The 223,035-nt window shown below is 67.0% G+C and carries 219 protein-coding genes, 1 tRNA gene, 1 other RNA gene and 1 pseudogene (2 of these 222 only partly in view); 140 read left to right on the top strand and 82 right to left on the bottom strand.

Annotated features, from left to right (window positions below; translation table 11 throughout):
- From AC3EF3_RS14870 to AC3EF3_RS14805, 14 genes are all read right to left on the bottom strand, one after another.
- On the bottom strand, positions 1–242 hold the beginning of the coding sequence (locus AC3EF3_RS14870) for a glycosyltransferase family 4 protein (protein WP_488532921.1). The gene continues 865 nt to the left of window position 1, outside the view; only the first 242 of its 1,107 coding nucleotides appear in the window; its start codon is at positions 240–242; its stop codon lies off the left edge, out of view.
- Complete coding sequence (locus AC3EF3_RS14865; RefSeq protein ID WP_488532920.1) at positions 239–1,621, bottom strand: dTMP kinase; 1,383 nt, start codon at positions 1,619–1,621, stop codon at positions 239–241. Before AC3EF3_RS14865 ends, AC3EF3_RS14870 begins: the two co-directional genes overlap by 4 nt.
- Positions 1,618–2,604, bottom strand: coding sequence for a glycosyltransferase family 2 protein (locus tag AC3EF3_RS14860; RefSeq protein ID WP_488532919.1), 987 nt, complete (start codon positions 2,602–2,604; stop codon positions 1,618–1,620). The genes AC3EF3_RS14865 and AC3EF3_RS14860 overlap by 4 nt, the downstream gene beginning before the upstream one ends.
- The gene (locus tag AC3EF3_RS14855) at positions 2,597–3,820 is read right to left on the bottom strand and encodes a glycosyltransferase family 4 protein (RefSeq protein ID WP_488532918.1); all 1,224 of its coding nucleotides are present in this window, start codon (positions 3,818–3,820) and stop codon (positions 2,597–2,599) included. Before AC3EF3_RS14855 ends, AC3EF3_RS14860 begins: the two co-directional genes overlap by 8 nt.
- Before the next feature lie 14 nt (positions 3,821–3,834).
- Positions 3,835–5,136 (bottom strand): hypothetical protein, encoded by a 1,302-nt coding sequence (locus tag AC3EF3_RS14850; RefSeq protein WP_488532917.1) that lies wholly within the window; start codon positions 5,134–5,136, stop codon positions 3,835–3,837.
- Positions 5,137–5,176: 40 nt separating this feature from the next.
- A complete protein-coding gene (locus tag AC3EF3_RS14845) occupies positions 5,177–6,103 on the bottom strand; it encodes a glycosyltransferase family 2 protein (protein WP_488532916.1) in 927 nt (308 codons plus the stop codon).
- An 89-nt stretch (positions 6,104–6,192) separates the two neighbouring features.
- Complete coding sequence (locus tag AC3EF3_RS14840) at positions 6,193–6,852, bottom strand: class I SAM-dependent methyltransferase (protein ID WP_488532915.1); 660 nt, start codon at positions 6,850–6,852, stop codon at positions 6,193–6,195.
- A gap of 31 nt (positions 6,853–6,883) precedes the next feature.
- Entirely contained in the window at positions 6,884–7,468 is a 585-nt protein-coding gene (locus tag AC3EF3_RS14835) for a CatB-related O-acetyltransferase (RefSeq protein ID WP_488532914.1), read from the bottom strand.
- Between the two features lie 20 nt (positions 7,469–7,488).
- The gene (locus AC3EF3_RS14830; protein ID WP_488532913.1) at positions 7,489–8,928 is read right to left on the bottom strand and encodes a flippase; all 1,440 of its coding nucleotides are present in this window, start codon (positions 8,926–8,928) and stop codon (positions 7,489–7,491) included.
- Positions 8,925–10,154: a phosphotransferase gene (locus AC3EF3_RS14825; protein WP_488532912.1), complete on the bottom strand. Its 1,230-nt coding sequence runs from the start codon at positions 10,152–10,154 to the stop codon at positions 8,925–8,927. The genes AC3EF3_RS14830 and AC3EF3_RS14825 overlap by 4 nt, the downstream gene beginning before the upstream one ends.
- Complete coding sequence (locus AC3EF3_RS14820; protein WP_488532911.1) at positions 10,144–12,399, bottom strand: polysaccharide biosynthesis tyrosine autokinase; 2,256 nt, start codon at positions 12,397–12,399, stop codon at positions 10,144–10,146. The genes AC3EF3_RS14825 and AC3EF3_RS14820 overlap by 11 nt, the downstream gene beginning before the upstream one ends.
- Positions 12,400–12,408: 9 nt before the next feature.
- A complete protein-coding gene (locus AC3EF3_RS14815) occupies positions 12,409–12,840 on the bottom strand; it encodes a low molecular weight protein-tyrosine-phosphatase (RefSeq protein ID WP_488532910.1) in 432 nt (143 codons plus the stop codon).
- The gene (locus tag AC3EF3_RS14810) at positions 12,837–14,003 is read right to left on the bottom strand and encodes a polysaccharide biosynthesis/export family protein (protein WP_488532909.1); all 1,167 of its coding nucleotides are present in this window, start codon (positions 14,001–14,003) and stop codon (positions 12,837–12,839) included. The genes AC3EF3_RS14815 and AC3EF3_RS14810 overlap by 4 nt, the downstream gene beginning before the upstream one ends.
- 142 nt (positions 14,004–14,145) lie before the next feature.
- Positions 14,146–14,742, bottom strand: a complete 597-nt coding sequence (locus tag AC3EF3_RS14805) for a hypothetical protein (RefSeq protein WP_488532908.1) — start codon at positions 14,740–14,742, stop codon at positions 14,146–14,148.
- A 41-nt stretch (positions 14,743–14,783) separates the two neighbouring features.
- Here AC3EF3_RS14805 and AC3EF3_RS14800 point away from each other — a divergent pair, with 41 nt between their 5' ends.
- Complete coding sequence (locus tag AC3EF3_RS14800) at positions 14,784–16,937, top strand: YjbH domain-containing protein (protein ID WP_488532907.1); 2,154 nt, start codon at positions 14,784–14,786, stop codon at positions 16,935–16,937.
- A gap of 18 nt (positions 16,938–16,955) precedes the next feature.
- Here the strand turns inward: AC3EF3_RS14800 and AC3EF3_RS14795 are convergent.
- Positions 16,956–17,042, bottom strand: a tRNA-Leu gene (locus AC3EF3_RS14795).
- 42 nt (positions 17,043–17,084) lie between these two features.
- Here AC3EF3_RS14795 and cysM point away from each other — a divergent pair.
- From cysM to AC3EF3_RS14780, 3 genes are read left to right on the top strand one after another with little or no spacing between them, the layout of a single operon-like run.
- Entirely contained in the window at positions 17,085–17,999 is a 915-nt protein-coding gene (cysM, locus tag AC3EF3_RS14790) for a cysteine synthase CysM (RefSeq protein WP_488532906.1), read from the top strand.
- A complete protein-coding gene (locus AC3EF3_RS14785) occupies positions 17,999–18,520 on the top strand; it encodes an NUDIX domain-containing protein (RefSeq protein ID WP_488532905.1) in 522 nt (173 codons plus the stop codon). The genes cysM and AC3EF3_RS14785 overlap by 1 nt, the downstream gene beginning before the upstream one ends.
- Positions 18,517–18,744, top strand: a complete 228-nt coding sequence (locus AC3EF3_RS14780; RefSeq protein ID WP_488532904.1) for a sulfurtransferase TusA family protein — start codon at positions 18,517–18,519, stop codon at positions 18,742–18,744. Before AC3EF3_RS14785 ends, AC3EF3_RS14780 begins: the two co-directional genes overlap by 4 nt.
- Positions 18,745–18,748: 4 nt before the next feature.
- Here the strand turns inward: AC3EF3_RS14780 and galU are convergent, their stop codons facing one another.
- Entirely contained in the window at positions 18,749–19,627 is an 879-nt protein-coding gene (galU, locus tag AC3EF3_RS14775; RefSeq protein WP_488532903.1) for a UTP--glucose-1-phosphate uridylyltransferase GalU, read from the bottom strand.
- Positions 19,628–19,732: 105 nt separating this feature from the next.
- Here galU and AC3EF3_RS14770 point away from each other — a divergent pair, with 105 nt between their 5' ends.
- Positions 19,733–20,725, top strand: a complete 993-nt coding sequence (locus AC3EF3_RS14770) for an NAD(P)-dependent oxidoreductase (RefSeq protein ID WP_488532902.1) — start codon at positions 19,733–19,735, stop codon at positions 20,723–20,725.
- Positions 20,726–20,728: 3 nt separating this feature from the next.
- Here the strand turns inward: AC3EF3_RS14770 and AC3EF3_RS14765 are convergent, their stop codons facing one another.
- Genes AC3EF3_RS14765 through AC3EF3_RS14750 form a run of 4 tightly spaced genes read right to left on the bottom strand, consistent with a single transcriptional unit; the run spans position 20,729 to position 26,140 of the window.
- On the bottom strand, positions 20,729–23,563 hold the full coding sequence (locus tag AC3EF3_RS14765; RefSeq protein WP_488532901.1) for a valine--tRNA ligase: 2,835 nt from the start codon (positions 23,561–23,563) through the stop codon (positions 20,729–20,731).
- 35 nt (positions 23,564–23,598) lie between these two features.
- Entirely contained in the window at positions 23,599–23,802 is a 204-nt protein-coding gene (locus tag AC3EF3_RS14760) for a DUF2783 domain-containing protein (protein ID WP_488532900.1), read from the bottom strand.
- A complete protein-coding gene (locus AC3EF3_RS14755; protein WP_488532899.1) occupies positions 23,799–25,520 on the bottom strand; it encodes an FAD-dependent monooxygenase in 1,722 nt (573 codons plus the stop codon). The genes AC3EF3_RS14760 and AC3EF3_RS14755 overlap by 4 nt, the downstream gene beginning before the upstream one ends.
- On the bottom strand, positions 25,517–26,140 hold the full coding sequence (locus tag AC3EF3_RS14750) for a VOC family protein (protein WP_488532898.1): 624 nt from the start codon (positions 26,138–26,140) through the stop codon (positions 25,517–25,519). Before AC3EF3_RS14750 ends, AC3EF3_RS14755 begins: the two co-directional genes overlap by 4 nt.
- A gap of 204 nt (positions 26,141–26,344) precedes the next feature.
- Between AC3EF3_RS14750 and AC3EF3_RS14745 the strand changes: the two genes are divergently transcribed.
- The 3 genes from AC3EF3_RS14745 to AC3EF3_RS14735 are packed head-to-tail and all read left to right on the top strand — an operon-like array spanning position 26,345 to position 28,726.
- Positions 26,345–26,767 (top strand): rubrerythrin family protein, encoded by a 423-nt coding sequence (locus AC3EF3_RS14745; protein WP_488532897.1) that lies wholly within the window; start codon positions 26,345–26,347, stop codon positions 26,765–26,767.
- A gap of 11 nt (positions 26,768–26,778) precedes the next feature.
- Positions 26,779–28,128, top strand: a complete 1,350-nt coding sequence (locus AC3EF3_RS14740; RefSeq protein ID WP_488532896.1) for a (Fe-S)-binding protein — start codon at positions 26,779–26,781, stop codon at positions 28,126–28,128.
- Positions 28,129–28,135: 7 nt separating this feature from the next.
- The gene (locus tag AC3EF3_RS14735) at positions 28,136–28,726 is read left to right on the top strand and encodes a DUF3501 family protein (protein WP_488532895.1); all 591 of its coding nucleotides are present in this window, start codon (positions 28,136–28,138) and stop codon (positions 28,724–28,726) included.
- On the opposite strand, the gene ugpQ is transcribed toward AC3EF3_RS14735, so the two are convergent.
- From ugpQ to ugpB, 5 genes are all read right to left on the bottom strand, one after another.
- Positions 28,727–29,485 (bottom strand): glycerophosphodiester phosphodiesterase, encoded by a 759-nt coding sequence (ugpQ, locus tag AC3EF3_RS14730; protein ID WP_488532894.1) that lies wholly within the window; start codon positions 29,483–29,485, stop codon positions 28,727–28,729. It lies immediately after the preceding gene.
- Positions 29,486–29,487: 2 nt separating this feature from the next.
- Positions 29,488–30,495, bottom strand: a complete 1,008-nt coding sequence (gene ugpC / locus AC3EF3_RS14725) for a sn-glycerol-3-phosphate ABC transporter ATP-binding protein UgpC (protein ID WP_488532893.1) — start codon at positions 30,493–30,495, stop codon at positions 29,488–29,490.
- Positions 30,496–31,347, bottom strand: coding sequence for a sn-glycerol-3-phosphate ABC transporter permease UgpE (ugpE, locus tag AC3EF3_RS14720; RefSeq protein WP_488532892.1), 852 nt, complete (start codon positions 31,345–31,347; stop codon positions 30,496–30,498).
- Positions 31,347–32,228, bottom strand: a complete 882-nt coding sequence (gene ugpA / locus AC3EF3_RS14715; protein WP_488532891.1) for a sn-glycerol-3-phosphate ABC transporter permease UgpA — start codon at positions 32,226–32,228, stop codon at positions 31,347–31,349. Before ugpA ends, ugpE begins: the two co-directional genes overlap by 1 nt.
- 115 nt (positions 32,229–32,343) lie before the next feature.
- On the bottom strand, positions 32,344–33,648 hold the full coding sequence (gene ugpB, locus AC3EF3_RS14710; RefSeq protein ID WP_488532890.1) for a sn-glycerol-3-phosphate ABC transporter substrate-binding protein UgpB: 1,305 nt from the start codon (positions 33,646–33,648) through the stop codon (positions 32,344–32,346).
- Between the two features lie 174 nt (positions 33,649–33,822).
- Here ugpB and AC3EF3_RS14705 point away from each other — a divergent pair, with 174 nt between their 5' ends.
- From AC3EF3_RS14705 to AC3EF3_RS14585, 25 genes are all read left to right on the top strand, one after another.
- Complete coding sequence (locus AC3EF3_RS14705; RefSeq protein ID WP_488532889.1) at positions 33,823–37,701, top strand: DUF3683 domain-containing protein; 3,879 nt, start codon at positions 33,823–33,825, stop codon at positions 37,699–37,701.
- On the top strand, positions 37,698–38,135 hold the full coding sequence (locus tag AC3EF3_RS14700; RefSeq protein WP_488532888.1) for an HIT family protein: 438 nt from the start codon (positions 37,698–37,700) through the stop codon (positions 38,133–38,135). Before AC3EF3_RS14705 ends, AC3EF3_RS14700 begins: the two co-directional genes overlap by 4 nt.
- Before the next feature lie 137 nt (positions 38,136–38,272).
- Positions 38,273–39,646 carry a FecR family protein gene (locus tag AC3EF3_RS14695; RefSeq protein ID WP_488532887.1) on the top strand — a complete coding sequence of 458 codons (1,374 nt, stop codon included), beginning with the start codon at positions 38,273–38,275 and terminating at the stop codon, positions 39,644–39,646.
- 76 nt (positions 39,647–39,722) lie between these two features.
- Positions 39,723–41,336 (top strand): ShlB/FhaC/HecB family hemolysin secretion/activation protein, encoded by a 1,614-nt coding sequence (locus AC3EF3_RS14690; RefSeq protein ID WP_488532886.1) that lies wholly within the window; start codon positions 39,723–39,725, stop codon positions 41,334–41,336.
- 37 nt (positions 41,337–41,373) lie between these two features.
- Positions 41,374–41,784, top strand: a complete 411-nt coding sequence (locus AC3EF3_RS14685) for a gamma-butyrobetaine hydroxylase family protein (protein ID WP_488532885.1) — start codon at positions 41,374–41,376, stop codon at positions 41,782–41,784.
- 7 nt (positions 41,785–41,791) lie between these two features.
- Positions 41,792–42,523: a bifunctional demethylmenaquinone methyltransferase/2-methoxy-6-polyprenyl-1,4-benzoquinol methylase UbiE gene (gene ubiE / locus AC3EF3_RS14680; RefSeq protein ID WP_488533804.1), complete on the top strand. Its 732-nt coding sequence runs from the start codon at positions 41,792–41,794 to the stop codon at positions 42,521–42,523.
- Entirely contained in the window at positions 42,520–43,416 is an 897-nt protein-coding gene (locus AC3EF3_RS14675; protein WP_488532884.1) for a Tim44 domain-containing protein, read from the top strand. Before ubiE ends, AC3EF3_RS14675 begins: the two co-directional genes overlap by 4 nt.
- A gap of 12 nt (positions 43,417–43,428) precedes the next feature.
- Positions 43,429–43,947 carry a hypothetical protein gene (locus tag AC3EF3_RS14670; protein ID WP_488532883.1) on the top strand — a complete coding sequence of 173 codons (519 nt, stop codon included), beginning with the start codon at positions 43,429–43,431 and terminating at the stop codon, positions 43,945–43,947.
- Positions 43,944–45,509 (top strand): ubiquinone biosynthesis regulatory protein kinase UbiB, encoded by a 1,566-nt coding sequence (gene ubiB / locus AC3EF3_RS14665; protein ID WP_488532882.1) that lies wholly within the window; start codon positions 43,944–43,946, stop codon positions 45,507–45,509. The genes AC3EF3_RS14670 and ubiB overlap by 4 nt, the downstream gene beginning before the upstream one ends.
- Before the next feature lie 48 nt (positions 45,510–45,557).
- Positions 45,558–47,030 (top strand): high affinity choline transporter 1, encoded by a 1,473-nt coding sequence (locus tag AC3EF3_RS14660; protein ID WP_488532881.1) that lies wholly within the window; start codon positions 45,558–45,560, stop codon positions 47,028–47,030.
- 74 nt (positions 47,031–47,104) lie between these two features.
- Positions 47,105–47,413, top strand: a complete 309-nt coding sequence (locus AC3EF3_RS14655) for an FmdB family zinc ribbon protein (protein ID WP_488532880.1) — start codon at positions 47,105–47,107, stop codon at positions 47,411–47,413.
- Positions 47,414–47,439: 26 nt separating this feature from the next.
- A complete protein-coding gene (locus AC3EF3_RS14650; protein WP_488532879.1) occupies positions 47,440–48,054 on the top strand; it encodes a DUF502 domain-containing protein in 615 nt (204 codons plus the stop codon).
- A gap of 46 nt (positions 48,055–48,100) precedes the next feature.
- Positions 48,101–49,894, top strand: a complete 1,794-nt coding sequence (gene aspS, locus AC3EF3_RS14645) for an aspartate--tRNA ligase (RefSeq protein WP_488532878.1) — start codon at positions 48,101–48,103, stop codon at positions 49,892–49,894.
- Between the two features lie 47 nt (positions 49,895–49,941).
- Positions 49,942–50,394, top strand: a complete 453-nt coding sequence (gene nudB / locus AC3EF3_RS14640) for a dihydroneopterin triphosphate diphosphatase (protein WP_488532877.1) — start codon at positions 49,942–49,944, stop codon at positions 50,392–50,394.
- A gap of 80 nt (positions 50,395–50,474) precedes the next feature.
- On the top strand, positions 50,475–51,206 hold the full coding sequence (locus AC3EF3_RS14635; protein ID WP_488532876.1) for an endonuclease/exonuclease/phosphatase family protein: 732 nt from the start codon (positions 50,475–50,477) through the stop codon (positions 51,204–51,206).
- Between the two features lie 2 nt (positions 51,207–51,208).
- Positions 51,209–52,429, top strand: coding sequence for a cardiolipin synthase ClsB (clsB, locus tag AC3EF3_RS14630; RefSeq protein WP_488532875.1), 1,221 nt, complete (start codon positions 51,209–51,211; stop codon positions 52,427–52,429).
- A 5-nt stretch (positions 52,430–52,434) separates the two neighbouring features.
- Positions 52,435–53,457 carry a ligase-associated DNA damage response exonuclease gene (locus AC3EF3_RS14625; RefSeq protein WP_488532874.1) on the top strand — a complete coding sequence of 341 codons (1,023 nt, stop codon included), beginning with the start codon at positions 52,435–52,437 and terminating at the stop codon, positions 53,455–53,457.
- Positions 53,454–54,533 (top strand): saccharopine dehydrogenase family protein, encoded by a 1,080-nt coding sequence (locus AC3EF3_RS14620; RefSeq protein ID WP_488532873.1) that lies wholly within the window; start codon positions 53,454–53,456, stop codon positions 54,531–54,533. Before AC3EF3_RS14625 ends, AC3EF3_RS14620 begins: the two co-directional genes overlap by 4 nt.
- Positions 54,523–55,017 (top strand): SRPBCC family protein, encoded by a 495-nt coding sequence (locus AC3EF3_RS14615; RefSeq protein ID WP_488532872.1) that lies wholly within the window; start codon positions 54,523–54,525, stop codon positions 55,015–55,017. Before AC3EF3_RS14620 ends, AC3EF3_RS14615 begins: the two co-directional genes overlap by 11 nt.
- Positions 55,014–56,714: an ATP-dependent DNA ligase gene (locus AC3EF3_RS14610; RefSeq protein WP_488532871.1), complete on the top strand. Its 1,701-nt coding sequence runs from the start codon at positions 55,014–55,016 to the stop codon at positions 56,712–56,714. The genes AC3EF3_RS14615 and AC3EF3_RS14610 overlap by 4 nt, the downstream gene beginning before the upstream one ends.
- 43 nt (positions 56,715–56,757) lie before the next feature.
- Positions 56,758–57,483, top strand: a complete 726-nt coding sequence (gene folE / locus AC3EF3_RS14605) for a GTP cyclohydrolase I (protein WP_488532870.1) — start codon at positions 56,758–56,760, stop codon at positions 57,481–57,483.
- A 2-nt stretch (positions 57,484–57,485) separates the two neighbouring features.
- Complete coding sequence (locus AC3EF3_RS14600; protein ID WP_488532869.1) at positions 57,486–57,908, top strand: BLUF domain-containing protein; 423 nt, start codon at positions 57,486–57,488, stop codon at positions 57,906–57,908.
- Positions 57,909–57,914: 6 nt separating this feature from the next.
- Positions 57,915–58,343: an acyl-CoA thioesterase gene (locus AC3EF3_RS14595; protein ID WP_488532868.1), complete on the top strand. Its 429-nt coding sequence runs from the start codon at positions 57,915–57,917 to the stop codon at positions 58,341–58,343.
- Positions 58,340–59,164 (top strand): DUF429 domain-containing protein, encoded by an 825-nt coding sequence (locus tag AC3EF3_RS14590; protein WP_488532867.1) that lies wholly within the window; start codon positions 58,340–58,342, stop codon positions 59,162–59,164. The genes AC3EF3_RS14595 and AC3EF3_RS14590 overlap by 4 nt, the downstream gene beginning before the upstream one ends.
- Positions 59,165–59,232: 68 nt before the next feature.
- Complete coding sequence (locus AC3EF3_RS14585; protein WP_488532866.1) at positions 59,233–59,439, top strand: DUF6494 family protein; 207 nt, start codon at positions 59,233–59,235, stop codon at positions 59,437–59,439.
- A gap of 3 nt (positions 59,440–59,442) precedes the next feature.
- On the opposite strand, the gene AC3EF3_RS14580 is transcribed toward AC3EF3_RS14585, so the two are convergent.
- Positions 59,443–60,117, bottom strand: a complete 675-nt coding sequence (locus tag AC3EF3_RS14580) for an anti-sigma factor family protein (RefSeq protein WP_488532865.1) — start codon at positions 60,115–60,117, stop codon at positions 59,443–59,445.
- Positions 60,114–60,635, bottom strand: coding sequence for a sigma-70 family RNA polymerase sigma factor (locus tag AC3EF3_RS14575; RefSeq protein WP_488532864.1), 522 nt, complete (start codon positions 60,633–60,635; stop codon positions 60,114–60,116). Before AC3EF3_RS14575 ends, AC3EF3_RS14580 begins: the two co-directional genes overlap by 4 nt.
- A gap of 108 nt (positions 60,636–60,743) precedes the next feature.
- On the opposite strand from AC3EF3_RS14575, the gene AC3EF3_RS14570 reads away from it, so the two are divergent.
- From AC3EF3_RS14570 to AC3EF3_RS14560, 3 genes are read left to right on the top strand one after another with little or no spacing between them, the layout of a single operon-like run.
- Positions 60,744–61,148, top strand: a complete 405-nt coding sequence (locus AC3EF3_RS14570) for a c-type cytochrome (RefSeq protein WP_488532863.1) — start codon at positions 60,744–60,746, stop codon at positions 61,146–61,148.
- 1 nt (position 61,149) lies between these two features.
- Positions 61,150–62,043 (top strand): metallophosphoesterase family protein, encoded by an 894-nt coding sequence (locus AC3EF3_RS14565; protein ID WP_488532862.1) that lies wholly within the window; start codon positions 61,150–61,152, stop codon positions 62,041–62,043.
- 1 nt (position 62,044) lies between these two features.
- A complete protein-coding gene (locus AC3EF3_RS14560; protein ID WP_488532861.1) occupies positions 62,045–62,425 on the top strand; it encodes a cupredoxin domain-containing protein in 381 nt (126 codons plus the stop codon).
- Between the two features lie 24 nt (positions 62,426–62,449).
- Here AC3EF3_RS14560 and AC3EF3_RS14555 read toward each other — a convergent pair whose 3' ends face one another.
- Together AC3EF3_RS14555 and AC3EF3_RS14550 are read right to left on the bottom strand one after the other, a co-directional pair.
- Positions 62,450–63,148, bottom strand: coding sequence for an NIPSNAP family protein (locus AC3EF3_RS14555; protein WP_488532860.1), 699 nt, complete (start codon positions 63,146–63,148; stop codon positions 62,450–62,452).
- A gap of 64 nt (positions 63,149–63,212) precedes the next feature.
- Positions 63,213–64,859 carry a SulP family inorganic anion transporter gene (locus AC3EF3_RS14550; protein ID WP_488532859.1) on the bottom strand — a complete coding sequence of 549 codons (1,647 nt, stop codon included), beginning with the start codon at positions 64,857–64,859 and terminating at the stop codon, positions 63,213–63,215.
- A 32-nt stretch (positions 64,860–64,891) separates the two neighbouring features.
- On the opposite strand from AC3EF3_RS14550, the gene AC3EF3_RS14545 reads away from it, so the two are divergent.
- On the top strand, positions 64,892–67,360 hold the full coding sequence (locus AC3EF3_RS14545; protein WP_488532858.1) for a ligase-associated DNA damage response DEXH box helicase: 2,469 nt from the start codon (positions 64,892–64,894) through the stop codon (positions 67,358–67,360).
- On the opposite strand, the gene AC3EF3_RS14540 is transcribed toward AC3EF3_RS14545, so the two are convergent.
- From AC3EF3_RS14540 to AC3EF3_RS14510, 7 genes are all read right to left on the bottom strand, one after another.
- Positions 67,296–68,420 carry a zinc-binding metallopeptidase family protein gene (locus tag AC3EF3_RS14540; protein ID WP_488532857.1) on the bottom strand — a complete coding sequence of 375 codons (1,125 nt, stop codon included), beginning with the start codon at positions 68,418–68,420 and terminating at the stop codon, positions 67,296–67,298. The genes AC3EF3_RS14545 and AC3EF3_RS14540 overlap by 65 nt on opposite strands.
- Before the next feature lie 28 nt (positions 68,421–68,448).
- Entirely contained in the window at positions 68,449–68,763 is a 315-nt protein-coding gene (locus tag AC3EF3_RS14535) for a BON domain-containing protein (RefSeq protein WP_488532856.1), read from the bottom strand.
- 87 nt (positions 68,764–68,850) lie between these two features.
- Positions 68,851–69,297: a hypothetical protein gene (locus tag AC3EF3_RS14530; protein WP_488532855.1), complete on the bottom strand. Its 447-nt coding sequence runs from the start codon at positions 69,295–69,297 to the stop codon at positions 68,851–68,853.
- Positions 69,294–69,671, bottom strand: a complete 378-nt coding sequence (locus tag AC3EF3_RS14525) for a hypothetical protein (protein WP_488532854.1) — start codon at positions 69,669–69,671, stop codon at positions 69,294–69,296. Before AC3EF3_RS14525 ends, AC3EF3_RS14530 begins: the two co-directional genes overlap by 4 nt.
- 25 nt (positions 69,672–69,696) lie before the next feature.
- Positions 69,697–70,017, bottom strand: a complete 321-nt coding sequence (locus tag AC3EF3_RS14520; RefSeq protein ID WP_488532853.1) for a hypothetical protein — start codon at positions 70,015–70,017, stop codon at positions 69,697–69,699.
- A 37-nt stretch (positions 70,018–70,054) separates the two neighbouring features.
- A complete protein-coding gene (locus tag AC3EF3_RS14515) occupies positions 70,055–70,219 on the bottom strand; it encodes a DUF1328 domain-containing protein (RefSeq protein ID WP_488532852.1) in 165 nt (54 codons plus the stop codon).
- A gap of 190 nt (positions 70,220–70,409) precedes the next feature.
- Positions 70,410–71,768 carry a CHASE3 domain-containing protein gene (locus tag AC3EF3_RS14510; protein ID WP_488532851.1) on the bottom strand — a complete coding sequence of 453 codons (1,359 nt, stop codon included), beginning with the start codon at positions 71,766–71,768 and terminating at the stop codon, positions 70,410–70,412.
- 99 nt (positions 71,769–71,867) lie between these two features.
- Between AC3EF3_RS14510 and AC3EF3_RS14505 the strand changes: the two genes are divergently transcribed.
- On the top strand, positions 71,868–72,500 hold the full coding sequence (locus tag AC3EF3_RS14505; RefSeq protein ID WP_488532850.1) for a response regulator: 633 nt from the start codon (positions 71,868–71,870) through the stop codon (positions 72,498–72,500).
- A 4-nt stretch (positions 72,501–72,504) separates the two neighbouring features.
- On the opposite strand, the gene AC3EF3_RS14500 is transcribed toward AC3EF3_RS14505, so the two are convergent.
- Positions 72,505–72,894: a response regulator gene (locus tag AC3EF3_RS14500; RefSeq protein ID WP_488532849.1), complete on the bottom strand. Its 390-nt coding sequence runs from the start codon at positions 72,892–72,894 to the stop codon at positions 72,505–72,507.
- Positions 72,895–73,086: 192 nt separating this feature from the next.
- Between AC3EF3_RS14500 and AC3EF3_RS14495 the strand changes: the two genes are divergently transcribed.
- Positions 73,087–75,246, top strand: a complete 2,160-nt coding sequence (locus tag AC3EF3_RS14495; RefSeq protein WP_488532848.1) for an AsmA family protein — start codon at positions 73,087–73,089, stop codon at positions 75,244–75,246.
- Between the two features lie 32 nt (positions 75,247–75,278).
- Complete coding sequence (locus AC3EF3_RS14490) at positions 75,279–76,250, top strand: Ldh family oxidoreductase (RefSeq protein ID WP_488532847.1); 972 nt, start codon at positions 75,279–75,281, stop codon at positions 76,248–76,250.
- Positions 76,251–76,254: 4 nt separating this feature from the next.
- On the opposite strand, the gene AC3EF3_RS14485 is transcribed toward AC3EF3_RS14490, so the two are convergent.
- The 3 genes from AC3EF3_RS14485 to gpmA all read right to left on the bottom strand — a co-directional run bounded on the left by AC3EF3_RS14485 (position 76,255) and on the right by gpmA (position 79,407).
- The gene (locus AC3EF3_RS14485; RefSeq protein ID WP_488532846.1) at positions 76,255–77,004 is read right to left on the bottom strand and encodes a HesA/MoeB/ThiF family protein; all 750 of its coding nucleotides are present in this window, start codon (positions 77,002–77,004) and stop codon (positions 76,255–76,257) included.
- Positions 77,005–77,068: 64 nt separating this feature from the next.
- Positions 77,069–78,508: a S41 family peptidase gene (locus AC3EF3_RS14480; RefSeq protein WP_488532845.1), complete on the bottom strand. Its 1,440-nt coding sequence runs from the start codon at positions 78,506–78,508 to the stop codon at positions 77,069–77,071.
- Positions 78,509–78,657: 149 nt separating this feature from the next.
- Positions 78,658–79,407, bottom strand: a complete 750-nt coding sequence (gene gpmA / locus AC3EF3_RS14475; protein WP_488533803.1) for a 2,3-diphosphoglycerate-dependent phosphoglycerate mutase — start codon at positions 79,405–79,407, stop codon at positions 78,658–78,660.
- 87 nt (positions 79,408–79,494) lie between these two features.
- On the opposite strand from gpmA, the gene AC3EF3_RS14470 reads away from it, so the two are divergent.
- The 5 genes from AC3EF3_RS14470 to AC3EF3_RS14450 all read left to right on the top strand — a co-directional run bounded on the left by AC3EF3_RS14470 (position 79,495) and on the right by AC3EF3_RS14450 (position 82,432).
- Positions 79,495–79,902, top strand: coding sequence for a rhodanese-like domain-containing protein (locus AC3EF3_RS14470; RefSeq protein WP_488532844.1), 408 nt, complete (start codon positions 79,495–79,497; stop codon positions 79,900–79,902).
- A 10-nt stretch (positions 79,903–79,912) separates the two neighbouring features.
- Entirely contained in the window at positions 79,913–80,170 is a 258-nt protein-coding gene (gene grxC, locus AC3EF3_RS14465; RefSeq protein ID WP_488532843.1) for a glutaredoxin 3, read from the top strand.
- 72 nt (positions 80,171–80,242) lie between these two features.
- Positions 80,243–80,722: a protein-export chaperone SecB gene (gene secB / locus AC3EF3_RS14460; protein ID WP_488532842.1), complete on the top strand. Its 480-nt coding sequence runs from the start codon at positions 80,243–80,245 to the stop codon at positions 80,720–80,722.
- A 7-nt stretch (positions 80,723–80,729) separates the two neighbouring features.
- Entirely contained in the window at positions 80,730–81,722 is a 993-nt protein-coding gene (locus AC3EF3_RS14455) for an NAD(P)H-dependent glycerol-3-phosphate dehydrogenase (RefSeq protein ID WP_488532841.1), read from the top strand.
- Between the two features lie 59 nt (positions 81,723–81,781).
- Entirely contained in the window at positions 81,782–82,432 is a 651-nt protein-coding gene (locus AC3EF3_RS14450; RefSeq protein ID WP_488532840.1) for a hypothetical protein, read from the top strand.
- Here AC3EF3_RS14450 and AC3EF3_RS14445 read toward each other — a convergent pair.
- Entirely contained in the window at positions 82,425–82,742 is a 318-nt protein-coding gene (locus AC3EF3_RS14445; RefSeq protein WP_488532839.1) for a thioredoxin family protein, read from the bottom strand. The two genes, AC3EF3_RS14450 and AC3EF3_RS14445, sit on opposite strands and share 8 nt — an antisense overlap.
- A 72-nt stretch (positions 82,743–82,814) precedes the next feature.
- Between AC3EF3_RS14445 and nadC the strand changes: the two genes are divergently transcribed.
- The 4 genes from nadC to AC3EF3_RS14425 all read left to right on the top strand — a co-directional run bounded on the left by nadC (position 82,815) and on the right by AC3EF3_RS14425 (position 86,474).
- Positions 82,815–83,672, top strand: a complete 858-nt coding sequence (gene nadC / locus AC3EF3_RS14440) for a carboxylating nicotinate-nucleotide diphosphorylase (RefSeq protein ID WP_488532838.1) — start codon at positions 82,815–82,817, stop codon at positions 83,670–83,672.
- A gap of 10 nt (positions 83,673–83,682) precedes the next feature.
- Positions 83,683–84,801, top strand: a complete 1,119-nt coding sequence (gene nadA / locus AC3EF3_RS14435; protein WP_488532837.1) for a quinolinate synthase NadA — start codon at positions 83,683–83,685, stop codon at positions 84,799–84,801.
- Between the two features lie 93 nt (positions 84,802–84,894).
- Positions 84,895–85,242, top strand: coding sequence for a YciI family protein (locus AC3EF3_RS14430; RefSeq protein WP_488532836.1), 348 nt, complete (start codon positions 84,895–84,897; stop codon positions 85,240–85,242).
- Positions 85,230–86,474 (top strand): RNA polymerase sigma factor, encoded by a 1,245-nt coding sequence (locus tag AC3EF3_RS14425; RefSeq protein ID WP_488532835.1) that lies wholly within the window; start codon positions 85,230–85,232, stop codon positions 86,472–86,474. The genes AC3EF3_RS14430 and AC3EF3_RS14425 overlap by 13 nt, the downstream gene beginning before the upstream one ends.
- Positions 86,475–86,493: 19 nt before the next feature.
- On the opposite strand, the gene AC3EF3_RS14420 is transcribed toward AC3EF3_RS14425, so the two are convergent.
- The 10 genes from AC3EF3_RS14420 to AC3EF3_RS14375 all read right to left on the bottom strand — a co-directional run bounded on the left by AC3EF3_RS14420 (position 86,494) and on the right by AC3EF3_RS14375 (position 95,393).
- Positions 86,494–87,009, bottom strand: a complete 516-nt coding sequence (locus AC3EF3_RS14420; RefSeq protein ID WP_488532834.1) for a DUF1269 domain-containing protein — start codon at positions 87,007–87,009, stop codon at positions 86,494–86,496.
- 24 nt (positions 87,010–87,033) lie between these two features.
- Positions 87,034–87,405, bottom strand: a complete 372-nt coding sequence (locus AC3EF3_RS14415) for a cytochrome C oxidase subunit IV family protein (protein WP_488532833.1) — start codon at positions 87,403–87,405, stop codon at positions 87,034–87,036.
- A gap of 14 nt (positions 87,406–87,419) precedes the next feature.
- The gene (locus AC3EF3_RS14410) at positions 87,420–88,142 is read right to left on the bottom strand and encodes a heme-copper oxidase subunit III family protein (protein ID WP_488533802.1); all 723 of its coding nucleotides are present in this window, start codon (positions 88,140–88,142) and stop codon (positions 87,420–87,422) included.
- A 49-nt stretch (positions 88,143–88,191) separates the two neighbouring features.
- Entirely contained in the window at positions 88,192–88,893 is a 702-nt protein-coding gene (locus tag AC3EF3_RS14405; RefSeq protein WP_488532832.1) for a cytochrome c oxidase subunit 3, read from the bottom strand.
- Entirely contained in the window at positions 88,890–90,671 is a 1,782-nt protein-coding gene (locus tag AC3EF3_RS14400; RefSeq protein WP_488532831.1) for a cbb3-type cytochrome c oxidase subunit I, read from the bottom strand. The genes AC3EF3_RS14405 and AC3EF3_RS14400 overlap by 4 nt, the downstream gene beginning before the upstream one ends.
- A gap of 9 nt (positions 90,672–90,680) precedes the next feature.
- The gene (locus AC3EF3_RS14395; protein WP_488532830.1) at positions 90,681–92,033 is read right to left on the bottom strand and encodes a c-type cytochrome; all 1,353 of its coding nucleotides are present in this window, start codon (positions 92,031–92,033) and stop codon (positions 90,681–90,683) included.
- A 3-nt stretch (positions 92,034–92,036) separates the two neighbouring features.
- Positions 92,037–92,549: a hypothetical protein gene (locus tag AC3EF3_RS14390; RefSeq protein ID WP_488532829.1), complete on the bottom strand. Its 513-nt coding sequence runs from the start codon at positions 92,547–92,549 to the stop codon at positions 92,037–92,039.
- Between the two features lie 184 nt (positions 92,550–92,733).
- Positions 92,734–94,308 (bottom strand): L-aspartate oxidase, encoded by a 1,575-nt coding sequence (nadB, locus tag AC3EF3_RS14385; protein ID WP_488533801.1) that lies wholly within the window; start codon positions 94,306–94,308, stop codon positions 92,734–92,736.
- A gap of 9 nt (positions 94,309–94,317) precedes the next feature.
- Positions 94,318–95,175 carry a segregation and condensation protein A gene (locus AC3EF3_RS14380; RefSeq protein ID WP_488532828.1) on the bottom strand — a complete coding sequence of 286 codons (858 nt, stop codon included), beginning with the start codon at positions 95,173–95,175 and terminating at the stop codon, positions 94,318–94,320.
- Complete coding sequence (locus tag AC3EF3_RS14375) at positions 95,172–95,393, bottom strand: DUF3460 family protein (protein WP_488532827.1); 222 nt, start codon at positions 95,391–95,393, stop codon at positions 95,172–95,174. The genes AC3EF3_RS14380 and AC3EF3_RS14375 overlap by 4 nt, the downstream gene beginning before the upstream one ends.
- Positions 95,394–95,457: 64 nt before the next feature.
- On the opposite strand from AC3EF3_RS14375, the gene AC3EF3_RS14370 reads away from it, so the two are divergent.
- A complete protein-coding gene (locus AC3EF3_RS14370; protein ID WP_488532826.1) occupies positions 95,458–95,943 on the top strand; it encodes an outer membrane protein assembly factor BamE in 486 nt (161 codons plus the stop codon).
- 6 nt (positions 95,944–95,949) lie between these two features.
- Here the strand turns inward: AC3EF3_RS14370 and AC3EF3_RS14365 are convergent, their stop codons facing one another.
- The 3 genes from AC3EF3_RS14365 to metG all read right to left on the bottom strand — a co-directional run bounded on the left by AC3EF3_RS14365 (position 95,950) and on the right by metG (position 100,019).
- Positions 95,950–97,602: a SulP family inorganic anion transporter gene (locus AC3EF3_RS14365; RefSeq protein ID WP_488532825.1), complete on the bottom strand. Its 1,653-nt coding sequence runs from the start codon at positions 97,600–97,602 to the stop codon at positions 95,950–95,952.
- 154 nt (positions 97,603–97,756) lie between these two features.
- Positions 97,757–97,960, bottom strand: a complete 204-nt coding sequence (locus AC3EF3_RS14360; RefSeq protein WP_488532824.1) for a hypothetical protein — start codon at positions 97,958–97,960, stop codon at positions 97,757–97,759.
- Between the two features lie 28 nt (positions 97,961–97,988).
- Complete coding sequence (gene metG / locus AC3EF3_RS14355) at positions 97,989–100,019, bottom strand: methionine--tRNA ligase (protein WP_488532823.1); 2,031 nt, start codon at positions 100,017–100,019, stop codon at positions 97,989–97,991.
- A gap of 276 nt (positions 100,020–100,295) precedes the next feature.
- Between metG and apbC the strand changes: the two genes are divergently transcribed.
- From apbC to AC3EF3_RS14265, 18 genes are all read left to right on the top strand, one after another.
- A complete protein-coding gene (gene apbC / locus AC3EF3_RS14350; RefSeq protein ID WP_488532822.1) occupies positions 100,296–101,384 on the top strand; it encodes an iron-sulfur cluster carrier protein ApbC in 1,089 nt (362 codons plus the stop codon).
- Between the two features lie 18 nt (positions 101,385–101,402).
- The gene (locus tag AC3EF3_RS14345) at positions 101,403–102,353 is read left to right on the top strand and encodes a LysR family transcriptional regulator (protein WP_488532821.1); all 951 of its coding nucleotides are present in this window, start codon (positions 101,403–101,405) and stop codon (positions 102,351–102,353) included.
- Between the two features lie 133 nt (positions 102,354–102,486).
- A complete protein-coding gene (locus AC3EF3_RS14340) occupies positions 102,487–104,208 on the top strand; it encodes an NADH-ubiquinone oxidoreductase-F iron-sulfur binding region domain-containing protein (RefSeq protein WP_488532820.1) in 1,722 nt (573 codons plus the stop codon).
- Entirely contained in the window at positions 104,195–107,038 is a 2,844-nt protein-coding gene (gene fdhF / locus AC3EF3_RS14335) for a formate dehydrogenase subunit alpha (RefSeq protein WP_488532819.1), read from the top strand. Before AC3EF3_RS14340 ends, fdhF begins: the two co-directional genes overlap by 14 nt.
- Before the next feature lie 14 nt (positions 107,039–107,052).
- A complete protein-coding gene (locus AC3EF3_RS14330) occupies positions 107,053–107,601 on the top strand; it encodes a DUF3305 domain-containing protein (RefSeq protein ID WP_488532818.1) in 549 nt (182 codons plus the stop codon).
- Positions 107,591–108,190 (top strand): DUF3306 domain-containing protein, encoded by a 600-nt coding sequence (locus AC3EF3_RS14325; RefSeq protein ID WP_488532817.1) that lies wholly within the window; start codon positions 107,591–107,593, stop codon positions 108,188–108,190. The genes AC3EF3_RS14330 and AC3EF3_RS14325 overlap by 11 nt, the downstream gene beginning before the upstream one ends.
- Positions 108,081–110,120 carry a 4Fe-4S binding protein gene (locus tag AC3EF3_RS14320; RefSeq protein WP_488533800.1) on the top strand — a complete coding sequence of 680 codons (2,040 nt, stop codon included), beginning with the start codon at positions 108,081–108,083 and terminating at the stop codon, positions 110,118–110,120. Before AC3EF3_RS14325 ends, AC3EF3_RS14320 begins: the two co-directional genes overlap by 110 nt.
- A complete protein-coding gene (locus AC3EF3_RS14315; protein ID WP_488532816.1) occupies positions 110,117–110,734 on the top strand; it encodes a TorD/DmsD family molecular chaperone in 618 nt (205 codons plus the stop codon). Before AC3EF3_RS14320 ends, AC3EF3_RS14315 begins: the two co-directional genes overlap by 4 nt.
- Positions 110,735–110,889: 155 nt before the next feature.
- Complete coding sequence (locus AC3EF3_RS14310) at positions 110,890–111,099, top strand: formate dehydrogenase (RefSeq protein WP_488532815.1); 210 nt, start codon at positions 110,890–110,892, stop codon at positions 111,097–111,099.
- 19 nt (positions 111,100–111,118) lie between these two features.
- The gene (locus AC3EF3_RS14305; protein ID WP_488532814.1) at positions 111,119–114,097 is read left to right on the top strand and encodes a formate dehydrogenase subunit alpha; all 2,979 of its coding nucleotides are present in this window, start codon (positions 111,119–111,121) and stop codon (positions 114,095–114,097) included.
- A 2-nt stretch (positions 114,098–114,099) separates the two neighbouring features.
- Positions 114,100–114,717, top strand: coding sequence for a formate dehydrogenase FDH3 subunit beta (fdh3B, locus tag AC3EF3_RS14300; protein ID WP_488532813.1), 618 nt, complete (start codon positions 114,100–114,102; stop codon positions 114,715–114,717).
- Positions 114,714–114,938 (top strand): hypothetical protein, encoded by a 225-nt coding sequence (locus AC3EF3_RS14295; RefSeq protein ID WP_488532812.1) that lies wholly within the window; start codon positions 114,714–114,716, stop codon positions 114,936–114,938. Before fdh3B ends, AC3EF3_RS14295 begins: the two co-directional genes overlap by 4 nt.
- Positions 114,938–116,128 carry a formate dehydrogenase subunit gamma gene (locus AC3EF3_RS14290; protein ID WP_488532811.1) on the top strand — a complete coding sequence of 397 codons (1,191 nt, stop codon included), beginning with the start codon at positions 114,938–114,940 and terminating at the stop codon, positions 116,126–116,128. The genes AC3EF3_RS14295 and AC3EF3_RS14290 overlap by 1 nt, the downstream gene beginning before the upstream one ends.
- Positions 116,125–116,586 (top strand): hypothetical protein, encoded by a 462-nt coding sequence (locus tag AC3EF3_RS14285; protein WP_488532810.1) that lies wholly within the window; start codon positions 116,125–116,127, stop codon positions 116,584–116,586. Before AC3EF3_RS14290 ends, AC3EF3_RS14285 begins: the two co-directional genes overlap by 4 nt.
- A 31-nt stretch (positions 116,587–116,617) precedes the next feature.
- Entirely contained in the window at positions 116,618–117,463 is an 846-nt protein-coding gene (locus AC3EF3_RS14280) for a formate dehydrogenase accessory sulfurtransferase FdhD (RefSeq protein ID WP_488532809.1), read from the top strand.
- An 8-nt stretch (positions 117,464–117,471) separates the two neighbouring features.
- Entirely contained in the window at positions 117,472–118,863 is a 1,392-nt protein-coding gene (locus AC3EF3_RS14275; RefSeq protein ID WP_488532808.1) for a C13 family peptidase, read from the top strand.
- Between the two features lie 46 nt (positions 118,864–118,909).
- Entirely contained in the window at positions 118,910–121,426 is a 2,517-nt protein-coding gene (locus tag AC3EF3_RS14270; RefSeq protein ID WP_488532807.1) for an ABC transporter permease, read from the top strand.
- 289 nt (positions 121,427–121,715) lie between these two features.
- On the top strand, positions 121,716–122,096 hold the full coding sequence (locus tag AC3EF3_RS14265) for a group II truncated hemoglobin (protein ID WP_488532806.1): 381 nt from the start codon (positions 121,716–121,718) through the stop codon (positions 122,094–122,096).
- Here AC3EF3_RS14265 and AC3EF3_RS14260 read toward each other — a convergent pair.
- Together AC3EF3_RS14260 and radC are read right to left on the bottom strand one after the other, a co-directional pair.
- Positions 122,093–122,752 (bottom strand): Smr/MutS family protein, encoded by a 660-nt coding sequence (locus tag AC3EF3_RS14260; protein WP_488532805.1) that lies wholly within the window; start codon positions 122,750–122,752, stop codon positions 122,093–122,095. The genes AC3EF3_RS14265 and AC3EF3_RS14260 overlap by 4 nt on opposite strands.
- Before the next feature lie 15 nt (positions 122,753–122,767).
- Positions 122,768–123,445, bottom strand: coding sequence for a RadC family protein (radC, locus tag AC3EF3_RS14255; protein ID WP_488533799.1), 678 nt, complete (start codon positions 123,443–123,445; stop codon positions 122,768–122,770).
- A 56-nt stretch (positions 123,446–123,501) separates the two neighbouring features.
- On the opposite strand from radC, the gene AC3EF3_RS14250 reads away from it, so the two are divergent.
- The 19 genes from AC3EF3_RS14250 to AC3EF3_RS14160 all read left to right on the top strand — a co-directional run bounded on the left by AC3EF3_RS14250 (position 123,502) and on the right by AC3EF3_RS14160 (position 139,742).
- A complete protein-coding gene (locus AC3EF3_RS14250) occupies positions 123,502–123,954 on the top strand; it encodes an FKBP-type peptidyl-prolyl cis-trans isomerase (RefSeq protein ID WP_488532804.1) in 453 nt (150 codons plus the stop codon).
- A complete protein-coding gene (gene ispH / locus AC3EF3_RS14245) occupies positions 123,951–124,886 on the top strand; it encodes a 4-hydroxy-3-methylbut-2-enyl diphosphate reductase (RefSeq protein ID WP_488532803.1) in 936 nt (311 codons plus the stop codon). The genes AC3EF3_RS14250 and ispH overlap by 4 nt, the downstream gene beginning before the upstream one ends.
- On the top strand, positions 124,883–125,818 hold the full coding sequence (locus AC3EF3_RS14240) for a threonine/serine dehydratase (protein ID WP_488532802.1): 936 nt from the start codon (positions 124,883–124,885) through the stop codon (positions 125,816–125,818). The genes ispH and AC3EF3_RS14240 overlap by 4 nt, the downstream gene beginning before the upstream one ends.
- 73 nt (positions 125,819–125,891) lie before the next feature.
- Positions 125,892–127,838, top strand: coding sequence for an ATP-dependent nuclease (locus AC3EF3_RS14235; protein WP_488532801.1), 1,947 nt, complete (start codon positions 125,892–125,894; stop codon positions 127,836–127,838).
- A gap of 56 nt (positions 127,839–127,894) precedes the next feature.
- Positions 127,895–128,461 (top strand): GNAT family N-acetyltransferase, encoded by a 567-nt coding sequence (locus tag AC3EF3_RS14230; RefSeq protein WP_488532800.1) that lies wholly within the window; start codon positions 127,895–127,897, stop codon positions 128,459–128,461.
- Positions 128,458–129,033, top strand: a complete 576-nt coding sequence (locus tag AC3EF3_RS14225) for a GNAT family N-acetyltransferase (protein WP_488532799.1) — start codon at positions 128,458–128,460, stop codon at positions 129,031–129,033. The genes AC3EF3_RS14230 and AC3EF3_RS14225 overlap by 4 nt, the downstream gene beginning before the upstream one ends.
- Positions 129,030–129,488, top strand: a complete 459-nt coding sequence (locus AC3EF3_RS14220) for a GNAT family N-acetyltransferase (RefSeq protein ID WP_488532798.1) — start codon at positions 129,030–129,032, stop codon at positions 129,486–129,488. Before AC3EF3_RS14225 ends, AC3EF3_RS14220 begins: the two co-directional genes overlap by 4 nt.
- A 24-nt stretch (positions 129,489–129,512) precedes the next feature.
- Positions 129,513–129,974, top strand: coding sequence for a YybH family protein (locus AC3EF3_RS14215; RefSeq protein WP_488532797.1), 462 nt, complete (start codon positions 129,513–129,515; stop codon positions 129,972–129,974).
- Between the two features lie 44 nt (positions 129,975–130,018).
- Positions 130,019–130,942, top strand: coding sequence for a LysR substrate-binding domain-containing protein (locus AC3EF3_RS14210; protein ID WP_488532796.1), 924 nt, complete (start codon positions 130,019–130,021; stop codon positions 130,940–130,942).
- 84 nt (positions 130,943–131,026) lie between these two features.
- Positions 131,027–132,466, top strand: coding sequence for an aspartate ammonia-lyase (gene aspA, locus AC3EF3_RS14205; RefSeq protein WP_488532795.1), 1,440 nt, complete (start codon positions 131,027–131,029; stop codon positions 132,464–132,466).
- An 87-nt stretch (positions 132,467–132,553) separates the two neighbouring features.
- A complete protein-coding gene (locus AC3EF3_RS14200) occupies positions 132,554–133,453 on the top strand; it encodes a transporter substrate-binding domain-containing protein (RefSeq protein ID WP_488532794.1) in 900 nt (299 codons plus the stop codon).
- A gap of 149 nt (positions 133,454–133,602) precedes the next feature.
- The gene (locus AC3EF3_RS14195; protein ID WP_488532793.1) at positions 133,603–134,361 is read left to right on the top strand and encodes an amino acid ABC transporter permease; all 759 of its coding nucleotides are present in this window, start codon (positions 133,603–133,605) and stop codon (positions 134,359–134,361) included.
- A 1-nt stretch (position 134,362) separates the two neighbouring features.
- A complete protein-coding gene (locus AC3EF3_RS14190; RefSeq protein WP_488532792.1) occupies positions 134,363–135,031 on the top strand; it encodes an amino acid ABC transporter permease in 669 nt (222 codons plus the stop codon).
- 26 nt (positions 135,032–135,057) lie between these two features.
- The gene (locus AC3EF3_RS14185) at positions 135,058–135,795 is read left to right on the top strand and encodes an amino acid ABC transporter ATP-binding protein (protein WP_488533798.1); all 738 of its coding nucleotides are present in this window, start codon (positions 135,058–135,060) and stop codon (positions 135,793–135,795) included.
- A 29-nt stretch (positions 135,796–135,824) separates the two neighbouring features.
- A complete protein-coding gene (gene pyrC / locus AC3EF3_RS14180; RefSeq protein ID WP_488532791.1) occupies positions 135,825–136,856 on the top strand; it encodes a dihydroorotase in 1,032 nt (343 codons plus the stop codon).
- Positions 136,841–137,614, top strand: coding sequence for an NYN domain-containing protein (locus AC3EF3_RS14175; RefSeq protein WP_488532790.1), 774 nt, complete (start codon positions 136,841–136,843; stop codon positions 137,612–137,614). Before pyrC ends, AC3EF3_RS14175 begins: the two co-directional genes overlap by 16 nt.
- Positions 137,615–137,623: 9 nt before the next feature.
- Complete coding sequence (locus AC3EF3_RS14170) at positions 137,624–138,349, top strand: DUF3025 domain-containing protein (protein ID WP_488532789.1); 726 nt, start codon at positions 137,624–137,626, stop codon at positions 138,347–138,349.
- A gap of 59 nt (positions 138,350–138,408) precedes the next feature.
- The gene (gene htpX / locus AC3EF3_RS14165) at positions 138,409–139,278 is read left to right on the top strand and encodes a protease HtpX (RefSeq protein ID WP_488532788.1); all 870 of its coding nucleotides are present in this window, start codon (positions 138,409–138,411) and stop codon (positions 139,276–139,278) included.
- Positions 139,279–139,376: 98 nt separating this feature from the next.
- Entirely contained in the window at positions 139,377–139,742 is a 366-nt protein-coding gene (locus AC3EF3_RS14160) for a hypothetical protein (protein WP_488532787.1), read from the top strand.
- Here the strand turns inward: AC3EF3_RS14160 and AC3EF3_RS14155 are convergent.
- Positions 139,739–141,391: an NAD(P)/FAD-dependent oxidoreductase gene (locus AC3EF3_RS14155; protein WP_488532786.1), complete on the bottom strand. Its 1,653-nt coding sequence runs from the start codon at positions 141,389–141,391 to the stop codon at positions 139,739–139,741. The genes AC3EF3_RS14160 and AC3EF3_RS14155 overlap by 4 nt on opposite strands.
- A 57-nt stretch (positions 141,392–141,448) precedes the next feature.
- Here AC3EF3_RS14155 and rnpB point away from each other — a divergent pair.
- The 3 genes from rnpB to AC3EF3_RS14140 all read left to right on the top strand — a co-directional run bounded on the left by rnpB (position 141,449) and on the right by AC3EF3_RS14140 (position 144,016).
- An RNA gene (gene rnpB, locus AC3EF3_RS14150) (RNase P RNA component class A) lies at positions 141,449–141,765 on the top strand.
- A gap of 47 nt (positions 141,766–141,812) precedes the next feature.
- Complete coding sequence (locus AC3EF3_RS14145; RefSeq protein WP_488533797.1) at positions 141,813–142,802, top strand: zinc-dependent alcohol dehydrogenase family protein; 990 nt, start codon at positions 141,813–141,815, stop codon at positions 142,800–142,802.
- A gap of 11 nt (positions 142,803–142,813) precedes the next feature.
- Positions 142,814–144,016 carry a M23 family metallopeptidase gene (locus AC3EF3_RS14140; RefSeq protein WP_488532785.1) on the top strand — a complete coding sequence of 401 codons (1,203 nt, stop codon included), beginning with the start codon at positions 142,814–142,816 and terminating at the stop codon, positions 144,014–144,016.
- A gap of 10 nt (positions 144,017–144,026) precedes the next feature.
- Here the strand turns inward: AC3EF3_RS14140 and AC3EF3_RS14135 are convergent, their stop codons facing one another.
- The 3 genes from AC3EF3_RS14135 to AC3EF3_RS14125 are packed head-to-tail and all read right to left on the bottom strand — an operon-like array spanning position 144,027 to position 147,862.
- Positions 144,027–145,115, bottom strand: a complete 1,089-nt coding sequence (locus tag AC3EF3_RS14135; protein ID WP_488532784.1) for a M48 family metallopeptidase — start codon at positions 145,113–145,115, stop codon at positions 144,027–144,029.
- Positions 145,116–145,122: 7 nt separating this feature from the next.
- Complete coding sequence (locus AC3EF3_RS14130; RefSeq protein ID WP_488532783.1) at positions 145,123–146,343, bottom strand: YjgN family protein; 1,221 nt, start codon at positions 146,341–146,343, stop codon at positions 145,123–145,125.
- Between the two features lie 40 nt (positions 146,344–146,383).
- Positions 146,384–147,862, bottom strand: coding sequence for an MBL fold metallo-hydrolase (locus AC3EF3_RS14125; protein WP_488532782.1), 1,479 nt, complete (start codon positions 147,860–147,862; stop codon positions 146,384–146,386).
- Between the two features lie 47 nt (positions 147,863–147,909).
- Here AC3EF3_RS14125 and dapF point away from each other — a divergent pair, with 47 nt between their 5' ends.
- Genes dapF through AC3EF3_RS14110 form a run of 3 tightly spaced genes read left to right on the top strand, consistent with a single transcriptional unit; the run spans position 147,910 to position 150,390 of the window.
- Positions 147,910–148,782, top strand: a complete 873-nt coding sequence (gene dapF, locus AC3EF3_RS14120; RefSeq protein WP_488532781.1) for a diaminopimelate epimerase — start codon at positions 147,910–147,912, stop codon at positions 148,780–148,782.
- Positions 148,779–149,471, top strand: a complete 693-nt coding sequence (locus tag AC3EF3_RS14115) for a DUF484 family protein (RefSeq protein WP_488532780.1) — start codon at positions 148,779–148,781, stop codon at positions 149,469–149,471. The genes dapF and AC3EF3_RS14115 overlap by 4 nt, the downstream gene beginning before the upstream one ends.
- A 4-nt stretch (positions 149,472–149,475) precedes the next feature.
- Entirely contained in the window at positions 149,476–150,390 is a 915-nt protein-coding gene (locus tag AC3EF3_RS14110; RefSeq protein ID WP_488532779.1) for a tyrosine recombinase XerC, read from the top strand.
- 2 nt (positions 150,391–150,392) lie between these two features.
- Here the strand turns inward: AC3EF3_RS14110 and AC3EF3_RS14105 are convergent, their stop codons facing one another.
- The gene (locus AC3EF3_RS14105) at positions 150,393–152,081 is read right to left on the bottom strand and encodes a sensor domain-containing diguanylate cyclase (RefSeq protein ID WP_488532778.1); all 1,689 of its coding nucleotides are present in this window, start codon (positions 152,079–152,081) and stop codon (positions 150,393–150,395) included.
- 33 nt (positions 152,082–152,114) lie between these two features.
- Here AC3EF3_RS14105 and AC3EF3_RS14100 point away from each other — a divergent pair, with 33 nt between their 5' ends.
- The 27 genes from AC3EF3_RS14100 (at position 152,115) to AC3EF3_RS13970 (ending at position 181,219) form a co-directional block, all read left to right on the top strand.
- A complete protein-coding gene (locus AC3EF3_RS14100; protein WP_488532777.1) occupies positions 152,115–153,299 on the top strand; it encodes a class I SAM-dependent rRNA methyltransferase in 1,185 nt (394 codons plus the stop codon).
- 11 nt (positions 153,300–153,310) lie between these two features.
- The gene (locus AC3EF3_RS14095) at positions 153,311–154,351 is read left to right on the top strand and encodes a CobW family GTP-binding protein (protein WP_488532776.1); all 1,041 of its coding nucleotides are present in this window, start codon (positions 153,311–153,313) and stop codon (positions 154,349–154,351) included.
- A 458-nt stretch (positions 154,352–154,809) separates the two neighbouring features.
- Entirely contained in the window at positions 154,810–155,649 is an 840-nt protein-coding gene (gene dksA / locus AC3EF3_RS14090; protein ID WP_488533796.1) for an RNA polymerase-binding protein DksA, read from the top strand.
- Positions 155,650–155,700: 51 nt separating this feature from the next.
- On the top strand, positions 155,701–157,608 hold the full coding sequence (locus tag AC3EF3_RS14085) for an STAS domain-containing protein (RefSeq protein ID WP_488532775.1): 1,908 nt from the start codon (positions 155,701–155,703) through the stop codon (positions 157,606–157,608).
- Between the two features lie 52 nt (positions 157,609–157,660).
- On the top strand, positions 157,661–158,218 hold the full coding sequence (gene hslV / locus AC3EF3_RS14080; RefSeq protein ID WP_488532774.1) for an ATP-dependent protease subunit HslV: 558 nt from the start codon (positions 157,661–157,663) through the stop codon (positions 158,216–158,218).
- Positions 158,215–159,531 carry an ATP-dependent protease ATPase subunit HslU gene (hslU, locus tag AC3EF3_RS14075; protein WP_488532773.1) on the top strand — a complete coding sequence of 439 codons (1,317 nt, stop codon included), beginning with the start codon at positions 158,215–158,217 and terminating at the stop codon, positions 159,529–159,531. Before hslV ends, hslU begins: the two co-directional genes overlap by 4 nt.
- A gap of 53 nt (positions 159,532–159,584) precedes the next feature.
- A complete protein-coding gene (locus tag AC3EF3_RS14070) occupies positions 159,585–159,998 on the top strand; it encodes an OsmC family protein (protein ID WP_488532772.1) in 414 nt (137 codons plus the stop codon).
- A gap of 18 nt (positions 159,999–160,016) precedes the next feature.
- The gene (locus AC3EF3_RS14065) at positions 160,017–160,718 is read left to right on the top strand and encodes a 3-oxoacid CoA-transferase subunit A (RefSeq protein ID WP_488532771.1); all 702 of its coding nucleotides are present in this window, start codon (positions 160,017–160,019) and stop codon (positions 160,716–160,718) included.
- Entirely contained in the window at positions 160,715–161,380 is a 666-nt protein-coding gene (locus AC3EF3_RS14060) for a 3-oxoacid CoA-transferase subunit B (protein WP_488532770.1), read from the top strand. The genes AC3EF3_RS14065 and AC3EF3_RS14060 overlap by 4 nt, the downstream gene beginning before the upstream one ends.
- Positions 161,381–161,631: 251 nt before the next feature.
- Positions 161,632–162,060: a division/cell wall cluster transcriptional repressor MraZ gene (gene mraZ / locus AC3EF3_RS14055; RefSeq protein ID WP_488532769.1), complete on the top strand. Its 429-nt coding sequence runs from the start codon at positions 161,632–161,634 to the stop codon at positions 162,058–162,060.
- 9 nt (positions 162,061–162,069) lie between these two features.
- Positions 162,070–162,990 (top strand): 16S rRNA (cytosine(1402)-N(4))-methyltransferase RsmH, encoded by a 921-nt coding sequence (gene rsmH, locus AC3EF3_RS14050; protein WP_488532768.1) that lies wholly within the window; start codon positions 162,070–162,072, stop codon positions 162,988–162,990.
- A gap of 55 nt (positions 162,991–163,045) precedes the next feature.
- The gene (gene ftsL / locus AC3EF3_RS14045) at positions 163,046–163,324 is read left to right on the top strand and encodes a cell division protein FtsL (RefSeq protein ID WP_488532767.1); all 279 of its coding nucleotides are present in this window, start codon (positions 163,046–163,048) and stop codon (positions 163,322–163,324) included.
- On the top strand, positions 163,321–165,054 hold the full coding sequence (locus tag AC3EF3_RS14040) for a peptidoglycan D,D-transpeptidase FtsI family protein (RefSeq protein ID WP_488532766.1): 1,734 nt from the start codon (positions 163,321–163,323) through the stop codon (positions 165,052–165,054). Before ftsL ends, AC3EF3_RS14040 begins: the two co-directional genes overlap by 4 nt.
- The gene (locus tag AC3EF3_RS14035; RefSeq protein ID WP_488532765.1) at positions 165,054–166,526 is read left to right on the top strand and encodes a UDP-N-acetylmuramoyl-L-alanyl-D-glutamate--2,6-diaminopimelate ligase; all 1,473 of its coding nucleotides are present in this window, start codon (positions 165,054–165,056) and stop codon (positions 166,524–166,526) included. The genes AC3EF3_RS14040 and AC3EF3_RS14035 overlap by 1 nt, the downstream gene beginning before the upstream one ends.
- 8 nt (positions 166,527–166,534) lie before the next feature.
- Positions 166,535–167,923, top strand: coding sequence for a UDP-N-acetylmuramoyl-tripeptide--D-alanyl-D-alanine ligase (locus AC3EF3_RS14030; RefSeq protein ID WP_488533795.1), 1,389 nt, complete (start codon positions 166,535–166,537; stop codon positions 167,921–167,923).
- Positions 167,913–169,091: a phospho-N-acetylmuramoyl-pentapeptide-transferase gene (gene mraY, locus AC3EF3_RS14025; protein WP_488532764.1), complete on the top strand. Its 1,179-nt coding sequence runs from the start codon at positions 167,913–167,915 to the stop codon at positions 169,089–169,091. The genes AC3EF3_RS14030 and mraY overlap by 11 nt, the downstream gene beginning before the upstream one ends.
- The gene (gene murD, locus AC3EF3_RS14020) at positions 169,004–170,590 is read left to right on the top strand and encodes a UDP-N-acetylmuramoyl-L-alanine--D-glutamate ligase (RefSeq protein WP_488532763.1); all 1,587 of its coding nucleotides are present in this window, start codon (positions 169,004–169,006) and stop codon (positions 170,588–170,590) included. The genes mraY and murD overlap by 88 nt, the downstream gene beginning before the upstream one ends.
- 26 nt (positions 170,591–170,616) lie before the next feature.
- Positions 170,617–171,804, top strand: coding sequence for a putative lipid II flippase FtsW (gene ftsW / locus AC3EF3_RS14015; RefSeq protein ID WP_488533794.1), 1,188 nt, complete (start codon positions 170,617–170,619; stop codon positions 171,802–171,804).
- Positions 171,801–172,868: an undecaprenyldiphospho-muramoylpentapeptide beta-N-acetylglucosaminyltransferase gene (murG, locus tag AC3EF3_RS14010; RefSeq protein ID WP_488532762.1), complete on the top strand. Its 1,068-nt coding sequence runs from the start codon at positions 171,801–171,803 to the stop codon at positions 172,866–172,868. Before ftsW ends, murG begins: the two co-directional genes overlap by 4 nt.
- Complete coding sequence (gene murC, locus AC3EF3_RS14005) at positions 172,865–174,271, top strand: UDP-N-acetylmuramate--L-alanine ligase (RefSeq protein WP_488532761.1); 1,407 nt, start codon at positions 172,865–172,867, stop codon at positions 174,269–174,271. The genes murG and murC overlap by 4 nt, the downstream gene beginning before the upstream one ends.
- Positions 174,268–175,260, top strand: a complete 993-nt coding sequence (locus AC3EF3_RS14000; protein ID WP_488532760.1) for a D-alanine--D-alanine ligase — start codon at positions 174,268–174,270, stop codon at positions 175,258–175,260. The genes murC and AC3EF3_RS14000 overlap by 4 nt, the downstream gene beginning before the upstream one ends.
- Positions 175,257–176,045 (top strand): cell division protein FtsQ/DivIB, encoded by a 789-nt coding sequence (locus tag AC3EF3_RS13995; RefSeq protein ID WP_488532759.1) that lies wholly within the window; start codon positions 175,257–175,259, stop codon positions 176,043–176,045. The genes AC3EF3_RS14000 and AC3EF3_RS13995 overlap by 4 nt, the downstream gene beginning before the upstream one ends.
- 24 nt (positions 176,046–176,069) lie before the next feature.
- On the top strand, positions 176,070–177,299 hold the full coding sequence (ftsA, locus tag AC3EF3_RS13990) for a cell division protein FtsA (RefSeq protein ID WP_488532758.1): 1,230 nt from the start codon (positions 176,070–176,072) through the stop codon (positions 177,297–177,299).
- A gap of 123 nt (positions 177,300–177,422) precedes the next feature.
- Complete coding sequence (gene ftsZ, locus AC3EF3_RS13985; RefSeq protein WP_488532757.1) at positions 177,423–178,661, top strand: cell division protein FtsZ; 1,239 nt, start codon at positions 177,423–177,425, stop codon at positions 178,659–178,661.
- A gap of 126 nt (positions 178,662–178,787) precedes the next feature.
- Positions 178,788–180,029 carry a hypothetical protein gene (locus AC3EF3_RS13980; protein WP_488532756.1) on the top strand — a complete coding sequence of 414 codons (1,242 nt, stop codon included), beginning with the start codon at positions 178,788–178,790 and terminating at the stop codon, positions 180,027–180,029.
- A gap of 85 nt (positions 180,030–180,114) precedes the next feature.
- Positions 180,115–181,038, top strand: a complete 924-nt coding sequence (gene lpxC, locus AC3EF3_RS13975) for a UDP-3-O-acyl-N-acetylglucosamine deacetylase (RefSeq protein WP_488532755.1) — start codon at positions 180,115–180,117, stop codon at positions 181,036–181,038.
- Between the two features lie 4 nt (positions 181,039–181,042).
- On the top strand, positions 181,043–181,219 hold the full coding sequence (locus AC3EF3_RS13970) for a hypothetical protein (protein WP_488532754.1): 177 nt from the start codon (positions 181,043–181,045) through the stop codon (positions 181,217–181,219).
- Positions 181,220–181,474: 255 nt separating this feature from the next.
- Here AC3EF3_RS13970 and ruvC read toward each other — a convergent pair whose 3' ends face one another.
- The gene (gene ruvC / locus AC3EF3_RS13965; RefSeq protein ID WP_488532753.1) at positions 181,475–182,023 is read right to left on the bottom strand and encodes a crossover junction endodeoxyribonuclease RuvC; all 549 of its coding nucleotides are present in this window, start codon (positions 182,021–182,023) and stop codon (positions 181,475–181,477) included.
- A gap of 24 nt (positions 182,024–182,047) precedes the next feature.
- Between ruvC and AC3EF3_RS13960 the strand changes: the two genes are divergently transcribed.
- The gene (locus AC3EF3_RS13960) at positions 182,048–184,660 is read left to right on the top strand and encodes a M1 family metallopeptidase (RefSeq protein WP_488532752.1); all 2,613 of its coding nucleotides are present in this window, start codon (positions 182,048–182,050) and stop codon (positions 184,658–184,660) included.
- Here AC3EF3_RS13960 and AC3EF3_RS13955 read toward each other — a convergent pair.
- From AC3EF3_RS13955 to AC3EF3_RS13925, 7 genes are all read right to left on the bottom strand, one after another.
- Complete coding sequence (locus tag AC3EF3_RS13955) at positions 184,657–185,643, bottom strand: phosphatidate cytidylyltransferase (protein ID WP_488532751.1); 987 nt, start codon at positions 185,641–185,643, stop codon at positions 184,657–184,659. The two genes, AC3EF3_RS13960 and AC3EF3_RS13955, sit on opposite strands and share 4 nt — an antisense overlap.
- Entirely contained in the window at positions 185,640–186,251 is a 612-nt protein-coding gene (locus AC3EF3_RS13950) for a lysophospholipid acyltransferase family protein (RefSeq protein ID WP_488532750.1), read from the bottom strand. The genes AC3EF3_RS13955 and AC3EF3_RS13950 overlap by 4 nt, the downstream gene beginning before the upstream one ends.
- Before the next feature lie 81 nt (positions 186,252–186,332).
- The gene (locus AC3EF3_RS13945; protein WP_488532749.1) at positions 186,333–187,079 is read right to left on the bottom strand and encodes a transglycosylase domain-containing protein; all 747 of its coding nucleotides are present in this window, start codon (positions 187,077–187,079) and stop codon (positions 186,333–186,335) included.
- Positions 187,076–187,900: a shikimate dehydrogenase gene (gene aroE, locus AC3EF3_RS13940; RefSeq protein ID WP_488532748.1), complete on the bottom strand. Its 825-nt coding sequence runs from the start codon at positions 187,898–187,900 to the stop codon at positions 187,076–187,078. The genes AC3EF3_RS13945 and aroE overlap by 4 nt, the downstream gene beginning before the upstream one ends.
- Before the next feature lie 7 nt (positions 187,901–187,907).
- A complete protein-coding gene (locus tag AC3EF3_RS13935) occupies positions 187,908–188,771 on the bottom strand; it encodes an energy transducer TonB (protein ID WP_488533793.1) in 864 nt (287 codons plus the stop codon).
- A 2-nt stretch (positions 188,772–188,773) separates the two neighbouring features.
- Complete coding sequence (locus AC3EF3_RS13930; protein WP_488532747.1) at positions 188,774–190,822, bottom strand: ribonuclease catalytic domain-containing protein; 2,049 nt, start codon at positions 190,820–190,822, stop codon at positions 188,774–188,776.
- A 26-nt stretch (positions 190,823–190,848) separates the two neighbouring features.
- The gene (locus tag AC3EF3_RS13925; protein ID WP_488532746.1) at positions 190,849–191,460 is read right to left on the bottom strand and encodes a YqiA/YcfP family alpha/beta fold hydrolase; all 612 of its coding nucleotides are present in this window, start codon (positions 191,458–191,460) and stop codon (positions 190,849–190,851) included.
- Positions 191,461–191,479: 19 nt separating this feature from the next.
- Here AC3EF3_RS13925 and rodA point away from each other — a divergent pair, with 19 nt between their 5' ends.
- The 6 genes from rodA (at position 191,480) to AC3EF3_RS13895 (ending at position 199,009) form a co-directional block, all read left to right on the top strand.
- Positions 191,480–192,634: a rod shape-determining protein RodA gene (gene rodA, locus AC3EF3_RS13920; protein ID WP_488532745.1), complete on the top strand. Its 1,155-nt coding sequence runs from the start codon at positions 191,480–191,482 to the stop codon at positions 192,632–192,634.
- An 8-nt stretch (positions 192,635–192,642) separates the two neighbouring features.
- Positions 192,643–193,512, top strand: a complete 870-nt coding sequence (locus AC3EF3_RS13915) for an NAD(P)-dependent oxidoreductase (RefSeq protein ID WP_488532744.1) — start codon at positions 192,643–192,645, stop codon at positions 193,510–193,512.
- Positions 193,513–193,524: 12 nt separating this feature from the next.
- The gene (locus AC3EF3_RS13910; RefSeq protein ID WP_488532743.1) at positions 193,525–195,624 is read left to right on the top strand and encodes a protein kinase domain-containing protein; all 2,100 of its coding nucleotides are present in this window, start codon (positions 193,525–193,527) and stop codon (positions 195,622–195,624) included.
- Positions 195,625–195,650: 26 nt separating this feature from the next.
- A complete protein-coding gene (gene tldD, locus AC3EF3_RS13905; RefSeq protein ID WP_488532742.1) occupies positions 195,651–197,111 on the top strand; it encodes a metalloprotease TldD in 1,461 nt (486 codons plus the stop codon).
- A 10-nt stretch (positions 197,112–197,121) separates the two neighbouring features.
- Positions 197,122–197,688 (top strand): hypothetical protein, encoded by a 567-nt coding sequence (locus AC3EF3_RS13900; protein WP_488532741.1) that lies wholly within the window; start codon positions 197,122–197,124, stop codon positions 197,686–197,688.
- Positions 197,689–197,890: 202 nt separating this feature from the next.
- Complete coding sequence (locus AC3EF3_RS13895) at positions 197,891–199,009, top strand: 3-deoxy-7-phosphoheptulonate synthase (RefSeq protein ID WP_488532740.1); 1,119 nt, start codon at positions 197,891–197,893, stop codon at positions 199,007–199,009.
- Here AC3EF3_RS13895 and mpl read toward each other — a convergent pair.
- Positions 199,006–200,379 (bottom strand): UDP-N-acetylmuramate:L-alanyl-gamma-D-glutamyl-meso-diaminopimelate ligase, encoded by a 1,374-nt coding sequence (gene mpl, locus AC3EF3_RS13890; protein ID WP_488532739.1) that lies wholly within the window; start codon positions 200,377–200,379, stop codon positions 199,006–199,008. The genes AC3EF3_RS13895 and mpl overlap by 4 nt on opposite strands.
- A 27-nt stretch (positions 200,380–200,406) precedes the next feature.
- Positions 200,407–202,035, bottom strand: a complete 1,629-nt coding sequence (locus tag AC3EF3_RS13885; RefSeq protein WP_488532738.1) for a long-chain fatty acid--CoA ligase — start codon at positions 202,033–202,035, stop codon at positions 200,407–200,409.
- Positions 202,036–202,107: 72 nt separating this feature from the next.
- Here AC3EF3_RS13885 and AC3EF3_RS13880 point away from each other — a divergent pair, with 72 nt between their 5' ends.
- From AC3EF3_RS13880 to AC3EF3_RS13850, 7 genes are all read left to right on the top strand, one after another.
- The gene (locus tag AC3EF3_RS13880; RefSeq protein WP_488532737.1) at positions 202,108–202,698 is read left to right on the top strand and encodes a hypothetical protein; all 591 of its coding nucleotides are present in this window, start codon (positions 202,108–202,110) and stop codon (positions 202,696–202,698) included.
- Positions 202,695–203,252, top strand: coding sequence for a TlpA disulfide reductase family protein (locus tag AC3EF3_RS13875; RefSeq protein ID WP_488532736.1), 558 nt, complete (start codon positions 202,695–202,697; stop codon positions 203,250–203,252). Before AC3EF3_RS13880 ends, AC3EF3_RS13875 begins: the two co-directional genes overlap by 4 nt.
- A gap of 122 nt (positions 203,253–203,374) precedes the next feature.
- Positions 203,375–203,830, top strand: coding sequence for an acetyl-CoA carboxylase biotin carboxyl carrier protein (gene accB, locus AC3EF3_RS13870; protein ID WP_488532735.1), 456 nt, complete (start codon positions 203,375–203,377; stop codon positions 203,828–203,830).
- A 9-nt stretch (positions 203,831–203,839) separates the two neighbouring features.
- Entirely contained in the window at positions 203,840–205,189 is a 1,350-nt protein-coding gene (accC, locus tag AC3EF3_RS13865; RefSeq protein ID WP_488532734.1) for an acetyl-CoA carboxylase biotin carboxylase subunit, read from the top strand.
- Positions 205,190–205,201: 12 nt separating this feature from the next.
- Positions 205,202–206,083 (top strand): 50S ribosomal protein L11 methyltransferase, encoded by an 882-nt coding sequence (gene prmA, locus AC3EF3_RS13860; RefSeq protein ID WP_488532733.1) that lies wholly within the window; start codon positions 205,202–205,204, stop codon positions 206,081–206,083.
- A 43-nt stretch (positions 206,084–206,126) separates the two neighbouring features.
- Complete coding sequence (locus tag AC3EF3_RS13855) at positions 206,127–207,086, top strand: DUF3426 domain-containing protein (RefSeq protein WP_488532732.1); 960 nt, start codon at positions 206,127–206,129, stop codon at positions 207,084–207,086.
- Between the two features lie 19 nt (positions 207,087–207,105).
- Positions 207,106–207,987, top strand: a complete 882-nt coding sequence (locus AC3EF3_RS13850) for a carbohydrate kinase family protein (RefSeq protein ID WP_488532731.1) — start codon at positions 207,106–207,108, stop codon at positions 207,985–207,987.
- A gap of 1 nt (position 207,988) precedes the next feature.
- Here AC3EF3_RS13850 and AC3EF3_RS13845 read toward each other — a convergent pair whose 3' ends face one another.
- From AC3EF3_RS13845 to icmF, 7 genes are all read right to left on the bottom strand, one after another.
- Complete coding sequence (locus AC3EF3_RS13845) at positions 207,989–208,756, bottom strand: SDR family oxidoreductase (RefSeq protein ID WP_488532730.1); 768 nt, start codon at positions 208,754–208,756, stop codon at positions 207,989–207,991.
- Positions 208,757–208,812: 56 nt separating this feature from the next.
- Entirely contained in the window at positions 208,813–209,799 is a 987-nt protein-coding gene (locus AC3EF3_RS13840; RefSeq protein ID WP_488532729.1) for a branched-chain amino acid ABC transporter permease, read from the bottom strand.
- A gap of 1 nt (position 209,800) precedes the next feature.
- Positions 209,801–210,685, bottom strand: coding sequence for a branched-chain amino acid ABC transporter permease (locus AC3EF3_RS13835; RefSeq protein WP_488532728.1), 885 nt, complete (start codon positions 210,683–210,685; stop codon positions 209,801–209,803).
- Positions 210,686–210,711: 26 nt separating this feature from the next.
- Positions 210,712–211,911 carry an ABC transporter substrate-binding protein gene (locus AC3EF3_RS13830; protein ID WP_488532727.1) on the bottom strand — a complete coding sequence of 400 codons (1,200 nt, stop codon included), beginning with the start codon at positions 211,909–211,911 and terminating at the stop codon, positions 210,712–210,714.
- A gap of 31 nt (positions 211,912–211,942) precedes the next feature.
- Positions 211,943–212,650, bottom strand: a complete 708-nt coding sequence (locus tag AC3EF3_RS13825) for an ABC transporter ATP-binding protein (RefSeq protein WP_488532726.1) — start codon at positions 212,648–212,650, stop codon at positions 211,943–211,945.
- Positions 212,650–213,423 (bottom strand): ABC transporter ATP-binding protein, encoded by a 774-nt coding sequence (locus AC3EF3_RS13820; RefSeq protein ID WP_488532725.1) that lies wholly within the window; start codon positions 213,421–213,423, stop codon positions 212,650–212,652. Before AC3EF3_RS13820 ends, AC3EF3_RS13825 begins: the two co-directional genes overlap by 1 nt.
- Positions 213,424–213,541: 118 nt before the next feature.
- The gene (icmF, locus tag AC3EF3_RS13815; protein WP_488532724.1) at positions 213,542–216,835 is read right to left on the bottom strand and encodes a fused isobutyryl-CoA mutase/GTPase IcmF; all 3,294 of its coding nucleotides are present in this window, start codon (positions 216,833–216,835) and stop codon (positions 213,542–213,544) included.
- Between the two features lie 123 nt (positions 216,836–216,958).
- Here icmF and AC3EF3_RS13810 point away from each other — a divergent pair, with 123 nt between their 5' ends.
- The 6 genes and pseudogenes from AC3EF3_RS13810 (at position 216,959) to AC3EF3_RS13785 (ending at position 221,443) form a co-directional block, all read left to right on the top strand.
- Positions 216,959–217,747 (top strand): fumarylacetoacetate hydrolase family protein, encoded by a 789-nt coding sequence (locus AC3EF3_RS13810; RefSeq protein WP_488532723.1) that lies wholly within the window; start codon positions 216,959–216,961, stop codon positions 217,745–217,747.
- A pseudogene (locus AC3EF3_RS13805) lies at positions 217,744–218,244 on the top strand (MBL fold metallo-hydrolase); the annotation flags it as partial. The gene AC3EF3_RS13810 and the pseudogene AC3EF3_RS13805, both read left to right, overlap by 4 nt.
- Before the next feature lie 138 nt (positions 218,245–218,382).
- Positions 218,383–218,856: a rhodanese-like domain-containing protein gene (locus AC3EF3_RS13800; RefSeq protein WP_488533792.1), complete on the top strand. Its 474-nt coding sequence runs from the start codon at positions 218,383–218,385 to the stop codon at positions 218,854–218,856.
- Positions 218,857–218,883: 27 nt separating this feature from the next.
- Complete coding sequence (argJ, locus tag AC3EF3_RS13795) at positions 218,884–220,107, top strand: bifunctional glutamate N-acetyltransferase/amino-acid acetyltransferase ArgJ (protein ID WP_488532722.1); 1,224 nt, start codon at positions 218,884–218,886, stop codon at positions 220,105–220,107.
- Between the two features lie 2 nt (positions 220,108–220,109).
- A complete protein-coding gene (locus AC3EF3_RS13790) occupies positions 220,110–220,982 on the top strand; it encodes an ATP-binding protein (protein ID WP_488532721.1) in 873 nt (290 codons plus the stop codon).
- Positions 220,979–221,443, top strand: a complete 465-nt coding sequence (locus AC3EF3_RS13785) for an NUDIX domain-containing protein (protein WP_488532720.1) — start codon at positions 220,979–220,981, stop codon at positions 221,441–221,443. Before AC3EF3_RS13790 ends, AC3EF3_RS13785 begins: the two co-directional genes overlap by 4 nt.
- Here AC3EF3_RS13785 and AC3EF3_RS13780 read toward each other — a convergent pair.
- The 4 genes in view from AC3EF3_RS13780 to AC3EF3_RS13765 are tightly spaced (at most 11 nt apart) and all read right to left on the bottom strand, a layout consistent with a single transcriptional unit that may run on beyond the window.
- A complete protein-coding gene (locus tag AC3EF3_RS13780; RefSeq protein ID WP_488532719.1) occupies positions 221,437–221,649 on the bottom strand; it encodes a DNA gyrase inhibitor YacG in 213 nt (70 codons plus the stop codon). The genes AC3EF3_RS13785 and AC3EF3_RS13780 overlap by 7 nt on opposite strands.
- A gap of 11 nt (positions 221,650–221,660) precedes the next feature.
- The gene (gene zapD, locus AC3EF3_RS13775) at positions 221,661–222,416 is read right to left on the bottom strand and encodes a cell division protein ZapD (protein ID WP_488532718.1); all 756 of its coding nucleotides are present in this window, start codon (positions 222,414–222,416) and stop codon (positions 221,661–221,663) included.
- Positions 222,413–223,030, bottom strand: coding sequence for a dephospho-CoA kinase (gene coaE, locus AC3EF3_RS13770; RefSeq protein WP_488532717.1), 618 nt, complete (start codon positions 223,028–223,030; stop codon positions 222,413–222,415). The genes zapD and coaE overlap by 4 nt, the downstream gene beginning before the upstream one ends.
- A gap of 2 nt (positions 223,031–223,032) precedes the next feature.
- Positions 223,033–223,035, bottom strand: partial view of a prepilin peptidase gene (locus AC3EF3_RS13765; RefSeq protein ID WP_488532716.1) — the end only. 840 nt of this gene lie beyond the right edge of the window; only the last 3 of its 843 coding nucleotides appear in the window; its start codon lies beyond the right edge, outside the window — the gene reads right to left on this strand; it ends in the stop codon at positions 223,033–223,035.

Genomic DNA, 223,035 nt, shown 5'->3' with positions numbered 1-223,035 from the left:
GCCAGAAATAGTGCAGCCTGGCTCAATAAATAGGTGAACAACGTTCCTACACGGTAGGGCGTGCGGCGATACCAGTAACGCGTCGTCAGTATCGCGCTCTTGTCCAGCCAGCCTGAACCGTCGGAACCGATGAAGAGCCTGTCAGTTTGATGCTCACATAACGCGGCTATGGCGGAAGCGAGGACTTTGGGGCTTCCGGATCGATCATTCAAGAGGTGAGCGAAGACGATGCCGCGCGTCATTTCCGATCCAGTCCAAGACGTGCGCGCCTGCGAGTGATGACCTGAGTTACTAACGCAGAAATGGCCGTCTCGGGCGGCCCGTCATTTTCGAGTACGACCATGTGACCTGATGTGGCGAGATCGCGGTATGCTGCGTTGATTTCTGCGATTCGTTCGAGAGAAAGCTCCTGCTTGCGTTCGCGCACGATCTGGGGCGACACTTCAACAAAAAAGGCCGTGTGCGGCATAGGAAGGATCCACAGACCGAGTTTCCTGATCCACCGTGGCAGCTCGACGCGCGAGCGGCCTTGATCGGCCACCATGTCGAAGAAGTACCTGTCATAGATGACGAGTTCGCGCCGGACCAACGCGGGCCGGATCTTCGTGAAGTAACCCCACACGTAGTCAAGCGAATAGTAGGAGAGCCTGAGCAAGGAGCCGGCGAAGCCAGAAGGCTTGCCTCTGTGCGGTTCCGCGTAGTTCTCGTCGACGACCTCGATGGCGCCGCTTCTTTTTAGGAGCGCTGCGATTCGCGGCAAAGCCGCGGGACGGAAATGTCCGGAGCCGGAGGCGCTATAAGGAAACAAGACGCGCAGTCTCTTGCCTGCGTGCTCCAATACAGTCGTCTTGCCGGAGCCATCCGGACCGCTCAACGACACGAATTCGCCTTTCGGTCGAAGCAAGTGACGGACGCGTGAATAGACGAAGTGCAACAAGTGACCAACATGGAAGAAGGGAGACCGCGCAGCTTGTTTGAGCAGGACCAAAAACAACTCGGGCCGGGAAATCCGCTCCATATCCGGCGCGAAGCCCGCATTGCAGATATGCGCCACTACGCGTTGCGCGCGAGCTGTCCCGAGTAGCGGCGCGAGAATCGCGCGCACCTTGTCTTGCTCCTCGATACAGGTCCGCCGGAATCCCTCGTGGTATCTCGCGGGTAGCTCGGCGTCAAGAAGGTAACCGAACAGCCATTTATCGAGGAACATGTACAGCGGCTCGGCCACGTAGAAATCACGATAGCGGCACCGGGTGGCCAGGATGTCTTTGCCAGCAAGGAGCCTGACTCCGTATAGTTCCGAGTCGAAAAAGCAATCGATCTTCAATTCCTGCACTTCACCTTCCGTGTCGTCTTGCAGCAGGATGTAGTACTGGTCGAAGCGTTCGTCGGAGAATTGGTGATAGAGCACTGCTGCTCCGTCTTGCACAAGCATGGCGATCGCCCTGCGGCTGGCATCTCGGTGCGACCGTTGCGCCAGGATGTCGATATCGCGTGTGTCCACTTGGTGCGGCAAGTTTTCGTAGTTGCGTAACAGGCAGTAGTTGACGCCAGCTTCCTCGTAACATGCAAATAGGCGCGACAGGAGCCGGGATTTGGCCGGCGCGGTAGACGATGCGTTCATATCTCGGGCGTGCTCCTTGTCTGCATTCGCAATTTTTGGCGCAGAAACTTGGGGCTGAGGAGCACAACAGCCACGCCGAGCAGAAGCATTCGCACGTACTGCCGCCGGAGATAGCAGAAGCCAACCTGCTTGTAGAGAAACGCTGCGACGTCTACGCGCAGGTTGTTCAATTTCCGAAATCGAGGAATTGACTGCAAGAATTCTTGATACGATCGCTCGGGGAGATTTCTCCGCCGGCGCAGCAAGCAATCCTTGATCCAGCGCATTTTGTCCTGCATCCGGAAAACGTTGGCCGTCGAAAGGGAGCCGACGGTCTTGCGATAGTGGAAGAGCGGTTCGGGGATGGTGACGAAGTACCTACCGTCGCGGCCGAAGTCGGCCATACGACACCACAGGTCAACGTCTTCGCTGAAATCCTGATAGCGCACTTTCCCTGGGGCAAAACCCTGCAATCGGTAGCCGCCAACGGCTAGCGCTGTCGACCGCAAAAAGAGTGTGGTCGGCAAAACGAACACCAGTTTGCCTTTCGCGAACACATGGAAGAACTGCTCGCGCGTGGTAATCCCTACTTTCTGGACGCCGATCGCGCGGCCTTCGGAATTGATAAAGGTCGAGTAGGTCGAAACACCGAGGATGTTCGGATCTGATATCGCGACTTCTACCTGACGTGCCACCAGGGTCGGGAGGGCTACGTCGTCCGCGTCGAGGAACAGTATCCATTCTGTGCGGGCCTCGAGCAGGCCGGTCTGGCGCGCGTGAGCGATGCCGCCATTTCGTGCCAGCTTAATCAGTCGAATGCGCGGATCCCCCGCCTGGATTTCAGCCACCACCGCTGCGGTGCGATCAGTCGAGGCATCGTCGATTACGAGAATTTCCAAGTTGCCGTATGTTTGCTCACACAGGCTCACCAGGGCAGCGCGAACGTAGGCTTCCGCGTTGTAAGCGCACACCACGGCCGTAACAGGCGGCGTGGGCCTATGCATGTGCAGCGGCAGCCGGTGCTGCGATATCGTAGATCCGCTCGTAGCCGTGGCCGAGAGCCTGGTAAGCGAATCTGGCGAGCGCAAGCTCCTGCGCTCGGGCCGCCAGGCGACTCCGCCAGCCCTCATCCTGGTGCAGCTGCCGTAGCGCGCCTGCAAGACCTTGAATGAAATGGCTCTTGCGCTCCAATGGAACCGTGACGCCGGCCTCAACACCGACCGTGCGCCCTATTGCGTCACCTTCCAGGCAAACGATAGGCAATCCCGTCAACATTGCCTGGAGAACCACAGTCGCCAATCCGTGGTGATAGCAGGGATAGAGGAAAACATCGGCTGAGCCCAAAGCCTGAACCAGGCCCGCCATTGAAAGCCGCCCACAAAACTGGACGCGATCTTGTAGGTCGTTCTTCCGGACCCGAGCTTCCAGTTCATCGCGCAGCGGTCCATCGCCGATCACCACCAACCGCGCGTCGCGGGTGCTGCAGGCAAACTCGCAGAACGCATCGACTGCATGACGGGCGCCCTTCCAGTGCACAAGCTCGCCTGCGTACATGATCGTGAATGATTCGCTGCGTCGGAAGTCAGTCTTCATGCGTGCAAAGCGGATATTCGGATGGATACCCGTTTGCACATAAGGATGAACCTTCTTTCGATAGCGAGCCGCTACGTGCTCCGGTGTGTGGGAAAGAATGACTGTTGCATTGCGTCCAGTGGCGCGCACCAACGGATCGAAGTGGCGGAAGCAGAAATGGATACCAGTGCGAAATGCCTCCTTGATCCGCACAACCGGAGGAAGCGTACGGCTAATGAGCGGGTGGATACGTTCGCTGCCTACGGGACCCCAGATGAACGGAAGACCGAGGAACGCGAGCCCGGAAGGCAGCCAGTCCATGCCGCCGGTGAGATGGTGCACCAGGTCCACGGGGTTGGACCGAACGAAGCGTCGAGCTTCGAAAAATGACCCGATCTGCCAGTGGTAGTAGTAAACGAGGAAGAGACGCTTGCCCTTCTTGTACCACCTGGTCCATCCGGGTAGGTCGTAGTAGATGAAGTGCAGTGAGGCAGGTCTGTCGCCCGAGACAAAGGCCGCATCGTGCGCGGCTTTGTTGTTCGCTCGCGTTAGGACCCAGACTTCATTGCTCTTTGCCAGCTCCAGGACGAGACTCCAGCCGATTTCGCCTTCACTGCCGCGGCCAGGTTCGCACGCATAGGCGGACACAAGTATCTTTCGCATCACACTCTCTGGAGCGCAGTTCGGGCTTGCGGCTCTTCGATCGCAAGGCCGCGTTCATGCGAGACTGCACCGCTCGTGTCAGTTCTCCGGAAGTGATGCCCGACGCGGATGAGCATTAGTCCATACCAGAAGAGCTGCACGTTCCACGCCGAAGTTGCAAAGAGCAGGAGCCAAAGGACGACGATCGGTAAGGTCGATCTGCTCACGAACCGAAATACGAAGGCAAAAAGAAAAAGCACCGTCCCCACTAAGCCAAAGGAAATGACGTAGCCGGGATAAAAGCCGGCCATAACTGCGTCGCCCGCGCCGATCAACTCCCCTTGTATGTAAGCTCTGATCCCATCGATCCCAGCACCAAACCAGAACGTAAGCTGTTCGGCCGAAAGCTTTTGGTGGTAAATGAGCAAGGGCAAGATACGAAGCGACGCGCTCTGATCGGCATCCGCGATCTTGTCGATGTCCAGACTCGGCAATGCGGCCAAAAAGGTTAGGGCGCGTTGCCCCGAGATCGAGTCGACGGAGCTGAATACCGGCCACAGCAACCAAAGCATGACCAATGCAGCGATGATCCACCGTCTCGATAGTGAGAGCACGATGGCAACCGGCGCAGCCAACATCGCGAAAGCACTTCCTGTGAGCCACACGCAAACAAGGCATGCAGTTAGCAACCGCTTGTGAGTGCGCAAGAGTTCTAACGGTCGGCCGCTTTTGCCATCCGTGCGAGCCAACATCAAGTACGCCAGTAGCGTAATCGACAGAAAGCGTCCGGCGTGCGAAGGCTCGACGGCGAGTGAGTTGTAGCTCCAGAGACCTTTCGAGAGAATTTCATTGGGCACCGGCAGGCCGGCTAGCGACGCGAACAGTTGCAGTAGGGCGACTGCGGTATACAAATAGATCAGTCTTCGCAGCGTGACCAGTACCAGCTCCCGGCTGATCCGCCCGGATCGAAGTGCTCCGGCCACAGCCAGATACGAGCAGGCAAAGAGGGTCGTGTATGCGACGGTAGTGAGGTTGCCCGTACCGCCGCGAAGCAGAGATACGCCGCAGCTGTATAGGATTGCCGTGGAGGCCCACATCACGTCTCGCAGCACTCGAAGACGAGAAATGAAGATAAGAGGCGGGGTCAGCATAGAAAGCGCGATGACCAGGAAGTTTCTCTGGTCGTCGCCAACCACCGGCGCGAGGGCTGTCGCATAGACGCACAGCGTCACCAGAAAAATCAACTGAGACTTTGTAAGACTGCTCATATTCGTAGCAGGCGGATCGAGGCATGCAAGCGTGCGCAATGCCTGCTGCGCCATCTGACCAGAACGCAGCAAACCGGTGGACGCGAGCGACGCTTCATCCGCGTTCCGAAAGAAAATACTTCACGCGAACCAGACCGAGCACGGCGCTCTGCGAAAGGCGAAGCAAAAAACGGCGAAGTGGATCATATCGGGCATAGCACTGGTGGTAGTGCCGACGGCTGCGCATCCATTCTTTTACCCGACGCGTCGGGTTTCCCTTGGCCGATGACATGTGCGCGTGCACTGCCCTAAGCTCTGGTGCATAGGCAATTTCCCGCGCGGCATTCCGGACTTGCGCGCCGAGAATCGCTTCTTCGCAATACAGAAAAACGCGCTCATCCAAATACCCGATCGATTCAAGGAAGGAGCTGCGTATAAGCAGGCATGAGCCGCTAACCTTCTCGATCCGGCGACCACGTTGTACGCGTTGCGACGGAGGTCGGTAGCCGAGGCGGGAAACAACCGTCCAGACCGGCCAGAACAATTCCTCGAGAAACCCAAGTTCGTACATCGGGTTTTCGTTAATCCCGGCCAAGTTGTACATCGCCGAAGCGGCAACCGCGTAGCGGTCATGGCTCATCAGCTTGGCTGCCAATTGGGCAACGTACTTTCGGTCTGTGATGCGGACATCCGGATTCACGATCAACACCGCCTGACAGCCAAGTCCGATTGCCAACCGTGCGCCGATATTGTTTCCTGCCGAATAACCGCCGTTCACTTCGTTCTGGACGAAAATCGCGCGCAAGGCGTGATCAACGACTGCCGGAACTGCATTTGAGCTGGTTAGGATGCTCGCGTCGCCCATCTTCTGACGCATACTGGACAGCATCGCCTCTCGACTTGACGCGAGCGAAGCGTTATCAACGACGATGGTCCGCAGGTCGACGTCCTCTTGCACGAGAAGACCGTCGAGACACTCGGGCAGATCCTCGTTGCTGTTGTAGGTCACGACGATAGCTGCGATGCGGGGTAGGTCGATCATGATCGAGCGCTTCTAACGGACAGCTCAATCGCCCGCGTCATTCGGCTGACCATCACGCAGGGGCTCTTTTGTACCGGTACCAGTCAGCATCAAGCTGCTCCTTTTGCGACGAAGACATACTGGATCGCAATTAGCTCGTCGAAAAGCCCACCGCTCAGGTGCGATAAGAGTCTCCATTTGCCGCCGATCTGGGGGGAGGCGGTTTCGATCCGAAGTCCCGCGCGCTCGATCAGTTCGAGCGCGGTCGAGTAAGTGAAAAAGCGCAGATGCGTGCGGTCCATGATTCCTGCATCGCGGTACTCCCATTTTCCGCGCAGCACCAGCGGCAGAAAAACACTCCAATGCCTCACATTGGGTAGCGATATCACTACCTTGCCACCGGGCCGCAACAGTGAGGTCAGTTCGCCGAGAGTGCGCCACGGATCCTTGACGTGCTCCAGCACGTCGGCGCAGACGATGAAATCAAATCCGTCGCTGCCCCAGCGAGGACGCAACGACGAAAGATCGAAAGAGTCTAAATCTGCGCAAACGACGCCGCTGAGGTGTTGTTCGGCCTCTGCCGCGGCTGCGCTGGAAAGTTCCAGGCCAAAGACCTGCTGCGCACGGCCGCTTTCCTTGAGATGCGCACCGAAGTGTCCAGCGCCGCATCCGACGTCCAAAATTCGATGTTGCCCCTGCGGAATCTTTGAGGAAAGCGCTTTCCGCTGGTTGCGATAGTACGAAAAATTCGCCATGGCTTCTTGATTCATTGCATCGCCAGTCAGTGACTCGCTGGGGCGATCAGTAAAAACTTCGCTCCGCTTTGCCAAGAAACGCCTCTATGTCGACGTTAAGCAGGTCCGGCATGGCCTTTTGTATCTTCGCATCGCTCCATAGCCACCACTGAATTTTTAGAAGTCTGCCAATCGTCTCTTCGGCAAAGCGATACCGGACGACACGGGCGGGATTGCCGGCCACAACCGCGTAGGCTGGAACATCTTTAGTCACGACGGCACCTGCACCGATGACGGCGCCGTCACCCACTTTGACTCCAGAGAAAATTGACGCATCAGTTCCTATCCATACGTCATTTCCGATGACAACATCGCCTTTGGTTTTGGGGTGTCCCTTGATACCCCGTGCGCTGTCCCAGAGGACGCTGAACGGGTAGGTCGTGACCCAGTCGGAGCGATGCTCTCCACCAAGAAAGATCTTCACCCCGGCGGCAATGGAGCAGAAAGCGCCGATTTCTAGTGTTGCTCCCTCGTGCCAAGTGCGAACGGTAAGGTCACCGTATGTTCCCCGGCCGATCTTGTATTGCGGAAATTTTTCCGCCAACCCACGCTCGCGCGCTGGTCGGATCGCGGCCAGGAGCTTGGCGGCCAAGGCTCTCAGCGTTCTTGCACTCATGATGCACGGGCCCGAACAGGCAGCAACTGCCGAAGAATCAACTTGTACAAGCTTGAATCCTTGTAAATCGCGAGTGACAGCAACAAGCCGGCAGCTCCCAATTTCACGGGAAGCGGCGCTTCGGTAAGACACACGCCTAAACTTGCGGAGACAAGGAAGAAGGGGAATGCCGACATAGCGACTGATTGAATGAAAACACCATTCAGACGCAGCAGAAGTGCCGTATCCAGTGCTACGCGAACAGTCCATGCCACGGCGGCGCCCACGACAGCCAAAGAATGAATGCCGTACCAAAGCAAGGCGAAATACACCGGAATTTCGAACAAAAAGATCAGAGTGACCTTTTTGGGACTCTCTGTCGCTAAAAATCGAGCGTGATGCGGAACGGCTAGCGAATTGATCCACACGCCTACCAATATCAGTTCACCCACGCCTCGGCTTTCCTGCGCCAGTTCCCGGCCGACCCATAGAACAAGGAAAGGGTGAAACGCGACTAGCCCGACAATCACAACGGGCGTCATTACAGCCAGCAGCATGGCCGCTGCGCGACTAGCCAGCGCTTTACCCTCTGCGCTGTCGAGAGAGGCCGCTTTGGGAAACAGTGCTGACGAGACACTTCCAGATATGACCAACCCTTTCGAAACCAGGTCATAAGGCACTGTGTAATGCGTGACCGCGCGGGCGCCGCTGACAGAAGCGATGATGAGCCGATCGATCGTCACCAGAAGCGGGGCCATGGCGTTCATCACGGAAATCCAGCCGCCATATCCTGCCATCTCCCGAAGATGAGGCCTGTGAATCGAAGGACCGCCGAATATAGGAACGTGCCGCCTGCACTGCGCGAACAGAATCAAGTTGGTAATCGCCCTCGAAAGGAGAATCGCCGGTACTAGGTACCAGAGTTCCACGTGGCCAGTCATGGCGAGAGCCAATGGAACGAGTTGCACCAGCAGGTTCCCGACCGTCTGGGTGAGATTCGCTTCGTAGAAGCGAAATCGCGCCTGAAGCGCCCCGAACAACACGCTGCCGGGAAGGACAAGCGGGAGCGCGAACGCTAGCCAGAGCACGGCCGTTTCCGCCTCTGCCCGCAACGCCGGAGACATTTTGAACTGCGAGGCAAGCAAATAGCGCGAGACGGCATACAGAGCGATGCTTCCCAGTGCCGCCAGTACAAAGGAGGCTACAAGCCCAGTCCATACCACTTGGCTCCGGTCGACGTCGGTGCCATGTGCGAGTCGCGCGACGCGCTGCGTCACGGCGCGACCAAAACCAAAATCCACAAAGGCGAAATACCCTAGTAATGACCAAATAACGGCTAACACCCCGAACCGCTCCACCCCGATATAGCGAAGGTAGGGCGGGACTGTGATCAACGCGATCACCAGCGGCACAACTGCACCCGCCAGATTGGTAAGTGTGTGCTTTCCAATGCTCATTGCGATGAGATGCGCTGTCGCGACAAGCCATAGTCCAACAGCACCGCGTGGTCTTCTTCGCGGTCCCAGCCTGCAATCGACTCGCCACCCGCGGGGGCTCGCTCGACGTAACGCAAGGACTGTGTGAGTAGATACGCGACGAGGCACACGTCGACCAGATCTGAGCGCAAGTCCTTGTGTGTGTCGACAACCTGCTGCCGCGCCTTCTCGTAGCGTCGCGCTGGTTTCTGCCCGAGTGAAGTTGTCGCGTTCAGGACGAAGTGAGCGATGTCATGACCCGGCAGTGAACCGTCCGATGCGTATTCCCAATCGAAGACGTACAGCCCGTGCTCGCAAGAAAATGTATTCCAGGGCGTGAAGTCGCCATGGCACATCGAGGTCACGACGATTTGATCGGGCTGCGATGAGAAAAAGTCCAGCGCGCGCAGCATGCGCTCTTGCCAAGCTGGGGGCAAGCGTTCAAGCACACGATCCACACGCTCGCGATATTCGGCCTCGACCATACGCAAGGCGCACACCGCGCCTTGCGTTGTTTGCGACAGGCTCCGCACGAAGCTCACATGCTCTGCAGTCAGTTCGGTTGCCGATCGGCTTGCCGGTGTCTTTAACGTGTCTGTCACCAAGATCGTGGCGTCCTGCACACGGCCCGCGTGGAGCACGCGCGGAACAGCGACTCCGCGTATCGAGGTGGATTCGAGCTTTCGCAGCACGGAAGCCTCGTGCATCAAAAGCATCCCAACATCCGGGTTACGCGAGATCTTGGCGAACGCGAGGATCCCGCCACTGTTATCCATGATCTGCACGGCGACCTTCCGGTGGGGGCTGTCGGTGCCTGTGAAGAAGGCGAATTTGACGGTATTGCTGCTGCCGATCAGCCGTGCCAACTCCTCACCCGCCGAGATGTAGACCTTGCGCCTCGCCCAGAGGTGCTGAAGATGCGCGCGACTCAGCCATGACGCGATCGCCTTGATGCAGCGCGCCGACTGCAGCACCGGTTGGAACAATGCCAGCCCGCTAGCCGCGAGCTGTCCTGTCTCCAGCGGGAGCAGCCACCAGCGCGCGTTCGAGCGCGCGCCGATCAATGCATAAGGTGCAGCGCCGCCCACCGGCGTGTTCGAAACTTCTATGCCTACAGCGGCGAGGTCCTGCAAGGCGGCCGTGAAGACCGGGTGGGCGAGCGGGGCGGGGAGGGTCGCATCCAGCGCGCCGGACGCGCTATTGCCCATAGCGGTAGTCGCGGTACTTGTATCCACCGTACTTGTAGCTGTAGCTGCCGTAGTGGCGGCGGCTCAGGTCGACGGCGTTGAAGAGAACGCCCGTCACGGACTGCCCGGCGTGCGCCAGTCGCTTGGCGCATTCGGTCAATTCGCCCAGCTGGCTCTGCTCGGCGCGCGCGACGAGCAGCAGCGTGCCGGCATGCGCCGCCACCGACAGCGTGTCGGCGGCCGCCAGCACCGGGGCGGTGTCGATGATCACCAGATCGTACGCGGCGCTCAGTTTGTTCAGCACGTTGGCGAAATGGCCGCTCATGAGCAATTCGGCCGGATTGGGCGGCAACGTGCCCGTGGTGATCACGTCCACATTCGGTACCAAGTTCTTCCGCAGGGCCGCCTCCGGCTCAATACTGCCCGCGATCAATTCGGACAGGCCGCCACCGCGCGAAACGCCGAAATAGAGATTGAGGTAACCCTTGCGGAGGTCCGCGTCGATCAGGAGCACGCGCTTGCCAGCGCTTGCCAACACCGCCGCGAAATTGACGGACACGAAGCTCTTTCCGACCCCGGGTGTCGCCCCGGTGATCAGGACGCGGTTGTTCCTGGCCTCCAGCATCGCGAACTGAAGCGCCGTGCGCAGGCTGCGCAAGCTCTCCACAGCGATGTCGTTCGGATCCGCCTGCGCGAGCACGTGCACGCCGGGCTGGCGTTCCGCGACTTGCCGCGCCATGGCCAGCTGCGGCGCGCTGAGCGGGATGCTGCTGTACACGTTCAGGCCGGTGTGCGCCTCGATCTCGTGCGAGCTGCGGATTCCGCGGAAGAACGCCGCCCGCGCGAGTGCCGCGACCACTCCCGCGACAAGGCCTGCGACCAGCGCGAGTGCGAGCGTCAGGGCACGCTTCGGCTTGATCGGGTTTTCCGGCATCGCCGCCGGATCGACCAGGCGCACGTTGCCCACCTTGCCCTCGCGGATCAATTCAAGCTGCAGGGCATTATTCTGAAGCTGCACGTACAGGTCGTTATTGACCTTGACGTCGCGTTCCAGTCGCAGCGCGTCCTGCTGGAGATTGGGCAGCGACTTGATGCGGGAGTTCAGCTTGGCGATCTCTCCCTGCCAGCCGGCGATTTGCTCGTCGAGGGTTTTGACGCTCGGATGATCCGGTGTGAAGCGCGCGATCAATTCACGCCGCTTCTGCTGCGCTTCCATCAGCTTGCCCTGCAGGTCCACGCTTTGGCCCAGGATCAACTTCGCCTCATCGTCCAGCGGCGCGACCGTGCCTTTTTCGTTGCGGTACTTGCTGAACGCGTCTTCGGATTGCTGCAGCTGCTTCTTGAATTCGGGCAGTTGCGCATTCAGGAACGTCAGCGTCTTCTGGGCCTCTGCGGCCTTGCGCTGGACGTTCTGCTGTACATACTGTTGGCCGATCTCGTTGAGGATGCGAACCAGCTTGCCGCGATCCACGTCCTGGAGTCGGGCGTCGATCACGCCCGACTGCTTGCCCTTTTCCTCCAGCTTGAGGTTTTGCTGCAGGGTCTCGATCATGTCCAGCCGCGACTGACGGACCAGCGAGAATTCCGCTCCGGGCTTGCCCTGCAGGCTCGTCACCAGGAGCTTGATCGGTCCCTCGGGCGTCTGTTCCACCAGCGGCATGCCAATCGTGCCCTCGAGCGGCTGCTTCAGATCGGGATGCATGAGCGTGTACTTGCCGGCGGCACGCGCCACGAGGACAAAGCGCGAATGCTCCATCGAAGCGGGGACATCGAACGCGCTGACCTTGAGGGACTCGCTGCCGCTGACCCACCCGCCGAACCCGAGCAAGCCGGGATTCGAAAGGTCCTTCGCACGCCGCGCAAGCCAGTCACCCACGATCGGGAGATAGTTGGGGCGAGCCTCGATGTACAGCAACGTGCTGTCGACGGCCTGGCCGATGATCATCCGCGAGCGGATGATTTCCATTTCCGCCGTCGCGGGTGTCTTCACGTCGAACAGGCTGGCCGTTTCGCCGAGGAAACCTTTGGCCGAGTTCGGGGAATCCTCGACCTGGATCAGCAAGTTGGATTCGTAGACGGGCTTGGCCAGGAAGGCATACGCACCGCCGATCGTGACCGCGACTGCGGCGATGGCCGCGATCATCCATCGACTGTCGACGATGATGTCCCAGTACTCGGAGAGGTTGATTTGATCGTCGTCGTTCGCGACAGCGGGAACTTGTTTGACCGCGAACTGGTTCTGGAGCAGATGGTGGGGGGCGTTCATGGCTCGTGGTCACATGCGTTGGATGCGATGCACCCAATCGTTGACGCCCCGGTCGATCAACGACAGGGCGCGGCGAAAGGCAGCTTCGGGTTGGCGGTACGGGTCCGGGATGTCTTGCTTGGCGAATTCGCCCAGCCTGAACACTCGGCCCTTCACTTGCGGGAACAGGCCTTCCAACTGGCGGCGCTGCCCCGCGTCCATGACGAAGATGATCTCCGACTCGAGGCACATCTGCCGGTTGATCTGGGTGCCGCGATGCCCGCTGATGTCGATTCCGCGTTCGTGCATCAGCCGCTGCGCCACGTCGTCTGCGGGCATGCCGATCAATGCTCCGAGCCCGGCGGAACGCACTGTTGCCTGAGGCAATGCGGTAGCAAGCAGGCCCTGCGCCATCGGGCTGCGGCAGATGTTGCCCTCGCACAGGACGAGAATTGCCATCATGGGTTCACGATCTGCCGCGTGGTGTTCAACACACTCGCCGAGGGCAGGATGAGGGAGATGACGCGGTTCCAGTTCACGAGCGGGACCGGATCGATGTACACCACGTCGCGCGCTTGCAGCGGGAAAGTTTCCGCAAGAGCCAACGCGCTCGGCGCACTCGCGTTCAAGTGAAAGATCGCTGGGGAACCGCCCTGAGACGTATTGCGGATCACGTAGATCTGGCCGGTATTGGCGGTGTTCAGGTTCGGCCCGCCCGCTTCGCCGAGTGCCTCGTTCAGCGTCAGGCGGCCGTTGCGCATCGGCAGCGCCGACGGCCGCTGGATTTCGCCCATGACGAACACCTTGCGCTCGTCCCGGCTGCGCACGGTCACGAGGTCGCCGCTTTCCAGCAGGATCTGGTTGGGATTCACACCCATGTCCTGCAGCTGCATCAGGTCGATGACGGTCGTCTGGTTGTTGCGCGTCAACGTGACGAAGGAGCGATCGCCCGTGGGTGTGATTCCGCCGGCGCGGTTGATGGCTTCCGGCAGAGTCATGGGTACGTCCGTGAAGATCTGCGTGCCGGGGGTGCGCACCTCGCCTTCGACGTAAGCGCGGCGGCTGCGGAAGGAAGTGATGCGCACCGTCACCTGCGGCTCCTTGATCACACGCCGGATCCGGCTCGCAATGAGATCGGCCGCTTCGCTTTCGCCCAGTCCGGCCAGCTTGACGCGGCCGGCATAGGGGTACGAGATGAAGCCCTGGCTGTCCACGATGAAGCCGGGTGCGCTGCTGATTCCGGTCGGGTCGGCTTGCTGGCTGATCACCGTGCCGGCCATCGGCAGCAGTTCAGGGTGGTCGTAGACCACCACGTTCACGATGTCGCTCGGCCCGATCGCATAGGGCTTGGGTTCGGCAAACAGCTTCGCGATATCGGCGGGCGCGGTGCGCGGACGGGACTGCTGTTGCGCCTGGACCAACGCGGGCGTGATCGGCGTGATCACCCCTTGCGGGGGATTGTTCGCATCGGTGGGCACGTATTCGCCCAGTGCGATGCTCGAGCGATCCTTGGGGGCTGCGTAGTCGAACCCAGGCGTGGTCACGACCGCGCAGCCGTGCAGGACCAGGACGCCGAGTGAAAGTGCAAACAGGCGGCACGCAGCCGCCGTCCTCTTCGAAACCATTGAATTACTGTCCCGTTTTGTAAATCTTTGTCAGCGAGACTGTACCGCGTAGCTCAACAAGGCCCACCCGGATGGATATGTAACAGCCGGGTTGCGGACCAATGTCACATGCCAGCCGACCTCGAGGTCGGCCGGCATCCCATCAAGCGCCAGTGATCGGCTTCAGAGTCACCGTACCGACAAGGCTGCCGTTGAGCGTCAGCTGACCGCCCGCGCTCACGCCGACGGTGACGCTCGAGTTCGCGGACGATGCGGCCCCCAGCACGAGCGCGACAGGCCGCGACGTCGCGGTGCCGTTGGCGACAGCACCTGCGGTGCCAACGTTCAGGTTGCAGGGGTTCACCGTAACCGTGCTTCCCACCTTCAGGGTACCCACCGTGCCGTTGATCGCCGTGACTGCGAAGTGGCAGGAACCGAAGGTCGTCGTGCCGGTAGCCGTGCCGGTACTCGTCGCGATCGAGAACGCGGGCGAAGCGCCCGTGCTCGTGAATTGCACCGTGGTCGCCGTGGAGGTGCCGAACTCCGTCACGCCGGACGGGAAGGGGAAAGCCGTGTTGGCGACCGCAGGCGCTGTCGTCGAATTTGTCGCAAGAGTGGTATCGCTGGCCGCAACCTCCGCGGGCTGGTCGCCGCCACCTCCGCCACATGCGGACAAAAGTGCCGCCGTCATCACGACCGCAACTGCATTCGCCAACCGATGCCCCATCTCTGTTTCTCCAAAAGTAACGATAAGAAGCATAATGTAACTGTCCTCGCATATGCGCGTAAAGCGATAAATCAGTGACGCTCCTCACGATAAAACGTGCCCAACTCGCGTTTTTGGCCTTCGCGGCATTGCCTGCGCACGCAGTCGACACGAACCTGGTCCCATCTGGTTACACCGGGCTGGGCATGACGCCGACGGCGCGGATTCTGGACTGGGGTCAGGCCGCCGCGAGTTATGAGCCGCAAGTGGCTGGATATCCAGCTCGCCTGGCGGGGCACGACATGGCCTTGGGATTCGGGCTGCTGCCCAACCTGGAAGTCGTCGGCCGGCTGGCCACCAGTTCCTTCCGTGAAAACTGCTTCACGACCGCCTGCGGTGTGCGGCACCTGGTCGCCTCGGCCAAGGTGGGCATCCCGCTCGACCGGAACAAGCAATGGTTCGTCGGCGCGGGGGCCGTCGACGTGGGAGGCGCGACCAACTTCTTTCGTTCCTACTATGGCGTCCTGACCTACGACAACGGACCGTTCCAGGCCAGTGCGGGCGCAGCACGCAGGTCGGGTACGGGAAACGCGGGCTCAAGGTCGCCCCTCGATGGCGCGTTCGGCTCGATGGCCTGGCAGCCCTTTCCGCTGATTCGCGGACAGGTCGAGATCAGCGGACGCAACGCGTGGGCAGGCGTGCGCGCCTTCGCGCCGGCGGCGTGGCTTCCCTCGGGGTGGAGCCTGTCGGCCGGTGCCAACGCGAGGCTGAATGACAACACGCTCACCAAACGCAGGTGGTGGGACGTTGCCCTGTCCGTGCCGCTGTACAGGACTCCGCAGATGCCGCGTTCACCGGAGGCCGCGCGTCCCTCGTCGGTCACAATGGCCGCGCCGACAGAGCAGCCGCGAGCTGAGCCCGCACGGGCTGAGCAGCCCCTGCCGGCGCGCGAACTGGTTGCGGAAGCCACGGAACCCACCGATGACCGATTGCGCGGGCTGGCCGCGGCGCTCGAAGCGCGGGGATTCGAAGACATCTCCGTCGGCCGCATGCCGGACCGGACGATCGCCGTGCGCGTGAACAACGGCAGCTTCAGGCGCAATACCGTCGATGGACTGGGCGCCGCCCTGGGTGTCGTTGCCCGCCAACTCTCGTCCCTAAAATCGGGCTATCGGCTGATCCTCACGCAGCGGCAGATCCCGTTCGTCGCGGTGACCGGGCAAGCCGACTGCCTGAAGCAATGGATCGATGGCCCGGCGAACACGTGCACGGCGGGTGAAGTGTCGACGCCGGCGTCGGCCAACGTCGACAGCTTGCATGACGGTGTGGCATGGGTGGTCACGGGACAGAAGCCGGCGTGGCAAACCGTGCGGGTGAAGGTCGGCCCCGTGCTGAGGACCAAGGTGGGCACGGAGGTGGGCGCCCTCGACGTGGACGTCGGCGCCAACATCGATGCCGAGCTTCCGCTATGGCGAGGCGCGAGCGTCGATTGGGGAGTCAACGCGCCGATCGCGCATTCGCGCAACTATGAACCCAATGCAGTCTTCGGCAGCCTGCGTATTCGGCCCGGCACCGAACGCCTTGCTTTCACGCAAACGCTGCCGCTTCGCTTCGTGGGGTCGATCGCGGGCCCGGTGCAGGTGCAACTGACGGCTGGGCGCATCGGCACGTACTACGACGGCGTGCTGGGCTCGGCGCGCTGGGAGCCCGGCGAGGGACGGCACCGGCTGTCGGCCACTGCAGGCGCATTCCGCAACAACCAGTACGAAGGCGGCTTGGGCCCGTTGGGCACATTGCGCCGGGCCTATCCGGCTTATGCGAGTTATCGCTACAGCGCCCTGTCCACCCGCACCGACCTCGAAGCCACTGCGGGTCAATTCATGAACAACGATCGCGGCGTGCAGCTCGGCATGCGCCAGTGGTTCAACGACGTATCCATCGGCTTCTACTACAAGAGGACGCGGGACAACGGCGGCAGTTCGGCGCACCAGTTCCTGGGGTTCGAAGTGTCGCTGCGACTCGGACCGCGCCAGGATTGGCGGCCCACGTCGCATGTGCAGGTGGGCGGCCCTGATCGCTTCGCGCACTCCGTCGAAACCGTCATCCGCGAGCGCACGAACGCACTGCGGCTGGGGCGCGGAATGCAAGCTCCCACGAGCGACCTGAATACCGTGAACAACCTGGACCGCTCGGGGCTCGCGTACTTCGAGGACAACCTCCCGCGCATTCGCGAGGCCGCGCGCTACTGATCACCCGCGTGCAGGGGCTGGTGCCGGAGGCCGGAATCGAACCGGCACGGGTTTTACCCCGGGGGATTTTGAGTCCCCTGCGTCTACCAATTTCACCACTCCGGCACAGTCTGAGGGGCAATCGAAAATTATGGCACAGTGACCCTCATGACTCCGTCCACTTCTTACCCGACGATCGAGGACGCGATCGGCAAAACCCCCCTTGTGGCCTTGCAACGCATCGGCGCCGCCGAAAATCGCGAGCGCGGCAACGTCATCCTCGGCAAGCTCGAAGGCAACAACCCCGCAGGTTCCGTGAAGGACCGGCCGGCCCTGTCGATGATCAAGCGCGCGGAAGAACGCGGCGAGATCAAGCCCGGCGACACGCTGATCGAAGCGACTTCCGGCAACACCGGCATCGCCCTGGCGATGGCGGCGGCGATTCGCGGCTACCGCATGCTGCTGATCATGCCGGAGGACCTGTCGGTCGAGCGCGCGCAGACCATGAAGGCGTTCGGTGCCGAGCTGATCCTCACGCCCAAGAGCGGCGGCATGGAATATGCGCGCGACCTGGCCGAGAACATGCAGCGCGAAGGCAAGGGCCGCGTGCTCGACCAGTTCGCCAATGCCGACAATCCGCGGATCCACTACGAGACCACGGGGCCCGAGCTGTGGGACCAGACGAAGGGGCGGATCACGCACTTCGTGAGCGCGATGGGGACGACGGGCACCATCACCGGCGTCTCGCGGTTCCTGAAAGAAAAGAACCCGGCGATCCGCATCATCGGCGCGCAGCCGAGCGAGGGCTCGCGCATCCCGGGCATTCGCAAGTGGCCACAGGAGTACTTGCCGAAGATCTACGATCCCGACACGGTCGACGAGCTGGTCTCGGTCTCGCAAAGCGACGCCGAGGAGATGTGCCGGCGCCTCGCGCGCGAGGAGGGCATCTTCGGCGGCATCTCCGCCGCCGGCGCATGCTGGGTCGCCCAGCAGATCGCGGCGCAGGTGCGCGATGCGACCATCGTGTTCGTGGTGTGCGACCGCGGCGACCGTTACCTCTCCACGGGCGTTTTCCCCGCGTGATGCAGCACGAGTGGCGTTACTGCCCGAACTGCGCGAATCCGCTGCAGGCCGTGGTGCAGCTGGAGGACGGCGGCGAGAAGTCGCGCCTGCGCTGCACGGCCTGCGCCTGGACGCACTGGAACAACCCGACGCCGGTGCTCGCCGCCGTGGTCGAGTATCAAGGGCATATCCTGCTCGCACGCAACGCGGCCTGGCAGGGTCGCCGCTTCGCGCTGATCACCGGTTTCATGGAGGCGGGCGAGACGCCGCAGCAAGGCATCGCGCGCGAGATCAAGGAGGAGACGAATCTGGATGCACGCGAGATTCATCTCATCGGCGTGTACGAGTTCTTCCGCATGAACCAGGTCATCATCGCGTACCACGCGGTCGCGGAAGGCGAGGTGCGCCTCTCGCCTGAGCTTGCGGAATACAAACTCTTCGCGTACGACGACGTGATGTGCTGGCCGGCGGGCACCGGCTACGCGCTCGCGGACTGGCTGCGTAGCCGCGGGCACGAACCGAAATTCATGGACATGCGATGAACATCGACAAGGAAATCGATACGAAGGGGCTCAACTGCCCGTTGCCGATCCTGAAGGCGAAGAAGGCGCTGGCCGATATGCAATCCGGCCAGCTGCTCAAGGTGGTGGCCACCGACGCGGGCTCGCTGCGCGACTTCCAGGCCTTCGCCAAGCAGACCGGCAATGAACTGGTGGAACAGCAGACGATCGGCAGCGAGTACGTGCACGTGCTGCGCCGCCGCTGACAAGTCAGCGGCTCTTCAGGAATTCCTGGAACCCGGGCCCGACCTCCGGATGCCGCAGCGCGAAGTCGACGGTCGCCTCCAGGAATCCCAGCTTGCTGCCGCAGTCGTAGCGCTTGCCTTGGTACTGGTAGGCGTGCACGCCCTCGGTATCGATCAGCTTGGCGATACCGTCCGTGAGCTGGATCTCGCCGCCTTGTCCACGCGGATTGTTGCGGATGTGTTCGAACACTGCGGGCGTGAGGATGTAGCGGCCCGACACGCCCATCCGTGAGGGCGCTTCCTTGGGGGAGGGCTTCTCCACCATCTTCTGCACGCGCATGAGCCGCTCGCCGGCGGGCTGGCCCGCCACGATGCCGTAGCGCTTGACGTGTTCGGCGGGGACTTCCTGCACGGCCAGCAAACTTGTCGCCTTTTCGCGGAAAACGTTGACCATTTGTGCCAGCACGCCGGGCCCGCCGTCCGGGCCGCACATCAGGTCGTCGGCCAGCAGCACGGCAAAAGGTTCGTCTCCGACCAGGGGCTGCGCGCAGAGAACGGCATGTCCCAGCCCCAGCGCCCGCGGCTGGCGCACGTAAGAGCAGTCCATGTCCTCGGGGACCGAGCGCACCAGCTGCAGCAGGTCGTGCTTGCCGTTGGCTTGCAGCTCGTTCTCGAGTTCGTAGGCCGTGTCGAAGTGGTCCTCGATGGCACGCTTGTTGCGGCCCGTGACGAAGATCATGTGGCGGATGCCGGCCGCGTAGGCCTCTTCGACGGCGTACTGGATGAGGGGCTTGTCAACGATGGGCAGCATCTCCTTGGGCTGCGCCTTGGTCGCGGGAAGGAAGCGGGTACCCAGGCCAGCTACGGGGAACACCGCCTTACGGATTTCTGTGAATTTATTCATGGACGACACAAATGTTTACAGCTAAAGTCTGCCGCACTTTCGGGGGAACGCCCCGAGTATCCGGCTGAAGTTCAGCGGGTACCTGTAAGACAAGGACGCAACCGGGTGGACATCCTGCTTCTCGAACAGCTGGTGCCTGAAGCGCTGGCGTGGCTCGAGGCCCGCCACTCCGTCGAGACGCGACCGGATCTCGCGCTTGATACTAGCGCCTTACGCAGGGCGGTCTACAACGCCCACGCAGTAGTTCTTCCGCGCAAAGTACAGGTCACGCGCGAATTCCTCGATTTCGCGCCCGTGCTCAAAGCGGTGGCGCGCATGCACGCCGGCACCGACAACACGGACCTGGAAGCTTGCCGGGATCGCCGGGTGCGTGTCATCCAGGCCACCACGGCCAACGTCCGCTCGAACGCGGAATATCTCCTCGCGTCCTTGCTGCTGCTGTTCAGGCGCGGGATCGGCTCGTCGCTGATCGGCGACCGGCATGCCAGCATCCGCATGGGGCGCGAGCTCAACGGCAGCATCATCGGCATCTTCGGCCTGGCGCCGACGGCACACACACTGGCGCTGATGCTGCATGCGCTGGGCGCCAAGCTCGTGGGTTACGACCCGGCCGTCCACCACACGGCGCCGATCTGGAGCCGCCTGAATATCCAGCCGCTCGCGCTGACGGACGTGCTGGCGCAAGCCGATGCGGTCTCGGTGCAGATGATGTACGCCTCGCGGTACCAGGGCTTCATCAACGACAAGGTGCTCGCGCACTGCAAGCCGGGCCAGGTGTGGGTGGGGACCAGCCGCTCGCAGTTGTTCGATGTCGATGCGCTCGCGAACGCGCTGACGGATGGCCGCATCGAGGCCTGCATGCTCGACGGCGCGGAGTCGGGCTTTGCTTCGCGGGGCACCCCGCTGCACGACTTGTCCAACCTGTTCCTCACGCCGCGCATCGGTTCGCACACGCGGGAGTCGCGCCTGCGCGCGAGCTGGTACGTGGCCCACCGTATCCACGAAACGCTCGCCGCTCCCCGCGTGAGCGCGCTCGACCAGCTCGGCAGCGGGCCGGCGGCGCTGGAGAACGGCACGCCGCAGTTCATCGTCCGCTGACGATCACCCCAGTCGCGCGAGCTGGTCCTGAACCTTGTCGAGTGTTGCCGTGAAGTCGGCGATGCGCTTGCGCTCCTGCTCGATCACCGCGGGCGGCGCCTTGGCCACGAATGCCTCGTTGGCCAGCTTGCCTGTCGCCTTCGCGAGTTCGCCACGCAGCCGATCGGCTTCCTTGGCCAGGCGCACCTTCTCGGCCGCGACGTCGATTTCCATGTAGAGGCACAGGCGCGTGGCACCGACCACTGCCACCGGCGCGGCTTTCGCGGCGGCGGCCCAGGAAGCCGCGTCGTCGAACAGCTTCACCTCGGACAGGCGGGACAGCGCCTGCAGCACTGGCGCGACCTCGCGGATGAAGGCGGCGTCTTCCGGCGATCCGGCGACCACGTAGGCGGGAAGCCGGGTCGAAGGCGAGACGTTCATCTCGCCCCGCAGGTTGCGGCAGGCGTCCACGATCGCCTTCAACCTGGCGGCATGGGTCTCGGCCTGCGGATCGATCGCGGCCGCATTGCTCTCCGGGTAGGGCGCGACGCTGATCGTTTCGCCTTCCTTGCCGGCCACGCGGGCCACCACTTGCCAGAGCTCCTCGGTGATGAACGGAATCACGGGGTGGGCCAGGCGCAGGATCGCCTCCAGCACCCGGATCAGCGTGCGGCGCGTGCCGCGCTGCTGCGCGGCATCGCCCACCTGAATCTGCACTTTGGCGATCTCCAGGTACCAGTCGCAGAACTCGTCCCAGACGAACTGGTAGATCGTGTTGGCGACGTTGTCGAGGCGATATTCGGCGAAGCCTTTGGCGACATCGGCTTCTGTGCGCTGCAGGAGCGAAATGATCCAGCGGTCGGCCGCCGTGCGCGTCGCGCCTTCTTCGGCGAGGTCCTGGCCCTCGCAGTTCATCAGCACGAAGCGCGACGCATTCCAGAGCTTGTTGCAGAAGTTGCGGTAGCCCTCGCAGCGCTTGGTGTCGAAATTGATGTTGCGCCCGAGGCTCGCGTAGCTGGCCATCGTGAAGCGCAGCGCGTCGGCGCCGTAGGCCGGCATGCCTTGCGGGTATTCCTTGCGAACGCGGGCGGCGACCTTGGGCGCGGTTTCCGGCTTGCGCAGGCCCACGGTCGACTTCTGCACCAGCGTCTCGAGGTCCGCGCCCTGGATCAGGTCCACCGGGTCGACGACGTTGCCCTCGGATTTCGACATCTTCTTGCCGTCGTGGTCGCGCACCATGCCGTGGATGTACACGTTGCGGAACGGCACGCGCCCGGTGAAGTGGGTCGTCATCATGATCATGCGCGCGACCCAGAAGAAGATGATCTCGTAGCCGGTCACGAGCACCGAGGAGGGCAGGTACAGGTCCATGTCCTCGGTCTGCTCCGGCCAGCCGAGCGTCGAGAAGGGCACGAGCGCCGAGGAGTACCAGGTGTCCAGCACGTCCTCGTCGCGGCGAAGCTTCTTGCCGGGCGCCTGCGCCTGCGCTTCGGCCTCGCTGCGCGCGACGTAGATGTTGCCCTGCTCGTCGTACCACGCGGGAATCTGATGGCCCCACCAGAGCTGGCGCGAGATGCACCAGTCCTGGATATTGTTCATCCACTGGTTGTAGGTGTTGACCCAGTTGTCCGGCACGAAACGCACGGCGCCGGACTGCACGGCATCGATCGCCTTCTGCGCGATCGACTTGCCCGCCGGGTCCTTGTCGCTCACCTTGCTCACGGCGACGAACCACTGGTCCGTGAGCATCGGCTCGACGACCTGGCTGGTGCGCGCGCAGCGCGGCACCATGAGTTTGTGCTTCTTCGTCTCGGCGAGCAGGCCCTGCGCCTCGAGGTCGGCCACCACGGCCTTGCGCGCGGCGAAGCGGTCCATGCCGCGGTACTTCACCGGCGCGTTCTCGTTGATCTTCGCGTCCAGCGTCAGCACGCCGATCATGGGCAGCTTGTGCCGCTGGCCGACGGCGTAGTCGTTGTAGTCGTGCGCGGGGGTGACCTTCACGACACCCGTGCCGAATTCGCGGTCCACGTAGTCGTCCGCGACGATCGGAATGTCGCGGTCACACAGCGGCAGCTTGACGGTCTTGCCGACCAGGTGCTGGTAGCGCTGGTCTTCCGGGTGGACCATCACCGCGACGTCACCGAGCATCGTTTCGGGACGCGTGGTTGCCACCGTGAGCGCACCCGAGCCGTCGCTGAGCGGATAGCGGATGTGCCAGAGGAAGCCATCTTCCTCCTCGCTCTCGACTTCGAGGTCGCTCACCGCGGACTTCAGTTCCGGGTCCCAGTTCACCAGGCGCTTGCCGCGGTAGATCAGGCCCTGCTCGTACAGCCGCACGAAGGTTTCGGTGACGATGGTCGAGAGGTTCTCGTCCATCGTGAAGTACTCGTGCGACCAGTCCACGCTGGCGCCCAGGCGGCGCATCTGCGAGGTGATGATGTTGCCGGACTTCTCCTTCCACTCCCACACCTTCGCGACGAAGTTCTTGCGCCCGAGGTCGTGGCGCGAGAGCTTCTGGTCCTGCAGCTGGCGCTCCACGACGATCTGCGTGGCGATGCCCGCGTGGTCGGTGCCCGGCACCCAGACCGTGTTGAAGCCCCGCATACGGTGGTAGCGCGTGAGGCTGTCCATGATCGTCTGGTTGAACGCGTGCCCCATGTGCAGCGTTCCCGTGACGTTGGGCGGCGGCAGCTGGATCGAGAAGGCCGGCTCGCCCGCGCGCGCTTCACCGGTGCCGCGCCAGCCCGCCTTGGCGAAGCCGCGCTGCTCCCACCACGGCCCCCAGCGCGCCTCGATGGCGGCGGGTTCGAAGGATTTGGAAAGCTGGCCGAGGCCCGGCTGGGCGGTTTGATCGTTCATGAGCCCCGTAATTTTATCGGGGCGGGGCTCTCCGCTCAGGCAGTGGGCCGGTCAGCCAGCATGTGGCGTGCGGCATTCACGCATTCGGCCAGCACACCGCTGTCACCCACCTGGTTGGCCAGCAGCAGGATCAGCCGGGCGTTGAGCAGCTGCGACTGCTCGGGCGTGAGGCCGGCATGGGCATCGAGCAGGCGCTCGTAGAAGCCGTCGGCGTCCTGCAGGTTCGACTCGGTCTTCACGCCTGCACCTCCGATGTCCCGAGGCAACGGCTCACGGCATCCACCAACGCTGCATCGACCGATTCGCCCGTGGCCGCCACATAGGCGTCGGGCCGCACGAGCGCCCACACGTGTCCGTACACGTGGCACGCGCCTTTCAGGTGTCCTTCGGCGTCGTGCACATGCTCGACCACTTGGGGGTGTTCGTTGCTGCCGAGCACCTGGATCGCCAGTACGGGCGCGAGGTCGGTCAGGGCCCGCACGCGCTCGAGCGATTCAGCCCCGATCTCGCCGAACAGCAGCAGCAACAGCCGACCTTCGGCCCAGCGCAGCAGCTCGCTCACTGTGCCGGCCGACCCGTCCGCCCAATGGAACTGGACGTTCTGCACCGGCAACCCCCCACCGTCGCAACAGGCGCGAGACTTCGTGTACGGGTTGGCAACGGCCATGCGGCCGGTGTTCACGAAATGGCGCGCGAACGGGTACTGGCGCGCCAGGCCCAGCGCCGCGTCCCGAAAGAGCTTTTCGACCGCGCTGGCGGGCCGCAGGAAACGCGCGGTGCGGTTCGTGACCAACACGTTCTGCCGTGCCGCCTCGTGGCGCTCGTCGTGGTAGGTGTCGAGCAGGGCGGGTGCCGCGCAGCCCTTGAGCACGGCGGCCAGCTTCCACGCCAGGTTCTCGGCATCCGCGATGCCGGTGTTGCCGCCGCGCGCGCCGAAGGGACTGACGACCTTGGCGGCGTCGCCCATGAAGAACACGCGGCCGTGTCGCATCCGGTCGATGCACTCGCTCTTGTACGCGTAGGGCCCGACCCAGACGATTTCGAGCTCGCAGTCGGCGCCGAAGTGGCGCGCGAGCCGCTCGCGCACCACGTCCTCGCGGCTGACTTCATCAGGGTCCGCGTCAGGCGCCATCTGGTAGTCGATGCGCCACACCTCGTCGCCCATGGGGTGCTGCCACACGGCGCGGTCTTCGTTGAACGGCGCTTCCACCCACGTGTGGCGCTCCGTCGCATGCGGCGCGTCCGCGCGGAACCGCACGTCGGCGATGCACCAGCGGTCATCGCCCTTCTTCGCCGTCACCGAGGCGCCGACCCATTTGCGGAAGGGCGTGTGCGAGCCGGTCGCGTCGATCACATGGTCGGCCTGCATGGTGTACTCGCCCTGCGGCGTGGAGACGCGCAAGGTGGCCCCATCGTTGTCCTGCTCGAACCCGACGACCCGGCTGCGCCAGCGCATGTCCACGTGCCCGAGCTCGCGGATGCGGTCGACCAGGAACGCCTCGACGTAGAACTGCTGGATGTTGATGAAGGGCGGCTGGCAGGACAGGTTGTAATTGCTCTGCTGGCGCAGGTCGAACGAATACACCTCGTCCTTGCCGGCAAACGTGCGGCCCACGCTCCAGCGGATGCCCTTGGCCGCGATGCGGTCGTAGATACCGAGCCGCTCGAAGATCTCGAGCGAGCGCTGCGTGTAGCAGATGCCGCGCGACGACGCGCCCTTCACGCCCACCGTGTTGTCTTCGTCGAGCAGCACGCAGTCGATGCCGTACGTCGCCAGGCTGCAGGCCATGGTCAGGCCCGTGAGCCCGCCGCCGCAGATCACGATGGGGTAGCGGCCCGGGGTGCCGGGAGCCAGTTCCGGTGGCGGCGTGAACTCGTACTCGGGCAGCACGTAGCCCGAGCCTTGCGCGAACTCGTAGCCGTTGGTGAACGCGGCCCGAGCGTAGACCGCACTCATTTCCGGACGAACTCGGGCCGGTCGTTGCGCTGCGGCTTCAGTGGCTCGGCCGCTTTGCCGGCGGCGCGTTCGCGGCGCCATTGCTCCTTGCGTGCCGTCCATTCCGCCAGGCGCGCGTGCGCCGTCTTGCTCTCCTGGAGCATCTGGAACTCGTCGGCGAGCTGGGCCGTGAGCTCCAGCCGCACGCCGTTCGGGTCGAAGAAATAGATGCTGTGGAAGATGTGGTGGTCGGTGATGCCCAGCACGTCGATCCCGTTGGCTTCCAGCCGTGCCTTCATGTCCTTCAGCGCCTGCACCGAGTCGACGCGGAAAGAAATGTGGTTCACCCACTTTGGCGTGTTGGGCGAGGGCTCGCACGCCTGGTCATCGCCCAGGTCGAAGAAGGCGATGAACGAGCCGTCCTGCAGGCGGAAGAAAAAGTGCGTGTAAGGACAGTACTCGCCCGTGCTCGGCACGTAATCGCTCTGGATGATGTGGTAGAGCGGCAGGCCGAGGATGTCTTCGTAGAAATGGCGAGTCTCTTCCGCATCCTTCGCGCGGTATGCGTAATGGTGGAGCTGGTGGATCGGCGGCGGGGGCGGCAGCGCGGCAGGGTTCGGGTCCTTCAGGACGGCGGCCATGGCATCTTCCTCAATTTACTATTGCGTAACGCGTTTACTATAGCGTAATCGCACTTGCCTCGCGCCCGGGAGCTGATCCATACTATCGCCAGCGATCAGCGATAGATAATTCCGATAGGGTGGATAGCGGGCCCCAATTGGACGCGCGCATCACCGCCGCGCTACCCTCGTCGCGCTTTCCCCATCAACCACCAGGAGATCACCATGGCAGCACTCAAAGGCTCCAGGACGGAAGAAAACCTGAAGGCCGCCTTCGCGGGCGAGTCGCAGGCCAACCGCCGCTACCTGTATTTCGCAAACAAGGCCGACGTCGAAGGGCAGAACGACGTGGCGGCGCTGTTCCGCTCCACGGCCGAAGGCGAGACGGGCCATGCGCACGGCCACCTCGAGTGGCTCGAGCAGGTCGGTGACCCTGCGACGGGCCTGCCCATCGGCTCGACGCGCGACAACCTGAAGGCCGCCGTCGCCGGCGAGACCCACGAGTACACCGACATGTACCCGGGCATGGCCAAGACGGCGCGCGACGAAGGCTTCGACGAGATCGCCGACTGGTTCGAGACGCTCGCCAAGGCCGAGCGTTCGCACGCGAACCGCTACACCAAGGCGCTGAACGAGCTGGCCGACTGAAAGCCCGGACGATGGCGCGTGAAGGCAACCTGGAGGCGCCCACGCGCCATCCCATCGACTGGAAGAGCGAGCAGTACTACGACGAGACCGCGACGCTCAAGGAACTCGAGCGCATCTTCGAGATTTGCCATGGCTGCCGCCGCTGCGTGAGCCTGTGCAATTCATTCCCCACGTTGTTCGACCTGGTCGACGAGGGCAAGACGGGCGAGGTGGACGGGGTCGCCAAGCAGGACTACTGGAAGGTGGTCGACCAGTGCTACCTCTGCGACCTGTGCTACATGACCAAGTGCCCCTACGTGCCGCCGCACGAATGGAACGTGGACTTTCCGCACACGATGCTGCGCGCCAAGGCGATCAAGTTCAAGAAGGGCGAGATCGACTTCGGGCCCAGGCTGCTGTCCTCCACCGACGTGCACGGGCAGCTCGCGGGCATTCCGGTGGTGACGCAAGTGGTCAACGCGGTCAACTCGACGAAGCCGGCGCGTGCGGTGATCGAAAAGACGCTCGAGGTCGACCGCCATGCGTGGCTGCCGGCGCTCGCGACGCGGCGATTCCGCAGCGCAGCGCCCAAATCCAAGGACGTGCCGGTCAAGGACGGCGAGCGCACGCCCGGCAAGGTCGCGATCTTCTCGACCTGCTACGTGAACTACAACGAGCCCGGCATCGGCCTGGACCTGATCAAGGTCCTCGAGCACAACGAGATCCCGTACGAGGTCGTGCACAAGGAGAAGTGCTGCAGCATGCCCAAGCTCGAACTCGGCGACCTGGATTCGGTCGACGAGAGCAAGCGCGCGAACATCCCGGTGCTGGCCCGGTACGCGCGCGAGGGGTGGGCCATCATCACGCCGGTGCCGAGCTGCACGCTGATGTTCAAGCAGGAAATCCCGCTGATGTATCCCGGCGATGCCGACGTGCAGGCGGTCAAGGAAGCGATGTGGGATCCCTTCGAGTACCTCACGTCGCGCCGCCGCGACGGCCTGCTCAAGACCGATTTCACCCGGCCGCTTGGCAAGGTGAGCTACCAGGTGCCGTGTCACCAGCGCGTGCAGAACATCGGCAGGAAGACCGAGGAGCTTCTCAAGATGATTCCCGGCACGCAGGTCCACACGAACGAACGATGCTCGGGGCATGCCGGCACCTATGGTGTGAAACTGGGCACGCACCAGGTTGCCATGAAGATCGGCAAGCCGCTGTTCAAGCGCATGGCCGATCACCCGGCGGGCGGCGAACCCGACTACATCAGCTCCGACTGCGCGCTGGCCGGCCACCACATCGGCCAGGGCTTCGCGGTGAACGGCCTGGGCGACCCGAAGCTGCAGCATCCGATTTCGCTCGTGCGCATGGCGTACGGCTTGAAGTGAGGCGGCGATGCAGTTGACCGGCAAGATCACGCCCGACAGCCTGATGACCCTCGAGGCCTACAGCAAGTGGCGAAAGTCGCACAAGGCCGAGGTGATCGCCCACCGCAAGTTGCGCAGCGTGCAGCTGGGCGACCATGTGACGGCGCAGTTCGAGAGCGAGCTGTCGATCCGCTACCAGATCCAGGAGATGCTGCGCATCGAGAAGATATTCGAAGAGGAAGGCATCGCCGACGAGATCGCCGCCTATGCGCCGCTCATGCCGGACGGCACGAACTGGAAGGCGACGATGATGATCGAGTACCCGGACGTGAACGAGCGCAAGCGCGAACTTGCCCGTCTGATCGGCATCGAGGACCGCATGTTCGTCGAAGTGGAAGGACACAGCCGCGTCTATGCGATCGCCGACGAGGACCTCGATCGCGAGAACGACGAGAAGACTTCCGCCGTGCACTTCCTGCGTTTTGAATTCACGCGGTCGATGATCGATGCGATCAAGGCCGGCGCGGGCGCGAAGCTCGGGTGCGACCACACGAACTACCCGGCGCACGTGCAGATCGCGCCGGAGACGCTGGCGTCGCTCGCCGGCGACCTGAGGTAATCAGGCCGGTGAGAAGAGGTCCACCCGGTCGGTGATGATCCCGTCGGTGCCCAGCGCGATCAGCCGCTGCGCCACCCAGTCGTCGTTCACCGTGTAGCTCAGACACTTCAGGCCCGCGCCTTGCACGCGAGCGACGGTCGACGGCTCCCACAACGCGTGGTTGCAGACGACGGCCACGCATTCCAGCGCCATCGCCCTTTCGAACCAGCCGGGCTGCAGGGTGTCCAGCAGCAGGCCGCGCGGCAGGTGCGCCGCCGTGGAAAGCGCACCTTCCAGGGCTTCCGGCTTGAACGACGTCAGCAGCGGCGGCACCGGCGCGTTGTTCCACAGGCGCGCTGCATGGCGTGCGATCACTTCGCCGGTCGCGCGCTCCGCGCCCGGGGTCGGCTTGATCTCGATGTTGAGCATGTAGCCGTTCGCGAGGCAGAAGCGCGAGACGTTCTCCAGCGTGGGGAGCGGCTCGCCCGCATACATGCGCGAATGCCAGCCGCCCGCATCGAGCTTCGCGAGCTCGCTCCAGGGGTGGTGGCCGCCGATGTTGCTCGGCGCCGGCCCGAAGATCTCCTTCGCGTTGGTCGTGCGGTCGAGCGTCGCGTCGTGCATCAGGAAGGGCACACCGTCGGCGGCGAGCTTCGCGTCGCACTCGAACATGCGCCAGCCGTACTGCGCGCCGAGGCGGAAAGCGGCGAGCGTGTTTTCCGGCGCCAGCCGGCCGGCGCCGCGGTGCGCGATCCAGCGGGGATAGGGCCAGGCGTCCATCGTCAGATTCGCTTGCCGGTGCCGGCGTCGAACCAGTGCACGCGCCCTTCGCGCGGGCGCACGTGGATGATTTCGTCGGCTCTCGGCGCCGCGAGGCCTTCCTCGGTGCGGACGATCACCGCTTCGTCGCCGATGCGGCCGTAGATCAATCGCTCCGCGCCCAGCAGTTCCACCGTGTCCACGCGCATTGCCCAGCCGTGGTCGCCGATATCCATGTGCTCGGGCCGAATGCCCAGGACCGCGCCGTCGCGCCGGCCCGTGGGCGCGTTCTTCAGCAGGTTCATCGGGGGCGAGCCGATGAAGCTCGCCACGAAAGTCGTCGCGGGCTCGTGGTAGACCTCCTCGGGCGTGCCGAACTGCTCCATCCGGCCGGCGTTCATGACGATCATCCGTTGCGCCAGTGTCATCGCCTCGACCTGGTCGTGCGTGACGAACAGCGAGGTGATGCCCAGTTCGCGGTGCAACTTCTGGATCTCGATGCGGGTCTGCGCGCGCAGCTTCGCGTCCAGGTTGGACAGCGGCTCGTCGAACAGGAACACCTGGGGCGCGCGCACGATCGCGCGGCCCATCGCGACGCGCTGGCGCTGGCCGCCCGAGAGCTGCCGCGGCTTGCGATCGAGCAGGTGCGACAGCTCCAGGATCTTGGCGGCTTCGTCCACGCGCTTCTTGATCTCGTCGGCCGGCATCTTGCGGATTTTCAGGCCGTACGCCATGTTCTCGTACACGCTCATGTGCGGATAGAGCGCGTAGTTCTGGAACACCATGGCGATGTCACGGTCCGCCGGCTCCACGTCGTTGACGACGCGCCCGCCGATATCGATCTGCCCGGCGGAAACCTCCTCAAGCCCCGCCACCATGCGCAGCAGCGTCGACTTGCCGCAGCCCGAGGGGCCGACGATGACGACGAACTCGCCGTCGGCGACCTCGGCGTTGACGCCGTGGATGACCTGCAACGCCTGCTTGCCCTTGCCGTAGCGCTTGATGACGTCCTTGAACTGGATGGCTGCCATTTACTTTTCCGTGTCCACGAGGCCCTTGACGAACCACTTCTGCATCAGCATGACGACCGCCGCGGGCGGCAGCATCGCGAGCACCGCCGTGGCCATCACCACGTTCCACTCGACCTGCGCGTCGCCGCCGGAGATCATCTGCTTGATGCCCATGACGACCGGGTACATGTGCTCCTCGGTCGTGACGAGCAGGGGCCAGAGGTACTGGTTCCAGCCGTAGATGAACTGGATGACGAACAGCGCCGCGGTGCTGGTGGCCGACAGCGGCAGCAGCACGTCGAAGAAAAAGCGCAGCGGTCCGGCGCCGTCCATGCGCGCGGCCTCGGCAAGTTCGTCGGGCACGGTGAGGAAGAACTGCCGGTACAGGAAGGTCGCCGTGGCGGAGGCGATCAAGGGGATCGTCAGCCCCGCATAGCTGTTCAGCATGCCCAGGTCCGACACGACCTTGTAGGTGGGCGCGATCCGCACCTCCACCGGCAGCATCAGCGTGATGAAGATCGCCCAGAAAAACAGCATCCGGAACGGGAAGCGGAAATAGACGATCGCGAACGCCGACAACAGCGAGATGGCGATCTTGCCGACGGCGATCGCGATCGCCATGACGAAGCTCACCGTCATCATGCGGCCGACGGGCGCGTGCGAGCCATTGCCGGTGCGCTCGCCCAGCAGCGCCGCCCGGTAGTTCTCGACCATGTTGTGGCCCGGTGCGAGGGACATGGGCACCTGCACCGCGTCCTGGGTCGTGTGCGTGGACGCGATCAGCGCGAGGAACAGCGGAAACGCGATGACCACGACGCCGAGGATCAGCACCGCGTGCGTGAGGAACGCGATGAAGCGGTTGCGCTCGACCATCAGTAATTCACCTTCTTTTCGACGAAGCGGAACTGGATGACGGTCAGGACGACCACGATCGTCATGAGCACGGCCGATTGCGCCGCCGAGCCGCCCAGGTCCATCGCCTTGAAGCCGTCGAAATACACCTTGTAGACAAGGATCGCCGTTTCCTTGCCGGGACCGCCGTGGGTCGCGGCGTCGATGATGCCGAACGTGTCGAAGAACGCGTACACGATGTTGATCACCAGCAGGAAGAACGTCGTGGGCGAAAGCAGCGGGAACTGGATCGTCCAGAAGCGCCGCCACGGCCCCGCGCCATCGATGGCGGCGGCTTCGATCAGCGAGCGCGGGATGCTTTGCAGGCCGGCGACGAAGAACAGGAAGTTGTAGGAAATCTGCTTCCACACCGCGGCCATGACCACCATCGCCATCGCGTGGTCGGACCGCAGCAGCGGGTCCCAGGCGATGCCGGCATTGCGCAGGTAGTAAGCGATGATGCCGATGCTGGGCGAGAACAGGAACAGCCAGAGCACGCCGGCCACGGCTGGTGCGACCGCGTACGGCCAGATCAGCAAGGTTCGGTACACCAGCGCGGCGCGCACGACCCGGTCGGCGAACACCGCGAGCAGCAGCGAGAGCGCGATGCCGAAGAACGCGACCAGGATCGAGAACTCCGCCGTCACGCGGAACGACTCGACGTAGGTCTCGTCGTTGAACAGGTTCCTGAAGTTCTCCAGGCCGATCCACTGCACCGAAGTGCCGAAGGCGTCCTGCTGCTGGAGCGCCTGCACCAGCGTCTGGCCCGCGGGCCAGAAAAAGAAGATCGCGATGATGACGACCTGCGGCGCCAGCAGCACCCAGGGCAGCCACGCCGACTTGAATGTGACCCTCTTCTCCATGCGCTCAATTATCGATTACAGAAATGCTTGCACCAAACGTACCTCTCCCCCGCTTGGCGGGGGAGAGGGCAGGGTGAGGGGGTGTCGTCAGTGCCGCCGCCGGCGAACAAAGGCTCTAGCCTTTGTTCGCCTTCTGGAAGCGCTCGAGCAGTTCGTTCCCGCGCTTGACGATCGAGTCCAGAGCTTCCTTGGCCGTCTTCTTGCCGGCCCAGACCTGTTCGAGTTCCTCGTCCTCGATGGCGCGGATCTGCACGTAATTGCCCAGGCGGATGCCGCGCGACTTGTCGGTGGTCTTGCGGATCATCTGGTTCACGGCGGTATCCGTGCCGGGGTTCTGCTTGTAGAAGCCGGATTCCTCGGTCAGCTTGAACGCGGCCATCGTGATCGGCAGGTAGCCCGTCTTCTTGTGGAAGTTCGACTGCACCTCAGGCTGCGACAGGTAGTTGAAGAACTCCGCAACGCCCTTGTACTCCTGGGGCTTCTTGCCGGACATGACCCACAGGCTGGCCCCACCGATGACGGTGTTCTGCGGCGCGCCGGGCACGTCGGGGTAGTAGGGCAGGGTGGACACCGCGTACTTGAATTTCGCGTTCTTCGATACGTTGCCGTAGAAGCCCGAGGACGTGGTGATCATCGCGCACTCACCCGAAATGAACGTGGCTTCCGGAATGTTGGCGCGCCCCTTGTAGATGAACAGGCCGGTCTTGGCCATGTTCGCCAGGTTCTCGATGTGGCGCACATGCAGCGGCGAGTTCGCCACCAGGCGGGCGTCGGGGCCGTCAAGGCCGTTGCGCTTGGTGGCCAGCAGCGTGTTGTGCCAGGTCGAGAAGCTCTCGAGCTGGGTCCAGCCCTGCCACGCGATGGTGAGCGGGCACTTGTGGCCGCTGGCCTTGAGCTTGGCGGCAGCGAGCGCCACCTCCGGCCAGGTCTTGGGCAGGTTGTTCGTGTCCAGTCCCGCCTTTTCGAAGGCGTCCTTGTTCACGTAGAACACGGTCGTGGAGCTGTTGAAGGGAAAGCTGAGCATCTGGCCGTTCGGCGCCGTGTAGTAGCTGGCCACCGCCGGGACATAGACGCCCGGGTCGAACTTCTTGCCCGCATCGGCCATGACCTTGTAGACGGGAACGATCGCGCCCTTGGAGGCCATCATCGTGGCCGTGCCCACCTCGAACACCTGCAGGATGTGCGGCGCATTGCCGGCGCGGAAAGCGGCGATCGCGGCCGTCATCGACTCGTCGTAGCCACCCTTGAACACCGGCACGACCTTGTAGTCCTTCTGCTTCGAATTGAAGTCGGCCGCCAGTGCGTTGACCGTTTCCTGGTTCACGGCGGTCATCGAATGCCACCACTGGATCTCGGTCTGGGCGTGCGCCGCGAAGGCCGCCGAAACCGCGAGGATGAACGCGGAAAGCTTGTATTTCATGTGAGGGAACTCCTGGGAATGTGCGCCTGAACGTTGTCGCGGCGCGGACTCTACCGTGCTTGTGTGACGGCGATTAGAGCGGCAGGCCACACCTGTGGGCAAGCGGGTTTCCCATGAGCGGCACAGGCGTTTGCTGCGCTGCGGTAACATCTTCGTTTAGCTGCGCCTCCGAGAATGAACGCCCCCACCACGCTCAACCAATTGATCGCAGCGGCCGAAGGCGACGCGCCGCGCCTGCGCGAGATCCCCTACAACTACACCTCGTTCTCGGACCGCGAGATCGTCATCCGGCTGCTCGGCTCGCGCGCGTGGGACGTGCTCAATCGCCTGCGCGAGGAACGGCGCACCGGGCGCTCGGCCCGCATGCTGTACGAGGTGATGGGCGACATCTGGGTGGTCCAGCGCAATCCCTACCTGCAGGACGACCTGCTGGACAACCCCGGGCGGCGCAAGCTCCTGGTCGATGCGCTGCACCACCGCCTGCACGAGATCGAGAAGCGCCGCTCACCCGACGCGGACCGCGAGCGCGATGCGCTCGTGGGCGAACTGCTCGAGAACGCGCGCCGCGCCGTGGGCGAATTCGACACGAGCTTCCGCGAGGTGGCCGACCTGCGCCGGCAGGCGACCAAGGCGCTGCGCCGCTACACGGCCAAGGACAACATCAAGTTCGACGGCCTCTCGCGCGTGTCGCACGTGACCGATGCCACCGACTGGCGTGTCGAGTACCCCTTCGTCGTGCTCACGCCCGATACCGAGGCGGAGATGGCGGGCCTGGTGAAGGGCTGCATCGAGCTGGGCCTGACGATCATCCCGCGCGGCGGCGGCACCGGCTACACCGGTGGCGCCGTGCCGCTGTCGTGGAAGAGCGCGGTGATCAACACCGAGAAGCTCGAGGCGATGACCGAAGTCGAAATGACTTCGGTTCCCGGCCACGCGCAACCCGTGCCGACGATCTGGACCGAAGCCGGCGTGGTGACGCAGCGAGTCGCCGATGCGGCCGAGCGTGCCGGCTTCGTCTTCGCGGTGGACCCGACCTCGGCCGAGGCGTCGTGCATCGGCGGCAACATCGCGATGAACGCGGGCGGCAAGAAAGCGGTGCTGTGGGGCACGGCGCTGGACAACCTCATGTCCTGGCGCATGGTGACGCCCGACGCGCAGTGGCTGGAAGTCGTGCGCATGGACCACAACCTCGGCAAGATCCACGATGCCGAGGTCGCGCGCTTCGAGCTGCGCTACTTCCAGGCCGACGGCAGGACGCCTGTGCGCACCGAAAAGCTCGAGATTCCCGGCCACACGTTCCGCAAGGAAGGCCTGGGCAAGGACGTCACGGACAAGTTCCTGTCGGGCCTGCCGGGCATCCAGAAGGAAGGCTGCGACGGCCTGATCACCTCGGCGCGCTGGGTGGTGCACCGCATGCCCGCGCACACGCGCACCGTGTGCCTCGAATTCTTCGGCAACGCCAAGGACGCGGTGCCCTCGATCGTCGAGATCAAGGACTTCATGTTCGCCGAGCAGAAGCGCAGCGGCGTGCTGCTCGCGGGCCTCGAGCACCTGGACGACCGCTACCTGCGCGCCGTCGGCTACTCGACCAAGTCGAAACGTGCCGTGCTGCCGAAGATGGTGCTGGTGGGCGACATCGTCGGCGACGACGCGGACGACGTGGCACGCGTCACGTCCGAAGTCGTACGCATCGCGAACTCGCGCAGCGGCGAAGGCTTCGTCGCCATCAGCCCCGAGGCGCGCAAGAAGTTCTGGCTGGACCGCAAGCGCACGGCGGCGATCAGCAAGCACACCAACGCGTTCAAGATCAACGAGGACGTGGTGATCCCGCTGCCCCGCATGGCGGAATACACGGACGGCATCGAGCGGATCAACATCGAGCTGTCGCTGGGCAACAAGATCCAGCTGGCCGATGAACTGGAAGCTTTCTTCACGCGCGGCAACCTGCCGCTCGGCAAGGGCGACGATGCCAGCGAGATCCCGTCGGCGGAACTGCTGGAAGACCGCGTACAGCAGGCGCTGGCCGTGATCCGCGAGGTGCGCGCGCAATGGCAGTTGTGGCTGGCCGACGTCGACAAGCTCTTTGCGCAGCTGCAGGACCACTCGCTGCGCGCGAGCTGGAAGACGCAGATCCGCGCGCCGCTGCAGCAGATCTTCGCGGGCAACGCGTTCATCCCGCTGCTGGCGGAAGTCAACGCGATCCACAAGCGCGTGCTCAAGGGCCGTGTGTGGGTGGCGCTGCACATGCACGCCGGCGACGGCAACGTGCACACCAACATCCCGGTCAACAGCGACGACTACCAGATGCTGCAGACCGCGCATGCGGCGGTGAAGCGCATCATGCTGCTGGCGCGCTCGCTCAATGGCGTGATCTCCGGCGAGCACGGCATCGGCATCACCAAGCTGGAGTTCCTGACCGACGACGAGCTCAAGCCCTTCGCGGACTACAAGCAGCAGGTCGACCCGGAAGGGCGCTTCAACAAGGGCAAGCTGTTGCGCCATTCGGTCGCCGACACCGACACCTCCGTGTACGCCGACCTGACCAACGCGTACACGCCGTCCTTCGGCCTGATGGGCCACGAGTCGCTCATCATGCAGCAGAGCGACATCGGCGCGATCAGCGATTCGATCAAGGACTGCCTGCGCTGCGGCAAGTGCAAGCCGGTTTGCGCGACGCACGTGCCGCGCTCGAACCTGCTGTACAGCCCGCGCAACAAGATCCTCGCGACTTCGCTGCTGGTCGAGGCGTTCCTGTACGAGGAGCAGACGCGCCGCGGCGTCTCCATCAAGCACTGGGAGGAGTTCGAGGACGTCTCGGACCATTGCACGGTCTGCCACAAGTGCGCCTCGCCGTGCCCGGTGAAGATCGACTTCGGCGACGTGTCGATGAACATGCGCAACCTGCTGCGCAAGATGGGCCAGAAGAGCTTCCGCCCGGCCAATGCCGCGGCCATGTTCATGCTCAACGCGACGAACCCGGACACGATCCGCCTCGTGCGCAGCGCCATGGTGGGCGTGGGCTTCAAGGCGCAGCGCTTCGCCAACGGCCTGCTGCGCGGCCTCGCCCGCAAGCAGGTCACGCGTCCGCCCGCCACCGACGGCGGCCCGCCGCCGGTCAAGGAGCAGGTGATCCACTTCGTCAACAAGAAGCTGCCCGGGGGGCTGCCGAAGAAGACGGCGCGGGCGCTGCTGGACATCGAGGACAAGGATTACGTCCCGATCATCCGCGACCCGAAGGCGACCACGCCGGAAACCGAAGCGGTCTTCTACTTCCCGGGCTGCGGCTCGGAACGCCTGTTCTCGCAGGTGGGCCTGGCGACGCAGGCGATGCTGTGGCACGCCGGCGTGCAGACCGTGCTGCCGCCCGGGTACCTGTGCTGCGGCTATCCGCAGCGCGGCTCGGGCCAGTTCGACAAGGCCGAGAAGATCATCACCGACAACCGGGTGCTGTTCCACCGGGTGGCGAACACGCTGAACTACCTGGACATCAAGACCGTGGTGGTGTCCTGCGGCACGTGCTACGACCAGCTCCAGGGCTACGAGTTCGAGAAGATCTTCCCCGGGTGCCGCATCATCGACATCCACGAGTACCTGCTGGAAAAGAAGATCACGCTTCCCGCGACGCAGGCTTACATGTTCCACGACCCCTGCCACTCGCCGATGAAGCTGCAGGACCCGATGAAGACGGTGAAGGCGCTGGTCGGCCCCGACGTGCGCAAGTCCGAGCGCTGCTGCGGCGAATCGGGCACCTTCGGCATCACGCGGCCCGACATCTCTACGCAGGTGCGCTTCCGCAAGGAAGAAGAGATCCGCAAGGACGAGGCGGCCCTGCGCGCGAGCGGCAAGGTCGGCGAGAAGGACAACATCAAGATCCTCACCAGCTGCCCCAGCTGCCTGCAGGGCCTGAGCCGTTACAGCCACGACCTGCAGAACGGCCTGCTGGAGGCCGACTACATCGTCGTCGAGATGGCCCGGCACATCCTGGGCGAAAACTGGATGCCCGATTACGTGCACGCCGCCAACGCGGGCGGCATCGAGCGGGTGCTGGTGTGAGCTTCGTCGCCGGCTGCCCGCTGTGCGATGCCGCCGGCGGCCACGTGGTGTTCCAGGGCGCCAGGTTCCGCCTGGTCCGCGCGGACGAAGAGGGCTTCCCCGCCTTCTATCGCGTGGTCTGGAATGACCATGTTGCGGAGTTCTCGGATCTCGCGGCAGCGGACCGCGCCCTGTGCATGGAGGCCGTGGCGCGGGTCGAGCGCGTGCTGCGCGAGCACCTGGCGCCCACCAAGATCAACCTCGCCGCGCTCGGGAACATGGTGCCGCACCTGCACTGGCACGTGATCGCGCGCTTCGACTGGGACAGCCGCTTTCCCGCGCCGGTCTGGGCGCCCGTGCAGCGCGCAGCCGACGTTGCGCGCATCGGTGCGGTCGAGGCCCTCCGTCCGGCACTCGAGAACGCGCTCACCCGAACACTGGCCTCCGCATCCTGACATCCTCCGGGCGTGCATCCGCACGGTGGACTGCCACTGCCTGCGGGGAAGCGCAGGGTAGTGAGCCGGGCCACAACCGTGTATAACCTCGCGGGAAGGGTATCCAGAGGAAACAAAAAGTGTGCGGAGGAAAGGCCATGGCCCCCCAGTACCGAAAACCGCCCGCAGGCTGCATCCTGCTGGGTGCCTGGCTGCTGGTGGCCACAACGACAGCGATGGCGCAAGCCGCCGGCGAGGTCGAGTTTTCACGGGGCGTCGGGTTCGCCCAGACTCCCGGGCAGACGCCGCGCACGCTCGGCCGCGGCCTGCAATTGAAGGAAGGTGACCGCCTCACGACGTCGGAAGGCGGCTCCGCGATCATCAAGTTGCAGGACGGCACGCGCATGACGGTGCGCCCGGGTTCCGAGCTGGTCCTCACCCAATACAAGTTCAAGGAGAACGCGCCCGACAACGGCATGCTCATGCAGCTGGTGCGCGGGGGCTTCCGCGCGGTGACGGGCCTGATCTCCAAGAGTTCGCCGAGCGCGGCGCGCGTGCAGACCAGCACCGCCACGATCGGCATCCGCGGCACCGACTTCGACGCGCGCCTGTGCGCGAAGGACTGCGGCCAGGAATCGCAGCAGATCAACGCGTCGGCCCGGCCCGCGGCGGTGCAGGCCAGCGCCAGGATCGTCACGCTGCGCGGCGAGGTGTATGCGACGGACACGCCCGGGCACCGCCGGCGCGTCGTCGAAGGTGGCGCCCTCTACCCCGGCGACCTGGTGGAGACCACGCCGGGCTCGCAGGCCGTGCTGGCCTTCCGCGACGACAGCCGGATGACGCTGGGTTCCGGGACGCGCTTTCGCATCGACAATTTCGTCTACGACGAGAGCAATGCTTCCGAGGGGCGCTTCCTCGTTTCGGTGCTGCGCGGCACGGTGCGCGCGCTCACGGGCCTGATCGCCAAGGCCAACAACCGCAACGTCGGCTTCACCACGGCCACGGCCACCATCGGCATCCGCGGCACGGGCCTGGACATCGGCTGCTTCGGCGCTTGCGCGAACGAGGCGGGCGCCAACGAAGCGGGGCTCACGCTCTACGCGTGGCTCGGCTCGATCGACGTCACGCCCCAAGGCACCACGGCGCTGCAGGTGCTGCAGGCCGGCCAGGGCCTGTTCATCTCGCCGCAAGGCATCCGGCCGGTTTCCGCCGAGCCGCCGATGGAGGGCCCGCGGCCCGATACCGTGGACGTGCCGCCGAAGCTGTTCGCCACCTCGCCGGTCTCCGACGACCAGGAGGGCTTGTTCGTGTTCGTGCGCGACGGCCACATCGAGGTGGCCACCGCCAGCGAGGTGCTGGAGCTGGGCAAGGGCGAGGTCGGTTTTGCGGGCGGCAACGGCAACACCGCGCGGCCGAGCCTGATCCCGAAGTTCATCGACTTCGACAGGCTGCCGATGCCCAACGTGAAGAACCCGCTTCTCGTGAGCGTCCTGGGCGAAGCAGGCATCAGGGGCGCGAGCCAGTGCAAGTGATTTACTGCCGGTGACAAGACGTAAGCCGGATGCCACAATCGCCCGCATCCAGCTGAACAACAAGAGGGGCGAATCGATGCTGAAAGGGTCTCGCGCGGGACTGTTCGCGCTGGCGGCGCTCGCGGCTGCGTGCGCGGCACTCGCCCAGTCCCCGCCGCCTGCCGCTCCCCAGGCGCCGATCGCGTCCGTGCCGCCGCCGGTCTTCCCGATCAAGGGCTTCAAGGTCACGGGTGACAACCCGCTGGGCGAGGCCGACACGCAGCGCGTGCTCACGCCTTACGTGCGCAACGATGCGAGCCTGGAAACGTTGCAGCAGGCGGCCGGCGCGCTCGAGAAGGAACTGCGCGAGAAAGGCTACGGCCTGCATCGCGTGGCACTGCCGCCGCAGGAGATCGGCAGTGCCGTGACGCTCGCCGTCGTGAAGTTCGCGATCGGCAAGGTCGGCATCGAGGGCCGCAGCATCTACGACGAGGCGAACGTGCGCCGCACGGTGCCCGAACTGCGGGAAAGCGGCACGCCCAACTTCAGCACGCTCGCGATCCAGACCGCGATCGCCAACGAGAACCCGAACAAGCAGGTCCAGGTCGCCCTGAAGGAATCGGAGGAGCCCGACCGGATCGACGCGACGATCAAGGTCGCCGAGCGCAAGCCCTGGGAGTTCGGCGTCGGCCTGTCCAATGCCGGAACGGCGAATTCGGGCCGCGACCGGTTCACGGTCTCGGGGTCGCACTCGAACGTCTGGAACCTCGACCACCAGTTCGTGGGCGCGTACACCACCTCGCTGCAGCGTCCCGGTGACGTCAAGCAGCTCGGCCTCACCTACCGGGTGCCGCTCTATGCCGCGGGTGGCGTGGCCGGTGCGACCTACACGCGCTCGGACGTGGTCGGCAACTTCGGCACATTCAGTTCCACCGGCGCGGGCCACACCTTCGGCCTGAACTACACGCAGTACCTCGCGCCGCAGGGCGGCCGCCGCAGCTATGTCACGCTCGGCATCGAGGACAAGCTGTTCAAGGCCACCGAGATCGACCGCCAGCCCGTCCCCGGCGCCGTCGACCGCCGCAGCGACCCGATGACGCTCGGCTATACGGCGCGCATGGAAGCCGATGCCTACGTGTACGGCTATGACGTGTCGCTTGCCGTGAACACCGGCCTGGGCGCGCACGACGACCTGGCGTCCTACCAGGCCGAGGGCCCGCGCATCACGACCGTGCACTGGAAGGCGCTGCGCGGCAACGTCAGCTACGTAGCGCCGTTCGCGCAGGGCTGGCTGCTCAGCGCGCGCGGCAGCTGGCAGGCCAGCCCCGACGTGCTGATCTCCGGCGAACAATTCGGCCTCGGCGGCCTGGGCAGCGTGCGCGGCACGGACATCGACCGCCCGATCACCGGCGACAGCGGCCTGGCCGCGACGGTGGAAGTGCAGACGCCGGAATTGGCACAAGGCTTGCGCCTGCTGGGCTTCGTCGATGCGGGCTGGCTGGCGAACCACAAGGCCAACTGCGCGAACCGGTTGTCGAGCGACCACCTGGCCAGTGCCGGTGTCGGCCTGCGTTACGCGCAAGGTCCTTTCGCGCTCTCGATGGACTATGGCCGCATCGTCCTGGGCAGCCGCGTCGGGCTCGCGTTCAACTCGGCGGCGCCCAAGCGGGGCGACGACCGCTTCTACGTCAGCGCGCAAGTGCGCTTCTGATCCGCGTGATGCGAGGGGCCCGGCCTAGAATCGAGCCATGGCCGGCCTTGCTTCCGATACCCCGACACCCCTTTCGATGACCTTGCACGGCCGCTCGCGCGTGCTCGAGATCGCGTTCTCCGACGGACGCGAATTCCGCATCCCGTTCGAGCTGATGCGCACCCACTCGCCGTCGGCGGAGGTCCAAGGCCACGGGCCGGGCCAGGAGGTGCTCCAGACGGGAAAGCGCGACGTGGACATCGTCGCGCTTGCGCCGGTGGGGAATTACGCGGTGCAACCGACGTTCTCCGACGGCCACGACAGCGGCATCTTTTCCTGGGACTACCTCTACTTCCTCGGCTCGAAGCAGGACGAACTGTGGGCCGACTACCAGCGGCGCCTCGCGGAAGCGGGCGTGGACCGCGATGCGCCCATGCTCGAGAAGCCCGGGCATGGCTGCGCGCACTGAGAAAGCCATGAGCGAAACGGACTTCGGTTTCCAGAAAGTCGACGAGCGCGAGAAGGCGCGACGGGTACGCGGCGTGTTCGACTCCGTCGCGCCCCGGTACGACGTGATGAACGACCTCATGTCGATGGGCCTGCATCGGGCGTGGAAGGCCTACACGGTGATGGTCGCGAACGTGCAGCCCGGCGCGCAGGTGCTCGACATCGCCGGCGGCACGGGCGATCTCGCGCTGGCGTTCGCGAAGAGGGCCGGCACGACCGGCCGGGTGGTCCACACCGACATCAACGAGGCGATGCTGCGCACCGGGCGCGACCGCCTGATCGATGCAGGCGTCGTGCTGCCGACCCTCGTGTGCGACGCCGAGAAGCTGCCGTTCGCCGACGCGTCGTTCGACGTGGTGAGCGTGGCTTTCGGCCTGCGCAACATGACGCACAAGGACATCGCGCTCGCCGAGATGAATCGCGTGCTCAAGCCGCGCGGCAAGCTCCTGGTGCTGGAGTTCTCGAAGGTGGCGCCGCCGCTCGCCAAGCCGTACGACTGGTACTCGTTCAAGGTGCTGCCGCTGCTGGGCCGATGGGTGGCCAAGGACGAAGCGAGCTACCGGTACCTCGCCGAGTCGATCCGCATGCACCCGGGCCAGGAGGAACTCAAGGCCATGATGCGCAAAGCCGGCTTCGGCCACGTGGATTACCACAACCTCACTGGCGGAGTGGTGGCGCTTCATGTTGGAATCAAGGTATGAAGTTCTGGATAGCGGTGGTCGCGATGCTCATGGCCCTGGTCTCGTTGCAGGCGGAGGCCGCGCGGCGTCTCGGCGGCGGCTCGTCCATCGGCAAGCAGTCGCCGAACGTCACGCAGCGCGAGGCGACGCGCACCGCTCCTGCACCCAACCAGGCCGCACCGGTCGCGCCCGCGCCGCAACGCTCCTGGAGCGGGATGCTCGGCGGGATCGCCGCGGGCCTCGGGCTGGCCTGGCTGGCGCACGCCATGGGCTTCGATGAGGCCTTCGGCCAGTTGCTCGTGGTCCTGCTGGCGGCGATGCTCGCGATGACGCTGATCGGCTGGTTCGCCCGTTCGCGCCGGAACTCGGGGAACGCCTATGCGTATGGCGGCCCCGCGCCCGCCGATTCGGCGCTTCCGCCGCGCCAGTACAGCCCCGACAAGGTCGGCAACGATGCGTCGGCCCGCCCGTGGGAGCGCGGTGGGCTGCAGATCGGCTCGGCCGTCGCCCCGCACTCGACCTGGGGCATCCCCGCCGGCTTCGATGCCGAGGGCTTCGTTGCCGCTGCCAAGCGCAACTTCATCACTTTGCAGGGCGCCTGGGATCGCGCAGACCTGGCCGTGCTCCGCTCGATGATGACCGACGAGATGCTCGGCGAAATCCGGTCGCAGCTCGCCGAACGCGAGCGCCAGCTGGCCGGCCAGTCGAACCACACCGACGTCGTGATGCTCGAGGCGCAGTTGCTCGGCATCGAGGACCTGGGCGCCGACTACATGGCGAGCGTGGAGTTCTCCGGGATGATCCGCGAGGACGCGTCGGCAGGCCCCAGCCCGTTCCGCGAGGTCTGGAACATGACCAAGCCGAAAGACGGCGCCAGCGGCTGGCTGGTCGCGGGCGTGCAAGCGCTCCAGTGATAATCCGGGGCCATGGCCGGCCCCTTTCCATTCCTGGATGAATTCTTCGACAACGCCGCGCGTGCGCTGCAGCCGCCCGCGTGGGCCGTCGAGGAGATGCAGCGCCGCCTCGTGCTGCTGGTCAACCATGTGCTGATGCAGGAGGCCGAGGCGCAGGCGCGGCTCGCGCGGCAGGCCGGCAAGGTGCTGCAGGCGCACTGGCGCGCGTTCTCGCTGCGCGTGGCGCCCACGCGGGCGGGCCTGCTCGAACTGGTGCCGCCCTCGGACGCGGCCGCCGACCTCACGCTTACCTTGACCGAGGAGTCGCCGCTGCAGCTCGCGCGCAGCGCGCTGGTCGGCGACAAGCCGCCGGTGCACATCGCGGGCGACGTGCAGTTCGCCGCCGAGATCAACTGGATGGTCGACAACGTGCGCTGGGACCTCGAGGAAGACCTCGCGCGCCTGGTCGGCGACGCGCCGGCGCACGCCATGGGCGACGCGGGCCGGCGGCTGGTGGCGGCGTTGCGCGAGTTCGTCGCTAAGGCTCGATGAGGCACTACTTCCGCGCCATCTTCATCCTCTGGGTCGTGCTGCGCTACGGCCTGGACGAGCTGGCGCTCACGAGTTTCCAGCGCCCGCTCCTGAGCCGGGTGGCGCGCGTGCTCGCCTTCGGGCGCGACCTGCGCGCGCCGCGGGGCCAGCGCCTGCGGCAGGCGCTGGAGCACCTCGGGCCGATCTTCGTGAAGTTCGGCCAGGTGCTGTCCACGCGGCGCGACCTGCTGCCGGCGGACATCGCCGACGAGCTCGCGCTGCTTCAGGACCGGGTGCCGCCGTTCCCGACCGAGGTCGCGATCGCGACGATCGAGCGTGCGTTCCGCCGGCCCGTCGATTCGGTCTTCACGAGCTTCGAGCGCGAGCCCGTCGCCAGCGCCTCGATCGCCCAGGTGCACTTCGCGACCATGCGCGACCGCCGCGGAAAATTGCAGGAAGTGGCGGTGAAGGTGCTGCGCCCGGGCATGCTGCCGGTGATCGAGAAGGACCTGAGCCTCATGCGCATGATGGCCGGCTGGATCGAGCACCTGTCCGAGGACGGCCGGCGCCTGAAGCCGCGCGAGGTGGTCGCCGAATTCGACCGCTACCTGCACGATGAGCTGGACCTGGTGCGCGAGGCGGCCAACGCCGCGCAACTGCGCCGGAACATGACGGGGCTGAACCTGGTGATGATCCCCGAGATGTACTGGGACCTGTGCCAGCCCGAGGTGATCGTGATGGAACGCATGCACGGCGTTCCGATCAGCCAGACCGAAAAGCTGGTTCAGGCCGGCGTGAACCTCAAGCAGCTGGCGCGCGACGGGGTGACGATCTTCTTCACCCAGGTGTTTCGCGACGGGTTCTTCCACGCCGACATGCACCCGGGCAACATCCAGATCAGCCTGGAGCCGGGCACCTTCGGCCGCTACATCTCGCTGGACTTCGGCATCATGGGCACGCTGACGGAGTTCGACAAGGAGTATCTGGCGCAGAACTTCACCGCGTTCTTCCGCCGCGACTACAAGCGGGTGGCTGAACTGCACATCGAGTCGGGCTGGGTGCCGCCCGGCACGCGGGTGGAGGAGCTCGAGGCCGCCGTGCGCACGGTCTGCGAGCCGTACTTCGACCGGCCGCTCAAGGAAATCTCGCTGGGCATGGTGCTGATGCGCCTGTTCCAGATGTCGCGGCGCTTCAACGTCGAGATCCAGCCGCAGCTGGTGCTGCTGCAGAAGACGCTGTTGAACATCGAAGGTCTGGGCCGCCAGCTCGACCCCGAGCTGGACCTGTGGGCGACCGCCAAGCCTTTCCTCGAGCGCTGGATGACCGAGCAGCTCGGCCCGCAGAAATTCATCGCCGAATTGCGCGACCAGGCGCCGCGCTACGCCAAGCTGCTGCCGGAGCTGCCGCACCTGCTGCACAAGTACCTGCGCGAACGCTCGTCGGAGGTCCGCCACGACTGGCGCGACATGCTCGACGAGCTCAAGCGGACGAACCGAATGCTGCAAACGCTGATCTATGGGGGTGTGGGCTTCGCCGTGGGGCTGATCGTGGTCCAGATCCTGCTTCACTGGCGCGGAATCTGAGAGGGGCTCGGGCATAATCCCGCGCCAACACATCCGGGGCCGGGGCCAATGAACTACACGCTCATCACCTTTGTCGTGCTGTACCTCGTGGGTACGCTGGCGATCGGGGTCTGGGCCGGCACGCGGATCAAGAACACCTCGGACTTCGCGATCGCGGGCCGCAGCCTGCCGCTGATCATGGTCGTCACCACGACCTTCGCCACCTGGTTCGGCGCCGAAACCGTGATGGGCATCCCGGCCAAATTCGTGCAGGGGGGCCTGAATTCCATCGTCGAGGACCCGTTCGGCGCGGGCACCTGCCTGGTCCTGGTCGGCCTGTTCTTCGCGGCCAAGCTGTACAAGCAGAACCTGCTCACGATCGGCGACTTCTACCGCAAGCGCTTCGGCCGCGGCGTGGAGGTGTTCTGCTCCGCGGCGATCATCCTGTCCTACCTCGGCTGGGTCGCCGCGCAGATCACCGCCCTGGGCCTGGTGTTCTCGGTGCTCACGAATGGTGCGATGTCCGAGACCATGGGCATGATCGTCGGCACGATGGCGGTGCTGGTCTACGTGGTGATCGGCGGTTTCCTGGCCGTCGCCTGGACCGACTTCATCCAGATGATCGTGCTGGTGATCGGCCTGTCGATCATCGCGCTGTTCTCGGCCAACCTCGCCGGCGGCGCCGACAAGGTCCTGACGATGGTGCAATCCAAGGACCTGTGGAACTTCCTGCCGCCGCCGTCCTTCAGCGACATCGCCTTCTTCATCGGCGCGGGCCTGACGATGATGCTCGGCTCGATCCCGCAGCAGGACGTCTTCCAGCGCGTGATGTCGGCCAGGAGCGCCAGCACGGCCCGCAACGGCGCCGTGATCGGCGGCGCGAGCTACATCCTGTTCGCCTTCGTGCCGATGTTCATCGTCGCCAGCGCCGTCGTCGTGATGGGCGACAGCGCGATGGAGATGGCCAAGAACGACTACCAGCGCGTGCTGCCCACCTTCGTGCTGACCAAGATGCCGCTGGTGATGCAGATCCTGTTCTTCGGCGCGCTGCTCTCGGCCATCAAGAGCACGTCGTCGGCGACGCTGCTGGCGCCTTCCACCAGCTTCGTCGAGAACATCCTCAAGAACCTGCGGCCCCACATGAGCGACCGCCAGCAGCTGCTCGCGATGCGGGTGACCATCGTGGTCTTCACCGGCACGGTGCTGGCCTATGCGGTGGCGATGAAGGGCACGCCGATCTACGACCTGGTCTCGGCCGCCTACCAGGTGACGCTGGTCGGCGCGTTCGTGCCGTTGGTGACCGGCCTGTACTGGAAGCGCGCGACGACGCAGGGCGCGATCGTCTCGCTGGCCGCGGGCATCGCGGTGTGGATCCTGTTCTTCCCGCAGGTCGGCGGCGAACAGCTCTCGAAGATGTTCCCGGGCCAGCTGGCGGGCCTGATCGCGGCTTTTGCCGGGATGATCCTCGGCTCGCTCGCGCCGCAGGTCCTGCGCAACCGGCACGAGCCGCGTGCGCCCGTCGCCAGCCTGCAGACCCATTGAAATCCGGGCGGTCCCCTATAATTTAGGGCTTTGCACCGCAGCAACAGCCCCTAAGCAACTCTTCGGACATCGCCATGCCGATCTACGCCTACAAGTGCGCGTCCTGTGGCTTTGCCAAGGACGTCCTGCAGAAAGTCTCCGACACGCCGCTTTCCACCTGCCCGGAATGCGGTGCGCAAGCGTTCAACAAGCAGATCACCGCCGCAGGCTTCCAGCTCAAGGGGTCCGGCTGGTATGCGACCGATTTCCGCGGCGGCTCCGGCAAGTCCGGCGACAAGGCGGCCGAGCCCGCCAAGACGGAATCCAAACCCGCCGACAGCGCCCCGAAGTCCGACACGCCCTCGGCAGCGGGCGGATGCGGCGCATCCTGCGCCTGCCACTGAGCGCGGGCTGACCCGGCACGACCCCCATGTCCGCCCTGCGCAAATGGTTCGTCGCCGGTTTGCTGGCCATCGTCCCGATCGCGGTGACGCTGGCCGTGCTGCGCTGGATCGTCGGCACGCTGGACAGCACGCTGCTGATCCTGCCCGCGGCCTGGCAGCCCGATCGGCTGATCGGCTATCACATCCCCGGCTTCGGCGTGCTGCTCACGCTGGCCATCCTGCTGGTCGTCGGCGCGATCGTCAGCAACTTCCTGGGCCGCAAGCTCGTGGAGATCGGCGACCGGCTGGTCACCCGCATCCCGGTCGTGCGTTCGATCTATTCGAGCGTCAAGCAGGTTTCCGACACGCTGTTCTCCCCCAGCGGCAATGCCTTTCGCACGGCGGTGCTGGTGCAATGGCCGCGGCCGGACGTCTGGACCATCGGCTTCGTCACGGGCGCACCGGGCGGTGATGTCGCCAATTACCTCGTGGGCGACTACGTGAGCGTCTACGTGCCCACCACGCCGAACCCCACCGGCGGGTATTTCGTGATGCTGCGCAAGAGCGACTGCATCGAGCTCAAGATGTCCGTGGACGAGGCGCTGAAGTACGTCATCTCGATGGGCGTCGTCGCGCCCGCCCTCCACAACGACAATCACTGACGCGCCGCCTCCACGGCAGCGTCTTTCCCCCAAGGAAGGTACCCCCATGCAACTTCGCACCACCTATTGCGGCCTTGTGACCGAAGCCCTCATGGGCCAGACCGTGACCCTGTGTGGCTGGGTCAATCGCCGTCGCGACCATGGCGGCGTGATCTTCGTCGACCTGCGCGACCGCGAAGGCTACGTGCAGGTCGTGTGCGACCCGGACCGGGCCGAGACCTTCAAGGTCGCCGAGGGCCTGCGCAACGAGTTCTGCGTGCAGGTCAAGGGCGTGGTGCGCGCACGGCCGGAAGGCACGGTGAACGAACACCTCAAGAGCGGCAGGATCGAAGTGCTGGCGCACGAACTCGTGGTGCTGAACCCGTCGGTCACGCCGCCGTTCCAGCTGGACGACGAGAACCTGTCCGAGACCACGCGCCTGACGCACCGCGTGCTGGACCTGCGCCGCCCGACGATGCAGCGCAACCTGATGCTGCGCTACAAGGTGACGATGGAGGTGCGCAAGTTCCTCGACGCCAACGGCTTCATCGACATCGAGACGCCGATGCTCACGAAGTCCACGCCCGAAGGCGCGCGCGACTACCTCGTGCCCTCGCGCGTGCACGACGGCATGTTCTTCGCGCTGCCGCAGTCGCCGCAGCTCTTCAAGCAGCTGCTGATGGTGGCCGGCTACGACCGCTACTACCAGATCACCAAGTGCTTCCGCGACGAGGACCTGCGCGCCGACCGCCAGCCCGAGTTCACGCAGATCGACGTCGAGACCTCCTTCATGCTCGAGGAGGAGATCCGCGAGATGTTCGAGGGCATGATCCGCAGCACCTTCCAGAACGTGCTGGGCATCGACATCGGCGCCTTCCCGGTGATGAAGCACGCCGACGCGATGCGCCTGTACGGATCGGACAAACCGGACCTGCGCGTGAAGCTCGAATTCACCGAGCTCACCGACGCGATGAAGGACGTCGAGTTCAAGGTGTTCTCCGGCCCCGCGAATTCGGCCGACGGCCGGGTGGCGGCGCTGCGGGTGCCGAAGGGCGGCGAGATGAGCCGTGGCGAGATCGACGGCTACACGGAGTTCGTGAAGATCTACGGCGCCAAGGGCCTCGCCTGGATCAAGGTCAACGAGGTGGCGAAGGGCCGTGACGGCCTGCAGTCGCCGATCGTGAAGAACCTGCACGACAAGGCCATCGCCGAGATCCTCTCGCGCACCGGCGCCCGGGACGGCGACCTGATCTTCTTCGGCGCGGACAAGGCGAAGGTGGTCAACGACGCGCTCGGCGCGCTGCGCGTCAAGGTGGGCCACAGCGAGTTCGGCAAGTCGCACGGCCTGATCGAAGGCGAATGGCGGCCGCTGTGGGTCATCGACTTCCCGATGTTCGAGTTCGACGACGAAGGCCAGCGCTGGGTGGCGGTGCACCACCCGTTCACCTCGCCGAAGGACGGCCACGAGGACTGGCTCGAAACCGATCCGGGGCGCTGCCTGGCGAAGGCCTACGATGCCGTGCTCAACGGCATCGAACTGGGCGGCGGCTCGGTGCGTATCCACCGCGAGGACGTGCAGAGCAAGGTGTTCCGCGCGCTGAAGATCAGCGCCGAGGAAGCCAAGCTCAAGTTCGGCTTCCTGCTGGACGCGCTGCAATACGGCGCGCCCCCGCACGGCGGCATCGCCATCGGCCTCGACCGCTTCGTGATGCTGATGTCCGGCGCCGAGAGCCTGCGCGACGTGATCGCCTTCCCGAAGACGCAGCGCGCGCAGGACCTGCTCACGCAGGCGCCGGGGCCGGTGGACGAGAAGCAGCTGCGCGAGCTGCACATCCGGCTGCGGAACGTTCAGGCGGCGTAACGCCAGTCGGGCAGAATGAAAGGGCGCTTCGGCGCCCTTGGTCATTCATGGAAACCCGGCCCTTCAAGATTCCCCAGTCCGTGCTGGTGGTCATCCACACGCCCTCGTTGCAGGTGCTGCTGATCAATCGCGCGGACATGCCCAACTATTGGCAGTCCGTCACTGGCGCGAAGGACTTCGAGCAGGAGTCCTTCACGGCGACGGCCGTGCGCGAGGTCTTCGAGGAGACGGGCATCCGCGCCGACCAGGGCCGGCTCACCGACTGGGGCCTGGAGAACGTCTACGACATCTACCCGCGCTGGCAGCATCGCTACGCGCCGGGCGTGATGCGCAACACCGAGCACGTCTTCGGCCTGTGTGTGCCGGAGGGCACGCCTGTCACGCTGAACCCGCGCGAGCACACGGCCTTCAAGTGGCTGCCGTGGCGGGAGGCGGCCGACGCCTGCTTTTCGCCGTCCAACGCCGAAGCGATCCTGATGCTGCCAGAATTTGCGGCATGAGCCCCCACGCTCTGCACTTCGTGTCGCCGCTGCCCCCCGAGGGGGCCTCAGCCTCCTTGAGGCGGCTCGGCGGAGGCTGAATGGCTGAGAGCTTCCGGGTCGCGACCTACAACATCCACAAGGGCGTGCAGGGCCTGGGGCTCGCGCGGCGGCTCGAGATCCACAACATCGGCCACGCGGTGGAGCAGCTCGATGCCGACCTCGTGTGCCTGCAGGAAGTGCGCAAGCTGCACCGGCGCGAGGAGCGCTATTTCACGCGCTGGCCCGAGCTGCCGCAGCACGAGTTCCTCGCGCCCGAGGGCTACGAAGCCGTGTACCAGACCAATGCCACCACGCGCCATGGCGAGCACGGCAACGCGCTGCTGTCGCGCTGGCCGGTGGTGGCGCTGTGCCACGAGGACATGTCGGACCACCGCTTCGAGCAGCGTGGGCTCCTGCATGTGCAGGTGCGCGTGCGCCGGCGCATCGTGCATGTGATCGTGGTGCACCTGGGCTTGATCGCCGGCAGCCGCGTCCGCCAGGTGGCGCAGCTGGCCCGGTACATCAAGCGCGAGATCCCGAAACGCGAGCCGGTCATCGTCGCCGGTGACTTCAACGATTGGGGCGGCAAGCTGCGCTCGGCCATGAACGACGCGGGCCTGCGCGACTTCGAGGGCGAGCGGCTGTGGACTTACCCATCGCGCTTGCCGCTCACGCAGCTCGATTACGTCTACGCCCGCGGCATGAAGCCGATCGCCGTGGAGATTCCCAAGGGCCGCATCTGGTGGCGCATGTCGGACCATTTGCCCCTCATCGCGGAGTTCAGGCTCTAGCCATGCCCGCGTCGCTGCCCCCGCTTCGCATCGGCCACGAGCTGCGTTTGCTGCAGGGCGCGACGGAATTCTTTCCGGCGCTGGTCGCGGCGATCGACGCGGCCCTGGCGGAGGTGCGTCTCGAAACCTACATCTTCGATTTCCAGGGCGGCGGCGTGGAGGTCGCGTACGCGCTGGAGCGCGCCGCGCGGCGGGGCGTCAGCGTGAAGGTGGTGGTCGACGGCTTCGGCACGCCACCGCTGCCGCCGGTCTGGGCGATGCGCTTCCTCGGCGCCGGCGTCGACTGGCGCGTGTACTCGCCGCTCGGGCGTTTCGGCGTACTCAATCTCGGCAGCTGGCGGCGGCTGCACCGCAAGCTGTGCCTGGTGGACGGGCGCATCGGGTTTTGCGGCGGCATCAACATCCTCGACGACCTTTACGACCAGGTCGGCCCGACGCAGCTCCCGCCACGCCTGGATTTTTCCGTGCAGGTGACGGGCCCGCTCGTCGAGCAGATCGAAGAGACCATGCAGCGCCTGTGGCTGCGCATGCAGGCGATGCGCGACATCCGCGACGTGCGCCTGACCGGCGCGCTGCAATCCTTGCGCGCTTCGGGCCGCGCGCCGGCGCCCCCACTGGAAATGCTGCCGACGCTCGACGGCCGTGGCGCGCGCGCCGCGCTCGTCCTGCGCGACAACCTGCGCAACCGCACGCGCATCGAGCGCGCGTACCGGCGTGCGATCGGCCACGCGCGCGAGGAGGTGGTCATCGCCAATGCGTATTTCGTGCCGGGCCGCAAGATGCGCGACGCGCTGGTGACGGCCGCGCGCCGGGGCGTGAAGGTGAAGCTGCTGCTGCAGGGCCGCTACGAATCGTTCATGCAGTTCTACGCGGCCCGATCGGTGTATGGCACGCTGCTGCGCGCGGGCGTGCAGATCCACGAATACTCGCCGAGCTTCCTGCACGCGAAGGTCGCGGTGATCGACGCCCGCTGGGCGACCGTGGGCTCGACCAACCTGGATCCCCTGAGCCTGCTGCTGGCACGCGAGGCCAATGTCGTCGTCGAGGACAGGGCGTTCGCGGGGGTCTTGCGCGAGAAGCTGATGAAGGCCATCGCGCAGGCCGGCCGGGTCGTCGATCCGCAGGCGTACATGCAGCGCCCGCTGACGCATCGCGCGCTCGAATGGGTCGCGCTGACCGCGACGCGGCTGGTGCTCTTCGTGCAGGGCAAGCGCTACCTCTAGCCGCCATGGACCTCGTCGTGCAAAGGCCCGAAGGCCTGTACTGCCCGCCCGGCGATTTCCACATCGACCCGTGGCGGCCGGTGGCGCGCGCCGTCATCACGCACGCGCATTCCGATCACGCGCGCTTCGGCAACGGGCACTACCTGGCTTCGGTGCAATCCGAAGGCGTGCTGCGCGCGCGGCTGGGCGACATCACCCTGCAGACGCTGGCGTACGGCGAGCGCATCGTGCACAACGGCGTCGCCTTGTCCCTGCATCCGGCCGGGCATGTGCTCGGCTCGGCGCAGGTGCGGCTCGAACACGAGGGGCAGGTGTGGGTCGCGAGCGGCGACTACAAGGTGGCGCCCGACCGAACGTGCGCGCCTTTCGAGCCGGTGCGCTGCGACGTCTTCATCACCGAATCGACCTTCGGCCTGCCGATCTACCGCTGGTGCGAGGACGACGAGATCTTCGGGACGATCAACGCCTGGTGGGCCCGCAACGTGGAGCACCAGCGCGCCAGCGTGCTCACCTGCTACAGCTTCGGCAAGGCGCAGCGCATCCTCTCGGGCGTCGACCCGTCGATCGGGCCGATCATCGTGCACGGCGCGGTGGACCCGCTCAACCGCGCCTACCGCGAGGCCGGCGTCGACCTGCCCGAGACGCACTCGGTCCTGCACGTCGCGCGGGGCGACATCAAGCGTTCGCTCGTCATCTGCCCGCCCAGCGCGGCCGCGAGTCCGTGGATGCGCCGCTTCGGCGCGGACGCGCAGCTCGCCTTCGCGAGCGGCTGGATGCAGGTGCGCGGCAACCGGCGGCGAGGTGGCTACGACCGCGGCTTCGTGTTGTCGGACCACGCCGACTGGCCGGGCCTGCTGCAGGCCATCACCGCGAGCGGTGCCCGGCGCGTGATCGTCACGCATGGCAGCTCCGGCGCCATGGTGCGTTACCTGGCGGAACAGGGGCTGCAGGCCGAGGCGTTCGACACCGAGTACGGCGACGACGTGATCGAGGCCGATGCGGCGGCGAGCGAGGAGAAACCGGCATGAGGGTGGTCGTGCTCGGCGGGTACGGGAACTTCGGCGCGCGCGTGTGCCGGGCGCTGAAGGCCGACAACGCCATCGATCTGGTCATCGCGGGCCGCGATCCCGCTCGCGCGGACGTGGTGCTCGATGTGCGCGCGGGCACGCTGGCCGGGGACTTGCGCAGGCTCGGCGCCGACCTCGTCGTCCACACGGCAGGCCCGTTCCAGGGACAGGACTACACCGTCGCGCGGGCCTGTGCGCAGGCGGGCGCGCACTACATCGACCTGGCGGACGGCCGGCGTTTCGTCTGCGACTTCGCGGGCACACTCGACCCCTTGTTTCGCGAGGCGGGCCGCACGGCGATCGCGGGCGCGAGCACGGTTCCCGCGCTGTCCAGCGCCGTCGTCGACGCCGCGCGACAGCGGGTCGATGCGATCGCCGCCATCGATGTGTGCATCGCGCCCGCGCAGCGCGCGCCCCGGGGCGTGGCGACGCTGGAAGGCGTCCTGAGCTATTGCGGCGCGCCGATCCAGGTCTGGCGTGAGGGACGCTGGCAAATGCTCGACGGCTGGGCCGACCCGCAGCGCGTGCGCTTCGCCCGCCTGAAGACCCGGCGAGGCGCGCTGTGCGACATTCCCGATCTCGAACTCTTCCCCGCCCGCTATCCGGGCGTGCAGGACGTGATGTTTCGCGCAGCGCTCGAAGTGGGCATGACGCAATCGGCATTCGCGTTCATCGCCCGCCTGCGGCAGCGTGGCTGGATCGCGCGGCCCCAGGCGCTCGCTGCCTGGCTGCACCGGGCCGGCCGACTGGTGGATTGGCTGGGCACAGCCGACGGAGGCATGGTCGTGCGCGTGCGCGATGGCGCCGCCTCGGGCGGGAAGACGTGGGCATGGCACATCACCGCGCCCCAGCATCACGGGCCCGAGATTCCGTGCATGGCCGCCATCCTGCTGGCGCGCAAGCTCGCGCGGGGCGATCGCCTTCCTGTGGGCGCCATGCCGTGCATGGGCCTGCTCACGCTGCAGGAGTTCGAGCCCGAGTTCGCGAAATGGGGCATGACCAGCGAATGGCAGCAGGAGCCGGCCGATGCCGCATGAACGGTTCGAGTTCCGCATGCCGGCTCCGGCCGAGGTCGTGTTCGACGCGTTCCACTATCACGTCTGGCGCGCGCGCTGGGATTCGCTCGTGGAGGCGACGCATGTGATCGGCGGTGCCGAGTGCCCGTACGTCGGCGCCGTGACCGAGAACGCGGGCGGCGGCATCCTGCGCGGCCTCGCCATGAAGACGCAGTTCATCTCGTTCGACCGGCCCCACGTTGCCGCGGCTTCGATGCGGGGCGAGTCCTTTCCGTTCCGCCGCTGGGCCGCATCCATGCGTCACAAGCCGCTGCCGGACGGGACGTCGATCATGACCTACACGTACTCGTTCGAGGTCCAGCCCGGTGTGCTGCGCTGGGTCGTCGAGCCGGTCACGAAGTGGATCTTCGATTGGCAGACGCGCAGGCGGTTCGCCCGCATGCGTGCCTTCCTCCAGGACCATGCGGCAGAAGTCGCGGATTGGCAGGGGGGACGCCGCCCATGAAGCGCTTCGCCCAGCTCTTCGCCGAACTCGACGAGACCACGTCGACCAATGCGAAGGTCGAGGCGCTCACACGTTATTTCGACGAGGCACCGGCCCCCGACGCGGCCTGGGCGGTGTACTTCCTCGCCGGCGGCAAGCCGCGCCAGGTAGTGCCGATGGGCACGCTGGGCGCGCTGGCGTGCGAGATGGCGGGCATTCCCGAATGGCTGTTCGGCGCGAGCTACGAACAGGTGGGCGATCTCGCGGAGACCATCGCGCTCGTGCTGCCGCAGGGCGGCGAGACGTCCGATGTCGGCCTCGCGGAATGGGTGGAGCAGCGGCTCCTGCCCTTGCGGGGCCAGCCCTTCGAGGAGATCGCGCCGCGCATCCGGGCGTACTGGCGCGAGCTCGACACACCGGGGCGCTTCCTGCTCACGAAGCTGATCGGCGGCGCGTTCCGTGTCGGCGTGAGCAAGCTGCTGGTGCAGCGCGCGCTGGCGCAGCATGGCGGCGTCGACGTGAAGCGCGTCGCGCAGCGCATGATGGGCTACACCGATGGCAAGATGGCGCCATCGCCGGAACGCTATCTCGCGCTGATCTCGCAATCCCAGGAAGCGGCCGGCGAATCGCGCGACATCGGGCAGCCGTACCCGTTCTTCCTGGCACACCAGCTCGATTTGCCGCCGGAGCTGTTCAAGTCCCGGCTCGGCGCCGTGGAGGACTGGATGGTCGAATGGAAGTACGACGGCATCCGCGGGCAGGTGATCAAGCGCGAAGGGCAGGTGTGGATCTGGACGCGCGGCGAGGAGCTGGCGACCGAACGCTTCCCGGAGATCGTCGCCGTCGCCCAGCGCCTGCCGAACGGCACGGTCATCGACGGCGAGATACTGGTGTGGAACGAAGCGGCCAACCGGCCGGCGCCGTTCTCCGTCCTGCAGCAGCGCATCGGCCGCAAGAACCTCACGAAGAAGATCCTCGAGGAGGCGCCGGTGAGCTTCATGGCCTACGACCTGATCGAGCACGAAGGCGAGGACATCCGGGCGCTGCCGCAGCGCGAGCGGCGGGCGCGGCTCGAGGCGTTGCTCGCGGGCCAAGCCATCCGCATCTCCCCGGTCGAGACGGCGCCTTCGTGGCTCGAGTTCGCCCGCATGCGGGAACGCTCGCGCGAGCTCGGCGTCGAGGGCTTCATGCTCAAGCGCCTCGATGCCGCGTACGGCACCGGCCGCACCAAGGCCGAAGGCCTGTGGTGGAAATGGAAGATCGAGCCGATGACCGCCGATTGTGTGCTGGTCTATGCGCAGCCGGGCTCCGGCCGCCGCTCCTCGGTGCACACCGACTACACCTTCGCCGTGTGGAATCGCGCGCCGGCGGGCAAGGCGGAAGCCGACGCGGTGGTGGATGCGATCGCCCGCAAGGAGGCGCCGAAAGAGGGCGACCTGCAGCTCGTGCCTTTCGCGAAGGCCTACTCCGGCCTCACCGACGAGGAGTTCCGGCAGGTCGACGCGCTGATCCGCAAGAACACCGTGGAAAAATTCGGGCCGGTGCGCAGCGTGAAGCCGATGCTGGTGTTCGAGCTGGGCTTCGAGGGGATCAATCGCAGCACGAGACACCGCAGCGGCATCGCGGTGCGCTTCCCGCGCATGCTGCGCATCCGTTTCGACAAGCCGCTGCACGAGGCCAACACGCTGGCCGACCTGGAAGCCCTGCTGGGCCTGTGACTGCTGGGGTTGATGGCCTTGGTGCTACCATAGACCGATCGCTATGAAGGCCGATCCTTCCGCCAACCTCACCACGCAAGCCGAAGACGCGGGCACGCCCGTGTCGGTGAAGATTCGCGAGCGCATCCTGGCCGCGCGCAAACGCTTCCATTCCAACGACAACATCGCCCAGTTCATCGAGCCGGGCGAGCTCGAGCAGCTGCTCGACGAGGTGGAAGGAAAGATGCAGTCCGTGCTGGACAGCATGGTCATCGACACGCAGAGCGATCACAACACCAACGACACCGCGCGCCGCATGGCGAAGATGTACCTCGGCGAGGTGTTCAAGGGCCGCTACGTGAAGTCGCCGGCCATCACCGAGTTTCCCAACGCCGAGCACCTGAACGAGCTGATGATCGTCGGCCCGATCACCGTGCGCAGCGCCTGCAGCCACCATTTCGTGCCGGTGATCGGCAAGCTGTGGATCGGCATCATGCCCAACGAGCACACCAACGTGATCGGCCTGTCGAAGTACGCGCGCCTCGCCGAGTGGGTGATGGGCCGCCCGCAGATCCAGGAAGAGGCGGTGGTCCAGCTGGCCGACCTGATCATGGAGAAGACCCAGCCGGACGGGCTCGCGGTCGTGATGGAGGCCAGCCACTACTGCATGGCGTGGCGCGGCGTGAAGGACCTCGACAGCAAGATGATCAACTCGGTCATGCGCGGCGTCTTCCTCAAGAACGCGGCGCTGCGCCGGGAATTCCTCTCGTTGATTCCGAACAAGGGCTGACCATGCTCGTTCGTCTTCTCTATTGCAGTCGTGCCGTGGACACGTCGCCGGACGCGATCGAAGCCATCCTCGCGCAGTCGCGCCAGCACAACCCGGTGAGCGGCATCACCGGCATCCTGTGCTACGGCGGCGACGTGTTCCTGCAGGCCATCGAAGGCGGGCGCATGCAGGTGAGCGAGCTGTTCGGCCACATCATGAAGGACCCGCGCCACAAGGACGTCGCGCTGCTGCACTACGAGGAAATCTCCGAGCGCCGCTTCGGCGGCTGGAGCATGGGCCAGGTGAACGTGTCCAAGGTCAATTACTCGATCCTGCTCAAGTACTCCGAGAAGCCCGAGCTCGACCCGTACTCGGTGTCCGGCCACGTCTCGCTCGCGCTGCTGGAGGACCTGATGGCCAGCGCGCAGATCTGCGGGCGCACCTAGCCGACCATGAGCACGGTGCGCGTGAGCCGGCGCACGCTCGCCTGGGGCGAATGCGACCCGGCCGGGATCATCTTCTACCCGAACTACTACCGCTGGATGGACGAAGCCACCTGGGCGATGTTCGCCGCCGTGGGGTTCGGTGCCGAGCGGATGCGCGCCGAGCATTTCTCGCTGCCCCTGGTCGATTCGCGCTGCGAGTTCCTGTCCTCGCCGTCGTTCGGGGACGAGGTCGAGATCCGTTCGCACATCTCGAAGTGGGGCCGCAGCTCCTTCAGCCTCGCCCATGAGTTCGTGAGCGCGAACGATGGCCGCACGCTGGCGCGCGGCAGCGAAGCGCGCGTGTGGTGCCGCTACGAGACCGGGCCGGGCAGCCCCCTCAGGAGCGTGCCCATCCCCGATGCTGTGCGCGCGGCCCTGGGAGCGCCTGACGCGTGAGCGACACGACGCCCACCCTCGTGGGCTGCGATTTCTCGAGCACCCCGACGCGTCGCAAGCCGATCGTCCTGGCGTTCGGCTCGTTCACCCGGAATGTCGTCGTTCTCCAGAAGCTGGACCGCCTCGAATCGCTGAAAGCCTTCGGTGAATGGGTGAAAGCGCCGGGCGAGTGGATCGCCGGCTTCGACTTTCCCTTCGGCCTGCCGCGCGAGCTGGTCGAACACCTGGGCTGGCCCGTGACCTGGCGCGAGTGCATCGCGCACTACGCCTCGCTCACGCGCGAGGACATCCGCAACACTTTCGCGGCGTTCTGCGACGCGCGGCCCGCAGGCGGCAAGTTCGCGCATCGCGCCTTCGACAAGCTCGCCGGCTCGAGCCCCTCGATGAAATGGGTCAACCCGCCGGTGGCCTACATGTTGCACGCCGCGCTGCCGCTGCTCGTCGAAGCCGGTGTGCACATGCCGGGCCTGCATGAGGGCGACCCGCGTCGCGTCGCCCTCGAGGCGTACCCCGGCCTGCTCGCGCGCGAGCTCATCGGCCGGCGCAGCTACAAGAGCGACGAGAAGGCCAAGCACACGGCCGAGCGGCTGATCGCCCGCAAGGACCTCGTCACCCGGCTGGAACACGGCGACACGCGCCTGGCCTTGCGCCTGAAACTCACGCATGCCCAGCGCGACGCGCTCGTGGAAGATGCCAGCGGCGACAGCCTGGACGCCGTGCTGTGCATGGTGCAAGCCGCGTGGTCGGCGCGCCAGGGCCCGCCGGGCTGGGGATTGCCGGCGGACCTCGACCCGCTGGAAGGCTGGATCGTCACCTGCTGAGCACGATCGGGCGCGCACGCGCATCGATTCGCGGCATCATGGCAGCTCGTGATCACCGGAGCCGAACCATGGACGAAGAAGAGTTGAACATCAGCATCCGCAAGTTCCTCAAGATGGTGGGCGTGAGCTCGCAGCGCGAGATCGAGCATGCGGTGTCGCGGGCGATGCAGGACCGCTCCATCGCGGGCACCGGGAACCTGCCGGCCACGATGACCCTGGACATCCCGGGCCTGAAGCTCAACGTGAAGTTCGACGGCGAAATCAGGCTGGACTGACCGTCACAACGCCGCCTTCATGGCCGCCGCGAACCGGGACATCTCGTCACGCGAGATGTCCGAGACGGCCCAGAAGCGCATGCCCGACTGTTCCCATTCGGCGAGCTGGTAGCCCTGGCGTGCGCCCGGGGACGCCGACGAGGCTGGGGCGCCGTCGCGCGCGGGCAGCACGAAGAGGTTGATCGTGTGCCCGCGGCGGCGATACACGAGGGCGGCCACGGGCCGATCCTGCAGGTAGTCCAGGCGCCCGCCCACGAGCGGGAAGCCCTGTTCCGCGAGGTCGACCACCGGAGGGGCGAAATCCAGCCTGCCGGTGAACCACGGCTTGACGGTGTGCTGGTCCGTCGAGGCGACGTCGGTCAGGTGACTGGCCATGAGCGAGCGCACGTGGCTGGCCACCACCTGCTGTTCGATCTCCTGGTCGCTGGTCGCGGCGCCGCGGTAGGTCATGACCGAGACGGCCAGCAGCGCGCCGCAGGCGAAGCTCGCGCCCACCGGCACCCACCGCGTCCACGACGCGCGCAGGCGTTCGATGAGCCCGGGCGTGGGGGAGGCCTGCGAAACCATGTGACGGATGCGGCGCTCCAGCCCCGGCGGTGCCTTGTAGCGCGTCATGTTCTGCCTGACCTCCACCGGCAGTTCGGCCATGGGCGGATCGCCCCTCTCTTCGGGCGTCATCGATGTTCTCCCAGGCAATGCTGCAGCTGCCGGCGCGCGCGCGACAGGCGGGACATCACCGTGCCCTTCGGGATGTCCAGGACGCGTGCGATGTCCTCGTAACTCAGCTCCTCCATTTCGCGCAGCACCAGCACCTCGCGAAACGCGATCGGCAGGCTGGCCAGCGCCGCCGTCACCTGGGCGCGTTCGACTTTCTGGATCAACAGCGTCTCCGGTGTCTGCGGCCGCTCGTGCTCGTCCAGCAGCGGGGCGTCCGCGTCGTGGACGCCCGATTCGAATTCATGCGCGCGCTTTTGCTGCGCGAACCACGAGTAGCAGCAGTTGCGCACGATGCCCAGCAGCCAGGGGCGCGGGTCGTCGCCGCGGAAGCTGCCGAAGTAGCGGAACGCACGCAGGTACGCGTCCTGCACCACGTCCTCGGCGACATGCTCGTCGCGCAACAGCCAGCGCGCGAGGCTGTACGCCGCATCCAGGCAGGGAAGTACCTCGGCTTCAAATCGGCGGTCGGAATCGTTCAAGTCGCGTCACCTGATATTCCCCTTACCTGGGGCGCCGCGCTTTTATTCCCGCGGCCGCCGTAATTTTTTCGCCGGGAATATCCGCCGCGTGCGGCAGGTATGGACGGCATGAAGATGCTCGCCACACGATACCTCACCGCGGCCGCCTTGGCCACGGCCGCCTGCCTGGCCCACGCGCAAGGCGATGCCGCCATCGGCAAGACGCTCTATGCCGCGCGCTGCGCGGCGTGCCACTCCCTCGACTACAACGCCGTCGGGCCGACGCACAAGAACCTGATCGGCCGGCGTGCCGGCACCGTCCCGGATTTCGCCTATTCCGCGGCGCTGAAGAACTCGTCGGTGGTGTGGGGCGAGGCGACGCTGGGCCGCTGGCTCGCCGACCCGGAGAAATTCATCCCCGGCCAGAAGATGTTCGTCTCCGTGCCCGACGAGCAGGAACGCGCGCACATCGTCGCCTACCTGCTGCAGGCCGGCAGCCCGCAACCATCGACCCCCCGCAAACCTGGAGAGTGAAGTGAAGGATCGACGCGAACTTCTGAAGCTGGTCGCTTTCGGCGGCGGCGCTGTTTACGTTTCGGGCCTCGCCGGATGCGCCGCGGCGCACGGTGCGGCCGCCCCGGACGATTTCTATTTCGTGCAGCTGTCGGACAGCCACTGGGGCTTTTCGGGGCCGCCCAACCCGGACGCGGCGAACACCTTGCGCAAGGCCGTGGCCAGCGTGAATTCGCTGAAGGAGCCGCCGGAGTTCGTGGTGTTCACGGGTGACCTCACCCACACGACCGACGATCCGCGCGAACGCCGGCGCCGCATGGCGCAGTTCAAGGAGATCGTCTCGGCCCTGCAAGTCAAGCGGGTGCACTTCATGCCCGGCGAGCACGACGCCTCGCTGGACCGCGGCGCCGCCTTCCGGGAATTCTTCGGCGAGACGCACTACTCCTTCGACCACAAGGGCGTGCACTTCGTCGCGATCGACAACGTGTCCGATCCCGGCGCACGCATCGGCGAGGAGCAGCTCGCCTGGCTGAAGTCGGATCTCGAAAAGCTGCCCGGCAGGGACACGCCCATCGTCGTGCTCACGCATCGGCCGCTGTTCGACCTGGTGCCCAAGTGGGATTGGGCCACGCGCGACGGCGCGCAGGCGATGGACATCCTCATGGCCTACCCGCGGGTCACCGTGTTCTACGGCCACATCCACCAGGAGCACCACCACATGACGGGGCACATCGCGCATCACTCGGCGAAGTCGCTGATCTTCCCTTTGCCCGCACCCGGCAGCCAGCCGGAGCGCACGCCGCTGCCATGGGATCCGTCGCAGCCGGATCGCGGCCTGGGCTTTCGCGAGATCGAGGCCGAGCCGAAGACGGCGAAGTACGAGATCCACGAGTTCGGTGTGACGAAGGTGGCCTGAGATGAAAGCGCTCACACGACGTGATTGGCTGGCACGCGCGCTAGGGCTGGCTGCGCTCCCGGCGGTAGCGGTCCTGGCGCGCACCGGCCATGCGCAATCGGCGGACTCCCAGGTGGTCAAGGTGGTGGCCGAGCGTTTCAAGTACACGCCGCGCGAGTTCCGCGTGAAGGCGGGGCAGCCCGTGGTGATCGAGTTCACCTCGCTCGATTTCGTGCACGGCTTCAGCATGCCCGACCTGAATGTGCGTGCCGACCTGCCGCCAGGCAGGGTGACGCGCGTGCGGCTCGCGCCCGCCAAGGCGGGCACCTACGATTTCCTGTGCGACAACTTCTGCGGCGACGGCCACGAGGAAATGCACGGCCGCATGATCGTGGAGGCCTGAGCGACCGCTGGTGCGGCGAGCAGGTCAGAGATGCCAGGCGGAGCGGTGCGTGGGGCGCAGGTGCAGGCGCTGCACCGGTCCTCGTGCCAGCGCAGGAACTGGCGGTACGGCTTCGGCCCATGAGCTCGTGGCTCGACGAGCGGTCGCTTCGTCGGGGAATGCCGCGAGCCAGACGAACGCGAACACATCTTCGCGCACGGGCAGGCGGGGAAATTCGTTCGGACCCGGATGCGTGACGAACACCCCGAAGGGGACGGCACCGGCTCGCGAGAAGAAGGCAGGAAGCGCCGCGCGCGCCGCCTCGGTCGCAACGGCAACATCGTCCGCCATCGGCAGGACCACCGCGGCAAACACGCCGGGCGCCGCGGGCGTTGCGCCCACCGGTGCTCGCGACGACGCACCCCGCATCGCATCCGGCGCGATCGGCTGCAGCAGCAGCACGTCGTCGCTGTCGATCATCGTCGCGTTCGCGGCGTCGCGATGGGCCGCCCACACCGGGCCGCCGTAGAAGACGGCGAGCGCCGGCGCGCGCATCGCCAGGTTCTCGAAACCGCGCCACCACACGAAGTGGTCAGGACGGTCCAGGTCGGTGAACGTGCCGAGGACCTGCAGGCCGGCCGCCTCCTGCGTCTCGACGAACTCGCGCTCGAACAGCGTGACGAGCCTGTCGCGCTGCCCGGGATGGAGGGTGTACTGCCGCAATTCGACGATAGCCGTGTTCATCTGCGCTCCTTGGGATCGCGCAGTGTCGACTCGCGGGCTGTCGCGGATTGGCAGGATGGTGGGCTCAGGCCCGCTGCAGCGCCTGCAGCGCATCCGCGTCCACCCGGTACATGCGCAGCAGCGGCGAGGGCTTCAGCGCGCCGGCGCGTTCGAGCACCCGCTCCACCGGCAGCTTGATCCCGCTGATGTGCAGGGCGATGCCGTGCTGTTCCAGCATCGCGCGCAGCTGCATGAAGACTTCCACCCCGGTCGCGTCGATCCGGTTGATCGGCTGCGCGAAGAGCACGACATGCTTCGTGTCGGGATGGGTGGCGATGTGGTCCACCAGCGTTTCCTCGAACGACGTGGCCGAGGCGAAATCCAGCTCGCCGTCCATGCGCATCGCGTACACGTGTTCGCCCAGCGGCTCCAGCTTCCACAGGTGCCGGTCGCGCAGGCTGCCGTCCGGGTGCAGGCCGACTTCGATGATGCGCGGGTGCAGCCGCAGGTACAGGAAGTGCGCCAGGCCCATCAGGACGCCCGTCAGCACGCCCCAGTAGATGCGCGGCGCGGCCAGCAGCGTCGCCGCGAAGGTGACGAACGAGATCACGGCTTCGATCCGGTCGATGCGCCACAGGCCCACGAACGTGCGCGGCTTCACGAGGCCGAGCACCGCCGCGACCACCACGGCGGCCAGCACGGCGCGCGGCACGTGGTGCAGCACCGGCGTGAAGAAGAGCAGCACGATCGCCACGAAGATCGTCGCGGCCACGGTCGCCCAGCCCGTCTTCGCGCCGGCGTAGAGCGTGATCGCCGAACGCGAGAACGAGGTGCTGGTCGGAAAGCTCGCGCACAGGGCCGAGGCGATCTTGCCCAGGCCCTGGCCTACCAGGTCCTGGCTGGCGTCCCAGCGCTTGCCGTCGCGCTGGCTTTCGATCTTGGCGCTGGCCGCCATCTCCAGCGAGCTCACGAGCGCGATCACCAGCGCGGGCATGAGGATCTCGCGCAAGGTGCCCCAGGCCGGCAGCCCGGGCCAGTACAGCGAGGGAAAGCCCGAGGGCAGCTCGCCGACGACCCGGCCGGGGGCCGAATAGCCACCCCACCTCGAAATCGCGGCCGCGGCAAGCAGCACCAGCAGCACCATCGGCACGCGTGGCATGAAGCGCTTGCCAAGAAGGAAAAGCGCCAGGCTCACCGCGCCGAAGGCCAGCGACTGCAGATCGAACTGCGGGTGATCGAGCAACGTGCGCACGCCGCCCTGGAGCCCGAGCAGCGCCGGCACCTGCGACAGGATGATCAGCAGCGCCGCGGCCTGGCTGAAGCCCGCGAGGATGGGCGAGCTCACGAGGTTCAGCACCCAGGCCGACTTGCTCGCGCCGAGCGCGAGCTGCACACCGCCCGAAAGCAGGGCCAGCCAGACGGCGAGGGCGATCCACTGCGGCGATTCGGGCACGGCCAGGCCGGCGAGCGACGCGCCGACCAGCACGCTCGACAAGGCCGAAGGGCCGACCGACAGGCGCGTGGACGCGCTGAACAGCACGGAGGCCAGCGCCGGCAGGAAGGACGCGTAGAGGCCCGCGATCAGCGGCATGCCCGCCAGCCCCGCATAGGCAACCGACTGCGGCACCATGACCAGCGCCACCGTGATCGCCGCGGCCGCCTCGTTGCGCGCGAGCGCGGGCGTGAGGCGAGGCCATTGGAGGAAGGGGAGCCAGCGGATGGCGCGGGTCATCTGCAGAGTATGTCATCCCCGACAATGGGCCCGTGATCGACGCACCGCCCGCGCAGCTCTCGCCCGCCGAGCAATGGCTCGCGCGGCGCGGCTGGGACCCGTTCCCGTTCCAGCGCGAGGTGTGGGAGGCGATCGGCGAAGGCCGCAGCGGCATGTTGCACGCCACGACCGGGTCGGGCAAGACCTATGCCGTGTGGCTCGGGATGCTCGACCAGATGCTCGCACGTTACGGGCATCAACGCGGCGCGCAACCCCTGCGGGCGATCTGGCTGACGCCGATGCGCGCGCTGGCGGCCGACACCACGCGCGCCATCTCCGAACCGCTGCGTGCGCTCGCGCCCGAATGGACCATCGGCCAGCGCACCGGCGACACGCCCAGCGCCGAGCGGGCGCGCCAGGACCGGCGATTTCCCACCGCGCTGGTGACCACGCCCGAGTCCTTGAGCCTGATGCTCACGCGCGAACATGCGCGCGCCGAACTGGAATCGGTCGACTACGTCATCGTCGACGAGTGGCATGAACTGGTGGGCAGCAAGCGCGGCGTGCAGGCGCAGCTCGCGCTCGCACGGCTGGCGCGCTTCAACCCGAAGCTGGTGGTCTGGGGCCTGTCGGCGACGCTGGGCAACCTGGGCGAAGCGATGGACGTGCTGGCCCGCCCCAGCGTCGCGGCGGGCGCGCCCGAGCCGCGCCTCGTGCGCGGGCGCATCGACAAGTCCCTCGTGATCGACACGCTGATCCCGCACGATCCCGGCAAGTATTCCTGGGCCGGGCACCTGGGTGCGCAGATGCAGCAACCGGTGGCCGAGGAGCTCGAGAAATCGTCGACCACGCTGGTCTTCACCAACGTGCGCTCGCAGGCGGAGATCTGGTACCAGCTGCTGCTGGAAGCCAGGCCCGAATGGGCCGGGCAGATCGCGCTGCACCACGGCTCCCTCGACAGAGCCACCCGCGAATGGGTGGAGCAGGGCTTGAAAGAGGGCTCCCTGCGCGCGGTGGTCGCGACCTCGTCGCTGGACCTCGGCGTGGACTTCCTGCCGGTCGAGCGCGTGCTGCAGATCGGCTCGGCCAAGGGCATCGCCCGGATGCTGCAGCGCGCCGGGCGCAGCGGGCACGCCCCGGGCCGCACCAGCCGCATCACGCTCGTGCCGACCAACACGCTGGAGATCATCGAAGGCGCGGCCGCTCGCGCGGCGGCGAAGGCGGGTCATGTCGAAGACCGCAGTGCGCCGAACAAGCCGCTCGACGTGCTCGTGCAGCACATCGTCACGGTCGCCTTGGGCGGCGGGTTCCGGGAGGACGCGCTGTTCGAGGAAGTGCGGGCCGCGTGGTCCTACCGCGAGCTCACGCGCGAGGAATTCGACTGGGCGCTGGCCTTCTGCGCGCGCGGCGGGACCAGCCTGACGGCCTATCCCGAATACCACCGCATCGCGCAGAACGAGGAGGGCGTGTGGCACGTGCCGGATCGCGGCATCGCGAAACGGCATCGCCTCTCCGTCGGCACCATCGTGAGCGACGCCGCGATGCAGGTGAAGTGGATGAGCGGCGGCAACATCGGCACGATCGAGGAAGGCTTCATCGCGCGGCTGCGGCCGGGCGACCACTTCTTCTTCGCGGGCAAGCTGCTCGAATTCGTGCGCGTGCGGGAGATGGCCGCGTACGTGAAGAAGGCCACGCGCAAGAAGGGAACCGTGCCCACCTGGCAGGGCAGCAAGATGGCGCTCTCGGCCGAACTGGGCGACGCGGTGCAGGAGATGATGCTGCGCGCCGCGCAAGGCGACTTCTCCGAGCCGGAATTGGTCGCGGCGCGGCCGATGCTCGAGACGCAAGCTCGCCTGTCGCACATCCCGACGCCGGGTACGGTGCTCGTGGAGACCTTCCGATCGCGCGAGGGCTGGCACCTGTACATCTACCCCTTTGCGGGACGGCACGTGCACCTGGGTCTGGCGAGCCTGCTCGCGTGGCGCCTGTCCCTGGACAAGCCCAACACCTTCAGCATCTCGGTCAACGACTACGGCTTCGAGCTCGTGAGCGCGGAGGAGTTCGACATCGCCCCTGTCACGGGCAAGGAGGTGTTCAGGACCGAGCACCTGCTGCACGATGTGCTCGCGTCGCTCAACTCCACCGAGCTCGCGCAGCGGCGCTTCCGCGAGATCGCGCGCGTGGCGGGCCTCGTGTTCACCGGCTATCCGGGACAGCCCAAGAGCACGAGGCAGCTGCAGGCCTCGAGCGGCCTGTTCTTCGAGGTGTTCCGCAAATACGATCCGGGCAACCTGCTGCTGACGCAGGCACAGCAGGAGGTGCTGGGGCAGGAGCTGGAGATCTCGCGCCTCACCGCCACGCTCGAGCGCATCAATGCCCGCCAGCTGGACGTGGTGCGCCTGCGGCACCCCAGTCCCATGAGCCTGCCGCTGATGGTCGAGCGCTTCCGCGAGCAGCTCACGACGGAGCAGCTGTCGACGCGCCTGGACCGGATCCTGCGGGAGATGGAGCGTGATTCCTGATCACGTCGTGCACGAAGCGCAGCTTGTTCATCGCCTCGGGTGACAACGCGAACGGGTAGGCGTCCTCGTGCCCGAGGCTGCGGTTGAGGCTGTTCAGCAGCAGCGTCAACGGCACCCATTTCTCGACCATCGCGTCGAACTCGCCCGGGCCGGTGTCGAACGGGTTGATCATCTCCTCGGCTTCGTCGTCGCCCGGCAGCGCGATCGCGGTGTTGTACGCCGCGGCGGTTTCGAGCAGGTCCACCATGTGCAGGTAGTGGGCCCAGGTCTCGGCCCAGTCCTCCCACGGATGCGAGGTCGCGTAGGCGCTGACGTATTTCGCTTCCCAGCCGCTGGCCGCACCGCCGCCCGCTGCGTAATAGCGTTGCAAGGCCTGCGCATAGTCCTGCGTCTCGTCGCCGAACACCGCGCGAAAGCGCCCGAGCCGCTCGGCGTCCCGGGCGACCAGGCGGTCCCAGTAGAAGTGGCCCGACTCGTGCCGCAGGTGCCCGAGCAGGGTGCGATACGGCTCGTGCATGGCCACGCGCCGGCGCACGCGCTCGGCATCGTCCGCCTCCGCGATGTTGAGCGTGATCACGCCGCTGGCGTGGCCCGTCATCACCGGACGGCCGGGCGTGTCGGCGAGGAACTCGAACACCGGCCCGTCCCGCTCGCCGTCGGGCGGAGCCACCGAGACGAGCCCGAGCTTGGCCAGCGTGTAGAACAGGCGCCGCTTGGCGACCTCGATCCGATACCAGCGCTGCACGTTGTCGGCGACCGACAGGTCCGGCAGCACGCGCGTCTGCCGGCACGACACGCACAGCGGGTTCGCGTCGCCGTCCCGCACGGCGAAGTTGCACGCCTGGTACTGCGTCTGGTTGTAGCAGTGGCGGTACAGCGGCGCATCGCTGCGCTTCGCGTGCGCACGCCGGCGCCACAGTCCGCCGCCCTGGGGCGCGGGCTCGATGGCGCACAGCGCCAGCCGGTCAGGCAGGAACGCGAGCGCGCTGCCGCATTGCAGGCACGTCACGTTCTCGAAGAAGACGGGGTGGCCGCAATGGTCGCAGTGGAAGGTCCGCATCGCGACCCCGCGGCCCCGTGGGCGACCGTTACGGACGCACGCTCAGGTTGTTCTCGACCCGGCGCACCCCCTTGGTGTTGCGGGCGATGTTCTCGGCCTGCTGCTTCTCGGCCGCGGACTTCGCGAAGCCCGACAGCTGCACGGTGCCGTTCAGCGTCTCGACCTTGATCGCGGCGGCGTCCACGGTCTTGTCTTCGACGAATTTCGCCTTCACGGCCGTGGTGATGGCGGTGTCGTCGACGTACGTGCCCGCGGTTTCCTGGCCGCGCATGACCGAGCAGCCCGTGCCGGCCAGGGTGGCACCGGCGAGGACCGCGATGGCGAGGGCTCTTGTGTAGTTCATGGTTTCTCCTTTGAGGTTGTTCGGTGCCCAGGCTCACAAGCTCGCCGGTCTGCGGCACCACGCCTACCGGCTCGCGTCTCCCATTCCTTACGCCTCCTCGTCCCAGTCGGTGCCGGACATCGCGGACATCACGACGCCGGCGAGCTGGGGCGATTTCGCGAGCGCGACCAGCACCCCGGTGACGGAGATCAGCCGCCACGGCCGCGCGACCATGAAGATCGCGCCGGCCGCCGCGGCGATCGAGAGGAACGCCGCCGGGTGCTGGCGCGCATAGCTCGCCAGCGCCGGCTTGGCCATCTGCACGCCCATGCGGGCGGGGTGATGGCGCCAGTAACTTTTCGCGGCGCGCTTCACGCGCCTGAACCAGCCGCCGCCGCCCGATGCCGCTGCGGCCTGGGCGGCTTCCCATTGCTCGCCGTCCGGCTGCACGTGCTGCGCGGCCCGCGCGGTGCGGTCCTTGCGGGCCTCCTTGCGATAGACGTGCTCGATGATCGCCAGGCGCGAGCGTGCGAGCCGGTCGCTCGCACCGCTCACGAAGCCGCTCCCATCGTGCGCAGCGCCTGCGCGTCGGCGTCGAGCTGCGCGCGCAGCTCGGTGAACGCCGTGGACGGCAGCGGCTTGCGCGCGACGAGGAAGGCTGCGATCGCGCCCACCAGCGGCACGGCCGGCACCACGACCAGTGCCCAGTGGTATTCGCCGGTCGCGCCGATCATGCAGGCGACGCCCGCCAGGATCAGGAAGATCAGCAGCCCGATGGCGGCCACGCCCCAGGCGACGGCACGCCGCGCGACCTGTACGCCCACGGTCGAAGCCTCTTCCTGCGCCAGCGCTGCGTAGCCCGCGACATGGTCCATGACCAGTTCCGGGCGGGTGATGAGCACGGAGAAAATCGGGTGGACCATGGGCATGGCGCGCTCCTTCAGTGCGGCCGGGTCAGTAGCGCGTGCGGCTGGAGCGGCGCATCGCGATGACGAGGCCGGCCACGGCGGCCCCGATGGCGGCGGCGATCAGCGCCGATTTCACGGGCTCCTCGGCGATGTAGCGGGTCGTGGCCTGTGCGTATTCGCCGACGCTGCTGGCGCCGCGGTTCGCGACGTCCTTCACGTTGTCGCGCAGGTCGCGCATGCGCGCGCTCGCCTTCTCGGCGGCCAGGCTCGCGTACTCGCGCGTGCTGTCCAGGGCCTGCGACGCGAGGCCGCGGGCCTCGTCGGCATAGCCGCCTACATCGGCGCGGACGGAACGGGTACTTGTCATGGTGGTGTCCTCTCGTTGTTGAAGAAATCCGGCCGGGCTAGGGCTTGCGGCCAAGGCTGATGACGAACGCGACCACGGCCATCACGATGAAGACGAAGAAGAGGATCTTCGCGATCTCGACAGCGCCGGCGGCAATGCCGCCGAAGCCGAACAGCGCGGCGATCAATGCGATCACGAGGAACACGATGGCGTAGTGAAGCATCTGGAACTCCTTCCTTCGGGCGCGCGGCCCGTCGCTCGAAGGCGAGCGCACTGCGCACCTTCGACCCACAGCGTATGTGCGCTACGGCCGTGCTGTGGGCCAGCCACAAGCGTGTGTATTTGTCGGCAGGCGCGAGCGCGTCCTGTAGGAACCGGCCGACGCCGCGATGGGCAAAATCGGAAGCAGTTTGTCAGGCCGCCTGCGCGGTGACCGTTGCAGGCAGCACGGCGGCGATGCGGGTGCCGCTGCCCACTGCAGACTTGATCGTCAGCCGCCCGCCGGACGCTTCGACGCGGTGGCGCATGCCCGCCAGGCCATGCGTGGAGGCCCTCGTGTGCGACGGGTCGAACCCCTTGCCGTCGTCGTGGATCTCGATTTCGACGTGGCCGCGGTAGTTGCGCAGGCTGATCTCCACGTGCGTGGCCTCCGCGTATTTGCCGACATTGGTGAGGGACTCCTGCACCAGCCGGTACACCGTGAGCTGCCGGCCCGGGTCGAGCTCCACGTGTTCGAGGTTCGTCGCGACCTCGATGCCGGAGCGCTCCGAGAACTCGCGCGCCAGGATCTCCAGCGAGGCGTTGAGGCCCAGGTTCGACAACGACGACGGCCGCAGGTCCTCGATGATGCGGCGCTTCAGCGCGATGCCGCTGTTCAGGGCCTCGGTCAGGTGCTGCAGGCGCTGCGTCACCTCGGGCGCGGCCTGCGGGCCCAGGCGGGACTTGAGACGTGCCACATCGAGCTTCGCCGCCGTGAGCAGCGCGCCGAGTTCGTCGTGCAGCTCCCGCGCGAGGTGGCCGCGCTCTTCTTCGCGCACGTTCTGCAGGTGCGTCGCGAGTTCGGCCAGCGATGCGGTGCGGTCACGCACCTGGCGCTCGAGCAGGTCGCGCTCGAGCTGCAGCGCGTCCTGCTGGCGCTCGCCCGCTTCCTTCAGCGCCGTGGTCCCCCGCAGGTACAGGTAGAACGCGAACAGCGCGGCCGCCGTCACCAGCGCGATGCCGACGCGCGAAAGCTGCAGCGCGCGGCGCACCTGCTCCTGGCTCGCCTCGACGCGGCTGCTCGCGAGCTCGATCAGTTTCGTGGCCTCGGCACGGATGGCATCCATGTGCTCCTTGCCCACATCGGTCATCAGCACGAACTTCCACGCGTCCTCGTTGCCCTGTTTGCGCATGCGCACGGAGAGGTCCATCTCGGCGAGCTTGCGCTGCACGTTCAACTGCAGGTTGTTGAGGATCTGCGCCTCGTCGCTGGCCTGCGGGTAGAAGGCGCGCAGGGTGTCGATCTGCCTGCCGATGTCGGCCACCGCCGCGTTGTAGGGCTCGAGGTAGCGCGCATCGCCCGTGAGCAGATAGCCGCGCGATCCGGTTTCGGCATCGAGAGTAAGCTGCAGGACGCGATTGAGCGTGCCGCGGATGCGCGAGGCGGCCGCGATGTCGTCCAGCGCCTTGTTCGACTGCAGGAAGCCGGTTTCGTTGATGCCCACCAGGAACAGCGCGGCCAGCAGCGCGAGCACCAGGTTGACCGAGGATCGGGAGATTGCGAACCTGCGCATGGCATTCACTCCTTGTTGCTCTTGTTGTGCATAAAATCAGCGCAGGCCTGAACGGCCCCTCCAGGGGTTGCGCCAATTGAACGGAAGGCAGGAACAGCCATGATCAGAGTCGGGATTGTCGATGACCATGCCATCGTGCGACAGGGCCTCAAGCAATTCTTTTCCGAGCAGGTGGACCTGCGCGTCGTGGGGGAAGCGGCCAGCGGGCGCGAGGCGATCGACCTCGTGCGCAACACCGAGATGGACGTGCTCGTGATGGACCTTTCCATGCCGGGACAAAGCGGCATCGATGCATTGGGGATGATCCGCGCCAAGGCGCCGGATGTCGGCATCCTCATCCTTTCCGGGTATCCCGAAGAACATTACGCGATGAACCTCATCCGGCAGGGCGCGAGCGGCTACCTCAACAAGGAATGCGAGCCGATGGAGATCGTCAACGCGATCCGCACCATCGCCCTCGGCCGCCGCTACATCTCGCCCGCCGTCGCGGAGCTGCTCGCGCAGCAGCTCAACCGCAAGGAGGGCGGCGCCCCCCACGAGCAGCTGTCGGAACGCGAGTTCCAGGTCTTCCTCAAGCTCGCCAAGGGCGAAACCGCCGGCGAAATCGCCAAGGCGCTGTCGCTGTCGGTGAAGACCGTGAGCACGTACCGCACGCGGCTCATGGAGAAAATGAATCTGGCCTCGAACAGCGACCTGACCTACTACGCGCTGAAGAACAAGCTGATCGATTGATGCCTCAAGCACGCGGCTGCGGGGCATCGTGCAGCGCGATGCAGTACTCGACGAGGGCGTCGATCTCATTGGATTTGTCGAACACGGCGTCGGCACCGAGCTGCTCGCAGCGCGTGCGCATGTCCGCGGTCGCGTAGTTGCTGAGGACGACCACATGGCGGCCGGGGTCGCGATCGCGGCAGGCTTCCAGTACGCCCAGGCCGCTGCCTTGCTTCAGGAACAGGTCCACGATGGCGAGGTCCCACCGGCCTTCATGCCGGGCGAGCCATTGCCTGGCATCGTTTTCCGTCTCGGCCCAGCCCAGCGACTCGATGGAGGCCAGCTCCTCGAGTGCGCCGATCAGGTTCTCGCGGATGGTGGCGTTGTCTTCGACGATGTAGGTTCGCAATTGCACGGGTGAACTGCAGCGACATGGGCTGCTGCTCGGATGTCGGTCAGTGTGTCCCTCCCACTGAGCCGATGATTGTGCCAGCCGCTCCACGCGGGCGCCGTAGGAAGTTTCCTACGCCGTAAGGCAGCGACTACAGGGTCTCCCAAGCGTCACTGACCGGCCTCGCTGCCCGACGCCGCGCAGACTGGCACGATCATGGACACCGCCGCGCATCATCCCCTGTTCCGCGGCCGCCCCCGGTGGGCGAAGGTGCTGGTCGTGCTGCTCGCCATCGTCGTGGCATTGGTGCTGCTGGTGGTGTTCTTTCCGTGGGACCAGCTGCGAGGTCCCGTCAATCGCTACGTCAGCGAACGCACCGGCCGCCACTTCGCAATCACGCGCCGGCTCGACGTCCAGCTGGGCCGCACGACGCGCATCCTGGCCGACGGCATCGAGTTCGCGAATCCGGACTGGGCGAAGGACCCGTACCTGGTGAGGGCCGAAAGCGGCGAGATCGACATCCGCCTGTGGCCGCTGATCGCGCATCGCCGGTTCGTGCTGCCGCGCATCGCGCTGCGCAAGCCCGAACTCGGCCTGCAGGTGGAGCCCGATGGGCGGCGCAGCTGGGCGCTCGGCAAGGACACCGGCAACAGGCGCAACGTGCCCGACATCGGCGCGCTGGAGGTTGATGAAGGCACCCTGCATTTCATCGCGCCGGCGCACGAGGCCGACATCCGCACCGATTTCGCGATCGACGCGACGCGCCGCGCCGGCGGCGATCCGCTGCCGCTGCAATTCAGCGCGAAGGGGACATGGCAGAAGGAGCCGTTCACGGCCAAGGGCCGCACGGGCAACATCCTGTACCTGAGTGCGCCCCTGCAGACCCCCTTCCCGATCGAGATCGATGCGAGCGCGGGCGCGACTCGCCTCGTGGCGCGCGGCAACATCGCCAGCCTCGCCACGATCGAAGGCGCCGATGCCGTGGTCGACCTGCAGGGCAGGAACCTCGCGGACCTGTACAAACTGCTCGGCGTCGTGTTGCCCGATACGCCGCACTACACGGTGCACGGCAAGGTGGCCAAGCAGGGCGAGGTCTGGCACGTGCAGGACATCCGCGGCAAGCTCGGGTCCAGCGACATCGCCGGCGAGCTGTCGTTCGACAAGGCGAAGCAGGTGCCGCACCTGGCGGGACAGCTGAAATCGCAGCTCCTCGATTTCAATGACCTCGCCCCGCTGGTGGGGCTCGAGGAAAGGCCGCGCGGGCCGAAGGTGGAGAAGGTCGCCGATGCGCAGGCGAAGGCTGAAACCGGCAACCCGCGCGCGAAGGCGAAGAAGCCGCCGCGCGACCCGGATCGCAAGGTGCTGCCGAACAAGCCGATCGACCTCGCGCGGCTCAAGGCGATGAACGCGGAAGTCAGTTATGCCGCGGCGAAGATCACGAACCTGCAGCACTTGCCGCTGGAACGCGGCAGCGTGCGCGTGCGGCTGGAAAACGGCGTGCTGAACCTCGAGCCCTTGGACCTCGGTTTTGCCGGCGGCTCGCTGCGCGGGCGCCTGCGCATCGACGGCCACGGCAATCCCGCCGTGGTGGAGACCAAGCTCGCGGCGCGCGGGCTCGACCTGCGAAAGCTGATTCGCGATGCGCAGGTGACGAAGAACAGCTTCGGCCGCATCTACGGCGACATCGACCTGAAAGGGCGCGGCAACAGCGCGGCGCAGATGCTGGGCGGCTCCAGCGGCAACGTGGCCCTCATCATGGGGCAGGGGCAGATCAGCAACCTGCTGCTGGAGCTGATGGGGCTGGACGGGCGCGAAATCCTGAAATTCCTCATGGGGGGCGACAAGGACGTGCGGGTGCGCTGCGGCGCCACGTCGTTCGACGTGAAGGACGGCCACATGACGACACGTGCCGTCGTGCTCGACACGACGGACACCGTGGTCTACGGCAAGGGCACGGCGAACTTCGCGAACGAACAACTGGACCTGTGGCTCTATCCCTACCCGAAGGACAAGAGCATCCTCAGCCTGCGCTCGCCGATCAACATCGGCGGCACCTTCGGCGCGCCGAAAATCTCGCCCGACAAGAAGGCCTTGATGGGGCGCGGCGCGGCCGCCCTCGCGCTCGGCGCCGTGAACCCGCTGCTGGCGCTGGCCGCGACGATCGAGACCGGCCCCGGGGAAGACGCGCCCTGCGGCGCGATCCTGCAGGAGGCGGCCAACCCGAAGAGCGACTTGCGCGGTACCACCGAGGCGATGGCCAAGCAGCAGGAGGAAACCCAGCGCATGGGCATCATGGGGCTGGGCGCGCCGAAGAAGAAGAACGAGCCGAACATCGAGAACCCGCTGCCCGCTCCCGCGCCCGCTCCCACGAAGTAGACTGGCTTCCTCATTCGAGTGTACGGGTCCGCATGAAGGTTCCTTTCGACGAGGCGGTGCGACGCGCGGCCGCGCAGCTGGAGGCCGCGGGTGCGAGCGAGGCGATGGCCGTGAGCACGGCGCTTGCGCTGGTGCGCGCCGAGGCGCAAGGCATCGCATCGCACGGGCTCGCACGTGTCGCGCAATACGCGATGCACCTGCGCCTGGGCCGCGTCAATGGCGAGGCCGAAGCGGCGATCGCGCGCGAGCACGGCGCGGCCCTGCTGGTCGATGCGAAAGAGGGCCTGGCGTTCCCCGCGTGCGAACTGGCGATCGCACGAGGCATCCAGGTCGCGAAGAAGTTCGGCGTGTGCTTTGCGGGTGTGACGAACAGTCATCACGCGGGTGTGCTCGTCGACCATTTGCGTCCGGCCGCGGCCGCTGGACTGGTCGGGCTCGGCTTCGCCAATTCGCCCGCCGCGATGCCCGCTGCGGGTGGCAAGCATGCGATCTTCGGTACCAACCCGCTCGCCGCGATCTTCCCGCGCAACGGTCGTGATCCGCTGATGATCGACCTGTCGCTGTCGGAAGTCGCGCGCGGCAGGATCGCCGTCGCGGCGAAGAAGGGCGAGCCGATCCCCGCGGGCTGGGGGCTCGACAAGGACGGACGGCCCACGACCGATGCGAAGGCGGCGCTCGAAGGCTCGATGCTGCCGGTCGGCGGCACGAAGGGTGCGATGCTCGCGCTCGTCGTCGAGATCCTCGTCACGGCGCTCACGGGCGCGCATCTCGGATTCGAGGCGACTTGTTTCTTCGTCGATGAAGGCAACCGTCCGCGCATCGGGCAGGCGTTCCTGCTGATCGACCCCGGCGCGCTCGCGGGCCGGGAGGTCTACGACGAACGCATCGAAACGCTGATCGGCGAGATGCTGGTGGATGAGGGCGTGCGGCTGGCAGGAGACAGAAGGCTCGCGCTGGAACGCAAGGCGCGCCAGGACGGCATCGAACTGCCCCCGGGCCTGTGACGACTCAGCGGCGCGAGCACACCTCGCACCGCATGTTCCGCGACACCCGCACCTCGCTCCACGCCATCGCGCGGCCGTCCAGCATCTGCAGGCGCCCCGCGAGCGATTCGCCGGTCTGCGCGAGCAGCTTGAGCGCCTCGGCGGCCTGCATGGCGCCGACGATGCCGACCAGGGGCGCGAACACGCCCATCGTCGCGCAGCGCGTCTCTTCGAAATCGGCGGACGGCGGAAAGACGCAGGCATAGCAGGGCGACTTCTCGTCGCGGACGTCGAAGACGGACAGCTGCCCGTCCATGCGGATCGCCGCGCCCGAGACGAGCGGCTTGCGGTGCGCGACGCACGCCGCATTGATCGCATGGCGCGTCGCGAAGTTGTCGCAGCAGTCGATGACCACATCGGCCTGCGGCACGAGCTCATCCAGCAGTTGCGCATCGGCGCGCGCCACCACGGGCTTGACCAGCACCTCGGGGTTGATGGCCGCGACGCCTTCCTGCGCCGAGAGGGCCTTGGGCTGGCCCACGCGCGCCATGTTGTGCGCGATCTGGCGCTGCAGGTTGGTGAGGTCCACGCTGTCGTGGTCGACCAGCGTGATGCGCCCGACGCCTGCCGTGCCCAGGTACAGCGCCACCGGCGAGCCCAGCCCCCCCGCGCCGATCACGAGCGCATGCGAGGCCATGATGCGCTCCTGGCCTTCCACGCCGATCTCCTCCAGCAGGATGTGGCGCGAATAGCGAAGGAGTTGCTCGTCGGTCATGCGCCGATTGTGGAGCAAACAAAAGAGCCGGCGGGCGCCGGCTCTTCCGTCGGGGGAAGGACGGTCAGTTGTCCTTCTTCTCCAGCTTGCTCTCGACCACCTGCGTCTTGCTCACGAGCACCGGTCGGCCCTTGAGCTGGTTGATCGCCTGCACGAGCTGGAAGTCCTTGTCGGTGCCGTACTCGGGGATCTTGCGATCGATCGGGCCCTTCTTGGCTTCCTCCTCGGCCTTCTTGCGCGCTTCCTCGCGCATCCTTTCGATCGCCGGGTCCTTCACTTCCGCGCCCTGGCCGCTCGAGAGGTGCTTCTCGAGGTCCGCCTCGCGGGTGCGCAGCAACGAGAAGACGTTGCCTTCCTGCGTCTCGTCGACCATCACGTCGGGCACGATGCCCTTGGCCTGGATCGAGCGGCCGCTCGGCGTGTAGTAGCGCGCCGTGGTGATCTTCAGGCCCGTGTCGGGGCCGAGCGGGCGCACGGTCTGCACCGAGCCCTTGCCGAAGGTCTGGCTGCCCAGGATTGTGGCGCGGTGGTGGTCCTGCAGGGCGCCGGCCACGATCTCGCTCGCCGAGGCGGAGCCTTCGTTGACCAGCACGACCAGCGGCACGGTCTTGAGCGCGGCGGGCAGGCGGCGCAGCGGGTCGGCCCCGGCGTGGCGCTGGTAGTACTCGGGCGCGGCCTTGTAGGTGAACTTGCTCTCGGCCAGCTGGCCGTTGGTGGACACCACCGTCACGTTCTCGGGCAGGAACGCCGAGGAGATCGCGACGGCCGCGTCGAGCAGGCCGCCCGGGTCGTTGCGCAGGTCGAGCACCATGCCCTTGATGTTCGGGTCCTGGCGGTACATCTCCTCGACCTTCTTGACGAAGTCGTCGACGGTGCGTTCCTGGAACTGCGACAGGCGGATCCAGCCGTAGCCGGGCTCGATCACCTTGGCCTTGACGGACTGCGTGCGGATTTCCTCGCGCGTGATCGTGACCGGGAAGCTGCGGTTCTCTTCCTTGCGGAAGATCGTGAGCATCACCTTCGTGCCCGGCTCGCCGCGCATCTTCTTCACGGCCTCGGACAGCGTCAGGCCCTTGACGGCGCTGTCGTCGATCTTGGTGATCAGGTCATTGGGCTTGAGGCCCGCGCGGAAGGCGGGCGAGCCCTCGATCGGCGAAACGACCTTCACCAGGCCGTCTTCCTGCGAGATCTCGATGCCGACGCCGACGAAGCGGCCCGACGTGCCTTCCTTGAATTCCTTGAAGGACTTCTTGTCGAAATACTGCGAGTGCGGATCCAGGCTGGCCACCATGCCGGCGATCGCGTCCTGGATGAGCTTGTGCTCGTCGACCGGCTCCACGTAGTCGGTCTTGATCATGCCGAAGACCGCGGCCATCTGCTGCAGCTCCTCGAGCGGCAGCGGCGTGAGCGACCCGCGAGCCACCGTCTGCAACGACACGGTCGTCAGCGCGCCGGCTACTGCGCCTACGGAAATCCAGCCGGCAATCTTCAATTTGTGGCTCATTGGGAAGGGTCCAGTCCTCTCGTCGTCGGGAAAATATACACCTGGGAAGACGATATGACGCAATCGTTACCCCGGGGTTCCCGGCATGTTCGCCAGAGTGCGTGCAAAAGTCCCGGGATTGGTTCCCGATCGGGCCCCGTCCCTTCGGACTAGGCCGCGGCTTTGCCCTGGTTCGCGACGGCCGCCGCGGCCTTCGCCACCGCCTCCTCGTCGCCCAGGTAGTAGTGGCGAATCGGCTTCAGGTCGCGATCCAGTTCGTACACCAGCGGGATGCCGTTGGGGATGTTCAGGCCGACGATGTCGCTGTCGGAAATGCCATCCAGGTATTTCACGAGGGCGCGCATCGAGTTGCCGTGGGCCGAGACCAGCACCCGCTTGCCGGCGCGGATGGCGGGGGCCATGGCCTCGTTCCAGAAGGGCAGCACGCGCGCTACAGTGTCCTTCAGGCACTCGGTCAAGGGAAACTGCGAATCGGGCAGGCTCGCGTAGCGGCGGTCCTTGCGCTCGCTGCGCGGGTCGTCCGCGTCCAGCGCCGGCGGTGGCGTGTCGTAGCTGCGGCGCCAGACCAGCACCTGCTCGTCACCGTACTTCCTGGCCGTCTCGGCCTTGTTCAGGCCTTGCAGCGCCCCGTAATGGCGCTCGTTCAGGCGCCACGAGTGCATCACCGGCAGCCACGTGCGGTCCAGTTCGTCCAGGCAGTGCCACAAGGTGTGCGTGGCGCGCTTGAGGACGCTCGTGTAGCACAGGTCGAAATCCCAGCCCTGCTCGCGCAGCAGCCGGCCGGCGGCCTTGGCCTGGTCGATGCCGGTCTTCGTGAGGGGGACGTCGGTCCAGCCGGTGAATCGGTTCTCGAGATTCCAGGTCGATTCGCCGTGGCGGATCAGCACGAGCTTGTACATGGTGGGGGACTTGGCCTTGGGAATGCCGGGCAAAACCATGCATTTTAGAATCCCGGGTTGCCCGCGGGAATTCGACAAGGAACCGAAGTGAAATTTGTGATCGACAACTGGATGCTCATCGCGGTCGCGCTCGTCGCCGGCGCCATGCTGCTGTGGCCCGTGATCCAGGGTGCCACGGCCAGGGGCGTGAGCACGAACGAAGCCGTGCAATTGATCAACCGCGAGCGGGCCGTGGTGGTCGACGTGTGCGAGCCCGAGGAGTTCGCGCAAGGGCACATCGGCGGGGCGCGCAACGTGCCCCTGGCGCAGCTGGCCGAGCGCCTGCCCCAGGTGGTCAAGAACAAATCGTTGCCGCTGATCCTGGTGTGCGGCACTGGCACACGCGCGCAAAAGGCGCTGGGCACCGCCAGGAAACTCGGTTACGAGCAGGCCCAAGCCCTGGCCGGCGGGCTGAAAGCGTGGAAAGACGCTAACCTTCCTGTCGAGAAGGCGTGAATTGGAGCCCATGCAGCCCGTCAAGATGTACACCACCGCGGTTTGCCCCTACTGCATCCGCGCCAAGCAGATCCTCAAGTCCAAGGGCGTTGACGCCATCGACGAGATCCGTGTCGACCTCAGCCCGCAGGAGCGCTCCAGGATGATGGAGATCACCGGCCGGCGCACCGTCCCGCAGATCTTCATCGGCGAAACCCATGTGGGCGGCTGCGACGACCTCGTCGCGCTCGACCAGCGCGGCGGGCTCGAGCCTTTGCTTCGGGGATAATCGGCGTCTACGCCGAAATCCGGCCCGCTTCCGGCCTTGCCGAGGCGGGCCTTTGTTCATCGAAAGAAAGCCATGGCTGAACAGCAACAAGACCCCGTCTTCCAGATCCAGCGCGTCTACCTGAAGGAAGCGTCCCTGGAACAGCCCAATTCGCCCGCGATCCTGCTCGAGCAGGAGCAGCCGGCCGTCGAAATCCAGCTTGGCGTCGAAGCCCAGCCGGCCGCCGACGGCGTGTGGGAAGTGTGCGTCACCGCCACCGTGACCACCAAGATCAAGGACAAGACGGTGTTCCTGGTCGAGGCCAAGCAGGCCGGCATCTTCGAGATCCGCAACCTGCCGCAGGACCAGATGGGCCCGATCCTGGGCATCGCCTGCCCGCAGATCGTGTACCCGTACCTGCGCGCCACCGTGGCCGACATCGTCACGCGCGCCGGCTTCCCGCCGGTGCACCTGGCCGAACTCAATTTCCAGTCGATGTACGAGCAGCAGCAACAGTCGCAGCTCGCGCAGCAGGAAGCGGCCCAGCCGTCGTCGATCATCACCACGGCCTGAGGCCGCGATGAAGATCGCCGTGTTCGGGGCCGGGGCCTGGGGCACGGCCCTGGCGGTGAACGCGGCGGCCCGCCACGAGCTCGTGCTGTGGGCGCGGGATGGCGGGCAGGCGCAGGCGCTCCAGCGCGAGCGCGAGAATCGCCGCTATCTCCCGGGCATCCCGCTGCCGGGGGGCATCCGCGTCGAATCCGGCACGTCCATCCCCGCGCTGGCGTCCGCGAGCGACCTGGCCGTGATCGCCACCCCGATGGCCGGATTGCGCGAGATGCTGCAGCAGCTTGCGGCGCAGCCGAAGCCCGTGGCGTGGCTGTGCAAGGGTTTCGAGAGCTCCGGCGTGGAGGGTTCGCTCGGCCACGAGGTGCAAGCCCAGGTTGCGCCTTCGCTGCAGGCCGGCGTGCTGAGCGGGCCCAGCTTCGCCGATGAGGTCGCGCGTGGCCGTCCCACGGCCCTGGTCGCGGCGAGCGTGCACGAAGGCGTGCGCGACCTGCTCGTTTCGGCTTTCCACGGGCAGGGCCTGCGCGTCTACGCGAACGACGACATCACGGGCGTCGAGGTGGGCGGCGCGGTGAAGAACGTGCTGGCCATCGCCACCGGCCTGTGCGACGGGCTCGGGCTCGGACTGAACGCGCGTGCGGCGCTCATCACGCGCGGCCTGGCGGAGATGACGCGCCTGGGCGTGGCGCTGGGTGCGCGCGCCGAGACGTTCATGGGCCTGTCGGGGCTGGGCGATCTCGTCCTCACCGCCACCGGCGACCTCAGCCGCAACCGGCGCGTCGGCCTGCTGCTGGCGCAAGGGCAGTCGCTCGCGCAGGCGACGGCCTCGCTCGGTCACGTAGCGGAAGGTGTGCATTGCGCGCGCGCCGTGGTCGCGCGTGGCGAGCGGCTCGGCGTCGACATGCCGATCTCGCGCGCGGTGGTCGGGCTCCTGTCGGGACAGCTCAAGCCGCAGGACGCCGTGGCCGAGCTGATGGCACGCGAGCCGGTGCCGGAAACCCGCTAGGCAAACTTTCAGCGCTTGCGGTAGCCTGCCCCTTCGAACAACACGAAGGAGCCCACCCCATGCGCCACCCCTTGCTGATTGCCGCCATCGCGGCTGCCACGCTCGCTGCCTGCGCGACGAAGGCGATGGACGACAAGTCCATGAGTTTCTTCATCACCAGCGTCAACCCGGGCCAAGGGGGTGACCTCGGCGGCCTCGAAGGCGCCGACTCGTACTGCCAGAAGCTCGCGACTGCAGCGGGGGTGGGCAACAAGACCTGGCACGCGTACCTGAGCACCGATGGATCGGACGGCAAGCCGCAGGTCAACGCGCGCGACCGCATCGGCCAAGGACCCTGGTACAACGCCAGGGGCGTGCTCATCGCGTCCAACCTCGACGAGTTGCACGGCACCGGCAACAGGATCGACAAGCAGAACGGCCTGAACGAGAAGGGCGGCATCGTCAACGGATCGGGCGACTCGCCCAACACGCACGACATCATGACCGGCTCCACGCCCGACGGCCGCGCCATCGCCGGCGCCACGTGCAGCAACTGGACCGCAGGCTCCGGGAACACGGCGATGGTGGGCCACTTCGACCGCAAGGGCACCAATCCCGACCCGGTCGCGAACGCGTCCTGGAACTCCTCGCACAAGACCCGCGGCTGCAGCCTGCCGGAGCTGGCCGTGAGCGGCAGCGGCGGCCTGCTCTACTGCTTCGCCGTCAAGTGATCTTCGCAAGGGCCGCCTCCAGGGCGGTCCCGCTTCCGGGCCGCGTCACGCGCTCGACCTCGCGCCCGTCCTTCATGAAGATGAGCGTCGGCCACAGCTTCACGCCGAACGACCGGCCCAGCGGCCGGCCCGGCCCGTCTTCCACCTTGATGTGCTTCACGCCTTCGTGCCGCGTCATTGCGGCGCGAATGAGCGGCTGGGCCCCCCGGCACCAGCCGCACCAGGAGGTGCCGAACTCGAGCACCACCGGCCCCGGCAGGGCGTCGACCTCGTCGCGGGAGGGGGCGTCGGCCGTGTAGCTTTCCATCATGATCGTCACTGTGCCACAGGCCCGCCAGCCGCAGGGCCGATGGGGCGATCGCGATGCCGCTATGCTCTGCCAATGACTTCCGTTTCCCCTGAGCTGCAGGCGTTGGCCGCCACGGCGGATGAAGACGCTGCACGCGCACTGCGCGAAGACGTCGGGGCGGGCGACCTCACGGCGTCGCTCGTCGAACCGGGCCGGCGCGCGTCGGCCCGCGTGCTCGCGCGCGAAGCTGCCGTCGTGTGTGGACGCCCCTGGGTCGAGGCGACCCTGCGCCAGGTCGATCCGGCGCTGCATCCGCGCTGGCTGGTCGACGAAGGCCAGCGCTGCGCCGCCAATGATTTCGTGCTCGAGATCGAAGGCCCGGCGCGATCGCTGCTCACGGCCGAGCGCGCCGCGCTGAACTTCCTGCAGCTGCTCAGCGCCGTGGCGACGAAGACGGCCACCTACGTCGAAGCGGTGCGAGGCACGCGCGCGCAGATCGTCGATACCCGCAAAACGCTGCCGGGCCTGCGCCTGGCGCAGAAATACGCGGTGCGCGTGGGCGGGGGGACGAACCACCGCATCGGCCTGTTCGATGCGGTGCTGATCAAGGAGAACCATATCGCGGCCGCCGGCGGCGTCACGGCCGCGCTGGCGGCCGCGCGCGTGGCGGCCGGGGCGAAGTTCGTGGAAATCGAGGTCGAAACGCTGGCCCAGCTACAGGAAGCCTTGGCAGCGGGCGCGAAAATGGTCCTGCTGGACAACATGCCGCTCGCGAGCTTGCATGAGGCCGTGCGCATCAACGCCGGCCGGGCGATCCTGGAGATCTCCGGCGGGGTCACACTCGAGAGCGTGCGCGCCCTTGCCGAAACCGGCGTCGACCGCATTTCCATCGGGGCGCTCACGAAAGACGTGAAGGCGACCGACTACTCGATGCGCTTCAGCGGAATCTGACGAGAACGATATGGCTGCCGTCATCCCCATCAAGGACGTCGAATACGAACACCCGCTGCCGGCGGGCACCTGCGACACGCGCTTCGCGTGGGCGCGGGTGCCGGTCGAGCCGTCGCCCGGCGAGCGTGCGCAGCTGAAGGACAAGATCCGCCGGCTGCTGAAGGAGCGCAATGCGGTGATGGTGTCGCACTACTACGTGCACCCCGACCTGCAGGACCTGGCCGAGGAGACCGGCGGCATCGTCTCCGATTCGCTGGAAATGGCGCGCTTCGGCCGTGACCACCCGGCCAGCACGCTGATCGTCTCGGGCGTGCGCTTCATGGGCGAGACCTCGAAGATCCTGTCGCCGCACAAGCGCGTGCTGATGCCCGACCTCGACGCGACCTGCTCGCTCGACCTCGGCTGCCCGGCCGACGAGTTCTCCGCCTTCTGCGACCAGCACCCGGATCGCACCGTGGTCGTGTACGCGAACACCAGCGCCGCGGTGAAGGCGCGATCGGACTGGCTCGTCACCTCGAGCTGCGCGGTGGACATCGTGCGCGCGCTGGCCGAGAAGGGCCACAAGATCCTGTGGGCGCCCGACAAGCACCTGGGCCACTACATCCAGCGCGAGACCGGTGCGGACATGGTGTTCTGGAACGGCTCGTGCATCGTGCACGACGAGTTCAAGTCCTTCGAGCTGGAGGCGCTCAAGCGCGAGCACCCGGGCGCGAAAGTGCTGGTGCACCCGGAGTCGCCGGCCGAAGTGGTCGCGCTGGCGGACGCGGTGGGCTCGACCTCGGGCATCCTGAAGGCCGCGCGCGAGATGGACGCGAAGGAGTTCATCGTCGCCACGGACAACGGGATGATGCACAAGTTGCGCACGCTGAACCCGGGCAAGGTCTTCTACGAGGCACCGACGGCCGGCAACAGCGCGACGTGCAAGAGCTGTGCGCATTGCCCGTGGATGGCGATGAACGGTCTGGCGGGCCTGGCCCATGTGCTTGAGACCGGCATCAACGAAATCTTCGTGGACGAGTCCATCGTCGACCGCGCGCGCGTGCCGATCGACCGCATGCTGGCCTTCACGGCGGCGCTGAAGAACGGCCAGCCGGCCGGGGCGCTGGTGCCCAACATCGGCGCGGCTTGAAATTTCCCGGGTGATCTGTCGAAATGCGGCCTCGCGGGCCGACATTGTCCGGACGCGCCACGGTGGCGCGCTCCCGATACCGAGGAGCTTTCGATGGAATACATGTTGCTGATCCACGCCGACCCGAAGGGGTGGGAATCGCTGACCGAGACCCAGCGTGCGCAAGGCCTGGCCGCCTATGGCGCGTTCACCGAAGCGCTGCGCAAGGCCGAGGTGCTGCGCGGCTCGAACCGCCTGCGGCCCGCGGAAACCGCGACGACCGTCCGCGTGCGCGACGGCAAGACTGAAGTGCTCAACGGCCCGTTCATCGAAACACGCGAACAGCTCGGGGGTTACTTCCTGATCGAGGTGCCCGATCTCGACAACGCGCTCTCGTGGGCGGCGCGCTGCCCCGGCGCGAGCCACGGCTGCGTCGAGGTGCGGCCCGTGTGGGCGATGTGACGCTGGCCGCTGCGGGCGCGGCCGAAGGCGCGGCGCGCCGCAGCTACGGCAAGCTCGTCGCGATCCTGTCGGCGCGCACGGGCGACGTCGCCGGCGCGGAGGACGCGTTGTCCGAGGCGTTCGGCGCGGCGCTCGCCGACTGGCCACAGCGCGGCGTTCCTTCCAACCCCGAAGCGTGGCTGCTGACGGTCGCACGGCGACGCCTGGTCGACCACGTGCGCCGCAAGCTGCACGACGAAGACGCCGCGCAACACTTCATGCTGTTGGACGAACTCGCCGAGCCGGCCGACGCGAACGCGCTGCCGGACCGCCGGCTCGAACTGCTGTTCGCGTGCGCGCATCCCGGCATCGATCGCGGCGCACGCGCCCCGCTGATGCTGCAGACCGTGCTCGGCTTCGATGCCGGCACGATCGCGTCGGCCTTCCTGGTCTCGCCCGCGACGATGAGCCAGCGCCTCGTGCGCGCGAAAACGAAGATCCGGCAGGCCGGCATCGGCTTTCGCGTGCCGGAGAAAGCCGAGCTGCCCGAGCGCCTGGACGCGGTGCTGGAAGCGATCTATGCGGCGTACGCCGAAGGCTGGACCGACGCCGAAGGCGCGGACCCGCAGCGGCGCAACCTCGCGGAAGAAGCGATCTGGCTCGGCCGGCTCATCGCGGCGCTGCTGCCCGATGAGCCCGAAGCATTGGGGCTGCTGGCGCTCATGCTGCACGCGCATGCGCGGCGTGCCGCACGGCGCGACGCGGAGGGCGAGTACGTGCCCATCGCGGCGCAGGACGTGGCGCGCTGGGACGCCGCGATGATCGGCGAGGCCGAGTCGCTGCTGCATCGCGCCAACGCGCTCTGCATGCCGGGGCGCTTGCAGCTCGAGGCCGCGCTGCAGTCCGCGCACAGCGTGCGCCGCACCGGCGCCGCCGTGCCATGGAACGCCATCGTGGGCCTTTACGACGCGCTGTATGCGCTGACCGGCTCCCCGGTCACGGCGCTCAATCGCGCCGTGGCGGCCGCGGAGGTCGAAGGCCCGGCAGCCGCATTGCGCGCGGTCGATGCGCTCGCGGGCGATGCGCGCCTGGCGAATTACCAGCCCTACTGGGCCGCGCGCGCCGAACTGCTCGCGCGTACAGGCGATCGCACGCGAGCGCTGGAGGCGTACGAGCGCGCGATCGGCCTCGAACGCGACCCGACGGTGCGACGCTTCCTGCAGCGGCGGGCGGCCGCATGCGCGGCTCGGTGAACGGGCCGCGCGCAGGCGCTCAGGGGAAAGCCGGGATGTCCGGCTCGGAGCCTTCGAGCTGGGCCTCCGGGTGCAGGTCGCGCAGGCGCGCCTCGATCTGGCCGGCCCGCCAGATGTTCACGTCCACCATCAGCAGGATCTTGCCGTTCTCGATCTCCTTGGCGAAACGCTGCAGGCGCTTGCTGGGGATGGAAACGCCGATCATGCTGGAGGTCCAGATGCCGAAGAGCGCGCCGGCGATGGCGAGGGCGGCGGCGATGCCCCATTGCGGCTGGTTACCGACGATCGGGTAGTACACCGCCACGAGCACGCCCAGCAGGCCGCCGATGGCGGCGCCGACGAGCATGCCGACCTGGGCCGAACGCAGCACGTCCGAGGTCTGCAGCACGCTGGCCACATGCAACCCCCTCATGTCCTGGTCCTCGCGGCCGACGAAGTGCATGTGGCGCACGTCGACGTAGGCCAGCAGGAGGTCATCCATCGTGGCCAGCGCGCTCGGCACGTCCGGCAGCAACCAATAAATACGTTTGCGCATGATCAACTCCCGTTGGAAAAACCCTCAATGCGATGCGGCGGGCTGCGTGCTTGCCGGAGCGAAGAACGCGCCGCGCGTGTCGAACGTGTAGCGCGCTTCCAGCGCGCCGATCCCGAGCAGCACGATCAGCAGCAGCGGCGGGACCACGATGGCGTACACGAGCGCGAGCCTCTCCCACAACATGTGCATGAACACGGACACGATCAGGCCGGCCTTCAGCAGCATGAAGATCACGATCAGCGACCAGCGGAGCAGGCCCGTGAAGTGGAAGTAATCCACGAGGTAGGACGCGGTGCTGAGCACGAACAGCAATCCCCAGATCTTGAAGTAGATCCCCAGCGGGTGCTGCTGGTGCTCGTGCTGGACGGGGGGGTGCGACTCCTGTGCGTGTTCCATGTGCCGATCCCTCGCTACCAGAGGTAGAAGAAAGCGAAGATGAAGACCCAGACCAGGTCGACGAAGTGCCAGTACAGGCCCATGATCTCGACGATCTCGTAATTGCCCTTGCGGCCGGTGAGGAAACCCGGGCGCTGCCGGTCCAGGTCGCCGCGTCGCACCTTGGTCGCCACGATGATGAGGAAGATCACGCCGATCGTCACATGCGTGCCGTGAAAGCCCGTGATCATGAAGAAGCACGACCCGAACTGGGCTGCCCCCCACGGGTTGGCCCAGGGGCGCACGCCTTCGAGGATCAGCTTGGTCCACTCGAAAGCCTGCATGCCCACGAAGCTCGCGCCCAGGGCCGCGGTGGCCAGCAGCAGCCAGAACGTCGTCTTGCGGTCGCGCCGGTACCCGTAGTTGACGGCCAGCGCCATCGTGCCGCTGCTGCTGATCAGGATGAACGTCATGATCGCGATCAGCAGGAGCGGCACGCTGTGGCCGAACACCGTGAGGCCGAACACCTCGCTGGGATTGGGCCAGGGCACCCGGGTCGACTGCCGCACGGCCATGTACGAGACCAGGAAGCTGCCGAAGATGAACGTGTCGCTCAGCAGGAAGATCCACATCATCGGCTTGCCCCACGGCACGCCCTTGAAGACCCGCTGGTCGGAGGACACGTCGGAGACCACGCTTTGCCAGCGCGACCCCGCAGGCGCCCCTGCCGTGGCGCCGCCTGCCTCGTACTTCGTCATGAGGTCCGCGGTACCGGCGGCTTCGTTGGGCGTCATGAGCTGTTCTCCATCACCAGGTTGCCGTCGACGAGCAGATCGCCAATCCCAGGTCGCTCGACACGAGCAGCGCGAACAGCACCACCCAGACGGCGAGCAGGTAGTGCCAGTACGTCGCGCACAATTCGACGGCGAGCCTGATGGCCGCCGGATCCGGTGCACGCCGCGCGGCGCCCGATGCGCGCGCCCAGGCCACCAACCCGCCGAGCACATGCAGGCCGTGGACGCCGGTCAAAAGATAGAAGAACGCGGTGGCGGCACTCGCCGACACGAAGTAGCCGGCATCGTGAAGCTGCTTCCAGACCAGGAGCTGGCCGGCCAGGAAGGCCATCGTCAGCAGCCCGCTCAGCCGCAGGCGTTCGCGCATCCTGTCCCACTGGGCGCGACGTGCGGCACGCACCGTCCACTCCATGGCGAGACTGGCACCGACCAGGACGGCGGTGTTCACCATCAGCAGCCGCGGTTGCGGCAACGGCGCCCAGTCCGCGAAGCTCAGGCGCATCGAGTACGCGCTGATGAAGAGCGCGAACAGCGAGGTCGCGACGGCGAGGAACACCCACAAGGCCGTCTTCGCGGCGGGCCGCTCCGATGGGCCGCCGGCCAGTTCGTGCACCGCGACGCTTCCCTGCCAGGGCTGCACGTTCACGGTCTGGCGGAACAGCCAGAGCACGATGGCGCCCATCAGCAATGAGAGCAGCACCAGGCCGATCGTCATGATTTCACCCACGCTTCGTTCGCCACCTCCGACGGCGCGACGTTCTGGGGAATGAAGTCGGCTTTGGTCCACGGCGTGCCGTAGTCGTAGGCCCAGCGATAGACGACCGGCAGCTCCTTGCCGAAATTGCCGTGCGTGGGCGGGGTATGGGCCGTCTGCCACTCCAGCGTGGTGGCGTGCCACGGGTTGTCGCCGGCCGGCCGGCCCTTGAAATAGCTGGAGATGAGGTTGTAGAAGAACACGATCTGCGCGGCCCCGACGACGAAGGCCGCGATCGAGATCGCCGCGTTCAGCGACTGCGCCGATTCCGGGATGAAGTTGGTCCCGGCGATCGCGTAGTAGCGGCGGGGCACCCCCATGAAGCCCAGGTAGTGCATCGGGTAGTAGATCGCGTAGCTGCCCACGAAGGTGATCCAGAAGTGGATCCTGCCCAGCGTGTCGTCCAGCATGCGGCCGGTGACCTTGGGGTACCAGTGGTAGATGGCCCCGAACACCACGAGGATCGGCGCGATCGCCATGACCATGTGGAAATGCGCGACGACGAACATGGTGTCCGACAGCGGCAGGTCCACCACCACGTTGCCCAGGAACAGGCCGGTGAGGCCGCCGTTGACGAAGGTGAAGATGAACCCGATCGCGAACAGCATCGGCACGGTGAAGTGGATGTTGCCGCGCCACAGGGTCAGCACCCAGTTGTAGACCTTGATGGCCGTGGGAATCGCGATGAGCAGCGTCGTCGTCGCGAAGAAGAAGCCGAAATACGGGTTCATGCCGCTCACGTACATGTGGTGGGCCCACACGACGAAGCTCAGGCCGCCGATCACCAGGATCGCCCAGACCATCATGCGGTAGCCGAAGATGTTCTTGCGCGCGTGCGTGGCGATCAGGTCGGACACGATGCCGAAGGCGGGCAGCGCGACGATGTACACCTCGGGGTGGCCGAAGAACCAGAACAGGTGCTGGAACAGCAGCGGGTTGCCCCCGGAGTAGTTGAGCTGGTGCCCTTTGGAGACGAGCGCGGGCATGAAGAAGCTGGTGCCCAGCGTGAGGTCCAGCAGCATCATGATGCAGCTGACGAACAGGGCCGGGAACGCCAGCAGCGCGAGGATGGTGGCCATGAAGATGCCCCACACCGTCAGCGGCAGGCGCATCATCGTCATGCCGCGCGTGCGGGCCTGCAGCACCGTCACCACATAGTTGAGACCCCCCATCGTGAAGCCGACGATGAACACGCACAGCGACAGCAGCATCAGGATGATGCCCAGGTGCGACCCGGGCGTGCCATCCAGGATGGCCTGTGGCGGGTAGAGCGTCCAGCCCGCGCCGGTGGGCCCGCCGGGCACGAAGAAGCTGGCGACCAGCAGCAGCACCGCCGCCAGGTACACCCAGTAGCTGAGCATGTTGACGTAGGGGAAGACCATGTCGCGCGCCCCTACCATCAGCGGGATCAGGTAGTTGCCGAAGCCCCCCAGGAACAGCGCCGTCAGCAGGTAGACCACCATGATCATCCCGTGCATGCTGACGAACTGCAGGTAGTTGGTCGGGGTGATGAAGGCGAAGCGGTTCGGGAAGCCGAGCTGCAGGCGCATCAGCCACGACAGCACCAGCGCCACCAGCCCGATGCCGATCGCCGTGACGGCGTACTGCACGGCGATCACCTTCGCGTCCTGGCTCCAGACGTACTTGCCGATGAACGTCTTCGGGTGGTAGAGCTCGACCTCGCCGACTTCCGCAGGCGGTGCGAAGTTCGTTTCGTCGTGGGCAACGTAGCCAGCCATCGCCGCTCCTCAGCGCGAGTTGATGTAGGAGAGCACGTCGCCGATCGCCGCGTCGTCCGCGAGCGTCTCGGCGAACAGCGCCATCTGGCCGCCCTGGACGTCCTGCGGGTGCGCGCCGCGGACGCCGCTCTTGAAATTCTTCAGCTGCCTCGCGAGGTACCAGTCGCTCATGCCCTTCAGCCGCGGGGCGTTGGTCGCGGCGATGCCCTGGCCGCTCTCGCCATGGCAGGCGGCGCAGGTCGCATACCGCTGGCGGCCGTGGTCCGCATTGCCCTTGATCGTCGACGCGGTGCGCACGTCCGGCAGCGTCGCGATGTAGGCCGCGACGTTCGCGATGGCGGCGTCGTCGGGGAGCGTGGCCGCCATCGGCGCCATCATCTTGCCGAATACGTCCTGCTCGTGCGCGCCGCGCACGCCCTGTTTGAACTGCCTCAGTTGCCTCTCCAGGTACCAGGGGAGCTGCCCGCTCAGCCTCGGCGCATTCATCGCGACGTTGCCTTCGCCGTTCGCGCCGTGGCAGCCCGCGCACACCGCGAACAGCGCCTTGCCGGCCGCAGCATCGCCGGGCGGCCGCGCGCTCGCCTGCGCAAAAGTCTGCTGGCGATCCAGCCACGCCTGGAATGCCGCGGGCTCATCCACCACCATCCGGCCACGCATGGCGAAGTGGCCGATCCCGCAGAGTTCCTCGCACAGCACGTCGAACGAGCCCGCTCGCGTCGGCGTGAACCAGATGTGCGTGACCAGGCCCGGCACGAAGTCCATCTTCACGCGCATCTGGGCCACGGTGAAGTTGTGCAGCACGTCCTTCGAGCGAAGCAGCAGCTTGACCGGTTTGCCGAGCGGCAGGTGCAGTTCGGGGCTCGCCACCAGCAGGTCGTCGCGACCGTTCGCGTCATCCGGGTTCATCCCGAACGGGTTCGAATCGCTCACGTAGCGGGCATCCACCGTGCCGAGCTTGCCGTCGCGGCCCGGCAGGCGGTAACTCCAGTTCCACTGCTGCGCGACGGCCTCCACGACGTACGCGTCTTCGGGCACGTTGACGAACTTCGCCCAGACGATCAGGCCCGGGGCCAGCATGGCGGCCACGCCGACGGCCGTCACGATCAACAGCCGCCATTCGAGCTTCTTGTTTTCCGGCTCGTAGGCGGCGCGTGATTCCCGGCGATGCCGGTAACGGATCAGCGACCAGGCCATGAAGCCGGTGACGGCGAGGAACACGAACCCCGTGACCCAGAAGGTGATGCTGATCGTGCCGTCGATGGTCCCCCAGTTCGAGGCGATCGGCGTGAAGTACCAGGGGCTCAGGAAATGGAATGCGACCGAGCCCAGCGCCAGCAGGATCAGGACGACGGCGATGGGCATGGCTCAGGACTCCGAGCCTGTCCTCTTCAGCCTCCAGTACAACAGGGCGGCCGCACTTCCGAACACCACGTGCGCGGCCATCGTGTCCGCACCCCGCAGGTCATACAGCCAGGGAAAGATGTTGACCAACACCAGCTCGAAATTGAACAGGTAGAGCACCATGCCCATGATCCCGCCCGAAACCCCGGCGCGGGTCGGGTTCGAGTCGAGTTCGAGCTGCGAGAGCACTGCGGCCGTCACGAGGCCCCAGACGATGCCGAGCGCGTAATGCGTGACCAGCGCGATGGCGACCACGCCGAGGCTGAAGCCGTAGCCGGAGGCCGGCGGGCTCGCGGGACCGAAGAAGATCGGCGCGATCATGTGCGAGGTTCGCCACGGACCGTCCAGGTTGAAGATGGCGGACCAGATCAGGTCCAGCACCATCAGGATGGCACCGGCCGCGAAACCGGCAACCGCCCCGGCGCTCCAGTCCGTGGCACGCCAGTGCCCGGTACGCAAACCCACGAGAGTGTCCATGATGGCCTCCCTTGCGCGCGACGCGCATTGCGCATGCTGTTCCCCGATGTCGTACCGGGGCCATGCCGGGGTTTTGTACACCCGATTGCGCATGAGCGCAATCAGACGGGCCTGCAAGTCGACTTCACTGCGCTCGTGCTCATCCTGAGCGAACGTGACGATTCACGATCGTCTTCATCGACCGCTAGTGCGGTGCCAGTGTCGTGGGTTGCGCGTCCTCGGCCATCTGCGGGTAGTCGCGCGAGAAATGCAGGCCGCGACTTTCGTGGCGCGATTGCGCGGACTTCACGATCAGCTCTGCAACCGTGACCAGGTTGCGCAGCTCCAGCAGGTCGCGCGTGACGTGGAAGTTCGCGTAGAACTCCTGGATCTCGGCCTGCAGCAGCCGGATGCGGTGCTCGGCCCGCTCCAGCCGCTTGTTCGTGCGCACGATGCCCACGTAGTCCCACATGAAGCGGCGCAGCTCGTCCCAGTTGTGGGAGATCACCACCGATTCGTCGGCATCCGTGACGCGGCTTTCGTCCCAGGGCGGCAGCTGCGGCGGCAGGGGCAGGCGGTTGGCCAGGACGTCCTTGGAGGCCGAGCGCGCGAAGACCATGCATTCGACCAGCGAATTGCTGGCGAGGCGATTGGCGCCGTGCAGGCCGGTGTACGCCGTCTCGCCGATCGCATGCAGGCCCACGAGGTCCGTGCGGCCCTGCAGGTCGGTGTGCACGCCGCCGCAGGTGTAGTGCGCGGCCGGCACGACGGGGATTGGCTGCTTGGTAATGTCGATGCCCAGCTCGAGGCAGCGCGCGTAGATGTTCGGGAAATGCTCGCGGATGAATCCGGCCGGCTGGTGCGAGATGTCGAGGTACACGCAGTCGAGGCCGTGCTTCTTCATCTCGAAGTCGATCGCACGCGCGACGATGTCGCGCGGCGCCAGTTCGGCGCGCGCATCGTGCTGCGGCATGAAGCGCGTGCCATCCGGCAGCAGCAGTTTGCCGCCCTCGCCGCGCACCGCTTCCGTGATCAGGAAGGACTTGACCAGCGGGTGGTACAGGCAGGTCGGGTGGAACTGGATGAACTCCATGTTCGTCACCCGGCAGCCCGCGCGCCAGGCGGCGGCGATCCCGTCGCCCGTCGCCGTGTCGGGGTTGGTCGTGTACAGGTACACCTTGCCCGCGCCGCCGGTGGCCAGGATGGTCTGCGGCGCGCGGAAGGTCACGACCTCGTCGGCGTCCTCGTCCAGCGCGTACAGGCCCAGGCAGCGCTGCGGCTCGTCGGCCGACATGCCGAGCTTGCGCGTGGTGATCAGGTCGACCAGCATGTGCCGCTCGAACACCCTGATGTTCGGCGTGCGCTTCACGTGTTCGATCAGCGTCTGCTGCACGGCCGCGCCCGTGGCGTCCGTCACGTGCACGATGCGGCGGGCGCTGTGGCCGCCTTCGCGCGTGAGGTGCAGGTGGCCGTTCTCCTGCGAGAAGGGGACGCCCAGCTCGCGCAGCCAGGCGATGCTCTCGGGCGCGTGTTCGACCACGAAGCGCGTCGCATCGAGCTGCGACAGGCCCGCACCGGCGACCAGCGTGTCGTCGACGTGCGACTGGAAGCTGTCGTCCTCCGCCATCACGGCGGCGATGCCGCCCTGGGCCCAGCCGCTGGAGCCGTCGCTCATCGCGCGCTTGGTGATGATCGCCACGCGATGGGTGGGCGCGAGCTGCATGGCGGCGGTCAGGCCCGCGAGGCCGCTGCCGACGATCAGGACGTCGAAATCTCTCATGTTCATGGGTCAGGCCGGCTGGTAGGCGAGCCGCACGTAGATGGGCGCGTAGGCCTCGGCCTGGGTCACCTCGATCAGCGTCTCCTTGGCGAGCTCCAGCATCGCGATGAAGGTGACGATCAGCACGGGCACGCCGCGCGTGGTGTCGAACAGGTTCTCGAACTCGACGAACTTGCGGCCCTGCAGCTTGCGCAGCACGATCGACATGTGTTCGCGCACCGACAGCTCTTCCCGCGTGATCTTGTGGTGCTGCACCAGCTTCGCGCGCTTCAGGATGTCGCGCCAGGCTTCCTGCAGGTCGATCACGTTGACGTCGGGAAAGCGCGGCTGGATCGCCTGCTCGATGTAGACCTGCGCGCGCAGCACGTCGCGGCCCATCTGCGGCACTTCGTTCAGGCGGGCGGCGGCCAGCTTCATCTGCTCGTATTCGAGGAGGCGGCGCACCAGCTCGGCCCGCGGGTCTTCCGCTTCCTCGCCGTCGGCGGTCTTCTTCGGCGGCAGCAGCATGCGCGACTTGATCTCGATCAGCATCGCCGCCATCAGCAGGTACTCGGCGGCGAGTTCGAGGTTGCGCGTGCGGATCTCCTCCACGTACACCAGGTACTGGCGCGTCACGCCCGCCATCGGGATGTCGAGGATGTTGAAGTTCTGCTTGCGGATCAGGTAGAGCAGCAGGTCCAGCGGACCTTCGAACGCCTCGAGGAAGACCTCCAGCGCGTCCGGCGGGATGTACAGGTCCGTCGGCAGGGCGAACAGCGGTTCGCCATAGAGCTTCGCCAGTGCCACCTGGTCGATCACTTCCGGCATGGATTCGAGCACGGGTTCCGGCGCATCCGGCAATACCGCCTCGCCGGCCGTGTCGCTCATTGCTTCGGTTCCGTCTGGTAGACGTAGGGCTTCTGCGCGACCTGCGCGGCGCGGAACTCCGCCCAGGCCTCGCGGTTCACCTGCTTGTCCCACCAGATGGCGCGCCCGTTGCGCTGCTGCGCCTCGAGATCGGGCTTCCTGCGCTTCAGGTCGGAGATGAACTGGGTGATCTCCGAGTTGTAGTCGGGGCGGCGGAAAATGCGTTGCAGAATGGACATACCCTGTCTTCGGATGAACCCTTTGGTCGGAATTTTACCGGTCCGCCTCGTGCGTGCGCTCCTGATGACAATTTCCACATTCGTCGCCGGATTCCTGCTCTCCGCCTGCGACCCCCAGCGCGTCGCGAAGCTGGAGGAGGGCGTCGCCACCGAGGCCGACGTGCGCGCCCAGTTCGGCGAGCCCGAGAACGTGTGGGCGGCTCCCGACGGCGGCCGCACGCTCGAGTACAACCGGCGGCCGGAGGGCCGCACCAACTACATGATCACCATCGGCGCGGATGGCAGGATGAGCTCGCTGCGGCAGGTGCTCAATCCCTTCAGCTTCCGCCAGGTCGTGGCGGGCCTCACCGGGCAGGACGTGCGTCGGATGCTCGGCAAACCGGCGAAGGTCACCCCTTTTCCGCTGAAGAACGAGACGGCCTGGGACTGGCGCTATACCGATCCCGATCCGCCCAATGGGGCCATGATCTTCACCGTGTGGTTCGACGCGAACGGCCGGGTGGTTCGCAGCGGGTCGGCGCCGGAGCTGCGCGAGCCCGAGCACAGGTAACCACGGCTACGCGGTGACCTCGGGCGAAGGGATATTGCCCCGCAGTTCCACTCCGAAGCCCGAGCGCTCGATCACTTCCTGCGGTTGCTCGTGCAGGTTCTCCAGGTGCAGCGTGCCGCCGCGCAGCAGCACCGCCTTGTGCAACTGGCGCAGCGAATCCAGCCCCGAGGTGTCCAGGTGCACGAGGTGCGAGGCATCGAGGATCACCACCGGCTCCTTCGGCCCGTTTTCCACGGCCTGGACCACCTCGTCGATCTTCGCCACCGCGCCGAAGAAGAGCGAGCCGTACAGCTCGTACTGGATCACCGCACCTTCGCGCCGCACCAGTTCCACCGAGAACAGGGAACTCATCTTGCGGACGAACAGGCCGCACGCGGTGAGCAGGCCCACCTGCACGGCCACCGTGAGGTCGAAAACGACAGTGAGGAAGAAGGTCCCGAGCATCAGGACGCGGTAATGCGTGCTGTATTTCTTCAGGTGCGCGAACTCCTCCCACTCGCCCATGTTGAACGCCACGAAGAGGAGGATGCCCGCGAGCACCGACAGCGGCACCAGCAGCGCCAGCGGCGCGGCCGCCAGCACGATGACCGCGAGGGTGATCGAGTGGACGATGCCGGCGACGGGCGTGCTCGCGCCGGCGCGGATGTTCGTCACCGTGCGCGCGATCGTGCCGGTGGCCGGCATGCCGCCGAAGAAAGGCGTGAGGAAGTTCGCGACCCCTTGGGCCATCAGCTCCTGATTCGGGTCGTGCCGTGGGGCCGTGGTGAGCTGGTCCGCCACGCGCGCGCACAGCAGCGACTCGATCGCGCCCAGCGCGGCGATGGTCAGCGTGGGCGTCACGAGCAGCTTCACGGTCGCCCACGAGAACTCGGGCAGCACGAAGGCGGGCAGGCCTTTCGGGATGCTGCCGAAGCGCGTGCCGATGGTCTCCACCGGCAGCTGGAAGAACCAGGCGATCAGGGTGAGAGTGATCAGCGCCACCACGGGGCCCGGCACGCGCCGGTTGAACATGATCGCGCTGTGCACGCCCGGCAGGTCACTGGCGGCGTGGATCGGCGAGTGCTCGGCCCAGAGCCGCGGCCAGAGGAACAGGCCGAGAAAACAGACCGCGCCCAGTGCGAAGGAGTAAGGATTGAACGTGCCGATGTGTTGCGCCATTACGCCGATCTGCGTGAAGAAGTCGGCCGGCATCTTCGGAATCGCCAGGCCCAGCCAGTCCTTGATCTGCGACACCGCAATCAGCACGGCGATGCCGTTGGTGAAGCCGATCACGATGCTCACCGGCACGTAGCGCACCAGACGCCCGAGCCGGAAGAAGCCGGCGACGAACAGCAGCACGCCGGCGCAGCTCGTGGCGATCAGCAGGTTGGCCAGGCCGAAGCGCTCCAGGATGCCGTAGACGATGACGATGAACGCGCCGGCCGGCCCGCCGATCTGCACGTTCGAGCCGCCGAGCCCGGCGATCACCAGGCCGGCGATGATCGCGGTCCACAGGCCGGCTTCGGGCTTGAGCCCCGAAGCGATGGCGAAGGCCATGGCGAGCGGCAGTGCGACGATGCCGACGGTGACGCCGGCGCCGAGGTCGTGCAGGAAACGGTCGCGGTGATAGCCGCTTAACGCGTCCACGATGCGTGGACGAAAGGCGAACGAGAAATTCAAGGAAGGCTCCGGAGAAGTCGAACGGAACGCGATCAGCGTCGGTTCGACCCCGGCGGCCCGCAGTGATGCAGGCGCGTGATGAAGCGCTTGCGGCGGGAGAGGGACAGCGGCGCGGTGGCCATGGGCGAAGTGTACGCCCGCGCGGCGGCGATCCTCAGGGCTTCTCGTCGCCGCCCGGCATGACGGCGCTCGCCGCGCTGCCCACGGCCTTCACGGTTCCGACCGTCGCATCGACGGCGAGGCCCACGCCGGTCGCGGCGACGCCGACGGCGGTGCTGGCGACCGTGACCACGGCGCAGCCGCTCGCCAGGACTGACGACAGGAGAAGAAGCGCGGGGATGCGGATACTGCCAAGCATCGGCCCACTGTAGCAGGGCCGTATGAGGTCAGCGGACCCGCATGCCCGGCTGCGCACCCGTGAATGGTTCCAGGACGTAAATGCCCGGATTCGATTTCTCGTCGGCGTGGCTGGCCGCCAACACCATGCCCTCGCTCACGCCGAATTTCATCTTGCGCGGTGCGAGGTTGGCGACCAGCACCGTGAGCTTGCCCACCAGCTGTTCCGGCTTGTAGGCCGACGCGATCCCCGAGAACACGTTGCGCATGCGGCCTTCGCCGGCATCCAGCGTGAGCTGCAGCAGCTTGGTCGAGCCTTCGACGGCCCTGCACTCGACGATCTTCGCGATGCGCAGGTCGACCTTCGCGAAGTCGTCGATCGTGATCTCGGGCGCGAGCTCCTCGCCGCCCGGCACCACCTTCACTTCGGCCGGCGGCTCGAACAGCGCATCCAGCAGCTTCATGTCCACGCGCTGCATCAGGTGCTTGTAGTCGCCGACGACGTGGCCCGCGCCCATCGGCTGCGCGGCATTGCTCCAATCGAGCGCAGCGCATTGCAGGAACTTCTCGGCCTGCGCGGCCAGCTGGGGCAGCACGGGTTTCAGGCACGCGGTCAGGACCTTGAAGGCTTCCAGGCACTCGCTGCAGACGGCCGCAGCTTCGGAAGTGCCGCCTTCCTTCACCAGCTTCCAGGGGGCCGCGGCGTCGAAGCGCAGGTTCACCTCGTCGGCGAAGGCCATGATCTCGCGCAGGGCCTTGCCGTATTCGCGCGTCTCGTACAGCGTCTTGACGCTCTCCACCAGCTGCGCAGCCTTCGGGACCTCGGCCTTCACCAGCTCGCCGCCCGGCACGAACTTCACGGCGCGGCTGGCGATGTTGACGTACTTGCCGATCAGGTCCGCATTCACGCGCGCGACGAAGTCGTCGGGATTGAAATCGACGTCCTCGACCTTGCCGTTGAGCTTGGCGGCGATGTAGTAGCGCAGCCACTCGGGGTTCATGCCCAGCGACAGGTACTTGAGCGGGTCGATGCCGGTGCCGCGGCTCTTGGACATCTTCTCGCCGCTGACGGTGATGAAGCCGTGCACGTTGACCTGCGAAGGCACCTTGCGATCCGAGAACTTCAGCATCGCCGGCCAGAACAGCGTGTGGAAGTACACGATGTCCTTGCCGATGAAGTGCACCTGCTCGACCTGCGGGTCGGCGATGAAGTCGTCGAACGAAGCGCTCGTGCGCGATGCCTCGTGCCAGTGGTTCTTCGCCTGGCCCTTGTCGAAGTGGTTCTTCAGCGAAGCCAGGTAGCCGATCGGCGCGTCCAGCCACACGTAGAAGTACTTGCCCGGCGCATCGGGGATCTCGATGCCGAAATAGGGCGCGTCGCGGCTGATGTCCCAGTCGGCCATGCCGGCTTCGAACCACTCGCCGGCCTTCTTCGCCATCTCCGGCTGCAATTTGCCGTCCTGCGTCCACGACTTGAGGTAGTCGACGACCTTCGGGTCCGACAGCTTGAAGAAGAAGTGCTCCGAGCTGCGCAGCTCGGGCCGCGCGCCCGTCAGCACGGAATAGGGCTCGATCAGTTCCGTGGGCGAATAGACGCTGGAGCAGACCTCGCACGAATCGCCGTACTGGTCCTTCGAATGGCACACCGGGCATTCGCCCTTGATGTAGCGGTCGGGCAGGAACATGCCCTTGACCGGGTCGTAGAACTGCTCGATCGTGCGCGTGGCGATCATCCCGCCGGCTTTCAGGCGCTTGTAGATGCCTTGCGCCAGCTCCGTGTTCTCGGGACTGTCGGTCGAATGCCAGTTGTCGAAGCGGATGTGGAAGCCGTCGAGGTATTCCTTGCGGCCGGCCGCAATCTCCGCGACGAACTGCTGCGGCGTCTTCCCGGCCCTTTCGGCCGCAATCATGATGGGCGCGCCGTGCGCGTCGTCCGCGCCCACGAAGTGCACCATGTTCCCCTGCATTCGTTGGTGCCGCACCCAGATGTCGGCCTGGATGTACTCCATGATGTGGCCGATGTGGAACTTGCCGTTGGCGTACGGCAAGGCGGTGGTGACGAAGAGCTTGCGCTGGGGCATTTTCAACTTCTTGTGGGCGAACCGACGATTTTAGTTGGGTGGGCGGTCCACGGACGTCGGGTGGCCGGATCACTCCATGTCCCCCACCGCGATCGGGGAGCACCACGAGCGCATCCTGCTCACGCCGGTGAGGCGGCCCTTCACCCGGAAGTAAAGGAGGAGGTCGCAACGGCGGCGTAGGCCGCCGTTGCGGTGGGGGACATGGAGGGTGGAGGGCCGCCTCGCCGGCGTGAGCCGTCAACGCCGAATCGTTAAACTGCCAAGTGAAGGACAAACATGGCAACCCAAGAGCAACTGCTGGCGGCGCTTTCGACCGTCATCGACCCGAACACGGGCAAGGATTTCGTTTCCACGAAGCAGGTGAAGAACCTGCAGGTGGCGGGCGGAGAGGTGTCGTTCGACGTCGAACTCGGCTACCCGGCGAAAAGCCAGATCCCGCAATTGCGCAGCGCGCTCGTCGCGGCCGCCAGGTCGGTGGCGGGGGTGAGCAACGTCTCGGCGAACCTCGCTACCAAAGTCATCGCCCACTCGGTCCAGCGTGGCGTGCAGCTGATGCCGAACGTCAAGAACATCATCGCCGTCGCCTCGGGCAAGGGCGGGGTGGGCAAGAGCACGACAGCGGCGAACCTCGCGCTGGCGCTGGCGGCGGAAGGCGCGCAGGTCGGGCTGCTCGATGCCGACATCTACGGTCCGAGCCAGCCGATGATGATGGGCATCGAGGGGCGTCCGGTCAGCGACGACGGCAAGACCATGGAGCCGATGGAGAACTACGGCGTGCAGGTCATGTCGATCGGCTTCCTCGTGAACCCCGACGAGGCGATGATCTGGCGCGGCCCGATGGCCACGCAGGCGCTTGAGCAGCTCTTGCGCCAGACCAACTGGCGCGAGCTCGACTACCTGATCGTCGACCTGCCGCCCGGCACCGGCGACATCCAGCTCACGCTGTCACAGCGCGTGCCGATGACGGGCGCGGTGATCGTCACCACGCCGCAGGACATCGCGCTGCTGGACGCACGCAAGGGCATCAAGATGTTCGAGAAGGTCGGCGTGCCGATCCTGGGCATCGTCGAGAACATGGCCGTGCACGTGTGCAGCAACTGCGGCCATGCCGAACACATCTTCGGCGAGGGCGGTGGCAAGCGGCTCGCCGAGCAGTACGGCACCGACTACCTCGGCGGCCTGCCGCTGGACATCCGGATCCGCCTGCAGGCCGACAGCGGCAAGCCGACGGTCGTTTCCGAGCCGGACAGCGAAGTCGCGAACATCTACAAGGCGGTCGCGCGCCAGGTGGCGGTGAAGATCGCGCAGAAGGCGAAGGACTTCTCGGCGAAGTTCCCGACGATCACGGTGTCGAAGAACACCTGACGGCGTGCAGCCCGCGCGATGAGCAACGTTCTGGCTTCGATGCGCTACCTGGTGGCGCTCAGCGAGCACAAGCACTACGGGCGGGCGGCGGCCGCGTGCCACATCACGCAGCCGGCGCTGTCGAATGCGATGCGCACGCTGGAGCAGCAGTTCGGCATCGTCATCGTCAAGCGCGGGCGCACGTATGCCGGGCTCACGCCCGAGGGCGAGCGCGTGCTGGCCACGGCCCAGCGCATCCTGCGCGAATACGGGCTGTTGCAGCAGGAGCTCAGCAGCGAGGCGAACCGGCCGCGCGGGCCGATCCGGATGGGCGCGGTGCCCAGTGCCGTCCCGGTGCTCGCACGCTTCGCGGCGCTGCTGCAGGCGCGCCATCCGGGCATCGTGCCGGTGGTGCTGTCGCTCAGCTCGCAGGAGCTGGAGGCGGGCCTGGAGACGTTGTCGCTGGACCTCGCGCTGGGCTACACCGAGCGGATGTCGATGACGCGCAACGCGCAGCTCACGGCCTGGCCGCAATACACCGAGCATTACTTCATGCTGAGGCGCGCCGCCAAACCGCACAGGGACGGCCTGCAGATCGGCGCGAAGATCAAGTGGAAGGACGCGGCGCAGTACCCGATGGCCATGCTCACCCCGGAGATGCACAACCGCACCATCATCGACAGTGCCTTCGTGACTGCGGGCGCGTCGGTCAAACCCGCGTTCGAGACCAATTCCATCCTCGCGCTGGCGCTGAGCGTGGTGGAGGGCAAGGTATGCACGGTCATGCCGGGCGCGCTGGTGGGCACCGTGAGGAATTACCGGGAGCTCGAAGCCTTGCCGCTCACCTCGCCCGACGTCCGGACCCCCATCGGTTTCATGGCCCAGGCGGGCGTGCGCGCCTCTCGCGCACTCGACGCGGCGATCGTCATGGCCCAGGACGCCGCCTGGCTGAGGCACGCGGCCGCGCATTCCGGGCTGCTGGTGGCCTGAGCTACTTCATTCGCCGGCATCGCGATGTTGCGGTGCGGCATTCATGCGCTGAATGGCTGCATGCATACATTCAATTTGACGGTCCTTGGGGGCGGTGCCGACACTAGGTGCACTTTTCAACCGATCGCGAACGATGAATCACCCCGGAACCAGCAGCGAAGTGAAGGCCGTGGCGCTGGCCACCGCCGATGAACTGCGCCAGCGCATCCGCCGCAAGAGCCAGCTGAAAGGCCGCCAGCCCGACGATGTCTCGCTCGAAGAGGTCAGGGCCCTGATCGGCCCCCGGCCCGCCGCCGGCCATCGGCGCGACCTGCTGATCGAGAACCTGCACCTCCTGAACGACGCCTGGCGCGGCCTGCACGACCGCCACCTGGTGGCCTTGGCCAAGGAAATGAACCTGCCGATGGCGGAGGTCTTCGAAGTCGCGACCTTCTACCATCACTTCGAGGTGCTGCGCGAAGGCGACACGCCGGCGCAGCTCACCGTTCGCGTGTGCGACGGCCTCTCGTGCGAGATGGCCGGGGCGCACAAATTGCTCGAAACGCTGCCGAGCCTGCTCGGCGGCGACGTTCGCGTCGTCGCGGCGCCGTGCATCGGCCGCTGCGAACAGGCGCCCGCCGTCGCGGTCGGCCAGCAGGCCGTGCCCCATGCCACGACCGAGAAGGTCGTGCGCTGTGTCGCAGGGGATGCGCCGGCGGTGCCGCAGCACGTGGGCTATGCCGAGTACCGTGCCCAGGGCGGCTACGCGCTGGCTTCGGCCGTCGTGCACGGCGACGACGATCCCGAGCGCATCCTGAAGGCGATGGAAGACTCGGGCCTGCGCGGCCTGGGGGGCGCCGGTTTCCCGGCAGGGCGCAAGTGGCGCATCGTGCGCGGCCAGGCTGCGCCGCGCCTGATGGCGGTGAACATCGACGAGGGCGAGCCCGGCACCTTCAAGGACCGCGTGTACCTCGAGCGCGACCCGCACCGCTTCCTCGAAGGCATGCTGATCGCCGCGCACGTGGTCGGCACCGAGGCGATCTACATCTACCTGCGCGACGAGTACCACGATGCGCGCAAGCTGCTGCAGGCGGAGCTCGCGGCGCTGCAGGCCGACCCGCCGTGCCCGCTGCCGCACATCGAGCTGCGCCGTGGCGCCGGCGCCTACATCTGCGGCGAAGAGTCCGCGATGATCGAGAGCATCGAAGGCAAGCGGGGCGAGCCGCGCATGCGCCCGCCGTACATCGCTCAGGTGGGCCTGTTCGGCCGCCCGACGCTGGAGCACAACTTCGAGACGCTCTACTGGGTGCGCGACATCGTCGAGAAGGGCCCGCAGTGGTTCTCCAGCCACGGCCGCAACGGCCGCAAGGGCCTGCGCAGCTTCAGCGTGAGCGGGCGCGTGAAGAACCCCGGCATGAAGTTCGCACCGGCCGGCATCACGCTGCGCGAACTGGTCGACGAATACTGCGGCGGCATGCAGGACGGGCACGAGCTCTATGCCTACCTGCCCGGCGGCGCCTCGGGCGGCATCCTGCCCGCGAGCCTGGCCGATATCCCGCTGGATTTCGACACCCTCCAGCCCTACGGCTGTTTCATCGGCTCCGCGGCCGTCATCGTGCTGTCGCAGCAGGACAAGGCGCGCGACGCCGCGCTGAACATGATGCGCTTCTTCGCCCACGAGAGCTGCGGGCAGTGCACGCCTTGCCGCGTGGGCACCGCCAAGTCGGCGCTGCTGATGGAAGCGTCCCAGTGGAACAACGAGGTGCTCGAGGACCTGTCGCAGGTCATGGCCGACGCCTCCATCTGCGGCCTCGGGCAGGCCGCTCCCAACCCGATTCGCTGCGTGCAGAAATACTTCCCCCATGAAATCGCGTGACCTGCCCCTGATCGACTTCGAACTGGACGGCCGCACCGTCCAGGCGCTGGAAGGCGAAACCATCCTCAAGGCGGCCGAGCGCTGCGGCGTGGACATCCCGCGCCTGTGCTTCAAGGACGGCTACCGTCCCGACGGCAATTGCCGCTCCTGCGTGGTCGAGATCGACGGCGAACGCACGCTCGCCCCGAGCTGCTGCCGCGCCGTCACGCCCGGCATGAAGGTGAAGGCCACCAGCGAGCGCGCCGTCAAGAGTCAGAAGATGGTGCTCGAGATGCTGCTCGCGGACATGCCGGACCGCGGCTACAAGTGGAACGACGAGATCGGCGCGGCCGGCGAGCACGGCGAGCTGAGCCTGTGGGCCGACCGCATGGGCGTTGAACCGCGCGCCGAGCTGAAGGCGCTGCGCCGCACCGAACCTGCGCCCGACGTGAGCCACCCCGCCATGGCGGTGAACCTGGACGCCTGCATCCAGTGCACGCGCTGCGTGCGCGCCTGCCGCGAGGAGCAGGTCAACGACGTGATCGGCTACGCGATGCGCGGCGCGTCCAGCCAGATCGTGTTCGACCTGGCCGACCCGATGGGCGAGAGCTCCTGCGTCGCCTGCGGCGAATGCGTGCAGGCCTGCCCCACCGGCGCGCTCATGCCCAAGACGCACATCGGCCCGCAGGTGGTGGACCGCAAGGTCGACTCGGTCTGCCCGTTCTGCGGTGTGGGCTGCCTGATCACCTACAACGTGCGCGACGAGAAGATCGTCAGCGTCGATGGCCGCGACGGCCCGGCCAACCACAACCGCCTGTGCGTGAAGGGGCGCTTCGGCTTCGACTACGTGGAGCACCCGCAACGCCTGACCCGACCGCTGATCCGCAAGCCCGGCGTGCCGAAGAACTACGAGGACGCGCCCCGCCCGGGTCACTGGAGCGAGGCCTTCCGCGAAGCGACCTGGGAAGAGGCGCTGGCGTTCGCCGCCGGCGGCCTCAAGCGCCTGCGCGACACGCACGGCAAGAAATCGCTGGCGGGCTTCGGCTCGGCCAAGGGCAGCAACGAAGAGGCCTACCTGTTCCAGAAGCTCGTGCGCACGGGCTTCGGCAGCAACAACGTCGACCACTGCACGCGCCTGTGCCACGCCTCGTCGGTGGCGGCGCTGCTGGAAGGCGTGGGCTCCGGCGCGGTGAGCAACCAGGTGAACGACGTCGAGCATGCGGACATGATCTTCGTGATCGGCTCGAACCCGACGGCCAACCATCCGGTCGCGGCGACCTGGATGAAGAATGCGGCCAAGCGCGGCGCCAAGATCGTCCTGGCCGACCCGCGCGTGACCGACATCGGCCGCCATGCCTGGCGCACCATGCAGTTCAAGCCGGACACCGACGTGGCCATGCTGAACGCGATGATCCACACGGTGATCGAGGAGGGCCTGGTCGACCAGCAGTTCATTCGCGAGCGTGCCAGCAACTACGAGGCGCTGCGCGACAACGTGAAGGGCTACAGCCCCGAGGCGATGGAGCCGATCTGCGGCATTCCGGCGCAGACGATCCGCGAAGTGGCGCGCGAGTTCGCGAAGGCCAAGGGCTCGATGATCCTGTGGGGCATGGGCGTGAGCCAGCACGTGCACGGCACCGACAACGCGCGCTGCCTGATCGCGCTCGTCACCGTCACGGGCCAGATCGGCAAGCCGGGCAGCGGCCTGCATCCGCTGCGCGGCCAGAACAACGTGCAGGGCGCGAGCGACGCGGGCCTGATCCCGATGATGTTCCCCAATTACCAGCGCGTGGACAATACCAAGGTCCACGAGTGGTTCGAGAACTTCTGGGGCACGAAGCTCGACGACCAGCCGGGCTACACGGTGGTGGAGATCATGGACAAGGCGCTGGCCGACGACAGCGACCCGCACAAGATCCGCGGCATGTACATCATGGGCGAGAACCCCGCGATGAGCGACCCGGACCTGAACCATGCGCGTCATGCGCTCGCCTCGCTCGAGCACATGGTGGTGCAGGACATCTTCATGACCGAAACGGCGTGGCTGGCGGACGTGGTGCTGCCCGCCTCGGCCTGGCCCGAGAAGACCGGCACGGTGACCAACACCGACCGGATGGTGCAGCTCGGCAAGCGCGCGCTCAATCCGCCCGGCGATGCGAAGCCGGACCTGTGGATCATCCAGGAACTCGCGAAGCGCATCGGCTGCGACTGGAACTACGAAGGCGAGGAATGCGGCGTGGCCGCGGTCTACGACGAGATGCGCCAGGCGATGCACGAGGCGATCAATGGCGTGACCTGGGATCGCCTGCAGCGCGAATCGAGCGTGACCTACCCCTGCCTGTCGGAAGACGATCCGGGCCAGCCCATCGTGTTCACGCAGAACTTCCCGACGCCGGATGGCCGCGTGAAGCTCGTGCCGGCGGACATCATCCCCGCCAACGAGCGCCCCGACGCCGAATACCCGTTCGTGCTGATCACCGGGCGTCAGCTCGAGCATTGGCACACGGGCAGCATGACGCGTCGTGCGACGGTGCTCGATGCGATCGAGCCGATGGCCACGGCCTCGATGAACAGCAGCGACCTGCAGGCGCTGGGCTTGTCGGCCGGCGACGTGATCACGGTGCGTTCGCGCCGCGGCGAGGTGGCCATCCACCTGCGGCGCGACGACGGCACGCCCAACGGCGCGGTGTTCATCCCGTTCGCCTACTACGAGGCGGCCGCCAACCAGCTCACGAACCCGGCGCTCGACCCGTACGGCAAGATCCCCGAGTTCAAGTACTGCGCCGTGCAGATCCTGCGCGGCGGAACGCCCCGCCCGCCGGCGGGTTATGGCAGCGGCCCCGGCGCCTGAAGTAAAGTGGGCGCATGGAGCGCCCGAGCGTCGAAGTTGCGGTGGTGATGCGTCGCGAGCGCATCGCCAATCGCTGGCAGCCGTGGCGCTGGACGCTGGCCGATGTGGTGCCGCAGGAGGCGGCTTTCGGTACGGCCCCGCGCCTGCTGCTGAAGAACGAGGCCGAGGAGCGCTGGCTTCATCCGGGGTTCACGGTTGAACTTTTCCGCGACGACGTCGAGGGTTACTACCTCAACGTCACGACGGCGGCGCCGGCGTGGTTCGTCCTGTGGCGCATGGAAGAAGAGGTGAGCGTCGCGGACGAGCCGATCGCGCGGCCCGCGATGGTGACGCTGAGCTACCACGATGCGGGCCGCTGGCTCGACGCGCAGGAGATCGTGGAGCAGGTGCCCGCGCCGCCCGACATCGTCGAATGGCTGCGCGAGTTCACCGAAGCCCATTACGTGCCCGAGCCGCGCAAGCGCAAGCGGCCGGAGAGCTTCCAGCGCCTGGAAGACCGCTTCGGCAACCCCGCGTCGGTGACGACGACCAAGAAGTTCGGCGGAGGCAGCGATGGCGGATGATGGATTCCTGTCGCGCTGGTCGAAGCTGAAGACCCAAGCGCGTGAGGACAGGGCCGAGGAGCCGCCGCAGGCGATCGAAGCGCCCGCGGCCACACCTGCGCCGGTCGTTGCCGCGCCTGTCCAGCCGGCCGAGCCTGAGAATCCACCGCCCACGCTCGAAGACACCCGGTCCCTCACCTTCGATTCCGACTTCAGGCGCTTCATCGCCCCCGATGTCGCGCCCGAGGTGAAGAACGCCGCGGTGAAGAAGCTCTTCGCGGACCCGCGCTTCAACGTGCGCGACGCGATGGACGTCTACGCCGACGACTACTCGAAGCCCGACCCGCTGCCCGACTCCATGCTCCGCAAGCTGGCCAGCGCGCAGTTCCTCAAGCTGTTCCAGGAGGAGGACACCGCGGAAAACGCGGATGACGCGGAAAAGCAATCCGTGGCACAGTCCCAGACGCATGCCGACCCTGATCTGCGATTGCAACAAGACGATGCCCCTGCAGGCGAAGACGCTGGGCACGCCCTTGAACCAGGACCTGACCCTGCACACGATGCTGTGCCGCCGCGAGGCGGGAGCGTTCCAGAAGGCGATCCAGGGTAGCGAGGAGGTCGTCGTCGCCTGCACGCAGGAGCAACGGCTTTTCACCGAACTCGCGCAGCAGACCGAAGGCGCGGTCGCCCCGGTCAAGTTCGTGAACATCCGCGAGACCGGCGGCTGGAGCCGCGATGCGGCGCAGGCCATGCCCAAGATCGCGGCGCTGCTCGCGGCGGCGCACCTGCCCGATCCGCAGCCGGTGCCCACCGTGAGCTACAAGAGCGACGGCCGGCTGCTGGTGATCGGGTCCCTCGATGAATGCGAGAAGGTCGCGGCGCTCGTGAGCGACGTGCTGGACGTGACGATCCTCTCGCAAGGCGGAACGGGCGGACAGGCGCGGCGCTGGCCGCAGCTTGCGGGCCGCATCGACAGCATCAAAGGCTGGCTGGGCGCTTTCGAGCTGCGCTTCACGCGCGACAACCCCATCGACCTGGACCTGTGCACGCGCTGCAATGCGTGCATCACGGCCTGTCCCGAGGATGCGATCGGGCTCGACTACCAGATCGACCTGGCCAAGTGCGCGTCCCATCGCGAATGCGTGAAGGTGTGCGAAGCCGTGGGCGCGATCGATTTCGAGCGCGCTGCCCAAGCCGAGTCCGAGACCTTCGACCAGGTGCTCGACCTGCGCGCGCAACCGGCGTTCCTGCAACACGCCAAGCCCCAAGGTTATTTCCACGCGCCAAAGGGCGTGGACCTCGCGATGCTGGTGGAGCTGCGCGACCTGGTCGGCGAATTCGAGAAGCCGAAGTTCTTCGACTACAAGGCCAAGCTCTGCGCCCACAGCCGCAACGAGCAGGTGGGCTGCCATGCCTGCATCGACATCTGTTCGGCCGAGGCGATCAGCAGCGACAAGCATCGCCAGCAGGTCAAGGTGAACCCGAACCTGTGTGTGGGCTGCGGCGCGTGCGCGACGGTCTGCCCGACGGGCGCGATCTCGTACGCCTATCCGCAGGCGGGCGAGCAGGCCGTCAGGTTGAAGACCCTGATTTCGACGTATGCGCGTGCGGGCGGGCGGAAGGCCGTCGTGCTGCTGCACAGCCAGGAACGCGGGCAGGCCCTGATCGAGGAGCTCGGTCGCGCCGCGCAGCTCGGTGTCGCGCACGGCGTGCCGGCGAACGTGATCCCCGTGCCGCTGTGGCACGCGGCGAGTGCCGGCATCGACCTGTGGCTGGCGGCGATCGCCTATGGCGCGGCGCAGGTCGCGGTGCTGATGACCGGCGAAGAGGCGCCCCAGTACCGCGACGCCTTGCGTGACCAGATGGCCGTCGCGCAAACGATCCTGAACGGGCTGGGCTACGCCGGGACGCATTTCACACTGGTCGAGGCGAAGCACTTGAGCGACCTCGACCAGGAACTGCGCCTGCTTGCCGCGCGCGATGCAGAGGTCCCTGCCGAGCGCGCGGGCTTCGCGGTCCCCGCCGAAAAGCGCACGGCACTCGAGCTCGCGCTCGATCACCTGGTCGCGGGCGCGAAGAACGCCGTGGATGCGATAGCGTTGCCGGCTGCTTCGCCTTTCGGTGCCGTGGCCGTCGACAAGGACAAGTGCACCCTCTGCATGAGCTGCGTCGGCGCCTGTCCCGCGAGTGCGCTGCAGGACAACCCGTCGGCGCCGCAGCTGCGCTTCGTCGAGAAGAACTGCGTGCAGTGCGGGTTGTGCGTGCAGACCTGCCCCGAAGACGCGATCACGCTGGTGCCGCGATTGCTGGCCACGCCCGCGCGCAAGGAAGCTCGCGTCCTCAATGAAACCAGGCCGTACGCCTGCATTCGTTGCGGCAAGCCTTTCGGCACTCTCAAGGGCATCGAGGCGATGATCGGCAAACTCGCCGGCCACGCGATGTTCCAGGGCCCGGCGCTCGAGCGGTTGAAGATGTGCGGCGACTGCCGCGTGATCGACATCTACTCCGCGCGGGACGAAGTGAAGATCACCGACCTATGAGTGAACGCATCCCGGTCACGTCGGCGCTCGACGAGGAGATGGCACGCGCCGAGGTGTACGGGTTGCTCGCGCAGCTCTATTACGCGCCGGCCGGGCACGAGCTGATGGAAGCGATCCGCCTGGCCCCGACCGAAGCGCCCGCCGCCGGCGCCTTCCTAGAGGAGCCGTGGCGCGAGTTCGTCGGCGCCGCGCGGGCCATGGGCGATGCGCAGGTCGCAGGCGAGTACGACGCGCTGTTCGGAGGCGTCGGCAGGCCCGAGCTCTATCTCTACGGCTCGCACTACCTCAGCGGCTTCCTGAACGAAAAGCCGCTGGCCCGCCTGCGCACCGAACTCGCGGCGCTCGGCCTCGAGCGCGACGAGGCGATGCCCGAGACCGAGGACCACTTCGCCTACCTGTGCGAGGTGATGCGCTACCTGGTGGCCGGTGACGACGTGGCTGTCGCGAACCTGACGACACAGCGCGAGTTCTTCTCGGCGCACATCCAGCCCTGGGCCCACGAGATGTGCGAAGCCATCGCGGCTCATCCGAAAGCCAGGTTCTACGCTGCGCTCGCCGGCTTCACCCGCGCCTTCCTCAACGTCGAGGCGCAGGGGTTCGACATGCTCGCCTGATGCACTGCAACATCGAATGCGTGCGGACGCATGCTTTCGATGTTCGGGCTTGCCCGGGTGTTGGCATGCTTGCGGCAGCCCCTGTGCGGAGATACAGTCGGCTGGCGAACCCATGCACGCCAATGCATATGCGCGTGCATCAAGGAGAACGACGAATGAGCCAGCCGAATCGCAAGTTGTCGCGCCGGACCTTGTTCGCGGGCGTTGGGACTGCGGGGGCCGTTGCAGCGGCAGCCACGCTGTTGCCTCGCACCGTGCAACAGCCGTCCGAAACCGTCGCCGAGCCGCAACCCGCTCCCGAAAGGGGCGGCGGCTACCGGGTCACGGAACACGTCAAGCGTTACTACAAGAGCACGCTGATCTGACTCCCCGCAGGAGACATCCATGTTGCTGACCAAAAAGCCGGGTGGCGCCCACGGGCGCGCATCCGATGCCGGGCGCTCGCCCTTCGTCCACAGCCTGCAGCGCGGCCTGGCGCAGGCGATTCCCACGATGGACCGCCGTGCATTCCTGCGCCGCTCGGGCCTCGGGGTCGGCGTGGGTATCGCCGCGTCGCAGCTGTCGCTGGTGAAAAAAGCGCGTGCCGCCGACGGCCGGCCCGATGTCGTGGGTAAGGGCAAGATCGAGGTGAAGCGCACCGTCTGCAGCCACTGCTCGGTGGGCTGCGCGATCGACGCCGTGGTCGAGAACGGCGTGTGGGTGCGGCAGGAGCCGGTGTTCGATTCGCCGATCAACCTGGGTGCGCATTGCGCCAAGGGCGCGGCGATCCGCGAGCACGGCCATGGCGAATACCGCCTGCGCTATCCGATGAAGCTGGTCAACGGCAAGTACGAGCGCATCTCCTGGGACCAGGCGTACAACGAGATCGCGCAGCGCATGCTGGACATCCGCAAGCAGAGCGGCCCCGACGCCGTGTTCTGGGTCGGCTCGTCCAAGCACAGCAACGAGCAGTCCTACCTGCTGCGCAAGTTCGTCAGCCTCTGGGGCAGCAACAACTGCGATCACCAGGCGCGCATCTGCCACTCCACCACGGTCGCGGGCGTCGCGAACACGTGGGGCTACGGCGCGATGACGAATTCGTACAACGACCTGCAGAACGCCAGGTGCGCGATGTACATCGGCTCCAACGCGGCCGAGGCGCACCCGGTCTCGATGCTGCACATGCTCCACTCGAAGGAGAACGGCTGCAAGCTGATCGTGGTCGATCCGCGCTTCACGCGCACGGCCGCCAAGGCCGACGAGTACGTGCGCATCCGCTCGGGCTCGGACATCCCGTTCCTGTTCGGGATGCTGTATCACATCTTCAAGAACAACTGGGCCGACGAGAAGTACATCCACGACCGTGTGTACGGCATGGACGAAGTGAAGAAGGACGTGATGGCCAAGTGGACGCCGGACAAGGTCGAAGAGGCCTGCGGCGTGCCCGAAGCGCGCGTCTACCAGATCGCCGAGATGATGGCCAAGAACAAGCCGTCGACGGTGGTGTGGTGCATGGGCCAGACCCAGCACACCACAGGCAACGCGATCGTGCGCGCCTCGTGCATCCTGCAGCTGGCGCTGGGCAACATCGGCGTGCCCGGCGGCGGCGCCAACATCTTCCGCGGCCACGACAACGTGCAGGGCGCCACCGACGTGGGCCCCAACCCCGATTCGCTGCCCGGCTACTACGGCATCGTCGAAGGCTCCTGGAAGCATTTCGCCAAGGCCTGGGGCGTGGACTTCGAGTGGCTGAAGAAGCAGTTCGCCTCGCCGGCGATGATGTCCAAGCCGGGCATCACGGTGTCGCGCTGGATCGACGGCGTGCTCGAGAAGAACGAGCTGATCGACCAGGACTCGAACCTGCGAGCGCTGGTGTTCTGGGGTCACGCGCCGAACTCGCAGACGCGCGGCCTGGAAATGAAGCGGGCGATGGACAAGCTCGACCTGCTGGTCGTGATCGATCCGTACCCGTCGGCCACCGCCGCGATGGCCGCGATGCCGGGCAAGCCCGAAGACCTCAACCCGAACCGTGCGGTGTACCTGCTGCCCGCCGCCACGCAGTTCGAGACCAGCGGCTCGGTCACGGCGTCGAACCGCTCGCTGCAGTGGCGCGAGAAGGTGATCGACCCGCTCTGGGAAAGCCGCAGCGACCAGATGATCATGCACCAGCTGGCCGAGAAGTTCGGCTTCGCCAAGGAGCTGTCCAAGAACTACAAGATGCAGAAGGTCAAGGGCATGGACGAGCCGCTGCCCGACGACATCCTGCGCGAGATCAACATCACCTGCTGGTCCATCGGCTACACGGGCCAGAGCCCCGAGCGGCTGAAGGCGCACATGAAGAACATGGCGGCCTTCGACGTGAAGACGCTGCGCTGCAAGGGCAACGTCAAGGACCAGGAGACGGGCTACGACCTCACGGGCGACTACTTCGGCCTGCCGTGGCCGTGCTACGGCACGCCGCAGCTGAAGCACCCCGGCACGCACGTCCTGTACAACACGGCGCAGCACGTGATGGACGGCGGCGGCAACTTCCGCGCGAACTTCGGCGTGGAGCGCAACGGCGTGAACCTGCTCGCCGAGGACGGCTCGTTCTCCAAGGGCGCCGAGATCCAGACCGGCTATCCCGAGTTCGACCACGTCCTGATGAAGAAGCTGGGCTGGTGGGATGAACTGACGGACGCCGAGAAGGTCGCGGCCGAGGGCAAGAACTGGAAGACCGACATGTCGGGCGGGATCATCCGTGTCGTCATGAAGAACCACGGCTGCCACCCGTTCGGCAATGCCAAGGCGCGGGCCGTGGTGTGGAACTTCCCGGATGGCGTGCCGCAGCACCGCGAGCCGCTGTACAGCACCCGGCCGGATCTCGTCGCCAAGTACCCGACGCACGACGACAAGAAGGCGTTCTGGCGGCTGCCGACGCTCTACAAGACCATCCAGGAGAAGAACGTCCAGGACAAGGTGGCCGAGAAGTTCCCGCTGATCCTCACGTCCGGCCGCCTGACGGAATACGAAGGCGGTGGCGAGGAGACGCGCTCCAATCCGTGGCTCGCGGAGCTGCAGCAGGAGTCCTTCGTCGAGATCAACCCGAAGGCGGCGGCCGAGCGCGGCATCCGTAACGGCGACCGCGTGTGGCTGCTGACGCCGACCGGCGCACGCCTGAACGTGCAGGCGCTGGTCACCGAGCGTGTCGGGCCGGACACCTGCTGGATGCCGTTCCACTTCTCGGGGCGCTGGCAGGGCACGGACCTGCTGCCCTACTACCCGAACGGCGCCCACCCGGTCGTGCGCGGCGAGGCCGTCAACACCGCCACCACCTACGGCTACGACAGCGTGACGATGATGCAAGAGACGAAGACGACGATCTGCAACGTTGAGAGGGCCTGACCATGGCGCGCATGAAATTCATCTGCGACTCGGAGCGCTGCATCGAGTGCAACAGTTGCGTCACGGCCTGCAAGAACGAGCACGAGGTGCCGTGGGGCGTGAACCGCCGTCGCGTGGTCACGCTGAACGACGGCGTTCCCGGCGAACGCTCGATCTCCGTGGCCTGCATGCACTGCTCCGACGCACCCTGCATGGCGGTGTGCCCCGTGCAGTGCTTCTACCGCACCGACGAGGGCGTGGTGCTGCACGACAAGGACGTGTGCATCGGCTGCGGCTACTGCAGCTATGCGTGCCCGTTCGGTGCGCCGCAGTTCCCGTCGGAAGGCCAGTTCGGCGTGCGCGGCAAGATGGACAAGTGCACCTTCTGCGCCGGCGGGCCGGAGACCAACGGCTCCGAAGCGGAGTTCGAGAAGTACGGGCGCAACCGCCTCGCCGAAGGCAAGCTTCCGGCCTGCGCCGAGATGTGTTCCACCAAGGCGCTGCTGGGCGGCGACGGCGATGTGGTCGCGGACATCTTCCGCAACCGCGTCGTCAAGCGCGGCAAGGGCGCCGAGGCCTGGGGCTGGGGCACCGCCTACGGCTCGAAACAGGCCGGCCAGCCGGGAGGCCAGAAGTCATGAGCAGGCGCGTCATCTACATCGTCTGGCCGCTCGCGCTGATCGCCGCGTGCACCGAGCAGCCGCAGACCATCAGCAGCAACGCGCGCGCGGACACGGCGGCCTTCCAGGGCGGCTCGGCCTTCACCGTGCCGGGCTGGAAGCCGGGCGACAAGACCAGCTGGGAATCGCAGATGAAGACCCGGCTGCAAATGGGCCAGAACGACTACAACAAGGTGCCCTGATGCGGGCCGCGCGATCGCTTCTCTGTGCGGTGATGTTCGCCAGCGGCCTCGCGCTGGCGCAGCAACCCGCCGCCCCCAGGCATGACGAGCCGCCGCCGGCGCCGTCGCTGGGTGGCATCCAGGGCCAGAACATCCTCGAGGTCAAGCCCGAGGTGAAGCCGGACGCGAGCTCCGACCCCAACTACCTCAAGCAGAACAACGCCGAGCGCAACCGCGTCCAGCCCGGCAACAACGCGCCGATGTACCGCGACATCCAGCGCGGCGCCGAAGGCTTCACCAATTATCCGAAGGACAAGTACCCCGAAATGGGTGTGCTGATCCAGGCGCCGGTGCAGTACCCGGGCAGCGCTTACGTCACGGCCGGCGAGGCCTGGCGCGAGGTGCGCAACAACTGGATCGTGCCGTACGGCGGCGCGCTGATCGTCATCTTCGCGCTGGCCCTCGCGATCTTCTACTTCACGCGCGGCCGCATCGGCCACCATGACGCGGTCGGTGGCGGTGGCATGCGCATCGAGCGCTTCACGCCCTTCGAGCGCGCAGCGCACTGGACCAACGCCATCGCCTTCAGCGTGCTGGCGATCTCGGGCATCGTGATGGCCTTCGGGCGCTTCTTCATGCTGCCGGTGCTGGGGCGCCAGCTCTACGGCCCGCTCACCTATTTCCTCAAGACGCTGCACAACTTCTTCGGCCCGCTGTTCACGGTATCGATCATCATCGTGATCATCACGTTCATCAAGGACGAGTTCCCGAGGCGGGGCGACATGAACTGGATGCTCAAGCTCGGCGGCGTATTCAACAAGGAAGGCGGCGAGCCGCCCACCCACCGCTTCAACGCGGGCGAGAAGGTGGTGTTCTGGATCGGCGCGATCGTGCTGGGCTTCTTCGTGGTGAGTTCGGGCCTGTCGCTCGACAAGCTGCTGCCCATCGAGTACACGCGCCAGACCATGCAGTGGTCGCACATGTTCCATGCCACGGCGGCCGTGCTGATGATCTGTGTGCTGGGCTTCCACGCCTACCTCGGCACCGCCGGCGTGCGCGGCGCCTACACCGCGATGCGCCATGGCTATGTGGACGAGGCGTGGGCACAGGAACACCACGGCTACTGGTACGAGGACATCAAGTCCGGCAAGATCCCCGCCCAACGCAGCCAGCCGCTCGTCGCTGCGGCGCCCGAGGAGAAGAGCGCATGAAGAAGACCTTGTTGGCCCTGGCGGCGATGGCCGTCACCCTGGGCACGATGGCGAAACTGCCGCCGCCCGACGATGCCGCCAAGGCCAAGGCCGCCGAGACCGCGGCCAAGGCGGCGTGGCAATCCAAGGTGGATGCCTATCAGCTGTGCAAGTCCCAGGACAAGATCGCAGCCAAGTACGGCAAGCACAACGGCAAGGAGGCTTCGAAGAGCGCCATGCCGGTGGCCGCCACGCCTGCCGCCTCCGCCGCGTCGGGCGCTGCTTCGGCAGCGTCGGGCTCCACGCCCACGCCCGCCGTCGCGTCCGCGCCGCCGCCTTGCGCCGATCCCGGCCCGTTCGCATACAACCCGCCGGACCAGAAACCGCTGGAAACGTCGGGCGCGCATTCGCCTTCGGGCACGGCCGCGAGCCCGCCCAGCGTCAAGCCCAATTCGGCGGAGATGGGCGGCAAGAAGTAGGTTCCGGCCGGAGGCGGGGAATAATCGCCTCATGGCATTGCCTTTCCTCACCCACGCCAGCGCGCCGCTCACGTGCGCGGTCGAGGTCGTCGACGAGTACGGCGAGCGCGGCACCACGTCGATTCCCGCCGAGCGCCCGCTGACGGTGTATGTCGACCGGCGCGAGCTTGTGACGCTGATGACTCTCGGTGCCCATCCCGAGTGGCTGGTGCTGGGCTACCTGCGCAACCAGCGGCTGGTGCGTTCGCTCGACGAAATCGAGTCGATCACCGTGGACTGGGAGGTCGGGGCCGCGGCCGTGAAAACGCGCCGCGGCATCGCCAAGCTCAAGGAGCGTACCTCGCGACGCGTCATCACGACAGGCTGTGGGCAGGGCAGCGTGTTCGGCGGCCTCATGGACGAGATCGAATCCGTCCGCCTGCCCGAGGCGACGATCACGCAGGCGCAGCTCTATGGCCTGGTGAACGCGATCCGGCTGCAGGAGAGCACGTACAAATCGGCGGGCTCGGTGCACGGCTGTGCCTTGTTCCAGGGCGAGACCATGCTGCTGTTTGTGGAGGACGTCGGCCGGCACAACGCGATCGACACCATCGCCGGCTGGATGTGGCTGCAGGACGCTGCGATGCCCACGCACGACAAGGTGTTCTACACGACGGGTCGCCTGACGAGCGAGATGATCATCAAGTCCGCGCAGATGGGCGTGCCCATCGTCGTCTCGCGCAGCGGCATCACGCAGATGGGCCACCAGGTCGCACAGCAATTGGGCCTGTGTGCGATCGGCCGCGCGACCAACAAGCGCTTCCTCTGCTACGCCGGCGCGCATCGGCTGCAACTGCAGCCGGAACTCGCCGGGCCGAAGCTGCGCGCAGTGGCATGATCCCGCCGATGGCGGACGCTGCTTCCCGATTGCCCCTTCACACCTGGATACACGAAGGCCTGCGCGCCGGCGTGCTGCTGCGCCCGCGCGTCGGCGCGGCGCAGCCCGCACCCTGGCAGGTCTTCGCGGTCGTCGTGCTCTGGTCGCTGCTGGACATCGGCCTCGGCTGGTTCGAGGTCGCGGGCGACGTGCAGTTCGACGTGCGTGGCTGGCTCGCGCCATGGTGGACCACGGGCGCGATGCTGCTGATGGCGTGGTGGGCGCTGCCCCCGGCGCAGGAGGATGCAGGCCGGCCGCGCGGGCTGGCGGCCTGGTTCGCCCTGTGGTTCACGGCGATGGCGCCGGCCACCCTGGTGTCGCAGCTGATCAGCATCGCGCAGGCGCAGGACATGCTGCCCGAAAGGCTCCAGAGCGGGCCCGCCGCATGGACCCTTTACGCGCTGCTGTGGGTCTGGTTGCTCGCCGTCCTCGTGCGGCTGTCGTTGGCGTTCGGCCTCACCCCCAGGCGCAACGTGGCGCTGGCCGCGGGCCTGGTCGGGCTCTTCGCGATCGCGACCGTGGAATTCCCCGACCGGCCCTGGCAGGCGGATGCTTCGGAGCTGGCGCAGGAAGGCCCACCGCGCCTGGAGCTCTCGCAGGAAACCTTCGAGACGCAGCAGGGCGTGTGGCGGCAGGCCCTCGCGAGCCTCGCGCCGCAGCGGCCGGGCGTGATCGACGTCTACGGCATCGTCTTCGCGCCCTATGCCGACGATGACGTCTTCCTGCGCGAGAGCACGATGGTCAGGCAGGTGCTGCAGGACCGGTTCGATGCCGGCGGCCGCGTGCTCCAGCTCGCGAACCACGCGACGACGGCCGACTCCCTGCCGTGGGCGACGCCGCTGAACCTCGAGCGTGCGATCGGCGCCGTGGCCGGCAAGATGGACCGCGAGCACGATGTGCTGTTCGTCTATCTCACGTCGCACGGGGCGCAGGATTTCCAGCTCGCGGCATCGAATCCGCCGCTGGCCGTGGATACGGTCAGCCCGGGCGAACTGCGCCAGGCGCTGGACAACGCTGGCATCCGCAACCGCGTGATCGTCATCTCGGCCTGTTTCGCGGGCGGCTGGGTCGGCCCGATCGCGGACGACCACACGCTGGTGATGACCGCGGCCGACGCGACCCACACCTCGTTCGGCTGCGGCTCGGGCTCGGAGCTCACCTTCTTCGGCCGTGCGGTGTTCGACGAGCAGTTGCGCCGCACGCACTCGCTGGAGCAGGCGTTCGCCGCGGCGGTGCCCGTGATCAGGAAGCGCGAAGAGGAAGCGGGCAAGGCCGACGGTTTTTCCAATCCGCAGATCCTCGTGGGCGAGGGGATCCGCCCGGTGCTGAAAGCCCTGGAGCAGCGGCTCGATGCCCACTGATGCCATGCCTAATCGGCGCATGAGAATTGGAAGCTAAGCTGCGCCCATGACCTCCGCCTGGCAGCTCGGTTGGCGCACGCTGGTGCGCGACATGCGCGCTGGCGAGCTGCGCCTGCTGATCATCGCCGTGACCTTGGCGGTCGCGGCCCTGACGGCGGTGGGATTCTTCGCCGACCGGCTCAAGGGCGGGCTCGCGCGCGATGCACGCCAGCTGCTCGGCGGCGATGCCCTCGTCATCAGCGACAGGCCCACGCCGCCCTCGTTCGTCGCGAAGGCGCGCGAGCTCGGGTTGCGCACCGTTACGACCGAGACCTTTCCCACGATGGCACGCGCGTCCGAAGCCAGGGGCGGTGCCGCGCGGCTGGTTGCGCTGAAGGCGGTGCCGCCGTCCTATCCCTTGCGCGGGCGGCTCGGTGTGGCGACGCAGCCGGAAAGCGAGGAGGAGCCGGCGCAGGGCGTCCCGCCGCCTGGCGAGGCCTGGGTCGACCCTTCGCTGCTCGAATCCCTGGAGCTGTCGGTCGGCGACGAGATCCTGCTGGGCGATTCACGCATGCGCATCGGCCGGATCATCACGCGCGAGCCCGATCGCGAGGTGGGCTTCCTCGGCTTCGCGCCCCGCGTGATGATCAACGACGCGGACCTGCCGGCCAGCCACCTGATCCTGCCGGCCAGCCGGGTCGCTTACCGCTTTGCCGTCGCCGGGCCCGATGCGGCAGTGGGTCGCTTCACGAAATGGGCGGACGCCGAGGCGAAGAAGCCCGAGGTTCGCGGCGTGCGCGTGGAGTCGTTCGAAAGCGGGCGTCCCGAGATGCGGCAGACGCTGGATCGCGCCGAGAAATTCCTGAACCTGGTCGCACTGCTCGCCGCGCTGCTCAGCGCCGTCGCCGTCGCCCTCGCGGCGCGCGGGTTCGCCTCGAGGCACCTGGACGACTGCGCGATGCTGCGCGTGCTGGGCCAGAGCCAGCGAAGGATCGCGTGGGCCTACACGATCGAGTTCGGCATCGTCGGGATTGCCGCGAGCGTCGTCGGCGTCGTGCTCGGGCTGGGGGTGCACTTCGTCTTCATCCGCCTCCTGGCGGGCCTGGTGTCGTCCGGCCTGCCCGCGCCGGGCGTGTGGCCGGGCCTGTTCGGCCTGGGCATGGGCCTGACGCTGCTGTTCGCCTTCGGCCTGCCACCGGTGCTGCAGCTCGCGCAGGTGCCGCCGCTGCGAGTGATCCGGCGCGATGTGGGCAACCTCAAGCCCGCATCGATCCTGGTGCTCGCCGTCGGCGTGGCCGGGTTCGCCGCGCTGCTGCTGGGCGCGAGCAGCGACATCGTGCTGGGCGGCATGGCCGTCGGTGGCTTCGCCGGCGCGGTGGTGCTGTTCGCGCTCCTGAGCTGGATCGCGGTGAAGCTGCTGCGCGTGTCCGTGAACGAGGCGACGGCGCCGCGCTGGCTGGTGCTCGCGACGCGCCAGATCTCCGCGCGGCCCGCCTACGCCGTGGTGCAGGTGAGTGCGCTGGCCGTGGGCCTGCTCGCGCTGGTGCTGCTGGTGCTGCTGCGCACGGACCTGATCGCGAGCTGGCGGCAGGCCACGCCGCCCGATGCGCCGAACCGGTTCGTGATCAACGTGATGCCGGAGCAGGCCCAGGACTTCCAGGCGGCGCTGGGGTCGGCCGGCGTGGACAAGTACGACTGGTTCCCCATGATCCGCGGGCGCCTGGTCGCCGTGAACGGCCGCAGCGTCACACCCGACGACTACGCGGAAGACCGCGCGAAACGGCTGGTGGACCGCGAATTCAACCTGTCGACCACGCCCGTGAAACCCGTGCACAACGAAGTCGTCGCGGGGCGATGGACCGAGAACGAGGAGGGCGCGGTGAGCGTCGAGGAAGGCATCGCGAAGACGCTGGGCCTGCGGCTGGGCGACAGCTTGCGCTTCGACATCGGCGGCATCACCACCGACGCGAAGATCACGTCGCTGCGCAAGGTCGACTGGAGTTCCATGCGTGCCAACTTCTTCGTGATCTACCCGGTCAAGGAACTCAGGGACGTGCCGGTGACGTACATGACGGCGTTCCGCGCGCCGCCGCGTCGCGGCTTCGACAACGAGCTGGTCAAGCGCTTCCCGAACATCACGGACGTCGACATGACCGCGACCATCAACCAGGTGCAGGGCGTGCTGGACAAGGTGATCCGCGCCGTCGAATTCCTGTTCGGCTTCACGCTGGCCGCGGGCGTGGCGGTGCTGTTCGCGGCCGTGACGGCCACGCGCGAGGAGCGCGCGCGCGAGTTCGCGATCATGCGTGCCGTCGGTGCCAGCGGCGCGCTGCTGCGGAAGGTGCAAAGGGCCGAGCTCGTGGGTGTCGGCCTGCTCGCCGGGTTCCTGGCCAGCGTGGTGGCGAGTGTGGTCGGCTGGGGCATGGCCCGTTACGCGTTCGGTTTCGACTGGACCGCCTCGGGCTGGGTGCCCCTGTTCGGCGCCATCGCGGGGGCTGTGCTCGCGCTCGCTGCGGGCTGGTGGGGACTGCGCGAGGTGCTCAATCGCCCCGTCGTGGAAACCTTGCGTCGCGCGGCCGAATAGCGGGAGCCTGGGTGGCGGAGAAACGGGCCTGCGTTGGGCCGAGAAGGGGCTGGAGGCTAGGCGCGGGAACGGGTCAATACTCGATGTATTGACCCGTTTTCGTAACGACGCATACGGCCCCTTATCGGCCCAACCCTCCGGGCCATCCACCAGAAACGCGTCATGCGTTGTTACGGGCTCCTTATGTGGATCGACCACACTGCCTCGCCCGCGCCTAGCCTGACGCGTTTCTGGTGGCGGCGCTGGCCCGTTTCTCCGCCACCCAGGCTCCTGCGCGAAAATCGGGGGGATGCAAACCCCTTTCGAGTGGATCGGCGGCGAAGAGAAGGTGAAACTGCTCGTCGAACGCTTTTACGACCTGATGGACCTGGAGCCGGCGTACGTGGACTTGCGCGCGACGCACGGCAGCGAGCTTGCCCGTGCGCGGCAGAACCTGTTCTGGTTCCTGTGCGGCTGGCTCGGCGGGCCCGACTACTACATCGAGCGCTTCGGCCACCCGCGCCTGCGCGCGCGGCACATGCCGTTCGCGATCGGCATCAAGGAGCGCGACCAGTGGCTTGCCTGCATGGACCAGGCGATGGGCGAAGTCGATGTGGACGCGCCCCTGCGTGAGCGGCTGCGCGAGAGCTTCTCGCAGACCGCCGACTGGATGAGGAACACGCCGGGCTAGGCCCCCGGAATAGACGGGCGCAGCAGCACCACCAAGGCCCCTGCGCCGCCTTCATCGGCTCGCGCCTGCACGAAGGCGAGCACCTCGTCCTTCTGCATCAGCCAGCTTTGCACCTTGCCTTTGAGCACGGGCGTCTTGCCGGGCGAGCCCAGCCCCTTGCCGTGCACGACGCGCACGCAGCGCCAGCCGCGCTTGCCGGCTTCGCGCAGGAACGCGGCGAGCGCCCCGCGCGCCTCGTCGCGCCGCAGGCCGTGAAGATCGATCTCGCCCTGGATGCTCCAGCCGCCGCGGCGCAATTTGCGCGTCACGTCGGCACCGACGCCCGGCCGGCGAAAGCTCAGCGCCTCGTCGATATCCAGCAGGGTCGTCGCGTCGAATTCGTCGCTGAGCGCCTCCTGCAGCACGCGCTGCTCGTCGAGACGCTGCTGCACGGGCACAGGCAGCGGCTGCTCGGGGGCGAGGTGCACGCGCCGGTGCTTGGCGTGGTGTTCGCGCAGCGGCTTCACGTCGCCGGCTGCGCGCACGAACAAGGTCCGCTCCGCGTGCGCCTTGTGTTCCGCCTCCTGGCGCGCCTGCTCCTGCGTCGCCGCGAACAGGCGCTCCTCGGCGAGCTTCTTGCCGATGGCGTGCAGGTCCTGGAGCGACTTCAGTTTCATTTCAGGGAAGGCCAGTCAAAGAAGGCCCTTTTCGGCCATCGAGAGGGCTTGACCCGGCGCGACGATCACGTGATCGAGCACGCGCACGTCGATCAGGGCCAGCGCGCCTTTCAGCGTCTGGGTGAGCGCCTCGTCCGCGCGCGACGGCTGCACCGTCCCGCTCGGGTGGTTGTGCGCGAGCACGACCGCCGCCGCCTCGAGCTGCAACGCGCGCTGCACGACCTCGCGCGGGTAGACGCTGGTTTGTGTCAGCGTGCCGCGGAAGAGTTCCTCCATGGCGATGAGCCGGTTCTGCGCGTCGAGGAACAGCACGGCGAACACCTCGTGCGGCTTGCGCGCCAGGTGCATCTGCAGATAGTGCTTCACCGCATCGGGTGAACCGAAGACCTCGCGCTCCTTCAGCTGCTGCGCGAGGGCGCGGCGCGCAAGTTCCATCACGGCGACCAGCTCGGCCCGCTTGGCGGGCCCGCCCAGGCCATTGATGCGCTTCAGGTCCTCGGCCGCAGTGTGCAAAAGTCCCGCGATTCCGCCGAAAGTTCCGAGAACTTCATCTGCCATCTGCAGCACGCCCTTGTCCTTCGTGCCGGTGCGCAGGAGCAGGGCGAGCAGCTCGGAGTCGCTGAGCGCACCGGCGCCGCGCGCGAGCAGCTTCTCGCGCGGGCGGGCGTCGGCGGGAAGGGTCTTGAGCGACATCGGGGCGTGGACCAAGGCCAGGTTTCTACAATAGGAACCAGTTTATCGGGACTTCCATGGTTTCCACCCCGCACCGGATCGAGCGCGGCTCCTTCCTCACCTTGCATTACCGGCTGTCCGGCCCGGAAGGCGACATCATCAACACCTTCGCGGACAAGCCGGCCACGCTCACGCTGGGCACGGGCGAACTGTCGCCGGCCGTCGAGGAGCGCCTGATCGGCCTGGAGGAGGGCACGCACGCGGTGATCGACATTCCGGCCGGCGCCGCCTTCGGCGAGCGCAACCCGGACATGGTGCAGTGGGTCGCACGCAGGTTGCTCAACGAGCTGGGCGACGCGCACGAGCAGTACCACGTCGGCGAAGTCGTGCAGTTCCCGACGCCCGACGGCCTGTCCAGTTATGCGGGCCACGTGAAGCAGGTCGAGGAGGACGCCGTGCTGTTCGACTTCAACCACCCGCTCGCAGGCCAGCCCGTCACCTTCGAAGTCAAAGTGATCGGCGTGCTATGACCCTGGCCAAAGAGATCGTGCTCGCCGAGCCGCGCGGTTTCTGCGCGGGGGTCGATCGCGCCATCGAGATCGTCGAGCGCGCGCTCGCGAAGTTCGGTGCGCCGATCTACGTGCGCCACGAGATCGTGCACAACACCTTCGTGGTGAACGACCTCAAGGCCCAGGGCGCGATCTTCATCGAGGACCTGGCCGAGGTTCCGCCCGGTGCGACGCTGATCTTCTCGGCCCACGGCGTGAGCAAGGCCGTGGAAGAAGAGGCGAAGCGGCGCGGCTTCAACGTGTTCGACGCCACCTGCCCGCTCGTGACCAAGGTGCACGTGGAGGTCGCCAAGCTGGCGAAGGAAGGCTACGAGTTCATCATGATCGGCCACAAGGGACACCCCGAGGTCGAAGGCACGATGGGCCAGCTCGATCACGGCATCCACCTGGTCGAGGACGTGGCGGATGTGGCGCATGTGCAGCCTGCGCAGGCCGAGAAGCTCGCGGTCGTCACGCAGACCACGCTTTCCGTCGATGACGCAGCCGAAATCACGGCCGCGGTGAAGGCCCGCTTCCCGAGCATCCGCGAGCCGAAGCAGCAGGACATCTGCTATGCCACCCAGAACCGGCAGGACGCGGTGAAGATGATGGCGCGGCAGGTGGACGTGGTGATCGTCGTGGGCAGCCCGACCAGCTCGAACAGCAACCGCCTGGCGGAACTCGCGCGCAAGCTGGGCGTGCCGGCATACATGGTCGACAGCATCGACGACCTGAAGGCCGAATGGCTCGAAGGCAAGGAGCGCGTCGGCCTCACGGCCGGTGCGTCGGCGCCCGAGGTGCTGGTCAAGGCCGTGGTGCGCAGGATCCGCTCGCTGGGAGCGGTGTCGGTGCGCAGGATGGACGGTATCGAGGAGACGGTGAAGTTCCCGCTGCCCAAGGGCCTCAAACTGTGAACCGCGCCGAGATCGAGCGCGCGGCCCATCGCTTCGCGCGCGATCACGCGCACTTCATCCGCCGCACGCCCCTGTGGAAACTGCCCGGCCGCGCGCTCGGCGTGCCATGCGAGGAGGTCTGGCTCAAGCTCGAACACCTGCAGGCCAGCGGCAGCTTCAAGGCCCGCGGCATGCTCAATCGCCTGCTCTCGCACCCCATTCCGGCCAGCGGCGTGATCGTCGCGTCGGGCGGCAACGCGGGCATCGCCACGGCGGCGGCCGCGAAAGAGCTGGGCGTGAAATGCGAGGTCTTCGTGCCGACGGTGTCCAGTCCCGCTAAGCAGCAGAAGCTGCGCGAGCTCGGCGCCGAAGTGGTCGTCACGGGCAGCGTGTACGCCGAAGCGCTCGAGGCGTGCCTCGCGCGCCAGCAGAAAACGGGCGCGCTGCTCACGCATGCGTACGACCAGCCCGAGGTGGTGACCGGCGCCGGCACGATCGCCCAGGAGATCGAGGAGCAGGGCGGGGCGGTGCCCGATGCCGTGCTCGTGAGCGTCGGCGGCGGCGGGCTGGTCGCCGGCATCGCCTCGTGGTTCGAGGACCGCGCGCGCGTCGTCGCCCTGGAGCCCGAACTCGCGCCGACGCTGTACCGCGCGCGTGAAGCCGGCCGGCCGGTCGACGTCGCCGTGAGCGGCATAGCGGCCGATTCACTGGGCGCCAAGCGCGTCGGCACGCTGGCGTGGGAGATCGCGCAGCGCTGGGTCAGGGAATCGCACCTGCTGCCCGACGAGGCGATCCGCGATGCGCAGTCGGCGCTCTGGAAACAGTTCAAGCTCGCCGTCGAACCGGCGGCAGCCTTGCCTCTGGCGGCCCTGCGCGCGGGCATCGCGGCCGATGTTCAGCGGCCCTGCCTTGTGATCTGCGGCGCGAACCTCGATCCTGCCACTTTAGGCTGACATTCGGTCCCAGCAAAGATGACATTTGCCATTGTTGAGCTGCCCTACGAAAATTTGCGTGGGGAGGTTCAACATGCTTCTAAAGAGAATATCGATCCGCAATTTCCGCGCGATCCGACAAGCTGAGATTGAAGTGGGAGCGCAGCTTGCGCTGATCGGCGGAAACGGTACCGGAAAGTCTACGGTTCTGCGCGCCTTGGACAAGTTCTATGGCCCATCGGCATCCATGGAAATGGATGATTTTTTTGCGCGTCGGCCGGCGGAAACAGTCATTTCACTGACCTTCACGGCCTTCAGCGCAGAAGAGCGAGGGCGCTTTGGCAGCCGAATTCACAATGACGAGATGACTGTCGCTCGCGTGTTCGATCCGGAATTAGGACGCGCCTCTGGCAGCTACTTCGGCGTGACGTCTCAACATCAAGAGTTCGCGAGGATTCGGTCGCTTGCGACAGGTGAGAAGAGACCCGCCTACACTCAACTCCGCGAAGCCGGTGGAATCTACGCTGATTTGCCTCCACCGGCCCGCGCCGCCGCCGACATAGAGGCTCAGATGTCAGAGTGGGAGGCTAGGCATTCAGAGCATTGCCAATTGCTTCGCGACGATGGCAGATTCTTCGGATTCACGAATGTCGCAAACGGCGCGCTCCAACGATCTACCGCATTCGTATTCATTCCCGCTGTTCGTGATGTTTCGGCGGATGCGCAGGACTCGAAGGGTGCGGTGGTTGCACGACTCCTTGAGCTAGTAGTCAAGAATGTAGTGCAGCAGCGGCAAGACTTTAGGGAATGGAAGAACAGGGTATCCGAAGAATATAAAGCCATCACCAACCCCGATGCGCTCCCTGAGCTCGGAAATCTTGGCGATGACCTGACTTCGACCTTGCAGGCGTACTACCGCGAATCGGCGGTGGAACTAAATTGGAGGCCAGCGGAAGAATTTGCCGTTCCCTTGCCAGCTGCCGATGTTCAACTTGGTGAAGGCGGCTTTGTCGGTCCTGTGAATCGCAAAGGCCACGGGCTGCAGCGGGCACTTATTTTGACCTTGCTGCAGCACCTGGCGAGAGCCGTGGCGACCGCAACTCCGGCGGAAAACGGCAACGACGCGATCGGCGGCGGCGAGGCATTGCCGGGATTGATTCTTGCCATCGAAGAGCCTGAGCTATACCAACACCCACAAAAGCAGCGACACTTTGCGCGGGTGCTTTCGGAGCTCAGCTCGGGGAAGTTGCCCGGGGTGGCTGCGTGCACTCAGGTGCTATTCGCATCTCATAGCCCATTATTTGTCGCCATGGACCGATTCGACGAGATTCGCCTAGCGCGTCGAATTAACCATGAAGGGGCCAATTGCAAGGAATGTGCCTTTACCGAATCCAGCTTAGCGACAGTCACTGAGCGCCTCAGAGCCGCGTATCCGGAGCGCGCTCAGCAGCTTACGCCCGAAGGCCTTCGGGCACGCTTGCACATCATCGGCCCCGAGCTTGCGGAAGGGTTCTTCGCCGAAGCAGTTGTTCTTGTTGAAGGCCTAGGAGACAAAGCCGCTATCACAGCCGCGGCGAGCCTGCGAGGAGTCGATCTTCTTGCTCGAGGGATTGCAGTCGTTGCCGCCGACGGAAAGTCAAACATGGATCGTCCGTATCTGATTTTTCGGGAATTCGGTATTCCCGTCTACGCCATTTGGGATTGCGATCGCGAGGAGAAAGAGATCAACAAGGCGCTTCAACGCGTGTGCGGCGTCCCAGAAGATCAACTTTCACCGGCGAGAACGATCGTTGCGAGGGCCTATGCTTCGTTCGAGGACAGGTTGGAAACGACATTGAAAGCCGAAATTGGCGAGCATCAATTTCATTCCACGTGCGAGGCGATTCGTGCCGAATATGGAATTCCCGAAACCCGAGATCTCCTGAAGTCGGCTTTTGCTGTACGCGAGTTGCTGATGCGTGCAGCCGCCGAGGAATGCCGGTCGCAGACGTTGGACTCAATCGTCACCGAAATAATCAGAATTTCACCGGAACTCGCTTGATCTTCGCTTGAGCGATCAAAGAACTACTGCATCCTGTCCCGGCCATAATCGCCCGCATGCCTTCCTTTGCCGACCTGCGCCTGTCCACGCCGCGCTTGCAGCTGCGGCCCTTCCGCCACGCCGACGCGCCCGACCTGTTCGCCTTCTACTCCGATCCGCAGGTGTATCGCTACATCCCGGTCGGCGGCTGGAATCACGTCGACGAGGCGCACCAGCGCATCGCGCGCGACATCAACATGATGGCCTCGGGCGATCTCCTGCGGCTCGCGGTGGAGCGGTCCGACGACGGACGCGTGATCGGCGAGATCTTGCTGTTCAATTTCGCGAAGGAGAGCCGGCGCGCGGACCTGGGCTACGCGCTCGCGCGCGAGGTGTGGGGCTGCGGCTATGCCGGTGAGGCGGTCGCGCCGCTGGTGCAGTTCGGCTTCAGCGACCTGGACCTGAACCGGCTCGACGCCGTGATCGACCCGCGCAACGCTGCCTCGGCCCGTGTGCTCGAGCGCCTGGGCTTTCGCCACGAGGGCACGCGGCGCGAGCACGCCATCATGCGCGGCGAAGTGGTCGACAGCAGCGTGTACGGCCTGTTGCGCCGCGACTGGGAGGCCGGGAGGCCGAAGGCGTGAGCTTCGTCGCGAAGCCGCTCACGGCCGCCAACTGGCCGGACCTCGAGGCGATCTTCCATGCGCGCGGCTGCTCGGTGGCGCGCCATTGCTGGTGCATGTACTACCGCAAGAGCGGGCGCAGCGATGGGTTCACCAGGGAGCGCGCGGCACGCAATCGCGCCGAGCTGAAGGCGCTCGCGGATGACGGCAGGCAGGTCGGGCTCATCGGCTACCAGGGCGGCGTGCCCGTCGGCTGGGTGTCGTTCGGTCCGCGCGAGGACTTCTCCAAGCTCGCGCGCTCGCCGGTGATGGGGCCGGTGGACGACCAGCCGGTGTGGTCCGTCATCTGCTTCGTGGTGCCTTCCGAGTACCGCAAACAGGGCGTCGCGAAACAGCTGCTCGATGCCGCCGTCGCGTACTGCCGCAGGAAGAAGGTGAAGCTGGTGGAAGCCTACCCGGTCGACCGCGAAGGACGCAGCGCGGACACCAGCATGTGGTTCGGCGCGAAGTCCATGTACGACGCGGCCGGCTTCGAGGAGGTCGCGCGCCGCAAACCCGAGCGGCCCGTCGTGCGGCTGCACCTCGCGCGATGACGCGCATCGCCTTCGAGCGGCCCGACCAGCCGGAGGTGGTCGCGCTCATCGACGAGCTCGATGCCTACCAGAAGCCGCTCTACCCGCCGGAAAGCCACCACGGGATCGCCATCGATGCGCTGATGCGGCCCAACGTGCTGTTCGCCGTCGCGCGCACCGGCGAAGGCGCGGCCGTCGCCTGCGGCGCGGCGGTCGTGAACGACGGCTGGGCGGAGCTCAAGCGCATGTTCGTGCGGCCGGCGCTGCGCGGGCGCGGCATCGCGCAACGGCTCCTCGCCTGTCTCGAGGCCGCAGCGCGCGAGCGGGATGTGGCTCTCATGCGGCTGGAAACGGGCGTTTCGCAGCCCGAGGCGTTGCGCCTCTACGAGCGCGCAGGCTACCGGCTGCGTGGCCCCTTCGGCGGCTACGGGCCCGATCCCCTGAGCGTGTTCATGGAGAAGCCGCTGCGGGCTTAAGATTCGGCGCGAGGAGACCAGCGCATGCGTTTTCGGGTTCTCGCCATCGCACTGTGCGCCGTCGTGGCGGGTTGCACGACCACGTCGCTGACCGGGCTCGACCGAGGCGACAAGGCGCGCACGGAAGTCATCGCGACCGAACGCGCCTTCGCGAAAACCATGGCCGATCGCGACCTGGAAGCCTTCGGCACGTTCCTCTCCGACGAGACCGTGTTCTTCTCCGGGCCGGCGCCGCTGCACGGCAAACAGGCCGTGCTCGATTACTGGTCGCGCTTCTACGCTACGCCGGCGGCGCCGTTCTCGTGGGAGCCCGCGCGGGTCGAGGTGCTCGAAAGCGGGACACTCGCGCTCAGCACGGGGCCGGTGCGCGATCCGGAAGGCAAACTGATCGGTTGCTTCAATTCGATCTGGCGGCAGGAAGCGCCGGGCCGGTGGAAGATCGTCTTCGACCGGGGCAGCGGTCCGCTGGAATGCGAGACCCGGTGACGATGCCATGAACGGGCGTGCCCGCGTCGCGGAATAATCGCGCCATGGAAACCAAATGGCTCGAGGATTTCGTGAGCCTCGCCGAAACCCGCAGCTTCAGCCGCTCCGCGCAGCTGCGGCACGTGACGCAACCCGCGTTCTCGCGCCGCATCCAGGCGCTGGAAGCCTGGGCCGGCACCGACCTCGTCGACCGCAGCTCGTACCCCACGCGCCTCACGCCCGCGGGTGAGACGCTCTACTCGCAGTCGCTGGAGATGCTGCAGGCGCTGCAAAGCACGCGCGCCATGTTGCGAGGGCACGCCTCGGCGGGGCAGGACGTGATCGAGTTCGCCGTGCCTCACACGCTGGCCTTCACGTTCTTTCCGGCGTGGGTGTCCACGGTGCGCGAGAAGTTCGGGCCGATCAAGAGCCGGCTGATCGCGCTGAACGTGCACGACGCCGTGATGCGCCTGGTGGAAGGCAGCTGCGACATCTTCATCGGCTACTACCACTCGTCGCAGCCGTTCCAGCTCGATGCCGACCGCTACGAGATGGTCACCCTGGGGCAGGAGACGCTCGCGCCCTATTGCAAGCCCGATGCGCAGGGCGAGCCGATGTTCAAGCTGCCCGGGCGCGCCGCGCAGCCGCTGCCGTACCTGGGATATGCGCCGGGCGCCTACCTCGGGCGCGTCGCCGACCTGATCCTCAAGCAGTCGCCGGTGGCCATCCACCTCGATCGCATGTACGAGACCGACATGGCCGAAGGCCTGAAGGTGATGGCGCTCGAAGGCCACGGCGTCGCCTTCCTGCCGTCCAGCGCCGTCAAGAAGGAGCTGCGTTCGCGCCGGCTGGTGAGCGCCGCGGCTGGGCTGCAAGGGCTGGAGATGGCGATGGACGTGCGCGCTTATCGGGAGAAACCCGTAGGCAAGGAGCAGCCCAAGGGAACGGCGCAGGCGCTGTGGGACTACCTGCGCAAGACCAACGCGTGAGGACGCGTTATAAATTTTCTGCATAGTCCAGCGCCCATCAGGCATTGGCGTCCGCGCGCTTCATCGCCTACAGTTCGCGCCACCGTGAAAGCACCCTCCCGCATCGAGCACGATTTCCTGGGCGAAAAGCGCATCCCCGCCGATGCGTACTGGGGCGTGCACACCGCGCGCGCGGTCGAGAACTTCCCGATCTCGGGCACGCCGCTGTCGGCGATGCCGGCGCTCATCCGTGCATTCGGCCACGTGAAGAAGGCGGCGGCGCGCGCCAACCTGCAACTCGGTGTGCTGGACGACAAGCGCGCCGGCGCCATCTGCCAAGCCTGCGACCTGCTCGTCGGCGGGCGCTGCCACGACCAGTTCGTGGTGGACGTGATCCAGGGCGGGGCGGGCACGTCCACCAACATGAACGCCAACGAGGTGATCGCCAACCTCGCGCTCGAGACGATGGGGCTCGAGAAGGGCCGCTACGACGCGCTCCACCCGAACGATCACGTCAACGCCTCGCAGAGCACCAACGACGTGTACCCGACGGCGGTGCGGCTGGCCCTGTGGACGGCCATCGACGACCTGCTGAACGCGATGGCCTACCTGCGCGCCGGTTTCGACGCCAAGGCCAGGGAATTCGCCGACGTCCTGAAGATCGGGCGCACCCAGTTGCAGGACGCCGTACCCATGACGCTGGGCCAGGAGTTCTCGACCTACGCGGTGATGATCGAGGAGGACGAAGCGCGGCTGCGCGAAGCGCGCGCGCTGATCCAGGAAGTGAACCTGGGCGCCACCGCGATCGGCACCGGCATCAATGCGCCGCCCGGCTACTCCGCGCTCGCGATCCGGCTGCTCGCCGAAGGATCGGGCATCCCGGTCGTGCCCTCGCACAACCTGGTGGAGGCCACGCAGGACACCGGCGCGTTCGTGCAGCTTTCGGGCGTGCTCAAGCGCGTGGCGACCAAGCTGTCGAAGACCTGCAACGACCTGCGCCTGCTCTCCAGCGGCCCGCAGGCGGGCTTTGCGGACATCAAGTTGCCGCCGCGCCAGGCGGGCTCGTCGATCATGCCGGGCAAGGTGAACCCGGTGATCCCCGAGGTGGTGAACCAGGTGGCGTTCGAGGTGATCGGCAACGACGTGACGGTCACCCTGGCTTCCGAAGCCGGCCAGCTGCAGCTCAATGCCTTCGAGCCCATCATGGGGTGGAGCCTCTTCAAGAGCATCACGCACCTCGCGAATGCGTGCCGCACCTTGCAGGATCACTGCGTGGCGGGCATCGAAGCCAATCGCGACGTGCTGGCCAGGCGCGTGCGCGAATCGGTGACGCTGGTGACGGCGCTCAATCCGATCATCGGCTACGAGAAGGCGGCACTGATCGCGAAGACCGCGATCGCCACCGGCCAGCCCATCGACGTCGTCGCGCAGGAGCTCGGCATCATGACGCGCGAGGAGATGGACGCGCTGCTCGTGCCCGAGAAGCTGACGCAGCCCTTGCGACTTGCCGATCCGAACGGCAAGGCAGGCACGGGGCCTGCTTGAGCAAGGTATCGTTCAGGGTAATCCCGCAACACCAGATCCCTAGAATTTCGTTGTGATTCCATCACCGTTTCATCACAGGAGACCCGCATGAAGAAACAACTGTTGGCCCTCGCTGTCGGCGCGCTCGCCGTCGGCGGCGCCTTCGCGCAGACGAACGACACCGTCGCCAAGGTCAAGCAGACCGGCCAGATCACCATGGGCGTGCGCGATTCGTCGGGCGCGCTGTCGTACACGCTGGGCGACGGCAAGTACGCGGGCTACCACGTCGAGATCTGCCAGAAGATCGTCACGGCGCTGTCCAAGCAGGTCGGCAAGCCCATCGACATCAAGTACCAGCCCGTCACTTCGCAGAACCGCATCCCGCTGGTGCAGAACGGCACCGTGGACATCGAGTGCGGCTCCACCACCAACAACCTGGCGCGCCAGAAGGACGTGGACTTCCTGCACACGACCTACGTCGAGGAAGTGCGCATCGCCACCAAGGCCAGTTCGGGCATCAACGCCATCAAGGACCTGACCGGCAAGACGGTGGCGACCACCACCGGCACGACCTCGGTGCAGCTGCTGCGCAAGCACGAGCGCGCCAACGGCGTCGACTTCAAGGAAGTCTTCGGCAAGGACCACGCCGACAGCTTCCTGCTGCTCGAGTCGGGCCGCGCCGATGCGTTCGTGATGGACGGCCAGATCCTGGCCGGCAACATCGCCAACGCGAAGAACCCGGCCGACTTCAAGATCGTCGGCGAGCCGATCAGCGTCGAGCCGATCGCGATCATGGTCCGCAAGGGCGACACGCTGAAGAAGCTGGGCGACCAGGTGATCGACCAGATGGCCAAGAGCGGCGAGCTGGCCAAGCTCTACGACAAGTGGTTCATGCAGCCGATCCCGCCGAAGAACGCCAAATTGAACCTGCCGGCCAGTGCGGCGACCAAGGCGGCCTGGCAGAACCCGAACGACAAGCCGGTCGAGGACTACCAGAAGAAGTCCTGATCGGGGCAGCGGACGAAGGACGGAAACCCCGCCTCGGGCTTGCCCCGGCGGGGTTTCTGCTTTAAGGTTGAAACGGACGAGCTGCGCCTTGCGCGTGGCCCGAAAAAACAAATGCCACACGAGGGGCCGCCCCAGGAGGGGAATCGCGCATGAGCTGGGATTGGGAAGTTTTCTGCCGCAACACGACCGACAACGTGGTCGAGCCCACCTGCTGGGCCAAGGGCGCGGACATCACGTATTTCGAGTGGATGATCCACGCGTGGGGCTGGACGCTGGCCGTCGCGGGCTGTGCCTGGGTGATCGCGATCGTCGTCGGCTTCCTGGTGGGCACTGCGCGCACCCTGCCGAACAGCCCCGTACTCTCGCGCCTGGCGAACGGGTGGGTCGAGTTGTTCCGCAACGTCCCCATCCTCGTGCAACTGTTCCTGTGGTACTTCGTGGTGCCCAAGGCCTTCCCGTTCTTCCAGCAGGTGCCGGGGTTCCTGCTGGTGATCTTCGCGCTCGGCTTCTTCACTTCCGCGCGCATCGCCGAACAGGTGCGCGCCGGCATCCAGTCGCTGCCGCGCGGGCAGCGCTACGCGGGCATGGCGATGGGTTTCACCACCGCGCAGACCTATCGCTACGTGATCCTGCCGATGGCCTTTCGCATCATCGTGCCGCCGCTCACCAGCGAATCGATGAACCTGCTGAAGAACTCGTCGGTCGCCTTCGCCGTGTCGATCGCGGAGCTCACCTGGTTCGCCACGCAGGCGCAGGAGGAAACCTCGCGCGGCATCGAGATCTACCTGGGCGTGACGGCGCTGTATGCGCTGTCCGCCTTCGCCGTGAACCGCGTGTTCGCGCTGGTCGAGCGCCGCATGCGCATCCCGGGCTTCATCGTCGCCGGCACCGGCGGGGGAGGCCACTGAGATGGGCAATCTCGACCTCACCTGGATCAGCTGGGACGTCATCAGCAAGTTCGTCGCGACGGGCTTCTGGTTCTCGCTCGAGCTCACCGCCATTTCCACGCTGGGCGGCATCATCTTCGGCACGCTGCTCGCGCTGATGCGGCTGTCGGGCAAGACGGCGCTGGTGATGCCGGCCACCTTCTACGTCAACGGCATGCGCTCCATCCCGCTGGTGATGGTGATCCTGTGGTTCTACCTGCTGGTGCCGCTGATCATCGGCCGGCCGATCGGCGCGGAGTATTCGGCCATCATCACCTTCATCGCGTTCGAGGCCGCGTACTTCTCCGAGATCATGCGCGCGGGCATCCAGTCGATCCCGCGCGGGCAGGTCTACGCCGGCCAGGCGCTGGGTATGACCTACGCGCAGCAGATGCGGCTGATCATCCTGCCGCAGGCCTTCCGCAACATGCTGCCCGTGCTGCTGACGCAGACCATCATCCTGTTCCAGGACACCTCCCTGGTCTACGCCATCAGTGCGTACGATCTCCTGAAGGGCTTCCAGAACGCGGGCAAGATCTACGGCCGCACCGAAGAGGCCTACCTCATGGCCGCCATCGTCTATTTCGTCCTCTGCTCCGCGTTGTCCTTCCTCGTGAAGCGACTGCAGCAGAAGATCGCCATCATCCGTTAAGGCACCGGAGAAGAACCATGTCCTCCATGATCGAAATCAAGAACGTCTCCAAGTGGTACGGCCCGGTGCAGGTGCTGACGGACTGCTCGGTCAACATCAACAAGGGCGACGTCGTCGTCGTCTGCGGCCCATCGGGCTCGGGCAAGTCCACGCTCATCAAGACCGTCAATGCGCTGGAGCCGTTCCAGAAGGGCGAGATCTTCGTCGACGGCATCGCCGTGCATGACTCGAAAACGGACCTGCCCAAATTGCGCAGCCGCGTCGGCATGGTGTTCCAGCACTTCGAGCTGTTCCCGCACCTGTCGGTGACGGAGAACCTCACCATCGCGCAGGTGAAGGTGCTGGGCCGCTCGCTGGACGAGGCCCGCGCGCGCGGCCTGAAAATGCTCGACCGCGTGGGCCTCACGGCGCACAAGGACAAGTTCCCCGGCCAGCTCTCGGGCGGCCAGCAGCAGCGCGTGGCCATCGCTCGTGCGCTGTCGATGGACCCGATCGTGATGCTGTTCGACGAACCCACGTCCGCGCTCGACCCCGAGATGGTCGGTGAGGTGCTCGACGTGATGGTGGGTCTGGCCAAGGAAGGCATGACGATGATGGTCGTCACGCACGAGATGGGCTTCGCGCGCAAGGTGGCCAGCCGCGTGATCTTCATCGACGTCGGCGGCCGCATCCTCGAGGACTGCAGCAAGGACGAGTTCTTCGGCAATCCCGATGCGCGCCAGCCGCGCACGAAGGATTTCCTGAACAAGATCCTGGCGCACTGACGCCGCAGCGGTCTGGGACAATACGTCCCATGACCGACCAGATCACGATCACGCGCCCCGACGACTGGCACGTCCACGTGCGGGACGGCGACGCGCTGAAAACCGTGGTGCCGCACACGGCCGCGCAATTCGGCCGCGCGATCATCATGCCGAACCTCAAGCCGCCCGTCACGACGGCGGCGCAGGCCGAGGCCTACCGGCAGCGCATCCTCGCCGCGGTGCCGCCGCGCTTCGCCTTCGAGCCGCTGATGACGCTGTACCTCACGGACAACCTGCCGCCCGAAGAGATCAAGCGTGCCAAGGCCGCCGGCGTCGTCGCGGTGAAGCTCTATCCCGCCGGCGCGACGACCAACAGCGACGCGGGCGTGACGGACATCCGCAAGACCTACAGGACGCTCGAGGCGATGCAGAACCTCGGCCTGCTGCTGCTGGTGCACGGCGAGGTGACGTCGCCCGAGGTCGACGTGTTCGACCGCGAGGCCGTCTTCATCGAGCAGCAGCTGATCCCGCTGCGGCGCGATTTCCCGGAGCTCAGGATCGTGATGGAGCACATCACGACGAAGGATGCGGCGCAGTACGTGCGCGATGCGGACAAGCACCTGGGCGCGACGATCACGGCCCACCACCTGCTCTACAACCGCAACGCGATCTTCACGGGCGGCATCCGGCCGCATTACTACTGCCTGCCGGTGCTCAAGCGCGAGGTGCACCGCGTGGCGCTCGTCGAAGCCGCCACCGGCGGCAGCCCGAAGTTCTTCCTGGGCACCGACAGCGCGCCGCACCCGGCGCACCTGAAGGAACATGCGCTCGGCTGCGCCGGCTGCTACACGGCGCATGCCGCGATCGAGCTGTACGCCGAGGCGTTCGACCAGGCCGGCGCGCTCGACAAGCTGGAAGCCTTCGCGAGTTTCCACGGCCCCGATTTCTACGGCCTGCCGCGCAACGGCGACCGCATCACGCTGCGACGCGAGACGTGGACCGTGCCGGAGAGCTTCGCCTTCGGCGAGGCCAGGCTCAAGCCGCTGGGGGCGGGCGAGACGCTGCAATGGCGACTGGCCTAGGCAGGGGCGCGTTGGTGAATCCGAAGCCTCGCGTTGCCTTGCTGATCGATGCCGACAACGCGCCGGCGTCCAAGATCGATTTGATCCTGAACGAGTTGTCGACGTTCGGCGAAACCAGCATCCGGCGCGCGTACGGCAACTGGAAAAAGGCAGAGCTGAAGGGCTGGGAGGACGCGCTGCACGAGCACGCGATTCGCCCGATGCAGCAGTTCGATTACTCGAAAGGAAAGAACGCGAGCGACATGGCCATGGTCATCGATGCGCTCGATCTGCTGTACACGGACGCCCCGGACGCGTTCGGGATCGTGTCCTCGGACGCAGATTTCACGCCGCTGGTGATGCACCTTCGGGCGAAAGGTGCGGCCGTCTACGGCTTCGGTGCTCGCAAGACGCCCGAGCCGTTCGTCAACGCCTGCTCGCGTTTCCTTTTTCTGGACAAGCTGGAGCCTGGCACCGACCTTGGCGCCGAGTCGGCGCCCACATCGCCTTTGCGAGTGCCGACCGCGCAGTTGAAGCAGGACACCAAGCTCGTGATGCTGCTGCGCAATGCCGTCCAGGCGGCCGCTGACGACGAAGGGTGGGCGCGGGTCGGCGCCGTCGGACAACAGATCGCCAACCAGGCGTCGTTCGACTCGCGCAATTACGGCTACGCCACGTTGACCAAGCTCCTGGCGGCGACTCAGCTCTTCGAGATGGCCGACGAGGGAAAATCGACCGTGGCAGTACGCGACAAGCGCTTCAAGGCCACGCGCCATTGAGGCGGCGCCATGCTCGAAGGCATCGACTGGACCGCGCCCTGGTTCGAACCTTGGCGCGAGGTCGGCGAGCCCGTGTTGCGGGCGTGGCAATGGCAACCCTTGCCCGAGGCGCTCAACGTGTCGGCGGGCGCGCCGGTGCGCTTCGTGCCTCAATCGGAACTGCGGGAGAGCGAGACCTACGAGAGCTTCATCTTCCGCACGCGCACCTGCCCCACGCGCGAGAACGCGCACGACTTCTTCAACGGGCTGGCATGGCTGAAGTTCCCCCAGCTCAAGTCGCGATTGAACGAGCTGCAGGCACAGGAGATCGCGCGCGCGGGTATCGGTGCCAAGCGCGGGCCCGTGCGTGATGCGATCACCGTGCTGGACGAGAACGGGGCGTTCCTCGATGCGCCGCCAGCGCTGTGGGACGCGCTGCTCGCGCGCGAATGGCGGCGCCTGTTCGTGGAGCTGCGCCCGCTCTGGCGCGAGGCACGGCTCGTGATCTTCGGGCATGCGCTGCTGGAGAAGCTGCTCGCGCCGCGCAAGGACCTCACGGCGCATGTCTGGTGCGGCGAGCCGGCCTTCACCGCGACGCGCCTGGCGGACAAGCCGTTCGCGCCGCTGCCGCTGATGGGCATCCCGCTCTGGTGCCCCGGCAACGATGATTTTTCCTTCTATGATGATCCTCTGGTTTTCCGGGTGCCCGGGCGCAGAACGCACGACAACAAGCCCCGGCACCGCCCCGCGCCTTGAACGGCCGCATCGGGCCCCCATCTGGGCCGCGGGGTGAACTGCCCTTTGGAGAAACATCCTTGGCCAAACGCATCTTCCTGTTCCTGGTCACCAACCTCGCCGTCGTGGTGGTGCTGGGCATCGTCGCTTCCCTGCTCGGCGTCAACCGCTACCTGACGGCGCAAGGCATGAACTTCGGCGCGCTGCTCGCGTTCGCGTTCGTGATGGGTTTCGGCGGCGCGATCATCTCGCTGCTCATGTCCAAGCCGATCGCCAAGTGGTCGTCCGGCGTGCAGGTGATCACCGGAAACGAAGGCGCCGACGAGGCCTGGATCGTGAACACCGTGCGCAAGCTCGCCGACAAGGCCGGCATCGGCATGCCCGAGGTCGGCGTCTTCCAGGGCGAACCCAACGCCTTCGCGACCGGTGCGTTCAAGAACAGCGCGCTGGTCGCGGTGTCCACCGGCCTGCTGCAGGGCATGACGCGCGAGGAGGTGGAGGCGGTGATCGGCCACGAGATCTCGCACGTCGCGAACGGCGACATGGTGACCATGACGCTCATCCAGGGTGTGATGAACACCTTCGTCGTGTTCCTGTCGCGCGTGATCGGCTACGTGGTCGACGGCTGGCTCAGCCGCAGCGACGAGCGTCGCGGCCCCGGCATCGGCTACTACGTCACCACCGTCGTGCTGGACATCGTGCTCGGATTCCTGGCGGCGATCATCGTCGCGTGGTTCTCGCGCCAGCGCGAGTTCCGTGCCGACCGCGGCTCGACGGTCCTGCTCGGCAACAAGCAGCCGATGATCCACGCCCTGGCGCGCCTGGGCGGCATGGTGCCGGGCGAGCTGCCCAAGAGCCTGCAAAGCATGGGCATCACCTCGGGTGTGGGCAAGCTGTTTTCGACCCATCCCCCCATCGAGGAACGCATCGCCGCGCTGCAGACCGCGTAAACCGGGCTCCTGATCTTTACCCGACAGCAACACGACAGCGTCAACTCGCAGGCACTCCCGCCGTTGGAGGTGAACCAACCTGGAAAGCGGGAGATTCCATGCGCGCTCATCCTTCTCGAATCGCCGCGGCAGCCGTCGGTGCGGCCGGCTTGCTGATGCTCGGCGGTTGCGTCGTGTATCCGGCCGACCCGTACTACGCCGCGCCTGGTTACGCCTACGGCGCGCAAGGCCCGGTGGTGGTCGCGCCGACGGCGCCGCCGCCGCTCGTGGCCGAAACCTACGGTGTCGCGCCGTACCCCGGTGCGATCTGGATCGGCGGCTACTGGGGCTGGAGTGGCGGCCGCCACGTCTGGACGCCCGGTCGCTGGGAATCGCCGCGGCCGGGCTACCACTGGGTGCCGCGCCGCTGGGACCGCGGGCAGAACGGCTGGGTCCAGCACGGCGGGCACTGGGAACGTCACTAGTTCATTGCTGCTGATGCCGCGAGGCTGGTCGCCACCGCCTCGCCCACCTTGATGCCGTCCACGCCCGCGGACAGGATCCCGCCGGCGTAGCCCGCCCCCTCGCCGGCGGGGTACAGGCCTTTCACGTTCAGGCTCTGGAAGTCCTCCCCGCGCGTGATGCGCACGGGCGACGAGGTGCGCGTCTCCACGCCGGTGAGCACCGCGTCGGGCATATCGAACCCGCGCAGCTTGCGCCCGAACGCGGGCAGCGCCTCGCGCATGGCCTCGATGGCGAAGGCGGGCAGGGCCGCGTGCAGGTCGCCCAGCTTCACGCCCGGCTTGTACGAGGGGATCACGCCGCCGAACTCGCCCGACGCCCGGCCCGCGACGAAGTCGCCCACGAGCTGCCCCGGCGCATCGTAGTTCCCGCCCCCCAGCACGTAGGCGCGCGATTCGAGCTCGCGCTGCAGGACGACACCCGCGAGCGGCCCGCCCGGGTAGTCGCGCTCGGGCTCGATGCCGACGACGATGCCGGCGTTGGCATTGCGCTCGTTGCGCGAATATTGGCTCATGCCGTTGGTGACGACGCGCTGCGGCTCCGACGTCGCGGCCACCACCGTGCCGCCCGGACACATGCAGAAGCTGTAGACCGATCGTCCGTTGCTCGCGTGGTGCACCAGCTTGTAGTCGGCTGCGCCCAGCAGCGGATGGCCCGCGTGCCGGCCCCAGCGGGCGCGATCGACCACGCCTTGCGGATGCTCGATGCGAAAGCCGATCGAGAAGGGCTTGGCCTCCATGTACACGCCGCGCGCGTGCAGCGCCTCGAAGGTGTCGCGCGAGCTGTGCCCCAGCGCCAGAACGACATGGTCGGCGCGCAACTCGCTCACGCTGCCGGTCGCCTGGTCGAGCACCGTGAGGCCGCGCACCTGGCCGCTTTCGACGAGCACGTCGGTCACGCGCTGCTGGAAGCGGATCTCGCCGCCCAGCCGCACGATTTCCTCGCGCATGTTCTCGACCACTTTCACCAGCTTGAAGGTGCCGATGTGCGGGTGCGCCACATACAGGATTTCCTCGGGCGCCCCGGCCTTCACGAACTCCATCATCACCTTGCGGCCGAGGTGGCGCGGGTCCTTGATCTGGCTGTAGAGTTTGCCGTCGGAAAACGTCCCGGCGCCGCCTTCGCCGAACTGCACGTTGCTCTCGGGCTGCAGCTCGCGCTTGCGCCACAGTCCCCAGGTGTCCTTGGTGCGCTCGCGAACGGTCTTGCCGCGCTCGAGGACGATCGGCCGAAAGCCCATCTGCGCGAGCACCAGGGCCGCGAAGATGCCGCAGGGGCCGAACCCGACGACGACGGGCCGGGATGCGGGCGAGGCCTTGGCCAGCACCGGCGGGCGCCACGCCATGTCGGGCGTGCGCGCAAGGTGCGGCGTGCCCTCCAGCTGTTCCAGCAGCGCCGTTTCGCTGGCGACTTCCACGTCGACGATGTAGACCGCGAAGAGCTCGGCCTTGCGGGCGTCGAAGCTGCGCTTGAAGACTTGCAGCCGCGTGATCTGCGACGGTGGCGCCTTCAGCACGCGCGCCGCGGCTTCGCGCAGCGCCGCTTCGGGGTGGACGCCTTCCTCGGCCGGCAATTCGGCCAGGGGCAGCTTGATTTCGGAGATGCGGATCATGGGGCTTCCGGCGCGTGTCGAGCGCGCAATTGAAGTGCGCGGGATAATACCCCCCGTGAAGCCCGCCAGGCCGTCGCTGGTGTTCGCGAGAACACTGGAGGAACGTCCGGACTGCACAGGGCAGCGTAGCAGGTAACTCCTGTCCGCCGTGAGGCGAGGATCAGAGCAACAGAGACGAGTCTTCGCGCCGCAAGGCACGAAGGGTGAAACGGGCAATCTCTACGCGCAGCAATACCAAATAGGTGGACGATGATGCGGCCCGCGGAGTCCACGGGTAGGTAGCACCGAGCCGGCGGAGCGATCCCCGGCCCAGAGGAATGACGGTCACGCCCGGCAACGGGTGCACAGAATCCGGCGTACGGCGGACTTCACACTTTTCCGATCGCATGCGGCGTACGATTTCCGCATGCTTCCCGAATCGATGCTCGCGATGGCCGCGGACACGGACGCGCACCGGCTGGTGCCGGTGCGCAAGCCGCTGCCCGAGCTGGGCGAGCGCGACGTGCTCGTGCGCGTGCTGGCCTGCGGCGTGTGCCGCACCGACCTGCACGTGATCGATGCCGAGCTGCCGCCGCACAAGCCGGGCGTGGTGCCCGGGCACGAGGTGGTGGGCGAAGTGGTCGCGGCGGGCTCCGCGGCGACGCGCTTCGAGCCCGGCGATCGCATCGGCATTCCCTGGCTCGGCCACACCTGCGGCCATTGCGACTTCTGCCGCATGCAGCGCGAGAACCTGTGCGACGCGCCGCAGTTCACCGGCTACGACCGCGACGGCGGTTATGCGCAGTACTGCGCGGCCGACGAGCGCTTCTGCTTCGCGCTGCCTCCTGCTTACGACGACCTGCATGCCGCGCCGCTGCTGTGCGCCGGCCTGATCGGCTTTCGCACCTGGCGCATCGGCGGCGGCGCGGCAGCCAGGCGCATCGGCCTCTGGGGCTTCGGCGCGGCGGCGCACATCGTGTGCCAGCTTGCCGTCGCGCAGGGGCAGGAGGTCCATGCGTTCACGCGGCGCGGCGACGCGGTGGGCCAGGCCTTCGCGCGCGAGCTCGGCGCCGTGTGGGCCGGGGCCAGCGACGAACCCCCGCCGCGAGAGCTCGATGCCAGCCTCATCTTCGCGCCCGCCGGCGCGCTCGTGCCCGCGGCGCTCGCCGTCACGCGCAAGGGCGGAGCGGTCGTTTGCGGTGGCATCCACATGAGCCCGATCCCGTCGTTCGAGTATTCGCTGCTGTGGGGCGAGCGCGAACTGAAGTCCGTCGCGAATCTCACGCGCGAGGACGGCGAATCCTTCTTTCGCCTGCTCGTCGACGCGCCGGTGACGACGCACGTGCAGCCGTTTGCGCTGCGCGACGCGAACGAGGCGATCGCCGCCGTCCGGGCGGGCACACTCCGGGGTGCGGCCGTGCTCGTGCCGTAGAGAGGGCATCCATGCTTGTTTCGTCGCGGGTACGCCGGACGGCGGCCATCGCTCTGCTGGCCGGCATCCTGTCCTGGGCCGCCTGCGCCCAGCAAGCGCATCCCTCCGGCATTCCCGTCGATCTGGTCGTGCCGTCGCCGCCGCGGCCCATCAGCGCGGAGGGAAAGCAGCACCTCGTCTACGAGCTGCACATGACCAACTTCGGGCGCGCCGAGCTGACGCTGGAGCGCATCGACGTCCTGTCGGGCGACGGCCGTTCGGTGTTGGCAACCTACACCGGCGAGGCGCTCGAGGGTGTGCTGCTGCGGCCCGGTGTGCCCGCGCCAGCCGGCAAGCGTGTGATCGGCCCTGGGCTGCGCGCCGTGGCTTTCATCGACGTGGTCGCTCCCGCGTCGACCTTGGCGCCCCAACGCCTGCATCATCGCCTCACCTTCCAGCCGGTAACGCCGCCGAACGCGCCGGTGCAGAGCATCTCCGAAGGCGGCGTGGTGGAGGTGGGGGCGACCGCGGCAGCGCTCGGCCCGCCGCTGGCCGGACCGGGCTGGCTGGCGCTGCACGGCCTGTCCAACGAATCCACGCACCGCCGCACGCTGCTGGCGATCGACGGGCGGGCGCGCATCGCCCAGCGCTTCGCCGTCGACTGGACGCGCATCGCGGCGGACGGCCAGGTATTCCACGGTGACCCCTCGAACAACGCCAACTGGTCGCCGTACGGCGCCGCGGTCCTGGCGGTCGCGGACGGGCGCGTGGTCGAAGTGCAGGACGGCATCCCGGAAAACGACCCCACCGCCTCCACCAAGGCGGTTCCGATCACGCTCACCACCGTCGGCGGCAACTTCGTCATCCTGGACATCGGAGGCGGCCGCTACGCGTTCTACGCGCACCTGCAGCCGGGATCGCTCTGCGTCCGGGTCGGCGACCGCGTGCGCCGGGGGCAGGTACTCGCTCGGCTGGGCAATTCCGGCCAGTCGGATGCGCCGCACCTGCATCTGCACATCGTCGATGCGCCGTCGCCGCTTGCGGCCGAAGGCCTGCCCATGGTGTTCGAGCGCTTCGCGATCCAGGGCCGTGTGCCGACGCTGAAGGTGCTCACCGACGGCACCGGCTGGAAGCCGCCAGGTGGGGCGCAGGAAGTTGCCAACGAGATGCCGGTCGAGAATGCGGTCGTGGAATTTCCCGCGGCGGCGGGCGCGCAGGACTGCACAGGGAAATGAGCGTCCGCTCTTAACGGCAGGTCGCGGCGCCGCCGGCCTTCAGCGCGAGCGCACGTTCCTCGGTCGCGGGATGGCTGCTGAGCATGGTCGCGAGCCGGGGCGCGCGCGCACCGGCGCTGCGTTCGAGCGCGAGCAGCAGGTCCGCCATCGGTGAGGTCGGCAAGCCCTGCCTGCGCATCAACGCGACGGCGAAGCAGTCGGCTTCGGTCTCGTGTTCGCGGCGGTAGGCGAGGCCCGTCAGTGCCGAGCCCGCCACGGACGCGAGGGTCGACACATCGCCCAGCGCCAGCCCGAGCCCGACGTTCAGCACGGCCTGTTCCACGACAAGCCGCGTCGTGTGGCGATGGACCACGTGCCCGATCTCGTGCGCGAGCACGCCGAGCAGCGCGTCGTCGGGCCGTGCTAGCCGTTGCGCCTCCTCGACGATCGCGTCGGTCATCACGATGGTGCCGCCCGGCAGCGCGAACGCGTTGGCCGGCATGCCCGAGCGGAACTGCAGCGAGTACGGCGGTGCGTAGCCGCGATAGCGTTGCAGGCCCGGATCGACGCCGCGCACGAGGTCGTCGAACCGTGCGCGCAGTTGCTGCTGGCGTTCCGTCGGCAGCCGGCTCGGCTTGAGCCAGCTTGCGTCCAGATCGCCCATCGCGCGCTGGGCCAGGCCGACTTCCCAGGCCAGCGGCACTTCGCGCGTGAGCTGGGTCGCCGCCCACGGCGTGCCCCAGCGGTAGAAGGCCCACAGACCCATCGCCGCCGCGGCCAGCACGATGACGAACACCCGCCAGCGTGTCTGCATGCGCTGGGCAAGCGTGGGCCGTCCGCCCGCGGCGTCGAATTCGGCGCGCCATGCGGCGGGATCGTCGATCTCGAGCACGCCGGCCTCGTGCAGGTCGACGGTGACAGTGCGCGGTGACCGCCCGGCGCTCCAGGCCTCGGGCCATTCGATGTCGCGCGCCGCGAACGTCGCTTGGCGCGCCCTGCCGTCGATGGCGGTGACGGTGAGCTCGGGGCCGCCCTTCGCGGCTGCGAGCGCGACGAGCACCGGCCGCGCCTGGCTGCTGCGGCCGTCGAACCAGCGTCCGCGGATGGGCGTTGCCGTCATGCGCGCGTCAGCCGACGAGGTCCAGGCCGACCGCATCGGCGATCGCGTCGCCCACGCCGCCTTGCTGCTGGCGCGCGAGCTGCCCCGCGAGCTGGTCCAGGCCGCCCTTCACGTGCAGCGTGACCGATTCCGTCTTCATGCGATGCTCGCTCACGCGGGCGAAGGGGCGCCAGAACCCGAGCGTGACGAGTGTGAGCACGATGTTGCGCACGCGCACGCCGACGTAACGCCACGGCTTCAGCTTGCACCTGAACCGCGCGATGCGGCTCACGCCGACGTTGTTCCACACGAGCTGGAACATGCGCGCCTCGCGGTAGGCGCGCGCGGGCGAGGAGCCCAGGATCAGCGCGAAGAGGATGGCGAGCGGGATCAGCACGAACAACATGGCGATCTTCCCCGAATCCGGCGCCGCGCCGCGCAGGCCGCCCCCACTGCCCGCCAGCGCCAGGAACAGGCCCGTGAGCAGCGCGATCACCACGACCATGGACACCGCGAACACGGCGATCGTGGCCATCCAGATGCGCACGAAGTCCGCATACACGGGTTTCCAGCGGCCGGTCTCGCCGCCGATGTGCGCGCGCAGCACCAGCAGGCTCTTGTAGTTGTATTCGAGCCGGACCACGCACAGGATGGTGATGACGAGCCCCGCGGCTGCGAGCAGCCAGAGCACGGCGGGCACGTGCGGCAGCCGCGGTGCGCGGCCGGGCGCTGCGTCCGGCAGGGGGCCGAGCATCGCGCCGAACGCGAAGGTGATGGCGATCCAGACGGCCGCAATGCCGAACACCGGCCAGCTCGCCTTGTAGACCTCGCCCCAGGTGGGCGAGAACTGCAGGCGCAGCCCGCGCCAGCGCGTGGCGCTCAGGCGAAAGCGCATGCCGCTCGCCCAGAAGTAGGGCGCCATCGCCGCGCCGGCCAGCATCAACAGGGAGGCGGCCGTGTCCTGCCCGGTCCCGGCGGCGATCTTGAACGCCGCGTACAGCGCGACGAGGATCAGGAAGCCGAACACCATCTTGCGCTGCTGCGCGGTGAACTCCAGCGGGCTGCCGGCCACGTCGGTGTGGCCGAAGAAATACTGCGCGGTGCGGCGGCGCGCGAACGGCGTGTAAAGGCCCAGGGTCACGATCGTGAGCAGCACGTTCACGATCCACACGCGGAAATATTCGCCACCGGTGCCGGTGAAGCGCAATTCGAAGGCCTCGATACCGGCCCGCGGCTGGTTCGTATTCATCTTTCCCGTCCTCCCCTCAGAGTCGGGACCAGTTTAGCCGCTAGGCTGCGAGTCCGAGCGACTCGATCCGCTGCACGTGCGCCAGCAGCGAGCGCTGTGCCACCGGCCACATGCGCGGGGGCACGTCGTCGTAGGCGAGCTCCACCCATTCCTCCATCGAACCGGCCGGCTTCGCGCGCATTGCGGCGACGATCTTCGCCTCTCGCTGCAGGCGGTGTGCCTTCAGGTGCGCGATCGCTAGGGGCGCGAAGCCGAGCACCCAGCCGTGCGCGGGCAGGATGAACTCGATGCCGTCCTGCGCGCAGGCGGCCGCGAGCTTGTCCAGCGACTCGAGGTAGGCCGTCATATCGCCGTCGGGTGGGTCGATCACCGTGGTGCTGCCGTTCAGGATGTGGTCGCCCGAGAAGAGCAGGGCATCCTCCACGAGCACGAGGCAGGTGTGGTTGGCGGCATGGCCGGGCGTGTGGATCGCGCGCAGCGTGTGGCGCACGCCGCCACCCTCGACGAACACCTCCTCGCCGTCGGCAAGCTCCCGGTCGGGCCGGAACTTGCTGGCGGGACGCGCGGTCGGTTTCGACGCCTGTCCCAGGATGGGCGGCTTCTTCGCGCACAGCGCCTGCAAAGGCCGCGCCCCCGGCGAATGGTCCGGGTGCGAGTGCGTACACACGATCAGGCGGATGTCGCCGCCCGCGGTGCGCCACAGGCGCTCGATGTGTTCGGGATCGTGAGGCCCCGGATCGATCGCGATGTAACCCGTGGCCGGATCGCCCACGAGATAGCTGTTGGTGCCGGGGCCGGTCATCACACCGGGGTTGGGCGCCGTCACGCGCGTGACGTTCTTCAGCAGCGGCACCGGCTGGTCGGCGCGCCAGTCGAGGTGGTGCACGAGCTGGCCGTCGGGGCTGACGAGCGCGAGCTCGCCATAGGCCATGTCGTGCTCCATGAAGCGTGCGTCCGCGCCTTTCAGGAATCCCGCGCGCGGGCAGCTGCTCCACAGCGGCTTCTCGCCGGCGCAGGCGGCGAGCACGTCGTCGACCTTGGCGAACTTCGCCAGCCGCTCCAGCGTGCGGATGGTCGGGAAGATCATGAAGAAGCTGCCTTGCTCATGACGCTTGAGCGCATCGGCCGGGCGCACCCACACGGGTTCGAACTGCTCCGCCTCGTCGGCGACCGGCACCTGGCCTTCCGGCATGCGGGCGACCAGGAACGAAACGTCGAAGCGGCGCGGCAGGTCGCGGTCGGTGATCCAGTGCGCGAGCACGAACAGGCGGCTCGCATCGAGCGTGAGGCCGAGCTCCTCGAAGCTCTCGCGCACGGCCGCCGCCGCGGGCGTCTCCCCCGGCTCCATCACGCCGCCCGGAAAGACGTACGCGCCGGGCGCGAAGCTCGCCGTGGCCGACCGGCGCGTCATCAGCACTTCGAGGCCCTGCGGCGTGTCGCGCAGCAGCAGGACGGTCGCGGCCGGCCGCGTCGGGGCGGGCTCGCGCTGGGGATGCAGCAACTGGGTGGCTCGGACCATGCGGAAGATTATGGGCCTGCATGCGAAATCTCTTCGATAATCACCCCATGCGCATTCGCTTCACCAAGATGCAGGGCGCGGGCAACGACTTCGTCGTGCTCGACGAGACCCGGGGGCCGCTGGGCCTGAAGCCCGCGCAATACAAGTGGCTGGCCGACCGGCACTTCGGTGTCGGCGCCGACCAGGTGCTGTCGGTGCGGCCTTCGCCCGGCGCGGGGCTCGACTTCGAATACGTGATCCACAACGCCGATGGCGGCGAGGTGGAGCAGTGCGGCAACGGCGCGCGCTGCTTCGTGCGCTACGTGCGCGAGAAGGGCCTCACGCAGAAGGACCAGGTGCGCGTGCGCACGCTCTCCGGGGTGATCGAGCCGCGTCTGAATCCCGACGGCCGCGTGACCGTGGACATGGGCCCGCCGGTGTTCGACTTGCCGCAAGTACCGTTCGATGCCTCGGGGCTGACGGCGCACAAGTCCGGTCCCTGGGAGCAGTGGCACCTGGCGCTGGGCACCAGCCCCGGCTCTCCGATCGTCTCGGTGGCTGTCCTGTCGATGGGCAACCCGCATGCCGTGCAGGAAGTGCCCGATGTCGACGCGGCGCCAGTACGCATTCAGGGCCCGGCGATCGAAAACCATCCGCGCTTTCCCAAGCGCGTCAATGCGGGCTTCATGCAGATCGAGGACCGCACGCGCATCCGCCTGCGCGTGTGGGAACGCGGCGCGGGCGAGACGCTGGCCTGCGGCACCGGCGCGTGCGCGGCCGTGGTGGCCGGCATCCGCCTCGGCAAGCTCGATCGCAAGGTCGATGTCGAGACGCGCGGCGGCCTGCTCACGATCGAGTGGGATGGGCAGGGCGCCGTCTTCATGACCGGGCCGGCCGTCACCGTGTTCGAAGGCGAGATCGAGGTCCCCGACACACCATGAACGAGAACACCATGAACCCGATCACCGAGGACGACATCGCGAACTACCTCGCGAACACGCCGGACTTCTTCGAGCGCCATGCGCAGATGCTCGCGGCCGTTCAGCTCACCAGCCCCCACGGCAATCGCGCCGTGAGCCTGCAGGAGCGGCAGGCGGAGATGTTGCGCGAGAAGATCAAGGCGCTGGAACACCGCATCATGGACATGGTGCGGCACGGCAACGAGAACATGATCATCGCCGATCGCCTGCAGCGCTGGTCGCGCAACCTGTTCACGGTGCAGTCGGGTCGGGCACTGCCGGCGACGATCGCCGCCGAGATCCAGTCGCAGTTCATGGTGCCGCAGGTGGCCATCAAGGTCTGGGATGTCGACGCGAAGTACGGCAGCGAATCTTTCGCCCAGGGAGTCGGCGAGGACGCGAAAAGCTTCGCTTCGTCGCTCACGCAGCCTTACTGCGGCGTGAACTCCGGCTTCGAGGCGGTTCAGTGGCTGCAGGACCCGGCGACGGCGATGTCGGTCGCGCTGATTCCGCTGCGCGATGGCGCCGCCGGCTCGGCCAGCCCCGCGTTCGGCATGCTGGTGCTGGCCTCGCCCGATCCGCAGCGTTTCGCGAGCGGCATGGGCACGGACTTCCTCGAGCGCATCGCCGACCTCTCGAGCGCCGCGCTGTCGCGGTTGCGCAAGGGCTGACACGGTGGGCGACAACGCACTGGTCGAGCGCTATCTCGAGCATGTGCGTGTCGAAAAGCGCCTGGCGCAGCGCACGGTCGAACTCTATGCACTCGACCTGCGGAAGCTCCAGGAGAACGCGACCGCCGCAGCCATCGATCTGCTGCGCGTGCAGAACGCGCATGTGCGCCGCTGGGTCGCGCAGATGCACGGCGCGGGCCGCAGCGGGCGCGGCATCGCGCTGATCCTCTCGGGCTGGCGCGGCTTCTATGCGTGGCTCGGCAAACAGGGGCTGATTGCCAGCAATCCCGTGGTCGACGTGCGCGCCCCCAAGGCGCCCAAGCCGCTGCCGAAGGCGCTGAGCGTCGACGACGCCGTCCAGCTCGCGGAATTCCAGGATGCCAGGGCCGATCCCTGGCTGGAGGCGCGCGACGCGGCGATGGTGGAACTGCTGTACGGCTGCGGCATGCGGGTGGGCGAACTCGTCGGGCTCGACATCGCGGCCAGCGCGCAAGCTCGCGGCTGGGTTGACCTGGAAGCGGGTGAGGCGCACGTTCTCGGCAAGGGCAGCAAGCGGCGCAGCATGCCGGTGGGCGCCAAGGCCGCGCAGGCGCTGCGCGAGTGGCTGGCCGTGCGGGGCCCGCACGAATCGCCGGCGCTCTTCGTCGGCCGGCACGGCACGCGCCTCACGGCGCAGAGCATCTGGCAGCGCCTGAAGCGCCGCAGCCTGGTCGCGGGACTCGCCACGCCCGTGCACCCGCACATGTTGCGGCACTCGTTCGCGAGCCACGTCCTGCAATCGAGCGGCGACCTGCGGGCGGTGCAGGAGCTGCTCGGGCACGCGAACATCACGACCACGCAGGTCTACACGCGGCTGGATTTCCAGCATCTCGCCAAGGCGTACGACGCCGCGCATCCGCGGGCGCAACGCAAGAAGTAGCCTCAGGAAGTCAGGGTAAAGACGGCCCGCTTGCTCTCGGGCGAGACGTTCGCGAGCAGGGCCTCGAGCCGCTCGACCACCTGCCTCGCATCGGCGCGCTGCGTGGGGACGATGGTCTGCGCGACGCGCACCTGCGCCACCCAGTCGAGCGGCTTGTTCTTGAACGGCATCAGGCAGCGTGCGACGATGCGCGGCCCTTCGGATGCCGCATCTTCCACCGTGAGCGGGCCTTCGATCAGCATGCCGAAGCGCAGTTCGCCCAGGCGGGCGACGGCGTCGATGTCGCGGGCGGCGGCGAGCAGGCGGCCGGCCACCTGCAGGGGCAGTTCCTCCGCCGAGCGCGGTCCGTACATGCGGCGGATGGGGTCCGCGTTGACGATGTCGATCACGAGCACGGCGCTCTGGTACTTCAGCCTGGACGAGCGCGCCATCATGCGTCCCAGGCCCTGCTCGAACATGATCGCGTTGACCAGGCCGGTGGCCGGATCCAGCTTGTCGAAACCGTGGATGCGGCGGATGTGTTCGCGCTTGTGCTGGCTGCGCAGGATCAGGATCAGCAGCACCAGCGGCAGCTCCAGGACCATGCCGAGCTGCATGCCATGCGTGCTCCAGAAGCCGATCGGGATCAGGCCGGCGGTACGCGCCAGCGGGAAGATCGAGCCGATCGCCACGGGCAGCGAAGCCGCGAGCAGCCAGCCGGCCCAGCGGTCACCGCGGCGAGCGGCCCAGATCACCGCCGCGAGCCCCAGCGTGCCCGACGCGGCGATGTACGACACCATGAGGCGGATGCGCAAGGACGGTTCGACCAAGGCAATGCCCGCGGCCGCGGCAATCGACAGGAACCCCGAGGCGAGCAGCACGAAATGGAACAGCCGCGACCGCTGCGGCATCGAGACCACCTCGGAGAAGAACCACTGGAGCGAGCCCACGGCAACGACCGGCAGCGCGAGCGCCGAGTAGTCGTTCCACCGCGGCCACTGCGGCCACAGGTCCAGCCCCGCCACGCCGGTGAGCGAGGCCTGCGTGACCGCCATCAGGGCCACGCTGAGGGCATACAGGCCGTACGAACGGTCCCGCAGCGAAATGGCGCTGAGCGCGGCCAGCACGACCGCCAGCCCCGCCAGCCCGAAGTAGATGCCCAGGACGAGCGAGGTCTGCTGCGCGTCGCGCAGCAGGTGGCTTTCGCTCACGAACTCGATCGGCGCGCTGAAGCTGTGGGTGTTCTGCACCCGCACCAGGTACTCCTGCGTGCCGGCTCCCAGCGGCAACAGGGGGAAGCGGTGGGGCACCGGCCATTGCTCCACGGCGATCCTGTCGCCGGCGGCGTCGCCCCATCCGCCGCCGCCTTCGAGGCTGTACAACGTGACCTGGTCGACCGAGGGATAAGGCACCTGCAGGTACCAGCGCTCCGTCCCCGGAACCGCCACCGTGAATCGCAGCCAGAGGGTCTTGCGGGTCGAAAGGCGGTAGATCGTGCCCTCCTGGGTGGGGCTCCAGTGCACGGCGGAACCGTCGGCCACGTCCTCGGGGGTCGCGCGGCCCTCGGGATCGACCCAGGCCAGGCCTGACTCGCCCAGCGACACCGGCTGGTGGGCGTTGTCCAGTTGCAACGTGGGCGCCGCATGCGCGCAGCCGATGGCCACCATGCCCAGCATGGCCGCGAGCATCCAGCAGCGCAGCGCGTTTCGCATCTCCTCCGACTCCTTGGCCCGAGAATAACGCCAATGAAGACCATTCGACTCAGGGAAGGCAAGGAGCGGTCGCTCCTGCGACAACATCCTTGGATCTTCGATTCGGCCGTCGCGCGCGGCGGCGGCGACCCGGGCGAGACCGTCCGCATCGAATCGGGCAACGGCGAATTCCTCGCCTGGGCGGCATTCAGCCCGCACTCCAAGATCCGCGCTCGCGCATGGAGCTTCGACGAGAAGCAGCGCGTCGACGCGGGCTTCATCGCCGGCCTGTGCCAGAAGGCGGTGCGCGCGCGCGAGCGGTTCGCGATCGCGAGCGACGGCATGCGCCTGGTCCACGGCGAGTCCGACGGCCTGCCGGGCCTGGTGGTCGATCGCTACGGCGACACGCTGGTCGCGCAGTTCCAGTCGGCCGGCGCCGAGCGCTGGAAGGGCGTGATCGTCGACGCGCTGCTGGCCGCGACGGGCCTCGCGAAGATCTACGAGCGCTCGGACACCAGCGCCCGCTCGCTCGAGGGCCTGGCGCCCGCGACGGGCTGGCTGCGCGGGGAGGGGCCGACCGGGGTCACGATCCGCGAACACTCCTGGACATTCACGCTGGACGTTGCCACCGGCCACAAGACCGGCTTCTACCTCGACCAGCGCGACAGCCGCCGCAAGTTCGCCGACTACACGCAGCGCCTGAAGTTCCGGCGCGTGCTCAATTGCTATTGCTACACCGGCGGCTTCAGCATCGCGGCCCTGGCGGGCGGCGCGGCGCACGTGACCTCGATCGACTCGTCGGGCCCGGCCCTGGAGCGCGCCCGCGCGCACGTCGCGCTGAACAGCTTCGAAGCGTCGCGGGTCGACTTCATCGACGCCGACGTCAACGCGTCGCTGCGCCGCTTCGGCGAGGAGGGGCGCACGTTCGATGCGATCGTGCTCGACCCGCCCAAGCTCGCGCCCACGGCCGCGCATGCCGAGCGGGCGGCGCGGGCGTACAAGGACATCAACCGGCTGGCGCTCAAGATCCTGGAGCCGGGCGGCGTGCTGTTCACGTACTCGTGTTCCGGCGGCATCAGCGCCGACCTGTTCCACAAGATCGTCGCCTCGGCGGGCACGGACGCGCGCGTGGACGGCTACATCGCCGAGCGGCTCGGCGGCGCCCCCGACCACCCGATGACGCTCGCCTTCCCGGAAGGGGAATACCTCAAGGGCCTTGTGATATTGCGAAAAGCCTAAACTTCCGCACCATGAGCCTCATTCCCGCCACCATCCTCACGGGCTTCCTCGGCTCGGGCAAGACGACCCTCCTCAAGCGCGTGCTCGAGGAATCCCACGGGCAGAAGATCGCCGTGATCGAGAACGAGTTCGGCGAGGAGAACATCGACAGCGACATCCTCGTGACCGACACGAAGGAGCAGATCGTGCAGATGAGCAACGGCTGCATCTGCTGCACGATCCGCGAAGACCTGCGCGCCACCTTGCAGCTGCTCGCCGCCAAGAAGCGCAAGGGCATGCTCGATTTCGAGCGCGTGGTGATCGAGACGACGGGCCTGGCGGACCCCGGCCCGGTCGCCCAGACCTTCTTCATGGATGACGAGATCGCCGAGACCTACCTGCTCGACTCGATCATCACGCTGGTGGACGCCAAGCACGCGGACCGGCAGCTCGATGAGCGGCAGGAGGCGCGCCGGCAGGTGGGCTTCGCCGACCAGATCTTCATCAGCAAGACCGACCTCGTCGCCAAGGACGAAGTGGATGCCCTGATCCACCGCCTGAAGCACATGAACCCGCGCGCGCCGATGAAGCCGGTGCATTTCGGCGACGTCCCGATCGCGGAGGTCCTGGACCTGCGCGGCTTCAACCTGAACGCGAAGCTGGACATCGACCCGGACTTCCTGAAGGAAGACGAGCACGAACACGCGCATCACGAGCACGATCATGATCATGAGCATGGCGAGCACTGCGACCATCCGCACCATCACCACGTGGACGACGATGTCAAGAGCTTCGTGTTCAAGGCGGACCGCCCCTTCGATCCCGCGAAGCTCGAGGACTTCCTCGGCGCGATCGTGAACATCTACGGCCCGCGCATGCTGCGCTACAAGGGCGTGCTCTCCATGAAGGGCACGGAGCGCAAGGTGATCTTCCAGGGCGTGCACCAGCTCATGGGCAGCGACCTGGGGCCGCAGTGGCAGCCCGGGGAGGACCGGGTGAGCAAGATGGTATTCATCGGGATCGACCTGCCGCGCGACATCTTCATGCAGGGCCTGCAGCAGTGCCTGGCCTGAGCCTGGACTAGGCCGAGAAAAGGGCTCGGACGCCCGCTCTTTTGCTGTAGGCTAGCGCCTTCCAAAAAGAAGTGAGGGCGGGCCCGATGATTGTCTCGATTCTGCAACTGATGGCCTTGCCCTTTGGCGGGCTGTCGGCGCGGGCCGAGGGTGAAAACCCCAACCGTGAGGGCCGGTCCGAGGGCAATCGGGGTATAACTCGCGCTGATGAACGCGATCGGTCGCAACCAAGAGGAAACACCGCGGACGGGCGGCATCTCCATGCCGTGGGCGCGGATGCGAGGAGACGGGAAGTGAAGCCTCAACCCAAGGCCAAGGCCAAACCGGCGGCGAAAGCCAAGCCGGCGGCCAAGGCAGCCACCAAAGCGGCCAAACCGGCGAGCAAGGCGGCGGCCAAGAAGGCGCCTGCCAGGCCGGCCGCGAAAGCGGCGGCCAAGAAGCCCGCGGCCAAGGCCCCCGTGAAGAAAACTCCAGCGAAGAAAGCACCTGCCAAGGCGGCCAAGCCTGCGGCAAAGAAGGCGGCAAAGAAGGCGGCGCCGGCGCCCAAGGCCAAACCAGCGGTGAAAGCCGTTGCGAAGCCCCAGCCGAAGGCGACTCCCGCAAAAACGACGAAGGCGAGCGCCCCGGCGCCAGCCCCCGCACCCGTGACGGCGCCCTCGCGCGCCATGCCGCCCCGACAGGCGGCGAGCGCCGAGCCGGCACGGGCCACGAAACCCTCGGCGCGGCTTGCGCAGATCACGGTGCCCTCGATGGCGCAAACCGTGTCCGCCTCGACCGCCCCGAAAGCAAGTTACACCCAAACGATGTCCCCCGTGCTGAACCCGCCGCCCCTGGTAGCGATCAAGAAAGACCCGAAGCTCGCCAACAACTGGAAGGCGAAGACGGCCGAGGAGCTCACCGACGAGGAAGTCCTCGCGATGCCCGACTCGGAGTACATGAACGACAAGCAGATGGCGTTCTTCCGCCTGAAGCTGTTGAAGCTGAAAGAGGACATCCTCAACAGCGCCGGCGAAACGACCGAGCACCTGCGCGAGGACACGGTGATCGTGCCGGACCCGGCCGACCGCGCCACCATCGAGGAAGAACACGCGCTGGAGCTGCGCACGCGCGACCGCGAGCGCAAGCTGCTGAAGAAGATCGAGCAGTCGATCGCGCGCATCGATGCGGGCGACTATGGCTACTGCGACGAGACCGGCGAGCCGATCGGCGTGGGCCGCCTGCTCGCGCGCCCGACCGCCACCTTGTCGCTCGAGGCGCAGCAGCGCCGCGAGTTGAAGCAGAAGATGTTCGGGGACTGATCCCCCGGCGTCCCGCACTCCCGCAGTACCTCCATCCGCACCACCTCCACGATGTCGAAAGACGAAGGATCCGGCTTGCTGTCGAAGGTGGTGAAGTTCGTCAAGAACCCGACGACGAACTGGGCCGACCTCGACTCGGCGGACAGCGACCGCGAAAGCTCGTACTCCAAGCAGATGCTCAAGGAGATGATCGAGCGCAAGCGGCGCAACGACTTCGTCCGCAAGCGCGAGTTCGACATGCTGCGCAAGATGCGCCGCTCCGAGGTGATGGCGGGGCAGGATCCCGGCGCGCGCCCCTCGTTCTTCCAGAGCTCGATGCCGTCCAAGCCCGATGACCGGGCGACGACGCTGAAGAAGATCGACGAGATCGAGGCGCAGATGTCCATGCAGTGGTGGAAGACCAAGCACGGCGACGCCTCGAGCCGCCTGGCCACCGTTGCCGGCGGCCTCTCCGCCACGCCACCGACGATGCCGGCTGCCCTGCGTGGGTCCGCGGCCGTGCCGCCCGAGCGCGGGCCGTCCACCGCCTACAGCAAGACCGATCCGCAGCCGCTGCGTACGAACTTCGCTGCGGAGGAAAAGACCCTGCCGGTCGACCTGGACCCGATGCTCGATTCGGTCGCGCCGGAGCTGATGCAGCCGCCGGCTCCGCCGCCTCCGACGGTCGCGAGTCCCCTGAGGCCGCGCGAGGCGGCGTCCGCGCCGCCTGCGCCCGTGCCGCCGAAGTCGCCGCCGCTGTCGCAGTTGGGGCCGCTGTCGCAGTTGCTGGCCGTCCCGCAGTCGACGCCCGCGGGCCCGGCGTCCGATCCCGGCACCCCCTCGGGCTTTTCCGGCTCGAAGCTGTTCGCCATCGACGTCGAGGAGTTCGCGCACGACCCGGAACTGGAAGAGGCCGCCATCCGCTTCGCCAATGGCGACGATGCCGGCGCCGAAGCGGGCCTGCAGGACGTGCTCGCGCCCACCGGCCAGCGCATCGACCACGACGAAACCTGGCTCACGCTCTTCGACCTCTATCGCGCCACGGGCCGGCAGGATCGCTTCGAGACGGCCGCGATCGATTTTGCCGGGCGCTTCGGCCGCTCGGCACCGCAGTGGTTCTCGATCCCCGAAGCGGTCGGCCGCATGACCGCACCCGCCGCCGCGCCCGCCGGCAACGCCGCGGCCAACTGGACCTCGCCCGCCACGCTCGGGACGCAATCGATCGCGGCGATGAACGCCGCGCTGGCGAAGGTGCCGGCGCCGTGGAAACTGTCCTGGGCCAAGCTCAATGTGATCGACGAAGCGGCCATCGAGCCGATGGCCAGGCAGTTCACGCAGTGGGCGGCGCAGCCGGTGCAACTGCGGTTCATGGGTTTCGAGAACCTGGAGAAGGTGCTCCGGGAAGCCACGCCTTCGGGAGACAAGAGCGTCAACCCGGCGTGGTGGAAACTGCGCATGGAAGTGCTGCGCGTGATGCACCGGCCCGACGAGTTCGAACTGGTCGCGCTCGACTACTGCGTGACGTACGAAGTGTCTCCGCCTTCCTGGGAGAGCGCGCGCTGCGAATACAAGCCGCTGCAGGCGGACGGCAGCTTTGTCGCCGGCCAAACCTTCGTCGGCGAGGCGTTCCGCGATTCCCTGTCGTCGAGCCTCGGTTACAGCGACACCGCCGCCGCCGGCCTGACTTCCCAGATGTCCAACATCTCGACGGTGGAGCTCGCGGGCCAGATCCTCGGCGATGCCACCGAAGCGCTGGAAATGCTCGAGGCGAAGACGCTGGGCGCCGACATCGTCGTGATCACCTGCACCCGGCTCATCCGGATCGACTTCACCGCCGCCGGTACGCTGCTCAACTGGGTGACCGCGCGCCAGCTGGAAGGACGGCAGGTGCAATTCGTCGAGGTGCACCGGCTGGTCGCCGCGTTCTTCAACGTGATCGGCATCAGCGAGCACGCCCGCGTGATCGCCCGCGCCGACTGAAACGTCCCGCGCGCCGGCTTGCATTCGGCGCTGTCGTCCCCAAGTCGACGCGATGGAACAATTTCACGGTACGACCATCGTCAGCGTGCGGCGCCAGGACGCCGACGGCCGCTGGCAGGTGGCGATCGGCGGCGATGGCCAGGTGACCCTGGGCAACGTGGTGGTCAAAGGCTCGGCGCGCAAGGTCCGCAAGCTCTACCACGACAAGGTGCTCGCCGGCTTTGCCGGCGCCACGGCCGACGCGTTCACGCTGTTCGAACGGTTCGAGGCCAAGCTGGAAAAGCACCAGGGCCACCTCGTGCGCTCGGCCATCGAGCTCACCAAGGACTGGCGCACCGACCGCGTGCTGCGGCGGCTCGAGGCGATGCTGGCCGTGGCCGATCGCGATGCCTCGCTCATCATCACCGGCAACGGCGACGTGCTCGAGCCCGAATACGGAATCATCGCCATCGGCTCCGGCGGGCCGTATGCCCAGGCCGCCGCCAAGGCATTGCTGGACAACACCCGGCTGCAGGCCCATGAGATCGTGAAGAAATCGCTGGAGATCGCCGGCGAGCTGTGCATCTACACGAACATGAACCACACGATCGAAACGCTGGGGTCGGCATGAGCTCCATGACCCCCCAGGAGATCGTCTCCGAACTGGACCGCCACATCGTCGGCCAGCACGAAGCCAAGCGCGCGGTGGCGATCGCCTTGCGCAACCGCTGGCGCCGCCAGCAGGTCGACGAGAAGCTGCGTACCGAGATCACGCCCAAGAACATCCTGATGATCGGCCCGACGGGCGTGGGCAAGACCGAGATCGCGCGGCGCCTCGCGCGGCTGGCGGACGCACCCTTCATCAAGGTGGAAGCCACGAAATTCACCGAGGTCGGCTACGTCGGCAAGGACGTCGATTCGATCGTGCGCGACCTCGCGGAGATGGCCGTGAAGCAGACGCGCGTGGGCGAGATGCGCAAGGTCCGCTCGCGCGCCGAAGACGCCGCGGAGGACCGCATCCTCGACGTGCTCGTGCCGCCGGCGCGCTTCGGCGAATCCAGCGGCGACAACACGGCGCGCCAGACCTTCCGCAAGAAGCTGCGCGAGCACCTGCTCGATGACACGGAGATCGAGATCGACGTCGCCGAGCAGCGCCAGCAGCTGGAAATCCTCGGGCCCGCGGGCATGGAGGACATGGCCGAGCAGCTGCGCGGCGTGTTCCAGCAGTTCGGCGGCGCGAAACGGCAACGGCGCAAGCTCAGGATCGGCGAGGCGATGAGGCTGCTGGTCGACGAGGAAGCCGCCAAGCTCGTGAACGAGGACGAGATCCGGGCGCAGGCCATCCAGAACGCCGAGCAGAACGGCATCGTCTTCATCGACGAGATCGACAAGGTCGCGACGCGCAGCGAAGTGCAGGGTGCCGACGTGTCGCGCCAGGGCGTGCAGCGCGACCTGCTGCCGCTGGTCGAAGGCACCACCGTGTCGACCAAGTACGGGCCCATCAAGACCGACCACATCCTCTTCATCGCGAGCGGCGCGTTCCACCTCTCCAAGCCCAGCGACCTGATCCCGGAACTGCAGGGGCGCCTGCCGATCCGGGTGGAGTTGAAGTCGCTGTCGGTGGAAGACTTCGAGGCGATCCTCACGCAGACGCATGCGTCGCTCGTGAAGCAGTACGAGGCGCTGCTGGCCACCGAAGGCGTGACGCTCGAATTCGCGCCCGATGCGATCACGCGGATCGCGGCGATCGCGTACGACGTGAACGAGCGCACCGAGAACATCGGCGCGCGGCGTTTGGCCACCGTGATGGAGCGCCTGCTGGAGGACGTGAGCTTCGACGCGACGCGGCTGGTGGACAAGCACGTGGTCATCGACGGTGCGTACGTCGATACGCGGCTGAAGGACCTGAGCCGCGACGAGGACCTTTCCCGCTACATCCTCTGAGTTTCCCCGAGCCGTTCGGCAGCCGCGAGCTTGGGTTCCCGCACAATGCGGACATGGAAACGCAAGCACCCCTTCCCGTCACCGGCCGCACGCTCGCCGGCACCACCGCCGTCGAACTGCGCGCCGGCAACGCGCTCTGGCGAGCCGACCTGGACCCGGCCCTGGGTGGCGCGGGCGACGCGCCGACACCGCACCAGCTGCTCGATTCCGCACTGACGGCCTGCACCATGCTCACGTTGCAGCTCTACGCGAAGCGCAAGGGCTATCCGCTCCAGGGGGTGGACGTGCAGGTGCAACGCAATGAATCGGGCGGCGTGTACCGCATCGCACGACAGGTCGCCGTGCACGGCCCGCTGGACGAAGCGCAGCGCGCCGACCTGCTGCGCGTGGCCAACGCGTGCCCGATCCACAAGGCGCTCAGCGGCCGCTTCGAAGTCACCACCGACCTGGCGGCGGCCGACGCCTGAAGTCCAGAGGCAGGCGTCGTGATCGACAAGATCGCCCCCTCCATCGCCGAAGCGCTCGCGGGTGTCCGCGACGGCGCCACCGTGCTGATCGGCGGCTTCGGCACCGCCGGCATTCCGTCGGAGCTCATCGATGGGCTGATCGAGCAGGGGGCACGCGAGCTCACGGTGGTCAACAACAACGCCGGCAACGGCGAAACCGGCCTGGCTGCGCTGCTGAAGGCGGGCCGCGTGCGCAAGATCGTGTGCAGCTTCCCGCGCCAGGCCGACAGCCAGGTGTTCGACGGGCTGTACCGCAGCGGCAGGATCGAACTCGAGCTGGTGCCGCAAGGCAATCTTGCCGAACGGCTGCGCGCCGCCGGCGCAGGCATCGGCGCCTTCTTCACGCCCACCGGATACGGCACGCCACTGGCCGAAGGCAAGGAGACCCGCATGATCGACGGCAAGCCCTATGTGCTCGAGTACCCGATCCACGGCGACCTCGCGCTGATCAAAGCCGAGCGCGGCGACCGCTGGGGCAATCTCCAGTACCGCAAGGCGGCGCGCAACTTCGGCCCGGTGATGGCGACGGCGGCGCAACGCACGGTGGCCAGCGTGCACGAGATCGTCGAGCTGGGTGCGATGGACCCGGAGGCCATCGTCACGCCCGGCATCTTCGTGCACCGCATCGTGCGCGTTCCCCGCGTCGCCACGCAGGCGGGCGGCGTCCGGCAGGCAGCATGACCATGGCATACGAGAAGCGAACCAAGGACCAGCTGGCGCAGCGCGTCGCGCGCGACATCCACGAGGGCGCCTGTGTGAACCTGGGCATCGGCATGCCGACGCTGGTGGCGAACCACCTGCCGGCCGGCATCGAGGTGCTGCTGCACAGCGAGAACGGCATTCTCGGCATGGGCCCGGCACCCGCGGCCGGTGACGAGGATTTCGACCTCATCAACGCCGGCAAGCAGCCTGTGACCCTGCTGCCCGGCGGCGCGTACTTCCACCACGCGGACAGCTTCGCGATGATGCGCGGCGGCCACCTGGACATCTGCGTGCTGGGGGCCTTCCAGGTCTCGGCGACGGGGGACCTCGCGAACTGGCACACGGGTGAGAAGGACGCGATTCCCGCGGTGGGCGGCGCCATGGACCTGGCCGTCGGCGCCCGGCAGACCTGGGTGATGATGGACCTGCTCACCAGGAAGGGCGAGAGCAAGCTGGTGGATCGTTGCGACTATCCGCTGACCGGCATCGCCTGCGTCAAGCGCGTGTACACCGACCTCGCCACCTTCGAATGCACGCCGCAGGGATTGCGCTTGATCGATGTCGTCGACGGCTTGCCCCCGGCCGAACTGGAACGCATGGTCGGCTTGCCGTTCGCGATGGCGGGTGACCCGGCTACATAATTTAACCAGGCGGCTCTCTTCTGAGGATTCACTTCCACTGCCTCAGCTAAGTCGTTCATTCAGAACGATTTTTCCTCGTTGACCGGGCGCAAAGCCCGCTCTAAGTCCTTGATTTCATTGCGAAAACCGGGCTTCGCCCGGCTTGCGTTGCTGCTTTTTCCTGCTACAGTGCAAAAAAGTGCAATGAAGTGGGAAAAGGTGCCTTGGTGCGCCGTTTCCGGCTTCGGTAAAGGTAGCAAGGACTTACCAAGGTGTTCCAGGGCGCTTCGTCACTCACTCTCGATGCCAAGGGCCGGCTATCCGTCCCGACGCGTCATCGTGATGTGCTGGCCGCCACGGCGGGGAACCAGGTCACCATCACCAAGCACCCGCATGGCTGTTTGATGATCTTTCCGCGTCCGGAATGGGAAAAATTCCGCGACCGTATCGCTGCGTTACCGATGGATGCGCAGTGGTGGAAGAGAATCTTCCTTGGCAACGCGATGGACGGGGAACTCGACGGCACGGGCCGTGTGCTGGTCTCTCCCGAACTGCGGGCCGCGGCGGGCATCGAGAAGGAAACCATGCTGCTGGGCATGGGCACCTACTTCGAGCTCTGGGACAAGACGAAATACGAAGCCAAGGAAGCGGAGGCGATGCAGGGCGCGATGCCCGACGTCTTCAAGGATTTTTCTTTCTGAGCGCAGGCGGTGGACGCATGGAATCACACCACCGTCTTGTTGAACGAAGCAGTCGCCGCCCTTTCGGCCGACGCATTCACCAAGCCGGGACAAACCTATGTCGACGCGACGTTCGGCAGGGGCGGGCACTCGCGCGCGATCCTTTCGCGCATGGACGAGAGCTCGCGGCTGATCGCGTTCGACAAGGACCCGGAGGCCGTGGCCGCGGCCAATGCGATCGAGGACGAGCGTTTCGAGATCCGCCACGGCAGCTTCGCGGCGATCTCGGAGCTCGAGGGTTCGAGCATCGCCGGCATCCTGATGGACCTGGGCGTGAGCTCGCCGCAGATCGACAACCCCGCGCGGGGTTTTTCTTTTCGCTCGGAAGGACCGCTCGACATGCGCATGGACACCACGCGCGGACAGAGCGCGGCCGACTGGCTGGCCACGGCGGACGCAAGCCGCATCGCGGAGGTGATACGTGACTTTGGCGAAGAACGGTTTGCTGTTCAGGTTGCAAAGGCGATTGTTTCTCGCCGACAGGAGCGGGGCCCGGTTCGAACGACACGGGAACTGGCCGAGCTCGTGGCTGGCGCGGTCAAGACCCGCGAGGCGGGCCAGGACCCTGCGACGCGCACATTTCAGGCTCTTCGGATTTTCGTCAACGCCGAGCTTGAAGAGCTCGGCCAGGCGCTAGAGGCGAGCCTGCATGCGCTGCAACCCGGAGGTCGACTCGTGGTGATCAGCTTCCATTCGCTGGAAGACCGCATCGTCAAGCAGTTCATCGCGCGGCATTCGCGCGAGGTGGTCGATCGCCGCGCGCTTTTCGCCAGGCCCCAGCCGATGAAGCTGAAGGCGCTCGGGCGTGTGCGCCCGCTGCCGGAAGAAGTGCAGGCCAATCCGCGTGCGCGCAGCGCGATCATGCGTGTGGCCGAAAGGACCGAGGCATGAGGCGCGCGGCCGCTCCGAAGCCTCATACCGCAGTGCGCAGCACGGAGGTTTCTCCATGACGCGGCTGAACCTGGTCCTGCTGGTGGCCGTGCTGGCGAGCGCACTGTTCCTCGTGCGCACGCAGTACGAGTCACGCCGCCTGTATGCCGAGCTGGACAAGGCGACCAGCGATGCGCGCCGGCTCGAGATCGAGCACGAGAAGCTCGAATTCGAGAAACGCGCCCAGGCCACCTCGCTGCGCGTGGAGAAGCTCGCCAAGGAGCAGCTGCAGATGCGCACGGCCACGCCCGCGATCACGCAGTACGTGAAGGGTGCGAGCGGAGGTCAGCCATGAGCCGCAGTGTGATCTACACATCCAGCCCCTTGCTCGCGAGCCGGACGCCCGTGTGGCGCAGCAAGTTCATCGTCGGTGCCATCGCCGTGGGCTTTGTCGCGCTCGCGGGGCGTGCGGCGTGGATCCAGGTGTTCGGCAACGAGTTCTTCCAGAAGCAGGGCGAGGTGCGCTTCGCCCGCACGCTGGAGCTGCCCGCCAACCGCGGCCGCATCCTCGATCGCAACGGGCTGCTGCTCGCGATCAGCGTGCCCGCCCCCAGCATCTGGGCTTCGCCCGAGGATCTGGACCGCGACAAGGCCAAGCTGGCGCAGCTCGCCAGGCTGCTCGACATGCCGATGTCCGAGCTGGAGAAGAAGCTGCGCGACGAGGACAAGACCTTCGTGTGGCTCAAGCGCCAGGTCGACGACTCGGTCGCGCAGAAAGTCGCCGCGCTGAACATCCGCGGCGTCTTCCAGCGCAAGGAATACAAGCGCGAATACCCGGAGGGCGAAGCGGCGGCGCACGTCGTGGGCTTCACGAACGTCGAGGACCATGGCCAGGAAGGCATGGAGCTCGCGTTCGACAAGGACCTCGCGGGCAAGGCGGGTTCGCGCCGCGTGATCAAGGATCGCCTGGGCCACATCGTCGAGGACGTGGGCGAGCAGGTGCCGCCGGTGGACGGGCGCGACCTGCAGCTGTCGGTGGACAGCAAGATCCAGTTCTTCGCGTACCAGAAACTGCGCGACGCGGTGGTCGAGAACAAGGCCAAGGCAGGCAGCGTCGTCGTGCTGGACGCACTCACGGGCGAAGTGCTCGCGCTCGCCAACTACCCGAGCTATTCGCCGGGCAAGCGCCACAACCTCCTGGGCGAGCAGCTGCGCAACCGCGCGCTCACCGACGTGTTCGAGCCCGGCTCGACGATGAAGCCGTTCACCGTCGCGCTCGCACTGGAGAACAAGCTGGTCACGCCGCAGACCGTGATCCCGACGGCGCCGGGCTGGATCATGATGGGCGGCATGAAGATCTCCGACGCGCACCCGCACGGCGCGCTGACGGTGCAGGAGGTCATCCAGAAGTCGAGCAACATCGGCACGCTCAAGATCGCGCTGCAGATGCAGCCGCGGCAGATGTGGGAGCTGTTCACGCAGGTCGGCTTCGGCCAGAAGCCGCAGATCACGTTCCCCGGCGCGGTGACGGGGCGCCTGCGCCCCTACAAGACCTGGAAGCCGGTCGAGCAGGCCACGATGTCCTACGGCTACGGCCTGTCGGCGTCGCTGTTCCAGATGGCACGTTCGTACACGGTGTGGGCGCATGACGGCCAGATCATCCCGGCGACGCTGCTCAAGAGCGCCGAGCCCGCCATGGGCGTGCAGGTGTTTTCCGAAGGCACCGTGAAGGAAATCCGCACGATGCTGCAGATGGCCGCGGGCCCGGGCGGCACCGGCCCGAAGGCGCAGACGCTCGGCTACTCGGTCGGCGGCAAGTCGGGCACGGCCTACAAGCAGGTCGGCAAGGGCTACGTCACCAACAAGTACCGCTCGTGGTTCGTGGGCATCGCGCCGATCGAGAAGCCGCGCATCGTCGTGGCCGTGATGGTCGACGAGCCCTCGGCCGGCAAGTACTTCGGCGGCGATGTCGCCGCGCCCGTGTTCAGCGCCACCGTCCAGCAGACGCTGCGGATGATGGGCGTGCAGCCCGACATGAACGTGAAGCCGCAGATCGTGGTGAACGCGGTGGAGGAGTCGTTCTGATGCTCGAGATGCGCAGCGCCCAGGAAGCCGCGCAGTGGCTGCGCACGCGCGTCACCGGGCAGCTTCATTGCGACAGCCGCCAGGTGAAGCCGGGTGACGGCTTCATCGCATGGCCCGGCGCCGCGACCGACGGCCGCAAGCACGTGCCGCAGGCCCTCGCGCAAGGCGCGGCCGCGTGCCTGGTCGAGCGCGAAGGGGTGGAGAGTTTCGGTTTCGACTCGGAAGCGATCGCCTCGTACGCGCGGCTCAAGCCCGCGACGGGACCGATCGCGGCCGACTACTACGGCCATCCCACCGACCGGCTCGATGTGCTCGCGGTGACAGGCACGAACGGCAAGACCTCCACGTCGTGGTGGCTCGCGCAGGCGCTGTCGAACGTCGGCATCCCGTGCGGCGTGGTCGGCACGCTCGGGATCGGCCGGCCGCCGCAGGTCGACTTCGTCGGCCTCACGACGCCCGATCCCGTGCTGCTGCAAGGCCAGTTCCGCCGATTCGTCGATGCGGGCGTGAAGGCCTGTGCGATCGAAGCGTCGTCGGTCGGCATCGTCGAGCGGCGCCTGGACGGCACGCGCATCCGCGTCGCGCTGTTCACGAACTTCACGCAGGACCACCTGGACTACCACCGCACGATGGAGGACTACTGGGAGGCGAAGGCGGAGCTGTTCCGCTGGCCCGGCGCAAGGGCCGCGGTGGTGAACGTCGATGACGACAACGGGCGCGAGTTGGCGCGCTCGCTCCAGGGCTCGTCGCTCGAGGTCTGGACGGTTTCGTGCCTCGAGCCGGCGTGCATCGAGGCGAAGGACATCGGCTATGGCGAGGCGGGCCTGCGCTTCGACGTGTGCGAAGGCGAGGCGCGCGTTCCCCTCGCCACCAGCGTCATCGGCCAGTACAACGTCTCGAACCTGCTGGGCGTGATTGCCGCGATGCGCGCCATGGGCGTGCCCCTTGCCGATGCCGTGCGCGCCTGCGGCAGCCTGCTCCCGGTGCCCGGCCGCATGGAGCGGCTGGCGCAACGCGGCCAGCCGCTGGTCGCCGTCGATTACGCGCACACGCCCGATGCCCTGGACAAGGCGCTCACCGCGCTGCGTCCGCTCGCGCAAGAGCGCGGCGGTGAACTCTGGTGCGTCTTCGGCTGCGGGGGCGATCGCGATGCGACCAAGCGCCCGCTGATGGCGGCGGTGGTCGAGAAGGATGCCGACCACGTGGTCGTGACCAGCGACAACCCCCGCTCCGAGAAGCCCGAGAACATCATCAGCCAGATCCTGCTGGGCCTGTCGCATGCGCAATGCGTGCAGGTGCAGGCGGACCGCGCCAAGGCGATTGCGGAAACCATCGCGCAGGCGGGGCCGAAGGACGTGGTGCTCATCGCCGGCAAAGGCCACGAGGACTACCAGGAGGTCGCGGGCGTGAAGCACCCGTTCTCCGACCGCGAGCACGCGCAGCGCGCGCTCGACGCGAGGGGCGCGGCATGAGCGCGACGATGATGACGCTCGCGCAGGCGCTGTCCTGGATCGCCGGTGGCAAGCTGGCAGGCGACGGCAACGTCGCCATCGCCCGTGTGCACAGCGACACGCGCACGCTGCAGCCGGGCGACCTGTTCGTGGCGCTCCGGGGTGAGCGCTTCGACGCGAACGATTTCCTGGCCGATGCGAAGGCCCGAGGTGCGATTGCGGCCATCGCGCATCGCGGCCGCCTGCCTCAGGGCCTGCCGGGCATCGAGGTCGACGACACGAAGCTCGCGCTGGGCCAGCTCGCCGCCGGCTGGCGTTCGCAGTTCACGCTGCCGCTCATCGCGGTGACGGGCAGCAACGGCAAGACCACCGTGACGCAGATGATCGCCTCCATCCTGCGCGCGTGGCAGCCGCAGAACATGCTCGCCACGCAGGGCAACCTGAACAACGACATCGGCCTGCCGCTCACGCTGCTGCGCCTGCGGGCGGAGCACAAGGTCGGCGTGATCGAGCTCGGGATGAACCACCCGGGCGAAATCGCGTACCTCGCGAACATCGCCAGGCCCACCGTCGCGCTGGTGAACAACGCGCAGCGCGAACACCAGGAATTCATGGCCACGGTCGAAGCCGTCGCGCGCGAGAACGGCTCGGTGCTGTCCGCGCTGGGGCCCACGGGCGTGGCGGTGTTCCCCGCGGGCGAGGAATTCACGGCGCTGTGGAAGCAGATCGCAGGCAAGCGCCCCTGCATGACTTTCGGCGCCGAAGATTCGGGCGCCGACATCGTTCTGGCCGGGACTGAATGGCAAGAGGGCCACTGGCAGGTGCGCGTGCAAACGCCCGCCGGCCCGGTGGGCTACCGACTCCATATCGCCGGCCGCCATAACGTGCGCAACTCGCAGGCGGCCGCGGCCTGCGCGCTCGCGGCCGGCGTGCCGCTGCAGGCGATCGCGCAAGGTCTGGAGAGCTTCGAGCCGGTGAAGGGCCGCTCGCGGGCGGTGGCGCTGTCGATCGCCGGGCGTGCGATCACGATGGTGGACGACACTTACAACGCCAATCCGGATTCCGTGCGCGCCGCCATCGACGTGCTCGCGGAACTGCCGGCGCCGCGCCTGGCGGTGCTGGGCGACATGGGCGAAGTGGGCACGCAGGGGCCGCAGTTCCACGCGGAGGTCGGCGAGCACGCGCGTGCACGCGGGATCGACCGGCTCTTCACGCTGGGCGACCAGTCGGTCGCGATGAAGGGCCGTCACTTCGCCGACGTCGACGCGCTCAACGCCGCGGTGCTGGGCGAACTCGGCTCGGCCGCGAGCGTGCTCGTGAAGGGCTCGCGTTTCATGAAGATGGAGCGCGTCGTCGAAGCCATCGTGCAGCGCGCGCAGCAGGAACAACAACGAGGGGGAAATTCGAATGCTGCTTAGCCTCGCGAGCTGGCTGCAGAACATGGGGCCCGAGTTCGGGTTCCTGCGCGTGTTCCAGTACATCACGTTCCGCGCGGTGATGGCGGCCATGACAGCGCTGCTGATCGGCCTGATGGCCGGCCCGCCCGTGATCCGCCAGCTGACGTCGCTCAAGATCGGCCAGCCGGTGCGCGGCTACGGCATGGAGACGCACCTCGTGAAGAGCGGCACGCCGACGATGGGCGGCGTGCTGATCCTGATCGCGATCGCGGTCTCGACACTGCTGTGGTTCGACTGGACGAACCGCTTCGTGTGGATCGTGCTCGCCGTCACGGTCGGCTTCGGCGCGATCGGCTGGGTGGACGATTGGCGCAAGGTCGTGCGCAAGGACCCGGAAGGCATGCGTTCGCGCGAGAAGTACTTCTGGCAGTCGCTGATCGGCCTGGTCGCCGCGCTGTACCTGGTGTTCAGCATTTCGGAAAGCTCCAACTGGCGCGTGCTGCAGCTGTTCTACACCTGGGTCGCTTCGGGCTTCGACGTGAACCTGCCGCCCAAGGCCGGCCTGCTGGTGCCGTTCGTCAAGGAGATCAGCTACCCGCTGGGCGTGTTCGGCTTCGTGATCCTCACCTATATCGTCATCGTCGGCTCGAGCAATGCCGTGAACCTGACGGACGGCCTCGATGGCCTGGCGATCATGCCGGTGGTGATGGTCGGCTCGGCGCTGGGCGTGTTCGCCTACGTGACGGGCAGCGCCGTCTATTCGAAGTACCTGTTCTTCCCGCACATCCCGGGTTCGGGCGAGCTGCTGATCTTCTGCGCGGCGATCGCGGGCTCGGGGCTCGCGTTCCTCTGGTTCAACGCGTACCCGGCGCAGGTGTTCATGGGCGACGTCGGCGCCCTGGCGCTCGGCGGCGCGCTCGGCACGATCGCCGTGATCGTGCGGCAGGAGATCGTGCTCGCGATCATGGGCGGCATCTTCGTGGTCGAGGCCATCTCCGTGATGATCCAGGTGACGTATTTCAAGTACACGAAGAAGAAGTACGGCCAGGGCCGGCGCATCCTGCTGATGGCGCCGCTGCACCACCACTTCGAGAAGAGCGGATGGACCGAGACGCAGGTCGTCGTGCGGTTCTGGATCATCACCATGCTGTTGTGCCTCGTCGGCCTGTCCACCCTGAAACTCAGATGAACGGCCAACACGTCCTCGTCCTCGGCCTCGGCGCCTCCGGCTTTGCGATGGCGCGCTGGTGCGTCCGCGAAGGCGCCCGCGTCACCGTGGCCGACACGCGCGCGGACCCGCCGCAACTCGCGGCCTTGCGCGAGCACCTGCCACAGGTCAACTTCATCGCCGGAGAGTTCAGCGAGTCATTGCTCGACGGCGTGCAGGCCGTGTTCCGCAGCCCGGGGCTGGCGCCGGAGCAGGCCGCGCCCGTGACCAGCGCCGCGCAGGCGCAGGGCCTGCCCGTGGGCGGCGAGCTGAGCCTCTTCGCCGATGCACTCGCGCGGCTGAAGGAAGAACAGGGTTACGCGCCGGCCGTGCTCGCGGTGACCGGCACGAACGGCAAGACGACGGTGACGTCGCTGACCGGGCAACTGGTCGAGCGCAGCGGCCGCACGGTGGCCGTGGCGGGCAACATCGGCCCGACGCTGCTGGAGACGCTCGCGCAGAAGATCGATGCGCAGGCGCTGCCGCAGACGTGGGTGGTCGAGCTTTCCAGCTTCCAGCTGGATGTCGCGGGCGACTTCGAGCCGACCGTCGCGGTCGTGCTGAACGTCACCCAGGACCACCTCGACTGGCACGGCACCATGGAAGCCTACGCTGCCGCCAAGGCACGCGTGTTCGGCAAGTCCGCGGTGATGGTGCTCAATCGCGAGGACCCGCTCGTGATGAAAATGCTGCCCGAGCCGGTGCGGCTCAAGGGCGGCAAGTATGAACAGCGCGAGCACGTCACTTTCGGTGGTGACATGCCGCAGCGGCCGGGCGATTTCGGCATCGAGGTCGTCAACGGCATGGCCTGGCTGGTGCGCGCGCTGGAAGCCGACGAAACGCAGAAGCACCGCAAGGGCGAAGAACAGGAATTGCATTTCCAGCGCCTCATGCCGGCCGACGCGCTTCGCATCCGCGGCCGCCACAACGCCGTGAACGCGCTGGCGGCGCTCGCGCTGGCGACCGGTGCCGGCTGCCAGCTCGGCCCGATGCTCTTTGGCTTGCGCGAATACCGTGGCGAGCCGCATCGCGTCGAGCCGGTCGGTATCGTGAACGGCGTCGAATATTTCGACGACAGCAAGGGCACGAACGTCGGCGCGACCGTGGCCGCGTTGCAGGGGCTCGGTGCCGACCGCAAGGTCATCGTGATCCTCGGTGGGGACGGCAAGGGCCAGGACTTCTCGCCCTTGGCCGATCCGGTCTCGCGCTATGCGCGCGCCGCCGTGCTGATTGGCCGCGACGCGCCGATGATCCGCTCGGTGCTGGAAAACAGCGGCGTGAGCCTGATCGCAGCCGGCTCCATGGAAGAAGCGGTCAAGCTCGCGACGCAGCGGGCCCACGCGGGCGATGCGGTGCTGATGTCGCCGGCCTGTGCGAGCTTCGACATGTTCCGCAACTACCCGCATCGCGCCGAGGTGTTCCGCGCGGCCGTGCGTGCGGTGGCGGATGACGCGGGCGTGGACGTGGAGGTGCAGTCGTGAACGCGATCGCCGCCGGTTTCGGGCGCCTGTTCGGCGGCTCTCCGGGCACGCGGCCGTCGGTCACGGTGCGCCCCGTCCCCGTGCACGCGATCGACCAGGCGATCGTCTGGGTGACGGTCGGCCTGCTGGCGTTCGGTCTGGTGATGGTCTATTCCGCATCGGTGGCGCTGCCCGACAACCCGCGCTTCGCGAACTACGCGCACGGCCACTTCCTGTACCGGCACGCGATCTTCATCGGCGTGTCGTTCATCGCCGCCCTCGTCGCGTTCCAGGTTCCGGTCGCCACGTGGGAGAGGGTGGCGCCCTGGCTGTTCATCGTGTCCCTGCTGCTGCTGATGGTCGTGCTCATTCCGCACATCGGCAAGGGCGTGAACGGCGCGCGCCGCTGGGTCGGTTTCGGCCTCATGAGCTTCCAGCCCTCCGAACTCGCCAAGTTCGCGACGCTGCTTTACGCCGCGGACTACATGGTGCGCAAGATGGAAGTGAAGGAGCGGTTCTTCCGCGCGGTGCTGCCGATGGCCGCGGCGGTCGCGGTGGTCGGCCTGCTGCTGCTCGCCGAACCCGACATGGGCGCCTTCATGGTGATCGCGGTGATCGCGATGGGCATCCTGTTCCTCGGCGGCGTCAACGCGCGCATGTTCTTCCTGATCGCGGCCGTGGTGACCGTGTCGTTCATGCTGATGATCGCGCTGTCGGACTGGCGGCGAGAGCGCATCTTCGCCTACCTCGATCCGTGGAACGAGAAATACACGCTGGGCAAGGGCTACCAGCTGTCGCACTCGCTGATCGCGATCGGCCGCGGCGAGATCTTCGGCGTCGGCCTGGGCGGCAGTGTCGAGAAGTTGCACTGGCTGCCCGAGGCCCACACCGATTTCCTGCTCGCCGTGATCGGCGAGGAGTTCGGCCTGGTGGGCGTGCTCACGATCGTCGTCGCCTTCCTCTGGATGACGCGCCGCATCATGCACATCGGCCGCCAGGCGATCGCGCTCGACCGCGTGTTCGCGGGGCTGGTGGCGCAGGGCGTCGGCGTGTGGATGGGATTCCAGGCCTTCATCAACATGGGCGTGAACCTCGGCGCGTTGCCGACCAAGGGCCTGACCTTGCCGCTCATGAGTTACGGCGGCTCGGCGATCCTGATGAACCTCATCGCGCTCGCGGTGGTGTTGCGCATCGACTACGAGAACAAGGTGCTCATGAGGGGAGGGCGCGCATGAACCAGCGTTGCGCGCTCGTCATGGCCGGCGGCACCGGCGGCCACATCTTCCCGGGCCTGGCGGTGGCGGAAGCCTTGCGCGCGCGTTCGTGGCGCGTGCACTGGCTGGGCGGCGGCGCCGGCACCATGGAAAGCCAGCTCGTGCCGCCGCGCGGCTTTGCTTTCGAGAGCATCGACTTCGGCGGTGTGCGCGGCAAAGGCCTGAAGACCATCGTGCTGCTGCCGCTGCGCCTGCTCAAGGCCTTCGCGCAGAGCATCGCGGTGGTGCGGCGCGTGAAGCCCGACGTGGTGATCGGCCTGGGCGGCTACATCACCTTTCCGGCGGGCATGATGAGCGTGCTGCTCGGCAAACCGCTGGTGCTGCACGAACAGAACTCGATCGCGGGCATGGCGAACAAGGTGCTCGCCGGCGTCGCCGACCGCGTGTTCAGCGCGTTTCCGAACGTGCTGAAGAAGGCGCAGTGGGTGGGCAACCCGCTGCGTGCCCCCTTCCTCGAGCAGCCCGGCCCGACGGAGCGCATGGGCAACCGCACCGGGCCCTTGAAGCTGCTCGTCGTCGGCGGCAGCCTCGGCGCGAAGGCGCTCAACGACATCGTGCCCAAGGCGATCGCCTTGCTGCCGGCCGAAGCCCGGCCCGTCGTGCTGCATCAAAGCGGCGCGAAGCAGATCGACGAATTGCGCGCCAACTACGCGGCGGCCAGCGTGCGGGCCGAGCTCACGCCCTTCATCGACGACACGGCGCAGGCCTATGCCGACGCCGATCTCATCGTGTGCCGCGCCGGCGCGAGCACCGTGACCGAGATCGCTGCCGTGGGCGCCGCCGCCGTGTTCGTTCCTTTCCCCGCCGCGGTCGACGACCACCAGACGACCAACGCGAAATTCCTCGTCGACGCCGGCGGTGGCTGGCTCGTACAGCAGCGGGAGCTGACGCCCGAGTGGCTGGCCAACCTGCTGCGCACCGTCGAACGTCCTGAACTCATTCGCCGCGCACTCGCGGCCAAGTCCATGCAGAAGATCAACGCCACGCAGGAAGTCGTGGCCGCGTGCGAGGAACTCGCGAAATGAAGCACGCGATCAAACACATTCATTTCGTGGGTGTGGGCGGCGCCGGCATGTCCGGCATCGCCGAGGTGCTGCGCAACCTCGGCTACGCCGTCTCCGGCTCGGACCTTTCGGACAGCGCGACGCTGCGCCGCCTCAACGGCCTGGGCATCCGCACCTTCGTCGGCCATGACGCGAACCACATCGCGGGCGCCGATGCCGTCGTGACGTCCACGGCCGTTCAGGGCGACAACCCGGAAGTGGTCGCCGCTCGCGCGCGCAAGATCCCGGTGGTGCCGCGCGCGATGATGCTGGCGGAGCTGATGCGCCTGAAGCAGGGCATTGCCATCGCCGGCACGCACGGCAAGACCACGACGACGAGCCTGGTCGCCAGCGTGCTCGCCGAGGGCGGGCTGGACCCCACTTTCGTGATCGGCGGCCGCCTGAACAGCGCGGGCGCCAATGCCAAGCTGGGCGGCGGCGACTACATCGTGGTCGAGGCCGACGAGTCCGACGCCTCGTTCCTGAACTTGATGCCGGTGATGGCGGTGGTGACCAACATCGACGCCGACCATATGGAAACGTACGGGCACGACTTCCGAAAGCTCGAGCGCGCCTTCCTCGACTTCCTGCACCGCATGCCGTTCTACGGCACCGCGATCCTGTGCATCGACGACCCGGCCGTGCGCGGCATCTCGCTGGACGTGCAGTGCCCGGTCACGAGCTACGGCACGAGCGAGGACGCGCAGGTGCGGGCCGTCAACGTGCGCGCCGACGGCCCGCAGATGAAGTTCACGGCGCAGCGGCGCAACGGGATCACGCTGCCCGACCTGGACATCACGCTCAACCTCGCCGGCCACCACAACGTGCTCAATGCGCTGGCGGCGATCGCGGTTGCGGTGGAGTTGAACGTCCCGGACGCGGCGGTGCAGAAGGCACTGGCGGAGTTCCACGGCGTCGGCCGCCGCTTCCAGCGCTACGGCGATGTGCCGGTGCGCGGCGGCAAAGGCAGGTTCACCGTGATCGAGGACTACGGCCATCACCCGGTGGAGATCGCGGCGACGCTCGCTGCGGCGCGCGGCGCGTTCCCGGGACGGCGGCTCGTGCTGGCGTTCCAGCCGCACCGCTACACGCGCACGCGCGACTGCTTCGAGGATTTCGTGAAGGTGGTCGGGCAGGCCGATGCGGTGCTGCTGGCCGAGGTGTATTCGGCGGGCGAGGAGCCCATCGTCGCGGCCGATGGCCGTTCGCTCGCGCGCGCGGTGCGTGTCGCGGGCAAGGTCGAGCCGGTGTTCGTCGACGACATCGCGGCCATGCCCGAGGCGGTCTTCGAGATCGCGCGCGACGGCGACGTGGTGATGTGCATGGGCGCGGGCTCGATCGGCGGTGTGCCCGCCAAACTGGTGGAAATGGGAGGCAGCGCATGACTGCCCTGATGGAAAAGATCGACGTGAAGGCGCTGGGCAAGGTGGCCGTGCTGATGGGCGGCCGCTCGGCCGAGCGCGAGGTCTCGCTGATGTCGGGCAGCGGCGTGCTCAAGGCGCTGCAGTCCAAGGGCGTGGACGCGCACGCGTTCGACCCGGCCGAGCGCGACCTGGTGGAGCTCAAGCGCAAGGGCTTCAAGCGCTGCTTCATCGCGCTGCACGGCCGCTTCGGCGAGGACGGCACGGTGCAAGGCGCGCTGGAGCTGCTGGGCATTCCATACACCGGGTCCGGCGTGATGGCGTCGGCCATCTCGATCGACAAGGTGATGACCAAGCGCGTGTGGCTGGCCGAAGGCATCCCGACGCCGAAGTTCATCTTGCTCAAGCGCGGCTCGTACACGCGCGAGCAGGTGCGCACCGTGCCCGACGACCTCGGCCTGCCTCTCATCGTGAAGCCCGCGCGCGAGGGCTCGTCCATCGGCGTGGCGAAGGTGCAAGGCTATTCCGACATGGCTGGCGCCGTCGAAGCCGCGGCAGCGCTCGACGCCGACGTGCTGTGCGAGGAGTACATCACCGGCGACGAGGTGACCTGCCCGATCCTGGGCACCGGCGACACCGCCCACGCCCTGCCGGTGATCCGCATCGTCGCTCCCGAAGGCAATTACGACTACCAGAACAAGTACTTCACCGACGACACGAAGTACCTGGTGCCCTGCGGCCTGCCCGAGGGCGAGGAGCAGGCGATCCAGGAGCTGGTGGTCAAGGCCTACCGCGTGCTCGGCTGCCGTGGCTGGGGCCGCATCGACGTGATGATCGACGGCAAGACGCGCAAGCCTTATCTGCTGGAGATCAACACCTCGCCCGGCATGACCGGCCATTCGCTGGTGCCGATGTCGGCGCGTGCCGCCGGCATCAGCTACGAGGACCTGTGCCTGATGCTGCTCGCCTCGGCGTCGCTGGACCAGGAAGCGAAGGGGGCAGCTGCGAAATGAAGGCTTCCGCCATGTCCATGCCGTTCGACGTGAAGCTGATGAACATCGCCGCGACGGCGCTGTTCGCGCTCGGCTTCGTGTTGATCCTGGCGGCGGGGACATGGTGGGCCGTGCGGCATCCCTTGTTCGCCATCGCCGGCATCACGGTGCAGGGCGAAGTGGCGCACAACAGCGTGCCGACGCTGCGCGCGAACGTCACGCCGCAGCTCGCGGGCAACTTCTTCACCATCAACCTGGCCGCCGCGCGCCAGGCCTTCGAGAGCGTGCCCTGGGTGCGGCAGGCGATCGTGAAGCGCGAGTTTCCCAACCGTTTGCGCGTGCTGCTGCAGGAGCACCATGCCGTGGCGCTCTGGGGCAGCGACACGGACCCGAAGCTGCTGGGCGACGGCGGCGAGGTCTTCGAAGCGAACGTGGGCGACGTCGAGCAGGACGACCTGCCGCGGCTCGCCGGCCCGGACGACCAGGCCGAACAGGTGCTGGCCATGTACCGCGCCGTCAAGCCCCTGTTCGATCCGCTCGACCTCGCGGTGCAGGCGCTCACGCTGACGCCGCGCGGCAACTGGCAGGCGGAACTGGACAACGGCGGCACGGTGGAGCTGGGCCGCGGCACGACGGCGGAAGTGACTGCGCGCACGCAGCGCTTCGTGCAGACCCTGACGCAGGTGGCGTCGCGCTACGGCCGCACGCCCGGAGCACTGGTGTCCGCGGACCTGCGCTACGGCGAAGGCTATGCATTGCATCTGAGGGGCGTCGCGACCAAGGACGTCGAGGCGGCGAAGAAATGAACGAGGGGCGACTCGCTTAAAAGAATGGCAAAGGAATACAAGGACCTGGTCGTGGGACTGGACATCGGCACCGCCAAAGTGATGGCGGTGGTGGCCGAAGTCCTGCCCGGCGGAGAGCTCAAGCTGGCGGGCCTGGGCGTGGCCGCGTCCAACGGGCTGAAGCGGGGCGTCGTGGTGAACATCGACGCCACGGTCCAGAGCATCCAGCAGGCGCTGAAGGAAGCCGAGCTGATGGCCGACTGCAAGATCACGCGCGTCTACACCGGCATCACCGGCAGCCACATCCGCGGACTCAACTCGAGCGGCATGGTGGCGGTGAAGGACCGCGAGGTGACGCCCGCCGACGTGGCGCGGGTCGTCGAGACCGCGCGCGCGATCAACATCTCGACCGACCAGCGGCTGCTGCTGGTGGAGCCGCAGGAATTCGTGATCGACGGCCAGGACGTCAAGGAGCCGATCGGCATGAGCGGCATCCGGCTCGAGGCCAAGGTGCACATCGTCACCGGCGCGCAGAGCGCGGCCGAGAACATCATCAAGTGCGTGCGGCGCTGCGGGCTGGAGGTCGAGCAGCTGCTGCTCAACCCGCTCGCGTCCAGCGTGGCGGTGCTGACGGAAGACGAGCGCGAGCTCGGGGTTGCGGTGGTCGACATCGGCGCGGGCACGACCGATGTGGCCATCTTCACCGGTGGCTCGATCCGCCACACGGCGGTGATCCCGATCGCCGGCGACCTGATCACGAGCGACATCGCGATGGCGCTGCGCACGCCGACCAAGGACGCCGAGGACATCAAGGTCGAGAGCGGCTTCGCCAAGCAGCTGCTGGCCGACCCCGAGCAGCAGGTCGAGGTGCCCGGGCTGGGCGACCGGGGCCCGCGCATGCTGTCCAAGCAGGCGCTGGCCGGCGTGATCGAACCCCGCGTCGAGGAGATCTTCTCGCTGGTGCAGCAGGTGATCCGCGAGTCGGGTTACGAGGAGGTGCTGTCCTCGGGCGTGGTGATCACGGGCGGCAGCGCCGTGATGCCGGGCATGGTGGAACTGGGCGAGGACATCTTCCTGAAGCCCGTGCGCCGCGGCATCCCGAAGTACACCGGCGCGCTCGCCGACATGATCGCGCAGCCGCGCGCCGCGACGGTGATGGGCCAGCTCGAGGAAGCGCGCCTGGCGCGCCTGCGCGGCTACAAGGTCGCGCAGAAGAACGGTTCGATGAAGACGGCGTTCGGCCGCTTCAAGGATTTCATCGTGGGGAACTTCTGACCATGCACCCGAACCTTCCCACACGACGACGGCGACGATGTCGGTGCACCGGTCCTCCACTCGCGCGTTAACGGATTCAACAACAAATCAGCAAATGGCAACTGCAACGGATAGGAGAAAGCGATGAGCATCGAAATGATCGAAGTCGAAGAGTTCCACCAGGGCACGCAGATCAAGGTGATCGGTGTCGGGGGCGGCGGCGGCAATGCGGTCGAGCACATGATCGGCCGCGCCGTGCAAGGCGTGGAGTTCATCTGCGCGAACACGGACGCCCAGGCGCTGGCGCGCAGCGCGGCCCACAAGACCATCCAGCTCGGCGCGAGCGGGCTGGGTGCGGGCAGCAAGCCCGAGAAGGGCCGCGAGGCGGCGCAGGCGGCCGAGGACGCGATCCGCGAGGCGATCAACGGCGCGCACATGCTGTTCATCACCGCGGGCATGGGCGGCGGCACGGGCACGGGTGCCGCGCCGGTGATCGCGCGCGTGGCCAAGGAGATGGGCATCCTCACCGTCGGCGTGGTGACCAAGCCCTTCGACTGGGAAGGCGGCCGCCGCATGACCAACGCCGACAACGGCCTGCAGGAGCTCGAGGCCAACGTCGATTCGCTGATCGTGGTGCTCAACGAGAAGCTGCTGGAAGTGCTGGGCGACGACGTCACGCAGGACGAGGCGTTCGCGCACGCCAACGACGTGCTGAAGAACGCCGTCGGCGGCATCGCGGAAATCATCAACGACTACGGCCACATCAACGTCGACTTCGAGGACGTGCGCACGGTGATGGGCGAGCCGGGCAAGGCCATGATGGGCACCGCGATCGCGGACGGCCCGGACCGCGCGCGCATCGCCGCCGAACAGGCCGTGGCCTGCCCGCTGCTCGAAGGCATCGACCTGTCGGGCGCCAAGGGCGTGCTGGTGCTGGTCACGGCGTCGAAGGGCAGCCTGAAGCTGTCCGAGTCGAAGCTGGCGATGAACACGATCCGCGCCTACGCGTCGCCGGATGCGCACGTGATCTACGGCGCCGCCTACGACGAGAGCCTGGGCGACCAGATCCGCGTCACGGTGGTGGCCACCGGCCTGTCGCGCGCCGGCCAGCAGCGCCGCACGGCCCCGCCGCTGCAGGTGCTGCGCACCGGCACCGACAACGTGCCGTTCAACGTGCCGACGGTGAACAACGCGGTGGCCGGCCCGGGTGCGATTCACATGCGCGAGCAGCAGGTGCCGCAGCCCGCCGACTACGGCAACATGGCCGTGCCCAGCGTCTGGCGCACCAACCGCACGCAGGCCGCCGCGAAGGTCGACGCGCTGTCCTCGGGCGGCATGGACGACTTCGAGATCCCGGCCTTCCTGCGCAAGCAGGCCGACTGAAGGAACAAGAACTCCAGAGATCCGAAGAGTGTTCTCCAAGGGAGTGCTTGGGGGTGGCGCGCGCAAGCGGGCCACCCGTTTTTCTCACGCGTCGGCCATCGAGTCCGAGCTGTTTCAGGAGGGTCCATGCGGGCATCGCTCTTTTGCGTCGTCGCCTCGGCGCTACTTATCGCGGGTTGCGCGTCGCAGCCGGTGGCGCTCTCGCCCAAGGTGCAGCAAAGCATCGAGTCCGTCCAGGTCGTGCTGTTCGTGCCGGACGAGAACCTCGAAATCGCGGTGACGCCCGGCAACGCCGGCAGCACGGGCCTGCTGGGCGCGCTGATCGTGGCGGCGATCGATGAAGCGCGGCGCAAGAAGGCCGCGGAAACCGCGCAGGCCGTCGTGCAAGCCAGCAGCGAGTTCGGGTTCGCCAACCGCATGTCCGCGCAACTCACCGCGGAATTCGCGCGCGTGCCATGGCCGCGGCTGCACGGTCCGGTCCAACTCGAGCAGATCGATTCGAGTTCGCAGCGGCGCATCGTGTACGACACCAGCCGCGCGCCGGCGGTGCTGATGGCGGACATCAGCTACAAGCTGCTCGATGCGCGGCTGGTCGTGACGGCTAACGTGCAGATCTTCCCGAAGTCGCCCAAGCTCATGCCGCTGCGCAGCCGGCCGGTGGAAGGTGACCCGCTGAACGAAGGCAACGCGCTGTACCGTCGCTCCTTCTCTTTCAGGTCGGACCGGATCGCGCCCGAGCAGATCAGGAATACCCTCAACGAGGGACTCGCGAATGTCGCGTGGCAGGTTGCGGCCGACATGGCGCACGTCGCGGGCTCGCAGGACACGATTCGCACGACGGCTCTGGCGCCGCGCTTTCCGGCCGCCGCGCGCAACCCTGCCGGCACCCCGCCGAACATGGTGGCCGCGGCGCCAGCCACAGGGGTCCCGGGTCCGGTGCTCCCGCCGCCATCGCAGTCGCAACCGCAACGCGTCGTGGCGAACAGCGAGTGGCAAGGTGCGTGGACGGGATCACTGCGCTGCGGTGCCTACCTGGGAAGTGCCACCGCGCGGGTCGCGAACCGCGGTGGCTGGACCGTGCCCGCGCACCTCACCGTCGATGGCCAGAGCGCCAGGCTCGAACGGGGCGATGCCACCTATGGCGAGGTCCTGACGGGCGAAATCATCGGTGCGATGGCGCAGCTCCAGGGTCAGGGCAGGATGAGTCAGCCGGCCAATGCCGTGCCCTGGCGCACGCAGGTGCTGGGCCGCTTCATGGCGGGCGATGCCGGCGGCACGCCGCGTTTCGAAGGGGCGGCGCGCATCTACGCAGCGGACGGAGCGCAAGTGCGCGACTGCAAGCTCGAACTGGCGCCGGCGAAGTCTTGACGGCTCGCGTCCCTCAAGGAAAGCTGTGATGGGGCCTTTACCGCGGCTTCAAGTGCGCCAGGCGCTGTCCACCTAGAATCTCGCCATGCTCCAGCAACGCACGCTCAAGACCCTGACCCGCGCCGTCGGCGTGGGGCTGCACAGCGGGCAACGCGTGGAACTGACGCTGCGTCCCGCCCAACCGGACACGGGCATCGTGTTCCGGCGCGTGGACCTGCCGATCCCCGTCGATATCCCCGTGTCTGCGTATTCGGTCACGGATACGCGGCTGGCCTCCACGATCTCCAACGGCGGGGCCAAGGTCCACACGGTGGAACACCTGATGTCCGCCTGCGTCGGCCTGGGCATCGACAATCTCTACATCGACATCTCCGGCGAGGAGGTTCCAATCCTCGACGGCTCCTCTGCCTCGTTCGTCTTCCTGCTGCAGAGCGCGGGCATCGAATTCCAGAACGCCCCGCGCCGTTTCCTGCGCGTGCTCAAGCCCGTCGAGGTGCGCGAAGGCGAGGGCGACAACCTCAAATGGGTGCGGCTGGAGCCGTACCACGGCTACAAGCTCACTTTCGAGATCGAGTTCAATCACCGCGTGGTCAGCTCCACCGGGCAGAAGGTCGAGTTCGACCTGGGGAGCGGCAACTACGCCCGCGACATCGCCCGCGCCCGCACCTTCGGCTTCACGCGCGATGTCGAGACGATGCGCTCCAAGGGCCTGAGCCTGGGCGGCGGCATGGACAACGCGATCGTCGTGGACGACTACCGCGTCCTGAACAGCGAAGGCCTGCGCTACGACGACGAGTTCGTGAAGCACAAGATGCTCGACGCCATGGGCGACCTGTATTGCGTCGGCAAGCCCATGCTCGCGGCCTACAGCGCGTTCCGCTCCGGCCACGCATTGAACAACAAGCTGCTGCGCGAACTGCTCGCCCAGCCGGACGCCTTCGAGATCGTCACCTTCGCCGACGAGAAGCTCGCGCCGTCCGGCTTCGCGCGACCCGCCCGCGCCTGGTAGTCCCATGGCGGTCTTCCGCGCGCTGATGCTGCTGTTGCTGGTGGCGTCAGCCGTCTCGTTCGGGTTCTACGCCGCCACGGGGCAGATGCGATATCGCGTGCTGGGCTTGCGCGTGCTCATCACGGCGCTCGTCGCCGGCTTCATCTTTTTTGCCGTGTTGATGGCCGAGCGGATCGCCTGAGAATGGGAGCGAGTTCGGCCGCGTTAGACGCGGCGGCGCAAGGCAACAGCGAAGTTCAATTGGGGTCAGAGTCCAAATTCGCGGCCTGCTTTGCAGGCCATGATGCATCGCGTCGCGATGCTGCGAAATTGGTCTCTGCCCCCAATTGAACCGGTACAGCAGGACGGCTGCCGGGCACCGCCTGACGCGAGCCACCCCGGCGCCCAAATAAACACGAAAGACACTGGATCGCGGGGTCAAGCCCGCGATGACGCCTCAGTAGTTGCGCCCGCCACGATAGGCGCCGGTCGTGCGCCGACCGAGCGCAACAACTTCGGCCAGGCGTGCCCGCGAGGCGCCCACATGCGCATGAGTGATCGCCAGCCCCAGCGCATCGGCGGCATCCTTGCCCGGCAAGCCCGGGAGCTTGAGCAGGCGCTTGACCATCTCCTGCACCTGCGCCTTCGCGGCCTTGCCGTGGCCGGCGACGGCCTGCTTCATCTGCAGCGCCGTGTACTCGGCGACCGAGAGGTTGCACGACACCAGCGCGGTGACACAGGCGCCGCGGGCCTGGCCGAGGAGCAGTGTGGACTGGGGGTTGACGTTGACGAACACGATCTCGATCGCCGCAGCATCGGGCTGATAGCGAGCCTTGACTTCGCCGATGCCGTCGAACAGCGCCTTCAGCCGCGCCGGCAGGTCACCGCGCTCGACATGAGCCGTCGTGATGGTGCCGCTGGCGACGTAATGAAGGGATGAGCCCGATACATCGATCACGCCGAATCCCGTAGTCTGCAGGCCGGGGTCGATGCCGAGGATGCGCATGGCCCAAGTCTAACCAGAACAACGATGACGTCGATCCTTCGTACTACCTTTCTCCTCCTCGCCGCCGCGCTCGTTTCCACGGCGACCTTCGCAGCGGAGTCCCGCACGCCTCCAGCGATGCAGCTGGGCGACGATGTGCGGCCGCTCGCCTACGAGCTCTCGCTCACCCTCGATCCGCGCGCCGAGAGCGCACCGGGCCATGTCGAGATCGACATCGAGCTGAAGCGCCCGCTCGACTTCTTCTGGATGAACGGCCGCCAGCTGGACGTGCGCAAAGCGCAGGTCACCGTCGCCGGCGAGGTGCTGCCCGCCCAGGTCACGGCCGGCGGCGACAACTTCATCGGCCTCGCGTTCCCGAAGGCGCTGCCGAAGGGGCATGCCCGGCTCGCCATCGACTACACGGCGGCGATCTCGCCGAAGGAGACGCGCGGCCTGTTCCGGCAGCAGGACCAGGGCGAGTGGTACGCCTACACGCAGTTCGAATCCGACAGCGCGCGGCGTGCGATGCCCTGCTTCGACGAGCCGCACTGGAAGACGCCGTGGACCGTGACGCTGGCGGTGCGCCGCGAGCATGTCGCCGTGTCCAACACGCCGGTGGCCGCCGAGCGCGAACTGCCCGGCGGGATGAAGGAAGTGCGCTTCGCCACCACGCTGCCGCTGCCCACCTACCTCGTCGCTTTCGCCACGGGGCCGTTCGACGTGGTCGATGGCGGCACGGCCGGCGCGAAGAAGACGCGGCTGCGCTACCTCGTGCCCAAGGGCCATGGCGCGCAGGTGGGTTACGCCCGCCAGTCGACACCGAAGCTGCTCGAGATGCTCGAGGACTATTTCGGAACGCCGTATCCCTTCGAGAAACTCGACAGTGTCGGCATTCCCGTCACCGTGCAGTTCAGCGCGATGGAGAACCCCGGGATGATCACGTACCGCACCTCCGTGCTCGCCGCCCGGCCCGGCATGGAGGACGAGCGCTTCCAGGAAACGTATGCGTCGGTCGGTTCCCACGAAATGGCGCACCAGTGGTTCGGCGACCTCGTGACCATGCAATGGTGGGACGACGTGTGGCTGAACGAGTCGTTCGCGACCTGGATGTCCCGCAAGATCGTCGCGCGCTACAAGCCGGAGTGGGAAACGGGCAGCCGGCGCCAGCACGAGCGCCACACCGCCTTCGAGGTGGATCGCCTGGCCAGCGCGCGCCAGGTGAGGCAGGCCGTCCATGCGGAGGCCGACCTGATCAACGCGTTCGACCGCATCACCTACGAGAAGGGCGGAGCGGTGCTGTCCATGTTCGAGGAGTGGCTGGGCGAGAAATCCTTCCGCGACGGCGTGCGCGCCTACCTGAAGGAGCATGCGTACGGCAACGCGACGGCGCTGGACTTTTTCGCGGCCATGTCCAAAGCCGATCCGACCGTCGGCCAGGCCTTCTCCAGCTTCGTCTCGCAACCCGGCCTGCCGCTGGTCGACTTCCAGCTCGATTGCACGGGTGCGCAGCCCGCGGTCACGCTGCGCCAGCAGCGGCTGCTGCCCGCACAGCCCGACGCCCCGCGCGACCAGCGCTGGATCGTGCCCGTGTGCCTGCGCCACGAAGGCGCGAGCGAAGCGACCTGCACCATGCTGCGGGAATCCACGCAGCGGATCGCGCTGGCCAAGGCCAGCCAGTGCCCGGCGTGGGTGCTGCCGAACCCCGGCGGCTCCGGTTACTACCTGGGCCGGCCGGATGCGCGCTCGCTGCAGGCGCTGTCGGGCGTCGCGCTGGGCCCGCAGGAAGCCGTGGCGCTCGTGACGGATGAGGCATTGCTCGCGACATCGGCCGCCCTGCCTTACGCGCGCGTGCTCGAACTGGCGTCCCGGCTGGCCGCGTCCGATCGTCCCGAGGTCGCCACCGCGGCAGCGGCGGCGGCCGAGGAGATCGAGCATTCCCTCCATGGCACCGCCGAACGTGCCGTGCTCGCGAAGTGGGTGCGCGAGAACCTGGGGGCGCGCGCCACGCAAGTCGGCTGGCTGCCGCGTGCGGGCGATTCGGACGCGATGCTCAAGCTGCGCGCGCAGTTGCTGCCGCTGGTCGCCGATGTCGGCGGCGATGCGGCACTGAAGTCGCAGGCGCGTTCGCTCGCGCTGGCCTGGCTGGCGGGCCAGCGCCAGCCGCTGGGCTCTGCCTACCGCGCCGTGCTGCGGACGGCGGCGCGCGACGCCGACAACGCAACGTTCGAGGCGTTCATCGACGCGGCCCGAAAAGCGAGCGACAGCGCCACCCGCACCGACATCTACGCGGCGCTCGGCCATGTGCGCGAGCCGTCGCTGCGCCTGCGCGCGTTCGATCACGCGCTCACGCAGGCGGCCGATCCGCGGGAAGGAATGTCCGTCTTCTCCTCCGCGGGGACGGAGCCAGCCAGTGCCGACGCGCTGCTCGCCTTTGCACGCGAGCGTCGAGCCGATTTTGCGGCTCGCCTGCCGGAGGACTCGCTCGCGCGCATGCCCCGCTGGCACGGGGCGCTCTGTTCGGCCGCGGGACGCGAAGCCGTGAAATCGCTGTACGAGTCGTCGCAGGTGCGAGGCATCCAGCGCAACCTGGCGCAGGCGCTGGAGACGATCGACATCTGCGTGCGCAACCGGGCGGTGCAGACCGCCGCCATGCACTAGGCGCCGAAGTACCAGCGCACCGAGTGGAAGAAGATCGGTGCCGCGAAGCACAGGGCGTCCACGCGGTCGAGCAGGCCGTTGGCGCCCGTCACCGACAGGCTGCGCTGGCCCCACGCGGTGACGCCGCGATCGCGCTTGAGGGCCTTCATCACCAGGTGCCCCATCGAGCCGGCGACGCAGGCGATGAAGCCCAGCGCCAGCGCCTGCCCTGGCTTGAAGGGGGTGATGAAGGACATCAGCCCGCCGACGAAGCTGCCCAGGACCATGCCCAGGAACCACGAGTACCAGTTGAAGCTGCTGCTGACGGCGGGAATGCTCGGCTTGCGATTCAGGTGGCGCGTGAGCAGGTGTTGCACGACCATGCACGCCTGCACGACGAAAACGAGGAAGAACACGAGGAACGCGCTCTTGCCCTCGTAGTCGCGGAACTCGAGCAGCATCAGCGCGGGCACGTGGCTCATGCCGTAGATGCAGACCATGATGCCCCACTGCAGCTTGGCGTTGCGTTCCAGGAAGCGTTGCGTGTCGCCACCCAGCGCGCTCGCGACGGGCACCGCGAGGAACACGTACACCGGGATGAACACGGTGAACAGGTTGAAGTGGCGCGTCGCCACCAGCCAGAACTGGATCGGCAGCACGACGAAGAAGGCGAGCACCAGCGCGCGGTGGTCACCGCGCCGCGTGGGCGACAGCGTGATGAACTCGCGCAGCGCAAGGAAGGAGATCAGGGCGAACAGGATGTCGGCGACGAGGGTGCCGGCCGCCCACGCGATCCAGAACACGACCACCATCGCCCAGGACGTGCGCATCAGCGCGCGGAAATCCTTGAGCTCCGCGTGCCAGCGCTCGTCGTGCGCGGCGCCCCGCTCGCGGAACGTCATGAGGAACGCCGTGACGCTCACGAGCGTGAGCAGCCCGAAGATCACGATGAACAGCAGCGCGACCTGCTGAGGGGGCGTGAGGCTGCGCAGGAAGGAGTTCATGCGTCCCGCAGGGCAATGACCGCTTGCCGCGCACGATCGAGGAAGTCGCGCCGCTCTTCGCCCGGCTCGAGCGCGATCGGCGCGCCGAAGGTGACCGAGCACAGGATGGGCACCGGCACCACTTCGCCCTTGGGCATCACCCTCTGGATGTTGTCGATCCAGGCGGGCACCAGCACCACCTGCGGAAATTTCAGCGCGAGGTTGTACAGGCCCGCCTTGAACGGCTGCGGCTCTTCCGCGTTGCCGCGCGTGCCTTCGGGAAAGATGATCAGCGAATCGCCGCGCTCGAGAGCGTCGGTGAGCGGCTGCAGCGGGTCCTCGCCTTCCTTCCTCTCGCGATCCACGTACACGGCGTTGAACACCGCGGTGGTGATCCACTGCTTGAGCCTGGACTTCGTCCAGTAATCCCTGGCCGCGATCGGCCGGGTGATCGCGCGCAGTTCCTCGGGCAGGGCGGCCCAGATCATCACCAGGTCCGCATGGCTCTGGTGATTGGCGAAGTAGATGCGCTGTTCGGCCTTCGGGGGGCAGCCGTACCAGCGGGCCTGCGCACCGGTCAGCAGGCGCACGAGCCCCAGCAGGGCGAGGCTCGTGATCTTCGCCAGCATGTCAGTGCCGCCCGGCCGCCCGAAGGCGCTGACGCGCCCCCTCGGGGGGCCACTCGCGCAGCGAGTGTGGGGGCCCTTTCATCAGGGCAGCTCGGCCCCGCGCATGCGGGCGACGATGGTCCACGCACGGGCGCCCAGGTAACCCGAGTTGGGCAGTTTCTCGAAATACTTCGGGCGCGGCAGCATGACCGCGAGCCGCGCGGCCTCGTAAGCCGTGAGCTGCGATGCACTCTTGCGGTAGTAGTGGCGCGCCGCCGCTTCGGCGCCGAACACGCCTTCGCCCCATTCGACGCTGTTCAGGTAGATCTCGAGGATGCGCTCCTTGCTCATCATCTTCTCGAGCGCGTAGGTGAGCACGATCTCCTGGCCCTTGCGCAGCAGCGTGCGTTCGCCCGACAGCAGCAGGTTCTTGGCGAGCTGCTGGGTGATGGTCGAGCCGCCGACGATCTTGATCGGCCGCAGCGGCCGGGCCGGCGCGTTGGTCTTCACGCGTGCCTGCTGCTTCGCCGCGCGCTCCTCGGCTTTCTGGTTGCGTTCCCACGCCTTCTCGATGGCCTCCCAGTCGACGCCGTCGTGGTTGGCGAAGGAATCGTCTTCCGACGCGATCACGGCACGCTTCAGGTTCTCGGAGATCTGCGGGTAGGGCACCCACTCCTGCGCCCAGCGCAGGTGCCCCTTGTCGCGGGTGATGCGGAACGCTTCCGAGCGCTGGAACGCGGTGGATTGCGGATCGACCGTCGCCGCGAAGGCGATGCGTGCAACGAAGAACACCTCCAGCGCGCAGCCGGCGAGCACGACGAGCGCGATCCAGCGGGCCAGTGCCTTCATGCGAGCGTGGCGCGCAGTTCGGCAAGCACCGGCGCGGAGGGCGGGCGCACGCCGCGCCAGAGCAGGAACGCCTCCGCCGCCTGCTCGACCAGCATGCCCAGGCCGTCCCGTGCCACGGCGCCATGCTCCTGCGCCCAGGTCACGAAGCCGGCGGCCGCGGGGCCGTACATCAGGTCGCAGGCGTAGGCATGCGGCTTGAGCACGCCGCCCACGACCGGCACGGCTGCGCCGCTCATGCTGCTGGCGGTGGCATTGATGACGACATCGAACGCGCCGGCGATCGAGAGATCCGACGCGGACACCTCGACGCCGTGCTGGCCGGCCAGCGCTCCATGTCGCCCGACCAGCGCCTGCGCCTTGTCCCGCGTGCGATTCGCGACGACGATGCGGCGCGCCTTGGCCTCGATCAACGGGCCCAGCACGCCGGCAGCCGCGCCTCCGGCGCCGACGAGCAGCACGTCGCGCCCGGCGAGCTCGACGCCTGCATTGCGCTGGATGTCGTTCACCAGCCCGATCCCGTCGGTGTTGTCGCCGAGCAGTTCGTCGGCGTCGAAGCGCAATGTGTTGCTGGCCTGCGCGAGCGCCGCACGAGGGGTGAGCCGCGTCACCAGCGCGGGCGACTCGAACTTGAACGGCACCGTGACATTGCAGCCCTTGCCGCCTTCGGCGCGAAACGCGCGCACGGCCTCGGCGAAGCCGCCCAGGGGGACCAGCCGCTTCTCGTAACGCAATTGCTGCCCGGTGAGTTCGGCGAAGCGCGCGTGGATCCACGGCGACTTGCTGTGCTCCACGGGATTGCCCATGACGCAATACCTGTCCATGTTGTCTTCAGCGACCGACCAGCTGGGTCTCGAGCGTGCCGTCGCGCGCAAAAGTGAAAGTCTGGATGAAAGCCAGCCGGTTGTAGCCCGATTTCACGAGCTTGGCCTGCACTTTCGCCGGCACCGTGCCGAACGGCCCCGCGTCGCGCGCGATCGCCTGGGCCCGCCGGTCCAGCGTCGGGCTGCCCGATGAGCGCTCGACCACCGCGTCGGTGACCTGGCCGTTGAAGCCCACCGTGAGCTGCACCACGAGCTGGCCATACAGCGGCCGGCCGGCAGCCTGCGGGAAATTGCGCGTGCCCTTGTCCTCGATCTTGCGGCGCAGCGCATCGTAGTAGATCGCGAAGACTTCCTCGCGCGTCGAGGGCGTGACGTAGCGCTTGCGCGGGCGGGCGTTCTCCTCCTGGATGCGCCGCTCGATCTCCGCGAGCAGCTTGAGCTGCCGCCGCCGGCGCTCCTCGAACGCCGCGCGGTCCACCGGCTTCGACTGCGCGAGCTCCGGCGGCTTCATGGAAAGGATTTCCTGCTTCTTCTGCGCGAGGAGCACGGTCTGCTGCTGGAGCATCTGGAATTCCGCCTGGCGCTGCATGTCCTCGGCCGAGTCGCCGAACTCGGTGAGTGCGGAAGGCGGCAGCGGGGACGTGGCCCGGCCCTTCTCGGTGTCGCCGCCGCCGGCGAGCGACGCCTGCGCGATGGCGTGCGCCTTGTCCGGCCGCTCGTTGGCGTTGGCGTTGACCAGGATCACCTCCAGCGGTGAATCCTCGAAGACACGGTTGAAGCCCTCCGGGTCCACGAAACGGAACGTGAGGAGGGCGGCATGCACGGCCAGCGAGACGCCGAGCGCGATCTGCAGGGAACTGAACTGACGCAGCTTCACGAGCCGGGATTGTCGCTGTTTACGGCTGGGCTGTCCTCTGTTTCGTTCACGTCGACGGCAATGGCGATCGGCCCGGCGACGGCTTCCTCCTCGCCTTCCTCCTCCATGTCCACCGGCTCGGCCGGCAGGTCCAGCCGCTGGGTGACCGTGCCCTTCACGTCGAGCGTGATCAGGTCGATTTCGCCCAGCTTCACGCGGGCGTGCGCGCCGCGCGGCAGCTCGGCGCCGCCCAGCACCGGCAGCACCAGCGGGATGTCGTCCGCGCGCACCAGGCCTTCCTTGAACAGCGCGCCGACGATCTCGCCGATGCCGTGCTGCTCCAGGTACTTGAGCGTCCAGTAGCGTTCCATCGTCGCCTGGTGACTGTTGTATGCCGTATACGCCGCGTCGAAGGCGGAGATGATCGAGAACAGCTCCGCGTCCTTGGGCTTGAACGGCGCGGCCAGGGCCGCCGTGCGCCCGTGCCGTGCCGCCGCGATGATCTGCCACTGGTTCACGAGGTCGGTGTAACGGCGCAACGGCGAGGTGCTCCAGGCGTAGCTCTTCACGCCGATGCCGGCGTGCGGCAGCGCCTTGGTCCCCATGCGAACCTTCACGCCGGGTGCGAGGCTGGCCTGGCTGCGGTAGATCGCCGGCACGCCCAGCTCCGCGAGCCATTGGCCCCAGGTGCTGTTGGCGAGGATCATCGCCTCGGCCACGATCAGGTCGAGCGGCGCGCCCCGCCGGCGCACGGTGATCTCGACGCGCTCCTCGCCGGTGGGCTCCGGCCCGTCGAGCCCGACCAGGCGGAAGTTGTAGTCCGGCCGGTTGAAGTTCTCCGGCTTGCCGCGCACGACCTCGCGCTGCGCCTTCAGCTGCAGCGCGAGCCGGTGCAGGAACGACAGCGGCGCGTGCAGGCCCGCGACCGGATGGTTGTCGCCCGCGTGCGACGCCGCGAGCCAGTCCTCGGTCACGGCGGCATCGAGCACGTCGTGGCGCAGGTTGATCGTGATCGGCACCCGCTCGAGGCGGGTCTCGGTGGACTTCAGCACCAGCGTCTGCTCGTCGAACGTGGCGTACAGCGAGACGGAAGGGCATTCCACGCCTTCCTGCAGCGTGTATGCCTGCACGACGTCGTCGGGCAGCATGGTGATCTTGTGGCCCGGCATGTAGACCGTCGACAGGCGCTGCCGGGCGGCCGCGTCGATCGGCGTGCCGGGCTGGATCGCGAGGCCGGGCGCGGCGATGTGGACGCCGACCACGACGGAACCGGTGCCCAGCCCTTGCACGGAAAGCGCGTCGTCGATTTCCGTGGTGCTCGAGTCGTCGATCGAGAAGGCCTGCACCGGCGCGAGCGGCAGCTCTTCGCGAATCGCCGCAGCGGCCAGCGGCGGGAAGGCCGTGCCTTTCGGGAAGTTGTCGAACAGGAAGCGTTTCCAGTGGAACTGGTAGGCCGACGTGATCGCGCCCGCGCGTTGCAGCAGCGTGAGCGGCGAAAGCTGCGCCTGGCGCGACGCCTCGACCACGGCCTTGTATTCGGGGGCGTTCTTGTCCGGCTTGAACAGGATGCGATAGAGCTGTTCGCGGATCGGCGCCGGGCAATCGCCGGCCACCAGCTCGCCGGCCCAGGCCGCGATCTGCGCCTGCACCTGCTTCTTCTTCTCGATCGCGACCAGCGCCTGCTGCACGATTTCGGCGGGCGCCTTGCGGAAGCGCCCGCGGCCCAGGCGCCGGAAGTAATGCGGCGCGTCGAACAGGCGAAAGAGGGCGGCCGCCTGCTGCCCGAGGGTGGGCTTGTCGCTGAAGTATTCCCGCGCGAGATCGCCGAAGCCGAACTCCTCGTCGGGCGCGAATTCCCAGGCCAGGTCCAGCTCGATGGATGGGGCGAGCTCCTGCGCCTCACGAATCAACTCGGCGGGCGCGGGCTTCTCGAAGCGCAGCAGAACGCTCGCCGCCTTGACCTTGACGCGCTTGCCGCTGTCGAGCTCCACCTGCGCCGACGACTCCGCCTCGGACAACACCCGGCCGGCCTGGAACTTCCCGGCTTCCTCGAACAGAACGAACATGGGCGCGATTGTCCCATGCGGGCGGCTCAGTCCAGGCCCAGGAACCCCAGCACTTCGGCGATGTGGTCGTCGAAGTCCGACAGTGCGTGGTCGCTGCCTTCGAGCAGCTTGATGCGGCTGCCGGCGTGGTGCGCGGTCATCTCGCGCCAGTCCAGCACCTCGTCGCCCTTCGCGATCACCGCGAAATAGTTCTCGGGATGGCGCAGCCGCCCCGGCTCGAGTGCGCGCAATTCATCGACGTACTCGGGCGCGAAGTGGAAATGTTCCGCCGGGTCGTGCCACGCGGTCTGCTCGCCGATGTACTGCGCCAGGTCCCGCGCGGGATCGACGGCCGGATTGAGCAGCACCGCCCGGCATTCGCAGGCCTGGGCGACAGCGCTTGCGTAGAACCCGCCGAGCGAGGAGCCGATCACGCCCATGCGGTCGCGCGGCCACGCCGCGATGCCCGCCATCACCAGGGCCATCGCGGCCTTGGGCGAGGGCGGCAGTTGCGGACACCACCAGGTGACCGAAGGATGGCGCGCCTGCACCCGGGCCGCGACTTTCCGCGCCTTGGTGGAATGGGGCGACGAGCGGAAGCCGTGCAGGTACAACAGGTGCGTAACAGGAGGCATGGGCATGGCGAGCCATGATGCCATCGCGCGATAATGCCGGGCCATGTCCGCCGTCTTCGAACAGCCATCCGTCCGGCACCGCCTCGCGCCGATGCTGGAGGGCTTCGACGGCCCGCTGGCCTTCGCCGTCTTCCTGCTTGCCTGCGCCGGGCTGCTGACCATGTACTCGGCGGGCTACGACTTCGGCTCGCGCTTTGCAGACCACGGCCGCAACATGGCGCTGGCCGGCCTGATCATGTTCGTCGTGGCGCAGGTCCCGCCGCAGCGCCTGATGCGCTTTGCCGTTCCCCTGTACACGGTCGGCGTCGCGCTGCTCATCGCCGTCGCGGTGTTCGGCATCACCAAGAAGGGCGCCAAGCGCTGGGTGAACATCGGCGTGGTGATCCAGCCCAGCGAGATCCTCAAGATCGCCATGCCGCTGATGCTGGCGTGGTGGTTCCAGAAGCGCGAAGGGCAGTTGCGGCCGCTCGATTTCGTGGTGGCCGCCGTGCTGCTGCTCATCCCCGTGGGCCTGATCGTGAAACAGCCCGACCTCGGCACCGCGATCCTCGTGCTGGTCGCCGGTCTGTCCGTGATCTTCTTCGCGGGCCTGTCGTGGAAGCTGATCCTGCCGCCGGTGATCCTGGGGCTCGTCGCGGCCGTGCTGCTGATCGCGTTCGAAGGGCGCCTGTGCGCCGAAGGCGTGCGCTGGCCGGTCCTGCACGACTACCAGCAGCAGCGCATCTGCACGCTGCTCGATCCCAGCACCGACCCGCTCGGCAAGGGCTTCCACATCATCCAGGGGATGATCGCGATCGGTTCGGGCGGCGTCTTCGGCAAGGGATTCATGCAGGGCACGCAGACCCACCTGGACTTCATCCCCGAACGCACGACCGACTTCATCTTCGCCGGGTTCTCCGAGGAGTTCGGGCTGGTCGGCAACCTGCTGCTGATCGCCGGCTTCGCGTTCCTGATCCTGCGCGGACTCGCGATCGCGCTCGAAGCCTCGACGGTGTTCTCGCGCCTGCTGGCCGGCTCGATCACCATGATCTTCTTCACGTACGCCTTCGTGAACATGGGCATGGTGAGCGGTATCCTGCCCGTGGTCGGTGTGCCGCTGCCTTTCATCAGCTATGGCGGCACGGCGATGGTCACGCTGGGCATGGGCCTGGGCATCCTGATGTCCATCGCCAAGAGCAAGCGGCTCGTCCAGACCTGAGGCGCGCCATGTTTCCGGTCGGCGTGGTCGGCGTGGGCAACATGGGCGGCGGCATGGCGGCCCGTCTCCTCGATCTGGGCTGGCCGGTGCGCGTGCATGACATCGATCGCGCCAAGGTCGACGCGTTGGCTGCCGCGGGTGCGACCGCCTGTGCCGACGCGACGGATGTCGCACGCGAAGCGCGCACGGTCATCGTGTGCGTGGTCGATGCGGCTCAGGCCCGCGACGTGCTGTTCGGCGAGCGGGGTGCCGTGCAGGCGCTCGCTGCCGGCAGCGCCGTGATGCTGTGCCCGACCATCGCACCGGAGGATGTGGAACGCATCGCAGGCAAGCTGGCCGCGCTCGGCATCGCCGCCATCGATGCGCCGATGTCCGGCGGTCCGGCGCGGGCCCGCGACGGCTCGATGAGCCTGATGGTCGCGTGCGCGCAAGCGGTCTTCGAGGCTCATCGCGAACTCGTGGCCGCCTTGAGCAGCAAAGTGTTCCGCATCAGCGAGCGGCCGGGCGACGGCGCGCGGACGAAGCTGGTGAACAACCTGCTGGCCGGCATCAACCTCGCCGGCGCGGCCGAGACCATGGCGCTGGCGCAACGCTTGGGACTCGATCTCCCCACCACGCTCGACGTGATCGCCCAGTCGAGCGGCCAGAGCTGGATCGGCAGCGACCGCATGCGCCGCGCCATCGACGGCGACTGGGAGCCGCGCGCGCACATGACCCTGCTCGCGAAGGACACGCGGCTCGCGGTCGAAGCCGCGCGGGCGGCCGGTTTCGACGGGCCGCTCGGGCCGGTGGCGCGCGACCTCTTCGCGCGAGCCCTCGACAACGGGATGGCGGATCTCGATGACGCCGCCCTCTTCAGGCTGCTGTCGCAACGCTAGACTCGTCGGGTCATGGCGCCCCCACGAACCACCATCCTGATCGTCGAGGACGACGACGCCATCCGCAGCAACGTCATCCGGCTGTTGAAGCTGGAAGGCTACGCGATCGATTCGGCGACGAACGGCAGGCAGGGACTGGCGAGGGCGAGGGCCGTGCGGCCCCAGGTCATCATCACGGACATCGGCATGCCCGAGATGGACGGCTTCGAGCTGCTCGACGCGATCCGCGCGGACCAGGACCTGGGCGCCACGTCCGTCATGCTGCTCACGGCGCTGGACGACCGCGCCAGCATGCGCCGCGGCATGACGTCAGGCGCCGACGATTACCTCGCCAAGCCCTTCACGCGGGTCGAGCTGCTCGATGCGCTGGCCGGCCTGCTGAAAAAGCGCGGCCGCATCGAGGCCAGCATCGAATCGGCGGTGAAGGCCCGCGAGGAACACCTGCGCCGAGCCTTCACCGAGAGCCTGGGCGGCCGTGCGATGACGGACAAGTTCGGGCTCGAGGCGCCATCCGGCGCGATCGCCGAGACGGCGCTCGAGGCGACGGTGCTGTTCTCCGACATCCGCGGCTTCACGTCGCTGGCCGAGAAACTCAGTTCCCGCGAGGTCGCGGAGCTGCTCACCGAGTACTTCGGCCGCGTGTGCGAGCCGGTGCTGAAAAACGGCGGGCGCCACCTGCGCTTCATCGGCGACGGGCTGATGGCGGTGTTCTCCGACACGATGGGGGGCGCGTCGCCCTTGCCGGCCAGCCGGCGCGCGATTTCGGCGGCGCTGGGGATGACGCTTGCCACGCACGAGTTCCGCTCGTGGCTGTCGTGGCGATTCGCGAAGCGCGGGCTGCCGGCGTTCGCGATCGGCGTCGGCCTGCATGCGGGCGAGGTGACGATCTGCCGGCTCGGCACCACGCAGAACAAGGAGACCACGCCGATCGGCGATACCGTGAACCTGGCGGCACGGCTGGAATCGACGAGCAAGGAACTGGGCTGGACCGTGGTCGCGAGCACCACGGTGCTGAAGGCCGCCGGCGAAGGCGTGCTCACCGGCGGCATCACCTCGCTCGAAGTGCGTGGCCGCAACGAATTCGTCGAAGTCGCCGAGATCGTCGGGCTGGAAGCGAACCAGCAGGACATCCGCCACGGGATGGCGACGCTCACCGAGCGTGCGCAGGAGGTGCGCGAAGCGGTGCAGATCAATTCCGAGATCACGGCGCGTGCCGTCAAAGGCGCGCTCCAGTCGAAACTCTCCGCATTCATGGACCACCGCTTCGAGCCGGGCGGCGAGCCTTTGCGCCTGAAAGGCTACCGGCTCACGCGCAAGATCGGCTCGGGCGGCATGACCGAAGTGTTCCTCGCCGTGCGCGAATCGGACCTGCTGCCCGTGGTGCTGAAGGTGCTCGATGCGAGCGGGAAGGCCACCAGCGAGCACCTGTCGCGATTCATCCAGGAGTACGCGCTGCTGTCGCGCATCGAGCACCCGAGCGTGATCCGCATCTACGACCAGGGCTTCACGGACGACCACGCCTACATCGCGATGGAGTACTTCGAGCGCGGCGACCTGCGCGCCGAAATCCAGGCGGGCATGACCCAGGACCGGGTGCTGGAGATCGTGCGCCAGGTGGCGCAGGCGCTCGATGCGATCCACGCCTGCGGGATCATCCACCGCGACCTCAAGCCCGAAAACATCATGCGCCGGCCCGACGGCAGCGTGGCGCTGGCCGACTTCGGCATCGCCAAGTCGATGATGCAGCAGGAAAACCTCGCCTTCACGCAGACGCGCCACGGCGACGTGGTCGGCACGCCCTTCTACCTGAGTCCGGAGCAGGCATCGGGCCAGGCGATCACGACCGTGTCGGACCTGTACAGCCTGGGCGTGATGATGTTCGAGATGCTCATGGGCGAGCGGCCCTTCCGCGCCGAATCGCTCGACCTGCTGCTGGCCCGCCATCTCTCGGCGCCGACGCCGAGCCTGCCCTCGCAGCACGCGGCTCTGCAGCCGATCATCGATACGCTCATGGCCAAGAAACCGGAAGAGCGCTACCCATCCGCGCGCGCGCTGCTGCAAGCCCTGGACGACCGCGACCATGCCCGGACGGTCGTGCAGCGCAAGCACTGATCCCGCCGAACTCCTAGAATGCCTCGATGATCTCCCGCGAACCCACCCTCGAGCGGCTGGCCACGGCCCAGCGGCTGCTGCTGGATCCCTTCGGCCTCAATGAAACCCACCTGGCGCGCGCGCTGGCGGAAATCACGACCCACGCCGTGGACGATGCCGACCTGTACTTCCAGTACACGCGCAGCGAGGGCTGGAGCCTGGAAGAGGGCATCGTCAAGACCGGCAGCTTCAGCATCGACCAGGGCGTGGGCGTTCGTGCGATCTCCGGCGAGAAGACGGCCTTCGCCTACTCGGACGACATCTCGGAAGCCTCGCTGCTCGATGCGGCGCGCACGGTGCGCAGCATCGCGGCCGCGGGCGGCGATGGCCGCGCGCGCGTCGGCGAAAAGAAGATCGCCGGCGGCCGCTCGCTCTACCACGGGCTGGACCCGATCGCGACGCTGGACAGCACGGCCAAGGTGCAATTGCTCGAGCGCGCCGAGAAGAAGGCCCGCGCCAAGGACCCGCGCGTCGTGCAGGTGATGGCGGGCCTGGCCAGCGAATACGACGTGGTGATGGTCGCGCGGGCGGACGGGACGCTCGCCGCGGACGTGCGGCCGCTGGTGCGGCTGTCGGTCACCGTGATCGCGGAGGAGGGCGGCCGCCGCGAGGTCGGCACCGGCGGCGGTGGCGGGCGTTTCGGGCTGGCGTACTTCGACGAGGCGCGCATCGACGAGTACGTGAACGACGCCGTGAACGCGGCGCTGACGAACCTCGAGTCGCGTCCCGCCCCGGCGGGCGAGATGACCGTGGTGCTCGGGCCGGGCTGGCCCGGCATCCTGTTGCACGAGGCCATCGGCCATGGCCTGGAAGGCGACTTCAACCGCAAGGGCTCGAGCGCGTTCTCCGGCCGCATCGGCAAGCGCGTGGCGGCCAAGGGCGTCACGGTGCTCGACGACGGCACGATCAGCGACCGGCGCGGGTCACTGAACGTCGACGACGAAGGGAACGCCACGCAGCGCACCGTGCTGATCGAGGACGGCATCCTGCGCGGCTACATGCAGGATTCGCTCAACGCGCGGCTCATGGGCGTGGCGCCCACGGGCAACGGCCGGCGCGAAAGCTATGCGCACATCCCGATGCCGCGCATGACGAACACCTACATGCTCGGCGGGGACAAGTCGCCACAGGAAATCGTCGCGAGCATCAAGAAGGGCCTGTACGCCACCAACTTCGGCGGCGGCCAGGTCGACATCACGTCGGGCAAGTTCGTGTTCTCGGCAAGCGAGGCGTACTGGGTCGAGGACGGCAAGATCCAGTATCCGGTGAAGGGGGCGACCATCGTGGGCAACGGGCCGGACGCGCTCACGCGCGTGACGATGATCGGCAACGACATGCAGCTCGATTCCGGCGTGGGCACCTGCGGCAAGGAAGGGCAGAGCGTGCCGGTGGGGGTGGGACAGCCCACGCTGCGCATCGACGGGCTGACGGTGGGCGGGACGGCCTGACACGCAAGCCATGAACCGGGAAACGAGGCCCAACTCGCGCCTGCGCATCGATCCCGTCACCAACCTGCCGAGCATCAACTCGTTCGGCGAGCTCTCGAATTTCCTGCGCAGTGCCGTTGCCGACGAGGACAGCCGGCTGCTGTCCGAAAGCATGGCGCAGGTGTCCGTGCCCATCGAGGCGATCATCGCGGCGCTGCGCGTCAACCGCATTCGAGCCGGCATTGCACCGATGCTGGTGGACCTGCTCACGGCCCTGCGCGGGCACCGCAACCTCGTCGTCAACCTCGGCCTGCCCTGGCGCGGGCTGTACGAATACGCCTCTTACCTGCAGGCGCTGAACAACTTCCGTGTCCTGATCGGGCAATGGCTGCTGGCCGGCGGCCCCAGCAGCACGGAGCTGCTGCTCACCGCGGAGGATTTCGAACTGGTCGCGTGGCGCACGCTCGGCGAAGGCATGCTGATGATCGACATGTACGAGCAGTGGCTGGCGAGCGAGCAGGACGCGTCCACGCTCGGCTCGCTGGACAAGCCCCGGGTCGAACGCGCCATTCAGTGGTGGAAGAAGCTGCGCCTCTAGGAACCGCAATGCTTTGTGCTACATTGCATCCCATGCACACGCGCTTCGCGTTTTTCTTTGGCTATTTTTGGTATCTCCTGTCCGCCGGCGGAAGAGAGAACTGAACGCACCCGAAGACAAGCGCGCAGACACTCGAAAAACCGCCGGAACCCCCGGCGGTTTTTTATTGCCCGAAACACTTTCACCTCGAGGAGCCCCACCGATGAACCCCAAACCCGCCGATCACGATGCCTGGCATGCCCATCCCGTCGACAAGACCAGCGCCACCGACGACCAGCGCATCAAGGACATCACCGTGCTGCCGCCGCCCGAGCATCTGATCCGCTTCTTCCCGATCCGCGGCACGGCCGTGGAGCGCCTGATCAGCGACACGCGGCGCGCCATCCACAACATCATGGCGGGCGAGGACGACCGGCTGCTGGTGGTGATCGGGCCGTGTTCGATCCACGACCCCGCCGCGGCGCTCGATTACGCGCGGCGCCTCAAGGAGGTGCGCAGCCGCTACGCGGGCACGCTCGAGATCGTCATGCGCGTGTATTTCGAGAAGCCGCGCACGACGGTGGGGTGGAAGGGCCTGATCAACGACCCGTACCTCGACGAGAGCTTCCGCATCGACGAAGGCCTGCGCATCGCGCGCCAGCTCCTGATCGAGATCAACCGGCTCGGCCTGCCGGCCGGCAGCGAGTTCCTCGACGTGATCTCGCCCCAGTACATCGGTGACCTGATCGCTTGGGGCGCCATCGGCGCGCGCACGACCGAAAGCCAGGTGCACCGCGAACTCGCCTCGGGCCTGTCGGCGCCGATCGGCTTCAAGAACGGGACCGACGGCAACATCCGGATCGCCACCGACGCGATCCAGGCGGCCGCGCGCGGCCACCACTTCCTGTCCGTCCACAAGAACGGCCAGGTGGCGATCGTGCAGACCAACGGCAACCGCGACTGCCACGTGATCCTGCGCGGCGGCAAGGCGCCGAACTACGACGCGGCGAGCGTCGCGGCCGCGGTGAAGGACCTGCAGGCCGCCAAGCTGCCGCCGGTGCTGATGGTCGATTGCAGCCACGCGAACAGCAGCAAGCAGCACGAGAAGCAACTCGACGTGGCGCGCGACGTCGCGGGCCAGATCGCGGGCGGCTCGCGCTCGGTCTTCGGCGTGATGATCGAAAGCCACCTGCATGCCGGTGCGCAGAAGTTCACGCCCGGCAAGGACGACCCGAAGGCGCTCGAGTACGGCAAGAGCATCACGGATGCCTGCCTGGGCTGGGATGATTCGCTGCGCGCGCTGGAGGTCCTGTCGGACGCCGTGAAGCGCCGCCGCGGCTAGGCGCGCGCGGCCAGCGCCGCGAGCAGCTTGGCGTGAATGCCGCCGAAGCCGCCGTTGCTCATGCAAAGCACCTGGTCGCCGGGGCGCGCGGCCTCGACCACGAGCTGCACGAGCTTGTCGATGCTGTCGGCCACTCGCGCCCTCGCGCCCATCGGGGCGAGCGCTTCGGCCGCATCCCAGTCGAGCCCGCCCGAATGGCAGAACGCGAGGTCCGCCTGCTCCAGGCTCCAGGGCAGCTGCGATTTCATCGCGCCGAGTTTCATCGTGTTGCTGCGCGGCTCGAACACGGCAAGGATGCGCGCCTTGCCGACCTTGCGCCGCAGGCCGTCGACCGTGGTGCGGATGGCCGTGGGGTGATGCGCGAAATCGTCGTACACGGTGATGCCCGCCACCTCGCCCCGCACTTCCATCCGGCGCTTGACGCTCCGGAACTGCGCCAGTGCGGCGGCGGACGCTTGCGGTGACACGCCGACATGCTCGGCGGCGGCGATCGCCGCCAGCGCATTGAGCTGGTTGTGCACGCCGGTCATGTCCCATTGCACGCGTGCCGCCTCCTTGCCGCGCAGCATCACGCGGAAATCGTGCGGCTCGCCCTCGGCCGTGAAGTCGTCGGTGGTGGCGCCGAAACTGCGTACTTCGCTCCAGCATCCCATGTGCAGCACGCGCGCGAGGCTTTCCTCCAGCCCGTTGGCGACGACGCGCCCCTTGGACGGCACGGTGCGCACGAGGTGATGGAACTGGCGCTCGATCGCCGCGAGGTCGTCGAAGATGTCGGCGTGGTCGAACTCGAGGTTGTTCAGCACGGCGGTGCGGGGCCGGTAGTGCACGAACTTGCTGCGCTTGTCGAAGAAGGCGGTGTCGTATTCGTCGGCCTCGATGACGAAGTGCGCGCCTTGCCCGAGCCGCGCCGAGATGCCGAAGTTGCTCGGTACGCCGCCGACCAGGAAACCCGGTTTCAGGCCCGCGTGCTCGAGGATCCACGCGAGCATCGACGTGGTGGTCGTCTTGCCGTGCGTGCCGGCGACCGCCAGCACATGGCGTCCCTGCAGCACGTTCTCCGACAGCCACTGCGGGCCGCTCGTGTACGCGAGCCCCTCGTCCAGGATCGCTTCCATCAACGGGTAGCGCGGCGTGCCGTCGGCCTGGCGCGCGCGTGAGACGACGTTGCCGATCACCCAGGCGTCCGGTTTCAGGGAGAGCTGGTCGGCTCCGTAACCTTCGATCAGTTCGATGCCGAGCGCGCGCAGCTGGTCGCTCATCGGCGGGTAGACACCGGCGTCGCAACCCGTAACTTTGTGCCCGGCCTCGCGGGCGAGCGCGGCCACGCCTCCCATGAAGGTGCCGCAGATGCCGAGAATGTGGATGTGCATCCGCCGATTATCGGCGGCAGCCCCCGCTCACTTCGGGAAGCGCTCGCGCAGTTTCACTTTCCAGAACTTGCCGGTCGAGGTGCGCGGGATCGCGTCGATGAACTCGTAGCGTTCGGGCAGCTGCCACTTGGCGAAGCCGTGCGCGAGCAGGTGGGCATCGAACTGCTTCGTGTCCGCGTCCTTGCCGGGTTTCAGCACCACGCAAGCCAAGGGCCGCTCGCTCCATTTCTCGTCGGGGATGGCGATCACGGCTGCTTCGGCGACGGCAGGGTGAGCCATCAGCGCATTCTCCAGGTCCACCGAACTGATCCACTCGCCGCCGGACTTGATCAGGTCCTTGGTGCGGTCGGTGATGCGCACGAAGCCGAGCGGATCGACCGACGCGACGTCGCCCGTGCGCAGCCAGCCGTCGTCGCTGAACTTGTCGCGCGCGACGGGCACCTCGTGGTACGAGCCGGTGATGAAAGGTCCGCGCACCTGGATCTCGCCGACGCTCTTGCCGTCCCACGCCTGTTCGCCCGCGTCGCCCCATACGCGCAGGTCCACCAGGGGCACGGGCACGCCGGCCATCGCGGCGCGGCGGTATTTCTCGTCGGCGCTCGCATCGCGCAATTCCGCACGCGGGTAGGAGATCGTGCAGACCGGCGAGGTCTCCGTCATGCCCCAGCCCTGCATGATCCAGATGCCGTGCTTGTCGAAGGCGCGGATCAGCGCTTCGGGCACCGCCGCGCCGCCGACCAGCGAGCGCATGCCTTTGGGCAGTTTCCAGCGTCCGTGGTTGGGCGAGCCCTCGGCCTGGGCGGCATCGTAGGTCTGGATCAGCGTGAGCCAGATGGTGGGCATGCCCAGCGCCAGCGTCGGCGGCTCGAGCTGCATCAGGTCCAGGACGTCGTCGGGATGCAGGTGCGGGCCGGGGAACACCAGTTTCACGCCCAGGTTCACTGCGCCGTACGGGATGCCCCAGCTGTTCGCGTGGAACATCGGCGTGACCGGCAGGACCACGTCGGTGCCGCGCAGGCCCCAGAAATCCGCGAGGCTCGCCACCAGTGTGTGCAGGACCGTGGAGCGGTGCGAGTACACGACGCCCTTGGGCCGGCCGGTCGTGCCCGACGTGTAGCACATCGCCACAGGGTCGTTCTCGTCGTGCGGCGCGTATTCGAAACTGTCCGGGTCGGCGCTCGCGAGCAGGGCTTCGTAGTCCTCCAGGTCCGCCGGCACAGGACCGCCGGAGAACGGGAACACGATCACGCGCTCGAAGCGGTGCAGGTGCGCCAACTGCTTGTACAGGGGCAGCAGCACGTCGTCGACCACGAGGAAGCGGTCGTTCGCGTTGCCCGCGATCCAGCCGATCTCGTCAGGCGAGAGCCGCAGGTTCAAGGTGTGCATCACGCCGCCGGCCGCCGGGATGCCGAAGTAGCACTCCAGGTGCGCGTGGTGGTTCCAGCACAGCGTCGCGACGCGATCCCCCTTCTTCAGGCCCAGCGATTGCAGGGCCGCCGCCCACGCCCGCGTTCGCCGGTAGAACTCGCCATAGGTGTGCCGGCGCAGGCTCTTGTCCGGCAGGCGCGAGACGATTTCGTTGCCGGCGAACAGCTTTCCCGCGCGCTCGAGCAGGTGGTTGAGCGACAGCGGCACATCCATCATCGTGGCCTTCATGGGCAGTCTCCTTTTCTCTTTCGAGCCACTGTAGGGGTCATGGCCATCCGCGGCAATGCAGAATGTCCTGCAATGGACGCGAAAACCGAGATCGCGCAGGCCGCTGCGCGGCTGGTCGTGGAAGAAGGGCTGGAGTGGGGCGCCGCCAAGCGGCGGGCCGTGAAGCAACTGGGCCTGCCGGCCCGCACGGCGCTGCCGGACAACGAGCTGGTCGAGGACGCGGTGCGCGAGTACATCTCGATCTTCTGTGCGGATACCCAGCCTCGCGAACTCGCCGCGTTGCGAAAGCTGGCGCTGGTGTGGATGGACCGGCTGGCGCAGTTCCGGCCCTACCTGGGCGGTGCGGTCTGGCACGGCACGGCCACGCACCTGTCGGACATCTATATCCAGCTCTTCTGTGACGATCCCAAGTCGGCCGAACTGGCGCTGATCGACAACAACGTGGACTACGAGGCGCGCATCGTGACCGGCTTCAACGGCGAGCCGGTCGAGGCCTTGAGCTTGTCGAGTGTGAGCCGCGACCTGGGCGAAGTGATCGGCGTGCATCTCCTCATTTATGACCATGACGATGTGCGCGGCGCCCTGAAGCCGGACTCGCGCGGCCGTCCGCCCCGGGGCGACGCGGCCGCTGTCCGCGCATTGGTGGAGAATGCGCAACCATGACGACGGATGCGATCCCTTCCCCTGCCGACGCTCGCCGCCGCACGCTCCTGCTGGCGGGCATCGGGGCAGCCGCCGCGGTTGCAGGCGGGGCAGTGGCGATCTGGCAGTTCAAGGGCGGCGAGGGCCCGGGCCGCGTCGATCCGTCGCTGTGGGCCGCCAGCTTCGACGCTCCCGCAGGTGGCCCGATCGCGATGCAAGCCTTCCGTGGCAAGCCGCTGGTGCTGAATTTCTGGGCCACCTGGTGTCCGCCCTGCGTGGAAGAGATGCCTCTTCTGGACGCGTTCTGGCGGCAAAACGCAGGCAAAAACCTGCAAGTCGTCGGTCTGGCCATCGACCAGCCAAGCGCGGTGCGGGCTTTCCTGCAGCGCACGCCTGTCGGCTATCCGATCGGGCTTGCCGGATTGGGCGGTACGGAACTGACGAAGGCCCTCGGCAATGAAAGCGGCGGCCTTCCCTTTACGGTCGCTATCGGCGCGGGAGGCGACATCGTCCAGCGTAGAATAGGTCGCGTTGTCCCGGCTGACCTGACGCGCTGGGCGCAGCTGGCCAACTAGTTTGCAGGCTGGTGGCTGTCAAGCCCAGCCGTAAAAATAAGTGAAAAAAGCGGGCAGAAACGAAAAGTAAGCGGATTTTGCTGTAAATTCGCGTTCCTTTCGTAGCTTAGCGGGTTGGGACCATGGACCTCAGGAAACTCAAGACACTGATCGATCTCGTGTCGGAGTCGAACGTGTCGGAGCTGGAGATCACCGAGGCCGAGGGCAAGGTCCGCATCGTCAAGGGTGGGGGCGTCGTCCAGCAGGTGGCGGTGCCGATGGCCGCTCCGGCCGCGAACGCACCCGTTGCCGCGGCGCCGGCCCTGGCCGCCGCTCCGGTGCCCGCCGCGCCCGCCGCGCCGACGGGCCACATGGTGAAGTCGCCGATGGTCGGCACCTTCTACCGTTCCGCCAGCCCCGGGGCCAAGCCCTTCGTGGAAGTCGGCTCGCAGGTGAAGGAAGGCGACACGATCTGCATCATCGAGGCGATGAAGATCCTCAACGAGATCGAGGCCGACAAGGCCGGCACCGTCACCCAGATCCTCGTGGAGAACGGCCAGGCCGTGGAGTACGGGCAGCCCCTCTTCGTCATCGAATAAGCGGGCTCCATGTTCAAGAAGATCCTGGTCGCCAATCGCGGCGAAATCGCCCTGCGGATTCAGCGCGCCTGCCGCGAGCTTGGCATCCGCGCGGTGATGGTCTATTCCGAGGCCGACCGCGAAGCGAAATACGTGAAGCTGGCGGAAGAGGCCGTGTGCATCGGCCCCGCGCCGTCGCCGCAAAGCTATCTCAACATGCCGGCGATCATTTCGGCGGCGGAAGTGACGGACGCGGAAGCGATCCACCCGGGCTACGGCTTCCTGTCGGAAAACGCGGACTTCGCCGAGCGCGTCGAGAAGAGCGGTTTCCAGTTCATCGGCCCCACGCCCGAGTCGATCCGCATCATGGGCGACAAGGTCTCGGCCAAGCAGGCGATGATCAAGGCGGGCGTGCCTTGCGTGCCGGGCTCCGAAGGCGAACTGCCCGACAGCCCGGTGGAAATCCGGCGCCTGGCCAAGGCCGTCGGTTATCCGGTGATCATCAAGGCCGCGGGCGGCGGCGGCGGGCGCGGCATGCGCGTCGTGCATACGGAAGCGGCGCTCGTCAACGCGGTGCAGATGACGAAGGCGGAGGCGCAGGCGGCCTTCGGCAATCCAGCCGTCTACATGGAGAAATTCCTCCAGAACCCGCGCCACATCGAGATCCAGATCCTCGCCGACAAGTACAAGAATGCCGTCTACCTGGGCGAGCGCGACTGCTCGATGCAGCGCCGCCACCAGAAGGTGATGGAGGAGGCGCCGGCGCCCGGCATCCCGCGCAAGCTCATCGAGAAAATCGGCGAGCGCTGCGTGGCCGCCTGCAAGCGCATCGGCTACCGCGGGGCCGGCACGTTCGAGTTCCTGTACGAGGACGGCGAGTTCTATTTCATCGAGATGAACACGCGGGTGCAGGTCGAGCACCCGGTCACGGAGCTGATCACCGGCATCGACATCGTGAAGACGCAGATCATGGTGGCCGCGGGCGAGAAGCTGCCGTTCACGCAGCGGGAGGTCCAGCTGCACGGCCATGCCATCGAGTGCCGGGTCAACGCCGAGGACCCGTACAAGTTCGTGCCCTCGCCGGGCCGGATCACGATGTGGCACGCGCCGGGCGGGCCGGGCGTGCGCGTCGATTCGCACGTGTACACGAACTACTTCGTGCCGCCGAACTACGACTCGATGATCGGCAAGATCATCGTGCACGGCGATTCGCGCGAGGAGGCCCTCGCGCGCATGCGCACGGCGCTGCTGGAGACGGTGGTCGAAGGCATCAACACCAACATACCGCTGCACCGCGAACTGCTGGTGGACGCGCGCTTCATGGAAGGCGGCACCAACATCCATTACCTCGAGGAGTGGCTCTCGCATCACAAGCGCTGAGCCCTGACCCTGATGTTCGAGCTGCGGCTGCTGTGCCCCGAAGAGCGGATCGAACCCGTGAGCGATGCGCTCGATGCCCTCGACGCACTGAGCGTTTCGGTCGAGGACGCCGACGCGCAGACCGATGCGGAACAAGCGCTCTTCGGCGAACCGGGCCTGCCGCCGCCCAAGGAAGGCTGGCAGCGCTCGCGCGTGCTGGCGCTCTTCGAAAAGGAAGAGGCGGCGCAGCACGCCGCGCTGGTCCTGCGGGCCCAGGACTTCTTCGAGGGCTGCGAGGTGCTGGGCGTGGACAGCGTGCCCGACCAGGACTGGGTGCGCCTGACGCAATCGCAGTTCGCGCCCGTCCCGATCACGGAAGAATTCTGGATCGTCCCGACCTGGCATGAGCCGCCCGCGCAGGCGAAGCAGGTGATCCGGCTCGATCCAGGGCTGGCGTTCGGCACCGGCACGCATCCGACCACGCGCATGTGCCTGCGCTGGATCGCGCAGCACCCGCCCGCGGGCCAGCGAGTGCTCGACTACGGCTGCGGCTCGGGCATCCTTGCGATCGGCGCGGCACGCTTCGGGGCTGGCGAAGTCGACGCGGTGGACATCGACCCGGCGGCGGTCGAATCGACGGTCGCCAATGCGCTGGCGAACGGCGTGCACCTCAATGCGGGCCTGCCGGACCGGGCGGCGGGCTCCTACGATCTCGTGCTCGCGAACATCCTCGCGATGCCGCTGAAGGTGCTCGCACCACTGCTCACGTCGCACGTCGCCGCCGGCGGCTCGCTGGTGCTCGCCGGCATCCTCGAGCGCCAGGCCGACGAGCTGAAGCAGGCTTATGCACCGTACCTGCGGCTGGAAATCGCCGATGCCGAAGAGGGCTGGATCCTCATGACCGCCCGCCGCTGACCGCCCGGGGCGGCTGGCTGCGGCTGTCTACAATCGTCCGCTGATGAGCCTGATCACGCGCTGCCCTGCCTGCGGGACGATGTTCAAGGTCGTCGCCGACCAGCTCAAGATTTCCGAGGGCTGGGTGCGCTGCGGCCATTGCGCGGAGATCTTCGACGCCACAGCGGACCTGCGCGAGGAATCGGCCGTCGAGCCCCCCGCCGCTCCCGCCGCACGCGCACCGATCGAGCCGGCTGCACGCGGCGCGCCCGCCGAGGCCGCACCTTCTTCCGAATTCGAATCCTCGTTGCACAGCGAAGTCGACGACAGCGTGCTCGACGGCACGCCCGACCCGCGCGAGATCGACGAGCAGGTGCAGGCGCTGCTGGAGCACCCGCTCGACCGGCCTTTCGAATTGCGGCGCGCCGACCCGGCCGGCGCGGAGTTCATCGGGCCCCACGGCCTGAGCCGACCCGCGCCGCTCGAGCGTGAGCCCGAGCTGCAGGACCTGTCCTTCGTGCGGCAGGCGCGGCGCAAGGAGTCCTGGGGCCGGCCGGCCGTGCGCGTCACGCTCGTGCTGCTGCTCGTGGTGCTTGCGGGTTTGCTGGCGGGCCAGGTCGCATTCCGCGATCGCGATCGCCTCGCCGTGTCGGCGCCGCGGCTGCGCCCGTGGCTCGTGCGGATGTGCGACGTCATGCGCTGCCGCCTGGGGCCGCCGCAGCAGATCGACGCGATCGCGATCGAGACGTCCTCGTTCAACAAGCTGCGCGGCGACACCTACCGCCTGAACGTCACACTCAGGAACATTGCGCCCAACGAGGTGGCGATGCCCGCGCTCGAACTCACGCTCACCGATTCGCAGGACCAGCCGGTCGTGCGCCGCGTGCTGCAGCCGGCCGAGATCGCCCCGGGCCGGCCGTCCCTGGCCACGGGCGACTGGGCCACGTCGGTCGCGGTGGCCGTCGATGGCGCCGCCGTGGCCAATCGCGTGGCGGGCTACCGGCTGCTTGCTTTTTACCCCTGAATCCTTCGAAAGACCTTCCATGTCGGCCTTGATCTGCGGCTCGCTCGCCTTCGACACCATCATGACCTTCCACGGCCGCTTCGCCGAGCAGATCCTGCCCGACCAGCTGCACATCCTGAACGTCTCCTTCCTCGTGCCGCAACTGCGGCGCGATTTCGGCGGCTGCGCGGGCAATATCGCCTACAGCCTGAAGCGCCTGGGCGGCACGCCGCTGCCGATGGCCACGGTGGGCAGCGACGGGCGCGACTACGTCGCACGCATCAAGGAATTGGGCATCAGCACCGAGTTCGTGCGCGAGGTCGAGGGCAGTTACACCGCGCAGGCAATGATCATGACCGACGTGGACAACAACCAGATCACCGCCTTCCACCCCGGCGCGATGACGCAGGCGCACGTCACGCGCGTCGAGGCCCGGCCGGACATCAAGCTCGGGATGATCTCGCCGGACGGACGCGACGCGATGCTGCAGCACGCGCAGCAGTTCAAGGCGGCGGGCATTCCGTTCGTGTTCGATCCGGGGCAGGGCCTGCCGATGTTCGACGGCCGCGAGCTCGCGCAGTTCGTCGACGCGGCGACCTGGGTCACGGTGAACGATTACGAAGGCAAGATGCTCTCGGAGCGCACGGGATGGTCCAGCGCCGAGATCTCGCGCCGCGTGCAGGGCCTGGTCGTCACGCTCGGGGCCGAAGGCTGCGAGATCTGGATCGGCGGGAAGAAGACCCACGTGCCGGGCGTGAAAGCGGCCGAGGTGGTCGACCCGACCGGCTGCGGCGACGCCTGGCGCGGGGCGCTGCTGTTCGGCCTGGAGCAGGGCTGGTCGCTGGCGCGCTGCGCCGAGCTGGGCAACCGCGTCGGCGCGGTGAAGATCGCCAGCCGCGGCCCGCAGAACTGGACGATCTGACTCAGCCCCTGGCCAGGGTCACGCCGCCGTCGACGACGATCGTCTCGCCCACCACGTAGTCACCCGCGCGCGAGGCGAGATAGATCGCCGCGCCGGCCATGTCCTCGTCGCTGCCGATGCGGCCTGCGGGCACGTGCTGCGCCACCACGTCGCCGTGGTCGCGCGCCTCCTTGTTCATCTCGGATGCGAACGGGCCGGGGGCGATGCCGCTCACGACGATGTTGTCCTTGACGAGGCGCAGCGACATGCGGCGGGTGAGGTGGATCAGCCCCGCCTTGCTCGCGGTATAGGAATACGTTTCCCACTGGTTGACGGAGATGCCGTCGATCGACGCGATGTTGATCACCTTGGCCGGCCGGGACCGGGCCGCCTGTTTCAGCAGGCCGTGCAGCGCCTGCGTGAGGAAGAACGGCGCCTTCATGTTCAGGTCCACGACCTTGTCCCAGCCCTTCTCGGGAAAGGTGTCGAAGCTTTCGCCCCACGCGGCACCCGCGTTGTTGACCAGGATGTCGAGCGACTTCTCGCGCGCTGCATAAGCGGCGGCCAGGCCCCTCGCGCCCTCCACCGTGGAAACGTCGGCGGGCAGGGAGAAGCACGGGCCGAAAGCCGAGAGCTCCTTCGCCGCCGCATCGCACGCGTCCGCCTTGCGCGACGAGATGTACACCTTCGCGCCTTGCGCGAGGAAGCCCTTGGCGATCATGCGGCCGATGCCGCGCGAGCCGCCGGTGACGAGGGCCGTGCGGCCCTGGAGGGTGAAGAGGTCGGTCATGGGAAGTCCTTGCGTCGGTGATGCGCAAGGTTAGCGGCCCGCGGGCCGCTTCCCAATCACATGGATGACAGTGCGCCGTCGCGGGCTGCGCGGGACCCGCCGGCCGAGCGCGCGCGGCGCCGCTCCATGAAGGCGTGGATCTCGCCGACCACGCCCTTGCGGAAGGCCAGCACGCAGACCACGAAGATCGCGCCGATGATGACCGTGACCCACTCGCCGACCTTGTCGGCCAGCGTGTCCTGCAGCGCGATCACGATGCCGGCACCGATCACCGGGCCGAGGAAGGTGCCGACGCCGCCGAGCAGGTTCATCAGGATCACTTCGCCGGACATCTGCCAGGTCACGTCCGACAGCGTGGCGAAGCCCATCACCAGGCACTTGAGCGAGCCGGCCAGCCCGGCCAGCGCGGCGGACAACACGAAGGCCAGCAGCTTGTAGCGGTCCACCTGGTAGCCCAGCGAGATGGCACGCGGCTCGTTTTCCCGGACCATCTTCAGCACCTGGCCGAAGGGCGAGGTGACGATGCGCATGATGCCGAAGAAGCAGAGCACCACGACGGCAACGATCACGTAATAGAACGTGGTATCGCTCTCGAGCGGCAGCACGCCGAAGAGCTTGCCGCGCGGCACACCCTGCAGGCCGTCCTCGCCGCCGGTGAAGGAGGCCTGCAGGCAGATGAAGAACACCATCTGCGCCAGCGCGAGCGTGATCATCGCGAAGTAGATGCCCTGGCGGCGGATCGCCACCAGCCCGAACACCAAGCCGATCAGGGCCGCCACGGCGGTGCCGGCCAGCACCGCAAGCTCGGGCGTCCAGCCCTGCGACTTCACGCAATAGCCCGTGACATAGGCCGCGAAACCGAAGAACGCGGCGTGCCCGAACGAGAGCAGGCCCGTGAAGCCGAGCAGCAGGTTGAACGCGCAGGCGAAGAGGGCGAAGCACAGCAGCTTCATCACGAAGACCGGGTACAGCCCGATCAACGGCGCGGCCAGCAGCAGCGCGAGCAGCGCGGCATAGGTGATGCGGACGGAATTGCGCTGCATTTCAGGCTTCCTTGCCGAACAGGCCCGCGGGGCGCAGGATGAGCACGATCACCATCACGACGAAAACGACGACGTTGGAAGCCTCGGGGTAGAACACGCGAGTCAAGCCTTCGATCACGCCCAGCCCCAGGCCGGTGACGACCGAGCCGATGATCGAGCCCATGCCGCCGATCACCACCACCGCGAACACGACGATGATGAGGTTGGAGCCCATCAACGGCGTGACCTGGATGATGGGAGCTGCCAGCACACCGGCCATCGCGGCGAGCGCTGCACCCGCGCCGTACGTGAGCATGACCATCACCGGCACGTTGACGCCGAAGGCCTGGACCAGCCGCGCGTTTTCCGTGCCGGCGCGCAGGTAGGCGCCCAGGCGCGTGCGCTCGATCAGGAACCAGGTGCCGACGCAGACCACGATCGAGGCGAGCACCACGAACGCGCGGTAGTTCGGCAGGACCATGAAGCCGAGGTTGGTGGCGCCCGAGAGCAGCTCCGGCACCGGATAAGACTGGCCCGACGCGCCGAACTGGTAGCGGAACACGCCTTCCAGGATGAGCGCCAGGCCGAAGGTGAGCAGCAGGCCGTACAAGGGATCGAGCCCATACAGCCGCTTCAGGAAGGCCCGCTCGATCACCACGCCCAGCGCGCCGACGATGAGGGGAGACAGGACCAGCGCGAACCAGAAGTTCACGCCGAACTGGTCCAGCATGATCCACGCACCGAACGCGCCCAGCATGTAGAGCGCGCCGTGCGCGAAGTTCACGATGTCCAGCAGGCCGAAGATGACGGCCAGGCCCAGGCTCAGCATGGCATAGAACGCGCCGTTCACCAGCCCGAGCACCAGTTGCCCGAGGAAGGCTTGCAGCGGGATTCCGAAGATTTCCATGAAGGCCTGGTCCTTGCCGTGTCAGCTTACTTCTTGAACGCCGAGCACTTGGACTCGGCTGGCGTCGTGAATGCCTGGTCGCCCGGGACCTTGGCCACGAGCTTGTAGTAATCCCACGGCGTGGTCGATTCCTTCTGGCCCTTCACCTGGAACAGGTACATGTCGTGGATCATGCGGCCGTCGGCGCGGATCTGGCCCTTGTTGTAGAAGTCGTCGATCTTCATCGACTTGAGCGTCTGCATGACCTTGTCGGAATCGGTCGTGCCGGCCTGCTGCACGGCCTTCAGGTAGTTCATGGTCACCGAGTAGTCGGCGGCCTGCAGGCTCGAGGGCATGCGCTTGTATTTGTCGAAGAAGCGCTTGGCGAACTTGCGGCTCGCGTCGTCCTGGTTCCAGTACCAGCTGTCGGCCAGCTGCAGGCCTTCGGTGTTGTTCAGGCCCAGCGAGTGCACGTCGTTGATGAACACCAGCAGGCCGGCGACCTTCATCGTCTTCGTGATGCCGAATTCCTTGGCCGCCTTCATCGCATTGGTGAAGTCGCCGCCGGCGTTGGCCATCGCGAGGATCTGCGCCTTGGACGCCTGCGCCTGCAGCAGGAAGGACGAGAAGTCGGATGCGTTGAGCGGGTGCTTCACCGAGCCGACCACCGTACCGCCGTTTTCCTTGACGACCTTCGAGGCGTCGGCTTCGAGCGAGTAGCCGAACGCGTAGTCGGCGGTGAGGAAATACCAGGTCTTCAGGCCGGACTTGATCAGCGCCGAGCCGGCCACCTTCGCGAGCGACACCGTGTCGTATGCGTAGTGCACGGTGTAGGGGTTGCAGTCCTCGTTCGTGAGGCGTGCCGAACCCGCGCCGATGACGAGGAAGGGACGCTTCTTCTCGGCCGCGACCTTGGACATCGCGATCGCGGTGCCCGAGCTCGTGCCGCCCACCAGCATCGCGAGGTTCTCCTTGTCCATCCACTCGCGCGCCTTCGAGCTGGCCACGTCGGCCTTGTTCTGATGGTCGGCGGACAGCACTTCGATCGGGCGTCCCAGCACCTTGCCGCCGAAGTCCTGCACGGCCCACTTCACCATCTCCACGCCCGCGGGGCCGTCGATGTCGGCGTACAGGCTCGACATGTCGGTGATCATGCCGATGCGCACCGGCCCGGAATTGCTCTGCGCGAAGGCGCTCACGGTGCCGAGGCCGATGGCCATGGCCGCGACGAGGCTCTTGAGTTTCATGGGAAGTCTCCTTTGGAAGTAAGTTGTGGTGTCAGACGCCGAGGAACTCCTGCAGCATGGCCGTGTTGTCCTTCAGCTCGCCCTGCGCGAACTGCTTGACGATCTTGCCGTGCTCCATGACGTAGAACCGGTCCGCCAGCGGCGCCGCGAAGCGGAAGTTCTGTTCGACCAGCACCACCGTGTAGCCCTTGGCCTTGATGGTGCGGATCATCTCCGCCAGCCGCTGCACGATCACCGGCGCCAGGCCCTCTGAGATCTCGTCCAGCAGCAGCAGGCGCGCGCCGGTGCGCAGGATGCGGGCCACGGCCAGCATCTGCTGTTCGCCGCCCGACAGGCGCGTGCCCGGGCTGCCGGCGCGCTCCTTCAGGTTCGGGAACATCTCGTACAGCTCGGCGATGCTCATGCCGCCGTTGCCGATGACCGGGGGCAGCATCAGGTTCTCTTCGGCCGACAGGCTGGCGAAGATGCCGCGCTCTTCGGGGCAATAGCCCACGCCCAGGCGCGCCACCTTGTGCGGCGCCAGCTTGATCGATTCGGTGCCGTTGATGCGGATCGAGCCGGTGCGCTTGCCGACCAGGCCCATGATCGCGCGCATGGTGGTGGTGCGGCCGGCGCCGTTGCGGCCCAGCAGGCACACCACCTCGCCCTCGCGCACATGCAGATCCACGCCATGCAGGATGTGCGATTCGCCGTACCAGGCGTTCAGGTCCTCGATGCTCAGGAGCTCCTTGGCAGCCATCAGTGGGCTCCCTGCAGCTCGTTCGTGGTCGAGCCCATGTAGGCTTCGATCACCTGCGGGTTCTTCGAGACCTCCGCATACGGGCCGTCGGCGATCACCGCGCCGCGCTGCAGCACCGTGATGCGGTCGGCGATCGAGGACACGACGTTCATGTTGTGTTCGACCATGAGGATGGTGCGCCCGGCCGAGACCTTCTTGATCAACTCGGTCACGCGGTGCACGTCCTCGTGGCCCATGCCCTGCGTCGGCTCGTCCAGCAGCATCAGGTCGGGCTCGAGCGCCATCGTCGTCGCGAGTTCCAGCGCGCGCTTGCGGCCGTACGGCAGGTTCACCGTCAGCTCCTGCGCAAAGTTCCGCAGGTCGACGGCCTCGAGCAGTTCTTCGGCACGCGCGTGCAGCGGATGCAGCGACTTCTCGGGCTTCCAGAAATGGAACGAGGTCCCGAGGTTGCGCTGCAGCGCCGCGCGAACGTTCTCCAGCACCGTCATGTGCGGGAACACCGCGGAGATCTGGAAGGAGCGCACGATGCCCCGGCGCGCGGTCTGCGCCGGCTTCTCGTGCGTGATGTCGTCGCCGCGGTAGGTGATCGTGCCGCGCGTGGGCGGCAGGAACTTCGTCAGCAGGTTGAAGAAGGTCGTCTTGCCGGCGCCATTGGGGCCGATCAAGGCATGGATGTCGCCGCGCCGCACCTGCAGGTCGACGTTGTTGACCGCCACGAAGCCCTTGAACTCCTTGGTCAGTCCTTTCGTCTCGAGAATGATCTCGCCCGGCAACACGCCCTCCTCGTCACAAGTGGGCGAATGCTAGGGACGCGTGTTGCAGTGCGGTAGGGGGTAAAACCTTAGGTAGTTTTGCTGCGTGGAAAGGCTGTCGGAAGGCTGACTCGGGCGCTCACATGTTGCGGCGGTACTGGCCGCCGACTTCGAAGAGGGCGTTGGTGATCTGGCCGAGGGAGCAGACGCGCACCGCATCCATCAGCACCTCGAAGACGTTGCGGTTGTCGATCACCGCCTGCTGCAGGCGCTTGAGCATCGCCGGCGCTTCCTTGGCATTGCGCGCATGGAAGTCCTGCAGGCGCTTCAGCTGTCCCTGCTTCTCCTCGTCGGTCGAGCGGGCCAGCTCGAGCTTCTCCAGCACGGCGTCGCCATGCGGATTGCGGAAGGTGTTCACGCCGATGATGGGCAGCTCGCCCGTGTGCTTGAGCATCTCGTAGTGCAGGCTCTCGTCCTGGATGCGCCCGCGCTGGTAGCCGGTTTCCATCGCGCCGAGCACGCCGCCGCGCTCGGCGATGCGTTCGAACTCGGCCAGCACCGCTTCTTCGACGAGCTCGGTCAGCTCGTCGATGATGAAGGCGCCCTGGTTGGGGTTCTCGTTCTTCGCCAGGCCCCATTCGCGGTTGATGATCAGCTGGATGGCCATCGCGCGGCGCACGCTGTCCTCCGTCGGCGTGGTGATGGCCTCGTCGAAGGCGTTGGTGTGCAGCGAGTTGCAGTTGTCGTAGATCGCGATCAGCGCCTGCAGCGTGGTGCGGATGTCGTTGAACTGGATCTCCTGCGCGTGCAGCGAGCGTCCCGAAGTCTGGATGTGGTACTTGAGCTTCTGGCTGCGCTCGTTGGCGCCGTACTTCTCCTTCATCGCCACGGCCCAGATGCGGCGCGCCACGCGGCCCATCACCGTGTACTCCGGGTCCATCCCGTTGGAGAAGAAGAACGACAGGTTGGGCGCGAAGTCGTCGATGTGCATGCCGCGCGCGAGGTAGGCCTCGACGAACGTGAAGCCGTTCGACAGCGTGAACGCGAGCTGGCTGATCGGGTTCGCGCCCGCCTCGGCGATGTGGTAGCCCGAGATCGACACCGAATAGAAGTTGCGCACGTTGTGGTGCACGAAGTACTCGGCGATGTCGCCCATGACCTTGAGCGAGAACTCGGTGGAGAAGATGCAGGTGTTCTGGCCCTGGTCTTCCTTCAGGATGTCGGCCTGCACGGTACCGCGCACATTGGCCAGCACCCACTCGCGGATCTTGGCGGCCTCGGTATCGGTCGGCTCGCGCCCGTTGTCGGCCTTGAATTTCTCGATGTTCTGGTCGATCGCCGTGTTCATGAACATCGCGAGGATCGTCGGCGCCGGGCCATTGATCGTCATCGACACCGAGGTGCTCGGATTGCACAGATCGAACCCTGAATACAGCACCTTCATGTCGTCCAGCGTCGCGATCGACACGCCGGAGTTGCCGACCTTGCCGTAGATGTCGGGACGCAGGTCCGGGTCGTTGCCGTACAGCGTGACCGAGTCGAACGCCGTGGACAGGCGCTTGGCCGGCATGCCTTCCGAGAGCAGCTTGAAGCGGCGGTTGGTGCGGAACGCGTCGCCCTCGCCGGCGAACATGCGCGTGGGGTCCTCGTTCTCGCGCTTGAAGGCGAAGGTGCCCGCCGTGTACGGGAAGCTGCCCGGCACGTTCTCCAGCATCAGCCACTTGAGGATCTCGCCGTGGTCCTCGTACTGGGGCAGGGCGACCTTGCGGATGGTGGTGCCGGAGAGCGACTTCGTGGTGAGCGCCGTGCGGATCTCCTTGTCGCGGATCTTCACGACGTACTCGTCGCCCGCGTAGGCCTGCTGCATCGTCGGCCATTGCGCGAGCAGCTTCTTCGCCGAGGGATCGATCTGCTGGTCGCGCTGCAGGGCCAGGTCTTCGGCGGCTTCGGCAGCGCGCGGCTTGTCGGGCTTGGTCGAGCGCAGCATGTCCGCCGCGGCGCGCAGTTGCTGGATCTCGCGGGCGATCTTCGCCTGCTCGCGGGCGCGCTTCTTGTACGAGCGCACCGTCTCGGAGATTTCGGCGAGATAGCGCGTGCGGGCCGGGGGAACGACGGGCGTCTGGTTGGTGCTGTGGCGCACGCTCACCGGCGGCAGCCGGCCTTCCTTCAGCGGCAGCCCGAGCTGCGCGAGGCGCGGCTTCATCGCCTGGTAGAGCGCCGTCACGCCGTCGTCGTTGAAACGCGCGGCCATGGTGCCGAACACGGGCATCTCGTCGGGGCTCTGGCGGAAGGCTTCCTTGTTGCGCTGGACCTGCTTGCTCACGTCGCGCAGCGCGTCGGCCGCACCCTTGCGGTCGAACTTGTTGATCGCGACGAACTCGGCGAAGTCCAGCATGTCGATCTTCTCGAGCTGGCTCGCCGCGCCGAACTCCGGCGTCATCACGTAGACGGGCACATCGACCAGCGGCACGATGGCCGCGTCGCCCTGGCCGATGCCGGACGTCTCGACCAGCACCAGGTCGAAGCCGGCGGCCTTGCAGGCGGCGATCACGTCGGGAAGGGCTGCGGAGATCTCGCTGCCGAAGTCGCGCGTGGCGAGCGAGCGCATGTACACGCGCGCACCCTGCTGCCAAGGGCCGATGGCGTTCATGCGGATGCGGTCGCCCAGCAGCGCGCCGCCGCTCTTGCGCCGCGACGGGTCGATCGAGATCACGGCGATGCGCAGCCGGTCTTCCTGGTCGAGCCGGATGCGGCGGATGATCTCGTCGGTCAGCGACGACTTGCCGGCACCGCCCGTGCCGGTGATCCCGACCACCGGGATCTTGCGCTCGCTCGCTGCGGCCTTGACGCCTTGCATCAATTTCGCATCCGCGCGGCCGCCCTCGATCGCCGTGATCAGCTGCGCCAGCGCGCGCCAATTCATCTCGCCATGGCCCTGGATCGCCTTGACGTCCTTCGGCGCGAACCCCGCGATGTCCTTGTCGCAGCGCATCACCATCTCGCCGATCATTCCCTGCAGACCCATGCGCTGGCCGTCCTCGGGGCTGTAGATGCGCGAGACGCCGTAGGCATGCAACTCGCGGATTTCCGGCGGCACGATGACGCCGCCGCCGCCACCGAACACCTGCACGTGTTCGCCGCCGCGTTGCTTGAGCAGGTCGACCATGTACTTGAAGTACTCGACGTGACCGCCCTGGTAGGAGCTGATCGCGATGCCTTGCACGTCTTCCTGCAGGGCGGCGGTGACGACGTCGTCGACGCTGCGGTTGTGGCCGAGGTGGATCACCTCCGCACCCATGTTCTGCAGGATGCGGCGCATGATGTTGATCGCCGCGTCGTGCCCGTCGAACAGGCTCGCGGCGGTGACGAAGCGCACCTTGTGGGTCGGTCGATAGCTGGCCAGCGCCTTGAATTCGGCGGAGAGGTCGGTCATGGAAGCTCCCGGGATTGCCGTACCTTACTTGACGTTTACGTAAACGTCAACGTGGGCGGATCCGGCCGCCCTGCGGCATCATTGCCGTGCCAGGAGTTTGGCAGCAACGAGGAGACAAAGGACATGGAACGACGAAAGTTCGTGAGCGGCGCCGCGGCCGCTGCGGCCGGTGCCGGCCTGGCGGCCTGCGCCACCGGCAACACCCAATCGGCGGCGGTTCGCACACCATTCACCGTCCAGGGGGCTTACGTCCCGATCGTCGGGGCCAGCGAAGTGTTCCCGGTCCGGCGGATCTACTGCATCGGGCGCAATTACCGCGCGCACTCGATCGAGATGGGCTCCAATCCGGATCGCGAGCCGCCGTTCTTCTTCCAGAAGCCGACCGACGCGATCCAGCACGTGCCGGCCGGCACGGTAGCCGACCACCCGTACCCGCCGCTGACGAAGAACTACCACTACGAGGCCGAACTCGTGGCGGCGATCGGCAAGGGCGGCAAGGACATTCCTGTCGCGCAGGCGCTGGAGCACGTGTACGGCTACACGCTCGGCCTGGACATGACGCGCCGCGACCTGCAGCGCAAGATGGGCGACGAGAAGAAGCCCTGGGAGATCGGCAAGAGCTTCGACCATTCGGCGGTGCTCGGGGCGATCCACCCTGCCGGGCAGATCGGCCATTTCCCCAAGGGCGCGATCTGGCTGAAGGTGAACGGCCAACTCAAGCAGAACGCCGACCTGTCGCAGATGATCTGGTCGGTCGCCGAGCAGATCAGCAACCTGTCGCAGGCCAACGAACTCTTTCCCGGTGACATCATCTACTCCGGCACGCCCGAAAATGTCGGTCCGGTCGTGCGCGGCGACGTCATCGAGATGCACATCGACCGGCTGCCTAACCTGAGCGTCAGAATCGTGTGAATCCGCTGCAGCTATTCGACCCGGCCTCGAGCACCTACACCTACATCGTTTTCGACGAGGTGTCGCACGAGGCGCTGATCATCGATCCGGTCGATGAGCAGGTCGGACGCGATCTCGCGGTACTCGGGCAGCATCGACTGGATCTGGTGTGGGCGGTGGAGACGCACGCGCACGCCGACCACATCACGAGTGCGGGCCTGCTGGCCGAGGAAACCGGCGCGCAAACGGCGGCGCCGGAAGGCTGCGGTATCGGCACCGCCGCCGTGCAGCTGAAGCATGGCGACACATTGCGGTTCGGCCGCGAGGAACTGCACGCCCTGCATACGCCGGGCCACACCGCCGGCAGCATGAGCTACACGTGGCGAGGCAACGTCTTCACGGGGGACACCTTGTTGATCAATGGGTGCGGGCGCACCGATTTCCAGTCGGGCAGCGCCGCGCAGCTCTATCGCAGCATCACGGAAGTGCTGTTCGCCTTGCCCGACGACACGATTGTCTGGCCGGCCCACGACTACAACGGCCGCACGCATTCCACCATCGGCCAGGAGAAAAGGACCAATGCCCGGGTGGCCGGAAAGACGCTGGCAGAATTCAAGGCGATCATGGAACAGCTGAATTTGCCCAGGCCCCGGCGCATGGACGAGGCCGTGCCCGCGAACCAGAGTTCGGGCATTCGCCACGACGCGGAGGGCGCGGGCACCCCGGTGCCGAAGGCCGTGCAGGGCTATGCGGGCGATATCCCGCCGGATGTGGCGTTCGACTGGTGGCGCAAGGGCGAGGGCGTCCTGATCGACATCCGGACCGACGCCGAACGCGAGTGGGTGGGGTTCATTCCCGGCGCCGCCGCGATCGAGTGGAAGCACTGGCCCGGCATGGCGATCAATGCGGCCTTCGACGAGCAGGTGAAGGCGGCCGTGCCGCCGGGCAAGAAGGCCCTGATGCTGTGCCGCAGCGGCGTGCGCTCCATTTCGGCGGCCAAGCGTGCGACGGAACTGGGGATCGAGTCGTACAACGTGCTCGAAGGCTTCGAGGGCGACAAGGACGAGAAGGGTCAGCGCGGCCAGCTCGGCGGCTGGCGCAAGCGCGGCCTGCCCTGGCGGCAAGGCTGATCGCACACACAAGAGGAAAGAGGACAGATGGCAGTGAACCTGGCCGCGCCGAAGGCCGCGGAACTGAAACCCGTGCCCGGCGTGCGCATCGGCGTGGCCGAAGCCGGCATCCGCAAGGCGAACCGCAAGGACCTCACGGTGGTGCTGATCGACGAGGGGGCCTCGGTGGCGGGCGTTTTCACTCAAAACCGCTTCTGCGCCGCGCCCGTGCAAGTGTGCCGGGATCATCTCGCGGATGGCGCGATCCGCGCGATGGTGATCAACACCGGCAACGCGAACGCCGGCACCGGCGAGGACGGGCTCGCGCGGGCGCGCCGCATGTGCTCGGCGCTCGCGCAGCACCTGAAGCTCGATGCCCGGCAGGTGTTGCCGTTCTCGACCGGCGTGATCATGGAGCCGCTGCCGATCGAACGCATCGAAGCCGGCCTGCCCGCCGCGATCGCCGACGCGGCGGCGGACCATTGGCTGCGGGCGGCCGAAGGCATCATGACCACCGACACGGTGCCTAAGGCCTTCAGCCGGCAGGTGGAGATCGACGGCGCGCGCGTGACGATCACCGGCGTGAGCAAGGGCGCCGGCATGATCCGCCCGAACATGGCGACGATGCTGGGCTTCCTGGCGACGGACGCGAAGGTCGCGCAGCCGCTGATGCGGCAGTTGGCCCTGGACCTGGCCGAGGGCTCGTTCAACCGCGTGACCGTCGATGGCGACACCTCGACCAACGATTCCTTCGTCGTGATCGCGACGAACAAGACGGGTCCGGCGATCACGTCCTTCGAGTCCGCGGCGGGCGGGTTGCTGCGCGAGGCGATGCTCGACGTGGCGCGCTCGCTCGCGCAGGCGATCGTGCGCGACGGCGAAGGCGCAACCAAGTTCATCACGGTGCGTGTCGAGGGCGGCAAGACCGCTGCCGAGTGCCGGCAGGTCGCTTACGCGATCGCGCATTCGCCGCTGGTGAAGACGGCTTTCTTCGCGAGCGATCCGAACCTGGGCCGCATCCTCGCGGCGGTCGGCTACGCGGGGATCACGGACCTGGACCAGACGAAAATCGATCTTTACCTCGACGACGTGCATGTCGCCGTGAACGGCGGACGCCATCCCTCGTACCGCGAGGAGGACGGGCAACGCGTGATGAAGAAGAGCGAGATCGTGGTGCGCGTCGTGCTCGGGCGCGGGGCCGCGAGCGACACGGTCTGGACCTGCGATCTCAGCCACGACTACGTGAGCATCAACGCCGATTACCGCTCCTGACGATGAACGAGAAGTTCGAGCACCTCATCGAGCGCGCATCGGAGCTGATCGCGCGCCTCGAGGCGATCCTGCCGCAACCGCTGTCGGCGCCCGACTGGAATGCCGCGATCGCCTGGCGTTATCGCAAACGCGCCTCCGGCCACGGCGTGCTGGAGCCCGTGCGGCACGTCGCCGGGATCCGCCTGTCGGATCTCAAGGAGATCGATCCGCAGAAGGAAAAGATCCAGCGCAACACGCTGCAGTTCGTCCAGGGACAGCCGGCGAACAACGTGCTGCTCACCGGCGCGCGCGGCACGGGCAAGTCCTCCCTGATCAAGGCGTGCCTCAACGAGTACGCCTCGCAGGGACTGCGCCTCATCGAGGTCGACAAGGCCGACATGGTGGACCTGCCGGACATCGTGGACATCGTCGCTTCGCGTCCCGAGAAGTTCATGGTCTTCTGCGACGACCTGAGTTTCGAGGAGGGCGAGCCGGGCTACAAGGCGCTGAAGTCGATCCTGGACGGCTCGGTCGCGGCCGCCACGCCGAACGTGCTGATCTACGCGACCAGCAACCGCCGGCACCTCCTGCCCGAGTACATGAAGGAGAACCTCACCTACCAGCACACCGAGGATGGCGAGGTCCACCCCGGCGAGGTGGTCGAAGAGAAGATTTCGCTGTCCGAGCGCTTTGGCCTGTGGGTGAGCTTCTATCCCTTCAGCCAGGACGAGTACCTCACCATCGTCGCGCAATGGCTGTCGGCGTTCGGCGTGGGCGCCGGGGAGATCGAGGCCGCCCGGCCCGACGCGCTGGTGTGGGCGCTGGAGCGCGCGTCGCGCAGCGGCCGCGTCGCCTACCAGTTCGCCCGCGACTATGCGGGGCGCAACGTCCGGTGACGATCCTCGTTGCCGACGGCGACCGACCGCGCGAAGGCGGTCCCGATCGCAAGGAGGTCGAAGTTGCCGTGGGCGTGCTGATCCGCAAGGACGGCGCGTTCCTGCTCACGTCCCGGCCCGAGGGCAAGGTCTATGCAGGCTACTGGGAGTTTCCCGGCGGCAAGGTCGAAGCGGGCGAGACCATCGAGCAGGCGCTGCGGCGCGAGCTGATCGAGGAGATCGGCGTCACGATCGGGGCCGTGCACCCATGGCGCGTCGAACGGGTCGATTACCCGCATGCGCTCGTGCGCCTGAATTTCTGCAAGGTCTACGAATGGGAAGGGCAGCTGCACATGCACGAGGGCCAGAGCGCCGCGTGGCAGCAACTGCCCGTGGATGTGAAGCCGGTGCTGCCCGGGACCGTGCCGGTGCTGCAGTGGTTTGCGCAGGAGCGGGGCTTCGCAGGCCCCACGCATCACTGAAGCTTCGGGTCGCCGAAGTTCCGGTCGTCGGGCGGCGTTTCCTCGGGCACCCGGAAATTCTCGGCCGCCCACGCACCGAAATCGATGTTCTTGCAGCGCTCGCAGCAAAAGGGCCGATAGGGATTGCTGGGCGCGAAGATGCTGTCGCCGCCGCAAGTGGGGCAGCGGACCACCCTCGGCTTCTTCGCCGGATCCTGTGTCGCCATGGCGGTTCGATTCAGGAGCAGAGCGTGAGTTCGAACTGTGCGTCCTCGTTGCACGGCTGGAGCCGGTCGGACGCTTCCTGGCGCATGAGGCGCACCGAGACCATGAGCCGGTTGCCGCTGATCTCCGGGACGAGTCCGAGCGCCGGGTCGATGCGCAGGCGCAGCAGCTGGAACGAGCGGCCTTGCGGCAGGTTCTGCTGCAGCTGCCCGCCGGCCGCGAGCACCTTCTGGGGCGTGCCCGAGTCGCGCAGCAGCTTCAGCAACATGTGCACCGATTCGGCGAGCGGCGCCAGCGTCGATGCCCAGCGTTCGAGATCGGCCTGGCGCTGTGCGGCGTCGCGATGCTGCCAGGCGTAGTAGCCGGGCAGGTCGAATTCGCAGGTGCCGCCGGGAATGTTGACGCGGCTGCGGATGCTCATGAGCCACTCGTTCTCGGTGAGCGACTGGCCCGCCTTGCCCGGAATGGTGTTGAGCGCGTTGAACGAGCGATCGAGCCGGCCGATCGCCTCGTCGAGCACGGCTTCCGAGACATTGGGATTGCCGCGATAGCCCGCCAGGGCGGTGCGCTGGCGGTCGAGGTCCTTCATCACTTCGGCTTTCAGGTCCGCGCGCGCGGCGACATCCATGACCTCGAAGATGGTCGCGAGCGCGTAGTGATGATCGATCGGATGCTCGCGCGGCACCAGCTCGCCGAGCCGGCGGAACAGGTGCTCGAGGCGCAGGTACGTACGGATTCGTTCGTTGAACGGATATTCGTAGAGGATCACGCGGGCGATGATAGCCCGAAGCGTTGCGCAGCCTGACCCACTTCGCCCGCGAGCTGCTCGAGGGACAACCCTTCGTTACAGATCACCAGGTCCGCGGCGGCCAGGCGCTGCGCGCGCGTGGCCTGGGCCGCGATGATCGCGCGCACGGCGTCTTCGGCCAGGTTGCTCCGCTGCATCACGCGCGCGACCTGAGTCTCGATGGAGCAGTCGATCACGAGCACGCGGTCGACCTGCTGTCGCCACCGCCCCGATTCCACCAGCAGCGGGATGTCGAAGACGATGCAGGGCGATCGGGCTGCGAGTGCGGCTTCGACCTGCCGCGCGCTTTCCGCGCCGACGAGCGGATGCACGATATCCTCGAGCAGCTTGCGCGCCTGCGGATTCGCGTAGGCATGGGCGCGCATGCGCTCGCGGTCGAGCGCGCCTTCTGGTGTGATGAACTCGGCGCCGAACCTGGCTGCGATCGCGGCGATCGCCGCGCCGCCCGCGGCCGTGGTCGTGCGCGAGATGGCGTCGGCGTCGATGGTCGCCGCGCCGAGCCGGGCGAGCATGGCGAGCACGGTGCTCTTGCCGCTGCCGATGCCGCCCGTGAGGCCCACGCGCCAGGCGGTCATGGTCA

This window comes from Ramlibacter sp. GS1-15 (genome assembly GCF_057785015.1).
The sequence above is the reverse complement of the archived record's forward strand: the minus strand, read 5'-3'. Positions and strand labels throughout refer to the sequence as shown.

Excerpts from the sequence above, each read along its gene's own strand:
- dapF (WP_488532781.1), top strand. The coding sequence starts at position 147,910 with ATGCGCATTCGCTTCACCAAGATGCAGGGCGCGGGCAACGACTTCGTC.
- AC3EF3_RS14320 (WP_488533800.1), top strand. The coding sequence starts at position 108,081 with ATGCCCCTGCAGGCGAAGACGCTGGGCACGCCCTTGAACCAGGACCTG.
- coaE (WP_488532717.1), bottom strand. The coding sequence starts at position 223,030 with ATGACCGCCTGGCGCGTGGGCCTCACGGGCGGCATCGGCAGCGGCAAG.
- ugpQ (WP_488532894.1), bottom strand. The coding sequence starts at position 29,485 with ATGGACGCCTGGCCCTATCCCCGCTGGATCGCGCACCGCGGCGCCGGC.
- AC3EF3_RS14235 (WP_488532801.1), top strand. The coding sequence starts at position 125,892 with ATGCTTCTAAAGAGAATATCGATCCGCAATTTCCGCGCGATCCGACAA.
- AC3EF3_RS14650 (WP_488532879.1), top strand. The coding sequence starts at position 47,440 with ATGTCCGCCCTGCGCAAATGGTTCGTCGCCGGTTTGCTGGCCATCGTC.
- AC3EF3_RS14370 (WP_488532826.1), top strand. The coding sequence starts at position 95,458 with ATGACAATTTCCACATTCGTCGCCGGATTCCTGCTCTCCGCCTGCGAC.
- AC3EF3_RS14745 (WP_488532897.1), top strand. The coding sequence starts at position 26,345 with ATGGCAGCACTCAAAGGCTCCAGGACGGAAGAAAACCTGAAGGCCGCC.
- AC3EF3_RS14550 (WP_488532859.1), bottom strand. The coding sequence starts at position 64,859 with ATGACCCGCGCCATCCGCTGGCTCCCCTTCCTCCAATGGCCTCGCCTC.
- AC3EF3_RS13780 (WP_488532719.1), bottom strand. The coding sequence starts at position 221,649 with ATGGCGACACAGGATCCGGCGAAGAAGCCGAGGGTGGTCCGCTGCCCC.
- AC3EF3_RS14060 (WP_488532770.1), top strand. The coding sequence starts at position 160,715 with ATGACCATGGCATACGAGAAGCGAACCAAGGACCAGCTGGCGCAGCGC.
- AC3EF3_RS14100 (WP_488532777.1), top strand. The coding sequence starts at position 152,115 with ATGAAGACCATTCGACTCAGGGAAGGCAAGGAGCGGTCGCTCCTGCGA.
- AC3EF3_RS14095 (WP_488532776.1), top strand. The coding sequence starts at position 153,311 with ATGAGCCTCATTCCCGCCACCATCCTCACGGGCTTCCTCGGCTCGGGC.
- AC3EF3_RS14215 (WP_488532797.1), top strand. The coding sequence starts at position 129,513 with ATGCGTTTTCGGGTTCTCGCCATCGCACTGTGCGCCGTCGTGGCGGGT.
- AC3EF3_RS13960 (WP_488532752.1), top strand. The coding sequence starts at position 182,048 with ATGACGTCGATCCTTCGTACTACCTTTCTCCTCCTCGCCGCCGCGCTC.
- ruvC (WP_488532753.1), bottom strand. The coding sequence starts at position 182,023 with ATGCGCATCCTCGGCATCGACCCCGGCCTGCAGACTACGGGATTCGGC.
- AC3EF3_RS14265 (WP_488532806.1), top strand. The coding sequence starts at position 121,716 with ATGCAAACCCCTTTCGAGTGGATCGGCGGCGAAGAGAAGGTGAAACTG.
- AC3EF3_RS14785 (WP_488532905.1), top strand. The coding sequence starts at position 17,999 with ATGCAGCACGAGTGGCGTTACTGCCCGAACTGCGCGAATCCGCTGCAG.
- AC3EF3_RS14195 (WP_488532793.1), top strand. The coding sequence starts at position 133,603 with ATGAGCTGGGATTGGGAAGTTTTCTGCCGCAACACGACCGACAACGTG.
- AC3EF3_RS14145 (WP_488533797.1), top strand. The coding sequence starts at position 141,813 with ATGCTCGCGATGGCCGCGGACACGGACGCGCACCGGCTGGTGCCGGTG.
- prmA (WP_488532733.1), top strand. The coding sequence starts at position 205,202 with ATGTTCGAGCTGCGGCTGCTGTGCCCCGAAGAGCGGATCGAACCCGTG.
- galU (WP_488532903.1), bottom strand. The coding sequence starts at position 19,627 with ATGAATAAATTCACAGAAATCCGTAAGGCGGTGTTCCCCGTAGCTGGC.
- AC3EF3_RS14660 (WP_488532881.1), top strand. The coding sequence starts at position 45,558 with ATGAACTACACGCTCATCACCTTTGTCGTGCTGTACCTCGTGGGTACG.
- AC3EF3_RS14260 (WP_488532805.1), bottom strand. The coding sequence starts at position 122,752 with ATGAAACTGAAGTCGCTCCAGGACCTGCACGCCATCGGCAAGAAGCTC.
- AC3EF3_RS14850 (WP_488532917.1), bottom strand. The coding sequence starts at position 5,136 with ATGGCGCAGCAGGCATTGCGCACGCTTGCATGCCTCGATCCGCCTGCT.
- argJ (WP_488532722.1), top strand. The coding sequence starts at position 218,884 with ATGGCAGTGAACCTGGCCGCGCCGAAGGCCGCGGAACTGAAACCCGTG.
- AC3EF3_RS14585 (WP_488532866.1), top strand. The coding sequence starts at position 59,233 with ATGGACGAAGAAGAGTTGAACATCAGCATCCGCAAGTTCCTCAAGATG.
- AC3EF3_RS13915 (WP_488532744.1), top strand. The coding sequence starts at position 192,643 with ATGTTTCCGGTCGGCGTGGTCGGCGTGGGCAACATGGGCGGCGGCATG.
- AC3EF3_RS14330 (WP_488532818.1), top strand. The coding sequence starts at position 107,053 with ATGGAGCGCCCGAGCGTCGAAGTTGCGGTGGTGATGCGTCGCGAGCGC.
- metG (WP_488532823.1), bottom strand. The coding sequence starts at position 100,019 with ATGCCCCAGCGCAAGCTCTTCGTCACCACCGCCTTGCCGTACGCCAAC.
- AC3EF3_RS13875 (WP_488532736.1), top strand. The coding sequence starts at position 202,695 with ATGACGACGGATGCGATCCCTTCCCCTGCCGACGCTCGCCGCCGCACG.
- AC3EF3_RS14220 (WP_488532798.1), top strand. The coding sequence starts at position 129,030 with ATGACGCGCATCGCCTTCGAGCGGCCCGACCAGCCGGAGGTGGTCGCG.
- AC3EF3_RS13895 (WP_488532740.1), top strand. The coding sequence starts at position 197,891 with ATGAACCCCAAACCCGCCGATCACGATGCCTGGCATGCCCATCCCGTC.
- gpmA (WP_488533803.1), bottom strand. The coding sequence starts at position 79,407 with ATGTACAAGCTCGTGCTGATCCGCCACGGCGAATCGACCTGGAATCTC.
- icmF (WP_488532724.1), bottom strand. The coding sequence starts at position 216,835 with ATGACCGACCTCTCCGCCGAATTCAAGGCGCTGGCCAGCTATCGACCG.
- AC3EF3_RS14415 (WP_488532833.1), bottom strand. The coding sequence starts at position 87,405 with ATGGAACACGCACAGGAGTCGCACCCCCCCGTCCAGCACGAGCACCAG.
- AC3EF3_RS14805 (WP_488532908.1), bottom strand. The coding sequence starts at position 14,742 with ATGCTTCTTATCGTTACTTTTGGAGAAACAGAGATGGGGCATCGGTTG.
- AC3EF3_RS14740 (WP_488532896.1), top strand. The coding sequence starts at position 26,779 with ATGGCGCGTGAAGGCAACCTGGAGGCGCCCACGCGCCATCCCATCGAC.
- AC3EF3_RS14635 (WP_488532876.1), top strand. The coding sequence starts at position 50,475 with ATGGCTGAGAGCTTCCGGGTCGCGACCTACAACATCCACAAGGGCGTG.
- AC3EF3_RS14480 (WP_488532845.1), bottom strand. The coding sequence starts at position 78,508 with ATGAGCCACAAATTGAAGATTGCCGGCTGGATTTCCGTAGGCGCAGTA.
- AC3EF3_RS14505 (WP_488532850.1), top strand. The coding sequence starts at position 71,868 with ATGATCAGAGTCGGGATTGTCGATGACCATGCCATCGTGCGACAGGGC.
- AC3EF3_RS13855 (WP_488532732.1), top strand. The coding sequence starts at position 206,127 with ATGAGCCTGATCACGCGCTGCCCTGCCTGCGGGACGATGTTCAAGGTC.
- AC3EF3_RS13810 (WP_488532723.1), top strand. The coding sequence starts at position 216,959 with ATGGAACGACGAAAGTTCGTGAGCGGCGCCGCGGCCGCTGCGGCCGGT.
- AC3EF3_RS14295 (WP_488532812.1), top strand. The coding sequence starts at position 114,714 with ATGAGCAGGCGCGTCATCTACATCGTCTGGCCGCTCGCGCTGATCGCC.
- AC3EF3_RS13930 (WP_488532747.1), bottom strand. The coding sequence starts at position 190,822 with ATGTTCGTTCTGTTCGAGGAAGCCGGGAAGTTCCAGGCCGGCCGGGTG.
- AC3EF3_RS13945 (WP_488532749.1), bottom strand. The coding sequence starts at position 187,079 with ATGAAGGCACTGGCCCGCTGGATCGCGCTCGTCGTGCTCGCCGGCTGC.
- AC3EF3_RS14285 (WP_488532810.1), top strand. The coding sequence starts at position 116,125 with ATGAAGAAGACCTTGTTGGCCCTGGCGGCGATGGCCGTCACCCTGGGC.
- AC3EF3_RS14810 (WP_488532909.1), bottom strand. The coding sequence starts at position 14,003 with ATGGTTTCGAAGAGGACGGCGGCTGCGTGCCGCCTGTTTGCACTTTCA.
- AC3EF3_RS14840 (WP_488532915.1), bottom strand. The coding sequence starts at position 6,852 with ATGAATCAAGAAGCCATGGCGAATTTTTCGTACTATCGCAACCAGCGG.
- AC3EF3_RS13835 (WP_488532728.1), bottom strand. The coding sequence starts at position 210,685 with ATGGAAATCTTCGGAATCCCGCTGCAAGCCTTCCTCGGGCAACTGGTG.
- pyrC (WP_488532791.1), top strand. The coding sequence starts at position 135,825 with ATGACCGACCAGATCACGATCACGCGCCCCGACGACTGGCACGTCCAC.
- tldD (WP_488532742.1), top strand. The coding sequence starts at position 195,651 with ATGATCTCCCGCGAACCCACCCTCGAGCGGCTGGCCACGGCCCAGCGG.
- AC3EF3_RS13840 (WP_488532729.1), bottom strand. The coding sequence starts at position 209,799 with ATGCAGCGCAATTCCGTCCGCATCACCTATGCCGCGCTGCTCGCGCTG.
- AC3EF3_RS13830 (WP_488532727.1), bottom strand. The coding sequence starts at position 211,911 with ATGAAACTCAAGAGCCTCGTCGCGGCCATGGCCATCGGCCTCGGCACC.
- AC3EF3_RS14580 (WP_488532865.1), bottom strand. The coding sequence starts at position 60,117 with ATGACGCCCGAAGAGAGGGGCGATCCGCCCATGGCCGAACTGCCGGTG.
- AC3EF3_RS14490 (WP_488532847.1), top strand. The coding sequence starts at position 75,279 with ATGAAGGTTCCTTTCGACGAGGCGGTGCGACGCGCGGCCGCGCAGCTG.
- AC3EF3_RS14670 (WP_488532883.1), top strand. The coding sequence starts at position 43,429 with ATGGCCGGCCCCTTTCCATTCCTGGATGAATTCTTCGACAACGCCGCG.
- AC3EF3_RS13925 (WP_488532746.1), bottom strand. The coding sequence starts at position 191,460 with ATGGCATCATGGCTCGCCATGCCCATGCCTCCTGTTACGCACCTGTTG.
- nudB (WP_488532877.1), top strand. The coding sequence starts at position 49,942 with ATGGAAACCCGGCCCTTCAAGATTCCCCAGTCCGTGCTGGTGGTCATC.
- AC3EF3_RS14430 (WP_488532836.1), top strand. The coding sequence starts at position 84,895 with ATGGAATACATGTTGCTGATCCACGCCGACCCGAAGGGGTGGGAATCG.
- AC3EF3_RS14830 (WP_488532913.1), bottom strand. The coding sequence starts at position 8,928 with ATGAGCATTGGAAAGCACACACTTACCAATCTGGCGGGTGCAGTTGTG.
- AC3EF3_RS14705 (WP_488532889.1), top strand. The coding sequence starts at position 33,823 with ATGAACGCCCCCACCACGCTCAACCAATTGATCGCAGCGGCCGAAGGC.
- hslU (WP_488532773.1), top strand. The coding sequence starts at position 158,215 with ATGAGCTCCATGACCCCCCAGGAGATCGTCTCCGAACTGGACCGCCAC.
- mraY (WP_488532764.1), top strand. The coding sequence starts at position 167,913 with ATGCTGCTTAGCCTCGCGAGCTGGCTGCAGAACATGGGGCCCGAGTTC.
- AC3EF3_RS14510 (WP_488532851.1), bottom strand. The coding sequence starts at position 71,768 with ATGCGCAGGTTCGCAATCTCCCGATCCTCGGTCAACCTGGTGCTCGCG.
- AC3EF3_RS14690 (WP_488532886.1), top strand. The coding sequence starts at position 39,723 with ATGCTGAAAGGGTCTCGCGCGGGACTGTTCGCGCTGGCGGCGCTCGCG.
- AC3EF3_RS14695 (WP_488532887.1), top strand. The coding sequence starts at position 38,273 with ATGGCCCCCCAGTACCGAAAACCGCCCGCAGGCTGCATCCTGCTGGGT.
- mpl (WP_488532739.1), bottom strand. The coding sequence starts at position 200,379 with ATGCACATCCACATTCTCGGCATCTGCGGCACCTTCATGGGAGGCGTG.
- AC3EF3_RS14085 (WP_488532775.1), top strand. The coding sequence starts at position 155,701 with ATGTCGAAAGACGAAGGATCCGGCTTGCTGTCGAAGGTGGTGAAGTTC.
- AC3EF3_RS14130 (WP_488532783.1), bottom strand. The coding sequence starts at position 146,343 with ATGAATACGAACCAGCCGCGGGCCGGTATCGAGGCCTTCGAATTGCGC.
- AC3EF3_RS14450 (WP_488532840.1), top strand. The coding sequence starts at position 81,782 with ATGCGCCACCCCTTGCTGATTGCCGCCATCGCGGCTGCCACGCTCGCT.
- AC3EF3_RS13845 (WP_488532730.1), bottom strand. The coding sequence starts at position 208,756 with ATGACCGACCTCTTCACCCTCCAGGGCCGCACGGCCCTCGTCACCGGC.
- AC3EF3_RS14400 (WP_488532831.1), bottom strand. The coding sequence starts at position 90,671 with ATGGCTGGCTACGTTGCCCACGACGAAACGAACTTCGCACCGCCTGCG.
- folE (WP_488532870.1), top strand. The coding sequence starts at position 56,758 with ATGAAGGCCGATCCTTCCGCCAACCTCACCACGCAAGCCGAAGACGCG.
- AC3EF3_RS14290 (WP_488532811.1), top strand. The coding sequence starts at position 114,938 with ATGCGGGCCGCGCGATCGCTTCTCTGTGCGGTGATGTTCGCCAGCGGC.
- AC3EF3_RS13800 (WP_488533792.1), top strand. The coding sequence starts at position 218,383 with ATGGACGAGGCCGTGCCCGCGAACCAGAGTTCGGGCATTCGCCACGAC.
- aroE (WP_488532748.1), bottom strand. The coding sequence starts at position 187,900 with ATGGACAGGTATTGCGTCATGGGCAATCCCGTGGAGCACAGCAAGTCG.
- lpxC (WP_488532755.1), top strand. The coding sequence starts at position 180,115 with ATGCTCCAGCAACGCACGCTCAAGACCCTGACCCGCGCCGTCGGCGTG.
- AC3EF3_RS14625 (WP_488532874.1), top strand. The coding sequence starts at position 52,435 with ATGGACCTCGTCGTGCAAAGGCCCGAAGGCCTGTACTGCCCGCCCGGC.
- AC3EF3_RS14845 (WP_488532916.1), bottom strand. The coding sequence starts at position 6,103 with ATGATCGACCTACCCCGCATCGCAGCTATCGTCGTGACCTACAACAGC.
- AC3EF3_RS14115 (WP_488532780.1), top strand. The coding sequence starts at position 148,779 with ATGAACGAGAACACCATGAACCCGATCACCGAGGACGACATCGCGAAC.
- AC3EF3_RS14610 (WP_488532871.1), top strand. The coding sequence starts at position 55,014 with ATGAAGCGCTTCGCCCAGCTCTTCGCCGAACTCGACGAGACCACGTCG.
- fdh3B (WP_488532813.1), top strand. The coding sequence starts at position 114,100 with ATGGCGCGCATGAAATTCATCTGCGACTCGGAGCGCTGCATCGAGTGC.
- AC3EF3_RS14420 (WP_488532834.1), bottom strand. The coding sequence starts at position 87,009 with ATGCGCAAACGTATTTATTGGTTGCTGCCGGACGTGCCGAGCGCGCTG.
- AC3EF3_RS14160 (WP_488532787.1), top strand. The coding sequence starts at position 139,377 with ATGCGCGCTCATCCTTCTCGAATCGCCGCGGCAGCCGTCGGTGCGGCC.
- nadC (WP_488532838.1), top strand. The coding sequence starts at position 82,815 with ATGACTTCCGTTTCCCCTGAGCTGCAGGCGTTGGCCGCCACGGCGGAT.
- AC3EF3_RS14860 (WP_488532919.1), bottom strand. The coding sequence starts at position 2,604 with ATGCATAGGCCCACGCCGCCTGTTACGGCCGTGGTGTGCGCTTACAAC.
- AC3EF3_RS14125 (WP_488532782.1), bottom strand. The coding sequence starts at position 147,862 with ATGGTCCGAGCCACCCAGTTGCTGCATCCCCAGCGCGAGCCCGCCCCG.
- AC3EF3_RS14270 (WP_488532807.1), top strand. The coding sequence starts at position 118,910 with ATGACCTCCGCCTGGCAGCTCGGTTGGCGCACGCTGGTGCGCGACATG.
- ugpA (WP_488532891.1), bottom strand. The coding sequence starts at position 32,228 with ATGGAGAAGAGGGTCACATTCAAGTCGGCGTGGCTGCCCTGGGTGCTG.
- AC3EF3_RS14865 (WP_488532920.1), bottom strand. The coding sequence starts at position 1,621 with ATGAACGCATCGTCTACCGCGCCGGCCAAATCCCGGCTCCTGTCGCGC.
- AC3EF3_RS14380 (WP_488532828.1), bottom strand. The coding sequence starts at position 95,175 with ATGAGCGACACGGCCGGCGAGGCGGTATTGCCGGATGCGCCGGAACCC.
- ftsA (WP_488532758.1), top strand. The coding sequence starts at position 176,070 with ATGGCAAAGGAATACAAGGACCTGGTCGTGGGACTGGACATCGGCACC.
- AC3EF3_RS14040 (WP_488532766.1), top strand. The coding sequence starts at position 163,321 with ATGAGCCGCAGTGTGATCTACACATCCAGCCCCTTGCTCGCGAGCCGG.
- AC3EF3_RS14595 (WP_488532868.1), top strand. The coding sequence starts at position 57,915 with ATGAGCACGGTGCGCGTGAGCCGGCGCACGCTCGCCTGGGGCGAATGC.
- AC3EF3_RS14525 (WP_488532854.1), bottom strand. The coding sequence starts at position 69,671 with ATGCCCATGGTCCACCCGATTTTCTCCGTGCTCATCACCCGCCCGGAA.
- AC3EF3_RS14200 (WP_488532794.1), top strand. The coding sequence starts at position 132,554 with ATGAAGAAACAACTGTTGGCCCTCGCTGTCGGCGCGCTCGCCGTCGGC.
- AC3EF3_RS14070 (WP_488532772.1), top strand. The coding sequence starts at position 159,585 with ATGGAAACGCAAGCACCCCTTCCCGTCACCGGCCGCACGCTCGCCGGC.
- AC3EF3_RS14375 (WP_488532827.1), bottom strand. The coding sequence starts at position 95,393 with ATGTCCATTCTGCAACGCATTTTCCGCCGCCCCGACTACAACTCGGAG.
- AC3EF3_RS14230 (WP_488532800.1), top strand. The coding sequence starts at position 127,895 with ATGCCTTCCTTTGCCGACCTGCGCCTGTCCACGCCGCGCTTGCAGCTG.
- AC3EF3_RS14185 (WP_488533798.1), top strand. The coding sequence starts at position 135,058 with ATGATCGAAATCAAGAACGTCTCCAAGTGGTACGGCCCGGTGCAGGTG.
- murC (WP_488532761.1), top strand. The coding sequence starts at position 172,865 with ATGAAGCACGCGATCAAACACATTCATTTCGTGGGTGTGGGCGGCGCC.
- AC3EF3_RS14030 (WP_488533795.1), top strand. The coding sequence starts at position 166,535 with ATGATGACGCTCGCGCAGGCGCTGTCCTGGATCGCCGGTGGCAAGCTG.
- AC3EF3_RS14755 (WP_488532899.1), bottom strand. The coding sequence starts at position 25,520 with ATGAGTGCGGTCTACGCTCGGGCCGCGTTCACCAACGGCTACGAGTTC.
- ubiB (WP_488532882.1), top strand. The coding sequence starts at position 43,944 with ATGAGGCACTACTTCCGCGCCATCTTCATCCTCTGGGTCGTGCTGCGC.
- AC3EF3_RS14445 (WP_488532839.1), bottom strand. The coding sequence starts at position 82,742 with ATGATGGAAAGCTACACGGCCGACGCCCCCTCCCGCGACGAGGTCGAC.
- AC3EF3_RS14340 (WP_488532820.1), top strand. The coding sequence starts at position 102,487 with ATGAATCACCCCGGAACCAGCAGCGAAGTGAAGGCCGTGGCGCTGGCC.
- AC3EF3_RS14250 (WP_488532804.1), top strand. The coding sequence starts at position 123,502 with ATGGTTTCCACCCCGCACCGGATCGAGCGCGGCTCCTTCCTCACCTTG.
- AC3EF3_RS14780 (WP_488532904.1), top strand. The coding sequence starts at position 18,517 with ATGAACATCGACAAGGAAATCGATACGAAGGGGCTCAACTGCCCGTTG.
- AC3EF3_RS14360 (WP_488532824.1), bottom strand. The coding sequence starts at position 97,960 with ATGCTTGGCAGTATCCGCATCCCCGCGCTTCTTCTCCTGTCGTCAGTC.
- murD (WP_488532763.1), top strand. The coding sequence starts at position 169,004 with ATGGACCGAGACGCAGGTCGTCGTGCGGTTCTGGATCATCACCATGCT.
- AC3EF3_RS14495 (WP_488532848.1), top strand. The coding sequence starts at position 73,087 with ATGGACACCGCCGCGCATCATCCCCTGTTCCGCGGCCGCCCCCGGTGG.
- fdhF (WP_488532819.1), top strand. The coding sequence starts at position 104,195 with ATGAAATCGCGTGACCTGCCCCTGATCGACTTCGAACTGGACGGCCGC.
- AC3EF3_RS14815 (WP_488532910.1), bottom strand. The coding sequence starts at position 12,840 with ATGATGGCAATTCTCGTCCTGTGCGAGGGCAACATCTGCCGCAGCCCG.
- AC3EF3_RS14655 (WP_488532880.1), top strand. The coding sequence starts at position 47,105 with ATGCCGATCTACGCCTACAAGTGCGCGTCCTGTGGCTTTGCCAAGGAC.
- murG (WP_488532762.1), top strand. The coding sequence starts at position 171,801 with ATGAACCAGCGTTGCGCGCTCGTCATGGCCGGCGGCACCGGCGGCCAC.
- AC3EF3_RS14555 (WP_488532860.1), bottom strand. The coding sequence starts at position 63,148 with ATGAACACGGCTATCGTCGAATTGCGGCAGTACACCCTCCATCCCGGG.
- AC3EF3_RS14515 (WP_488532852.1), bottom strand. The coding sequence starts at position 70,219 with ATGCTTCACTACGCCATCGTGTTCCTCGTGATCGCATTGATCGCCGCG.
- AC3EF3_RS13850 (WP_488532731.1), top strand. The coding sequence starts at position 207,106 with ATGTCGGCCTTGATCTGCGGCTCGCTCGCCTTCGACACCATCATGACC.
- AC3EF3_RS14405 (WP_488532832.1), bottom strand. The coding sequence starts at position 88,893 with ATGACGATCGGCCTGGTGCTGCTCTCATTGCTGATGGGCGCCATCGTG.
- AC3EF3_RS13825 (WP_488532726.1), bottom strand. The coding sequence starts at position 212,650 with ATGGCTGCCAAGGAGCTCCTGAGCATCGAGGACCTGAACGCCTGGTAC.
- AC3EF3_RS14140 (WP_488532785.1), top strand. The coding sequence starts at position 142,814 with ATGCTTGTTTCGTCGCGGGTACGCCGGACGGCGGCCATCGCTCTGCTG.
- ftsL (WP_488532767.1), top strand. The coding sequence starts at position 163,046 with ATGACGCGGCTGAACCTGGTCCTGCTGGTGGCCGTGCTGGCGAGCGCA.
- AC3EF3_RS14315 (WP_488532816.1), top strand. The coding sequence starts at position 110,117 with ATGAGTGAACGCATCCCGGTCACGTCGGCGCTCGACGAGGAGATGGCA.
- grxC (WP_488532843.1), top strand. The coding sequence starts at position 79,913 with ATGCAGCCCGTCAAGATGTACACCACCGCGGTTTGCCCCTACTGCATC.
- AC3EF3_RS14685 (WP_488532885.1), top strand. The coding sequence starts at position 41,374 with ATGGCCGGCCTTGCTTCCGATACCCCGACACCCCTTTCGATGACCTTG.
- AC3EF3_RS13950 (WP_488532750.1), bottom strand. The coding sequence starts at position 186,251 with ATGCTGGCGAAGATCACGAGCCTCGCCCTGCTGGGGCTCGTGCGCCTG.
- AC3EF3_RS13910 (WP_488532743.1), top strand. The coding sequence starts at position 193,525 with ATGGCGCCCCCACGAACCACCATCCTGATCGTCGAGGACGACGACGCC.
- AC3EF3_RS14520 (WP_488532853.1), bottom strand. The coding sequence starts at position 70,017 with ATGACAAGTACCCGTTCCGTCCGCGCCGATGTAGGCGGCTATGCCGAC.
- AC3EF3_RS14735 (WP_488532895.1), top strand. The coding sequence starts at position 28,136 with ATGCAGTTGACCGGCAAGATCACGCCCGACAGCCTGATGACCCTCGAG.
- AC3EF3_RS14750 (WP_488532898.1), bottom strand. The coding sequence starts at position 26,140 with ATGGCCGCCGTCCTGAAGGACCCGAACCCTGCCGCGCTGCCGCCCCCG.
- AC3EF3_RS13955 (WP_488532751.1), bottom strand. The coding sequence starts at position 185,643 with ATGAACTCCTTCCTGCGCAGCCTCACGCCCCCTCAGCAGGTCGCGCTG.
- accC (WP_488532734.1), top strand. The coding sequence starts at position 203,840 with ATGTTCAAGAAGATCCTGGTCGCCAATCGCGGCGAAATCGCCCTGCGG.
- AC3EF3_RS14765 (WP_488532901.1), bottom strand. The coding sequence starts at position 23,563 with ATGAACGATCAAACCGCCCAGCCGGGCCTCGGCCAGCTTTCCAAATCC.
- hslV (WP_488532774.1), top strand. The coding sequence starts at position 157,661 with ATGGAACAATTTCACGGTACGACCATCGTCAGCGTGCGGCGCCAGGAC.
- ugpC (WP_488532893.1), bottom strand. The coding sequence starts at position 30,495 with ATGGCAGCCATCCAGTTCAAGGACGTCATCAAGCGCTACGGCAAGGGC.
- ftsZ (WP_488532757.1), top strand. The coding sequence starts at position 177,423 with ATGAGCATCGAAATGATCGAAGTCGAAGAGTTCCACCAGGGCACGCAG.
- ugpB (WP_488532890.1), bottom strand. The coding sequence starts at position 33,648 with ATGAAATACAAGCTTTCCGCGTTCATCCTCGCGGTTTCGGCGGCCTTC.
- AC3EF3_RS14155 (WP_488532786.1), bottom strand. The coding sequence starts at position 141,391 with ATGATCCGCATCTCCGAAATCAAGCTGCCCCTGGCCGAATTGCCGGCC.
- AC3EF3_RS14275 (WP_488532808.1), top strand. The coding sequence starts at position 117,472 with ATGGCGGACGCTGCTTCCCGATTGCCCCTTCACACCTGGATACACGAA.
- nadA (WP_488532837.1), top strand. The coding sequence starts at position 83,683 with ATGGCTGCCGTCATCCCCATCAAGGACGTCGAATACGAACACCCGCTG.
- accB (WP_488532735.1), top strand. The coding sequence starts at position 203,375 with ATGGACCTCAGGAAACTCAAGACACTGATCGATCTCGTGTCGGAGTCG.
- AC3EF3_RS13995 (WP_488532759.1), top strand. The coding sequence starts at position 175,257 with ATGAAGGCTTCCGCCATGTCCATGCCGTTCGACGTGAAGCTGATGAAC.
- AC3EF3_RS14560 (WP_488532861.1), top strand. The coding sequence starts at position 62,045 with ATGAAAGCGCTCACACGACGTGATTGGCTGGCACGCGCGCTAGGGCTG.
- ubiE (WP_488533804.1), top strand. The coding sequence starts at position 41,792 with ATGAGCGAAACGGACTTCGGTTTCCAGAAAGTCGACGAGCGCGAGAAG.
- AC3EF3_RS14325 (WP_488532817.1), top strand. The coding sequence starts at position 107,591 with ATGGCGGATGATGGATTCCTGTCGCGCTGGTCGAAGCTGAAGACCCAA.
- secB (WP_488532842.1), top strand. The coding sequence starts at position 80,243 with ATGGCTGAACAGCAACAAGACCCCGTCTTCCAGATCCAGCGCGTCTAC.
- AC3EF3_RS14170 (WP_488532789.1), top strand. The coding sequence starts at position 137,624 with ATGCTCGAAGGCATCGACTGGACCGCGCCCTGGTTCGAACCTTGGCGC.
- AC3EF3_RS14135 (WP_488532784.1), bottom strand. The coding sequence starts at position 145,115 with ATGACGGCAACGCCCATCCGCGGACGCTGGTTCGACGGCCGCAGCAGC.
- AC3EF3_RS14390 (WP_488532829.1), bottom strand. The coding sequence starts at position 92,549 with ATGGACACTCTCGTGGGTTTGCGTACCGGGCACTGGCGTGCCACGGAC.
- AC3EF3_RS13980 (WP_488532756.1), top strand. The coding sequence starts at position 178,788 with ATGCGGGCATCGCTCTTTTGCGTCGTCGCCTCGGCGCTACTTATCGCG.
- ispH (WP_488532803.1), top strand. The coding sequence starts at position 123,951 with ATGACCCTGGCCAAAGAGATCGTGCTCGCCGAGCCGCGCGGTTTCTGC.
- AC3EF3_RS14395 (WP_488532830.1), bottom strand. The coding sequence starts at position 92,033 with ATGCCCATCGCCGTCGTCCTGATCCTGCTGGCGCTGGGCTCGGTCGCA.
- AC3EF3_RS13900 (WP_488532741.1), top strand. The coding sequence starts at position 197,122 with ATGAACCGGGAAACGAGGCCCAACTCGCGCCTGCGCATCGATCCCGTC.
- AC3EF3_RS13885 (WP_488532738.1), bottom strand. The coding sequence starts at position 202,035 with ATGAAGGCCACGATGATGGATGTGCCGCTGTCGCTCAACCACCTGCTC.
- AC3EF3_RS14280 (WP_488532809.1), top strand. The coding sequence starts at position 116,618 with ATGGCATTGCCTTTCCTCACCCACGCCAGCGCGCCGCTCACGTGCGCG.
- nadB (WP_488533801.1), bottom strand. The coding sequence starts at position 94,308 with ATGAGAGATTTCGACGTCCTGATCGTCGGCAGCGGCCTCGCGGGCCTG.
- ugpE (WP_488532892.1), bottom strand. The coding sequence starts at position 31,347 with ATGGTCGAGCGCAACCGCTTCATCGCGTTCCTCACGCACGCGGTGCTG.
- aspS (WP_488532878.1), top strand. The coding sequence starts at position 48,101 with ATGCAACTTCGCACCACCTATTGCGGCCTTGTGACCGAAGCCCTCATG.
- AC3EF3_RS14825 (WP_488532912.1), bottom strand. The coding sequence starts at position 10,154 with ATGGGCAATAGCGCGTCCGGCGCGCTGGATGCGACCCTCCCCGCCCCG.
- AC3EF3_RS14210 (WP_488532796.1), top strand. The coding sequence starts at position 130,019 with ATGGAAACCAAATGGCTCGAGGATTTCGTGAGCCTCGCCGAAACCCGC.
- AC3EF3_RS14305 (WP_488532814.1), top strand. The coding sequence starts at position 111,119 with ATGTTGCTGACCAAAAAGCCGGGTGGCGCCCACGGGCGCGCATCCGAT.
- AC3EF3_RS14035 (WP_488532765.1), top strand. The coding sequence starts at position 165,054 with ATGCTCGAGATGCGCAGCGCCCAGGAAGCCGCGCAGTGGCTGCGCACG.
- AC3EF3_RS13880 (WP_488532737.1), top strand. The coding sequence starts at position 202,108 with ATGGACGCGAAAACCGAGATCGCGCAGGCCGCTGCGCGGCTGGTCGTG.
- AC3EF3_RS14485 (WP_488532846.1), bottom strand. The coding sequence starts at position 77,004 with ATGACCGACGAGCAACTCCTTCGCTATTCGCGCCACATCCTGCTGGAG.
- AC3EF3_RS14675 (WP_488532884.1), top strand. The coding sequence starts at position 42,520 with ATGAAGTTCTGGATAGCGGTGGTCGCGATGCTCATGGCCCTGGTCTCG.
- AC3EF3_RS14620 (WP_488532873.1), top strand. The coding sequence starts at position 53,454 with ATGAGGGTGGTCGTGCTCGGCGGGTACGGGAACTTCGGCGCGCGCGTG.
- AC3EF3_RS14540 (WP_488532857.1), bottom strand. The coding sequence starts at position 68,420 with ATGCGGACCTTCCACTGCGACCATTGCGGCCACCCCGTCTTCTTCGAG.
- AC3EF3_RS14410 (WP_488533802.1), bottom strand. The coding sequence starts at position 88,142 with ATGACGAAGTACGAGGCAGGCGGCGCCACGGCAGGGGCGCCTGCGGGG.
- apbC (WP_488532822.1), top strand. The coding sequence starts at position 100,296 with ATGGCAACCCAAGAGCAACTGCTGGCGGCGCTTTCGACCGTCATCGAC.
- radC (WP_488533799.1), bottom strand. The coding sequence starts at position 123,445 with ATGTCGCTCAAGACCCTTCCCGCCGACGCCCGCCCGCGCGAGAAGCTG.
- cysM (WP_488532906.1), top strand. The coding sequence starts at position 17,085 with ATGACTCCGTCCACTTCTTACCCGACGATCGAGGACGCGATCGGCAAA.
- AC3EF3_RS14345 (WP_488532821.1), top strand. The coding sequence starts at position 101,403 with ATGAGCAACGTTCTGGCTTCGATGCGCTACCTGGTGGCGCTCAGCGAG.
- AC3EF3_RS14310 (WP_488532815.1), top strand. The coding sequence starts at position 110,890 with ATGAGCCAGCCGAATCGCAAGTTGTCGCGCCGGACCTTGTTCGCGGGC.
- AC3EF3_RS14190 (WP_488532792.1), top strand. The coding sequence starts at position 134,363 with ATGGGCAATCTCGACCTCACCTGGATCAGCTGGGACGTCATCAGCAAG.
- AC3EF3_RS14570 (WP_488532863.1), top strand. The coding sequence starts at position 60,744 with ATGAAGATGCTCGCCACACGATACCTCACCGCGGCCGCCTTGGCCACG.
- AC3EF3_RS14000 (WP_488532760.1), top strand. The coding sequence starts at position 174,268 with ATGACTGCCCTGATGGAAAAGATCGACGTGAAGGCGCTGGGCAAGGTG.
- AC3EF3_RS13970 (WP_488532754.1), top strand. The coding sequence starts at position 181,043 with ATGGCGGTCTTCCGCGCGCTGATGCTGCTGTTGCTGGTGGCGTCAGCC.
- AC3EF3_RS13790 (WP_488532721.1), top strand. The coding sequence starts at position 220,110 with ATGAACGAGAAGTTCGAGCACCTCATCGAGCGCGCATCGGAGCTGATC.
- AC3EF3_RS14820 (WP_488532911.1), bottom strand. The coding sequence starts at position 12,399 with ATGAACGCCCCCCACCATCTGCTCCAGAACCAGTTCGCGGTCAAACAA.
- clsB (WP_488532875.1), top strand. The coding sequence starts at position 51,209 with ATGCCCGCGTCGCTGCCCCCGCTTCGCATCGGCCACGAGCTGCGTTTG.
- AC3EF3_RS14615 (WP_488532872.1), top strand. The coding sequence starts at position 54,523 with ATGCCGCATGAACGGTTCGAGTTCCGCATGCCGGCTCCGGCCGAGGTC.
- AC3EF3_RS14175 (WP_488532790.1), top strand. The coding sequence starts at position 136,841 with ATGGCGACTGGCCTAGGCAGGGGCGCGTTGGTGAATCCGAAGCCTCGC.
- AC3EF3_RS14600 (WP_488532869.1), top strand. The coding sequence starts at position 57,486 with ATGCTCGTTCGTCTTCTCTATTGCAGTCGTGCCGTGGACACGTCGCCG.
- rodA (WP_488532745.1), top strand. The coding sequence starts at position 191,480 with ATGTCCGCCGTCTTCGAACAGCCATCCGTCCGGCACCGCCTCGCGCCG.
- AC3EF3_RS14535 (WP_488532856.1), bottom strand. The coding sequence starts at position 68,763 with ATGAACTACACAAGAGCCCTCGCCATCGCGGTCCTCGCCGGTGCCACC.
- AC3EF3_RS14105 (WP_488532778.1), bottom strand. The coding sequence starts at position 152,081 with ATGCGAAACGCGCTGCGCTGCTGGATGCTCGCGGCCATGCTGGGCATG.
- AC3EF3_RS14455 (WP_488532841.1), top strand. The coding sequence starts at position 80,730 with ATGAAGATCGCCGTGTTCGGGGCCGGGGCCTGGGGCACGGCCCTGGCG.